214 protein-coding genes, 7 tRNA genes, 4 pseudogenes and 1 riboswitch (2 of these 226 cut by a window edge) are annotated in these 224,472 nt (G+C 66.9%); of the genes and pseudogenes, 91 read left to right on the top strand and 134 right to left on the bottom strand.

The features are described 5' to 3' along the window. From QFZ47_RS25655 to QFZ47_RS25620, 8 genes are all read right to left on the bottom strand, one after another. Positions 1-504: the 5' portion of a hypothetical protein gene (locus QFZ47_RS25655; protein ID WP_307658315.1), read on the bottom strand. The gene continues 351 nt to the left of window position 1, outside the view; the window shows 504 of its 855 coding nt (coding positions 1-504); it begins with the start codon at positions 502-504; its stop codon lies off the left edge, out of view. After that, positions 501-704, bottom strand: a complete 204-nt coding sequence (locus QFZ47_RS25650; protein WP_307658314.1) for a hypothetical protein — start codon at positions 702-704, stop codon at positions 501-503. Before QFZ47_RS25650 ends, QFZ47_RS25655 begins: the two co-directional genes overlap by 4 nt. Then, complete coding sequence (locus tag QFZ47_RS25645) at positions 701-1,213, bottom strand: helix-turn-helix domain-containing protein (protein WP_307658313.1); 513 nt, start codon at positions 1,211-1,213, stop codon at positions 701-703. The genes QFZ47_RS25650 and QFZ47_RS25645 overlap by 4 nt, the downstream gene beginning before the upstream one ends. Before the next feature lie 12 nt (positions 1,214-1,225). Further along, positions 1,226-1,432 carry a helix-turn-helix transcriptional regulator gene (locus QFZ47_RS25640; RefSeq protein ID WP_307658312.1) on the bottom strand — a complete coding sequence of 69 codons (207 nt, stop codon included), beginning with the start codon at positions 1,430-1,432 and terminating at the stop codon, positions 1,226-1,228. Positions 1,433-1,547: 115 nt separating this feature from the next. Beyond that, the gene (locus tag QFZ47_RS25635; protein ID WP_307658311.1) at positions 1,548-2,132 is read right to left on the bottom strand and encodes a hypothetical protein; all 585 of its coding nucleotides are present in this window, start codon (positions 2,130-2,132) and stop codon (positions 1,548-1,550) included. Further along, positions 2,129-2,560, bottom strand: a complete 432-nt coding sequence (locus tag QFZ47_RS25630; RefSeq protein WP_307658310.1) for a hypothetical protein — start codon at positions 2,558-2,560, stop codon at positions 2,129-2,131. The genes QFZ47_RS25635 and QFZ47_RS25630 overlap by 4 nt, the downstream gene beginning before the upstream one ends. Next, the gene (locus QFZ47_RS25625; protein ID WP_307658309.1) at positions 2,557-2,883 is read right to left on the bottom strand and encodes a hypothetical protein; all 327 of its coding nucleotides are present in this window, start codon (positions 2,881-2,883) and stop codon (positions 2,557-2,559) included. Before QFZ47_RS25625 ends, QFZ47_RS25630 begins: the two co-directional genes overlap by 4 nt. 111 nt (positions 2,884-2,994) lie before the next feature. Then, entirely contained in the window at positions 2,995-4,251 is a 1,257-nt protein-coding gene (locus QFZ47_RS25620) for a tyrosine-type recombinase/integrase (RefSeq protein WP_307658308.1), read from the bottom strand. Between the two features lie 430 nt (positions 4,252-4,681). Between QFZ47_RS25620 and QFZ47_RS25615 the strand changes: the two genes are divergently transcribed. After that, positions 4,682-5,038 (top strand): hypothetical protein, encoded by a 357-nt coding sequence (locus tag QFZ47_RS25615; protein WP_307658307.1) that lies wholly within the window; start codon positions 4,682-4,684, stop codon positions 5,036-5,038. Between the two features lie 99 nt (positions 5,039-5,137). After that, positions 5,138-5,530: a response regulator gene (locus tag QFZ47_RS25610; RefSeq protein WP_307658306.1), complete on the top strand. Its 393-nt coding sequence runs from the start codon at positions 5,138-5,140 to the stop codon at positions 5,528-5,530. A gap of 86 nt (positions 5,531-5,616) precedes the next feature. On the opposite strand, the gene QFZ47_RS25605 is transcribed toward QFZ47_RS25610, so the two are convergent. The 4 genes from QFZ47_RS25605 to QFZ47_RS25590 form a co-directional block, all read right to left on the bottom strand. Next, positions 5,617-6,822 carry a branched-chain amino acid ABC transporter substrate-binding protein gene (locus QFZ47_RS25605; RefSeq protein WP_307658305.1) on the bottom strand — a complete coding sequence of 402 codons (1,206 nt, stop codon included), beginning with the start codon at positions 6,820-6,822 and terminating at the stop codon, positions 5,617-5,619. Between the two features lie 135 nt (positions 6,823-6,957). Then, entirely contained in the window at positions 6,958-7,365 is a 408-nt protein-coding gene (locus tag QFZ47_RS25600) for a hypothetical protein (protein WP_307658304.1), read from the bottom strand. After that, positions 7,365-7,808 carry a DNA polymerase III subunit chi gene (locus tag QFZ47_RS25595; RefSeq protein WP_307658303.1) on the bottom strand — a complete coding sequence of 148 codons (444 nt, stop codon included), beginning with the start codon at positions 7,806-7,808 and terminating at the stop codon, positions 7,365-7,367. The genes QFZ47_RS25600 and QFZ47_RS25595 overlap by 1 nt, the downstream gene beginning before the upstream one ends. Then, positions 7,805-9,340 (bottom strand): leucyl aminopeptidase, encoded by a 1,536-nt coding sequence (locus tag QFZ47_RS25590; protein WP_307658302.1) that lies wholly within the window; start codon positions 9,338-9,340, stop codon positions 7,805-7,807. Before QFZ47_RS25590 ends, QFZ47_RS25595 begins: the two co-directional genes overlap by 4 nt. A 21-nt stretch (positions 9,341-9,361) precedes the next feature. Here QFZ47_RS25590 and lptF point away from each other — a divergent pair, with 21 nt between their 5' ends. The 6 genes from lptF to QFZ47_RS25560 all read left to right on the top strand — a co-directional run bounded on the left by lptF (position 9,362) and on the right by QFZ47_RS25560 (position 14,494). Continuing rightward, positions 9,362-10,501 (top strand): LPS export ABC transporter permease LptF, encoded by a 1,140-nt coding sequence (lptF, locus tag QFZ47_RS25585; protein ID WP_307658301.1) that lies wholly within the window; start codon positions 9,362-9,364, stop codon positions 10,499-10,501. Continuing rightward, entirely contained in the window at positions 10,498-11,607 is a 1,110-nt protein-coding gene (gene lptG, locus QFZ47_RS25580; RefSeq protein WP_307658300.1) for an LPS export ABC transporter permease LptG, read from the top strand. Before lptF ends, lptG begins: the two co-directional genes overlap by 4 nt. Positions 11,608-11,612: 5 nt before the next feature. Next, entirely contained in the window at positions 11,613-11,987 is a 375-nt protein-coding gene (locus tag QFZ47_RS25575) for a sirohydrochlorin chelatase (protein WP_307658299.1), read from the top strand. Positions 11,988-12,050: 63 nt separating this feature from the next. Continuing rightward, positions 12,051-12,992, top strand: a complete 942-nt coding sequence (locus QFZ47_RS25570) for a CysB family HTH-type transcriptional regulator (protein ID WP_307658298.1) — start codon at positions 12,051-12,053, stop codon at positions 12,990-12,992. 32 nt (positions 12,993-13,024) lie between these two features. Continuing rightward, complete coding sequence (locus tag QFZ47_RS25565; protein ID WP_307658297.1) at positions 13,025-14,200, top strand: pyridoxal phosphate-dependent aminotransferase; 1,176 nt, start codon at positions 13,025-13,027, stop codon at positions 14,198-14,200. A gap of 135 nt (positions 14,201-14,335) precedes the next feature. Continuing rightward, positions 14,336-14,494 carry a DUF3309 family protein gene (locus QFZ47_RS25560; protein WP_307658296.1) on the top strand — a complete coding sequence of 53 codons (159 nt, stop codon included), beginning with the start codon at positions 14,336-14,338 and terminating at the stop codon, positions 14,492-14,494. A gap of 74 nt (positions 14,495-14,568) precedes the next feature. Here the strand turns inward: QFZ47_RS25560 and hrpA are convergent, their stop codons facing one another. Continuing rightward, positions 14,569-18,483, bottom strand: coding sequence for an ATP-dependent RNA helicase HrpA (hrpA, locus tag QFZ47_RS25555; protein ID WP_370880615.1), 3,915 nt, complete (start codon positions 18,481-18,483; stop codon positions 14,569-14,571). A gap of 95 nt (positions 18,484-18,578) precedes the next feature. Between hrpA and argA the strand changes: the two genes are divergently transcribed. From argA to QFZ47_RS25505, 10 genes are all read left to right on the top strand, one after another. Then, positions 18,579-19,925 carry an amino-acid N-acetyltransferase gene (gene argA, locus QFZ47_RS25550; protein ID WP_307658295.1) on the top strand — a complete coding sequence of 449 codons (1,347 nt, stop codon included), beginning with the start codon at positions 18,579-18,581 and terminating at the stop codon, positions 19,923-19,925. A gap of 25 nt (positions 19,926-19,950) precedes the next feature. Then, the gene (locus QFZ47_RS25545; protein WP_307658294.1) at positions 19,951-20,589 is read left to right on the top strand and encodes a LysE family translocator; all 639 of its coding nucleotides are present in this window, start codon (positions 19,951-19,953) and stop codon (positions 20,587-20,589) included. Positions 20,590-20,654: 65 nt separating this feature from the next. Next, a complete protein-coding gene (gene dapC, locus QFZ47_RS25540; protein ID WP_307658293.1) occupies positions 20,655-21,878 on the top strand; it encodes a succinyldiaminopimelate transaminase in 1,224 nt (407 codons plus the stop codon). A 43-nt stretch (positions 21,879-21,921) separates the two neighbouring features. After that, positions 21,922-22,746 (top strand): 2,3,4,5-tetrahydropyridine-2,6-dicarboxylate N-succinyltransferase, encoded by an 825-nt coding sequence (gene dapD / locus QFZ47_RS25535; protein WP_307658292.1) that lies wholly within the window; start codon positions 21,922-21,924, stop codon positions 22,744-22,746. Positions 22,747-22,802: 56 nt separating this feature from the next. Continuing rightward, positions 22,803-23,951 carry a PilT/PilU family type 4a pilus ATPase gene (locus QFZ47_RS25530; RefSeq protein WP_307658291.1) on the top strand — a complete coding sequence of 383 codons (1,149 nt, stop codon included), beginning with the start codon at positions 22,803-22,805 and terminating at the stop codon, positions 23,949-23,951. Positions 23,952-23,967: 16 nt separating this feature from the next. Next, positions 23,968-25,143 carry a succinyl-diaminopimelate desuccinylase gene (gene dapE / locus QFZ47_RS25525; protein WP_307658290.1) on the top strand — a complete coding sequence of 392 codons (1,176 nt, stop codon included), beginning with the start codon at positions 23,968-23,970 and terminating at the stop codon, positions 25,141-25,143. Continuing rightward, positions 25,140-26,021, top strand: coding sequence for a 50S ribosomal protein L3 N(5)-glutamine methyltransferase (gene prmB / locus QFZ47_RS25520; RefSeq protein ID WP_307658289.1), 882 nt, complete (start codon positions 25,140-25,142; stop codon positions 26,019-26,021). Before dapE ends, prmB begins: the two co-directional genes overlap by 4 nt. A 150-nt stretch (positions 26,022-26,171) precedes the next feature. Beyond that, complete coding sequence (locus QFZ47_RS25515) at positions 26,172-28,136, top strand: ABC-F family ATP-binding cassette domain-containing protein (RefSeq protein WP_307658288.1); 1,965 nt, start codon at positions 26,172-26,174, stop codon at positions 28,134-28,136. Positions 28,137-28,158: 22 nt separating this feature from the next. After that, positions 28,159-28,662 carry a hypothetical protein gene (locus QFZ47_RS25510; RefSeq protein ID WP_307658287.1) on the top strand — a complete coding sequence of 168 codons (504 nt, stop codon included), beginning with the start codon at positions 28,159-28,161 and terminating at the stop codon, positions 28,660-28,662. Between the two features lie 420 nt (positions 28,663-29,082). Continuing rightward, positions 29,083-29,799, top strand: a complete 717-nt coding sequence (locus tag QFZ47_RS25505) for a helix-turn-helix domain-containing protein (protein WP_307658286.1) — start codon at positions 29,083-29,085, stop codon at positions 29,797-29,799. A 207-nt stretch (positions 29,800-30,006) separates the two neighbouring features. On the opposite strand, the gene QFZ47_RS25500 is transcribed toward QFZ47_RS25505, so the two are convergent. The 6 genes from QFZ47_RS25500 to tolB all read right to left on the bottom strand — a co-directional run bounded on the left by QFZ47_RS25500 (position 30,007) and on the right by tolB (position 34,799). Further along, a complete protein-coding gene (locus QFZ47_RS25500) occupies positions 30,007-31,077 on the bottom strand; it encodes a JmjC domain-containing protein (protein ID WP_307658285.1) in 1,071 nt (356 codons plus the stop codon). A 112-nt stretch (positions 31,078-31,189) separates the two neighbouring features. After that, positions 31,190-31,265 (bottom strand) — tRNA-Lys (locus QFZ47_RS25495). Between the two features lie 61 nt (positions 31,266-31,326). Next, positions 31,327-32,121: a tRNA threonylcarbamoyladenosine dehydratase gene (locus tag QFZ47_RS25490; protein ID WP_307659014.1), complete on the bottom strand. Its 795-nt coding sequence runs from the start codon at positions 32,119-32,121 to the stop codon at positions 31,327-31,329. A gap of 68 nt (positions 32,122-32,189) precedes the next feature. Continuing rightward, positions 32,190-32,939 (bottom strand): tol-pal system protein YbgF, encoded by a 750-nt coding sequence (ybgF, locus tag QFZ47_RS25485; protein WP_307658284.1) that lies wholly within the window; start codon positions 32,937-32,939, stop codon positions 32,190-32,192. After that, on the bottom strand, positions 32,939-33,457 hold the full coding sequence (gene pal, locus QFZ47_RS25480) for a peptidoglycan-associated lipoprotein Pal (RefSeq protein ID WP_307658283.1): 519 nt from the start codon (positions 33,455-33,457) through the stop codon (positions 32,939-32,941). Before pal ends, ybgF begins: the two co-directional genes overlap by 1 nt. A gap of 25 nt (positions 33,458-33,482) precedes the next feature. Continuing rightward, positions 33,483-34,799, bottom strand: a complete 1,317-nt coding sequence (gene tolB / locus QFZ47_RS25475; protein WP_442480558.1) for a Tol-Pal system beta propeller repeat protein TolB — start codon at positions 34,797-34,799, stop codon at positions 33,483-33,485. A 162-nt stretch (positions 34,800-34,961) separates the two neighbouring features. Here tolB and msbA point away from each other — a divergent pair, with 162 nt between their 5' ends. Continuing rightward, a complete protein-coding gene (gene msbA / locus QFZ47_RS25470; protein ID WP_307658282.1) occupies positions 34,962-36,746 on the top strand; it encodes a lipid A export permease/ATP-binding protein MsbA in 1,785 nt (594 codons plus the stop codon). A gap of 7 nt (positions 36,747-36,753) precedes the next feature. Here the strand turns inward: msbA and rng are convergent, their stop codons facing one another. The 8 genes from rng to QFZ47_RS25430 are packed head-to-tail and all read right to left on the bottom strand — an operon-like array spanning position 36,754 to position 43,642. Beyond that, complete coding sequence (gene rng, locus QFZ47_RS25465; protein WP_307658281.1) at positions 36,754-38,280, bottom strand: ribonuclease G; 1,527 nt, start codon at positions 38,278-38,280, stop codon at positions 36,754-36,756. A gap of 7 nt (positions 38,281-38,287) precedes the next feature. After that, a complete protein-coding gene (locus QFZ47_RS25460; protein WP_307658280.1) occupies positions 38,288-38,893 on the bottom strand; it encodes a Maf family protein in 606 nt (201 codons plus the stop codon). After that, on the bottom strand, positions 38,890-39,357 hold the full coding sequence (rlmH, locus tag QFZ47_RS25455; protein ID WP_012747795.1) for a 23S rRNA (pseudouridine(1915)-N(3))-methyltransferase RlmH: 468 nt from the start codon (positions 39,355-39,357) through the stop codon (positions 38,890-38,892). The genes QFZ47_RS25460 and rlmH overlap by 4 nt, the downstream gene beginning before the upstream one ends. Next, complete coding sequence (gene rsfS, locus QFZ47_RS25450) at positions 39,354-40,037, bottom strand: ribosome silencing factor (protein WP_307658279.1); 684 nt, start codon at positions 40,035-40,037, stop codon at positions 39,354-39,356. Before rsfS ends, rlmH begins: the two co-directional genes overlap by 4 nt. After that, on the bottom strand, positions 40,037-40,666 hold the full coding sequence (nadD, locus tag QFZ47_RS25445) for a nicotinate-nucleotide adenylyltransferase (RefSeq protein WP_307658277.1): 630 nt from the start codon (positions 40,664-40,666) through the stop codon (positions 40,037-40,039). Before nadD ends, rsfS begins: the two co-directional genes overlap by 1 nt. Continuing rightward, positions 40,663-41,580: an oxygen-dependent coproporphyrinogen oxidase gene (gene hemF, locus QFZ47_RS25440; protein ID WP_307658276.1), complete on the bottom strand. Its 918-nt coding sequence runs from the start codon at positions 41,578-41,580 to the stop codon at positions 40,663-40,665. Before hemF ends, nadD begins: the two co-directional genes overlap by 4 nt. Further along, positions 41,580-42,878, bottom strand: a complete 1,299-nt coding sequence (gene purD, locus QFZ47_RS25435; RefSeq protein WP_307658275.1) for a phosphoribosylamine--glycine ligase — start codon at positions 42,876-42,878, stop codon at positions 41,580-41,582. The genes hemF and purD overlap by 1 nt, the downstream gene beginning before the upstream one ends. Before the next feature lie 38 nt (positions 42,879-42,916). Further along, on the bottom strand, positions 42,917-43,642 hold the full coding sequence (locus QFZ47_RS25430; RefSeq protein ID WP_307658274.1) for a YebC/PmpR family DNA-binding transcriptional regulator: 726 nt from the start codon (positions 43,640-43,642) through the stop codon (positions 42,917-42,919). Positions 43,643-43,759: 117 nt separating this feature from the next. Here QFZ47_RS25430 and QFZ47_RS25425 point away from each other — a divergent pair, with 117 nt between their 5' ends. The 4 genes from QFZ47_RS25425 to QFZ47_RS25410 are packed head-to-tail and all read left to right on the top strand — an operon-like array spanning position 43,760 to position 47,158. Next, entirely contained in the window at positions 43,760-44,548 is a 789-nt protein-coding gene (locus QFZ47_RS25425; protein WP_307658273.1) for a class I SAM-dependent methyltransferase, read from the top strand. Positions 44,549-44,550: 2 nt separating this feature from the next. Next, the gene (locus QFZ47_RS25420; protein ID WP_307658272.1) at positions 44,551-45,582 is read left to right on the top strand and encodes a chorismate transformation FkbO/Hyg5 family protein; all 1,032 of its coding nucleotides are present in this window, start codon (positions 44,551-44,553) and stop codon (positions 45,580-45,582) included. A gap of 29 nt (positions 45,583-45,611) precedes the next feature. Beyond that, positions 45,612-46,415 carry a lysophospholipid acyltransferase family protein gene (locus QFZ47_RS25415; RefSeq protein ID WP_307658271.1) on the top strand — a complete coding sequence of 268 codons (804 nt, stop codon included), beginning with the start codon at positions 45,612-45,614 and terminating at the stop codon, positions 46,413-46,415. Next, a complete protein-coding gene (locus QFZ47_RS25410) occupies positions 46,382-47,158 on the top strand; it encodes a glycosyltransferase family 2 protein (protein ID WP_307658270.1) in 777 nt (258 codons plus the stop codon). The genes QFZ47_RS25415 and QFZ47_RS25410 overlap by 34 nt, the downstream gene beginning before the upstream one ends. A 184-nt stretch (positions 47,159-47,342) precedes the next feature. On the opposite strand, the gene fabG is transcribed toward QFZ47_RS25410, so the two are convergent. The 10 genes from fabG to QFZ47_RS25360 are packed head-to-tail and all read right to left on the bottom strand — an operon-like array spanning position 47,343 to position 56,858. Beyond that, positions 47,343-48,074 (bottom strand): 3-oxoacyl-ACP reductase FabG, encoded by a 732-nt coding sequence (gene fabG / locus QFZ47_RS25405; RefSeq protein ID WP_307658269.1) that lies wholly within the window; start codon positions 48,072-48,074, stop codon positions 47,343-47,345. Then, positions 48,071-48,544: a hotdog family protein gene (locus QFZ47_RS25400; protein WP_307658268.1), complete on the bottom strand. Its 474-nt coding sequence runs from the start codon at positions 48,542-48,544 to the stop codon at positions 48,071-48,073. Before QFZ47_RS25400 ends, fabG begins: the two co-directional genes overlap by 4 nt. After that, positions 48,541-49,323: a class I SAM-dependent methyltransferase gene (locus QFZ47_RS25395; protein ID WP_307658267.1), complete on the bottom strand. Its 783-nt coding sequence runs from the start codon at positions 49,321-49,323 to the stop codon at positions 48,541-48,543. The genes QFZ47_RS25400 and QFZ47_RS25395 overlap by 4 nt, the downstream gene beginning before the upstream one ends. After that, positions 49,320-50,162, bottom strand: a complete 843-nt coding sequence (locus QFZ47_RS25390) for a polysaccharide deacetylase family protein (RefSeq protein WP_307658266.1) — start codon at positions 50,160-50,162, stop codon at positions 49,320-49,322. Before QFZ47_RS25390 ends, QFZ47_RS25395 begins: the two co-directional genes overlap by 4 nt. Then, a complete protein-coding gene (locus tag QFZ47_RS25385) occupies positions 50,162-52,567 on the bottom strand; it encodes an MMPL family transporter (RefSeq protein ID WP_307658265.1) in 2,406 nt (801 codons plus the stop codon). The genes QFZ47_RS25390 and QFZ47_RS25385 overlap by 1 nt, the downstream gene beginning before the upstream one ends. Then, positions 52,564-53,097, bottom strand: coding sequence for a LolA-related protein (locus tag QFZ47_RS25380; protein ID WP_307658264.1), 534 nt, complete (start codon positions 53,095-53,097; stop codon positions 52,564-52,566). Before QFZ47_RS25380 ends, QFZ47_RS25385 begins: the two co-directional genes overlap by 4 nt. Continuing rightward, entirely contained in the window at positions 53,097-54,173 is a 1,077-nt protein-coding gene (locus QFZ47_RS25375; RefSeq protein ID WP_307658263.1) for a lysophospholipid acyltransferase family protein, read from the bottom strand. Before QFZ47_RS25375 ends, QFZ47_RS25380 begins: the two co-directional genes overlap by 1 nt. Then, positions 54,173-55,882: an ApeI family dehydratase gene (locus QFZ47_RS25370; RefSeq protein ID WP_307658262.1), complete on the bottom strand. Its 1,710-nt coding sequence runs from the start codon at positions 55,880-55,882 to the stop codon at positions 54,173-54,175. Before QFZ47_RS25370 ends, QFZ47_RS25375 begins: the two co-directional genes overlap by 1 nt. A gap of 16 nt (positions 55,883-55,898) precedes the next feature. Then, positions 55,899-56,543, bottom strand: a complete 645-nt coding sequence (locus QFZ47_RS25365; protein WP_307658261.1) for a COG4648 family protein — start codon at positions 56,541-56,543, stop codon at positions 55,899-55,901. 3 nt (positions 56,544-56,546) lie between these two features. Then, entirely contained in the window at positions 56,547-56,858 is a 312-nt protein-coding gene (locus QFZ47_RS25360) for a phosphopantetheine-binding protein (protein ID WP_307658260.1), read from the bottom strand. A 102-nt stretch (positions 56,859-56,960) separates the two neighbouring features. On the opposite strand from QFZ47_RS25360, the gene QFZ47_RS25355 reads away from it, so the two are divergent. Then, complete coding sequence (locus tag QFZ47_RS25355) at positions 56,961-58,469, top strand: helicase HerA-like domain-containing protein (protein ID WP_307658259.1); 1,509 nt, start codon at positions 56,961-56,963, stop codon at positions 58,467-58,469. A gap of 28 nt (positions 58,470-58,497) precedes the next feature. On the opposite strand, the gene QFZ47_RS25350 is transcribed toward QFZ47_RS25355, so the two are convergent. Together QFZ47_RS25350 and QFZ47_RS25345 are read right to left on the bottom strand one after the other, a co-directional pair. Continuing rightward, positions 58,498-59,139: an NrsF family protein gene (locus QFZ47_RS25350; RefSeq protein WP_307658258.1), complete on the bottom strand. Its 642-nt coding sequence runs from the start codon at positions 59,137-59,139 to the stop codon at positions 58,498-58,500. Continuing rightward, a complete protein-coding gene (locus QFZ47_RS25345; protein ID WP_370880614.1) occupies positions 59,136-59,717 on the bottom strand; it encodes a sigma-70 family RNA polymerase sigma factor in 582 nt (193 codons plus the stop codon). Before QFZ47_RS25345 ends, QFZ47_RS25350 begins: the two co-directional genes overlap by 4 nt. A 180-nt stretch (positions 59,718-59,897) precedes the next feature. On the opposite strand from QFZ47_RS25345, the gene QFZ47_RS25340 reads away from it, so the two are divergent. The 12 genes and pseudogenes from QFZ47_RS25340 to QFZ47_RS25285 all read left to right on the top strand — a co-directional run bounded on the left by QFZ47_RS25340 (position 59,898) and on the right by QFZ47_RS25285 (position 71,763). After that, complete coding sequence (locus tag QFZ47_RS25340) at positions 59,898-60,317, top strand: hypothetical protein (RefSeq protein ID WP_307659013.1); 420 nt, start codon at positions 59,898-59,900, stop codon at positions 60,315-60,317. Between the two features lie 14 nt (positions 60,318-60,331). Next, positions 60,332-60,799 carry a DUF6152 family protein gene (locus QFZ47_RS25335; RefSeq protein ID WP_307658256.1) on the top strand — a complete coding sequence of 156 codons (468 nt, stop codon included), beginning with the start codon at positions 60,332-60,334 and terminating at the stop codon, positions 60,797-60,799. Positions 60,800-60,913: 114 nt separating this feature from the next. Then, complete coding sequence (locus QFZ47_RS25330; protein ID WP_307658255.1) at positions 60,914-62,257, top strand: GTP cyclohydrolase II; 1,344 nt, start codon at positions 60,914-60,916, stop codon at positions 62,255-62,257. Continuing rightward, the gene (locus QFZ47_RS25325) at positions 62,254-63,675 is read left to right on the top strand and encodes a URC4/urg3 family protein (protein ID WP_307658254.1); all 1,422 of its coding nucleotides are present in this window, start codon (positions 62,254-62,256) and stop codon (positions 63,673-63,675) included. Before QFZ47_RS25330 ends, QFZ47_RS25325 begins: the two co-directional genes overlap by 4 nt. Positions 63,676-63,707: 32 nt before the next feature. Beyond that, positions 63,708-64,337, top strand: coding sequence for a uracil phosphoribosyltransferase (gene upp / locus QFZ47_RS25320; protein ID WP_307658253.1), 630 nt, complete (start codon positions 63,708-63,710; stop codon positions 64,335-64,337). Positions 64,338-64,413: 76 nt separating this feature from the next. Further along, on the top strand, positions 64,414-65,418 hold the full coding sequence (locus QFZ47_RS25315) for a BMP family protein (RefSeq protein ID WP_307658252.1): 1,005 nt from the start codon (positions 64,414-64,416) through the stop codon (positions 65,416-65,418). 14 nt (positions 65,419-65,432) lie between these two features. Continuing rightward, positions 65,433-66,362 (top strand): 5'-methylthioadenosine/S-adenosylhomocysteine nucleosidase, encoded by a 930-nt coding sequence (locus QFZ47_RS25310; RefSeq protein ID WP_307658251.1) that lies wholly within the window; start codon positions 65,433-65,435, stop codon positions 66,360-66,362. Then, positions 66,353-67,963 (top strand): ABC transporter ATP-binding protein, encoded by a 1,611-nt coding sequence (locus tag QFZ47_RS25305; protein WP_307658250.1) that lies wholly within the window; start codon positions 66,353-66,355, stop codon positions 67,961-67,963. The genes QFZ47_RS25310 and QFZ47_RS25305 overlap by 10 nt, the downstream gene beginning before the upstream one ends. Next, positions 67,963-69,024, top strand: a complete 1,062-nt coding sequence (locus tag QFZ47_RS25300; RefSeq protein ID WP_307659012.1) for an ABC transporter permease — start codon at positions 67,963-67,965, stop codon at positions 69,022-69,024. The genes QFZ47_RS25305 and QFZ47_RS25300 overlap by 1 nt, the downstream gene beginning before the upstream one ends. Beyond that, a pseudogene (locus tag QFZ47_RS25295) lies at positions 69,021-69,945 on the top strand (ABC transporter permease). Before QFZ47_RS25300 ends, QFZ47_RS25295 begins: the two are co-directional and overlap by 4 nt. Before the next feature lie 2 nt (positions 69,946-69,947). Continuing rightward, positions 69,948-70,403 carry a hypothetical protein gene (locus tag QFZ47_RS25290; protein ID WP_307658249.1) on the top strand — a complete coding sequence of 152 codons (456 nt, stop codon included), beginning with the start codon at positions 69,948-69,950 and terminating at the stop codon, positions 70,401-70,403. Between the two features lie 79 nt (positions 70,404-70,482). Beyond that, on the top strand, positions 70,483-71,763 hold the full coding sequence (locus tag QFZ47_RS25285) for an amidohydrolase family protein (RefSeq protein WP_307658248.1): 1,281 nt from the start codon (positions 70,483-70,485) through the stop codon (positions 71,761-71,763). Between the two features lie 4 nt (positions 71,764-71,767). Here QFZ47_RS25285 and sbcB read toward each other — a convergent pair whose 3' ends face one another. The 5 genes from sbcB to icd all read right to left on the bottom strand — a co-directional run bounded on the left by sbcB (position 71,768) and on the right by icd (position 79,084). Next, the gene (sbcB, locus tag QFZ47_RS25280; RefSeq protein ID WP_307658247.1) at positions 71,768-73,207 is read right to left on the bottom strand and encodes an exodeoxyribonuclease I; all 1,440 of its coding nucleotides are present in this window, start codon (positions 73,205-73,207) and stop codon (positions 71,768-71,770) included. Continuing rightward, positions 73,208-74,653 carry a cardiolipin synthase gene (gene cls, locus QFZ47_RS25275; RefSeq protein ID WP_307658246.1) on the bottom strand — a complete coding sequence of 482 codons (1,446 nt, stop codon included), beginning with the start codon at positions 74,651-74,653 and terminating at the stop codon, positions 73,208-73,210. A 109-nt stretch (positions 74,654-74,762) separates the two neighbouring features. Then, a complete protein-coding gene (gene clpA, locus QFZ47_RS25270) occupies positions 74,763-77,084 on the bottom strand; it encodes an ATP-dependent Clp protease ATP-binding subunit ClpA (RefSeq protein WP_307658245.1) in 2,322 nt (773 codons plus the stop codon). 67 nt (positions 77,085-77,151) lie between these two features. Next, entirely contained in the window at positions 77,152-77,511 is a 360-nt protein-coding gene (gene clpS, locus QFZ47_RS25265) for an ATP-dependent Clp protease adapter ClpS (protein WP_012747757.1), read from the bottom strand. A gap of 313 nt (positions 77,512-77,824) precedes the next feature. Continuing rightward, complete coding sequence (gene icd / locus QFZ47_RS25260) at positions 77,825-79,084, bottom strand: NADP-dependent isocitrate dehydrogenase (RefSeq protein ID WP_307658244.1); 1,260 nt, start codon at positions 79,082-79,084, stop codon at positions 77,825-77,827. 219 nt (positions 79,085-79,303) lie between these two features. On the opposite strand from icd, the gene QFZ47_RS25255 reads away from it, so the two are divergent. From QFZ47_RS25255 to QFZ47_RS25245, 3 genes are all read left to right on the top strand, one after another. Then, positions 79,304-79,627 carry a cell envelope biogenesis protein TolA gene (locus tag QFZ47_RS25255; protein WP_307658243.1) on the top strand — a complete coding sequence of 108 codons (324 nt, stop codon included), beginning with the start codon at positions 79,304-79,306 and terminating at the stop codon, positions 79,625-79,627. A gap of 152 nt (positions 79,628-79,779) precedes the next feature. Next, the gene (locus tag QFZ47_RS25250) at positions 79,780-79,974 is read left to right on the top strand and encodes a hypothetical protein (RefSeq protein ID WP_307658242.1); all 195 of its coding nucleotides are present in this window, start codon (positions 79,780-79,782) and stop codon (positions 79,972-79,974) included. An 85-nt stretch (positions 79,975-80,059) separates the two neighbouring features. Continuing rightward, the gene (locus QFZ47_RS25245) at positions 80,060-80,518 is read left to right on the top strand and encodes a DUF192 domain-containing protein (protein ID WP_307658241.1); all 459 of its coding nucleotides are present in this window, start codon (positions 80,060-80,062) and stop codon (positions 80,516-80,518) included. Between the two features lie 65 nt (positions 80,519-80,583). Here the strand turns inward: QFZ47_RS25245 and QFZ47_RS25240 are convergent, their stop codons facing one another. Both QFZ47_RS25240 and xseA read right to left on the bottom strand, forming a co-directional pair. Beyond that, positions 80,584-81,165, bottom strand: a complete 582-nt coding sequence (locus QFZ47_RS25240; protein WP_307658240.1) for a superoxide dismutase — start codon at positions 81,163-81,165, stop codon at positions 80,584-80,586. 50 nt (positions 81,166-81,215) lie between these two features. Then, positions 81,216-82,526 (bottom strand): exodeoxyribonuclease VII large subunit, encoded by a 1,311-nt coding sequence (xseA, locus tag QFZ47_RS25235; RefSeq protein WP_307658239.1) that lies wholly within the window; start codon positions 82,524-82,526, stop codon positions 81,216-81,218. Positions 82,527-82,838: 312 nt separating this feature from the next. Here xseA and QFZ47_RS25230 point away from each other — a divergent pair, with 312 nt between their 5' ends. The 6 genes and pseudogenes from QFZ47_RS25230 (at position 82,839) to adk (ending at position 86,765) form a co-directional block, all read left to right on the top strand. Next, complete coding sequence (locus QFZ47_RS25230) at positions 82,839-83,471, top strand: MotA/TolQ/ExbB proton channel family protein (protein ID WP_307659011.1); 633 nt, start codon at positions 82,839-82,841, stop codon at positions 83,469-83,471. Positions 83,472-83,571: 100 nt separating this feature from the next. After that, entirely contained in the window at positions 83,572-83,997 is a 426-nt protein-coding gene (locus QFZ47_RS25225) for an ExbD/TolR family protein (protein WP_370880647.1), read from the top strand. Continuing rightward, positions 83,998-85,038 (top strand): tetraacyldisaccharide 4'-kinase, encoded by a 1,041-nt coding sequence (gene lpxK, locus QFZ47_RS25220; RefSeq protein ID WP_307658237.1) that lies wholly within the window; start codon positions 83,998-84,000, stop codon positions 85,036-85,038. Further along, positions 85,019-85,201, top strand: coding sequence for a Trm112 family protein (locus tag QFZ47_RS25215; RefSeq protein ID WP_013541700.1), 183 nt, complete (start codon positions 85,019-85,021; stop codon positions 85,199-85,201). The genes lpxK and QFZ47_RS25215 overlap by 20 nt, the downstream gene beginning before the upstream one ends. Continuing rightward, a complete protein-coding gene (gene kdsB / locus QFZ47_RS25210; RefSeq protein ID WP_307658236.1) occupies positions 85,198-85,971 on the top strand; it encodes a 3-deoxy-manno-octulosonate cytidylyltransferase in 774 nt (257 codons plus the stop codon). The genes QFZ47_RS25215 and kdsB overlap by 4 nt, the downstream gene beginning before the upstream one ends. 135 nt (positions 85,972-86,106) lie before the next feature. Continuing rightward, positions 86,107-86,765 (top strand): annotated as a pseudogene (gene adk, locus QFZ47_RS25205) (adenylate kinase). A gap of 27 nt (positions 86,766-86,792) precedes the next feature. On the opposite strand, the gene QFZ47_RS25200 reads toward adk, so the two are convergent. Continuing rightward, positions 86,793-87,782, bottom strand: a complete 990-nt coding sequence (locus tag QFZ47_RS25200) for an asparaginase (RefSeq protein ID WP_307658235.1) — start codon at positions 87,780-87,782, stop codon at positions 86,793-86,795. 73 nt (positions 87,783-87,855) lie between these two features. On the opposite strand from QFZ47_RS25200, the gene lexA reads away from it, so the two are divergent. From lexA to QFZ47_RS25155, 9 genes are all read left to right on the top strand, one after another. Continuing rightward, on the top strand, positions 87,856-88,539 hold the full coding sequence (lexA, locus tag QFZ47_RS25195) for a transcriptional repressor LexA (protein ID WP_307658234.1): 684 nt from the start codon (positions 87,856-87,858) through the stop codon (positions 88,537-88,539). Between the two features lie 138 nt (positions 88,540-88,677). Beyond that, entirely contained in the window at positions 88,678-89,043 is a 366-nt protein-coding gene (locus tag QFZ47_RS25190; protein ID WP_307658233.1) for a hypothetical protein, read from the top strand. A gap of 92 nt (positions 89,044-89,135) precedes the next feature. Then, positions 89,136-90,143 carry a D-2-hydroxyacid dehydrogenase family protein gene (locus QFZ47_RS25185; protein WP_307658232.1) on the top strand — a complete coding sequence of 336 codons (1,008 nt, stop codon included), beginning with the start codon at positions 89,136-89,138 and terminating at the stop codon, positions 90,141-90,143. Positions 90,144-90,147: 4 nt separating this feature from the next. Beyond that, positions 90,148-91,296 carry an MFS transporter gene (locus QFZ47_RS25180; RefSeq protein ID WP_307658231.1) on the top strand — a complete coding sequence of 383 codons (1,149 nt, stop codon included), beginning with the start codon at positions 90,148-90,150 and terminating at the stop codon, positions 91,294-91,296. A gap of 135 nt (positions 91,297-91,431) precedes the next feature. After that, positions 91,432-92,952 carry a 3-hydroxyacyl-CoA dehydrogenase gene (locus tag QFZ47_RS25175; RefSeq protein ID WP_307658230.1) on the top strand — a complete coding sequence of 507 codons (1,521 nt, stop codon included), beginning with the start codon at positions 91,432-91,434 and terminating at the stop codon, positions 92,950-92,952. A 31-nt stretch (positions 92,953-92,983) separates the two neighbouring features. After that, positions 92,984-93,763: an oxepin-CoA hydrolase, alternative type gene (locus tag QFZ47_RS25170; protein ID WP_307658229.1), complete on the top strand. Its 780-nt coding sequence runs from the start codon at positions 92,984-92,986 to the stop codon at positions 93,761-93,763. Between the two features lie 59 nt (positions 93,764-93,822). Further along, a complete protein-coding gene (locus QFZ47_RS25165; RefSeq protein ID WP_307658228.1) occupies positions 93,823-94,542 on the top strand; it encodes a Crp/Fnr family transcriptional regulator in 720 nt (239 codons plus the stop codon). A gap of 1 nt (position 94,543) precedes the next feature. Further along, the gene (locus tag QFZ47_RS25160; protein ID WP_307658227.1) at positions 94,544-95,632 is read left to right on the top strand and encodes a phosphotransferase; all 1,089 of its coding nucleotides are present in this window, start codon (positions 94,544-94,546) and stop codon (positions 95,630-95,632) included. Positions 95,633-95,663: 31 nt separating this feature from the next. Beyond that, a complete protein-coding gene (locus tag QFZ47_RS25155; protein WP_307658226.1) occupies positions 95,664-96,935 on the top strand; it encodes an acyl-CoA dehydrogenase family protein in 1,272 nt (423 codons plus the stop codon). A gap of 84 nt (positions 96,936-97,019) precedes the next feature. On the opposite strand, the gene QFZ47_RS25150 is transcribed toward QFZ47_RS25155, so the two are convergent. The 5 genes from QFZ47_RS25150 to QFZ47_RS25130 form a co-directional block, all read right to left on the bottom strand. Next, the gene (locus QFZ47_RS25150) at positions 97,020-97,499 is read right to left on the bottom strand and encodes a GNAT family N-acetyltransferase (protein ID WP_307658225.1); all 480 of its coding nucleotides are present in this window, start codon (positions 97,497-97,499) and stop codon (positions 97,020-97,022) included. Positions 97,500-97,501: 2 nt separating this feature from the next. Beyond that, a complete protein-coding gene (gene glmM / locus QFZ47_RS25145; RefSeq protein WP_307658224.1) occupies positions 97,502-98,839 on the bottom strand; it encodes a phosphoglucosamine mutase in 1,338 nt (445 codons plus the stop codon). 28 nt (positions 98,840-98,867) lie between these two features. Further along, on the bottom strand, positions 98,868-99,728 hold the full coding sequence (gene folP, locus QFZ47_RS25140) for a dihydropteroate synthase (RefSeq protein WP_307658223.1): 861 nt from the start codon (positions 99,726-99,728) through the stop codon (positions 98,868-98,870). A 60-nt stretch (positions 99,729-99,788) separates the two neighbouring features. Further along, a complete protein-coding gene (gene ftsH, locus QFZ47_RS25135) occupies positions 99,789-101,705 on the bottom strand; it encodes an ATP-dependent zinc metalloprotease FtsH (protein ID WP_307658222.1) in 1,917 nt (638 codons plus the stop codon). Between the two features lie 179 nt (positions 101,706-101,884). Beyond that, positions 101,885-102,703: an RlmE family RNA methyltransferase gene (locus tag QFZ47_RS25130; RefSeq protein WP_370880613.1), complete on the bottom strand. Its 819-nt coding sequence runs from the start codon at positions 102,701-102,703 to the stop codon at positions 101,885-101,887. Here QFZ47_RS25130 and QFZ47_RS25125 point away from each other — a divergent pair. Next, a complete protein-coding gene (locus QFZ47_RS25125) occupies positions 102,644-103,123 on the top strand; it encodes a YhbY family RNA-binding protein (RefSeq protein WP_307658220.1) in 480 nt (159 codons plus the stop codon). The genes QFZ47_RS25130 and QFZ47_RS25125 overlap by 60 nt on opposite strands. 41 nt (positions 103,124-103,164) lie before the next feature. Beyond that, positions 103,165-103,884, top strand: coding sequence for a glycosyltransferase (locus QFZ47_RS25120; protein WP_307658219.1), 720 nt, complete (start codon positions 103,165-103,167; stop codon positions 103,882-103,884). A 49-nt stretch (positions 103,885-103,933) separates the two neighbouring features. Here QFZ47_RS25120 and QFZ47_RS25115 read toward each other — a convergent pair whose 3' ends face one another. The 22 genes from QFZ47_RS25115 to rpsB all read right to left on the bottom strand — a co-directional run bounded on the left by QFZ47_RS25115 (position 103,934) and on the right by rpsB (position 126,296). Next, positions 103,934-104,359 (bottom strand): DUF4149 domain-containing protein, encoded by a 426-nt coding sequence (locus QFZ47_RS25115; RefSeq protein WP_307658218.1) that lies wholly within the window; start codon positions 104,357-104,359, stop codon positions 103,934-103,936. A gap of 8 nt (positions 104,360-104,367) precedes the next feature. Continuing rightward, complete coding sequence (greA, locus tag QFZ47_RS25110) at positions 104,368-104,844, bottom strand: transcription elongation factor GreA (protein ID WP_307658217.1); 477 nt, start codon at positions 104,842-104,844, stop codon at positions 104,368-104,370. 64 nt (positions 104,845-104,908) lie between these two features. Beyond that, positions 104,909-105,778, bottom strand: coding sequence for a Kdo hydroxylase KdoO (kdoO, locus tag QFZ47_RS25105; RefSeq protein WP_307658216.1), 870 nt, complete (start codon positions 105,776-105,778; stop codon positions 104,909-104,911). A 13-nt stretch (positions 105,779-105,791) separates the two neighbouring features. Further along, entirely contained in the window at positions 105,792-109,043 is a 3,252-nt protein-coding gene (carB, locus tag QFZ47_RS25100) for a carbamoyl-phosphate synthase large subunit (RefSeq protein ID WP_307658215.1), read from the bottom strand. 1 nt (position 109,044) lies between these two features. After that, positions 109,045-109,602: an ORF6N domain-containing protein gene (locus QFZ47_RS25095; protein ID WP_307658214.1), complete on the bottom strand. Its 558-nt coding sequence runs from the start codon at positions 109,600-109,602 to the stop codon at positions 109,045-109,047. Beyond that, positions 109,595-110,764 (bottom strand): glutamine-hydrolyzing carbamoyl-phosphate synthase small subunit, encoded by a 1,170-nt coding sequence (gene carA / locus QFZ47_RS25090; protein ID WP_307658213.1) that lies wholly within the window; start codon positions 110,762-110,764, stop codon positions 109,595-109,597. Before carA ends, QFZ47_RS25095 begins: the two co-directional genes overlap by 8 nt. 197 nt (positions 110,765-110,961) lie before the next feature. Next, complete coding sequence (locus QFZ47_RS25085) at positions 110,962-111,756, bottom strand: TrmH family RNA methyltransferase (protein WP_307658212.1); 795 nt, start codon at positions 111,754-111,756, stop codon at positions 110,962-110,964. Further along, positions 111,753-112,487, bottom strand: coding sequence for a ribonuclease HII (gene rnhB, locus QFZ47_RS25080; protein WP_307658211.1), 735 nt, complete (start codon positions 112,485-112,487; stop codon positions 111,753-111,755). The genes QFZ47_RS25085 and rnhB overlap by 4 nt, the downstream gene beginning before the upstream one ends. After that, positions 112,459-113,607, bottom strand: a complete 1,149-nt coding sequence (lpxB, locus tag QFZ47_RS25075; RefSeq protein ID WP_307658210.1) for a lipid-A-disaccharide synthase — start codon at positions 113,605-113,607, stop codon at positions 112,459-112,461. Before lpxB ends, rnhB begins: the two co-directional genes overlap by 29 nt. Before the next feature lie 13 nt (positions 113,608-113,620). Continuing rightward, positions 113,621-114,409 carry an acyl-ACP--UDP-N-acetylglucosamine O-acyltransferase gene (lpxA, locus tag QFZ47_RS25070; RefSeq protein WP_307658209.1) on the bottom strand — a complete coding sequence of 263 codons (789 nt, stop codon included), beginning with the start codon at positions 114,407-114,409 and terminating at the stop codon, positions 113,621-113,623. Positions 114,410-114,432: 23 nt separating this feature from the next. Beyond that, positions 114,433-114,900: a 3-hydroxyacyl-ACP dehydratase FabZ gene (gene fabZ / locus QFZ47_RS25065; protein WP_307658208.1), complete on the bottom strand. Its 468-nt coding sequence runs from the start codon at positions 114,898-114,900 to the stop codon at positions 114,433-114,435. Positions 114,901-114,905: 5 nt separating this feature from the next. Next, positions 114,906-115,883 (bottom strand): UDP-3-O-(3-hydroxymyristoyl)glucosamine N-acyltransferase, encoded by a 978-nt coding sequence (lpxD, locus tag QFZ47_RS25060; RefSeq protein ID WP_307658207.1) that lies wholly within the window; start codon positions 115,881-115,883, stop codon positions 114,906-114,908. Positions 115,884-115,897: 14 nt separating this feature from the next. After that, entirely contained in the window at positions 115,898-116,440 is a 543-nt protein-coding gene (locus QFZ47_RS25055) for an OmpH/Skp family outer membrane protein (RefSeq protein WP_307658206.1), read from the bottom strand. Further along, complete coding sequence (gene bamA, locus QFZ47_RS25050) at positions 116,441-118,876, bottom strand: outer membrane protein assembly factor BamA (protein WP_307658205.1); 2,436 nt, start codon at positions 118,874-118,876, stop codon at positions 116,441-116,443. It lies immediately after the preceding gene. Positions 118,877-118,914: 38 nt separating this feature from the next. Next, complete coding sequence (rseP, locus tag QFZ47_RS25045; protein ID WP_307658204.1) at positions 118,915-120,285, bottom strand: RIP metalloprotease RseP; 1,371 nt, start codon at positions 120,283-120,285, stop codon at positions 118,915-118,917. A 24-nt stretch (positions 120,286-120,309) separates the two neighbouring features. Next, positions 120,310-121,497, bottom strand: a complete 1,188-nt coding sequence (gene ispC / locus QFZ47_RS25040; protein ID WP_307658203.1) for a 1-deoxy-D-xylulose-5-phosphate reductoisomerase — start codon at positions 121,495-121,497, stop codon at positions 120,310-120,312. After that, a complete protein-coding gene (locus tag QFZ47_RS25035; protein WP_307658202.1) occupies positions 121,494-122,339 on the bottom strand; it encodes a phosphatidate cytidylyltransferase in 846 nt (281 codons plus the stop codon). Before QFZ47_RS25035 ends, ispC begins: the two co-directional genes overlap by 4 nt. Positions 122,340-122,375: 36 nt before the next feature. Next, the gene (gene uppS, locus QFZ47_RS25030) at positions 122,376-123,119 is read right to left on the bottom strand and encodes a polyprenyl diphosphate synthase (protein WP_307658201.1); all 744 of its coding nucleotides are present in this window, start codon (positions 123,117-123,119) and stop codon (positions 122,376-122,378) included. 8 nt (positions 123,120-123,127) lie between these two features. After that, positions 123,128-123,697, bottom strand: a complete 570-nt coding sequence (frr, locus tag QFZ47_RS25025) for a ribosome recycling factor (protein ID WP_307658200.1) — start codon at positions 123,695-123,697, stop codon at positions 123,128-123,130. Positions 123,698-123,710: 13 nt separating this feature from the next. Beyond that, the gene (gene pyrH / locus QFZ47_RS25020) at positions 123,711-124,433 is read right to left on the bottom strand and encodes a UMP kinase (protein WP_307658199.1); all 723 of its coding nucleotides are present in this window, start codon (positions 124,431-124,433) and stop codon (positions 123,711-123,713) included. A 102-nt stretch (positions 124,434-124,535) separates the two neighbouring features. After that, on the bottom strand, positions 124,536-125,459 hold the full coding sequence (tsf, locus tag QFZ47_RS25015; RefSeq protein WP_307658198.1) for a translation elongation factor Ts: 924 nt from the start codon (positions 125,457-125,459) through the stop codon (positions 124,536-124,538). Between the two features lie 81 nt (positions 125,460-125,540). Further along, positions 125,541-126,296 carry a 30S ribosomal protein S2 gene (rpsB, locus tag QFZ47_RS25010; protein ID WP_307658197.1) on the bottom strand — a complete coding sequence of 252 codons (756 nt, stop codon included), beginning with the start codon at positions 126,294-126,296 and terminating at the stop codon, positions 125,541-125,543. A 223-nt stretch (positions 126,297-126,519) separates the two neighbouring features. Between rpsB and QFZ47_RS25005 the strand changes: the two genes are divergently transcribed. The 3 genes from QFZ47_RS25005 to QFZ47_RS24995 are packed head-to-tail and all read left to right on the top strand — an operon-like array spanning position 126,520 to position 130,672. After that, complete coding sequence (locus QFZ47_RS25005; RefSeq protein ID WP_307658196.1) at positions 126,520-127,845, top strand: amidase; 1,326 nt, start codon at positions 126,520-126,522, stop codon at positions 127,843-127,845. A 52-nt stretch (positions 127,846-127,897) separates the two neighbouring features. After that, positions 127,898-129,151 (top strand): D-amino acid dehydrogenase, encoded by a 1,254-nt coding sequence (locus QFZ47_RS25000; protein WP_307658195.1) that lies wholly within the window; start codon positions 127,898-127,900, stop codon positions 129,149-129,151. 60 nt (positions 129,152-129,211) lie between these two features. Continuing rightward, positions 129,212-130,672 carry an NAD(P)H-hydrate dehydratase gene (locus tag QFZ47_RS24995; RefSeq protein WP_307658194.1) on the top strand — a complete coding sequence of 487 codons (1,461 nt, stop codon included), beginning with the start codon at positions 129,212-129,214 and terminating at the stop codon, positions 130,670-130,672. Positions 130,673-130,678: 6 nt separating this feature from the next. Here the strand turns inward: QFZ47_RS24995 and QFZ47_RS24990 are convergent, their stop codons facing one another. Beyond that, positions 130,679-131,443, bottom strand: a complete 765-nt coding sequence (locus tag QFZ47_RS24990) for an SDR family oxidoreductase (protein WP_307658193.1) — start codon at positions 131,441-131,443, stop codon at positions 130,679-130,681. A 58-nt stretch (positions 131,444-131,501) separates the two neighbouring features. Continuing rightward, the gene (gene rnr / locus QFZ47_RS24985) at positions 131,502-133,769 is read right to left on the bottom strand and encodes a ribonuclease R (protein ID WP_307659010.1); all 2,268 of its coding nucleotides are present in this window, start codon (positions 133,767-133,769) and stop codon (positions 131,502-131,504) included. Positions 133,770-133,849: 80 nt separating this feature from the next. Here rnr and QFZ47_RS24980 point away from each other — a divergent pair. The 4 genes from QFZ47_RS24980 to QFZ47_RS24965 all read left to right on the top strand — a co-directional run bounded on the left by QFZ47_RS24980 (position 133,850) and on the right by QFZ47_RS24965 (position 135,402). Beyond that, positions 133,850-133,934: transfer RNA gene (locus QFZ47_RS24980), tRNA-Leu, on the top strand. A gap of 509 nt (positions 133,935-134,443) precedes the next feature. Further along, positions 134,444-134,836, top strand: coding sequence for a YkvA family protein (locus tag QFZ47_RS24975; protein WP_307659009.1), 393 nt, complete (start codon positions 134,444-134,446; stop codon positions 134,834-134,836). 81 nt (positions 134,837-134,917) lie between these two features. Beyond that, positions 134,918-135,214: a hypothetical protein gene (locus QFZ47_RS24970; protein ID WP_307658192.1), complete on the top strand. Its 297-nt coding sequence runs from the start codon at positions 134,918-134,920 to the stop codon at positions 135,212-135,214. Positions 135,215-135,270: 56 nt separating this feature from the next. Beyond that, positions 135,271-135,402, top strand: coding sequence for a hypothetical protein (locus tag QFZ47_RS24965; RefSeq protein WP_307658191.1), 132 nt, complete (start codon positions 135,271-135,273; stop codon positions 135,400-135,402). A gap of 77 nt (positions 135,403-135,479) precedes the next feature. Here the strand turns inward: QFZ47_RS24965 and QFZ47_RS24960 are convergent, their stop codons facing one another. The 7 genes from QFZ47_RS24960 to QFZ47_RS24930 all read right to left on the bottom strand — a co-directional run bounded on the left by QFZ47_RS24960 (position 135,480) and on the right by QFZ47_RS24930 (position 141,885). Next, positions 135,480-135,758: a hypothetical protein gene (locus QFZ47_RS24960; protein ID WP_307658190.1), complete on the bottom strand. Its 279-nt coding sequence runs from the start codon at positions 135,756-135,758 to the stop codon at positions 135,480-135,482. Positions 135,759-135,899: 141 nt separating this feature from the next. Beyond that, positions 135,900-137,306 carry a 30S ribosomal protein S12 methylthiotransferase RimO gene (gene rimO / locus QFZ47_RS24955; RefSeq protein WP_307658189.1) on the bottom strand — a complete coding sequence of 469 codons (1,407 nt, stop codon included), beginning with the start codon at positions 137,304-137,306 and terminating at the stop codon, positions 135,900-135,902. A gap of 41 nt (positions 137,307-137,347) precedes the next feature. Beyond that, entirely contained in the window at positions 137,348-137,908 is a 561-nt protein-coding gene (gene phaR, locus QFZ47_RS24950; RefSeq protein ID WP_307658188.1) for a polyhydroxyalkanoate synthesis repressor PhaR, read from the bottom strand. Between the two features lie 72 nt (positions 137,909-137,980). Further along, positions 137,981-138,349 (bottom strand): hypothetical protein, encoded by a 369-nt coding sequence (locus tag QFZ47_RS24945; RefSeq protein WP_307658187.1) that lies wholly within the window; start codon positions 138,347-138,349, stop codon positions 137,981-137,983. 170 nt (positions 138,350-138,519) lie between these two features. After that, a tRNA-Val gene (locus QFZ47_RS24940) sits at positions 138,520-138,596 on the bottom strand. 48 nt (positions 138,597-138,644) lie between these two features. Beyond that, positions 138,645-140,786: a RelA/SpoT family protein gene (locus QFZ47_RS24935; protein ID WP_307659008.1), complete on the bottom strand. Its 2,142-nt coding sequence runs from the start codon at positions 140,784-140,786 to the stop codon at positions 138,645-138,647. Between the two features lie 106 nt (positions 140,787-140,892). Next, positions 140,893-141,885, bottom strand: a complete 993-nt coding sequence (locus QFZ47_RS24930) for an alpha/beta fold hydrolase (protein ID WP_307658186.1) — start codon at positions 141,883-141,885, stop codon at positions 140,893-140,895. Positions 141,886-141,911: 26 nt separating this feature from the next. On the opposite strand from QFZ47_RS24930, the gene QFZ47_RS24925 reads away from it, so the two are divergent. Then, positions 141,912-142,682 carry a 3-hydroxybutyrate dehydrogenase gene (locus QFZ47_RS24925; protein ID WP_307658185.1) on the top strand — a complete coding sequence of 257 codons (771 nt, stop codon included), beginning with the start codon at positions 141,912-141,914 and terminating at the stop codon, positions 142,680-142,682. 23 nt (positions 142,683-142,705) lie between these two features. Here QFZ47_RS24925 and QFZ47_RS24920 read toward each other — a convergent pair whose 3' ends face one another. Both QFZ47_RS24920 and QFZ47_RS24915 read right to left on the bottom strand, forming a co-directional pair. Further along, positions 142,706-143,416, bottom strand: coding sequence for an SIMPL domain-containing protein (locus QFZ47_RS24920; RefSeq protein WP_307658184.1), 711 nt, complete (start codon positions 143,414-143,416; stop codon positions 142,706-142,708). 59 nt (positions 143,417-143,475) lie between these two features. After that, a complete protein-coding gene (locus QFZ47_RS24915) occupies positions 143,476-143,712 on the bottom strand; it encodes a hypothetical protein (RefSeq protein WP_307658183.1) in 237 nt (78 codons plus the stop codon). 293 nt (positions 143,713-144,005) lie between these two features. Between QFZ47_RS24915 and ompR the strand changes: the two genes are divergently transcribed. Next, on the top strand, positions 144,006-144,737 hold the full coding sequence (gene ompR / locus QFZ47_RS24910; protein WP_012747691.1) for an osmolarity response regulator transcription factor OmpR: 732 nt from the start codon (positions 144,006-144,008) through the stop codon (positions 144,735-144,737). A 75-nt stretch (positions 144,738-144,812) separates the two neighbouring features. Further along, a complete protein-coding gene (locus QFZ47_RS24905; RefSeq protein ID WP_307658182.1) occupies positions 144,813-146,222 on the top strand; it encodes a sensor histidine kinase family protein in 1,410 nt (469 codons plus the stop codon). Position 146,223: 1 nt separating this feature from the next. On the opposite strand, the gene ispF is transcribed toward QFZ47_RS24905, so the two are convergent. Beyond that, positions 146,224-146,718, bottom strand: a complete 495-nt coding sequence (ispF, locus tag QFZ47_RS24900) for a 2-C-methyl-D-erythritol 2,4-cyclodiphosphate synthase (RefSeq protein WP_307658181.1) — start codon at positions 146,716-146,718, stop codon at positions 146,224-146,226. Further along, positions 146,715-147,428 (bottom strand): 2-C-methyl-D-erythritol 4-phosphate cytidylyltransferase, encoded by a 714-nt coding sequence (gene ispD / locus QFZ47_RS24895; RefSeq protein WP_307658180.1) that lies wholly within the window; start codon positions 147,426-147,428, stop codon positions 146,715-146,717. The genes ispF and ispD overlap by 4 nt, the downstream gene beginning before the upstream one ends. 384 nt (positions 147,429-147,812) lie before the next feature. Here ispD and mfd point away from each other — a divergent pair, with 384 nt between their 5' ends. The 3 genes from mfd to QFZ47_RS24880 all read left to right on the top strand — a co-directional run bounded on the left by mfd (position 147,813) and on the right by QFZ47_RS24880 (position 153,372). Next, positions 147,813-151,295: a transcription-repair coupling factor gene (gene mfd, locus QFZ47_RS24890; RefSeq protein ID WP_307658179.1), complete on the top strand. Its 3,483-nt coding sequence runs from the start codon at positions 147,813-147,815 to the stop codon at positions 151,293-151,295. Next, the gene (gene serB / locus QFZ47_RS24885; protein WP_307658178.1) at positions 151,292-152,002 is read left to right on the top strand and encodes a phosphoserine phosphatase SerB; all 711 of its coding nucleotides are present in this window, start codon (positions 151,292-151,294) and stop codon (positions 152,000-152,002) included. The genes mfd and serB overlap by 4 nt, the downstream gene beginning before the upstream one ends. Before the next feature lie 302 nt (positions 152,003-152,304). Further along, complete coding sequence (locus QFZ47_RS24880) at positions 152,305-153,372, top strand: Ldh family oxidoreductase (protein ID WP_307658177.1); 1,068 nt, start codon at positions 152,305-152,307, stop codon at positions 153,370-153,372. Positions 153,373-153,379: 7 nt separating this feature from the next. On the opposite strand, the gene QFZ47_RS24875 is transcribed toward QFZ47_RS24880, so the two are convergent. Continuing rightward, complete coding sequence (locus QFZ47_RS24875; RefSeq protein ID WP_307658176.1) at positions 153,380-153,706, bottom strand: DUF6172 family protein; 327 nt, start codon at positions 153,704-153,706, stop codon at positions 153,380-153,382. 63 nt (positions 153,707-153,769) lie between these two features. Between QFZ47_RS24875 and QFZ47_RS24870 the strand changes: the two genes are divergently transcribed. Then, the gene (locus QFZ47_RS24870; protein WP_012747682.1) at positions 153,770-153,997 is read left to right on the top strand and encodes a hypothetical protein; all 228 of its coding nucleotides are present in this window, start codon (positions 153,770-153,772) and stop codon (positions 153,995-153,997) included. A gap of 9 nt (positions 153,998-154,006) precedes the next feature. Here the strand turns inward: QFZ47_RS24870 and QFZ47_RS24865 are convergent, their stop codons facing one another. Next, positions 154,007-155,194 carry an aminotransferase-like domain-containing protein gene (locus QFZ47_RS24865; protein WP_307658175.1) on the bottom strand — a complete coding sequence of 396 codons (1,188 nt, stop codon included), beginning with the start codon at positions 155,192-155,194 and terminating at the stop codon, positions 154,007-154,009. A gap of 140 nt (positions 155,195-155,334) precedes the next feature. On the opposite strand from QFZ47_RS24865, the gene nth reads away from it, so the two are divergent. After that, the gene (nth, locus tag QFZ47_RS24860) at positions 155,335-155,997 is read left to right on the top strand and encodes an endonuclease III (protein WP_307658174.1); all 663 of its coding nucleotides are present in this window, start codon (positions 155,335-155,337) and stop codon (positions 155,995-155,997) included. After that, positions 155,994-156,842, top strand: coding sequence for an Ivy family c-type lysozyme inhibitor (locus QFZ47_RS24855; protein WP_307658173.1), 849 nt, complete (start codon positions 155,994-155,996; stop codon positions 156,840-156,842). Before nth ends, QFZ47_RS24855 begins: the two co-directional genes overlap by 4 nt. 39 nt (positions 156,843-156,881) lie before the next feature. Here the strand turns inward: QFZ47_RS24855 and QFZ47_RS24850 are convergent, their stop codons facing one another. The 8 genes from QFZ47_RS24850 to QFZ47_RS24815 form a co-directional block, all read right to left on the bottom strand. After that, positions 156,882-157,457 carry a histidine phosphatase family protein gene (locus QFZ47_RS24850; RefSeq protein ID WP_307658172.1) on the bottom strand — a complete coding sequence of 192 codons (576 nt, stop codon included), beginning with the start codon at positions 157,455-157,457 and terminating at the stop codon, positions 156,882-156,884. Next, on the bottom strand, positions 157,454-158,248 hold the full coding sequence (locus tag QFZ47_RS24845; protein ID WP_307658171.1) for an adenosylcobinamide-GDP ribazoletransferase: 795 nt from the start codon (positions 158,246-158,248) through the stop codon (positions 157,454-157,456). The genes QFZ47_RS24850 and QFZ47_RS24845 overlap by 4 nt, the downstream gene beginning before the upstream one ends. Before the next feature lie 5 nt (positions 158,249-158,253). Further along, positions 158,254-159,303: a nicotinate-nucleotide--dimethylbenzimidazole phosphoribosyltransferase gene (cobT, locus tag QFZ47_RS24840; protein WP_307658170.1), complete on the bottom strand. Its 1,050-nt coding sequence runs from the start codon at positions 159,301-159,303 to the stop codon at positions 158,254-158,256. Then, complete coding sequence (locus QFZ47_RS24835) at positions 159,300-160,757, bottom strand: cobyric acid synthase (RefSeq protein WP_307658169.1); 1,458 nt, start codon at positions 160,755-160,757, stop codon at positions 159,300-159,302. Before QFZ47_RS24835 ends, cobT begins: the two co-directional genes overlap by 4 nt. 87 nt (positions 160,758-160,844) lie before the next feature. After that, on the bottom strand, positions 160,845-162,332 hold the full coding sequence (locus QFZ47_RS24830; protein ID WP_307658168.1) for an efflux transporter outer membrane subunit: 1,488 nt from the start codon (positions 162,330-162,332) through the stop codon (positions 160,845-160,847). A 30-nt stretch (positions 162,333-162,362) separates the two neighbouring features. After that, positions 162,363-165,638 (bottom strand): efflux RND transporter permease subunit, encoded by a 3,276-nt coding sequence (locus tag QFZ47_RS24825; protein WP_307658167.1) that lies wholly within the window; start codon positions 165,636-165,638, stop codon positions 162,363-162,365. Between the two features lie 40 nt (positions 165,639-165,678). After that, entirely contained in the window at positions 165,679-166,929 is a 1,251-nt protein-coding gene (locus tag QFZ47_RS24820) for an efflux RND transporter periplasmic adaptor subunit (RefSeq protein ID WP_307658166.1), read from the bottom strand. 150 nt (positions 166,930-167,079) lie between these two features. Next, positions 167,080-167,961: an alpha/beta hydrolase gene (locus QFZ47_RS24815; RefSeq protein ID WP_307658165.1), complete on the bottom strand. Its 882-nt coding sequence runs from the start codon at positions 167,959-167,961 to the stop codon at positions 167,080-167,082. A 184-nt stretch (positions 167,962-168,145) separates the two neighbouring features. Between QFZ47_RS24815 and QFZ47_RS24810 the strand changes: the two are divergent. Then, a pseudogene (locus QFZ47_RS24810) lies at positions 168,146-169,061 on the top strand (LysR family transcriptional regulator). A gap of 17 nt (positions 169,062-169,078) precedes the next feature. Here the strand turns inward: QFZ47_RS24810 and QFZ47_RS24805 are convergent. From QFZ47_RS24805 to QFZ47_RS24750, 12 genes are read right to left on the bottom strand one after another with little or no spacing between them, the layout of a single operon-like run. Further along, complete coding sequence (locus tag QFZ47_RS24805; protein WP_307658164.1) at positions 169,079-169,555, bottom strand: OsmC family protein; 477 nt, start codon at positions 169,553-169,555, stop codon at positions 169,079-169,081. A 40-nt stretch (positions 169,556-169,595) separates the two neighbouring features. After that, the gene (locus QFZ47_RS24800) at positions 169,596-170,327 is read right to left on the bottom strand and encodes an LrgB family protein (protein WP_307658163.1); all 732 of its coding nucleotides are present in this window, start codon (positions 170,325-170,327) and stop codon (positions 169,596-169,598) included. Then, the gene (locus QFZ47_RS24795) at positions 170,324-170,677 is read right to left on the bottom strand and encodes a CidA/LrgA family protein (RefSeq protein ID WP_307658162.1); all 354 of its coding nucleotides are present in this window, start codon (positions 170,675-170,677) and stop codon (positions 170,324-170,326) included. Before QFZ47_RS24795 ends, QFZ47_RS24800 begins: the two co-directional genes overlap by 4 nt. A 16-nt stretch (positions 170,678-170,693) precedes the next feature. Next, positions 170,694-171,719 carry an aminotransferase class I/II-fold pyridoxal phosphate-dependent enzyme gene (locus QFZ47_RS24790; RefSeq protein ID WP_307658161.1) on the bottom strand — a complete coding sequence of 342 codons (1,026 nt, stop codon included), beginning with the start codon at positions 171,717-171,719 and terminating at the stop codon, positions 170,694-170,696. Further along, entirely contained in the window at positions 171,716-172,657 is a 942-nt protein-coding gene (gene cbiB, locus QFZ47_RS24785) for an adenosylcobinamide-phosphate synthase CbiB (protein WP_307658160.1), read from the bottom strand. The genes QFZ47_RS24790 and cbiB overlap by 4 nt, the downstream gene beginning before the upstream one ends. Before the next feature lie 4 nt (positions 172,658-172,661). Next, positions 172,662-173,231: a cob(I)yrinic acid a,c-diamide adenosyltransferase gene (gene cobO, locus QFZ47_RS24780; protein WP_307658159.1), complete on the bottom strand. Its 570-nt coding sequence runs from the start codon at positions 173,229-173,231 to the stop codon at positions 172,662-172,664. A 28-nt stretch (positions 173,232-173,259) separates the two neighbouring features. Further along, a complete protein-coding gene (locus tag QFZ47_RS24775) occupies positions 173,260-174,039 on the bottom strand; it encodes an ABC transporter ATP-binding protein (protein ID WP_307658158.1) in 780 nt (259 codons plus the stop codon). Beyond that, a complete protein-coding gene (locus QFZ47_RS24770) occupies positions 174,036-175,046 on the bottom strand; it encodes a FecCD family ABC transporter permease (protein ID WP_307658157.1) in 1,011 nt (336 codons plus the stop codon). Before QFZ47_RS24770 ends, QFZ47_RS24775 begins: the two co-directional genes overlap by 4 nt. A gap of 14 nt (positions 175,047-175,060) precedes the next feature. Then, positions 175,061-175,930, bottom strand: coding sequence for an ABC transporter substrate-binding protein (locus QFZ47_RS24765; protein WP_307658156.1), 870 nt, complete (start codon positions 175,928-175,930; stop codon positions 175,061-175,063). Next, positions 175,927-176,502 carry a bifunctional adenosylcobinamide kinase/adenosylcobinamide-phosphate guanylyltransferase gene (locus QFZ47_RS24760; protein WP_307658155.1) on the bottom strand — a complete coding sequence of 192 codons (576 nt, stop codon included), beginning with the start codon at positions 176,500-176,502 and terminating at the stop codon, positions 175,927-175,929. The genes QFZ47_RS24765 and QFZ47_RS24760 overlap by 4 nt, the downstream gene beginning before the upstream one ends. Beyond that, entirely contained in the window at positions 176,492-177,901 is a 1,410-nt protein-coding gene (locus tag QFZ47_RS24755) for a cobyrinic acid a,c-diamide synthase CobB (RefSeq protein WP_307658154.1), read from the bottom strand. Before QFZ47_RS24755 ends, QFZ47_RS24760 begins: the two co-directional genes overlap by 11 nt. After that, positions 177,886-179,829 (bottom strand): TonB-dependent receptor domain-containing protein, encoded by a 1,944-nt coding sequence (locus QFZ47_RS24750; protein ID WP_370880612.1) that lies wholly within the window; start codon positions 179,827-179,829, stop codon positions 177,886-177,888. The genes QFZ47_RS24755 and QFZ47_RS24750 overlap by 16 nt, the downstream gene beginning before the upstream one ends. 94 nt (positions 179,830-179,923) lie before the next feature. Next, positions 179,924-180,171: riboswitch (cobalamin riboswitch) on the bottom strand. A 70-nt stretch (positions 180,172-180,241) separates the two neighbouring features. On the opposite strand from QFZ47_RS24750, the gene QFZ47_RS24745 reads away from it, so the two are divergent. The 4 genes from QFZ47_RS24745 to QFZ47_RS24730 all read left to right on the top strand — a co-directional run bounded on the left by QFZ47_RS24745 (position 180,242) and on the right by QFZ47_RS24730 (position 182,392). Continuing rightward, positions 180,242-180,466 carry a hypothetical protein gene (locus tag QFZ47_RS24745; protein ID WP_012747655.1) on the top strand — a complete coding sequence of 75 codons (225 nt, stop codon included), beginning with the start codon at positions 180,242-180,244 and terminating at the stop codon, positions 180,464-180,466. Continuing rightward, on the top strand, positions 180,463-180,786 hold the full coding sequence (locus QFZ47_RS24740) for a cell division protein ZapA (RefSeq protein WP_307658151.1): 324 nt from the start codon (positions 180,463-180,465) through the stop codon (positions 180,784-180,786). Before QFZ47_RS24745 ends, QFZ47_RS24740 begins: the two co-directional genes overlap by 4 nt. Positions 180,787-181,068: 282 nt before the next feature. Continuing rightward, complete coding sequence (locus QFZ47_RS24735) at positions 181,069-181,890, top strand: sulfite exporter TauE/SafE family protein (protein ID WP_307658150.1); 822 nt, start codon at positions 181,069-181,071, stop codon at positions 181,888-181,890. Between the two features lie 76 nt (positions 181,891-181,966). Further along, positions 181,967-182,392: a universal stress protein gene (locus tag QFZ47_RS24730; RefSeq protein WP_307658148.1), complete on the top strand. Its 426-nt coding sequence runs from the start codon at positions 181,967-181,969 to the stop codon at positions 182,390-182,392. Between the two features lie 22 nt (positions 182,393-182,414). On the opposite strand, the pseudogene QFZ47_RS24725 reads toward QFZ47_RS24730, so the two are convergent. Further along, a pseudogene (locus QFZ47_RS24725) lies at positions 182,415-182,578 on the bottom strand (helix-turn-helix domain-containing protein); the annotation flags it as partial. Between the two features lie 76 nt (positions 182,579-182,654). Here QFZ47_RS24725 and QFZ47_RS24720 point away from each other — a divergent pair. Next, on the top strand, positions 182,655-184,358 hold the full coding sequence (locus tag QFZ47_RS24720; RefSeq protein WP_307658147.1) for a serine hydrolase: 1,704 nt from the start codon (positions 182,655-182,657) through the stop codon (positions 184,356-184,358). Here QFZ47_RS24720 and QFZ47_RS24715 read toward each other — a convergent pair. From QFZ47_RS24715 to QFZ47_RS24690, 6 genes are all read right to left on the bottom strand, one after another. Further along, positions 184,355-185,890, bottom strand: coding sequence for a malonate--CoA ligase (locus QFZ47_RS24715; protein ID WP_307658146.1), 1,536 nt, complete (start codon positions 185,888-185,890; stop codon positions 184,355-184,357). The two genes, QFZ47_RS24720 and QFZ47_RS24715, sit on opposite strands and share 4 nt — an antisense overlap. Before the next feature lie 63 nt (positions 185,891-185,953). Then, complete coding sequence (locus tag QFZ47_RS24710; protein ID WP_307658145.1) at positions 185,954-186,943, bottom strand: Bug family tripartite tricarboxylate transporter substrate binding protein; 990 nt, start codon at positions 186,941-186,943, stop codon at positions 185,954-185,956. A gap of 75 nt (positions 186,944-187,018) precedes the next feature. Further along, positions 187,019-188,491 carry a malonyl-CoA decarboxylase gene (locus QFZ47_RS24705; RefSeq protein WP_307658144.1) on the bottom strand — a complete coding sequence of 491 codons (1,473 nt, stop codon included), beginning with the start codon at positions 188,489-188,491 and terminating at the stop codon, positions 187,019-187,021. A 52-nt stretch (positions 188,492-188,543) separates the two neighbouring features. Then, positions 188,544-189,212: a GntR family transcriptional regulator gene (locus tag QFZ47_RS24700; RefSeq protein ID WP_307658143.1), complete on the bottom strand. Its 669-nt coding sequence runs from the start codon at positions 189,210-189,212 to the stop codon at positions 188,544-188,546. 125 nt (positions 189,213-189,337) lie between these two features. Continuing rightward, a complete protein-coding gene (gene lgt / locus QFZ47_RS24695) occupies positions 189,338-190,159 on the bottom strand; it encodes a prolipoprotein diacylglyceryl transferase (protein WP_307658142.1) in 822 nt (273 codons plus the stop codon). Between the two features lie 28 nt (positions 190,160-190,187). Then, positions 190,188-191,132 (bottom strand): LysR family transcriptional regulator, encoded by a 945-nt coding sequence (locus tag QFZ47_RS24690; RefSeq protein WP_307658141.1) that lies wholly within the window; start codon positions 191,130-191,132, stop codon positions 190,188-190,190. A gap of 104 nt (positions 191,133-191,236) precedes the next feature. Here QFZ47_RS24690 and ilvD point away from each other — a divergent pair, with 104 nt between their 5' ends. Next, positions 191,237-192,931, top strand: coding sequence for a dihydroxy-acid dehydratase (ilvD, locus tag QFZ47_RS24685; protein WP_307658140.1), 1,695 nt, complete (start codon positions 191,237-191,239; stop codon positions 192,929-192,931). A 27-nt stretch (positions 192,932-192,958) separates the two neighbouring features. Here ilvD and QFZ47_RS24680 read toward each other — a convergent pair whose 3' ends face one another. Then, positions 192,959-193,213 carry a TIGR04438 family Trp-rich protein gene (locus tag QFZ47_RS24680; RefSeq protein WP_307658139.1) on the bottom strand — a complete coding sequence of 85 codons (255 nt, stop codon included), beginning with the start codon at positions 193,211-193,213 and terminating at the stop codon, positions 192,959-192,961. Positions 193,214-193,320: 107 nt separating this feature from the next. Between QFZ47_RS24680 and QFZ47_RS24675 the strand changes: the two genes are divergently transcribed. Next, positions 193,321-193,626 (top strand): c-type cytochrome, encoded by a 306-nt coding sequence (locus QFZ47_RS24675; protein WP_215245210.1) that lies wholly within the window; start codon positions 193,321-193,323, stop codon positions 193,624-193,626. Between the two features lie 9 nt (positions 193,627-193,635). On the opposite strand, the gene QFZ47_RS24670 is transcribed toward QFZ47_RS24675, so the two are convergent. Beyond that, complete coding sequence (locus tag QFZ47_RS24670) at positions 193,636-194,133, bottom strand: LapA family protein (RefSeq protein WP_307658138.1); 498 nt, start codon at positions 194,131-194,133, stop codon at positions 193,636-193,638. Positions 194,134-194,273: 140 nt separating this feature from the next. Then, positions 194,274-196,274 carry an acetate--CoA ligase gene (gene acs / locus QFZ47_RS24665; protein WP_307658137.1) on the bottom strand — a complete coding sequence of 667 codons (2,001 nt, stop codon included), beginning with the start codon at positions 196,272-196,274 and terminating at the stop codon, positions 194,274-194,276. A gap of 145 nt (positions 196,275-196,419) precedes the next feature. Between acs and QFZ47_RS24660 the strand changes: the two genes are divergently transcribed. Continuing rightward, the gene (locus QFZ47_RS24660) at positions 196,420-197,055 is read left to right on the top strand and encodes a YqhA family protein (RefSeq protein WP_307658136.1); all 636 of its coding nucleotides are present in this window, start codon (positions 196,420-196,422) and stop codon (positions 197,053-197,055) included. A 6-nt stretch (positions 197,056-197,061) separates the two neighbouring features. Here the strand turns inward: QFZ47_RS24660 and QFZ47_RS24655 are convergent, their stop codons facing one another. Beyond that, positions 197,062-197,997: a LysR family transcriptional regulator gene (locus QFZ47_RS24655; RefSeq protein ID WP_307658135.1), complete on the bottom strand. Its 936-nt coding sequence runs from the start codon at positions 197,995-197,997 to the stop codon at positions 197,062-197,064. 102 nt (positions 197,998-198,099) lie between these two features. Between QFZ47_RS24655 and QFZ47_RS24650 the strand changes: the two genes are divergently transcribed. Next, on the top strand, positions 198,100-198,717 hold the full coding sequence (locus tag QFZ47_RS24650) for an NAD(P)-dependent oxidoreductase (RefSeq protein ID WP_307658134.1): 618 nt from the start codon (positions 198,100-198,102) through the stop codon (positions 198,715-198,717). Positions 198,718-198,721: 4 nt separating this feature from the next. On the opposite strand, the gene fumC is transcribed toward QFZ47_RS24650, so the two are convergent. Continuing rightward, entirely contained in the window at positions 198,722-200,119 is a 1,398-nt protein-coding gene (gene fumC, locus QFZ47_RS24645) for a class II fumarate hydratase (RefSeq protein WP_307658133.1), read from the bottom strand. A gap of 554 nt (positions 200,120-200,673) precedes the next feature. On the opposite strand from fumC, the gene proV reads away from it, so the two are divergent. From proV to QFZ47_RS24615, 6 genes are read left to right on the top strand one after another with little or no spacing between them, the layout of a single operon-like run. Then, complete coding sequence (proV, locus tag QFZ47_RS24640) at positions 200,674-201,927, top strand: glycine betaine/L-proline ABC transporter ATP-binding protein ProV (RefSeq protein WP_307658132.1); 1,254 nt, start codon at positions 200,674-200,676, stop codon at positions 201,925-201,927. 21 nt (positions 201,928-201,948) lie between these two features. Further along, positions 201,949-203,100, top strand: coding sequence for a glycine betaine/L-proline ABC transporter permease ProW (gene proW, locus QFZ47_RS24635; protein ID WP_307658131.1), 1,152 nt, complete (start codon positions 201,949-201,951; stop codon positions 203,098-203,100). A 23-nt stretch (positions 203,101-203,123) separates the two neighbouring features. Beyond that, positions 203,124-204,134: a glycine betaine/L-proline ABC transporter substrate-binding protein ProX gene (proX, locus tag QFZ47_RS24630; protein ID WP_307658130.1), complete on the top strand. Its 1,011-nt coding sequence runs from the start codon at positions 203,124-203,126 to the stop codon at positions 204,132-204,134. 57 nt (positions 204,135-204,191) lie between these two features. After that, complete coding sequence (locus QFZ47_RS24625; protein ID WP_307658129.1) at positions 204,192-205,745, top strand: fumarate hydratase; 1,554 nt, start codon at positions 204,192-204,194, stop codon at positions 205,743-205,745. Next, positions 205,742-206,551, top strand: coding sequence for a glutamate racemase (gene murI / locus QFZ47_RS24620; protein ID WP_307658128.1), 810 nt, complete (start codon positions 205,742-205,744; stop codon positions 206,549-206,551). Before QFZ47_RS24625 ends, murI begins: the two co-directional genes overlap by 4 nt. Before the next feature lie 14 nt (positions 206,552-206,565). Continuing rightward, a complete protein-coding gene (locus QFZ47_RS24615; RefSeq protein WP_307658127.1) occupies positions 206,566-207,348 on the top strand; it encodes a PA3715 family protein in 783 nt (260 codons plus the stop codon). Between the two features lie 10 nt (positions 207,349-207,358). Here QFZ47_RS24615 and QFZ47_RS24610 read toward each other — a convergent pair whose 3' ends face one another. From QFZ47_RS24610 to QFZ47_RS24550, 13 genes are all read right to left on the bottom strand, one after another. Then, positions 207,359-208,660, bottom strand: a complete 1,302-nt coding sequence (locus QFZ47_RS24610) for an MFS transporter (protein WP_307659007.1) — start codon at positions 208,658-208,660, stop codon at positions 207,359-207,361. A 43-nt stretch (positions 208,661-208,703) separates the two neighbouring features. Then, the gene (locus QFZ47_RS24605; protein ID WP_012747623.1) at positions 208,704-209,336 is read right to left on the bottom strand and encodes a DUF6806 family protein; all 633 of its coding nucleotides are present in this window, start codon (positions 209,334-209,336) and stop codon (positions 208,704-208,706) included. Between the two features lie 22 nt (positions 209,337-209,358). After that, positions 209,359-209,450 (bottom strand) — tRNA-Leu (locus QFZ47_RS24600). Positions 209,451-209,556: 106 nt separating this feature from the next. Continuing rightward, positions 209,557-209,630: transfer RNA gene (locus QFZ47_RS24595), tRNA-Cys, on the bottom strand. Between the two features lie 64 nt (positions 209,631-209,694). Then, a tRNA-Gly gene (locus QFZ47_RS24590) sits at positions 209,695-209,770 on the bottom strand. Between the two features lie 54 nt (positions 209,771-209,824). Then, positions 209,825-212,266: an endopeptidase La gene (gene lon / locus QFZ47_RS24585; RefSeq protein ID WP_307658126.1), complete on the bottom strand. Its 2,442-nt coding sequence runs from the start codon at positions 212,264-212,266 to the stop codon at positions 209,825-209,827. 119 nt (positions 212,267-212,385) lie between these two features. Continuing rightward, complete coding sequence (gene clpX, locus QFZ47_RS24580) at positions 212,386-213,651, bottom strand: ATP-dependent Clp protease ATP-binding subunit ClpX (protein WP_215245198.1); 1,266 nt, start codon at positions 213,649-213,651, stop codon at positions 212,386-212,388. Between the two features lie 121 nt (positions 213,652-213,772). Further along, complete coding sequence (gene clpP / locus QFZ47_RS24575; protein WP_307658125.1) at positions 213,773-214,381, bottom strand: ATP-dependent Clp endopeptidase proteolytic subunit ClpP; 609 nt, start codon at positions 214,379-214,381, stop codon at positions 213,773-213,775. 172 nt (positions 214,382-214,553) lie between these two features. Beyond that, a complete protein-coding gene (gene tig / locus QFZ47_RS24570; protein ID WP_307658124.1) occupies positions 214,554-215,870 on the bottom strand; it encodes a trigger factor in 1,317 nt (438 codons plus the stop codon). Positions 215,871-215,896: 26 nt separating this feature from the next. Continuing rightward, positions 215,897-215,983: transfer RNA gene (locus QFZ47_RS24565), tRNA-Leu, on the bottom strand. A 100-nt stretch (positions 215,984-216,083) separates the two neighbouring features. Continuing rightward, entirely contained in the window at positions 216,084-219,242 is a 3,159-nt protein-coding gene (locus QFZ47_RS24560; protein WP_307658123.1) for an efflux RND transporter permease subunit, read from the bottom strand. After that, positions 219,239-220,432: an efflux RND transporter periplasmic adaptor subunit gene (locus QFZ47_RS24555; RefSeq protein WP_307658122.1), complete on the bottom strand. Its 1,194-nt coding sequence runs from the start codon at positions 220,430-220,432 to the stop codon at positions 219,239-219,241. Before QFZ47_RS24555 ends, QFZ47_RS24560 begins: the two co-directional genes overlap by 4 nt. A gap of 96 nt (positions 220,433-220,528) precedes the next feature. Further along, the gene (locus QFZ47_RS24550; RefSeq protein ID WP_307658121.1) at positions 220,529-222,451 is read right to left on the bottom strand and encodes a potassium transporter Kup; all 1,923 of its coding nucleotides are present in this window, start codon (positions 222,449-222,451) and stop codon (positions 220,529-220,531) included. A 72-nt stretch (positions 222,452-222,523) separates the two neighbouring features. Here QFZ47_RS24550 and hpnC point away from each other — a divergent pair, with 72 nt between their 5' ends. The 3 genes from hpnC to hpnE all read left to right on the top strand — a co-directional run. After that, the gene (hpnC, locus tag QFZ47_RS24545; protein ID WP_307658120.1) at positions 222,524-223,435 is read left to right on the top strand and encodes a squalene synthase HpnC; all 912 of its coding nucleotides are present in this window, start codon (positions 222,524-222,526) and stop codon (positions 223,433-223,435) included. Next, positions 223,432-224,271 carry a presqualene diphosphate synthase HpnD gene (gene hpnD, locus QFZ47_RS24540; RefSeq protein ID WP_307658119.1) on the top strand — a complete coding sequence of 280 codons (840 nt, stop codon included), beginning with the start codon at positions 223,432-223,434 and terminating at the stop codon, positions 224,269-224,271. The genes hpnC and hpnD overlap by 4 nt, the downstream gene beginning before the upstream one ends. A gap of 155 nt (positions 224,272-224,426) precedes the next feature. Next, positions 224,427-224,472, top strand: the 5' portion of a protein-coding gene (gene hpnE / locus QFZ47_RS24535) for a hydroxysqualene dehydroxylase HpnE (protein ID WP_307658118.1). Its footprint extends 1,214 nt past the window's final position; only the first 46 of its 1,260 coding nucleotides appear in the window; its start codon is at positions 224,427-224,429; its stop codon lies off the right edge, out of view.

Genomic DNA, 224,472 nt, shown 5'->3' with positions numbered 1-224,472 from the left:
GCCGACAGAGCCGGTAGGCTCTTTCTTCTGCTCCTGCTCCTGCTCCTGCTCCTGCTCCTGATTCGGCATAGGCTGGCGGAAGGCATCGGGCAAGGCTTCGACAAAGCCTTCCGTCAAGCCTTCGACAAAGGCTTTGCAGCGAGCAACCACGCGGGTTTTCAAGGCGCACTCGGGTAGCAGGTCGAGCGCCGAGCCCCACGACTTGACCACGTTGGGGCTCTCGGGTCGGTTGTAGACGAGGAAGTTCGGCAGCGCGATCAGGTGGGCCTTCTGGTCATGCTCCGCCATACCCTTCTGCAAGACTTGCTGGAAGGCTTCCCGGAAGGCTTCGACGGACCATCCGAGTTCCTCGGCCAGACCGGCGACCGTCGAGCGCATACCGCCCAGCATGGTCATGGACGGGTGCGTTAGCAGGCAGAAGAACAGCAGCTTGGCGCTGTCGTCGAGCGAACGGAATTTCTCGTCATTCCAAATGCGCTGGTCGATCTTTCGGTAGCGGCTCAAGGCACTCCCCCGATCACGTCGAGCAAGACCTCAAGCTGCGTGACGGTTTTGAACTCGCGCACGCGGCCGTGCAGTTGGACGATGTAGCGCTTGCTGCCGTCGAGGCCGGTTTCAATGGTGAGTTCGAGGCCAGCCAGCGCGAAGCGCGCCTTCAGCGTATCGAGGGCCTTGTCGGTCACGGCGTGGGTGGTCGGGCTCATTTCTTCTGGCCCTTCGTCGGCGGAACGGGATCGTTCGCAGCCTCGCGGTCGAAGTCGAGGTCGAGCTGGGGAGGGGCGCCGATCAGCGTGTAGAGGGCGACGCCATGGTGCAGGTGGCCGTCCGAGTCGACCGACGCCACCAATGTGGTCTCGATCTCGTAACCCAGGCGCAGGCGCAGTTCGCGAACCCGCCCGGCCGGGTGGTGAACGCCGAGGGCACGGAGGCCGTGCGTCGTCGTCGGACCAGACCCGAGGGCGCGGATTGCGATCGCGTGCTGCTCCGCCGTCGAACTCGGGGATGTCGTCTTGAGAAACTGCGAGTCGTTCGCCGGGAGGCTGCGGCGATCATCGGAGCTGGTTTTCGACACGCAGCCGGTCTTCGTGATCGGCTTCTTCAGAGTCGGCTTCTTTGCGGAGGCCGGCCCTTTCTTTTTGTGGCTACCGGCATCACGCCCTAGGTTGCCGACGACAACCGTCTTCTTCGGCGGCTTGCGCTTGGGGTTCTTCATGGCGATCCCCCCTTACTTCCCAGCCTGAGCGTCGCGCCACGCAGCCAGTTCGTCGAGGTTGAAAGTCACCGTGCGCGGCGACAGGTGGATGCCCTTGGGGAAGTCCGCGCGGTTGCGGCTCCAACGCCAGAAGGTCGAGAGGCCGATGCCGAGAAAGTCCGCGCCATCGCGCGGGCGCACCGAGCGCGAGGGCTGGTGCAGATGGTGTTGATTGCTCACGTTCACTCCTGTTGCCCCGCTTGTGGTCAAGCAGCGGCTTGGGAGTGACTGTCGATTTTTGCGTCATGTGGCGCGAGGCAGGAAGGCGGCCGAACTTCCTGCCTTGACCTACTTGCTAACTCATGCTACTAGGCCTTCCTCGGATGGTCGCTTGCAATTGCGCGAGTGCTTCGTCCTTCTCCAGACAGGCTAGCTCAACCAAGCCAGTGTCATCGACTTCAGCCTGCGGGCCACTGACGCCCAACAAGGCATTCGACCTCCGCGCCTGCTCGCGCGCAGCCTTGGAGTCGCCGTGCAACCATTTCTCAGATTGAACGGCCCTTTTGATGGTGCTGACATCAACGTCATAAAGCAGCGCCAATTCGAGTTCTGCTTCGCTCTCGGTCATCTCGGAAGAGCCGACGCCGTCGAGAAGCTCATAGAACTCGGTCGTGACCATCGCAGCGTCATGTCCCTTGATTCCTTGCGGGCGCCCCTCCTTCTTTCGTGCCGTCAGATTTCCGGCGATGACGGCCTTCGCAACGATTGCGTTCGCCAGGGCCTGAAACCCAGGGTCGATGGGTACCCCGGAAAGCACGGCCTCCGACAAAACAACGAGCACATTTCGCTCCGAGACTGGAAGCCCGCGCCTCCGTTCATCAAGAGCGATCGTTTGCATCATTGTTGCGTGCTGGGCCGGGCTGATGGTGGCTGTGCTCATGAATCTCTCCGTGGCCGGCTGGCCTTCTTGATTGCCAAAGCGGCGGCCGGACCGGTCAGCACCGCCGCGGCTGCGTCCTCCGCCGCAGCGGCGAATGCATCGGCCGCCTGCGCGAACAACTGCATCATTTCGGAATCGGCCTTGTAGCGCTCGTGGATCGGCTCCAGTCGTTCCCATACGCGATCGTCGAGGAAATTCACGCCATCGCCGGCAACAGCCCTTAGATACGCCTTGTCGGCCGTCCGAAGGGTGCAGTCAAGCATTGCAATGTGCATCCCTGCCGCCCGGTCAATCAGTCCGCGCATGGTGGCGTCCCCAAGGTGCTGCGCCTTCATGACGGCCAGACGTGCGGCGACACCCGGATTGGCCAGATCAACCCGCCCTGCAATGACTTCCAGGGCATAACGGGCGTCGTCGCTGCGGCTCATGACTTCTTGGCTTTACTGATCCATGTTTCCGCCAGCGCTTGGGCTTCGGCCTCTCTAGGCGAGAAGGTGATACCCCACACCTTGTTCAAGTCCGCGCCTGCAACATCAGCAGTGCTGTCCGCCTCCAGCCCGGTCATTCGAGCCAGTACGTTGACTTTGGAAAGAGCAGCACACGCAAGGCCCTGCGGGTTGGCGCGGATGATTTCGACAATCTGCATTGCCCAGTCTGCGATGCTATCGAATGCCTCGCGCGCATTTTCGCTAGTGAAGTCAGGACGGAAATCGCCGCGCAGGACGACGGGAGAAGAACCTTCGATGCTCATGTGTGCTCCGTTTAGAGGTCGTAAGCGCGTGGCCGGCCCATCCGCTCACGTCACTCGCATTGGTTATGGAAATGCCCCTGTTTGCGCGAGGCGCCGCGCGAATCTTTTGATCTATGCGGCCTTCTTCGTCGTCGGCAGATCGACAACCTTCTTGCTCTTGTCGCTCTTGACGACCGGCGTCTCGCAGAACTTGGCCCAAGCGGCCATCATGTGCGCCCGACGGTCGAACATGTCTGAGCGTTGATACGCAGCCTCGACCTTGCTCTCCAGCACGTGCGCAAGCGCCTTCTCAGCCAGTTCGCGCGGGTAGTTCGTGCGTTCTGCAACCCAGTCCCGGAAGGTGCTGCGGAACCCGTGCGGCACAGCGTCGATACCCATGCGTCGCATGACGGCCGTGAGGGTCATGTCGCTGAGTTGGCCGCCGCGCGGAGCGGGAAACACCAGATCAGTTCCCTCGACTTTCGGAAGGTTTTTGAGCAGCTTCACGGCGTGCTGAGAAAGCGGAACCCGGTGTTCCTTGTGCGCCTTCATCCGCTCGGCCGGCACGGTCCAGACACCTTCGTCCAGATCGATTTCAGCCCAAAGGGCGCCACGCACCTCGCCCGATCGCGCAGCGGTAAGGATCGCGAACTCCAAGGCACGAGCGCCCATGCCATTGACCTGACGAAGCGCCGATATAAATCCTGCGGCTGCATCCACATTGAGCGCGGCGTGATGCACGACCTTCGAAATCTTGCCCGGCTTCGGCAACAGAGCGTCGAGGTGCCCTTTCCAGCGCGCCGGGTTATCGCCTTCACGGTAGCCACGTACGCGCGCCCAGTCGAGCACGGTCTCGATGCGCCCACGCACCCGCGTGGCCGTCTCGGTCTTGATCTTCCAGATCGGTTCCAGTACAGACAAAACATGGCGCTGTTCGACATCGGCCACCAGCATCTTGCCGATGAAGGGGCTCGCGTACGTTTCGAGCGTCGCCTTCCACTGCGCCCGATGCTTGACGTTGCGCCATTCGTCACTCTTCGCGTCGATGTACCGGCGGACCGCCTCGTCGAAGGTCAGCGCCTTGGCCTGTTCGTCGCGCAGAGCATTTTTGGCCTTCTGGCGCGCGAGTATTGGGTCAACGCCCTGCTCTACCTGTAGACGGGCCTCCCGCGCCCTCTCGCGCGCCCCGGCCAGCGTTACACCCGGGAAGCCACCAAGCCCCATCGCGCGGCGCTTGCTGCCGATCATCGTTCTCAGCACCCAGGTCGTGGCGCCGGTCGGCGTCACTTGCAGGTAGAGCCCCGGCACTCCGCCGACGGCATGCAGCCCCGGTCGCGACCTAAGCCGTCCGACCTCTAGTGCGCTCAACTCTTTTGCTTTGACGGCCATGTTTCTTCTTTATTTACCAACCTATCCACCATTGTGGGCGAGATTGTTAGAGTAAACAAGAGCACACGCGGGTCTATTTTTTGGATTTCTCCCTATGAAGGAAGAGATATGAGAACACACGCGAACACATCTGGAGTTCGACGGAGGCGGACGCCTGCTCCGCCAGAGAAGCAATAAGGTTCATGCGGGTTTCCAGCCCGTCAGCATGTTGGCCCCACATCAAGCCCATCAACGCAGAAATGCTTGATGGGTTTTTTGTTGGGAGTTGCAAAAACACCTGCATGGAGTTCGGGTCTGCGGGCCGGTTTTTGTCATCTGTTCCGTATGGCAGTGCGTTGCCTTGCAACAACTGGGGAATCGCATCCCGCCCGCTTCAACTGGCGGTACGATCCAAAGGTTTTACTTTCATGCCCGCAAAGGAGGAGCCTCGATGGCTGGACAGCCCCAAACCGTGCCGCCTGGCAAGACGTCGCTCGACAAGACGCTCGAGAAGAGCGAAGAAGTGGCCGCCGATGTGCAGCGGGCCTCGGACAATCTCGCCGTCGTGAACACGGTGCTCGAACAGGAGCTCCCGGACGACGTGCAGGTTGGCGAAGTGGCGCAAGCCATCGAGCAGACGGGCCAGCTCGAAGAGAAGCTCGCCAGATCGGCCGAAAAGCTGGCCGAGGTCAACGCGGCATTGAGCGAGGAAATCGAGAGGCGCCGCGAAGTGACGGCCGAGCGCGATGAAAGCCAGGCGCTGGCGGAAGAACTCAAGGCAAGGGCCCGCTCCGACAACAAGCATTGAGCGCGGCGTCGCGCCAGAACGCGTTGTCCGTATCCCTTCTCCTACGCTGCGGCCGCGTCCGGCACGCTACGCTATTCGTTCTCAGAACGAAACCACGGCATGGCCCTCATCACGTTCCTCGTCGAGGACAACAAGACCATCAGGGACAACCTGGTCCCGGCCCTTGAAGATCTGGTCAATGGCCAGGTCGTCGGCTTTGCCGAAACCGAAACGGATGCGCTCGCCTGGCTCGCCAGTCATCCCCGTGATTGGCAGTTGCTCATCGTCGATCTGTTCCTGAAGGAAGGCTCCGGCCTGGGCGTGCTCTCGGGCTGCAAGGCTCGGGGCCCCGGCCAGCGTGTCGTGGTGCTGAGCAACTACGTCACGGCCGACATCCGCGCACGCTGCGAAGCGCTGGGCGCCGATGCGGTATTCGACAAGTCGCGGGATCTCGACGCCTTCATCGAATACTGCAACACCGACCGGCCCTCGGGGCTCGCAACCCTGGCCTGAGAGCAGCGGCCGGCAGGCACAAAAAAAAAGGGCCCGAAGGCCCTTTTCTCTTTGCGCGCCTGGAGCGGCGCGCAACCGTCCGCCGATCAGCGCACCACGGCGATCTGCGTACGCACGCCACCCTTGTAGGTGAAGAGCGTCAGCGCGCCGTTCTTGATATCGCCCTTTTCGTCGAAGGCGATCGGGCCGGTCACGCCCTTGTACTGGATCTTGCCGACTTCGGGCAGGTACTTTTCGGGGTCGGAAGAACCGGCCTTGACCATGGCTTCGGCCAGCACGTTGACCGCGTCGTAGACGTACGGTGCGTAGATCTGCACTTCCACGCCGTTCTTGGCCTTGAACCGGGCCTTGAAGTCTTCCAGCGGCTGCTTGAAGTCGCCGTCGACACCGCCGGCTTCGGCGCAGACCACCATCTCTTCGCCGATGGCATCGCCAGCGAGCTTCGGCAGTTCGCCGGTGCACAGGCCGTCGCCGCCCATGAACTTGACGTTCAGGCCGAGCTGCTTGACCTGCTTGAGCATCGGGCCGCCGACGGCGTCCATGCCGCCGAAGAACAGAACGTCGGGCTTGGTGGCCTTGAGCTTGGTCAGGATGGCGTTGAAGTCGGTCGACTTGTCGGTCGTGAATTCGTGGCCGACGATGGTCCCGCCAGCTGCCTTGGCCGCCTTCTCGAACTCTTCGGCAACGCCCTGGCCATAGGCCGTGCGGTCGTCGATCACGGCAATGTTCTTGCCCTTGAGCGTTTCGACTGCGTACTTGCCCAGCGTGCCGCCGAGCTGCGTGTCGTCGGCCACCACGCGGAACGTGGTCTTGAAGCCTTGGCGCGTGTACTTGGGGTTGGTGGCCGACGGCGAGACCTGCGGAATGCCAGCGTCGCTGTAGAGCTTGGAGGCGGGGATGGTGGTGCCCGAATTCAGGTGGCCGACGATGCCGTTGACCTTGCTGTCGACCAGCTTCTGGGCCACTGCCGTGCCCTGCTTCGGATCGCCGGCGTCGTCTTCTGCCAGCAGTTCGAACTTGGCGACCTTGTCGCCGATCTTGAGACCCTTGGCATTGAGGTCTTCGATGGCCATCTTGGCGCCGAACTCGTTGTCCTTGCCAAGGTGGGCAATGGCACCGCTGGTGGGGCCGACGTGGCCGATCTTGACGATCAATGCGTCTGCCGGAGGTGCTGCAGGTGCGGGAGCCGCTGCCGTGGGCGCCGGAGCGGCCGGTGCAGCAGCTTCTTCTTTCTTGCCGCAAGCCACCAGCGTGAGAGCAGCCAGTGCGACCGCAGTCCATTTCAATTGCATGAGAACCTCCAGAACATTGATGAATAAACCAAAAAACCGGTCGTGTGATCCGGGCGCGCAGACCTCGCAAGTTTCGCGCCGCAGACCAGCGGCACCCTCACGCCCACCGACCTGGCGCGCAGTTTAGCTGAAGCTTTATGCGCCGGAAGCTGGCGTAGACCCTGTGTTTTCCGAGAGCTCGGCGGCCATGGCCTCGATCACCAGGGCACGCAGCACGGCCTCGATTTCCTCGCGCAGCCGAGGCACCATCGCATCGAGTTGCTGCTGCACGGCGGCCGAGACCGTGTCGCTCAGGCGCTCTTCCAACGACAGGTCGACGCGCTGCAGCACGCGGTGCAGAAGCTGCTCTTCGAGCCGGACGATCTCGGCGTCGGAGCGCTGCTCGGCCGGCGGCAATGCCACCGCTTCGGCGGGGTCGACCGCCGGTGCCGGCGCGCTGGCGGGCGCCGCTGCCTCGGCGGCGCCCACAGGCTCGGCCGGCAAGTCGAGCACCGTGGTCAGCGTGGGAACGAACCGGGGCGGCGTACGCAGCGTGCTGGCCATCAGGAAGCGCTCCTTGCAAAGTCGTGGGGCTGGATGGAGTAGCCCCGGTCGGCATAGTGGCGCCAGCGCGAGCGGCCGATCTGCCGGTCGTCGGCCTCGTTGCTCACGATGTCGACCAGGCGCTCGAAGCGCTCGAAGCCAACGGGCACCGTCGACCCCAGATTCACCAGCATCTCCCGGTGCGGAAGTGCCGCGGCATCGGCGCCCTCGGCGGAAAGGATGACCGGCGAGCGCGCCACCAGGTGGGGCTGCGCATCGCTGCGGCAATGTGCGATGAAGTCGCAGGGCGAGAGCTGCCAGAGCGCCGCGTCGAGCGCCTCCAGCAGCTGCGGCTCGCCCACCACGACGACCCGCAATCCGCGCGCGCTCACGGCTTTGCGGACCAGCCGGCAGGCATAGTTCGCCTTGTCCGGCAGATTGAAGTGAAAGCCGATTTCCGTCACTGCGCGGACCGGGCCTTGCGTGCGGGCGTGCCGAGGTTCTTGCGCGCCGCCTTCTTCGGCGATGCCGCAGGGGCCGCCGCGTTGCGTGCGCGTTCCATCAGGTAGGAGACGAGCAGGCCGACCGGCCGACCGGTCGAGCCCTTGGCCGCCCCGCTCTTCCAGGCCGTGCCCGCGATATCCAGATGCGCCCAGACGAAATCGCCGGCAAAGCGTTGCAGGAACTTGGCCGCGGTGATGGCGCCGCCGGCACGGCCGGCCACATTGGCGACATCGGCAAAGTTGCTCTTCAGGCCTTCGGCATATTCGTCGTCGAGCGGCAGCCGCCAGCAGCGGTCCTGCGATTCTTCCCCGGCCGCTTGCAGCGCCTCGGCCAGCGAATCGTCGCTGGTGAACAGGCCGCTGCGCACGCCGCCCAGCGCCACCACGCAGGCCCCGGTGAGCGTGGCAATGTCGATCACGGCCGCCGGCTCGAAGCGCTTGGCATAGGTGAGCGCATCGCACAGGATGAGCCGCCCCTCGGCATCCGTATTGAGCACTTCGATGGTCTGGCCGCTCATGCTGGTCACCACGTCGCCGGGCTTGATGGCGCGGCCGTCGTTCATGTTCTCGCACGAGGGCACCAGGCCCACCACGTTGATGGCCGGCTGGATTTCTCCGAGCGCGCGGAAGGTGCCGAGCACGCTGGCCGCGCCGCACATGTCGAACTTCATTTCGTCCATTTCGGCCGCCGGCTTGAGCGAGACACCGCCGGTGTCGAAGGTGATGCCCTTGCCGACCAGCACCACGGGCGCCTGATCCTTGGGCGCGCCCTGGTAGCGCAGCACGATGAAGCGCAGCGGCTCGGCCGAGCCCTGGGCCACGGCCGCGAACGACCCCATGCCGAGCTTCTGCACTTCCTTGGGGCCCAGCACCTCGCATTTGACACGGGGCAGCTTGCCGAGCTCCTTGGCCGCCTCGGCCAGCAGCGTGGGCGTGCAGTAGTTGCCGGGCCGGTTGCCCCACTCCTTGGCAAGCTCAATGCCGGACACCGTGGCACGGGCCTCGTCGAAGGCCTTGCCCACTGCCGCCGCGTCGGCCACGCCGAGCGTCAGGTGGCGGATGCTGCGGCCTCCATCGCCGTTCGAGGCTTTCGACCTGGTGGTGGTGTAGACATAGCTGGCGTCGGCTGCCGCGGCCACGGCGCATGCGACTGCCGCGCCACCGGCCTCGTGCGCGAACACCAGGACCACCCGCTTGGGCGCATGGGCCTTGGCCGCATTGACCGCTGCAATGACGCCGCTGCGCACCGACGCGGGCTTTCCGTCGCCGATGGCGGCAAGCACCACGCGCGACGCCGCCACCTCGTCGGGATGGTAGAGCGAGAGCAGCTTGCCGGCCTTGTCGGGCAGGTCGCCGGCCTTGCGGGCGCTGGCAATCAGTGCGGAAAGGGGGTCCTTGGCGGTGAGGGGGGCGCTGCCGACGAGCACGATCAGCAGGTCGGATTTTTCGGCCGCGGCGCGGGCGAGGGTGAGGGTCTTGAGCTGAAAGTCCATAATCCTTTTTTTCCTCGAACGATGTTATTCCATTCTTCCCTACGCAAGGAGCTGTCGCGCAGCTTCGGAGCGACCCTCGTGGTCCTGGTCACCATCGTGATGACCATGATGCTCATCCGCACGCTCGGGCTCGCCTCCAAGGGCAGCGTGAACCCGTCCGAAGTGTTCCTCGTGATGGCGTACACGGTGCTCGGCTACATGCCGACCATCCTGAGCCTGAGCCTGTTCATCGCCATTGTCGGCACCTTGTCGCGCATGTACCGCGACAGCGAGATGGTGATCTGGTTTTCCAGCGGACGGGGGCTGGCCGATTTCGTCGAGCCGCTGTTCCGCTTTGCCTGGCCGGTGCTGGTGCTGATCGCGGTCATGGCGCTGCTGGGCTGGCCGTGGGCCAACTCGCAGACCATCGGCATGCGGGCGCAATATGAAGGGCGCAGCGACATCGAGCGGGTCACGCCGGGCGAATTCCGTGAATCGTCCGGGCGCATGCGGGTCTTCTTCATCGACAAGGACACGCCGGACGGCGCCACGGCCACCAACGTGTTCATCTGGGCGATCGAGCGCGGCCTGCAGATCACGACCTCGGCACGCAGCGGACGCATCGAGGACGTCGGCAACAGCCGCTTCCTGATGCTGAGCAACGGCCAAAGGCTGGAGCGGCCACTGCTGCCCACCGCGGGGCTCAAGATCAGCGAATTCGAGACCTATGGCACGCGGTCCGGCGGCAATGCCGCTCTCTCCGGCGACAGCACGCCGGCGCGCGCCAAGCCCACGCTTCAGCTCCTGCGCGAACCCGGCGACCCGAGCCGCGGCGAACTGGCCTGGCGCATCGGCATGCTGCTGGCGGCCATCAATTTCGTGCTGCTGGCGCTGACGGTGTCGAGCGTCAATCCGCGCGTGGGACGCAGCGGCAACCTGCTGTTCGCGCTGTTCGCCTTCGTCGTCTACTACAACATGCTCAACCTCGGCCAGAGCTGGATCAGTTCCGGGCGCTTCGGCATGGGCTCGTTCATGCTGCTGCTGCACGGCGGCGTGCTGCTGATCGGCGTCGCGTGGCTGCTCCTGCGCAACAACAACTGGGGCCGGCGGCGCAAGGCCGAGCACGTCATCGCAGGCGGCCTGCCATCCCAGCAGCCCACGAAAATCGACCCGACCTCGTGAAAACAATTCGACGCCTGATCTATGTCGAGGCACTGAAAGCCGTGGCTTTCGTGACCCTCGGCTTCCTGAGCCTGTTTTTCTTCTTCGACTTCGTCGACGAACTGCAGTCGATCGGCAAGCCCGAAAGCCTTGCCTACGGCCCCGCACAGGCACTGATCTACGTGACCTTGCTGATTCCGAGCCACCTTTACGAACTGCTCCCGATCACGGTGCTGATCGGCTGCATCTTCGTGATGGCGCGCCTTGCGCAAAGCTCGGAATACACCATTCTTCGCACCAGCGGCCTGGGGCCGTGGCGCGCCCTGCGCACCCTGCTGCTGCTGGGTGTGGGCTTCGTTGTTCTCACCTTTGCCATTGGCGACTACATCGCACCGGCGTCCGAGCGCACCGGGCAGCTGCTCAAGTCCCGCTACCAGGGTTCCTACTCGCTGGTCGGCAACACGGGCGCCTGGCTCAAGGAAAAGCGCGAGAACGTGTCCTATGCGGTCAACGTGCTGTCCATCGCCCGCGACGGTTCGCTCAAGAATGCGCGCATCTTCGAGTTCGACGCCAACGGCTATGTGCGCAAGCAGCTCGTCGCGTCCTCGGCGCGCATCTTCGACGACCACTGGCAACTGTCGGATGTCGAACTGCAGGACTACGAGACGCGCACCGCCGCGGACAAGGCCCGCATCGTGACCACCAAGATGCCGCAGCTCGACTGGCCGACCACGCTGACCAGCGAAATGGTGTCGGTGGCACTGCTGCGGCCCGACCGCATGGGCACCATCGACCTGTTCGACTACATCCAGCACCTCGAGGCCAACGGGCAAACCGCGCAGCGCTACGAGATCCAGTTCTGGCGCAAGGTCTTCTACCCGCTCTCGTGTCTGGTGATGGTGGTGCTCGCCCTGCCCTTCGCCTACCTGCACTTCCGCCAGGCCGGCATCACCACCTACGTGTTCGGCGGCGTGATGATCGGCATCAGCTTCTTCCTGCTGAACAACGTGTTCGGCTACCTCGGCAACCTGAGCAACTGGTCGCCTTGGCTGACAGCGGCGGCGCCAGGGCTCATCTATTCGGTGATGTCGCTGGCCGCGTTCAGCTGGCTGGTGCTTCGAAGGTAGCGCAGATGGCAACGGGGAATGCGAAGGGCATCGTCCTGCTGGCCCATGGTTCGCGCGACGAGCGCTGGCGCAAGCCCATCGAGGCCGTGGCCGCGCGCGTCACGGCGCTCGACCCGCAAGCCCGCGTGGCCTGTGCCTACATGGAACTCGCCGCGCCCGACCTGCGCACCGCCGCAGCGGCCCTGATTGCCAGCGGCGCCAAGGTGGTTCGGGTGGTTCCGCTCTTCCTGGGCATGGGCAAGCATGCCCGCGAAGACCTGCCGCTGCAGGTGGAGGCGCTGCGCCAAGCCTGGCCGCAGGTCGACTTCCAGCTGGCCGCCATCGTCGGGGAAGAGCCCGAACTGATCGACCTGCTGGCCAGAATTGCAAGCAAATCTTGAAATTCCGGCAATTTCGATAGACTCCGAAGGCATAATGAATTCCGTAATAAGACGGAATTTGATATGAATCTGCACCAATTCAAGTTTGTTCAGGAAGCCGTGCGGCGCAACCTGAATCTGACGGAGGCGGCGAAGGCGCTGCACACCTCGCAGCCGGGCGTGTCCAAGGCCATCATCGAGCTCGAGGAAGAACTCGGCGTCGAAATCTTCGCCCGCCATGGCAAGCGCCTGAAGCGGGTCACCGAACCGGGCCAGCACGTCATCGCCAGCATCGAATTGATCATGCGCGAGGTCGGCAACCTCAAGCGCATCGGCGAGCAGTTCAGTGCGCAGGACAGCGGCACCCTCTCCATTGCCACCACCCACACCCAGGCGCGCTACGTGCTGCCGGTGCCGGTGGCCAAGCTGCGGGAGGCCTATCCGAAGGTCAACGTGAGCCTGCACCAGGGCTCGCCCGACCAGGTCGCACGCATGGTGATCGACGAGATCGCCGAAGTGGGCATTGCCACCGAGTCGCTCGCCGACTACGCCGAGCTCGTGACCCTGCCCTGCTACGAATGGCAGCACGTGCTGGTGCTGCCCAAGGACCATCCGCTCGCGGCCAAGGAGCGCATCTCGCTCGAAGACCTGGCGCTCGAACCCATCATCACCTACCACCCGTCGTTCACCGGCCGCACGCGCATCGACCATGCCTTCGCGCAGAAGAAGCTCACGCCGCGCATCGCGCTCGAAGCCATCGATTCCGACGTGATCAAGACCTACGTGCGCCTGGGCCTCGGCGTGGGCATCGTGGCCGAGATGGCGGTCCGCGACGAATCGAACGCCGATCTCGTGGTGCGCCCGATGGGGCATGTTTTCGGCCAGAACATCGCGCGGGTGGCATTCAAGCGCAGCGCCTACCTGCGCAACTTCGTCTTCAAGTTTGCCGAACTGCTGTCCGACCGTCTCGATCGCAACCTGATCGCGAAGGCCCTGAGCGGGCATCAGCAAGACTACGAACTTTGATCCAGACCCCGATTCCGTTTCCGAGCACGACCATGAGCGCCATTCTTTCCTCCCCCCGCACCCCGGAGATCGCCACCAAGCTGCCCTCCGTGGGCACCACCATCTTCACCGTGATGTCCGCGCTCGCGGCGGAGAAGAACGCGGTGAACCTCGGCCAGGGCTTCCCCGATTTCAACTGCGATCCGAAACTGCTCGAAGACGTGACGGCCGCCATGGCCGCGGGCCACAACCAGTACCCGCCGATGCCCGGCATTGCGGCGCTGCGCGAAGCCATTGCCGGCAAGATCTCGGCGCTCTATGGCCACCGCTACAGCGCTGCCGACGAGATCACCGTCACGGCCGGTGCGACGCAAGCCATCATCACCGCCATCCTGGCCGTGGTGCGCGCGGGCGACGAGGTGATCGTTCTGGAGCCGTGCTACGACAGCTACGTGCCCAATATCGAGCTGGCCGGCGGCAGCGTGGTGCGCGTGCCGCTCACGCCTGGCACCTTCCGCCCCGACTTCGACAAGATCGCCGCAGCGTTGTCTCCGCGCACGCGCGCGATCATCGTGAACACGCCGCACAACCCGAGCGCCACGGTCTGGACTGCTGCCGAGATGCGCAGGCTCGAAGAACTGCTGGCCCCGACCGACATCTTCGTGATTGCCGACGAGGTTTACGAGCACATGGTCTACGACGGCGCGCAGCATGAAAGCGTGGCGCGCTTCCCGGGCCTGGCGGCGCGCAGCTTCATCGTGAGCAGCTTCGGCAAGACCTACCACGTCACCGGCTGGAAGGTCGGCTACGTGGCGGCGCCCGCACCGCTGATGGCCGAATTCCGCAAGGTGCACCAGTTCAACGTGTTCACCGTCAACACGCCGATGCAGCATGCGCTCGCGCAGTACATGGCCGAGCCGAGGCCTTACCTCGAACTGCCCACCTTCTACCAGCGCAAGCGCGACCTGTTCGCCGCCGGACTGGCCGACAAAACCCGCTTCAAGCTGCTGCGCAGCGAGGGCAGCTATTTCCAGTGCGTCGACATCTCGGCGGTGAGCGAGCTGTCCGAAGCCGAGTTCTGCCTGTGGCTGACGCGCGAGATCGGCGTGGCGGCAATTCCGCTGTCGGCGTTCTACGGCAACGGCTTCGACCAGCGCGTGGTCCGCTTCTGCTTCGCCAAGAAGGACGAGACGCTGATTGCGGCGCTGGATCGGCTCGCACGGCTCTGACCGGGCCCGCACGGCTCGAATGCCGACGATAGCGGTAGGAAAGCCCTGACCGCCGAAGAAGCGGCTATCCGGCGTGCCCCCGGTCTCCTGACACTGAGCATGGGTGCTCGTAACAACAAGGCCCAGGAGAAACGCATGTCCCTCTCGTTCATTCTGCTGATCGTTCTGATATTGCTTCTGATCGGTGCGCTGCCGAGCTGGGGCTACAGCCGGAGCTGGGGCTACTGGCCCAGCGGGGGGCTGGGCCTGGTCGTGCTGATCCTCATCATCCTGGTGCTCATGGGCCGCATATGACGCTGCCCGGCAGTTCGTGCACCTGAAGGAGGCCCGCGAAAAGCGGGCTTCTTTTTTTTGCCCGCCGATCCGGATCAGGCCTGCAGCTGGGCCCAGGCCTTGTCCAGCCGCTTGACGCTGACCGGCTGCGGCGTGCGCAGTTCCTGCGCGAAGAAGCTCACGCGGAGCTCCTCGAGCAGCCAGCGGAATTCGAGCATGCGCTCGTCCACCACGCCCTTGCGCTCGGCCACCAGCCGCCAGTAGCGCTGCTCCTGCGGCCGCAGTTCGGCCAGCTTGGCGGTGTCGCGCGCGGGGTCGCTGCGCAGCTTGTCGAGCCGCAGCACGATGGCCTTGAGATAGCGCGCGAAATGCTGCAGCTGCGTCCATGGCGCGTCGGCAATGAAGCGCTTGCCGACCAGGCGCTGCAGCTGCTGGGCGGCGTCCTGCACGGCTTCGGGCTGGATCCTGGTGTCCTTGATCTTTCGCGCGGCGGCCGCGTACTCGGTCAGGATGGTCGAGGCCAGCCGCGCCACCTCGTTGGCGATCAGCGTGAGCCGGCCACGGCCTTCTTCCAGGCGGCGCTTGAATGCGAACTCGTCGGTGGGCAGCGGCTCCTGCAGAAAGGCCCGGTCGATCGCCACGTCGATAATCTGCGCGCGCAACTCTTCGGAGGTACCCAGCGGCATGTAGGCCACGGCCATCTTTTGCAGGTCGGGGATGTTCTTCTCGAGGTACTTGAGCGCGTCCTTCAGCTGCAGCGCGAACAAGCGGCGCAACCCGGCGCGATGCTTGGCGGCTGCCACGGCCGGCTCATCGAACACCTCGATGGTGACGGCATCGCCTTCGTCGCGCAGCGCCGGAAATCCGATCAGCGACTGCGATCCGCGGCGCACTTCCATCAGCTCGGGCAGTTCGCCGAAGCTCCAGTTCGTGTAGCGCTGGCCCGCGGGCAGGCTCGGCGCGGCGGCGGCAGCAGGCGCAGCGGCATTGCCCTTCGCCTGCGCGGGCCCCTCGGTCGCGCCGGCCGGCTTGCGGTCCGCGGAAGCCTTCACATTGAGCCCCGCCAGCGCCTGGAAAGCGCCGCGCGCCTGCGCCCCCAGTTCCGCCTTGAGCGCGCCCAGGTTGCGCCCCATGCCAAGCTGGCGCCCGTGCTCGTCCACGATGCGCAGGTTCATGAACAGGTGCGGCGGCAGCATGTCGAGTTTGAAATCGGCGCGCTTGACGTCGATGCTCGTCACGTCGCGCACGCGCTTGAGCAGCACGTCGGTCAGCGAGCCGTGGCCGAACACCTCGGGCGCCGAAAGCTCTTCCGTGAGCTTCGCCGCCGACTCGGGCAGCGGCACCAGCCGCGAGCGCGGGCGCTGCGGCAGGCTCTTGAGCAGCGCCTGGATCTTGTCCTTGAGCATGCCCGTCACCAGCCATTCGCAGCGCTCTTCGCTCACCTGGTTGAGCACGAAGAGCGGCACGCTGACAGTGAGCCCGTCTTTCGCATCGCCCGGCTCGTGCAGGTAGCTTGCCGCGCAATCGACTCCGCCAAGCCGCAGTGTGGGCGGAAAGGACTGCGTGGTGATGCCCGCCGCCTGGTGGCGCATCAGTTCCTCGCGCGTGAGGAAAAGCAGGCGCGGCTGCTCCCTCGACGCATGGCGGTACCAGTTCTCGAAGCTGATGCCGCTTGCCACGTCGACGGGCAGCTGCGCGTCGTAGAAGGCGAAGATCAGTTCGTCGTCGACCAATACGTCCTGCCGGCGCGCCTTGTGCTCCAGACCCTCGACCTCGCGCACCAGCTTGCGGTTGGCCGCGAGGAACGGGAACTTGCTCTCCCACTGCCCGCCGACCAGCGCTTCGCGGATGAAGATCTCGCGCGCCGCGACCGGATCGACCTTGGTGAAATCGACCCGGCGCCCGCTGTACACCACGAGGCCGTAGAGCGTTGCGCGCTCCAGCGCCGAAACCTGCGCGCCCTTCTTCTCCCAATGCGGATCGAGCAGCTGCTTCTTCAGCAGGTGGCCGGCCACTTGCTCGAGCCACTGCGGCTCGATGTTGGCGATGCCGCGGCCGAAGAGCCGCGTGGTCTCGACCAGCTCGGCCGCGACGATCCAGCGGCCGGGCTTCTTCTTCAGGTGCGCGCCCGGATGCTTGTAGAACTTGATGCCGCGCGCACCCAGGTACGCCTCGTCGTCTTCCAGCTTCCAGCCGACGTTGCCGAGCAGGCCCGCGAGCATCGAGAGGTGCAGCGGCTCGTAGCCGGCAGGCTCGGCATTGATGCGCCACTTGTGCTCGGTGACCACCGTGAGCAGCTGCGAATGGATGTCGCGCCATTCGCGCACGCGGCGGATGTTGATGAAGTTCTGCCGCAGCAACTGCTCGTACTGGCGGTTGCTGAGCTTGTGAGTGTCACCGTGCCCGCCGCGCGCATCGGCAATCCATTTCCACAGCCGCAGGTAGCCGCTGAACTCGCTCTTCTCGTCGTCGAATTTCGAATGCGCCTGGTCGGCCTGCTGCTGCGCTTCCATCGGCCGGTCGCGCACGTCCTGCACGCTGAGCGCCGAGGCGATCACCAGCACTTCTTCGAGCGCGCCGCGCGTGCGGGCCTCGAGGATCATCCGGCCCACGCGCGGATCGAGCGGCAGCTTGGCCAGCTCTGCGCCCGTGGCCGTGAGCTCGTTGGCATCGTCGACCGCGCCGAGTTCGTTGAGCAGCTGGTAGCCGTCGGCAATCGCGCGCGGCGACGGCGCCTCGAGAAACGGAAAGCGCGCCACGTCGCCCAGGCGCAGCGACTTCATGCGCAGGATCACGCCCGCGAGCGAAGAGCGCAGGATCTCGGGATCGGTAAAACGCGGCCGGCCGTCGAAATCCTTCTCGTCGTAGAGGCGGATGCAGATGCCGTTGGCCACGCGGCCGCAGCGGCCGGCGCGCTGGTTGGCCGCGGCCTGGCTGATCGGCTCGACCAGCAACTGCTCGACCTTGCTGCGGAAGCTGTAGCGCTTCACCCGCGCGGTGCCGGTGTCGATCACGTAGCGGATGCCCGGCACCGTGAGCGAGGTTTCCGCCACGTTGGTGGCCAGCACGATGCGCCGGCCCGAATGGCTGTCGAAGATGCGGTCCTGCTCGGGGCCCGACAGCCGCGCAAACAGCGGCAGCACCTCGGCATTGCGAAACAGCGGCTGATGGCTCAGGTGGCGGCGAAGATGGTCGGCCGCCTCGCGGATCTCGCGCTCGCCGGGCAGGAACACGAGGATGTCGCCGGCGTTGTGCGGATCGCGCCAGAGCTCGTCGACGCCGTCGGCAATCGCGTCGTTCAGGTCGTGCTCGCGCGATTCCTCGAAGGGTCGGTAGCGCTGTTCGACCGGAAAGGTGCGGCCCGACACCATGATGGTCGGCGCAGGGCCTTTTGCCGATGCAAAGTGCTGCGCAAAGCGCTCGGCATCGATGGTGGCCGAGGTCACGATCACCTTCAGGTCGGGCCGGCGCGGAAGGATCTCGCGCAGGTAGCCGAGCAGGAAGTCGATGTTCAGCGAGCGCTCGTGGGCCTCGTCGATGATCAGCGTGTCGTAGGCCTTGAGCAGCGGATCGGTCTGCGTCTCGGCCAGCAGGATGCCGTCGGTCATGAGCTTGACCGACGCGTCGCGGCTCAGCCTGTCCTGGAAGCGAACCTTGAAGCCGACCACGTCGCCCAGCGGCGTCTTCAGTTCTTCGGCAATGCGCTTGGCGACCGAACTGGCGGCAATGCGCCGCGGCTGCGTGTGGCCGATGAGCCGGCCCTTGCCCGGCGGCGCATTGAGCTTGCCGCGGCCGAGCGCGAGCGCGATCTTCGGCAGCTGCGTGGTCTTGCCCGAACCGGTTTCGCCGCAGACGATCACTACCTGGTGCGCGGCGATGGCGGCCATGATTTCATCGCGCCGGCCAGAGACCGGAAGCGATTCGGGAAAGTCGATGCGCAAGGGGGCGGAAGGTGTCGTGGTCGTCAAGGGGAAAGCTGTTCGGGAAGGCGCGGCAGGCAAACCGCACATTATCGGCGCGCGCCGCCGCCGTTGCACGCCGCCCGGCTGCCGCGCGATGGCCTGAGCCGCACGAACCGCCCTCCAAGAATGCACAATCACGCTCCATGTCCACCGTTTTCAACTTCACCTTCGTGCCCTGGTTCCGCTCGGTCGCGCCCTACATCCACACGCACCGCGGCAAGACTTTCGTGGTCGCGCTGGCAGGCGAGGCGATCGCGGCGGGCAAGCTGCAGAACATTGCGCAGGACCTGGCACTGATCCAGAGCATGGGCGTCAAGATCGTGCTGGTGCACGGCTTCCGCCCGCAGGTCAACGAGCAGCTCGCGGCCAAGGGGCACGAGGCGCGCTATTCGCACGGCATCCGCATCACCGACGAGGTGGCGCTCGACTCGGCGCAGGAAGCCGCCGGCCAGCTGCGCTACGAAATCGAGGCCGCTTTCAGCCAGGGGCTGCCGAACACGCCGATGGCCGGATCGACGGTGCGCGTGATCTCGGGCAACTTCATCACCGCGCGCCCCGTGGGCGTGGTCGACGGCGTGGACTTCAAACATTCGGGCCTGGTGCGCAAGGTCGACGCCGTGGGCATCCGCCGCACGCTCGACTTCGGCGCCATGGTGCTGATCTCGCCCTTCGGCTTCTCGCCCACCGGCGAGGCCTTCAACCTGACGATGGAAGAAGTCGCCACCAGCGTGGCCATCTCCATCCAGGCCGACAAGCTGATCTTCCTGACCGAAATCCCGGGCATCCGCATCGACAGCGAACTGCCCGAGAGCGAAGACAACCCCATCGATACCGAGCTGCCGCTCGCCGCGGCCGAGAAGCTGCTGGCGTCGCTGCCGCCGCCGCAGAAGCCCACCGACACCGCCTTCTACCTGCAGCACTGCGTGAAGGCCTGCAAGGGCGGCGTGGAGCGCAACCACATCCTGCCCTTTGCGCTGGACGGCTCGCTGCTGCTCGAGGTGTATGTGCACGACGGCGTCGGCACCATGGTGATCGACGAGAAGCTCGAAAGCCTGCGCGAAGCCACGGTCGACGACATCGGCGGCATCCTGCAGCTGATCGAGCCCTTCGAGCGCGACGGCACGCTGGTCAAGCGCGACCGCACCGAGATTGAGCGCGACGTGGGCCACTACACCGTCATCGAGCACGACGGCGTGATCTTCGGCTGCGCGGCGCTCTACCCCTACCCCGAGGCAAAGACCGCCGAGATGGCTGCGCTGACCGTCTCGCCCCAGTCGCAGGCGCAGGGCGACGGCGAGCGCATCCTCAAGCGCATCGAGCACCGCGCCAAGGCCATGGGGCTGGAAAGCATCTTCGTGCTCACCACGCGCACCATGCACTGGTTCCTGAAGCGCGGCTTCCAGCAGGTCAACCCCGACTGGCTGCCCGAAGCCCGCAAGCGCAAGTACAACTGGGACCGCAAGAGCCAGGTGCTGGTCAAGAAAATCTGAAGCTGAAAGAAGGACGCCTGCCGCCATGACGCTCGCCACCGCCCTGTTGTTCACTCTCGTCGCCTTCACCGCCATCGCCACGCCCGGCCCCACGGTGCTGCTGGCGCTGAGCAACGGCTCCCGCCACGGCGTGCGCCGGGCGCTGCCGGGCATGCTCGGCGCGGTGCTGTCGGACTTCGTGCTGGTCGGCGCCGTGGCGCTCGGGCTCGGTGCGCTGCTCGCGGCGTCGGAGTTCTGGTTCTCGATGCTCAAGTGGGTGGGCGCCGCCTACCTGGCCTGGCTCGGGCTGCGCATGCTGCGCTCCAAGGGCGGCTTCAAGTTGCCGAACGCGGATGCCGCCGCCTCGGTCACGGCGGGAGAAAGTCGCCGCATCTTCCTCAAGTCCTTCCTGGTGGCGGTGACCAACCCCAAGGGCTACATATTCTGCTCGGCGCTCCTGCCGCAGTTCATCGATCCGGCGGCTGCGCAGGCGCCGCAGTACCTGATCATTGCCTTGATCTTCGCGGGTCTCGACACGCTGGTGATGCTGGGCTACGCGTTCGTCGGCGCCCGCGCGATCCGGGTGCTGACCGTATCGGCCACGCGCTGGATCGATCGCGCCTGCGGCGGCATGCTGCTGGCGCTGGCGGGCTCGCTCGCCTTCTATCGGCGCAGCGCGGCCTGACGCCTGTCGGCTGCCAGTAGCCGTTTCGCCAGGAGCGGTAACACCTGTCACCGATAATCCCGGGCATGAATCCCCTGCTTTCGCGGTTGCAACCCTATCCCTTCGAGCGGCTGAAGCAACTGTTCGCGGGCGTCACGCCCAACCCCGAGTTCCCGGCCATCAGCCTGGGCATCGGCGAACCCAAGCACGCCACGCCGGGCTTCATCAAGGACGCCCTGAGCGCCAGCCTCGGCGCGCTGGCCGCCTACCCCGCGACCGCCGGGGACCTGACCCTGCGCACCGCCTTCACGGACTGGCTGAAAACCCGCTACAGCCTGGCCCTCGACCCGGCCACGCAGGTGCTGCCTGTCAATGGTTCGCGGGAAGCCCTGTTCTCGCTGGCGCAGACCGTGGTCGACCCCACCGCCTCGCCGCAGCCGGTGGTGATGTCGCCCAATCCGTTCTATCAGATCTACGAGGGCGCGGCCCTGCTCTCGGGCGCCGAGCCGTACTACGTGGCCAGCGTACCCGCGCGCAATTTCGCGGTTGCCTGGGACAGCGTGCCCGAGGCCGTCTGGGCCCGCACGCAGTTGGTGTTCGTCTGCTCGCCGGGCAACCCGACGGGTGCGGTGATGTCGCTGGACGAATGGAAAAGGCTCTTCGATCTGTCGGACCGCCACGGCTTCGTGATTGCCGCCGACGAGTGCTACAGCGAGATCTACTTCCGCGACGAGCCCCCGCTCAGCGGGCTCGAGGCCTCGGTGAAGCTCGGGCGGCCCGACTTCCGGAACCTGATTGCGCTGACCTCGCTGTCCAAGCGCAGCAACGTGCCCGGCCTGCGCAGCGGCTTCGTGGCGGGCGACGCGGCCATCATCAAGAAGTTCCTGCTCTATCGCACCTACCACGGCAGCGCCATGAGCGGCGCCGTGGCCGCGGCCAGCATCGCGGCCTGGGGCGACGAGTCCCACGTGGTGGACAACCGCGCCCAGTACCGCGCCAAGTTCGCGGCCGTCACGCCGCTGCTCGAACCCGTGCTCGACGTGCGCTTGCCCGATGCCAGCTTCTACCTCTGGGCCGGCATTCCTCAAGTGTGGGCTGGCGACGACGAAGCCTTCGCCCGCGCGCTCTACGCTCAATACAATGTGACGGTTCTGCCGGGGAGCTATCTGGCGCGCGACACGGCTCACGGCGCCAACCCCGCGAACCCAGGTAGAGGCCGCATCCGCATGGCCCTGGTGGCCGAAACGGCCGAATGCGTGGAAGCCGCCGAGCGCATCGTGCGCTTCGTGCGATCCGGCCCGCAAGGCTGAACGCTGCTTTCCTGGCTCCCATTTTTTACCCGAGACTTTCTCCATGACCCAGCAACTGCAACAAACCATCGACGCCGCGTGGGAAGACCGCGCCAACATCTCGCCCAGCGCCGCTTCCGCCGAAGTGCGCGATGCCGTCGAGCACGTGATCTCCGAGCTCAACAACGGCAAGCTGCGCGTCGCCACCCGCGAAAGCGTGGGCCAGTGGACCGTGCACCAGTGGATCAAGAAGGCCGTGCTGCTGTCGTTCCGCTTGAAGGACAACGAGCAGATGCAGGCCGGCTCGCTCGGCTTCTACGACAAGGTGCCCACCAAGTTCTCGCACCTGTCGGCCAACGAGCTGAAGGAATCGGGCGTTCGCATCGTGCCGCCGGCCGTGGCTCGCCGCGGCAGCTACATCGCCAAGGGCGCGATCCTGATGCCCTCGTATGTGAACATCGGCGCCTACGTGGGCGAAGGCACCATGGTCGACACCTGGGCCACCGTGGGCTCGTGCGCACAGATCGGTGCCAACGTGCACTTGTCGGGCGGCGTTGGCATCGGCGGCGTGCTCGAGCCGCTGCAGGCCGGCCCCACCATCATCGAGGACAACTGCTTCATCGGCGCGCGCTCCGAAGTGGTCGAGGGCGTGGTGGTCGAAGAGAACTCGGTGCTGTCGATGGGCGTGTTCATCGGCCAGAGCACCCCCATCTACGACCGCGCCACCGACACGATCCTCTATGGCCGCGTGCCCGCGGGCTCGGTCGTGGTGGCCGGCAGCCTGCCCAAGCCCGGCGGCAAGTACAACACCTACGCAGCCATCATCATGAAGAAGGTCGACGCCAAGACGCGCTCGACCACTTCGCTGAACGACCTGCTGCGCGACTGAACGCGACTGAATTTCCCCCCCGTTAGAACAAACACAGCACCCGAGGAGAGAGCCCGATGAACATGATGGAACGGATCCTTCGTTTGATGGCCGAGCGCAAGGCCTCCGACATCTACCTCTCGGCGCACTCCCCGGTGCTGATCCGCATCAACGGCACCTGCGTGCCGATCAACGCCCAGGTGCTGCCAGCCACCGCGCCGCTCGCGCTGCTGGCCGAAGTGGTGCCCGAAGCCCGCATCCAGGAACTGGAAAAAACGGGCGAACTCAACATGGCCGTGATGCTCGAGGGCGCCGGCAACTACCGCATCAGCGCCATGCGCCAACGCGGCAGCTATGCGGTGGTGGTGCGGCACATCGCCTCGACCATTCCGAGCTTCGCCGACCTGAACCTGCCCGACATCCTCAAGACGCTCATCATGGAAAAGCGCGGGCTGATCCTGATGGTGGGCGCAACCGGCGCGGGCAAGACCACCACGCTGGCCTCGATGCTCGACTACCGCAACGAGCACGCCACGGGCCACATCCTCACGGTGGAAGAGCCCATCGAGTTCACCTACACCAACAAGAAGTCGCTGGTGAACCAGCGCGACGTGGGCAGTGACACCGAATCGCTGCAGGTCGCGCTGAAGAACGCGCTGCGCCAAGCGCCCGACGTGATCCAGATCGGCGAGATCCGCGACCGCGAAACCATGACCGCGGCCATTGCCTATGCACAGTCGGGCCACCTGTGCGTGGCCACGCTGCATGCCAACAACAGCTACCGCGCGCTCAACCGCATCCTGAGCTTCTTCCCGGTCGAGGTGCGCCCCACGCTGCTGGGCGACCTGGGCTCGGCGCTGCGCGCCATCGTGTCGCAGCGGCTGCTGCGCACGCCCGCCGGCGGCCGCGTGCCGGCGCTCGAGGTCATGCTCAACACGGCGCTGGTGGCCGAGCTGATCGAAAAGGGCGACTTCTCCGCCGTCAAGGAAGCCATGGAGCAGTCGATGGCCGAAGGCTCGCAGACCTTCGAGGAAGACATTGCCCGCCTCGTCACCGAAGGGCGCGTGACGCGCGAGGAAGGCCTGGCCCAGGCCGATTCGCCCACCAACCTGATGTGGCGGCTGCAGAACCGCGCCGCGCCCAAGCCGCAGGCCGAAGACCGCCACCTGACGGACCAGGTCGACGAACCCACTTTTACCGACATCACGCTCGACGTGAAGTTCTGAACACAGCCCTCGCCCGATGTCCCGTACCCTCCAGCTCGCCGAACAACTCATCTCGCGCCCTTCGGTCACCCCCGACGATGCGGGCTGCCAGCAGATCCTCGGCGAACGGCTGGTGCAGCTGGGCTTCACGCTCGAAACCATCGAGAGCGGTCCGGACGACTTCCGCGTGACCAACCTGTGGGCGGTGCGCCGGCCGGCCGGCACCGCGCCGACGAAGACGCTGGTGTTCGCGGGCCACACCGACGTGGTGCCCACGGGGCCGGTCGAGCAGTGGACCAGCCATCCGTTCACGCCCACCCACCGCGGTGGCAAGCTCTATGGCCGCGGTGCCTGCGACATGAAGACATCGATCGCGGCCTTCGTTGTCTCCATCGAGGAATTCCTGCAGGCCACGCCCGATCCCAGGCTCACGCTCGCGCTGCTGCTCACCAGCGACGAGGAAGGCCCCGGCGTCGATGGCACAGTCATTGTCTGCAACGCGCTGGCCGCGCGCGGCGAAACCATCGACTACTGCATCGTCGGCGAACCCACGGCCGTCGAGCGCTGCGGCGACATGATCAAGAACGGCCGCCGCGGCACCATGAGCGGCAAGCTCACCGTGCATGGCGTGCAGGGCCACATCGCCTACCCGCACCTCGCGAAGAACCCGGTGCATGCCGTGGCGCCCGCGCTGGCCGAACTGGTGGCCATCAACGCCGCAGGCGGATGGGACGCAGGCAATGCCTACTTCCAGCCCACCAGCTGGCAGATCAGCAACTTTCATTCGGGCACCGGCGCGAGCAACGTGATCCCGGGCAGCGCGGTCATCGATTTCAATTTCCGTTTCTCGACCGAATCGACGGCCGAGTCATTGCAGAAGCGCGTGCATGCAGTGCTCGATGCGCACAGCGTGGACTACTCGCTGGCCTGGACCATCGGCGGCCTGCCCTTTCTCACGACACCAGGCGAACTCGTCACGTCGGTCCAGGCTGCCATTGCCGATGAAACCGGCATCACGGCCGAGCTCTCGACCAGCGGCGGCACCAGCGACGCGCGCTTCATCGCCAAGATCTGCAAGCAGGTGGTCGAGTTCGGCCCGGTCAATGCCAGCATCCACAAGATCGACGAGCACATCGACGTGGCCGAGATCGAGACGCTGAAGAACATCTACAAGCGCACGCTGGAGCGGCTCGACGCGTCGCTGGCCAGATGAGCACAGTCATCGAGCTGATCGAAGCCGGCGCCAGGCGGCTGGAAGACGCCGGGGTCGCCTTCGGCCACGGCACGGCCAATGCCTTCGACGAAGCCGCCTGGCTGGTGCTGTGGCGCCTGAAGCTGCCGCTGGACGACATCGATGCGGTGGCCGACACGGCGGTTTCACCAGCCGATGCCGCCAAGGTGGCGGCGCTGCTCGACGAACGCATCGCCACCCGTAAGCCTTCTGCCTACCTCACGAAAGAGGCGTGGCTGCAAGGCGTGCCCTTCTACGTGGACGAGCGCGCCATCGTGCCGCGCAGCTTCATCGCCGAACTGATCGCAGACGGCAGCATCGACTACTGGCTCGGCGAGCACACGCAGCGCGTGCTCGACCTGTGCACGGGCAACGGCAGCCTGGCAGTGCTCGCGGCCATGACCTATCCGGACATCTCGGTCGATGCCGCCGACCTGTCGGCCGAAGCGCTCGAGGTGGCCGCCATCAACGTCACCCGGCACCAGCTCGATGCGCGCATCAGGCTGATCGAATCCGACGGCATCGCCAGCCTGCCCGGTCCGTACGACCTGGTGCTGTGCAATCCGCCCTACGTGAACAGCGCGAGCATGGCCGCGCTGCCCGCCGAATACCGCGCCGAGCCCGAGCTGGCGCTGGCCGGCGGTGTCGACGGCATGGACTTCGTTCGCCAGCTGTTCGCCGACGCCCCTTCGCGCATGAGCGAAGAGGCCGTGCTGGTGCTGGAAATCGGCAACGAGCGCGAATACCTCGAGACAGCTTTCCCGCAGCTCGAAGTCGTCTGGCTGGAAACCTCCGCAGGCGAGGACCAGGTCCTGCTCGTGACCCGAACCGCGCTGCTGGCCGGCGCCGGCGTGCGTTAGCTGCGCCCGCCCAAGCCCTTTCCCGCCGCTTTCCCGCAGCCACGGCTGTGGCCCTCCCTCCTTTTCAACGGGTGGTGTCCTCCCCATTTGCCCCTTCGCGCCAGGCCGCCACGGGCCGGGCGGGATAATCGCCCCTACGGTTCCTATTTCATGATTACTCTCAAAAACGTCATTCTTCGCCGCAGCGCCAAGAAACTGCTCGACGGCGCCACCGTCACCATCAATCCCGGTGAAAAGGTCGGCCTCGTCGGGCGCAACGGCGCCGGCAAGTCGACCCTGTTCGCGCTCTTCAACGGCTCGCTGCACGAAGACGGCGGCGACTTCTACGTGCCCAAGCAATGGCGCATGGCGCAGGTGGCGCAGGACATGCCCGAAACGGAGGAGTCGGCCACCGACTTCGTGGTGGGCGGCGACACCCGCCTGACAGAGCTGCGCGCCACGCTGGCGGCCATCGAGGCCGCCTACGAAGCCAATCCCGAGGACGCCGACATCGGCATGGAACTGGCCCATGCCTACACCGACCTGGCCGACGCCGGCGAGCACGACGCGGTGCCGCGCGCGCAGGCGCTGGTCCTCGGGCTGGGATTCAAGTCGCACGAGCTCGACGAGCCCGTCAACAGCTTCTCAGGCGGCTGGCGCATGCGCCTGCAACTGGCCCGCGCGCTGATGTGCCCGAGCGACCTGCTGCTGCTCGACGAGCCCACCAACCACCTGGACCTGGACGCGCTTGTCTGGCTCGAAGCCTGGCTGCAGAAGTACGCCGGCACCATGATCGTCATCAGCCACGACCGCGAGTTTCTCGATGCCGTGACCAACGTCACCCTGCACATCGCCAACGCCCAGCTCACGCGCTACGGCGGCAACTACAGCGCCTTCGAAACCCTGCGCGCCGAGCAGATGGCGCTGCAGCAGACCGCCTTCAGCAAGCAGCAGGACAAGATCGCCCACCTGCAGAAGTTCATCGACCGCTTCAAGGCCAAGGCCAGCAAGGCCAAGCAGGCGCAAAGCCGCGTCAAGGCGCTGGAGCGCATGGAGAAGGTCGCGCCGCTCCTGGCCGAGGCCGACTTCACCTTCGAGTTCAAGGAGCCGGGCAACATCCCCAACCCGATGCTCTCGATCCGCAACGCGAGCTTCGGCTACAAGGCCCCGGAAGGTGGCGAAGGCGAAGAGCCCAAGACCATCCTGCGCGGCGTGAGCCGCTCGGTGCTGGCGGGCCAGCGCATCGGCATCCTGGGCGCCAACGGCCAGGGCAAGTCGACGCTGGTGAAGACCATCGCGCGCGAAATGGGCGCGCTGGCCGGCGAGGTCACCGAAGGCAAGGGCCTCAACATCGGCTACTTCGCGCAGCAGGAACTCGACGTGCTGCGCCCGCAGGACAACCCGCTCGAACACATGGTGCGCATGGCCCGCGAACTGGGCAGCGCCGTGAAGGAAAGCACTGGCGAGCAGGCCTTGCGCGGTTTTCTCGGCAGCTTCAACTTCAGCGGCGACATGGTGAAGCAGCCCGTGGGCACCATGAGCGGCGGCGAGAAGGCGCGCCTGGTGCTCGCGATGATGGTCTGGCAGCGCCCCAACCTACTGCTGCTCGACGAGCCCACCAACCACCTGGACCTGGCCACCCGCGAGGCCCTGGCCGTGGCACTCAACGAGTTCGAAGGCACGTTGATGCTCGTGAGCCACGACCGTGCGCTGCTGCGCTCGGTGTGCGACGAGTTCTGGCTCGTGGGCCGCGGCGTGGTCACCGATTTCGACGGCGACCTCGACGACTACCAGCGCTACCTGCTCGACGAAGCCAAGCGGCTGCGCGAAGAAGCCAAGGTGGCCGTGCGCGAAGCCGCCAACACGGCCGCCCCGGTGCCCAGGCAGGACACCCAGGAGCGTCAGCAGCGCAGCGACCAGACCAAGCCCATCAAGCGCGAGATCGCGCAGATCGACGAACGGCTGGCCGCGGCCGGCGCCGAGCGCAGCGCGCTCGAGGCGCGCCTGGCGCAGCCGCTGCCGCCGGCCGACATCGCCGAGGCGGGCAAGCGGCTGAAAGCCCTCAACGATGAAATCGGCCGGCTCGAAGAGCGCTGGCTGGCCCTGTCGGACCAGCTCGAGGCGCTCGCGGCCTGAACCTCCGAAGGAGACTTCCTGCATGCCGTCTGCCATCGAACTGGCCCGGGGTGACGAAAAGCTGATTGCGGCCATCCACCGCAGCCGCCGCCTGATCGGCCGCAAGGCCTTGATGGCCGCGGCCGCCAGCGCCATTCCCTTGCCCGGCATCGACTGGGCGGCCGATGCGGCCCTGCTCTCGCGCCTGGTGCCGCAGATCAGCGCCGAGTTCGGCCTGTCGGTCACCCAGGTCGAAAAGCTTGCACCGCACCAGCGCGAACGCATCCAGAAGGCGGCCACGACGGTCGGCGCGCTGCTGGTTGGCAGGCTCGTCACGCGCGACCTGCTGATCAAGCTCGCGCGGCATGCCGGCGTGAAGCTCACGGCCAAGCAGGCGGCAAAGTACGTGCCGATCGCCGGGCAGATCGTTTCTGCTGCGCTCGGCTACGCCGCCTTGCGCGCCTTGGGCGAGCAGCACATCAAGGATTGCGTGCGCGTGAGCGCGACGCTTTCTCTACCGCCTCCCGGACCGCACGTGCACGCCTGAACGCGCAGTCGTCGAACAGCGAGATTCCGATCCAACCCGCGGCTGCGAGGCCGGCGATCGCCAAGCCGGCCAGGCCGTGGTCCTGCGAGCAAAATCCGTGGAAGAGAGCCGTGGCAGACAGCAGCGCCAACAGCGCGCACAGCACGCGGTCAAGCCACAGGCCCCGTGGCAACGGGCTTTGCACGATTCAGCCCGGCAGGTGAATTCGGTCCTGGCGCGGCATCATGCTGCGCGCGCATGCGAGCCTGATCCTGCGGATTCCAGGCGGTGCCGAATGACGGCTTCGCCCTTCGATTGGCTTGTGCGTCAGCCTCACGGCTTTCAGCGCCAGCACCAACTTGCGTGGTTTCATGGCAAATACTCCCTTTCAACTATTCTAGAGTCCAAAGTGAATATTCGCCTGCGCTTAAATCGGCGCCCATGGAGACTATTGCAGCGCGCGCATTGGCAGCGCGCAAATACGCCAGGATGACTCAGAAGCAAGCCGAAGCGGCTTCAGGCGTCAAGCAATCCAACATCTCGAAAATAGAACGCGGCGACACCGGCCGTTCGATGGCCCTGCTCGCACTGGCGCGCGCCTACCGCGTCGATCCCAACTGGCTGGACACCGGCGACGGCCTCGCGCCGTGGGATGTACCCCAGCCACGCACGGCGCGCGACAACGCCAGCGAACCTCCGGGTGCTTACCGGGTCACGCGCACGCCGCCATCGGGCCCGTCCTTCAATCCCGGCACACCCGGCACCGTTCCCCTCATCGCATGGACGCAAGTTGCTTCGTGGAATGGCGCCGCGCAGGGAGCGATCCAGGCCGAGCGGTGGCTTCCCTGCGTTGCGCATCACAGCCCCGGCAACACCTACGCGCTGCGCGTGCGCGGCGACAGCATGACCGCACCGAGCGGCCACCTCAAGAGCTATCCCGCGGAATCGATCATCTTCGTCGACACGCAGCGAACCACGCCCGAGGACGGCGAGCGCATCATTGCCAGGCTCGATGCAGGCAACGAAGTCACCTTCAAGGTCTTCAAGCAGGAAGACGGCCGCCGCTGGCTGCTGCCGCTGAATCCGAAGCACGAGCCGATTCGAACCGCGTTCACGGTGCTCGGCACCGTCGTGGGGAAGTGGGAAGACGAGGACTGAGCCACGCATCGCGCCCGGGTGCGAAGCACCTGCCAGAGGTCAGGTTGCGTGCAGGTTCGCAGAACATAGTGAAGGCTCTCCTGTGGCCTGCATTTCTCCGATCCTCCCTCCTCCAGCAGGCCATCTTCCAGCCCGCCCTCGCGCGGGCTGTTTTTTTTCCGACCCGCAAGCGCCCCAATTCCGGCCGTGTCCGGGCGGCTGCGTTGTTCAGTAGGAGCCCGGCGGCGGCGTGTGCTTGAAGCTGCGCGCCGTGGTCATGCTGATGATCCGGGCGCGCGCAGCGCCGAGCCGGGCGCGGCCGGCGCCGACCAGGCCACCGACGGCCGACTTGACTGCATCCGCGGTGGGCGATTCCCTCGGGTAAGAGGGTGACAGGCCGCACTTGCGCATCAGCCGGTTCACCTGATGAATGCGGGCCACCTCGCGCGTGGCAGCGGTGTAGAAGGTCACCCCGATCGAGATCGACAAGCGATCGCCGGGGGTGGTGTGATCGGCATTGGACCTCGTCATGTGGGGCGAAGTGCTTGGAAAGTAGACCGCATCCCCGGGCCGCGCATCGAACTCCAGTCCGCGTGACAGGAACGCTTCATCGAAGCACACCTTCCTGAGCGACTGGGTGACGATGAAGTCTTCGACCGCATCGGCCGGCACGATGGTGCGATCGCGGTGATCCCAGACGTTGAGGATCTTGTGCCCATGCAGCTGAAGCCAGAAGTTGTTTTCGCGATCGATGTGAAAGGGCGTGACGGAAGGCGGAGCAGAGAAGAAGACGAATCCGTTCACCCTGAAGATCTCCGGTTGCTCTCGCTCGACCAAGGAGCGCATCGAGTCCACCACCGCCATCAGCAGTGCCTGATAGCGGGGAATGACCTCGATGTTGTAGAAGGCGACCGAGGAACCCGGCTCCTCCATGCGCTGGAAGAATTGCTCGATGCTGCGCCCGTCAGGAGGACGGCTGTCGTGCGCGAGCGCGGACGCGACCGTCCTGTTCGGCGTCATGAACCTGCATTGGTCCAGCTTCGAGAGCTCCAGCCCGAGCTGCACCAGCTGAGGCACCTGGAACAGCGGATGCTCGTGAAAGTTGTGGTGCATCGGCGTGATCCTCTGGATGGAGAAGCCGTCCGGATCGTCCGGCCACACCCTGTACGTCGTTTTCGAAGCACCGACGGAATTCATCTGGGTCACGCACATCGCACCCTCCAGATCGCTTTTTGGGCCCGCCCCAGAAAAGAGGTCCGGGACGAAGTCCGGGAGCGAAAGTAATACTTTGGAATTCAATTATGAGCCAAATTCCTGACTTCCGTCTGACGCCGGAAGGCTTGCCACATATAAGAACACGGCAAAAAAAATCGCCAAATGCTTGCGGCAAATGACGATTTTCAAGATTTGTTGGTAGGACGTACTGGATTCGAACCAGTGACCAACGGATTAAAAGTCCGCTGCTCTACCAACTGAGCTAACGTCCCGGAGCCAATTTCTTCTTTTTCGGTTTTTCTTCACCGGCGTCGAATCCGGCAAAGCCAAAGATTATAGCGTGGCGTTGCTCGCAATCCTGTCGAGAACCCAACCCGCTGCACATTGGCCGAAAGTCGCGGTCACGCTCACCACCGAACCGTAGCCGTGGCAGTTGAGCGAACCATCGCCTTCGATGATGGCGCAGGAGGCATCGGGCGGTGCGACGCTCTCGCGGCTGAAGACGCAGGCCACGCCGATCTTGCGGCCCTCGCGCGGCGCACCATGCTCCTTGCGAAGGCGCTGGCGAAGCTGCGCCAGCAGCGGATCGTGCGTGACAAGCGCGAGATCGTCGATGTCGACCTTGTGCGCCTGCCGCTTGCCGCCGGCCGCGCCCACGGTCACGAAGGCGGTGCGCGATGCGCGGGCCCATGCGGCCATCGTGAGCTTGGCCTTGACCTGGTCGCAGGCATCGATGACGGCCGTCGCGGGCCCGTTGGCTGCCTGCGCCGCTTCGAGCAAGGCCGTCCAGTTGCCGGGCTCGACGAATTCATCGAGCGCAAGCACCTGGCAGTCGGGGTTGATCTGCGCGATGCGGTCGCGCATGGCCTCGACCTTGGCCTGTCCCACGGTTGCATCGAGCGCGTGGATCTGCCTGTTGATGTTCGACTCGGAGACGTGATCGAGATCGATCAGCGTCAGCCGCCCCACGCCGCTGCGCGCCAGCGCCTCGACGGCCCACGATCCCACGCCGCCGATGCCGACGACGAGCACGTGCGCATTGCGGATGCGCGCAGCACCGGCCACGCCATACAGGCGTTCGAGGCCGCCGAAGCGGCGAGCGAAGTCGGGCGCCGCGGTGTCGGTGATGACATTCGCGGCGTCGATCGACGCATCAGGAAGGATGGCTGCGCTCAAGCGGGGGAACTGCGCTGCCGCTAGCGCAGGCGCGAAAGACGCTCTCGGCCGGCCTGGGCGGCTTCGGATTGCGGATAGGCCTTGGTCAGGTCTTCGAGCGTGCGGCGCGCGGCGCGCGTGTCTTTCAGCTCGATCTGGCAATTGGCGATCGACAGCACGGCCTCGGGAGCCTTGGCGTGGTCGGGCGCAAGCGACAGCATGGAGCGGAAGTTCGCGATGGCCTCGTTGTAGTTGCGCGTTGCGTACTGCGCATTGCCGAGCCAGAACAGCGCGGAGGCGTTGTAGCCGCTTTGCGGATAGCGCTTGACGAACTCGGCGAACGCGGTTTGCGCCTGCGCGAACTGGCCCGCGCGGAAGATGCCGAGCGCGGCATCGAAGTCGGCCTTTTCCTTGGGATCGGCGGTGAACTCGCGGCCATCCACGGAAACCTTCGTCGGCTCGTTCTGCTTGAGCCGGTCGTCGATGGTGGTCTGGCGCGACTGCATCTCGCTCAAGGTGCGCTGCAGCTGCTCGTTCTGGCCGGTCATGCGCGCGAGATCGCCCCGCATCTGCTCGATCTGGTTCTGCAGGTCGAGCAGGCTGCGGCGCAGCTGGCCGTTTTCGTCGGCAAGCCGCTGGTCGGTCTGCTGGCGCATGGCCTCCACCCGCTGGCGCAGGTCAAGGATGGCGCGGCGCGCCTCGTCATCCTCGAACAACGCAGCTTGCGAGCCGACCGAAACGCAAAGCAAGGCGGCAGCCAGCGCCGCGCCTCGCAACAGGGCGTGTTGCATCACCGGGTGTAGCGGATTTCAGCGCGGCGGTTCTGCGCCCAGGCTTCTTCGCCCGAGCCCTGGACCGCGGGCTTTTCCTTGCCGAAGCTCACGGCTTCGATCTGGGCGTCGTTCACGCCCAGCAGCGTCAGCGCACGGCGGACGGCTTCGGAGCGCTTCTGGCCGAGTGCAAGGTTGTACTCGCGGCCGCCACGCTCGTCGGTGTGGCCTTCGATGGAAACGCGGCGCTGCGGATTGGCCTTGAGGAAACGGCCGTGGCCATCGATCAGGGCCTGGAACTCGGGCTTGACCGTGTAGCTGTCGTAGTCGAAATAGACGATCCGTTCGATACCGACCGGACCTTGCGCGGTACCGGCAGTGGAATCGATGGAGACGGGGGCGACTGCACTTGCGCCACCTTGTTGGCCGCCGGCGGTGCCGGAGCGGTCGGTCACCGGTGTGTCGTTGAGCTTGGTGCCCGACGAGCAACCGGCAATCAGAGCCACGATGGCCAGCGAATAAATCGTACGTTTCAACATTGGGTACTCCTCAAATAAACCTTGGTCATTGCTTTTGAAACGGACCCCAGTCCGGTTCTCTTATGTCTCCGCCCTGTCCCGCCAGCCGTGCCTTTATTTTTCCGTCCAGCGTGGTCGTCATGAGCGCTTCGCGGCCTTGCAGGTGCGTTGCGTAGACGATCAGCTTGCTGTTGGGGGCAAAACTTGGGCTCTCGTCTGCCGAAGTGTCGGTGATGGCCGAGACATTGCCGGTTGCCAACTCCATCACATGGAGTTTGAAGGCGCCGCCAACGCGAGAGATGTAGGCCAACCACCGGCCGTCGCCGCTGACAGAGGGAGAAATGTTGTAGGTGCCGCTGAAGGTGACGCGCGTCGGCGCGCCGCCGCTGGCGCTCATCTTGTAGATCTGCGGGGCGCCGCCGCGGTCGCTCACGAAGTAGATCGTACTGCCATCTGCGGAGTAGACAGGCTCGGTGTCGATGCTGGCGCTCTGGGTCAGCCGGCGCGGCTCGCCGCCAGCAGCCGGGATCGTGTAGAGCTGGGAGCCGCCGTCGCGGCTGAGCGTGACGGCGAGCGAGCCGCCATCAGGCGCCCACGCCGGCGCGCTGTTGGAGCCGCGGAAGTTGGCAAGCAGCCGGCGCTGCCCGCTGGCCACGTTGTGCACGTACACCACGGGCTTGCGCGACTCGAACGACACGTAGGCCAGTTGCTGGCCGTTGGACGACCAGACCGGCGAGATGATGGGTTCCGGACTTGCGAGCGCGGCCTGCGCGTTCTCGCCATCGGCATCGGCCACCCACAGCGAATAGCGGCTGCCGCCCTTGGTCACGTAGGCAATGCGGGTCGAGAAGATGCCCTTGTCGCCGGTCAGCTTTTCATAGACGTAGTCGGCAATGCGATGCGACGCGAGCCGCAGGTCGCCTTGCGGAACGGTGTAGCTCTGGCCGCCGAGGTCTTGTCCGCGCACCACGTCCCACAGGCGGAAGCGCACGTCGAAGCGGCCATCGGCCAGGCGCGTGACGCTGCCCACCACGAGCGAGTCCGCCGTGCGCTGGCGCCACAGGGCGAGGTCGGGGCGCGAGGCTTCGTCGAGCGCCTGCCCGGAAGCATCGACGCCTCGGAACTGGCCGCTGCGCTCCAGGTCGGCCTGCACGATCTCGGAGATCTTCTGCGGCGAGGCGTCCTGCCCCTTGAACGGAACCAGCGCGATGGGCAGCTGCGTGAGCCCCACGCCCGAGACCTCGACCCGGAACTGGGCGAGCGCGGGCAGCAGGGGAGTGGCAGCAAGCGCCGCAATCAAGGCGCGGCGCGCAAAAAGCGATGAAGAAGGAGTTGAAATGGAAACTGGCAACGGCTTGTTCATGCGGTTCGGAGATGTTTCGGGTCAAAAAGTTCTACCCGGTGTGACGGGCCACATGTTACACACTGGTTCGGTCGTGCCGTCACAAAACGTGTATCGAGCGATGCGGTCCTACATGGCAGCCCTCCGAGGGCCCTTCGGTGCGGCCCCGTAGAATCCGCCGCCATGCAAGCATCCCCCGGCAGTGAGACCGCACGCCCTCCCCTGACACGCCGGCTGGCGAGACTCATGACCTGGTTCGGCGGCTCGCGCCACTGGTGGGCCGTCGGGCTCATCGGCGCCCTGCTGGCGGCCGTCACCGAGCCCTTGATGGCGGCCCTGCTGAAGCCGCTGCTCGACCGCGGCTTCAACCGCGGACAACTGGCGCTGTGGATCGTGCCGGCCGCCGTGCTGCTGCTGTTCGCGGTGCGCGGCATTGCCCAGTTCATTTCCCAATACGCGCTCTCGCGCATTGCCAACGAAGGCATGCAGCGGCTGCGCCGCGTGCTGTTCCAGCGCCTGCTGGCGGCCGAGCTCGCCTTGTTCTCGCGTCAGTCGGCCAGCGCGCTTTCGAACACCGTGGTGTATGAAGTGCAGACCGGCTCCATGCTGCTGGTGCAGGCCCTCCTCGGACTTTCGCGCGACGGCTTCACCCTGATTGCGCTGCTCGCCTACCTGGTCTACCTGAACTGGAAGCTCACGCTCATCGTTGCCTTTCTGGTGCCGAGCATCTCGTGGATCATGAAGGTGTTCTCCAAGCGCCTGTACCGCCTGACGCAGCAGGGCCAGCAGGCCACCGACGAGCTGGCCTACGTGGTGGAAGAGAACGTGCTCGCACACCGCATGGTGCGGCTGCACGGGGCCGAGGCGGCGCAAGGCGAGCGCTTCGAGCAACTGAGCCAGCGCCTGAACAGGCTGGCCGTGAAATCGACCATCGCGCAGGCCGCCACCACGCCGCTCACGCAGATGATGGCCGCGCTCGCGCTCTCGGTGGTGGTGATGATCGCGCTCTGGCAGAGCGGCGAACAGGGCCTGACCGTGGGCGGCTTCGTCGCCTACATCACGGCCATGCTGATGCTCATCGCGCCGATCCGCCGGCTGGCGGACATGGCCGCGCCCATCACGCGCGGCCTCGCAGCACTCGAACGCGGCCTGGTGCTGATCGACGACGTGGCCCCGGAGCCGCAGGGCAATTTCAGCGTCGAACATGCGCAAGGCCGCATCGAACTGCGCGGCATCAAGGTCAGCTACCGCGGCGAGGACGAAGCCCGCGCACTCGACGGCGTGAATCTGACGATCGAGCCGGGCCAGGTGGTGGCCTTCGTCGGCCCTTCGGGCTCGGGCAAGACCACGCTGGTCAACCTGCTGCCGCGCTTCGTGCTGCCAAGCGGCGGCCAGGTGCTGCTCGACGGGCACGACACCAGCGAATGGGAACTGAAGAGCCTGCGCGCGCAGTTCGCGATGGTGAGCCAGGACGTGGTGATGCTCAACGACACGCTGGCCGCCAACGTGGCGCTGGGCGCCGGAATCGATCGCGAACGGGTCCAGCAATGCATAGCAGCCGCGAACCTGTCCTCCCACGTCGAGAGCCTGCCGCAGGGCATCGACACGGTGCTCGGCCACAACGCCACGCAGCTTTCCGGCGGCCAGCGCCAGCGCCTGGCCATCGCGCGCGCGCTCTACAAGAACGCGCCCATCCTGCTGCTCGACGAGGCCACCTCGGCCCTCGACACCGAATCGGAACGGCTGGTGCAGGACGCCCTGCAGCGCCTGATGCAGAACCGCACCACGCTGATCGTCGCGCACCGGCTGTCGACCATCCAGCATGCCGACCGCATCATCGTGATGGAGCAAGGCCGCATCGCCGAGCAAGGCAGCCACGAGCAGCTGATGGCGCTGGACGGGCTCTATGCGCGGCTGCAGACGCTGGCGGTGCGCAGCGCGACGCCGGGCCAGGACCCGACGCTCTGACGAGCCTTCAGAGCAGCACGATGTCGTACTGGCCCTGCCCGATGGCGGCCTCGGACTGCAACGAAATCGGCTTGCCGATGAAGTCGCTCAGCCCTGCGAGGTGCTGGCTTTCCTCGTCGAGGAACAGCTCGATCACCTGGGGCGACGACACGATGCGGAACTCGCGCGGCGTGAACTGCCGCGCCTCGCGCAAGATTTCGCGCATGGCGTCGTAGGCCACGCTGCGCGCCGTCTTCACGATGCCCTGCCCGCCGCAGGCCGCGCAGGGCTCGCACAGCATGTGGGCCAGCGATTCGCGCGTGCGCTTGCGCGTCATCTCGACCAGACCGAGCTGCGAGAAGCCGCCCGCGGTGGTCTTGACGCGGTCGCGCGCAAGCTGCTTGCGGAACTCGGCCAGCACCTGCTCGCGGTGGTCGTCGCGGCCCATGTCGATGAAGTCGACGATGATGATGCCGCCCAGGTTGCGCAGCCGCAGTTGCCGCGCAATGGCCTGCGCGGCTTCGAGGTTGGTCTTGAAGATGGTGTCGTCGAAATTGCGCGCCCCCACGAAGCCGCCGGTGTTCACGTCAACCGTGGTGAGCGCCTCGGTCTGGTCCACCACGAGGTAGCCGCCCGACTTGAGTTCGACGCGCCGGCCCAGCGCCTTGGCAATTTCCTCGTCGACCGAATACAGGTCGAAGATCGGCCGTTCGCCCTTGTAGTGCTGCAGCTTGCCGGCCGCCTGCGGCATGTACTCGAGCCCGAACTTGAGCAGCACCTCGAACTGCTCGCGGGAATCGATGCGGATGGTTTGCGTGTCTTCGCTGGTCATGTCGCGCAGCACGCGCTGCAGCAGGCTCAGGTCCTGGTGCAGCAGCGACATCGGCGGAGTCTTGCCCGACGCGTCGCGGATGCGCGACCAGGTCTTGCGCAGGTAGGCGATGTCCTCGGCCAGTTCGGCGTCGGACGAATCTTCGCCGTTGGTGCGCAGGATGAAACCGCCCGTGTTGGCAGGCACCACGCCGCCGCTGTCGGCCGCCGCGGCGGCCTCGATCAACGCGAGCATGCGCGCGCGCAATGATTCGCGCTGGTCCGAAGGAATCTTCTGCGAAACGCCGATGTGGTTGTCCTGCGGCAGGAACACCAGCAGCCGGCCGGCAATGCTGATCTGCGTGGACAGCCGGGCGCCCTTGGTGCCGATCGGGTCCTTGATCACCTGCACCAGCAGCGACTGGCCTTCGAACACCTGCTTCTCGATGGGCACCATCGGCCCGCCATTGCGGTGGTCGCGTTCGGGGGCCGGCGCGCTGGGCCGCGAGCCCGGCGTGAACGGCGCCACGATATCGGCCACGTGCAGGAAGGCCGTGCGCTCGAGGCCGACGTCGATGAAGGCCGACTGCATGCCCGGCAGCACGCGCGACACCTTGCCAAGATAGATGTTGCCGACCAGCCCGCGCTCCAGCGTGCGTTCGACATGCAGCTCTTGCACCGCGCCGTGCTCGACCAGCGCCACACGGGTCTCCTGCGGGGACCAGTTGATCAGGATGTCTTGCATGGAATTCTCAGGTATTGAAACCGGCGCTGCGAAGAAGCTGCGCGGTCTCGAACATCGGGAGTCCCATGATGCCCGAATAGGATCCGCTGATGTGCTCGATGTACGCAGCCGCCGCGCCCTGGATCGCATAGGCGCCGGCCTTGCCGAGCGGCTCGCCGCTGGCGGCATAGCGCGCCATCTGCTGTCTGGTCATGGCTGCGAAGCGCACGCGCGACACGCTGAGCGCCGCATGGCGGCGGCGGCCATGCTGCAGCGCCACGGCCGTCAGCACGCGGTGCGTGGCGCCGGACAGGAGCGCGAGCATGCGCTCGGCATCGAGCGCATCCTCGGGCTTGCCGAGGATGGTGCGGCCGAGCGCCACGGTGGTGTCGGCGCAGAGCACCGGTGCATCGACGAGCCCGAGGCGCTTGCGCCGCGCGACAGCCGCATCGAGCTTCAGCTCCGTCACGCGCTGCACGTAGGCGGTCGGCGACTCGTTGGGCAGCACCGTTTCGAGCGATTCGGCATCTTCATCGGCACCGGCCAGCAACAGTTCGTGGCGAACGCCGAACTGGCCGAGCAGTTGGGCGCGGCGCGGGCTTTGCGATGCGAGATAGATGAAGTCGGCGGTCATTCCCGGTGGTACGGATGGCCCGCATTGACTGACCATGCCCGGTACAGCTGTTCGACGAGCAGCACGCGCGCCATCGCATGCGGCAGGGTCAGGTCGGACAGGCGGATGCGTTCATGGGCTGCGGCCTTGAAGGCGGGATCGAGGCCATCGGGGCCGCCGATGACAAGGGCCACGTCGTCGCCCTCGCCTTGCCAGGCCTGCAGGCGTGCAGCCAGCGCCTTGGTGGTGAGCGCGGTGCCGCGCTCGTCGAGCACGACGATGCGCATGCCCTTGGCAATGGCGCCCTCGATGCGTTCGCGTTCGGCCGCGTAGAGCGTCTCGAGCGACTTGGAGCCGCGGGGTTCGGTCTTGACGGCGCGCAGTTCGAGCTTGAGCTCGGGCGGAAAGCGCTTGGCGTAGTCGTCCCAGGCAGTCTGTGCCCAGTCGGGCATGCGTTGCCCGACGGCGACCACCAGGAGCTTCATGCGCGGCGGGCAGGCGCCTTCTTGGCAGGCGCCGCCTTCTTTGCCGCAGGCCTCTTCACGGCGGGCTTCTTCGCAGCGGGCTTGCCAACGACCTTGACCGGCACGCGCGCGGTCGTGGTCTTCCTGGCCGGCGCCTTCTTGGCGGCGGTTTTCTTTGCCGGGCTTCGGCTGGCCTTCTCGGCCTTGGCTTCCTGCTCGGCCGCGCGGATGGCGGTCTTGGCCGCGCTCGCACGGCGCAGGTTGGGCATCTTGGCCGCGACCGGCTTCTTCTCTTCGATCACCTTGGAGGCGGTCGCAAGCGCCGGCTTGGTGCCGCCGAGCTTGGCGCGCACCGGCTTGTCGCCCCAGATCTCTTCAAGGTGGTAGTACTGGCGGATGGCCGGCTGCATGATGTGCGCGACGGCCGCGCCGCAGTCCACGATGATCCACTCGCCGTTGTCCTCGCCCTCGATGCGCGGCTTGCCGAAACCGGCTTCGCGCACGGCATCGCGCACGCTGGTGGCCAGCGCCTTGGTCTGCCGGTTGGAGGTGCCCGAGGCCACGATCACGCGCTCGAACAGCGGTGAGAGATGCTCGGTGTCGAAAACCTGGATGTCCTGCGCCTTGACGTCTTCGAGTCCATCGATGATGGCTCGCTGGAGTTTCTGGGTGTCTTTCTTGGCGGCGGCTTCAGTGGTCATCAGGCAGGGCGGTAAAGGTGGTGTTGGTCAATATAGCGTGCAACGGCTGGCGGAACCAGCGAGGAAATGTTCTCGCCAAGCGCCGCGCGCCGCCGTATGTCGGTGGCGCTGGTGTCCATGGCCGGCAATTCGAGCGCCTCGAAACGCGCGCCAGCCGGGAGGCCGGGCAGCATCTTCGGATCAAAACGAGCAGTGCCGCCCGTCGATAATGCGCGATACGCTACAGAAACAATAGCAATGCCGAGTATAGCCTGCCAGCCGTGCCATGTAGTCAATGCGCTGGCCTGGTCGGCGCCCATGATCAGAACCAGTTGGGCTCCGGGCTGCTCCTGCTGCAGTTCGTGCAGGGTGTCGAGCGTGTAGGTGGGGCCATCGCGCAACACTTCGCGGCTGTCGACCACCACGGTGCCCTTCAACCCCGAAAAAGCCAGCCGCGTCATCGAGAGGCGGTCCTGCGCCGGCGTCAGCGCCCTGCTCTTGTGCCAGGCCTGCCCCGTGGGAATGACGTGCAGCTCGGCCAGGTCGAGCTGCGCAAGCGCCGCCTCGGCCAGGGCCACGTGGGCGTTGTGCGGCGGATCGAAAGCGCCGCCGAAGACACCGATGCGCGGGGCCATGCCGGTGGGGTTCACAACCAGTCGCGCCGCACGATGAAGTCGCTGTAGAGCGTTGCTTCGGGGCTGCCCGCTTCGGGCTGTTGCTGGTAGGCCCAGCTTGCGAGCGGCGGCATCGACAGCAAGATCGATTCGGTGCGCCCGCCCGACTGCAGCCCGAAGTGCGTGCCGCGGTCCCACACGAGGTTGAACTCCACGTAGCGCCCGCGCCGGTAGAGCTGGAACGCCCGCTCGCGCTCGCCCCAGGGCATGGCGCGGCGGCGCTCGACAATGGGCAGGTAGGCCGGCAGGAAGGCATTGCCCACCGAGCGCAGCATGGCAAAGCCGTTCTCGAATCCGCCGTCGGCGAAGTCGTCGAAGAAGATGCCGCCGATGCCGCGCTGCTCGTTGCGGTGCTTGAGAAAGAAATACTCGTCGCACCAGGTCTTGAAGCGCGGGTACTTGTCGTCGCCGAAGTCGGCCAGCGCGTCGCGGCACACCGTGTGAAAGTGAACCGCGTCGTCCTCGAAGCCATAGCAGGGCGTGAGGTCCATGCCGCCGCCGAACCAGCACACCGGATCCTTGCCCTCGGGCAGCGCAGCCAGCATGCGCACGTTCATGTGGACGATGGGCACGTAGGGGTTGCGCGGATGGAACACCAGCGAAACGCCCATGGCTTCGAAGGGCGCGCCCGCGAGTTCGGGCCGGTTCTGCGTGGCCGAAGGCGGCAGCCTGGGCCCACGCACCTGCGAGAAACCGCAGCCCGCGCGCTCGAACAACGCCCCGCCTTCCAGGATGCAGGTGAGGCCGCTGCCCTGCAGTGTCTCGCCGGGCTCCTTTTGCCAGGCGTCGCGCACGCAGGCGCCGCCATCGGCCGCCTCGACGGCCGCGACGATCTCCTGCTGCAGCTTGCGCAGGTAGTCGCCGACTGCTGCCGGGTGGGTCTGTTGCATCAGGCGTGCGGGTTGTTGCGCGCGTGGAGCGCGCGGTGTCCGATGTCCTTGCGGTATTGCGCGCCATCGAAGCTGATGCGCGCGGCGACTTCGTAGGCCCGCTGCTGCGCGAGCTTCACGCTGTCGGCCAGCACAGTCACGCAGAGCACGCGGCCGCCGCTGGTCTTGAGCTCGCCGTCCTGCTGGGTGGTGCCCGCGTGGAACACCACAGCATCGGGTGCCTCGGGCGGAATGCCGGTGATGCGATCGCCCTTGCGCGGCGAGAGCGGATAGCCGTGCGCCGCCATCACCACGCCGAGCGCCACGCGCCGGTCCCACTGCAGTTCGACCTGGTCGAGCGTGCCGTCGGTGGCGTGCCAGAACACTTCGAACAGGTCGGACTTGAGCCGCATCATGATCGGCTGTGTCTCGGGGTCGCCCATGCGGCAGTTGAACTCGAGCGTCTTGGGATGGCCCGACGCATCGATCATGAGGCCGGCATACAGGAAGCCGGTGTACGGGATGCCGTCCTTTTCCATGCCGCGGATGGTCGGAAGGATGATCTCGCGCATGGCGCGCGCATGCACCTCGGCCGTGACCACGGGTGCCGGCGAGTACGCGCCCATGCCGCCGGTGTTGGGGCCTTCGTCGTTGTCGAGCAGGCGCTTGTGGTCCTGGCTGGTGGCCAGCGCGGTCACGTTCTTGCCGTCGCACAGCACGATGAAGCTGGCTTCCTCGCCCTGCAGGAATTCTTCGATGACCACGCGCGCGCCGCCATCGTTGTGCGCCACGCCGAACTTGTTGTCGACCAGCATGAAGTCGACGGCCTCGTGCGCCTCCTGCGCGGTCATGGCCACCACCACGCCCTTGCCGGCGGCCAGGCCATCGGCCTTGACGACGATCGGCGCGCCCTTGGCGTCGATGTAGGCGTGCGCTGCCGCGGCGTCGGTGAAGGCCTCGTACTCGGCCGTGGGTATCTTGTGGCGCTTCATGAAGGCCTTGGAGAAGGCCTTGGAGCTCTCGAGCTGCGCGGCGGCCTGCGTGGGGCCGAAGATGCGCAGGCCGTGCGCGCGGAATTCGTCCACCACGCCCGCTGCCAGCGGCGCCTCGGGGCCGACGACGGTGAGCGCGATCTTTTCCTTGGCAGCCCATTCGCGCAGCGCGGCGGGCTCGGCGATGTCGATGCAGTCGTAGCGCTCGTCACTCACGGTGCCGCCGTTGCCCGGCGCCACGTACACGCGGCTGACTCGGCTGGCCTGCGCCAGCCGCCACGCCAGTGCGTGTTCCCGGCCCCCTCCTCCAATTACCAGTACCTTCATTCGTGGGCCTTCTTCATTCGCTGTGGATCAATGTTCATTCATTCGGAAAGCGCGGCGTTGTGATAGACCTCCTGGACATCGTCCAGGTCTTCGAGCACATCGAGCAGCTTCTGCATCCTGGCCGCGTCTTCGCCGGTGATTTCGATCGTGTTCTCGGCGCGCATGGTGACCTCGGCCACCTCGGGCTCGAGGCCGGCGGCTTCGAGCGCATTCTTGACGGCTTCGAAATCGGCGACGGCGGTGATCACCTCGATGGCGCCGTCGTCATCGGTGACCACGTCCTCGGCGCCGGCCTCGAGCGCGGCTTCCATCACCTTGTCTTCATTGGTGCCGGGGGCAAAGATGATCTGGCCGCAGTGCTTGAACTGGAAGGCCACCGAGCCTTCGGTGCCCATGTTGCCGCCGTGCTTGGAAAAGGCGTGGCGCACTTCGGCCACGGTGCGCACGCGGTTGTCGGTCATGGTGTCGACGATGATCGCCGCGCCGCCGATGCCGTACCCTTCGTAACGAATTTCTTCGTAATTGACGCCTTCGAGGTTGCCGGTGGCCTTGTCGATGTTGCGCTTGACGGTGTCGATCGGCAGATTGACCGCCTTGGCCTTCTCGACCGCCAGCCGCAGCCGGGGGTTGGCGCTGAGATCGCCCCCGCCGGCGCGCGCTGCCACAGTGATTTCACGGATGGCGCGGGTCCAAAGCTTGCCGCGCTTCTCGTCCTGGCGGCCCTTGCGGTGCTGGATGTTTGCCCATTTGCTGTGTCCGGCCATGGCTTTCTATCTCGCTGTCTTGTGTTTTCAAAGCAAGCTCCGAGTTTACTGTCCGGCGCACACAACGGCCGGCGCGGCGGCGCCGAAGCGGCAAGGTCTTTTGGTGATAATCCTTCGATGACGCCATCGCCTTCAGTCGGGCCCGGGAATCCGACCACCCTGCCGCCGCACACCCCATTGCCGCTGTACTACAAGAACGAGGCAGAGCACCAGGCATTCCTGAGGCGCATCTTCGACAGCACCGCCGCCGACTACGACCGCATCGAAAGCGTGCTCGCCTTCGGCACCGGTCCGTCGTACCGCCGCGCCGCCTTGTCGCAGGCCGGGCTCGCGCCGGGCGCGCAGGTGCTCGACGTCGGCATCGGCACCGGACTGGTCGCCCGAGAGGCGCTCAGGATCATCGGCCCCACGGGCCGGCTCGTGGGCGTCGATCCCAGCGTGGGCATGATGGAACAGGTCGACCTGCCCGGCGTCGAGCTGGTGCAGGGCGTGGCCGAAGCGCTGCCCCGGCCGGACGCCAGCTGCGATTTCGTGAGCATGGGCTACGCCATGCGCCACATCAGCGACGTGGCGGCCGCGTTCGGCGAGTTCCACCGCGTGCTGCGCCCCGGCGGACGCCTGGTGGTGCTCGAGATCACCAAACCCAACGGCCGCATCGCCACCGCGCTGCTCAAGGCCTACATGCGCGCAGTGGTGCCGCTGATCGCCCGGGTGGTCGGCCGCCGCAGCAACACCTCGGAATTGTGGCGCTATTACTGGGACACCATCGAGGCCTGCATTCCGCCCGAGCGCGTGCTGGAAGCGCTGCGCGCCGCGGGCTTCACCGAGGTGCGCCGCGCCGCGAGCCTGGGCGTGTTCTCCGAATACATGGCGCGCAAGCCAGAAAACACCATCGAGGCCGGCTGACCGTGCGAGTCCAGGGCGAAACCTCCTCCTCTCTGCGCGTCGAGCGCCTTTCGCTGTCCGACAGCCTTGCGCTGGCTGCCAACGGGCGTGCGCCTTTCGCGGCGCTCGGCTATGGCACGCCGCACGAACTGGCATGGATGCCGACCGTCAATGCGCGCGTTCTTTCGGCGCAAGGCGCGATGGCCGACGTGTGGCACGTGAGCGGCGGGCAGGTTGCATCGAGCACCACCGGCATCGCGCGCTGGCGCAGCGACGGACAATGGCTGCTCGGCGCCATCGACCTCGACGAGTCGATCGAGAAACAGGACCTCGCCGAACTCGCACACCGCGCCTACCGCGACCTGTTCAAGACTCTCGACCAGGCCGGCACGCCCCACCTGCTGCGCATCTGGAACTACCTGCCGCAGATCAATGCCGACGGCGGCGGGCTGGAGCGCTATCGCCAGTTCAATCTCGGGCGCCAGGAAGCCTTCTTCGAGGCTGGCCGCGCCGCCTTCGAGGGCGCGCCCGCGGCATGTGCGCTGGGCATCCACCAGGGCGCGCTGTCGATCCGCTTCCTGGCCGGCCAGATCGCGCCCATGCCGGTCGAAAACCCGCGCCAGATCTCGGCCTACCGCTACCCGGAAACCTACGGCCCGCGCTCGCCCACCTTCTCGCGCGCCGCGCTGGCCGAGATCGGCAATGGCGACGTGGCGCTTTTCATATCGGGCACCGCGAGCATCGTCGGCCATGAAACCGTGCACCACGGCGATGTGCTGGCGCAGACGCGCGAAACGCTGCGCAACCTCGAAGCCGTGATCGCGGCCGCCAACAACCAGGCCACGGCCACGTTCGCGCTCGCCATGCTCGATTGCGTGGTCTATGTGCGGCATCCGGCCGATACCGACAAGGTGCGCGGCGTGCTCGAGAGCGCGCTCGGCGCCGACGCGCCGATGATCCGCCACGCGGTCTACCTGGAGGCGGACATCTGCCGCAGCGACCTGCTGGTCGAGATCGAAGCCCACGCCGTCGCCCCGGGTCGCCTGCGGGCCTGACCCGGCGCGATCGACCGGACCGGCGACCCATGTCGATGACCCGCGTGCTGCGCATTCTCACGGCCATTCCGCTCGCGTTGATGCTCTACGCGCTGCTGCTGTTCCTGGGGCTGATCTCGTTGGCCTGGAATTTCGTGGCCATGCTGCTTTATCCGGTGATGCCCGAGGCACCCGCCCGCAAGCTGGGCCGCCTGACCATCGCCTTGGCCTACCGCATGTTCTGGGGCCTGGCCTCGGTAACCGGGATGATGCGCATCGACGCCGATTGCCTCGATCCGATGCGCGACGAGCCGGGCGTGATCTTCGTTGCCAACCACCCGACCATGCTCGACGCCCTGCTGCTGGTGGCGCGGCTGCCGCGCAGCGCCTGCATCATGAAGGCCGACCTGCTGCGCAACATCTTCCTGGGCGCGGGGGCGCGGCTGGCGCGCTACATCAGCAACGAATCGGCGCGCACCATGGTGCGGCTGGCCGTGGCCGACCTGCGCAACGGCGGCCAGCTGGTGATCTTTCCGGAAGGCACGCGCACCGTGACGCCGCCGCTCAACCCCTTCGGACACGGCGTGACATTGATCGCCAAGCTCGCGCAGGCGCCGATCCAGACCGTGTTCATCGAAACCGACTCGCCCTACCTCGGCAAGGGCTGGCCGCTGTGGCGCGTGCCGCCGCTGCCCGTCGTCTTCAGGCTCCGGCTGGGCGAGCGTTTTGCGCCCATGCAGGACAGCCACGTGCTGCAATCGGAGCTGGAACAATACTTTCGCCAACACATGGAACAGCGCGCAACCGACGCGTCCCCCGCATGCCAGACGCCTCGCGCACCCACCTTGTCCTGATCCCCAGCTACAACACGGGCGAACGCCTGTTCTCCACGGTCGAAGCGGCGCGCGCGCAGTGGAACCCGGTCTGGGTGGTGGTGGACGGCAGCACCGACGGCACCGGCGAGCGCCTGCAGCAGATGGCCGCCGGCGACCCGGGCCTGCGGGTCTGGCTGCTGCCGCACAACCAGGGCAAGGGCGCGGCCGTGCTGCACGGCTTGCGTGCGGCACGCGAGGCCGGCTTCACGCATGCGCTGACCATGGATTCCGACGGCCAGCACCCGGCCGACCTGATTTCCGCTTTCATGAAAGCATCGCAGGCGCGGCCGGAGACGATGGTGCTGGGCCGGCCGGTGTTCGATGCCTCCGCCCCGCTGCTGCGCGTGCGGGGTCGGCGCGTGTCCAACGGCTGGACCCAGCTCGAGACCCTGTTTGCCGGGGTGGGCGATTCGCTCTACGGATTTCGCGTGTACCCGGTGCCCGACCTGATCGCCGTGATGGCGCGGCAGCCGTGGATGCGCCGCTTCGACTTCGACACCGAAGCGGTCGTGCGGCTGGCCTGGCGCGGCGTCAAGCCCGTGAACATCGACGCGCCGGTGAAATACCTGACCGCCGAGGAAGGCGGGGTTTCGCATTTTCGCTATGGGCGCGACAACCTGCTGCTGACGTGGATGCACACGCGGTTGATGGTGGAGTTCGTGCTGCGGCTGCCGGGTTTGGTTTTTCGCAAGCTGCGCGGGGCCCCGCCGTTTCAGAGGTAGCGCTTCTTTGTTGAGACGCGCCCGGCAGGCGATGCGGCGCTTGTCATGGTGTTGAGGCCGCTGCCCTCACCCCAACCCTCTCCCAGAGGGAGAGGGAGCAAGACCGGGAACGGGCTCCAAAGAGGAGGAACAACCACTGCGCTGTCCTCGGCTCAACCCTCATCGCCGTGCCCCGCAGTAAAACTCAGATCATCCCGCCGTTGATCGAAATCACCTGCCCCGTGATGTAGGCCGCCTCGTCGCTGGCGAGGAATGAAGCCAGCGCCGCCACTTCCTGCGGCGTTCCGGCGCGCTTCATCGGCACCATCTGGTTGACCATGGCGGGGTCGAACGCGGCATCGGCCATGGGCGAGGCGATGATGCCCGGCGCAATGGCGTTGACCGTCACGCCGCGCGACGCCACTTCGAGCGAGAGCGCCTTGGTCGCGCTGTTGAGCGCACCCTTGGCCGCGGCATAGTTGACCTGCCCGCGGTTGCCGGTCAGCGCCGAAACGGACGAAATATTGAGAACGCGCCCCCAGCGCGTGCGCATCATCGGCAGCAGCAAGGGCTGCGTCACGCGGAAGAATCCGTTGAGCGAGACGTCGATGACCTTGTGCCACTGGTCTGCGCGCATGCCGGGCAGCACGGCGTCGTCATGCACGCCCGCGTTGTTGACGACGATCTGGACCGGCCCGCCTTCGAGCATGCGCTCGCACGCCACGCGGCAGGCTTCGTCGCTGCGCAGGTCGAACACATGGCACTCGGCCCTGCCGCCCGCAGCCGCGATGGTGGCCGCCAATTGCTCCACCGCTTTGGGACGCGAGTTGGCGTGCAGCAGCACCGTGGCGCCATCGCGCGCCAGGCGCTCGGCCATGGCGGCGCCCAAGGCACCGCTGGCGCCGGTGATGAGTGCGCGTTTTCCTTCGAGAGTCATGGTGCGTGGGCTCCGGTTGCCAGCGGCGTGTTCAGCACCACCACCGCGCGGCCTTCGGCCAGCACATGGCCGCCGCTGTCGTTCACCGCGAATTCATAGAGGATCTGGTTCGTATCGCCCGACAGGCGACGCGCCTGCACCTGCAGCGCGCCGTCGATGTCGTCGAGCCGCGCCACCGACAGGCGCACATTGCGCGCACTCGCGAGGAATCCGGCCGACGGCGTGCTCCCCTCGGCGGCCAGCAGCCCGCCGTGCAGCGCCATGGCCTGGGCAGCGTACTCGATGGCGTTGGGTGCGAGCAGCCCGCCCGCGGTCCGCAACGGATTGTCTGGTTGCGCATGCGTGCGGGTGCTGCAATGGATGGACTCGGCATCCCAGCGCTCGAGCCGGTCGAGCAGGCACATGCTGCCGCTGTGCGGAATGCGCTCGGCAATACCGGTGCGGTCGAGCGTCTGTGGGGCCGCTGTCACGCCGGGTGCTCCAGGTCGGCCACCAGCAGCACGTTGGCAAAGGGCGTTCCCTTGCTCATCGGAATGCTTTGCACGCGGAATTCCAGCCGCTGCAGCGCCGCCACCCAATCGGACAGCGGACGGCCCCAGGTGGGCGACACCTTGTGGCCGCGCACGCGCGTCACGGTGCGGTCGACCCACTGGCTGATGGCAAAGCCGCGCTTGCTCGACGCGTCGCCCACGCGCAGCAGCAGCCGGGCATTCGCATTGCTGCCGTGCCGCAATGCATCGCGCACACGCTGCAGGACACTGTTTTGCGCCTCGATGTCCACGTAGTGCAGCACGTCGAGGATCACGACCAGGTCGCACGCCGGCAGCGGCGCCGAGCACATGTCGGCGCAGAGCAGCCGTGGCGCCGGCTGCAGATGCCCGATGGAAGCCTCGGCACGCGCCACGTCCTTGGGCATCAGCTCGATGCCGGTGTAGTCGGGGGCCGGTGGCGTGGGCTTCCAGGACGATGGCCAGCGGCCGTGCGCCTGCATGCGGCTCATCGACGCGAGCAGGCTTGCGAACAGCCCTTGGCCGCAGCCGATGTCCACCACGCGGCGATGTGCTGTGTCGATCAGCCCGCGTTCAAGCAGTCCGCGAAACACCGGATCGCGCCCCAGCTTGCCGCGCGCGAAATGCCAGGCGAAGCTGCCACCCTTCTTGTAATGAACAGTGGCGGTCTCGTGAAGCTCGCGCCAGGCGGCATCGGTGGAAAAAGAAGAAGACGAAGAAGAAGGCAGCACCGCACTCATGATTCAAGGCCTTCCGGCAAGGTGACAGCGCGCAGCCCGTCGGCGCGCAGGCGTTCGAAAAGCAAGGGCAATACCTCCAGCAACACGGGGTTTCCTCCAGGGGTGCGCGCGGCGTTGCCGTCGTGCAGAAGCAGGATGTCGCGCGCCTGCAGCTTGCGGCCCAGGCGCGCCATGACCTTGGCAGGGTCGCCTTCGCGCGTGTCGAAGCCGCGGCGCGTCCAGCTCACGAGCGACAGGCCAAGCCGGTGCAGCACCGGTTCGAGAAACGGATTGCGCAAGCCGGCCGGTGCGCGGAAACAGGTCGGGCGCTGGCCGGTGGTGTCGGCCAGGATGTCCTGCGCGCGGGCGATCTCGCTCGCAAAGCCGCGGGGACCGAGAAAGGAAAAATTGTGCCGGTGCCGCGCGGTGTGGTTCTGGATGCTGTGGCCCCGCGCCACGATCTCGCGCGCCAAGTCCGGATGGGCCAGCACGCGCTCGGCAATGCAGAAGAAGGTGGCGCGCTGGCCATGTGCGTCCAGCAGGTCGAGCACCCGGGGCGTGACCTCGGGGTCGGGCCCGTCGTCGATGGTGATCGCCACCTGGCGCCGGGCACCGGCGGCCTCGGGCAAGCGCGTGACATTCGGCCCCAGCAGGCTGCTGCGCGGCGCGAGCCCCGCGCCGGTGATCAGCGCATGGTTCAGCACGATGGCGCCAATGGCCCACGGCATGGCGCCGGGCACCATCGCGCCAGCGCCGATGGCGGCCACGTGCCAGGCCGCGCTGGCGCGAATGGCCGGCGGCCAGGGCCAGGGTTCGGACGGTGCAGCGGATGCGGAGGACATGGTGCGGGATTTTCCCATCAGCCGCGCGCGGGCGGCGTTGGCACCACGCGGCGCGCGAACGCGGCCGACAGCAGCAGCGCCAGCAAGGCACCCGGCGCGACCACGCGTCCGATCGACGACAGCGCCGGAATGTCCGAGATCGCGATCAGCCCGAACGACACCACCGTGGTCAGGTTGGCCAGCATCAGCGAGGCCAGCGTGTCCTCGTCGGCCCGTCCGGCCATGCGCAGCTGGTCGAAGAACAGCGCGTAGTTGGAGCCCACCGCCACGATCAGCAGCAGCCCCACCAGGTGCAGGATGCCCAGCGGCACTTGGAGCACGGCCATGCCGCCCAGGGTGAGCACCACCGCGAACAGCAGCGGCTGGCACACCGCGAGCAGGCGCCGGCCCGAGCGCAGGTAGAGGCCGAGCAGCACCACCACGGCCAGCGCGCCGAGCAGCACCTGCACGAAGGCCTCGTGCAGATAGCGCTGATAGAGCCCCGCGAGTTCGCGGCCCACGTCAACCACCTGCACCTCGGGCACGCCCGCGAGCGCGGCTTCGAGCCGGCGCGCGTCGAACTTCGCTCCGGGGTGCAGCACCACCAGCGTCGACCAGCCGCCGCCCGGGCGCTGGTACATGAGCGTGTTGACCACCGAACCGAGTGGCCCGCCGGCCAGGTCGGTGCGCCGCACGGGCGCGAGCTTGCGCGCGGCTTCGACATCGGCCAGGAACGGCCCGAGGCGCGCGGCCGGCAGCGGCGAGCCTTGGGTGGCCTCGGCCAGCCGGGTGCGCAGCGTTTCGCCCTCGGGCAGGCTGGCCAGCCGGGCCGCCTGGGTCGCGATGCTCGGCAGCACGCGCGTCACGGCCTCGAAGCCGCCGAGCTCGCCCTTGTCGACCAGTGTGTCGAGCCGTGCGGTGGCGGCTTCGGTGTTGCGCAGCGCGGTTTCCTCGTCGGCGCCGTAGACCACCACCAGCGTGCTGCCGTCGCCGGTGCCGATGTCGGCGCGCAGCATTTCGTCGAGCTGCTGCGCCGACTTGGGCACCGGGCTCATGGCGCCGAGGTCGGCGCGCCACAGATGCCCGCCCTGCCAGATCACCAGCACCAGCGCGGCAGCGCCGAGCCCGGCCAGGACCCATCGCAGGCGCGGCAGGCCGCGCACGAGCATGCCGGCCGCGTGCGCCATGTACTTGCGCATGCCCATGCCGGTGGCGCCGTCGGGCGCGAGCATCGGCAATGCGTAGCGCGTGGCCAGCGCCGCGGCCACGAGCCCTGCAATGGAGAACACGCCCAGCTGCGCCAGGCCCGGAAAGCCCGAGAACACCAGCGCCGCGAAACCGCACACCGAGGTCAGCAGGCCGAGCCGCACGGTGGGCCAATGCACTTCACGCCAGCGCGCCCAGCCGGTGCCGGCCACGGCTGCGCCCCGGGCCTGGATCAGGTAATAGATGGCGTAGTCGACGGTCTCTCCGATCAGCGTGCTGCCGAAGCCCAGCGTCATGCCGTGCACCGAGCCGAACACCACGCTGACCGCCGCGGTCCCCACCACCACGCCCGTGGCCACCGGCAGGAATGCGATGACCAGCGCGCGCGGCGACGCAAAGGCCAGCAGCAGCAGGCCGCCCATCACGATGCCGCCGATGATGGCAAGGTGGATGGCTTCGGTCTTGATCTTGTCGCGGCTCAGCACCGAGAACACGGGCGGGCCGCTCAGCAGCAGCTTCGGCCGGTCGGCCTCGGCCATGCCCTGCGTTGCGGCGTCGAAAGCCGCATGCACGCGCGCGATGGCCACGGCCTGGGCATCGAGATCGCTGCCCGCAGCGCGCGTGGTGGCGATCATGAGCGCGCGCGGCGCGTTGCGCGACATCCAGACGCCGTCTTCGCTGCGCGGCGCGCTGGCCGGCGTCAGCTCGACGGCAATGCGCTGGGTCTCGCCGGTCGGATCGCGGTCGAGCAAGGGCTTGATCGCGTTGCCCGCCGGCGTGCCCAGCATCGACAGCGTTTCATAGATCGCGTCGCGCAGGCCTTCGGCGGTGAACTGCTCGGGCCTCACGCCCGGAGAAAGCTGGTAGCGGTGCTCGAAGACCCAGGTGCCGGCTTCGCTCCAGTCGCCGGTGTCGCCGTTCTGGATCAGGTCGAACAGCCGGCTCTCGCGCATGGACTTGGCCACCGCGCGGGACACGGCCGCGCGCTGCTCCACGCTGGCGCCGCCCTCGATGCCGAGCATCAGCGTGCGCGACGCCACGCCGCTTTGCAGCTGCTCGATGAGCACCTGCTGCCGCACGTCGGGGCTCTTGGGCAGGAAGGCCGAAAGATCTGCGCTGAATTGCGTGCGCGCAATCTGCAGCGCGCCGCAGAGCAGAACCAGTGCCCAGACCATCAGCACCAGCGCCCGGCGCTGCCAGCTCGGCGGGCCGCCCTCCCCGGTCTCGCGCGCCCTCACGGCGTGGTGCGCCCGGCAGCGCCCGAAGGCGCGGTGGGTGCAGCGCCCTGGCGCTCGGGCGTGATGCTCATCACCGAGCGGTCGCCGCCGACGAACTCCATTTCGAGGCCGAGCACTTCGCTTGAGCGGCCGCTGATGCGGATGCTGCGCACCTGCGCCGCAAGCCGGCTGTCGGCCGGCAGGAGGTCGAGCGTCCAGTTGGCGGTCGAGCCGCTCACCGTGCTGCGGAAATAGCGCTGCAGGGTGGCGCCGTCGCCGGCCAGCGTGCCGCGCATGGCTTCGACCAGGCCGAGCAGCTCGGGCATGCTGTCGAGCGTCAGGGTGCGGTTGCGGCCGCCGCGCGAAAGCGTCAGCGTGTTGCCTTCGACCGCCATGGTTTCGACGCGCGGTGACAGCGTGCGCCGCACCAGCTTGTCGGGTGCATCGAAGCTCAGCGTGCCGCGGGCATCGAGCGGGCCTTCCAGGCCGTGCACGAAGCGCTGCTCGGTGAAGCGGGCCTCGCCGCTCTTTTGCTTCGAAAGCAGCCCCATCAGCTCGGGCAGGTCGAAGGCCCATGCCGGCGCGGCGCAGCAGGCCAGGGCCAGCAGCAGGCTCCTGCAAAGCCAGTCAAACCGAATCTTCGAGCCAGGAAATCATGAAAGTTGAACCAGTTGTAGGGATAGGCGCGGCACAGTGCATCGAGGCGCGCCACATAGGCTTCGACCGCCGCGCGGATGCGGCGTTCCCGCTCGGCGGGGTCGGACGCCCGCTCGCTGAAGTCGGCCAAAAGGTCGAACCGGACATCGTAGCGCGCGCCGCCGCCATACAGGCCGGCCATGAAGAACACCTTGCACCGCAGCAGCGCCGCCAGGCGGAACGGGCCGTCGTCGAAACTTGCAGGCTGGCCGAGGAACGGCAGCACGATGTTGTTGCCGCGCTGCTGCGCCGGCTGGTCCTCGCTGCCCGGCAGGGTGCGGTCGACCAGCATGCCGCCAAGGCCGCCGCCATCGAGCCAGTCGCGCAGCGCGAGCATCGAATGCGGTCGGCCCAGCGCGATCACGTGGGGCCGCAGCTCGGGCAGGCTGATGGCGTTGAGGATGGCCGTGATGCGCTGTGCGTTGTCGGGGTACATCAGCATCGCCAGCCGCAGGTCGTGCTTGTGCTGGCTTTTTTGCTTGCAGGCGCCCATCGCCTCGAAGCTGCCGACGTGCGCGCCGAGCAGAAAGGCGCCGCGCCCTTTCAGCGCCTCGGCTTCCAGCGCCTGGTTGCCTTCGACTCTGACGTCGAACAGGTCCATGCGCCCGCGCAGGAAGTACACGCGGTCGAGCACCGTGGAGGCAAAGGCGTGCAGCAGCCGGTAGCCGTCGATCCAGCCGGCGTGCGGACCGATGGCCCGGAACAGGTAGCGTTTGATGTGGCGCCGCGGCGCGGGTGCGAACAAGAGGAAGTACAGGCTGATCGGCGGCAGCAGCAGGCGCGTGACGTGGCGCCCGCATACGATCGCCATCAGGCAGATGACGCGCAACGCCAGCATGTTGCTGCGCTCGGGCGTGTGCGCCCAGTCGCCGCGCTGGCCTGCCTGCGCCGCATCATTCACGGCGCGCGTCTCGGCGTCGGTGTGCTTCATCACGCAGACTCTGGCACGGCGGCCCAGCGGCCGGTGACAGCCAGCACGCCGTCGCAGCGCACGTCGAAGCGCACCCCGCGCGCAGCGCCGGACTCCGGGTGCAGTTCGATGGAAAGCATGCTGCCCGGCCGCACGGGCGCCAGGAACTTGGCGGCCGCGAGCGTGGGGTGGCTGCCCAGCCGGGCGACCAGCGCCGGCACGCGCTGCACGGCTTCCATGACCTCGGCCAGCACCAGCGCGCCCGGCAGCAGCGGCTGGCCGGGAAAGTGGCCCGCGAACGCCGGATGGTCGGCAGGCACCGCATGGGCCAGCTGCACCGGCGTGTCGTCTTCCGCCAGCTGCGCGAGCGCGAATTCGCGCAGCGCCCGCACCGTGAGCTTGCCGGTGCCTTCGCGCGGAAAGGCCTTCACCTGCACCACGCGGCGCGGGACGAACACCGACTCCAGCCGCTGCCGCAGGGCGGCGACGATCTGGCCGGCAGAGAGCGCGGGTGCCACCACGAAGGCCACGGGGCGCACCACGCCGTCGGCCACTTCGTCGGGCAGCCAGAACGCGCCGTCCTCGACGCCCGCGATGCTGTTGAGGTGATAGTTCAGGTGCGCGAGCGAACTGCGCCGGCCCGCCACATGGATCAGGTCGTTGGCGCGGCCCAGCAGCCGGAAGCGGCGCGCATCGAGCAGTTCGAGCACGTCGGCCATGGGCGTGGGCTCGGGCAGGAAGTCGCCGCTGAAGATGAAGCGCTCCGGACCGTCGCCCTCGCCCGGTTCGGCATGGACTCGGATGTTGCCGAAGTTTTCCCAGACCTCGCTCTGCGTGGTGCGGCGGGTGGCAACCTGGCCGGATTCGGTGCTGCCATAGATCTCGATCAGCACCCCGCCCAGCGCCTGTTCGGCCTGGGCCGCCAGCTGCGGCGAGAGCGGCGCGGTGGCGGAAAGAATCAGGTCGACCGGCGGCAGCTCGATGCCCGAAAGCAGCAGCGTCTTCAGGTGGAAAGGCGTGGTGACCAGCGCGCGCGGGCGCGGCACCGAAGCCAGCGTCTTGGCCACGTCGGCCGGAAAGAACGGCCGTCCGCTGTCGAACGCCGCGCCGCCCAGCATGGCCAGCAGCGCCGACGATTCCAGCCCATAGCTGTGCTGCACCGGCACTGTCGCAACCAGCGTCAGGCCGGCGAGCGATGGCAGGCCGAGCAGGCTGGAGAGCCGCTCCACCGCCACCGCAACGTCGCCGACCAGCGTGTCCCAGCGCTTGGCATGCGGCTGCGGCGCGCCGGTGGAGCCGGAGGTCAGCAGGCTCACGGCGTGCATGGCGCCATCGATGGCCGGAATCTCCAGGCCGGCGCCGCCTTCGGGGCTGGCGCGGTGTTCGACCAGCACGCGCGGCATGCCTGGCGTGGCGAGCGCGGCGTCGTCGGTCAGCGCGAAAAGATTCGAGCCAGCGGATTCGAGCAGGCGCGCGAGCGTGTCGGGCCGCGCATCGGGCGGCAGCAGGCTCGCGTGGCCGCGCACCAGCGCAGCCGCCAGGCCGACCGCAAACGCATAGCGGTCGACACAGAGATTGACGGCCCGGCCCTCGGCCGGCAGCAGCGGCGCGAAGCGGGCCACATCGGCCAGGAACTGGCGCGTGCTCACGGGCACGCCGGCGCGCCAGGCCAGCGGCGCATCGAGATCCCGGTTCGCGATCAGCGGCAGCAGGCGGGTATCGGCGCTCACGCGGGTGCCCCCTGCTTCAACGGTTGCCGCTGCCGTGGTCAGCGGGCGATGCGCCCTGGAAGGCGCGCACCGCATCGATGAGCCGCGTGCGCTCGAACTCGGGGTGCAGCCGGTAGCGCACCAGGTGCTCGCCCACGAAGAGAAGCGTGACCGACAACGGCGTCAGCACGTTCGCGAGCAGCGACCAGGCCGACAAAGGCAGCGTCAGGTACACCACGATGGACGACACCACCACCAGCGCGAAGTACACGGTCCAGATGCGCGTGAGCGTCGTGGTGTAGGCCAGCATGTGGCCCTTGAGCGGATGTACGCGCTGCGCGAACTGGGTGATCAGCGACAGGCCGGGCCCGCGCAGCGAAGCGCCGAACCAGCCGCACAAGAGACCGTTGATGGCGACGTGCTGAAAAACATAGAGCCGATTGGTGTCGCCCGCCTCACCCAGGAACACGAGCGCGAAGCCTCCGATGCCCAGCAGCATCGCCGCGGCAAAACCCCAGCGGCCGAACTTGCTGGCGGCAAAACCCATGGCGGCCAGCCAGAGCGGGCCGAGCAACACCACCACGGCCCACGGCTCGGTGGGGTGGAACAGCATCATCCAGTGAGAGAGGCCGGCATAGGCCACTCCCACCAGCAGCAGGAGCGCCAGTCGCCATCGTGACATGGATCAGGAAGCGTTGCGGTGCTGGGCGACGTGGGTCGCGAGCGTACGCAGCGACTGGAAGATCTGCTGGTTGCGCTCGTCGTCCGAGCGCAGCTGGAAGCCGTAGCGCCGGGACACCTCGAGCGCGACTTCGAGAATGTCGATCGAGTCGAGGCCCAGGCCTTCGCCGTACAGCGGATCGGTGGGCACGATGTCCTCGGGCGCGACTTCGAGATTGAGCGCGTTCACCAGCAAGACGGCCAACTCTTTTTCAATCGGCGACTGTTCAGGTGAATCGCCGGCGGCGGGAATGGGGGGCTGAGCAGTCGATGGCAAAAAAAACCTCCTGAAACTTTTTCGGCAACTACCTCGGGGGCCGTGGATTATAGGAGGGCCGCTTGATTAGACTGCCCGCTTCGATACGACCCGGAGCCCTTCATGGCCGACCCCCTTCTGATCGCGCGCCACGACACCATCGAGTGCGCCCTGCTGCCCAGCCTGGCCAACCGCCACGGCCTGATCACCGGCGCCACCGGCACCGGCAAGACGGTCACCCTGCAGACCATCGCCGAGAAGCTCTCGGGCATCGGCGTTCCGGTGTTCATGGCCGACGTCAAGGGCGACCTGACCGGCATGAGCCAGAAAGGCAGCATCGGCGAAAAAATGGCGGCCACACTGAAGGAACGGGGCATCGAGCCGCCCGAACCGGCCGCCTGCCCCGTCACCTTGTGGGACGTGTTCGGCGAACAGGGCCATCCGGTGCGCGCCACCGTCTCCGACATGGGCCCCCTGCTCCTGGGCCGCATGCTGGACCTGAACGAAACCCAGGCCGGCGTGCTGAACCTGGTGTTCAAGATCGCCGACGACAACGGCCTGCTGCTGCTCGACCTGAAGGACCTGCGCGCCATGCTGCAGCACGTGGGCGAGAACGCGAGCCAGTTCACCACCGAGTACGGCAACATCAGCGCCGCCAGCGTGGGCGCCATCCAGCGCGGCCTGCTGCAGATCGAAACCCAGGGCGGCGACAAGTTCTTCGGCGAGCCGATGCTCAACATCGCCGACTTCATGCAGACCGTGGGCGGCAAGGGCGTGGTCAACATCCTGGCGGCCGACAAGCTCATGAACTCGCCGCGGCTCTACGCCACCTTCCTGCTCTGGATGCTGTCGGAACTGTTCGAACAGCTGCCCGAGATCGGTGACCCCGACCAGCCCAAGCTGGCCTTCTTCTTCGACGAGGCCCACCTGCTCTTCAATGAGGCGCCCAAGGCGCTGGTGGAGCGCATCGAACTCGTGGTGCGGCTGGTGCGCTCCAAGGGCGTGGGCGTCTATTTCGTGACGCAGAACCCGCTCGACATTCCGGATTCGGTGCTGGCCCAGCTGGGCAACCGCGTCCAGCACGCGCTGCGCGCCTTCACCCCGCGCGACCAGAAGGCCGTCAAGGCCACGGCCACCACCATGCGCCAGAAGCCGGGCCTGGACATCGAAACCGCGATCACCGAGCTTGCGGTGGGCGAGGCGCTGGTGAGCTTTCTCGATGCCAAGGGGCGCCCGAGCGTGACCGAGCGCGTGTTCGTGGTGCCGCCCGGCAGCCAGATCGGCCCCATCACGCCCGCGCAGCGCCAGGCGGTGATTGGCAGCTCGCTCGTGGCCGGCGTGTATGAGAAGACCGTGGACCGCGAGTCGGCCTACGAAAAGCTCAAGGGCCGCGCTGAAAGCGCACCCGATGCGCCGGCGGGCAAGCCGGGCGCCAAGGGCGCGGCCGAAGCGTCCGAAGGCAGCAGCATGCTGAACGACCTGCTCTTCGGCAGCACCGGCCCGCGCGGCGGCAAGCGCGACGGACTGGTGCAGACCATGGCCAAGTCGGCCGTGCGGACCATGGGCACCTCGGTCGGCAAGGAGATCCTGCGCGGCGTGCTGGGCGGCATCTTCGGCGCCAAGAAGCGCTGAGCCAAGGCTCGGGACCCGTTTACCAGGTTTACCAGCGCAGCAGGCGGGGCCCGACCATCGCGCCCACCAGCATCGTCAGCGCGATGCCGCTCACGTACCAGACCGCCAGGAAGGGTGCCGTCAACTCCATGCAGTGCAGCGCGTAGACGGCCGCGCCCACCCCGCCAGCCAAGGCGCCGGCGGCCGCACCGGCCAGCGCAGGCCGCGTGGGCGCCAGCCCCTTCAAGGCCAGCAGCGCGGCCGCGAAGACCGGCAGCCCCAAGAGCCCGATGCTGAGCGCGCAAACGCGCCACGACTGGCCCATGAGCAAGGGCATGCGTTCTTCGGCCGGCGCATTGAACCAGGCCAGGGCCGCCATCACCCACACCGCGAGCACCGGCACCGCGATGCCGATCCAGGCGCGCCGCACCGGCACGCCCGGGCGCGCCAGGCGCTGCGCCATCACGAAGGCGGCCGCCGCAATGCACAGCGGAAACAGCACCTTGACCCAGAACATCGGCCAGAACATGGCCTGCACCAGATCACGGCGCAGGCCGTATTCGGTGAACAGGATGGCGAAGGACAAGGGCAGCCCGGCCAGCAGCGCAAGCGCCAGGCGGCGCCCCGCGGCCCGGCGCGGCACGGCCGTGGCGCCGGTCGCCAGCATGGCCACGAGATCGTCGGTCTTCATGGCGCCTTGCTCCCGATCCTGGCGGCGAGCGCCTTGAGTCCGCGGTGGATGCCCACCTTCACGGCCGATTCGGACATGCCGGTCAGGCTTGCCGTTTCGGCCACCGAGAGGCCTTCGAGCTTCACATGCACGATCGGCAGGCGCTGGCGTTCCGGCAACGTCTGCAACAGGCCGCCCAGGTCGCGGCGCGCGTCACTGGCGTCGATGGTCGATTCGGCGAACACCGCCAGATCGTCGTCCAGCGGGTCATGCAGCGCTTCGCGCGCGGACTTGGCGCGCAGCAGGTCGATCATCTTGTAGCGCGCAATCGCATGCACCCAGGCCGTCAGCGGCTGGTCGCTCTGGTAGGTGTGGCGCTGGTTGTGCATGGCGAGCAGGCATTCCTGGACAAGGTCTTCCACTTCATCGGGCCAGCCGAACAGGCGCTTGCCCAGAAAGGCGCGCAAATGCGCGCTGAGTTTTTGCAGGAATTCGCGATAAGCCGCCGCGTCGCCGTCCTGGCCGCGCAGGAACAGGCTGCGCAGCGCGGCTTCGGCGTCGCTCATTCGCGTTCTGCTGTCCATTGTGTTTCGTGCCATCGGACCGGCTGGTTACAGCCCTTTCGGAAAAAAGATCCCGCCGGATTGTGCCGTGCCCGGCGAAGACGCCGGATGCGTCCTCGGCTAAGCTCGCCCGAACCTATGGAAGGAGCATCCCATGCAACCTGCCGGTTCCTGCCTTGCGGCCCCTGAACAGTCCATGGCCCGGACGTGACAGCGATGCTCGCCGGGCTGGTTTCGCATCCCTGGGCCTATCCCGCGCTGGAGGTGGTGCACATCGTCGGCATCGCGCTGTTGTTCGGGGGACTGCTGGTGTTCGAATTGCGGGTGCTCGGCCTTGGCCGGGAGCTTTCGGCACCGCGGCTGGCCCGCCTGACGCTGCTGCCTGCACTGGTTGGTTTCGGGCTGTGCGCCGCCACCGGCCTCACGATGTTTTCGACGCAGCCCGGCGAGCTGCTGGCCAACTCCGCCTTTCGCATCAAGCTTTTCCTGATCGGCCTGGCGGGCGCCAACGCCATCTGGTTCCATGTTCGCGGCGGCCCCGCCGCCACCGGCGCAATGGCCAAGGCGCAATGCCTCATGTCGCTGGGGTTTTGGCTCGCTGTCATCATCTGCGGGCGTTGGATTGCCTACATCTGAGCAAGGAGACCAAGATGATTGAGAGACGCTTGTTCGTTGCCGGTTCGCTGGGCCTGGCACTGCCGTCCTGGGCGCACCATGGATGGAGCAGCTTCGACCAGGATCGCCCGCTCTACCTGGAGGGACGTGCGAGCAAGGTCATGTGGCGCAATCCGCATGGCGAGGTCGAACTGGAACTGCCCGAGAACCCGGTCCTGCCGGCCGATCTGAAGCAGCGCGCGCTACCCAGGCAAAGCGCGGCCGTCGATGGCCCCGCGCTGCTGGCCAAGGCGCAGCTGCCGACGCGGCGCGACCGCAAGTGGCTGATCGAACTGGCGCCGCTTACGCGCCTGCAGGCCTGGGGGCTCGAGGAGATCAAGCCCGGCACTCCCGTGGCCGCGCTGGGCTTCACCTTCACCGGCGAAAAAGGCGATCCGGTGCTGCGCGCCGAATACCTGTTCGTCGGCGGCAAGGCCTACGGCCTGCGCTCCTCGCCGGCCTGAACGGCACACCGGCCGCGGCGCCATTGCCGCGGCCACCGGCGGCATTGACCAGCCTCGCGCCCTGCTTGCCAGCCGCGCGAGTGATCGGTACATTGCATTTTTTGAGGGCCTCCAATGTCCGCAGATAGCACAGCGACCCCTTCCGAGATTCCCGAGATTCCCGAGATTCCCGAGATTCCCGCGATCCCCGTCTCGCCCCTGCCCTCGCTCCATCCTTCGTCGTCGACCGGCCACATCCGGCTGACCTCCCATGCCGGCGGCTTCGGCGCGCTGCCCATCCGATGGGGCGCGGCCACCGCCACCGAACGCGGGCCCGTGGTCGGCACCACCACCAAGCGGGCGCATCGCAACGTCATCGGTACGCACAGCGGCTCGTACAGCGTCTATCGCGCACTGGCCGTGGCAGCCGGCGCCCTCAAGCGCGAGCACAAGGCCGACCTGACCAACACCGCGCCCACCGACGTGATCGGCCCGTACCCGCAGTGGAGCGAGCCCGGACGCATCGTCTCGCTCGACCCGTGGGGCGCATTGGTGGCCGATGTGTTCTCCACCGAGCTGGCGGCGGGCTACGACATCCGCCCGACCATCGCGATCACCAAGGCGCACGTGATCCTGCCCGAGGTGATCGAGGCACTGCAAAGCGGCCGGCTCAAGGCCGACGGCCACTTCCTCACCGCGGGCGGTGCGGCCATGGTGACCAAGGCCGCCATCGAGCCCGTGTGGTACCTGCCCGAAGTGGCGCGGCGCTTCGGCTGCTCCGAAACCGACCTGCGCCGCACGCTGTTCGAGGAAACCGGCGGCATGTACCCCGAGCTCGTCACGCGCTCCGACCTCGAAGTGTTCCTGCCGCCCATCGGCGGCCAGACGCTCTACATCTTCGGCAACCCGCGCGACCTGGCCAACCCCGAGGTCGAGCTCACCGCGCGCATCCATGACGAATGCAACGGCTCCGACGTGTTCGGCTCCGACATCTGCACCTGCCGCCCTTACCTCACGCACGCCATCGAGGAATGCATCCGGGGCGCGCAGCGCGGCGGCGTCGGCCTCATCGCCTACTCGCGCAAGGAAGGCCGCGCGCTCGGCGAGGTGACCAAGTTCCTGGTCTACAACGCACGCAAGCGCCAGGTGGGCGGCGACACGGCCGACCAGTATTTCGCGCGCACCGAGTGCGTGGCCGGCGTGCAGGACATGCGCTTCCAGGAACTGATGCCCGACGTCTTCCACTGGCTCGGCATCCGGAAGATCCATCGGCTCGTGTCGATGAGCAACATGAAGTTCGACGCCATCACCGGTTCGGGCATCGAGATCGGCGAGCGCGTGAACATTCCCGACGAACTGATTCCGGCCGACGCCCGCGTCGAGATGGACGCCAAGATGGCCGCCGGCTATTTCACGCCCGGCCCGGTGCCGGACGCCGAGGAACTCAAGAAGGCCAAGGGCCGGGGATTGAGCGAATGAGCGACAACAAGGCAAACAGCAGCAGCAGCAACAACTATCTGCCCGCCGACGGCTCGGGCAGCCTGCCGCCGGGCAGCGCGGGCGACATCGATCCGGCGATCGAGTTCGCTCCCGACACCAGCCACCCCGCGGGCGCCGCCACCGTGCTGCGCACCACCGCCGCGATCCGCGAGCGCGCGGCCGCGCTGCTGGCGCGCGCTCGCCGCGGCGAGTCGCAGTGGTTCCGCATCGCCGGCAGCGACGTGCTCGAAGACGCGGCGCGCACCGTTGCCGAGGTCACGCGCGAGCGCTATCCCTGGGACACCATCCCCTACCACAGCCGCTGGCGCCATTTCGAGGCCGGCGGCATCGACCGGCTGAAGCAGCTCGACCAACTGCTCGGCAAGGGCGTCGATGCGCGGCAGCGTGCCAGCGCGCACATCGACCTCGTGCTCGTGAGCGTGCTGCTCGATGCCGGTGCGGGCCCTGGCTGGCACTACACCGAGCCCGCCACGGGCGAGCGCTTCACGCGCTCCGAAGGCCTGGCCGTCGCGAGCTTCCATGCCTTCACGAGCGGGCTGTTCTCGTCCAACCCGGACCATCCGCTGCAAGCCGATGCCGCGGGCCTGCGCGGCCTGGTGACCGACCGGCTCGGCGACGCCTTCCAGGTCAGCGACGTCAATCCGCTGGTGGGCCTGGCCGGCCGTGCGGTGCTGCTGCGCCGGCTCGGCGAGGCGATGAGCGAGCAGCCCGAAACCTTCGGCGACGAGGGCCGGCCCGCCGGCATGTTCGATGCGCTGGTCGCCCCGTTCGGCGCGGCCGCGCCGCCCACGGCCGAGATCACGGCGCACCAGATCCTCTCGCTGCTGCTCGAGACGCTCTCGGGCATCTGGCCCTCGGCCAATGCCATCGACAGCATCGCGCTGGACGGCAGCGACACCACGGGCGGCATCGGCTCGAGCGATCCGGCCCTCGCGCTCGGCGACTGCTGGCGCCACAGCGCGGTGCGCGGCCCCGGGCTCACCAATGGCTGGATGCCGTTCCACAAGCTGTCGCAATGGCTGACCTATTCGCTGCTCGAACCCTTCGAGCGCGCGGGTGTGAAGGTGCGCCATCTCGATGCGCTCACCGCCCTGCCCGAATACCGCAACGGTGGCCTGCTGATCGACAGCGGCGTGATCGTGCCAAAGGACCCGGCCTTTCTTTCGCGCACCTGGAAAGCCGGGGACGAGTTCGTCGTCGAATGGCGCGCCCTCACCGTTGCGCTGCTCGACGAACTGGCGCCGCGCGTGCGCAAGATCCTCGACCGCACCGAGGAAGAACTGCCGCTGGCCTGCGTGCTCGAGGGCGGCACCTGGGCCGCCGGCCGCGTGCTGGCACAGCGCTTGCGAGACGGATCGCCACCGCTCCTGATCGAAAGCGACGGCACCGTCTTCTAGACTCCCGGTTCCGCAACGGCAGAAAAAATCCAATGAGCAACGTCCACCTCGTCGACCACCCCCTCGTCCAGCACAAGCTCACGCTGATGCGCCGCAAGGACGCTTCCACCAACAGCTTCCGCCGGCTCCTGAACGAAATCAGCATGCTCATGGCCTACGAGGTCACGCGCGACATGCCGATGCAGGACATCGAGGTCGAGACCCCGCTCGAAACCATGCAGGCCAAGGTGATCGACGGCAAGAAGCTGGTGCTGGTGTCCATCCTGCGCGCGGGCACCGGCATCCTCGACGGCATGCTCACCGTGGTGCCGGGCGCGCGCGTCGGCCACATCGGCCTGTACCGCGACCCGAAGACGCTCACAGCCGTCGAGTACTACTTCAAGATGCCCGGCGAAATGGAGAACCGCGACGTGATCGTGGTCGACCCGATGCTGGCCACCGGCAACTCGGCGGTGGCGGCGGTCGAACGGCTCAAGGAACTCAACCCCAAGTCGATCAAGTTCGTCTGCCTGCTGACCTGCCCCGAAGGCCTGGCGACCATGCAGAAGGCCCACCCCGACGTGCCGATCTACACCGCCGCGATCGACCGGGAGCTGAACAGCCACGGGTACATTCTGCCGGGCCTCGGCGACGCCGGCGACCGCATCTTCGGCACGAAGTAAGGCCGACGCCTTCTGGCGGCGGCCGCTGTCGATCCGGCAGCAACAAGAAGATTTCCATACCTCGAGGAGAAGCACCGTGACAGCACGCCGTCAGTTGATCATTCGTTCCGCCGCCATTGCCGCAGCAGCACTTGCGGCCGGCGTGCCCGGCCTCGCGCTCGCGCAGGCCAAGCTCAAGGTGGCGGCGGTGTACACCGTGCCCTTCGAGCAGCAATGGGTGGGCCGCATCCACAAGGCGCTCAAGGCGGCCGAAGCGCGCGGCGAGATCGAATACAAGGCGACCGAGAACGTCAGCAACGCCGACTACGAACGCGTGATGCGCGAGTACGCCACCGGCGGCAACCAGCTGATCCTCGGCGAGGTTTTCGGCGTGGAAGCCGCGGCACGCAAGGTCGCGAAAGACTTCCCCAAGGTTGCCTTCCTCATGGGCTCTTCGCTCAAGCCGCAGGCGCCCAACTTCAGCGTGTTCGACAACTACATCCAAGAGCCGGCATATCTCTCCGGCATGGTGGCCGGCGGCATGACCAAGAGCAACCGCATCGGCATGGTCGGCGGCTTCCCGATCCCTGAAGTGAACCGGCTCATGAATGCCTTCATGGCGGGCGCGAAGGAAACCAATCCCAAGGTCGAATTCAGCGTGAGCTTCATCAACAGCTGGTTCGATCCGCCCAAGGCCAAGGAAGCGGCCTTCGCGATGATCGACAAGGGCGCCGACGTGATGTACGCCGAGCGCTTCGGCGTCTCCGACGCGGCCAAGGAAAAAGGCAAGCTCGCCATCGGCAACGTGATCGACACGCAGGCGCAGTACCCAGACACGGTGGTGGCTTCGGCGCTGTGGAACTTCGAGCCCTCGGCCGACCGCGCGATCAAGCTCGTGAAGGAAGGCAAGTTCACGGCCGAGGACTACGGCCCTTATTCGATGATGAAGCACAAGGGCTCCGAACTCGCGCCGCTGGGCACCTTCGAGAAGAAGGTGCCGGCGGACATCGTCGCCAAGGTCAAGGCCAGGCAGGCCGACATCCTGTCGGGCAAGGTCACCGTCAAGGTCGACGACTCCCAACCCAAATCGACCGCCAAGTGAAGGGGCCGACGACGATGCGCTGGCGTTCTCTTCTTGCGGCCGGCGTGCTGGCCTTCGGTCTCGCGGGTTGTGCCGGTGTCCACAAGAGCGCCGGCAGCAGCGCGCGGCTGGACGACACGCCGCGCATTGCAGTGATCTCGGCCTTCCAGCCCGAGCTCGCGCTGCTGCTGAACCGGCTCCAGGGGCCGGTGAAGCACAGCGTCGACGGCGTCGATTTCACCACCGGCACGCTCGAAGGCAAGCCGGTGGTGCTGTTCCTCTCCGGCATCAGCATGACCAACGCGACGATGAACACGCAGCGGGTGCTCGACCGCTTTCGCATCACCCACATCGTGTTCAGCGGCATCGCGGGCGGCGTAAACCCGTCGCTGCACGTGGGCGACGTGACAGTGCCCGCGCAGTGGGGCCAGTACCTCGAAGTGCTGATGGCGCGCGAAGCCGCGCCGGGCAAGTTCACCGCGCCGCCTTTCATCAAGGACGCCACGCTGCCCAATTTCGGCATGATGCATCCGCGCCCGGTCGAAGTGCGCTCGGCCGCGCATCCGCAGATCGAGCGCAGGTTCTGGTTCGAAGCCGATCCGAAGATGCTCGAGGTGGCGCGCAGCATCCGCAATGTCGATCTCGCGAGCTGCAGCGCCGGCAAATGCCTCGCGCGCAAGCCGCAGCTCGTGATTGGCGGCAACGGCGTCTCGGGGCAGGCCTTCATGGACAACAAGGCCTACCGTGAATACACCTTCAAGACCTTCCAGGCCAATGTGCTCGACATGGAAACGGCGGCCGTAGGCATGGTGGCCTACAGCAACGGCGTGCCCTACATCGCCTTCCGCTCCCTCAGCGACCTCGCGGGCGGCGGCGAAGGCGAGAACGAGATGGGCACCTTCATGGGCATTGCGGCCGACAACTCGGCCAAGGTCATGCTGGCGTTCCTGGCTGCATGGAAGTAATCGGCGCCCCTGTTCTGCGCCTGCGGGGCATCACCAAGCGCTTCGGCTCCCTCGTCGCCAACGACGCCATCTCGCTCGACCTGCAGGCGGGCGAGGTGCTCGCGCTGCTGGGGGAGAACGGCGCGGGCAAGTCAACGCTGATGTCCATCCTGTTCGGCCACTATGTCGCCGACGAAGGCAGCATCGAAGTCTTCGGCGCTCCCTTGCCGCCAGGCAACCCCAAGGCGGCATTGGCCGCGGGCGTGGGCATGGTGCACCAGCACTTCACGCTGGCCGACAACCTCAGCGTGCTCGACAACGTGATGATGGGTACGGAGCCGCTCTGGCGGCCGGTCTCGCGCCGGGCGGCCGCGCGCGCGAAGCTGCTCGATGTGGCGCAGCGCTTCGGCCTGCCGGTGCGGCCCGACGCGAAGATCGGCAGCCTCTCTGTCGGCGAGCGGCAGCGCGTCGAGATACTGAAGGCGCTGTACCGCGGCGCACGCATCCTGATCCTCGACGAGCCGACCGCCGTGCTGACGCCGCAGGAAAGCGAGGCCCTGTTCGCCACGCTGGCGCAGATGGTGGCGCAGGGCCTGTCGGTGATCTTCATCAGCCACAAGCTCGGCGAGGTGCTGCGCGTGTCGCAGCGCATTGCGGTGCTGCGCGGCGGCAAGCTGGTGGCCGAGGCGCGCACGGCCGACATCACGCAGGCGCAACTCGCGCTGTGGATGGTCGGGCATGCGGTCGAAGCGCCGCAGCGCCGGCCCGCGAGATCGGTGGGCGACGCGGTCTGCGTGCTGGACCATGTGAGTACCGCATCGGACACGGGCAGCGGACAGGACCATTCAAATGCCCTCCGCGAGGTATCGCTCACGCTGCGCGCCGGCGAGATCACCGCCGTTGCGGGCGTCTCGGGCAACGGCCAGGCGGCGCTGGCCGAGCTGCTGTGCGGCACGCGCCGTGCCGCCTCGGGCACCGCCTTGTTGATGGGCCGTGCGCTGCCGTCCTCGCCCGCCCGGCTGGTGCAGCGCGGCGTCGCGCGCATCCCCGAAGACCGGCACGCGGTCGGCGTGGTCGGCGACCTGCCGGTGTGGGAGAACGCGGTCTCGGAGCGGCTGCGCAGCCCCGTCTTCTCGCGCTGGTCGTGGTTCGTGCGGCGTACGGCCGCGCGGCTGCATGCGCGGCGCATCGAAGAGGCGTTCGCCGTGCGCGGCGCGGGCCTGATGGCGCCGGCCCGTTCGCTCTCCGGCGGGAACATGCAGAAGCTGATCCTCGGGCGCGCACTGCTGCCACCGGAGCAAGAGGAAGACGCGGACAACAGGAAATACCCGACACGCGCGCCGCGCCTGATCGTCGCGCACCAGCCGACCTGGGGCCTCGACATCGGCGCCGTCGCCTATGTGCAGCAGCAGCTCATCGCCGCGCGCGACGCCGGTGCGGCGGTGCTGGTGATTTCCGACGACCTCGACGAAGTGCTCGCGCTCGGCGACCGCGTGGCGGTGATGCACGGCGGCCATCTCGGCGAAGCGCGCCCGGCCGCGGCGTGGACGCGCGAGGCCATCGGGCTGGCGATGGCCGGTGCGGCGGCGCCGCAGCAGCCACGCGCACAGGCCACACCATGATGCGGCTCGAACGACGCCACGAGCCCTCGCGCGCCGCGCTGGTGCTCGCGCCGGTCGGCGCGGTGGCCTTCACCATGGCGGTGAGCGCATTGCTCGTGCTCTGGGCCGGCGCGCCGGTCGGCCGCACCTACGCATTGCTGCTGCAGGGCGGCTTCGGCTCGGTGTTCGCGTGGAGCGAAACGCTGACGCGCGCGATCCCGCTGATCCTCACCGGGCTGGCCGCGACCGTCGCGTTCAAGGCGCGGCTCTTCAACATCGGCGCCGAGGGGCAGCTGTTCGCGGGCGCGCTCGCCGCCGTGGCCGTGGGCGGCATGCATGGCGGCACCGGCTTCGAACTCTCGCCCTGGATCCTGTTCCCGCTGATGATGCTGGCCGCCGCCGTGGCGGGTGCCCTGCTGCTGCTGGGCCCGGCGCTCATGAAGAACAAGCTCGGCGTCGACGAGGTGGTGACCACGCTGCTGATCAACTTCATCGTGCTGCTCGGCGTGTCGGCGCTGCTCGATGGGCCGATGAAAGACCCGAGCGCCATGGGCTGGCCGCAGAGCGTGTCGCTGCAGCCCGATCTTGAACTCGGCAAGCTGGTCGCCCAGACGCGCGTGCACACCGGGCTCGTCTGGGCCGTGTCGCTGGCCGTGATGGTGTGGGCGATCTTCAAGTACACGGTGCTGGGTTTCGACATTCGCGCGGTGGGCGCGAACGCGCGCGCCGCAGCCTTCGCCGGCGTGCCGGTCACGCGCACGGTGGTGATGGTGGCGCTGCTTTCGGGCGCGCTGGCCGGGCTGGCCGGCGCCATCGAGGTGGCGGGGCGCACCAGCTACGTCACGCTCGACATGTCGCCGGGCTACGGCTACACGGGCATCGTGATCGCGATGCTCGCGGGCCTGCATCCGCTGGGCGTGATTGCCGCGGGCGTGTTCGTGGCCGGCGTGCTGGTGGGCGCCGACACCATGAGCCGCGCCGTGGGCGTGCCGACCTACATCGCCGACGTGATCGTCGCGGCCTCGCTGGTCGCGGTATTGGTGGCGACGCTGCTCACGCAATACCGGGTGCGGATGAAATGACGGACCTGCTCGACATCCTCGCCAACCCGGCCTTCTGGGTCGCGGTGCTGCGCATCGCCACGCCGCTGATCCTCGGCACGCTCGGCGTGCTGCTGTGCGAGCGCGCGGGCGTGCTCAACCTCGGCATCGAAGGGATCATGGTTGCGGGCGCCTTCACCGGCTGGCTCGCCGTACATGCCGGCGCACCGCTCTGGGCCGGTGTCGGCGTGGCCGCGTTCACCGGCATGGTGTTCGGGCTGCTGCATGCCTTTCTCACCGTGGGCCTGGCGCTGTCGCAGCACGTTTCGGGGCTGGGCATCACGCTGCTGGCCACCGCACTGAGCTACTTCGGCTACCGCGTGAGTTTTCCGAAGGTGAACACGCCGCCGACGATCACGCCCTTTGCGCCGATGGAGTGGCTGCCGGTGCCCATCCTGAATGCGCAGACCGCGCTCACGCTGTTCGCGCTGCTGCTGGTGCCGGCCATCGCCTGGGTGCTGTACCGCACGCCGCTCGGACTCGCGCTGCGCATGGTGGGCGAGAACCCGCAGGCGGCCGAGAGCCAGGGCGTGTCGGTCGCGGCCATGCGCACCGGCGCCATCGTGGCAGGCTCTGCGCTGATGGGTGTGGCGGGCTCTTTTCTCACGCTCTCGGCCTTCAACGCCTTCTTCTTCAACATGGTGAACGGCCGCGCGGTGGATCTGCGTGGCGCTGGTGGTGTTCGCCTCGTGGCGGCCCGGCAAGGCCCTGCTCGGCGCGCTGCTGTTCGCGTTCTTCGATGCGCTGCAGCTGCGGCTGCAACAATCGGGCGATGCCGTGCTGCCCTACCAACTGTACCTGATGCTGCCCTACCTGCTGTCGATCCTCGCGCTGGTGCTGGTGGCGCGCAAGGCCAGCTATCCGCAGGCACTGATGAAGCCCTATCGCAAGGGGGAGCGTTGATCATGACGAAGACGGCCGCGGGACGTGGAACCCTGTTCGCTGCGCTGCTGGCGCTGTGCACGGGCGCGTACGCGCTCGGCAGCGACTACGGCTACGACAGCTTCAAGACGCCTGACGCGGTCAGCTGGGTGCAACTGTGCGGCACCTGGGGCCCGAACCACCAGGGCACGTACCGCGTGGTCCACGTCGACCAGTACGCGCAGTCCTTTCTCTACGTGCAGTGGATGGCGCGCGACGCCAACGGCAGCCTGCATGCCGCGCACACCGCCGCCATCACCGAGCTCGACAACGACCACGCCGAGATCGCGCTCACCGATCTCAGCTGCCGCGCCACACCGCGCGGCATCGTGGTGACGGCGCGCGCCACCTTGGGGCATGACGACAAGCTCCGCCGCGTGACCATTGAAGCCGGGCCAGCGCCGGGGCAGTACCGGTATCTGCCCCAACGCACGCGCTGAACGGATTTCCTGCGCGCCAATCTGCACAGCGCCGTCCGCGCGGCCCAGAATCCCTGCATCCGCACACGGAGACCCCACGATGCTCGACCTCCTGATCACCAACGCCACCCTCCCCGACGGCCGCTCCGGCATGTCGATCGCCGTGCAGGGCGGCCGCATCGCCGAAGTCACTGCCGGGCTCGATGCGCCGGCGCTCGACAAGCTCGACGCGCAGGGCCTGCTTGTTGCGCCGCATTTCGTCGATCCGCACTTCCACATGGATGCCACGCTGAGCTACGGTCTGCCGCGCATCAACCAGAGCGGCACGCTGCTCGAAGGCATTGCGCTGTGGGGCGAACTCAAGCCGCTGCTCACGGCCGAGGCGCTGATCGAGCGTGCGCTGGCGTACTGCGACTGGGCGGTGGCCAAGGGCCTGCTGGCCGTCCGCTCGCATGTGGACACAAGCGACGCCAGCCTGCTCGCGGTCGACGCGCTGCTCGAGGTCAAGCGCAAGGTCGCGCCGTACCTCGACCTGCAGCTCGTGGCCTTTCCGCAGGATGGCGTGCTGCGCTCGGCCGGCGGCATCGACAACCTGAAGCGCGCGCTCGACAAGGGCGTGGACGTGGTGGGCGGCATTCCGCACTTCGAGCGCACCATGGCCGATGGCGCGGCCAGCGTGAAGCTGCTGATGGAACTCGCGGCCGAGCGCGGCAAGCTGGTCGACATGCATTGCGACGAGTCGGACGACCCGCTCTCGCGCCACATCGAAACCCTGTCGGCCGAGACCTGGCGCCTTGGCATGCAGGGGCGCGTGACGGGCTCGCACTGCACCTCGATGCATTCGATGGACAACTACTACGCGAGCAAGCTGCTGCCGCTGATCGCGCAGAGCGGCGTCAGCGTCGTTTCCAACCCGCTCATCAACATCACGCTGCAGGGCCGCCACGACACCTACCCCAAGCGCCGCGGCATGACGCGCGTGCCCGAACTGATGGCCGCCGGCGTGAACGTCGCCTTCGGCCACGATTGCGTGATGGACCCGTGGTACGGCATGGGCTCGGGCGACATGCTCGAAGTGGCGCACATGGGGCTGCACGTGGCGCAGATGACGAGCCAGGCCGGCATCCGCCAATGCTTCGATGCGGTGACCACGAACGCGGCGCGCGTGATGCACCTGGAAGGCTACGGCCTCGAGGCGGGCTGCGACGCGAGCTTCGTGCTGCTGCAGGCGCGCGACCCGATCGAGGCGATCCGGCTGCGCGCGGCGCGGCTCAAGGTGTTTCGCAAGGGACGCCTGCTGGCGGAAACGCCGGCCGCAACGGCCACGCTGCATCTGCCGGGCCGCGCGCAGGCCACCAGCTGGATGAGCCGCAAATCCTGATGTCTCAGGCTTCGGGCGCGATGGCCTCGGCGTACTCGTAGAGCGCGCCCAGGATTTCTTCGCCCCGCTCGTCCGCGGTTTCGGACAGCGCATCGACTTCGCTGAACAGCATCTCGATGGTGCGCACCCCGCCCTCGCCCTTGAAGAGCCGCGCGGCGCGCAGCGCCTCCCAGCGTTCGGTCTCTTCCGGGCTGAGCAGCTCGGGCCAGTTGCGCGCGCGGTAGCGAAAAAGGATTTCCTCGAGGCGCCCGTCGTCGAAACCGGTGCGGTCCTTGGCGAGCTCCGCGGGCGACAGCGCGCGCAGCTGGTTCAGGCGGCGCCGGTCGGCGTTGCCGACGAAACCGCCGTAGAGGTCTTCATCGACATCGGGCGCCGCCTCCTTGGGTCGCGCATACACCTGCGACCAGATGGCGCTCATGTCGGGCAGGTCGCGCGCGATGGCCGCGTGGCGCAGCGCCGCATCGAGGTCGACATTCCAGCGTTCGGCCATGGCGGGCGCCAGCGTGCGCAGGTTGCCGACCACCATCGGCGACTTGTTGAGGTGGATGCCCTTGACCGGCAGGCGGAGCACGCCTTCGGGCAGATCGGCGCTGCGCGTGAACAGGCGCAGCCGCAAGGTCTCGACGTCGAGGTCGCGCAGCTCGCTGGGGTCATGGGCCAGGTCCCAGGCGATCAGTTCGTTCTTGTTGGTCGGATGGCTTGCAAGCGGCCACATCACGCCGAGGCAACCGCGCTCGACCGGGAACATGCCCGAAACGTGCAGGAAAGGCCGGGCTGTTTCACGCATGGCCGGCAAGCCGAGCTCGCTGGCGACGCGGTCCTTCTTGTGCAGGCCGAAGGCGAATTCGAACAGCTTGGGCTGGCGGTCTCGAATGAGCCGCGCCAGTGCGATGGTGGCGCGCACGTCGGACAGCGCATCGTGCGCCGACTCGTGCAGCAGGCCGTTGGCGCGCGCCAGGTCTTCGAGCCTGAAGCTGGGCTTGCCGTCTTCCTTCTTCGGCCACTCGATGCCATCGGGCCGCAGCGCATAGGTGAGGCGCACCACGTCGAGCAGGTCCCAGCGTCCGCAATCGTTCTGCCACTCGCGTGCGTACGGATCGATGAGGTTGCGCCAGAACAGGAAGCGCGTGACCTCGTCGTCGAAGCGGATGGTGTTGTACCCCACGCCGATGGTGCCGGGCTGCGAGAAGGCCTTCTCGATCTGCGCGGCAAAGGCGTGCTCGGGGATGCCGCGCTCCAGACAGATTTGCGGCGTGATGCCCGTGATCAGGCAGGCCTCGGGACTCGGCAGGTAGTCGGGCGCCGGCTTGCAATAGATCATCAGCGGCTCGCCGATCTCGTTGAGCTCGGCGTCGGTGCGGATGGCGGCGAACTGCGATGGCCGGTCGCGGCGCGGCACGGCGCCGAAGGTTTCGTAGTCGTGCCAGAGAAAGGTGTGGTTCATTCAGAGCAAGGGAGAAAACAATCGTGCAAGCGCGTCGCCGAGGCGGCGCCAGAAACTTTGCGGCCGGTGGGCGCGCACCGCGCCGGAACTGTGGAGGTCGGTCTCGAACTGCGCGGCCAGGGGGCGTGCCAGCTCGGGGCCGTAGACCACCGCGCTCACCTCGAAATTGAGCCTGAAGCTGCGGTTGTCGAAATTCGCGGTACCGATCATCGCGCAATGGTCGTCGACCACCAAGGTCTTGGAGTGCAGCATGCGCGCCTTGTACTCCCAGACCTTGACGCCGGACGCAATCAGCTCGTCGAAGTAGGAGCGCGCGGCGGCACTCACAATGGCCGAATCGCTGCGGCGCGGCACCAGAAGGCGCACGTCCACGCCGCGCAGCGCCGCGCTGGTGAGCGCCATCATGGCGGGCTCGCCGGGCACGAAGTACGGCGTGGTGAGCCAGGCGCGCTCGCTCGCCGAATGAATCGCCTCCACGTGCATGCGGTGGATGGGTTCGAGCATGTTGTCCGGACCGCTGGTCACGATCTGCACGGGAATGTCGCCGGCTTCCACCTGCGGCAGCATGGCGCCCATCAGGTGGTCGATGTTGCGCAGGTCTTCACCCGTGGCGTAGGTCCAGTCTTCGAGAAAGGTGGTCTGAAGCCAGCGCACCGCGCTGCCCTCGATGCGCAAATGCACGTCGTGGTAGGCGTCGGGGCGGGTGCGCTTGTCTTCCTCGTCGGTGATGTTGACACCACCGGTGAAGCCCACGCGGCCGTCGCACACCACGATCTTGCGGTGGGTGCGGTAGTTGGTCACCGGGCGCAGGCGGCGGCCGATGCGCGTGTCATGGAAAAGTGCAACCTGCACGCCCGCGGCATGCAGCGGCGCCATGAACTTGCGGCCGATGCGCTTGGAGCCCAGCGCGTCCAGCAGCAGGCGCACGGACACGCCCTGCAGTGCGCGTTCCACCAGCAGGTCGCGCAGCGCGGTGCCGATCTGGTCGGGCTCGAAGATGTAGTACTCGAGATGGATGTGGTCGCGCGCCGCGCGCACCGCGTCGAAGATGGCGTCGAAGGTGCGCGCGCCGCCCGAAAGCAGCGCCACGCCGGTCGCGCTGGACACTGGCAGCCCGCAGGCCGCGGTGCCCAGCCGCGCCATCTGCTGCAGCGCCGGCGGCGCGTTCTGGGCCGCGTCGCGCACGCGCGCCAGGTCGGCCTGCGTGTGCGCGCTCGCGCGGCTGCGCAGGCGCTTGACGCGCTGCTTGCGCAGGCGCTGCGGCCCCAGGAAGTAATAGATGACGAAGCCCGCGAACGGCAGCAGCGCAAGCGACAGGATCCAGCTCATGGTGGACACCGGCGCGCGCTTCTGCATCACGATCCAGACCGACAGCACGGCGATATAGCCGCTCCAGGCCAAAGAGAGGCCGGTTTTCCATTCCTGACTGAGCTCGGGGAGAATCAAAGTAAAACTGCGTTCGGATAGATTCCAGCCAAAAAAAAGCCGGCAGCGAATGCTACCGGCCTTTTTCGTACTGCCAGAAATACCGCGGAACCGGCTTTGCCGGTCCGCTTTATCCTGCAGCAGCCTCTTCGGCTTCAGGCTTGGACTTGCCTTCCTTCTTCGGCAGCGGCTGGATGTCCAGCTCCACTTCGCCCTTGTCGTCGATGTCGACCGACAGGCGGCCGCCATCGATCAGGCGTCCGAACAGCAGCTCGTCGGCCAATGCACGGCGGATCGTGTCCTGGATCAGGCGCTGCATCGGGCGAGCGCCCATCAGCGGATCGAAGCCCTTCTTCGCCAGGTGCTTGCGCAGCCCGTCGCTGAACGTGACGTCGACCTTCTTCTCGGCCAGCTGCGTTTCGAGCTGCAGCAGGAACTTGTCGACCACGCGCAGGATGATCTGCTCGTCGAGCGCCTTGAAGCTCACGGTCGCATCCAGGCGGTTGCGGAACTCCGGCGTGAACAGGCGCTTGATGTCGGCCATCTCGTCGCCCGCCTGGCGCGGGTTGGTGAAGCCGATGGTCGCCTTGTTCATGGTCTCGGCGCCCGCATTGGTGGTCATCACGATGATCACGTTGCGGAAGTCGGCCTTGCGTCCGTTGTTGTCCGTCAGGGTGCCGTGGTCCATGACCTGCAGCAGCACGTTGAAGATGTCCGGATGCGCCTTCTCGATTTCGTCGAGCAGCAGCACCGCGTGCGGCTTCTTCGTGATGGCTTCGGTCAGCAGGCCGCCCTGGTCGAAACCGACATAGCCCGGAGGCGCGCCAATGAGGCGACTCACCGCATGGCGCTCCATGTATTCGGACATGTCGAAGCGGATGAGCTCGATGCCCATGATGTAGGCCAGCTGCTTGGCCGCTTCGGTCTTGCCGACGCCGGTGGGGCCGCTGAACAGGAACGAGCCGATCGGCTTGTCCTCGCGGCCGAGGCCCGAGCGCGCCATCTTGACCGCGGACGCCAGCACCTCGAGTGCCTTGTCCTGGCCGAACACCACGCTCTTGAGGTCGCGTTCGATGGTCTGCAGCTTGCCGCGGTCGTCGTTGCTGACGTTGGCCGGGGGAATGCGCGCGATCTTCGCGACGATGTCCTCGACCTCGGTCTTGCTGATGGTCTTCTTGCGCTTGTTCGCCGGCAAGATGCGCTGCGCGGCACCGGCCTCGTCGATCACGTCGATGGCCTTGTCGGGCAGATGGCGGTCGTTGATGTACTTGGCGCTCAGTTCCGCCGCCGCCTGCAGGGCCGCCACCGCGTACTTGACGCCATGGTGCTCTTCGAAGCGCGACTTCAGGCCCTTCAGGATGTCGACGGTTTCCTGCACCGTCGGCTCGACCACGTCGACCTTCTGGAAACGGCGCGACAGCGCCGCGTCCTTCTCGAAGATGCCGCGGTACTCGGTGAAGGTGGTGGCGCCGATGCACTTGAGCTGGCCACTCGAGAGCGCCGGCTTGAGCAGGTTCGACGCATCGAGCGTGCCGCCCGAAGCCGCGCCCGCACCGATCAGGGTATGGATCTCGTCGATGAACAGGATGGCGTTCGGCTTGTCCTTGAGCGACTTGAGCACGCCCTTCAGGCGCTGCTCGAAATCGCCGCGGTACTTGGTGCCGGCCAGCAGTGCGCCCATGTCGAGCGAGTACACCTGCGCCTCGGCCAGGATTTCAGGCACGTCGGATTGCGTGATGCGCCATGCGAGGCCTTCGGCGATGGCGGTCTTGCCCACGCCGGCCTCACCCACCAGCAGCGGGTTGTTCTTGCGCCGGCGGCACAGGATCTGGATGACGCGCTCCACCTCGTATTCGCGGCCGATCAGCGGATCGATCTTGCCGTCCTTGGCGAGCTGGTTGAGGTTTTGCGTGAACTGCTCGAGAGGCGAAGCCTTCTCGTTCTTTTCGCCGCCGCCCTCTTCGCCCTCGCCCGAAGGCGATTCGCTGCTGCCCTTGACGGCTTCGGGCGGATCGCTCTTCTTGATGCCGTGGGCAATGAAGTTCACCACGTCCAGGCGGGTCACGCCCTGCTGGTGGAGGTAGTACACCGCGTGGGAGTCCTTCTCGCCGAAGATTGCGACCAGCACGTTGGCGCCGGTGACTTCCTTCTTGCCGTTGCCGGTGGACTGCACATGCATGATGGCGCGCTGGATCACGCGCTGGAAACCCAGCGTGGGCTGGGTGTCTACATCGTCGGTCCCCGCCACCTGGGGCGTGTTGTCCTTGATGAAGTTGGTGAGCGACGCCCGCAGGTCGTCGACGTTGGCCGAGCAGGCGCGCAGAACCTCTGCGGCGCTCGGGTTGTCCAGCAAAGCGAGCAGCAGATGCTCCACGGTGATGAACTCGTGGCGCTGCTGCCTGGCCTCGACGAAGGCCATGTGCAAGCTGACTTCCAGTTCCTGGGCAATCATGTGATTTCCTTTTGCCTTGCTGTAAATAACTTCTCAGATGGGTTGGAGCTTGCGCAATTCAACTGGTTCACGCAATGGGTTCGCTGACGCACTGCAACGGATGCCCGGCCTGGTGCGCGGCCTCCATCACCTGATTGACCTTGGTGGCCGCAAGATCGCGGGAATAAACCCCACAAACGCCGCGGCCATCGAGATGGATCTTGAGCATGATCTGGGTTGCGGTTTCGCGATCCTTGTTGAAATATTCCTGCAGCACGACGATCACGAACTCCATCGGCGTGTAGTCGTCGTTCAGCATGACGACCTGGTACATCTGGGGCGGCGCGGTTTTCTGCGGCCGCCGCTCCAGGACGACCGAATCTCCGTCGTCCCCGGCCGGTTTCTGGGCCGGCGGAGTGCTGGGAGTCTTGGGGATTCTCGTTGCCATAAAAAAGATTCTATAGAGCGTGCAAGCACCGTGCCGGCGCAAGAAGACTTGGTGGCGCGTATTCGACAAATCAAGGGGCTTGCGTCGTGTGCGACACCACAGACGATGCAAAAAATCTGCCGTTCGCGGCGCCCCAGCGTAAATATTACGCGGCACCCGTCTGGAAAAAAATGGGTATCTGGAGCAAGGTGTTCCATTTCTCAACCAGATTTCTCAACCAGTCCAGTCTGCCGGGCCGGATGAAGAAAAGCCCTCGAGACCGGGAAGATCTCGAGGGCCTTGGCTCTGCGGCGCCGAAAGCGCCGGAACGCAATTACATGTGGTCGATCATGACCTGGCCGAAGCCCGAGCAGCTCACCTGCGTGGCGCCGTCCATCAGGCGGGCGAAGTCATAGGTGACCTTCTTGCTGGCGATCGACTTTTTCATCGAGCTGATGATCAGGTCGGCCGCTTCGGTCCAGCCCATGTGGCGCAGCATCATTTCGGCCGAGAGGATCTCGGAACCGGGGTTCACGTAGTCCTTGCCGGCGTACTTGGGAGCCGTGCCGTGGGTGGCTTCGAACATGGCGACGGTGTCGCTCAGGTTCGCGCCCGGGGCAATGCCGATGCCGCCCACCTGGGCCGCCAGCGCGTCGGACACGTAGTCGCCATTGAGGTTGAGCGTGGCAATCACGCTGTATTCGGCGGGGCGCAGGAGAATCTGCTGCAGGAAGGCGTCGGCGATGCTGTCCTTGACGGTGATTTCCTTGCCCGTCCTGGGATTCTTGAACTTCATCCAGGGGCCGCCGTCGATCAGCTCGGCGCCGAACTCCCTGGCTGCCAATGCATAGGCCCAGTCGCGGAAGCCACCTTCGGTGAACTTCATGATGTTGCCCTTGTGCACGATGGTGACGCTGGGCTTGTCGTTATCCACTGCGTATTGCAGCGCCTTGCGCACGAGGCGCTCGGTGCCTTCCTTCGACACCGGCTTGACGCCGATGCCCGAAGTGTTGGGGAAGCGGATCTTCTTGACGCCCAGTTCGTCCTGCAGGAACTTGATGAGCTTCTTGGCCTTGTCGCTTTCGGCTTCGAACTCGATGCCGGCGTAGATGTCTTCCGAATTTTCGCGGAAGATGACCATGTTGGTCTTGTGCGGCTCGCGCACCGGGCTGGGCACGCCCTCGAAATACTGGATCGGCCGCAGGCAGACGTAGAGGTCGAGTTCCTGGCGCAGCGCGACGTTCAGCGAACGGATGCCGCCGCCCACGGGCGTGGTGAGCGGGCCCTTGATGGACACCACGTAGTCGCGCACGGCGTGCAGCGTTTCTTCGGGCAGCCAGACATCGGGGCCGTAGACCTTGGTCGACTTTTCGCCGGCATAGACTTCCATCCAGTGGATCTTCTTCTTGCCGCCGTAGGCCTTGGCCACCGCAGCATCCACCACCTTGAGCATCACCGGGGTGATGTCCAGACCCGTGCCGTCGCCTTCGATGAAGGGAATGATCGGCTGATCAGGCACATTGAGCGAGTTGTCGGCGTTGACCGTGATCTTCTGGCCTTCGGCCGGGACTTTGATGTGCTGGTAGCTGGACATGAGGGGGAATGACTCCGGGAGTGACGTAATTCGGACGACTGTCTGCGAATTCAGACAGCGATGGGGAATCGCTGTACAGCCCGCGAACAAATCGCTGTACATTTTAGACGCAACCCATCAGCTGGCGTTTGTCAACCTGCGAGGCAACGGCCTCGTTAGTGGCTGACCTTCTGCTCGCCGGGAGGCGTTTCCAACCAATTCTCGATAGAGGAATCATCAATGAGCAAAATTCTCGCAGTCATGATCGCTGGCCTGTTCGCCGCTGGCGCCTACGCCCAGAACCCCACCGGCACCACGCCCGAGCAGGGGAACGCCACCAACAGCAAGTCGCAAGCCCGCGCCGAAGCCAAGAAGGAAGCCAAGCCCGCTGGTCAAGTGGCTGCTCCCGCCGGCGACATCGCCAAGACGCCCGAAGGCGGTGCGGTTGGCGCCGACAAGGCTGCAGCAGCCGGCGAGAAGCGCGCCAGCACGCGCGACCAGCGCCGCCGCAACAAGGACGGCAGCGTGAAGCGCAAGTCGACCCAAGGCGGTACGCCCCAGTAAGTCGGCCCTGCCGTACAAGGAAGCGCTCCACGGAGCGCTTTTTTTTCGTTTGCGGCCATGGAATTTCTGTCAACCGGGGCCGGCGGCTCTCGCGTTGAAGGTTCACCTTCCACAGGGAGGTGGTCCATATCAACGATTTCAAAGGATGTCTCATGAACAAGCTGCTCGCAGCCCTCGTCGCCGGTCTCTTCGCTGCCGGTGCATTTGCTCAAACCCCGCCCGCACCGACGCCCGCGCCGGCCGCACCCGCCGTTGTCAAGGCGAAGCAACCGACGAAGCACGCCGTCAAGAAGCACAAGGTTCGCCACGTGGCCAAGGCGCACACGGCTGCAGCCAAGAAGGTGTAAGCTCCCGCGCTCACCGGCAATGCCCGCATCAGCGGGCATTTTTATTGGCCTCGCGTCCTTGGACCCCGCCCTGAAAGAAGCCCCGATGTTCCAGCGTTTTGCCGCCCTGCTCCTGCTTGCCATATCCTTGATGGGATCAGCGCAGGCCCAGCAGCAACCCCAGACCGACCTGCAACGCACCAAGCTGTCCGTCGGCCTATACAGGATCGATGCGCAAGTCGCGCAGACGCCCCGGCAGCGGGAGATCGGCTTGATGTTCCGCAAGGAGATGCCGCAGGCCGAGGGGATGATCTTTGTTTTCGAACAACCGGCCACCCAGTGCTTCTGGATGCGCAACACGCTGCTGCCGCTGACCGCCGCGTTCGTGGCGGACGATGGCCGCATCGTCAATCTGGTCGACATGCAACCCATGACCGAAAATTCGCACTGTTCCGAGGAGCCCGTGCGCTTCGTGCTTGAAATGAACCTCGGCTGGTTCGCCAAGAAGAACATCAAGAAGGGCGCCAAGCTCGGCGGCGAGCTGTTTGCTGCGTCGAAACGCTGAGCGCCCTGCCTCTGCCCATGAAAAAGCCGACCTGCGAGGGTCGGCTTTTTCAATGGGAAGCCGGTTCAGCCGAAGTTCTTTGCCGCGAAGTCCCAGTTCGCCAGCTTGGCCAGGAAGGTCTCAACGAACTTCGGGCGCAGGTTGCGGTAGTCGATGTAGTAGGCGTGCTCCCAGACGTCCACCGTCAGCACCGGGGTGTCGCCGGTGGTCAGCGGCGTGCCCGCGGCCCCCATGTTCACGATGTCCAGCGAGCCGTCGGCCTTCTTCACCAGCCAGGTCCAGCCCGAGCCGAAGTTGCCCACGGCCGACTTCACGAACGCTTCCTTGAAGGCGTCGTAGCTGCCCCACTTGGCATCGATGGCCTTGGCCAGCGCGCCCGTGGGAGCGCCGCCGCCCTGGGGCTTCATGCAGCTCCAGAAGAAGGTGTGATTCCAGATCTGGGCGGCGTTGTTGTAGATGCCGCCGCTGGACTTCTTGACGATGTCTTCAAGAGGCATCGATTCGAACTCGGTGCCCTTTTGCAGGTTGTTGAGGTTCACCACGTAGGCGTTGTGGTGCTTGCCGTAGTGGTACTCGAGGGTTTCCTTCGAGTACTCGGGTGCCAGCGCGTCGAGGGCGTAGGGCAGGGGTGGGAGCACATGTTCCATGGTTTTTTCTCGTGGGTTGGTTGTGGGGAATCAAGGATTCTAGAAAGGAATTACGCACCCGGCGTCGGACGCGTTCCCGTTTTGCCGGGGGTCACGGTCAGGTCGACCGAGCCGTCGGCGAGCCGCGCGACCACGGCGTCGCCAGGACTCAGCTTCTTTGCGCTGACGATCGCGCGCCCGTCGGGATCGGTGAGCCAGGCATACCCGCGCTGCAGCACCAGCGCAGGATCGAGCAACCGCAGGCGCAGCGCGACGCGTTCCAGCCGCTCGCGCCGCTGCGCCATCGCGCGCTCGAGCCTGAGCGGAAAATCGGCCGAGATCGCGCGCGGCACCTGGGCGAGGCGCTCGGCCCTGGACAGCACCGCATAGCGCAGCCGCTGCGAATGGTGGGCGAGCCGCAGCTGCTGGCGCGCCACCAGTGTCGAAGGCCGCCCCAGGCGCCCTGCCGCCTGGTCGAGGCGTTGGCCCAGCACATCGAGACGCGCACCCAGCGCGCCGTCGAGCCGGTCGCCCAGGAGATCGAGCGCACCGAGCCACATCGCCTGGGGCGCGCTGACGAGTTCCGCCGCGGCCGTGGGCGTGGGCGCGCGCAGGTCGGCGCAGAAGTCGGCGATGGTGAAGTCGGTTTCGTGGCCGACGCCGCAAATCAGCGGAACCGGGCTTTGGACAATGGTGCGCGCCAGGGTCTCGTCGTTGAACGCCCAGAGATCCTCGATGGAGCCACCCCCGCGCACCAGCAGGATCACGTCGACGGCCGGCTCCAGCGTGTACAGCGATTGCAGCGCACGCACGAGTTCCGCCGGGGCATTGGCGCCCTGCACCGCCGCCGGCGCCAAGACCACAGGAATGTGCGGCACGCGGCGCCGCAGCGCCGTGACCACGTCGTGCAGCGCCGCAGCACCGAGCGAAGTCACAAGGCCCACTGCACGCGGCATGACGGGCAGCGCCCGCTTGCGTTCCGCGTCGAAGAGCCCTTCGGCTTCGAGCCGCGCCTTGCGCTGGAGGAATTGCTCGAACAGCGCACCCTGGCCGGCGCGCTGCAGGCTTTCGACCACCAGTTGCAGGTCGCCGCGCGGTTCGTACACCGCGAGGCGCCCGCGCACTTCGACCTGGTCGCCGTCGCGCGGCGAAAAATCGAGCAAGCCCGCGGCGCGCCGAAACATCGCGCAGCGCAGCTGGCCGGACGGGTCCTTGAGGGCGAAGTAACAATGTCCGCTCGAGGCGCGCGAAAAGCCGGAAATTTCCCCGCGCACCGCGACCGGATTGAAACGTGCGTCGAGCGCATCGGCAACCGCCCGGCACAGTGCGCCGACAGCCCAGATCCGCGGGCCCGGCGTTGGATTCGAGTCACGCAGGTTCACAAGGCACCCGCGCGGCCGGCGGCCACTCTTCCACAGTGGGTTGCCCGGCCCCGGTACCGCGGCATCGATGCACAACAGGTGCACGGTTTGTCGTGCAAGCTGTTGATTTCATTGGAAAAAGAACTGCTCAAAATTCAATCGATCTAGCGGGAGGCCCGTCCCATGCGGGTCCGGACAAGTTGCGCAGCGGGTTAATCACAAAGTTATCCACAGAATCTGTGCGTCTTCGCTGACATGCAAACAAGCCGCGTGGCAATGTTGGCCTCGGTGGATAATCGCCGCGCATTTGCAGTCTACGGGCCGGAGGATTCCTTGTTTTCCATCATAGTTGCCGCGGGCTGGCCGATTTGGCCATTGCTCGCTTGTTCGATCATCGCGCTCGCGCTGGTTATAGAACGTTTCACAAACCTCAAGACCGTGAGGGTTCTGCCGCCCAAGCTGCTCGATGAAGCCATCACCGTGTCGCACGGCTCCGTGCCGGGGCCCGACGTGGTGACCAAGCTCGAGCGCAACTCGATGCTCGGACAGGTGTTGGCCGCCGGCCTGCGGGCGCTCAATGCCAATCCGCGCTGCACCGAGGACGACCTGCGCGCGGCCATGGAGGCTTCGGGCCGCACCGTGGCACACAAGCTGGAGCGCTACCTGCCAGCGCTGGCCACCATTGCATCGGCGGCGCCGCTGCTCGGCCTGCTGGGCACGGTCATCGGCATGATCGAGATCTTCGGGTCGCAGTCGCCCGGAAGCGGCGCGGTGGGCTCGGGGAATCCCGCGCAGCTGGCGCACGGCATTTCGATCGCGCTCTACAACACGGCTTTCGGCCTGATCGTGGCCATTCCGACCCTGATCTTCTGGCGCTATTTCCGCAGCCGGGTCGACGAATACCTGCTGAACCTGGAACTGTCGGGCGAGCGCTTCGCGCGTCACCTGAACGCGTTGCGGAAATGATGGCCCCCACGCTTGCCACTGCGTGTGCTGCGCTGCCCCCCGAGGGGGCCGCCGCCTCCTTGGGGCGGCCCGGCGGAGGCTCGCCATGACCCGCGGCCGCATGCAGTTTCGCCATGGGGCGCGCGATGAGCCCGAGATCAACCTGATCCCGTTCATCGACGTGCTGCTGGTCATCCTGATCTTCCTGATGCTGTCGACCACCTACAGCAAGTTCACCGAAATGCAGCTTCGGCTGCCGACGGCCGACGTCGATTCGCAGCGCGACTATCCCAAGGAAGTGATCGTTGCGGTGTCCGCCGACGGCCGCTATTCGATCAACAAGAAGCCCGTGGCGGACCGCAACGTGGACACCGTGGCCGCCGCGCTCGGCTCGGCAGCCACCGGCGGCAAGGACAGCGTGGTCGTCATCAGCGCCGACGCCAGCAGCCCGCACCAGGCCGTGATCACGGTGATGGAAGCCGCGCGCCGCGTGGGCCTGGTGCAGATCACTTTCGCAGCCCAGTCGACGGCGCAAGCAGGGCACTGAGTGCCGTCGCAGGGCCGCAGCACCACCGGCACAACCGGCTCGATCACAGCGCCGGCCTCGCGGCTGCAGCGTGCCTGGCTGCACCGCGGCGTGCTGGCCTGCCTGCTGTGGCCCCTGTCTCTGGTCTACGCGGCGCTCTTCGGGCTGCGGCGCTGGCTCTACCGGAAAGGATGGCGCACGACCGAACGCGTCCGGGTGCCGGTGATCGTGGTCGGCAACGTGATTGCCGGCGGCGCCGGCAAGACCCCGGTTGTGATGGCGGTGGTCCGGCACCTGCAGGCCCGCGGCCTGCGCGCCGGCGTGGTGTCGCGCGGCTACGGCCGGCGCACCGGCGACTGCCGCGAAGTGCAGCACGAAAGCAACGCCCGGGATGTCGGCGATGAACCGCTCCTGATTCGCCGTGCCACCGGCGCGCCCGTGTTCGTGGCGCAACGCCGCATCGAAGCCGCGCGCGCCCTGCTCGCACGGCACCCGGACACGCAGATCATCGTGAGCGACGACGGGCTGCAGCACCTGGCGCTTGCGCGCGACATCGAGATCTGCGTGTTCGACGACCGCGGCGTGGGCAACGGCTGGCAGCTGCCCGCGGGCCCGCTGCGCGAGCGCTGGCCGCGCCCGTGCGACCTGGTGCTTCACAGCGGAGAGCACCCCGCCTTCGAGGGTGGCTACACCGCCACCCGCGCGCTGGCGCAGGACGCCGTGGCGAGCGACGGCAAACGCACGCCGCTCGATGCTCTCGCCGGCGAACCGGTGATCGCGCTGGCGGCCATTGCACGGCCCGAAGCGTTCTTCGACATGCTGCGAGCGCGCGGGCTGACGCTTTCCGAAACCATCGCCCTGCCGGACCACTGCGATTTCGACGGCTGGCAGCCTCCCGCCCACACCGGACAGCGCCTCGTCTGCACCGAAAAAGATGCCGTCAAGCTGTGGCCCAAGGCCCCCGACGCGCTTGCAGTGCCGCTGGACTTCGCACCCTCGCGAGAATTCTTCGCTGCGCTCGACGCAAAGCTATCATCGCTCGATGGATACCAAGCTGCTTGAACTGCTCGTCTGCCCCGTGACCAAGGGCCCGCTGACCTGGAACGCCGAGAAGCAGGAACTCTGCTCGCGCAGCGCACGCCTGGCCTACCCGGTGCGCGATGGAATCCCCGTGCTGCTCGAGAACGAAGCCCGCACGCTGTCCGACGAAGAGCTGGGGCTGTGAGCTTTACCGTCCTGGTGCCGGCTCGCCTGGCTTCGACGCGGCTGCCCAACAAACCGCTGGCTGACATCGCCGGCCTGCCCATGGTGGTGCGCGTGGCCCGGCGGGCAAGCCAATCTGCGGCCGTGCGCGTGGTGGTGGCCGGGGACGACGCGACCATCGTCGCTGCATGCAGAACGCATGGCGTGGAAGCCATCCTGACTCGCCAGGACCACCCCAGCGGCTCCGACCGCCTTGCGGAAGCCTGCGAGCAACTGGATCTGGACGGCGACGACATCATCGTCAACGTGCAGGGCGACGAACCGCTGATCGATCCCGCGCTCATCGACGCTGTGGCCTCCGCCCTGGCCACGCACCCGGAAGCCGCCATGAGCACGGCGGCCCACGAGATCGACTCGCTCGACGATTTCCTGAACCCGAACGTCGTGAAGGTGGTGCTCGACGCGCGGGACAACGCGCTGTACTTCAGCCGCGCGCCTGTTCCATGGTGGCGCGACGGGTCCGCCAACGGTGCACCACCATCCGTGCTGCCCGTCCCGGCGCCGCTGCGGCACATCGGCATCTACGGCTACCGCGCCAGTTTCGTTCGCAGCTTTCCCTTGTTGCCGCCGGCGCCCGTCGAGGCCACCGAGGCGCTCGAACAGCTGCGCGCACTCTGGCATGGGCATCGCATTGCGGTGCACGTGAGCCAGGCCGCTCCGGGGCCCGGCATCGATACCCCGGAAGACCTCGAGCGCGTGCGCGCGTTCTTCGCGGCCGGCCCGGCAAGCTGAAAAGTGCGCCGCACCGAGGGCGGCGGCGGAATTTCCTCACGCTCTCGCATGCTATCCTCGACGCAATTCCGCCTTGCTCTGCTCCTGGGCTGACGCTTGGCGCGACACAAAATCGAAGAACCGTCCGAGGACACCATGAGACTAATTTTGCTGGGCGCGCCCGGGGCGGGCAAAGGCACGCAAGCAGCCTTCATTTGCCAGAAGTACGGCATTCCTCAAATTTCGACCGGCGACATGCTGCGCGCCGCCGTCAAGGCCGGCACGCCGCTCGGGCAGCAGGCCAAGGCCGTCATGGAATCGGGCGGTCTCGTGAGCGACGACCTGATCATCAACCTCGTGAAGGAACGCATCGCGCAGCCCGATTGCGCCGATGGCTTCCTGTTCGACGGCTTCCCGCGAACCATTCCGCAGGCCGACGCCATGAAGGCGGCCGGCGTCAAGCTCGACTACGTGCTCGAAATCGACGTGCCGTTCAGCGACATCATCGAACGCATGAGCGGCCGGCGCTCGCATCCCGCGTCGGGCCGCATATACCACGTCAAGTTCAATCCGCCCAAGGTGGAAGGCAAGGACGACGTCACGGGCGAAGACCTGATCCAGCGCAAGGACGACGAGGAAGAAACCGTGCGCAAGCGGCTCGAGGTCTACAGCCAGCAGACCCGTCCACTGGTCGACTACTACTCGGCCTGGGCCAAGGCCGATCCGGCCTCGGCGCCGAAGTACCGCGCGCCATCAAGGGCGTCGGCAGTGTCGACGAAATCACGCAGCGTGCGCTCGCGGCCCTCAGCAGCTGAACTTCATCCGCTGCATGCGGCCGCCGCTCAGGTGGCCGCCGTTTCGAGCAGTTCCAGCATCAGCGCGATGCGTGCCTTGACGGGCGTCAGCGCACCGGCGTCCCGCAGCCGATCGTCGGGCCTTGGCAGGATGCGCCCGCTCGCGCAGCGGGTGGCGCGCAACACCGCCACGCCGGCGTCCTGCGCGCGCACGGCGGCAGCCTCGAGCGCGTGGTGCACCGTGCCATTGCCGGTCGCAGCCAGGACCAGCCCGCGGATCGGCTCGGCAACGCCCGATCCCCGTTCCTGCAACAGCAGGTCGACGAGGGCGCCGCTTGCGCCCGCATGGCTGGTGACGATCTCGACCCGGGGCCAGCGCATCGCCGCGCCCGCCTTCGCTTCAGGAATCTTCGGGACCATGCCCACCGGCTGCGGCCAATCACGCAGGCGCCGCACCGCGCCCTCTTCAACATAGCCGACCGGCCCGGCATCGCCCGATGAGAACGCATCCGGGCGATAGGTGTGCACCTTCTGCACATCCAGCGCACCGTGGATGGCGCCCGCACAGACCACCGTCACGCCGTGTGCCGCCGGCGTGGCCGCGACGGCGATGGCGTCGCGCACGTTCTGCGGGCCGTCGGGCGAGAGCGAGCTGGCCGGGCGCATGGCGCAGGTCAGCACCACCGGCTTGCCCGGTGCAAGCACTGCCTGGAGAAAGAATGCCGTCTCCTCGATCGTGTCGGTGCCGTGCGTGATCACCACGCCCGCCACGTCGGCCTCGGCCAGCCAGAAGGCGCATCGCCGGGCGAGCTGCAGCCAGACGTCGAATGCCATGTCCTTGCTGTCGAGTTGCGCCACCTGCTCCGCGACGAGCGCCAGGCCTTCGGGCGCGTCGATGCCGCCGAGCAGATCCGCCACTCCCACTTCTCCTGCGGTGTAGCCGATGTTGTCGGCGCCGCTGGCGGCCCGGCCCGCGATGGTGCCGCCGGTGCCCAGGACCACGACGCGCCGCAGGCTGGGCGAAAGGGAATTAACCATGGGTTGCCAACTTTTAAAAACTGGTTAAAAATACAGGTACTGGATATTCAGCCAGTGCCGCAAGGAACCACATATGCAGTTCGCCGTGAAGCTTACCGCCCGCCAGCAGCAGATCCTGGACTTGATCCAGAGTGCCATCGCCCGTACCGGCGCTCCGCCCACGCGGGCCGAAATCGCCAACGAACTGGGCTTCAAGTCGGCCAATGCCGCCGAGGAGCACCTGCAGGCCCTGGCCCGCAAGGGCGTGATCGAGCTTGTCAGCGGCACCTCGCGCGGCATCCGGCTCAAGGGCGACGCGCTGCGTTCACTCAACGAGTCGCGCCACCGGGAAGGCGGCCAGTTCTCTCTCTCGCTGCCCGGCATGTCGCAGCTCGCGCTGCCCCTCATCGGCCGCGTGGCGGCGGGTTCGCCCATCCTCGCGCAGGAACACGTCGACCAGACCTATTACGTCGAGAACACACTGTTCCAGCACCAGCCCGACTACCTGCTCAAGGTGCGTGGCATGTCCATGCGCGACGCCGGCATCATGGACGGCGATCTGCTCGCGGTCCAGGCCACCAAGGAGGCGCGCAACGGCCAGATCGTGGTGGCCCGCCTCGGCGACGAAGTCACGGTCAAGCGCCTGAAGCGCAACAAGCAGGTCATCGAGCTGCATGCCGAAAACCCCGACTACCCGACCATCGTGGTCCAGCCCGGCGAGCCCTTCGAGATCGAAGGCCTGGCGGTGGGCCTCATCCGCAACACCATGCTGATGTAGGCCGCGCGGCCTGCTGAAAGCAGCATCCCATTCGGCCGCAACAGGTGGCGGGCGTATGGCGCTTTGTCGCCATCACCCTGTTGCGTCCATTCAAAGAAATCCTGCCTGTGTTCAACCTCAGACTTTTTTGGAGTTCACATGGGAATCGCCCTCCTCGCCATCGTTGATTTGTGGATGCCGCTGCAATCGCTTGCAAGCCGGCTGCTGCCGGCGCGCCGCCCGCGTCGCCGAGATGCCGGCAGCGCATCCGCGGGGCTGCGCTACGTTGCGGTCCGGCCGGCCTGCACGGCCCGGGTCCACGGCGCGGCCACGCCCGAGGCGGCACCGGTGCGGCCGCTGCGCGTCATTCGTGTCGTCGACGGCCCCCAGGGCGGAAAACGCAGCACCAACCGGATGGTGATTTCGGGCCGCATGGCCGATGTCTGCGCCGAGCTCGACCGCTTGGCGGCACTCGAGGCGATGGAAACACTCAGCGCCGCGCCCCGCTCCACGCAGCTGCACTGAGTCCGTGCAACCCCCGGTGACCGTTGGCCGGGGTGGGTATCCAAACGTTCACACGCGCGTCATGCCAATGCTGCGAGGCACAATGGCACGCCATGAACATTGTGATCCTCGACGATTACCAGGACGCCGTGCGCAAGCTGCACTGCGCCGCCAAGCTGGACGCGTACGCGGCCAAGGTCTACACCAACACGGTCAAGGGCATCGGCCAACTCTCGGTTCGGTTGAAGGATGCCGACGTGATCGTGCTGATCCGCGAGCGCACCCATGTTTCGCGCCAGCTGATCGAAAAGCTTCCCAAGCTCAAGCTCATTTCGCAGACGGGACGCGTGGGCGGCCACATCGACGTCACGGCCTGCACCGAGCGTGGCGTGGCGGTGGCCGAGGGCACCGGCTCGCCCCAGGCGCCTGCCGAGCTGACCTGGGCGCTGATCATGGCGGCCATGCGCCGCCTGCCGCAGTACATCAGCAATCTCAAGCACGGGGCGTGGCAGCAGTCGGGGCTCAAGTCGGCGTCCATGCCGGCCAATTTCGGGTTGGGTTCAGTGCTCAAGGGCAAGACACTCTGCATCTGGGGCTACGGCCGCATCGGGCAACTGGTGGCGCGCTACGGGCAGGCCTTTGGCATGCAGGTCGTGATCTGGGGGCGCGAGGCAAGCTGTGCCAAGGCCCGGTCCGACGGCTTCCAGGTGGCGCAGAACCGCCACGAGTTCTTCGCCGCGGCCGATGTGCTGTCGGTGCACTTGCGGCTCAACGAGGAAACCGCTGGCCTGGTCAAGCTCGAGGATCTTTCGCGCATGAAGCCGACGGCGCTCTTCGTCAACACTTCCCGTGCCGAACTGATCGAGTCCGATGCCCTGCTCGCCGCGCTCAACCGTGGCCGGCCCGGGCTGGCGGCCGTCGACGTGTTCGAGAGCGAACCGCCGCTGCAGGGCCATGCGCTGCTGCGGCTGGAAAACTGCATCTGCACGCCGCACATCGGCTATGTAGAGCAGGACAGCTACGAAAGCTATTTCGGCCAGGCTTTCGACAATGTCGTGAGCTTCATCAAGGGCAATCCCACCAACATCGTGAACCCCGGCGCGCTGCAGGTTCGCCGGTGATTCCATGAGCCGCCGGGGCGCGCTGTGGGCCCTGCTGGCCGGCAATTTCGTGATCGGCACGGGCGTGATGGTGGTGCCCGGCACGCTCAATGAAATCAGCGCATCGCTTTCTGTCTCCGTTGCGACAGCGGGCCAGCTGATCACGGCCGCCGCGGCTGTGATGTGCCTGGGCGCGCCGCTGCTGGCAGCCGCGGTCGCGGGCTGGGACCGACGCCAGCTGCTCGCCCTCACCCTCCTCTGGTACGCCGCCGGGCATGCCATTGCCGCGCTGATGCCGAGTTTCGGCGCCCTGCTGCCGGTACGCATGCTCACGGTGATCGCGCCTGCCATCTTCACGCCCCAGGCCGCGGCCTGCGCCGGCCTGCTGGTTCCGCCGGAGCATCGCGGGCGTGCCGTGACCTTCGTCTTTCTCGGCTGGTCGCTGGCCTCGGTGCTCGGGCTGCCCATCGGTGCGCTCGTGGGCGGGCATCTGGGCTGGCGCATGGCTTTCGGGGCGATCGCGCTGCTCGGCATCGCCAGCGCGGCATCGATCTGGCTGACCCTGCCGCAAGGGATCCGTCCCGCGGCGCTGACGGCGGCCGCCTGGGCGCGCGTGCTGCGCAGCCCGGTGCTGATGGGCATCGTCTCGGTCACCGCGCTCCAGGGAGCCGGCCAATTCGTGCTGTTCAGCTATTTCGGCCCGATCCTGAAGCGTGACTTCGGCGCAGATCCCACCATGCTGAGCCTGATGTGGGCCCTGTTCGGAATCTTCGGCCTCGCGGGCAACATGCTCGTGAGCCGGTTCATCGACCGGGTAGGCGCGGGCCGCATGGTGCTGCTGACGAGTTCGCTGATCGCGCTGAGCCTCTTTCTCTGGCCATGGGCCCGCACGCTGCCGTGGCTGGCGGTGGTGCTCGTGCCCTGGGGCCTGGGCTGCTTTGCGACCAACTCGGCGCAGCAGGCGCGGCTGGTCGGCCTCGCTCCTGCGCTGGCGCCGGGCTCGGTGGCGCTGAACAGTTCGGGCATCTATGTCGGCCAGGCGGTGGGTGCCGGGCTGGGTGGATGGCTGCTCGCCAGCGACGCCGTGCCGTGGATGAACTGGGCCGGTTTTGCCCTGCTGCTCGCGGCCATCGGCCTGAGCGTGGCCATCGATCGCAGCCGCCGGCCGGCCTGACGGCGCGGCGGCCCCGCGTAAAACCCGGCATGGCCCTGCGGCCGATGGCTGCAAAATCGAAGGCTGCGCAAACTCCGGGCCCGGCGCCTGCAAGCGGCCCCGGACACCCACCAACCAGCGAAGATCTTTTTTCAAATGACAGTCAACTACACCCGGATCGGCGTTGTCGGCGCCGGCGCCATGGGCCGAGGCATCGCACAGATCGCGGCCCAGGCAGGCAGCGAAGTGCTGCTGCTCGACAGTTTTGCAGGTGCCGCCGAGCGCGGGCGCGAAGCTCTGATGGCCCAATGGAACAAGCTGCACGAGAAGGGCAAGATCGACGCCGCGGCACGCGATGCGCAAATCGCCCGCGTGAAGGCGGTCGACTCGGTCGGGGCGCTGGCCCAGTGCGACCTGGTGATCGAAGCGGTGGTCGAGGACCTCGAGGTCAAGCGCAAGCTGTTCCGCGAACTCGAAACGGTTGTCGCGCCCACGGCCACGCTCGCCACCAACACCTCGTCGCTGTCGGTCACGGCCATTGCGGCCGGGCTCGCGCATCCGGAGCGCGTGGCGGGCTTTCACTTCTTCAACCCGGTGCCGCTGATGAAGGTGGTCGAAGTAGTGGCCGGCTTCAGGACTTCGGCCGAGGTCTGCAAGCAGCTGGCAGGCTATGCGGTGCAGATGGGCCACAGCGCCGTGCAGGCGCAGGACACGCCGGGCTTCATCGTCAACCATGCGGGCCGCGGCTATGGCACGGAAGCACTGCGCATCGTCGGCGAAGGCGTGGCCGATTTCGCCACCATCGACCGCATCCTGAAGGATCAGGCCGGGTTTCGGCTGGGCCCTTTCGAGCTGATGGACCTGACCGCGCTCGACGTATCGCATCCGGTGATGGAGTCGATCTACCACCAGTACTACGAGGAGCCGCGCTTCCGGCCCAGCGTGATCACCGCCCAGCGGCTTGCCGCCGGTGTGCTGGGCCGCAAGACCAATGAAGGCTTCTACCGCTACAACGACGGCGTGATGCAGCACACGCCCGAGCCGGCGGCGCCAGTGGCAATGGCGATGCCTTCGGTCTGGGTCTCGCCCCGCGCCGCGCGCCGGGCCGACCTGCTGCGGCTGGTGAATGCGCTGGGCGCCCAGATCGACAGCGGCGCCACGGCGGCGCCCACGTCGCTGATCCTGGTGGCGCCGCTGGGCTTCGACGTGACCACGGTGGCCGCGGTCGAGCGGCTGGACGCCACGCGCACCGTGGGCATCGACATGCTGATCGACGATGCCGCCACCAAGCGCCGCGTGCTCGCCACCAACCCCGCCACGCGGCGCGACATCCGCGATGCGGCGCACGCGCTCTTCGCGCGCGATGGAAAGGCCGTGAGCGTGATCCGCGACAGCGGCGGCTTCGTGACGCAGCGCGTGATCGGCACCATCGTGAACATTGCCGCCGACATGTGCCAGCAGCGCGTCTGCTCGCCGGCCGACCTCGAAACCGCGGTCCAGCTGGGCCTGGGCTATCCGCGCGGCCCGCTGGCCATGGGCAACCTGTATGGCCCGACCAACATGCTCGAAGTGCTGTTCAACCTGCAGACCGTCTATGGCGATCCGCGCTACCGCCCCAGCCCCTGGCTGCGCCGCCGCGGCGCGATCGGCCTGAGCCTGCTGCACGAAGAAGAATAAGCAGACAAACACCAACGAAAGCATCACAGCGATGACCGCCGAACTGAAGAGCACCAGCGAGGGACGCACCATGGTGCTGACGATCGCCAACCCGACCCAGCGCAATGCACTGGGCCCCGAAATCTACGCCGCGGGCATCGAAGCGCTCAACGGCGCCGAGAGCAGCGACGAGATCCGTAGTGTCGTCATCGTGGGCGAAGGCGCATGGTTCTGCGCCGGCGGCTCGCTGCAGCGGCTGTCCGACAACCGGCAGCGCGACCCTTCGGTGCAGGCCGAAAGCATCGAGGGCCTGCACAACTGGATCGACTCGATCCGCGCCTTTCCCAAGCCCATCATCGCGGCGGTCGAAGGCGCGGCCGCAGGCGCCGGCTTCTCGCTGGCCCTGGCCTGCGATTTCGTGGTGGCCGCGCGCGACGCGATCTTTGCAGCGTCGTACAGCAACGTGGCGCTCTCGCCTGATGGCGGCCTGAGCTGGCAACTGGGGCGGGCATTGCCGCGCCAGCTGGCCAGCGAGTGGCTGATGTGCGGCGAGCGCATCGGCGCGCCGCGGCTGCATGCGCTCGGGCTGGTCAATGAACTGAGCGAGCACGGCCAGGCGCTTGCAAGCGCCCTGGCGCTGGCGACCCGGCTCAATGAGCGCGCGCCCAATTCGCTGGCCAGCATCAAGGAGCTGCTCAGCGAAGCGCCCGGCGCCACGTTCGCATCGCAGCTCTCGCAGGAGCGCGACCACTTCGTGCGCAACCTGCACCACCCGAATGCCGGCATCGGCATTGCCGCGTTCATCGAGAAGAAACCACCGCACTACGAGTAGCGGCACGCCGTCGCTCCTGCGACACCCTCCAGTTTTTCAGTCGCCGACAGGACAGACCAATGGACGACCCCATTCTTACCATCGAAGAACGTGAAGCGATCAACAGTGGTCGCTGGTTTTCTTCTCTTTCTCCATCGCTACGGCACGACATTCTCCGATGTGCTTTCGTCAAACGCTTCAAGGACGGCGACCTGATCGCCGCCCGCGGCGACCCTCCCGACCACTGGATCGCCTGCGCCAAGGGCGCGGTGCGCGTCAGTTCGACGGCCGTCTCGGGCAAGCAGGTGACGCTGACCTACGTGGAGCCGGGCATCTGGTTTGGCGACGTGGCCATGTTCGACGGGGACCGCCGCACGCACGATGCCTATGCGCATGGGGACACCACGATGCTTTGCGTGGCGCGGGCCGACTTCCAGAAGATCCTGGCCGCGCACGTGGAGCTGTACGAGGCGCTGATGCGGCTGCAGGCGCGCCGCATCCGCACGCTGTTCGGGCTGGTGGAAGATCTCAACACCCTGCCCTTGCGCGCACGCTTGGCCAAGCAGCTCATCCACCTGGTGCGCAGCTACGGCGTGCCCAACCTGGAAGACGGCAGCCAGATGCGCATCGGCCTGCAGCTCGCGCAGGAAGAACTCGCCCAGCTGCTCGGCGCGTCGCGCCAGCGCGTCAACCAGGAACTCAAGACCATGGAACGCGAGGGCACCATCCGGATCGAGCCGGGCGGCCTGGTCGTACTGGATCGCGCAGCGTTGATGCGCGTCTCGGAAGCAGATCATTGACATGAGCCAGGACTTCTCCAACTTCATCGGCACCCGCGCGGTCTCGCAGCAGCATGCCTTCGACGTCGAAGCGCTCGCCGCCTGGCTCGCGCAGAACCTCGACGGTTTCAAGGGCCCGCTGACGGTCGAGATGTTCAAGGGCGGGCAATCCAACCCGACCTACAAGCTCGTCACGCCGACGCAGAGCTACGTGATGCGTGCCAAGCCCGGTCCGGTTGCCAAGCTGCTGCCGTCGGCCCATGCCGTGGAGCGCGAATTCAAGGTCATGAGCGGCCTGGCCGGCACCGACGTGCCCGTGCCGCGCATGCACTGCCTGTGCGAGGACGAAGCCGTGATCGGCCGCGCTTTCTATGTGATGGAGTTCATGCAGGGCCGCGTGCTGTGGGACCAGGCCCTGCCCGGCATGAGCAATGACCAGCGCACGGCCATCTACGACGAGATGAACCGCGTCATCGCGGCGCTGCATACCGTGAAGTTCGCCGAGCGCGGCCTCGCGGACTACGGCAAGCCCGGCAATTACTTCGAGCGCCAGATCGGCCGCTGGAGCAAGCAGTACGTGGCCTCCATCACGCAGCCCATCCCCGAGATGGACAGGCTCATGGAATGGCTGCCGGCGCACATGCCGCAAAGCGCGCGCGACGAGAAGATGGTGTCCGTCGTGCACGGCGACTTCCGGCTCGACAACCTCATGTTCCATGCCACCGAGCCGCGCGCGATTGCCGTGCTCGACTGGGAACTGTCCACGCTCGGCCATCCGCTGGCCGACTTCAGCTACCACTGCATGTCGTGGCACATCTCCGGCGCGTCCTTCCGCGGCATCGGCGGGCTGGACCACAGGAGCCTGGGCATTCCGACCGAGAGCGAATACATCCGCAGGTACTGCGAACGCACCGGGCTCACCACGCCCGAGGCGCTGGCGCCCGACTGGAACTTCTACCAGGCTTACAACCTGTTCCGCATGGCCGCGATCCTGCAGGGCATTGCCAAGCGGGTCGAGGCAGGCACCGCATCGAGCGAGCAAGCCGTGGCCTCGGGCCGCGGCGCGCGCCCCATGGCCGAAATGGCCTGGCAGTTTGCCCAAAAGGCATAACCGCCCCCACACCCCCACCAGGAGACAGAAGATGGACTTCGAATACTCGGCAAAAACCAAGGAGCTCCAGAAGCGCGTGAGCGCATTCATGGACGCGCACATCTATCCGGCCGAAGCCGAGTATTCCGCCGAGCTGGCCGCCAACACGGCCGCAGGCAAGCGCTGGACCGCGCTCAAGACCGTCGAGAAGCTCAAGGAAAAAGCCAAAGCCCAGGGCCTGTGGAACCTGTTCCTGCCGGTCGACAGCGCGGCCGCATCGGGCTACGAAGGCGCCGGCCTCACCAACCAGGAATATGCGCCGCTGGCCGAGATCATGGGCCGCGTGCCGTGGGCTTCGGAAGCCTTCAACTGCTCGGCGCCGGACACCGGCAACATGGAGACCATTGCCCGCTACGGCTCCGAAGCCATCAAGGCACGCTGGCTCAAGCCGCTGCTCGAAGGCCAGATCCGTTCGGCCTTCGCCATGACCGAACCCGACGTGGCTTCCAGCGACGCCACCAACATCTCGACCCGCATCGAGCGCCAGGGCGACGAGTACGTGATCAACGGCCGCAAATGGTGGATCTCGGGCGCCGCCGATCCGCGCTGCGCCGTCTTCATCACCATGGGCAAGAGCGACCCCGATGCGCCCAGGCATTCGCAGCAGAGCATGATCATCGTGCCGGCCGACGCCAAGGGCATTCGCATCGTGCGCCCCCTCAATGTGATGGGCTACGACGACGCGCCGCACGGCCACGTCGAGATGTACTTCGAAAACGTGCGCGTGCCGGTCGACAACATGCTGCTCGGCGAAGGCCGCGGCTTCGAAATCGCCCAGGGTCGCCTTGGCCCCGGACGCATCCACCATTGCATGCGCCTGATCGGCCTGGCCGAGCGCGCACTCGAACTGATGTGCAGGCGCGCCTCCTCGCGCGTGGCCTTCGGCAAGACGGTCGCTTCGCAGACCGTCACGCAGGAACGCATTGCCGAAGCGCGCTGCAAGATCGACATGGCGCGCCTGCTCACGCTCAAGGCCGCATGGCTGATGGACGTGGCCGGCAACAAGGTCGCCAAGAACGAGATCGCGATGATCAAGGTGGTGGCGCCGAGCATGGCCTGCCAGGTGATCGACTGGGCCATGCAGGCGCATGGCGGTGGTGGCATGTGCGACGATTTCCCGCTGGCCTATGCCTACGCCGGTGCCCGCACGCTGCGCTTTGCGGACGGTCCGGACGAAGTGCACCGCAACGCGATCGCCAAGTGGGAGCTGGGCAAGTATTCGCCGAACAAGGGCGATGCCGACATGCCCGTCACGCGCTTCTGATCTGTCTTGCCCCCTCTCCCTTCGGGAGAGGGCTGGGGTGAGGGCCGACGGCGATCGATTCGCCCCGGCCCTTTTTACTTTCGGTCAGAGCTTCTTCTGCAGAAACACCGCGTGCCCGAACACCGGATCGAGCTGATAGCTGATAAACCCCTCGCGCTCGTAGCTGCGCAGTGCCGGCGCATTGCCCGACAACACCTCGAGCGTGAGCTTGCAGGCACCCCGTGCGCGGGCCTCCTGCTCCACCCGCGCAAACATGCGCTGCGCGATGCGCTGGCCGCGATGGCTGGGCAGCACGACCACATCGTGCACATTGACCAGCGGCCTGCAGGCGAAGGTCGAGAAACCTTCGATGCAATTGACCAGGCCCACAGGCGTTTGCCCGTCGTAGGCCAGCACGCTGAAGGCTTGCGGCCGCGCGGCTAGTGCCCCGGGCAGGCCGGCGCGCACGCCCGCTTCGAGCGGCGTGCCACCGCCAGCGGGATCGCGTGCGTAGGCGTCGAGCAGGTCGACCAGCGCGGCTGCGTGCGCGGAGTTGCGGTAGTCCGCCAGGACGACTTCGATCATCGTTACCGCGAGGGTTCCAGGGTTGCGGCAAGCCGCTTCGCGCAAGACTCGGCCTGCTTCGCATCGCGCGCCTCGACCATCACGCGCACCAGCGGTTCGGTGCCGCTCGCGCGAATCAGTACGCGGCCGCTGTCGCCGAGCTCGGCTTCGATGCGCTGCGTTTCGCCGGCCAGCGCATCGTTGTTCTTCCAGTCCTGCCCCGGCGTCAGTCGGACGTTGATCAGGACCTGCGGAAACAGCGTGATCTCCGCGAGCAGCTGCGCCACCGTCTTGCCGCTGCGCACGCAGGCCTGCAGCACCTGCAGCGCGCTTACGATGCCGTCCCCCGTGGTGTGGCGGTCGAGCACCAGCAGATGGCCCGAACCTTCGCCGCCCAGGAGCCAGCCGCGCTTTTCGAGTTCCTCGAGCACGTAGCGGTCGCCCACCTTGGCACGCACGAGCTCGATGCCCTGCCCGCGCAGCGCCACCTCGATGGCCTTGTTGGTCATGAGCGTGCCTACCACGCCCGCGGGCCTGTCGCCGCGCGCGATGCGTTCGGCCACCATCAGGTAGAGCAGCTCGTCGCCATTGAACAGCCGTCCGCTGGCATCGATGAGTTGCAGGCGGTCGGCGTCGCCGTCGAGCGCAATGCCGTAGTCGGCCTTCTGCGCAGTGACGGCTTCGACCAGCGCGGCCGGATGGGTCGCGCCGAAGCCCTTGTTGATGTTGAGGCCGTCGGGTGCGCAGCCGATGCTGCTGACCTCGGCGCCCAATTCGTGGAACACGTTCGGCGCCACCTGGTAGGCCGCGCCGTGGGCCGCATCGACCACGAGCTTCATGCCGCGCAGCGTCAGGTCGTTGGCGAATGTGCTCTTGCAGAACTCGATGTAGCGGCCCGGCGCATCGTTGAGGCGGCGTGCCTTGCCGAGTTCGGCGGAGGTTGCCCACACAGGCGCCTCCTCGAGCGCAGCTTCCACCGCAAGCTCCCATTCATCGTCCAGCTTGGTTCCCTGCGCGCTGAAGAACTTGATGCCGTTGTCCGGATAGGCGTTGTGGCTGGCGCTGATCACCACGCCCAGGCTCGCGCGCTGGGCGCGCGTGAGGTACGCCACGCCGGGTGTCGGCAGCGGCCCCAGCAGCACCACATCGACCCCGGCGGAATTGAAACCCGACTCGAGTGCGGACTCGAGCATGTAGCCCGAGATGCGGGTGTCCTTGCCGATCAGCACCGTGGGGCGCGCCTCGCTCTTCTTGAGCACGCGGCCCACGGCATGTGCGAGGCGCAGCACGAAATCGGGTGTGATGGGCGACTGGCCGACCGTGCCGCGGATGCCGTCGGTGCCAAAGTATTTGCGGGTCATGGATTCGTTCTTGTTGTCGACTTGTTATTTATGAATGTGTCTCTTCGGCCTTCATGGCGCGCCACACGGCGATGGCCGCCACGGTGTCGCGCACATCGTGCACCCGCACGACGGCCGCGCCGCGGTCCACGGCCAGCACCGCGGCCGTCACGCTGGGCACCAGGCGCTCGGCGGCCGCTGGAATGCCGCTGACCGTGCCGATCGACGACTTGCGCGACCAGCCCAGCAGCAGCGGATAGCCGGCCCCGAGCAGTTCGCGCTGGCGCGCCAGCAGCGCAAAATTCTGCGCCACGGTCTTGCCGAACCCGATGCCCGGGTCCAGCGTGATTCGCGATGGATCGATCTTCAGCGCGCGAAGCTGCGCCACCTGCTCGACCCAGAACGACAGCACCTCGGGCACCACATCGCCCTGCATGGGCGCCGTCTGCATAGTCTGCGGATCCCGATGCATGTGCATCAGGCAGACGCCACAGGAAGGGTGCGCCGCCACCGCCTCGCGCGCCCCAGGCTGCCGCAGCGCCCAGACGTCGTTGACGATGTCGGCACCCAGCTCGAGCACCGCGCGCATGACTTCCGGCTTGTAGGTATCGACGGACAGCGGCACGTTGAGCTTCACAGCTTCCCGGACCACCGGCAGCACGCGCGCCAGTTCGGCATCGAGCGGCACGGCCGGGCTGCCGGGGCGGGTCGATTCGCCGCCGATGTCGAGGATGTCGGCCCCCTCCTTCAGCAACTGCTCGCAATGCCGCAGCGCGGCCTCGGTCGAGGCATGCGCCCCGCCGTCGGAGAAGGAATCGGGGGTGACGTTGACGATGCCCATCACGCGCGGCTGCGCGAGATCGATTGCAAAACGGCCGGCCTGCCAGACCGTTGCGGGAGCCATCGTCATGCGGCACCTTCATCGAAAACGGGGCCCATGGCCCCGTTGGTGTTGAACACCGGATGCACTTCAGGCAACTGTGGGTGCCGGATCCGGATTGACTGCCGGCGTGCCGCCGCTGCCGCCACTGCCCGACGGCGGAATGCGCGGCGTCCAGTCCTTGGGCGGACGCGGTGCGCGGCCGGCCATGATGTCGTCGAGCTGTTCCGTGTCGATGGTTTCCCATTCGAGCAGGGCCTTGGCCATGGCGTGCATCTTGTCGCTGTTTTCCTCGATCAGGCGGCGCGCCTGCGCGTACTGCTCGTCGATGATGCGGCGCACTTCGGCATCGACCTTTTCCATGGTCTGCTCGCTCATGTTGGTGGTCTTGGTGACCGAGCGGCCGAGGAACACTTCGCCTTCGTTCTCGGCGTAGACCATCGGGCCCAGCGCATCGGTCATGCCGTAGCGCGTGACCATGTCGCGGGCAATGGAAGTCGCGCGCTCGAAGTCGTTGCTGGCGCCGGTGGTCATCTGGTGCATGAACACTTCTTCGGCGATACGGCCGCCGAACAGCATGCTGATCTGGTTCAGCATGTATTCGCGGTCATAGCTGTAGCGGTCCTGCGCCGGCAGGCTCATGGTCACGCCCAGGGCTCGGCCTCGCGGAATGATGGTGACCTTGTGGACCGGGTCGCACTTGGGCAGCAGCTTGCCGATGAGCGCGTGGCCGGACTCGTGGTAGGCCGTGTTGCGGCGCTCTTCCTCGGGCATGACCATGCTCTTGCGCTCGGGGCCCATGAAGATCTTGTCCTTGGCCTTCTCGAAGTCCTGCATCTCGACCACGCGCGCATTGCGGCGTGCGGCCATCAGGGCGGCCTCGTTGCAGAGGTTGGCCAGGTCGGCGCCGGACATGCCGGGCGTGCCGCGCGCGATGACGCTCGGGTTCACGTCCTGGCCGAGCGGCACCTTGCGCATGTGCACGCCCAGGATCTGCTCGCGGCCGCGGATGTCGGGCAGCGTCACATACACCTGGCGGTCGAAGCGGCCGGGGCGCAGCAGCGCGGCGTCCAGGATGTCGGGGCGGTTGGTGGCAGCCACCACGATCACGCCCAGGTTGGTTTCGAAGCCGTCCATCTCGACCAGCATCTGGTTCAGGGTCTGTTCGCGCTCGTCGTTGCCGCCACCCAGGCCGGCGCCGCGCTGGCGGCCCACCGCATCGATTTCGTCGATGAAGATGATGCAGGGGGCGTTTTTCTTGGCGTTCTCGAACATGTCGCGCACGCGGGCCGCGCCCACACCGACGAACATTTCGACGAAGTCGGAACCCGAAATCGAGAAGAACGGAACCTTGGCTTCGCCGGCAATCGACTTGGCCAGCAAGGTCTTGCCGGTACCCGGCGGGCCGACCAGCAGCAGGCCGCGCGGAATGCGGCCGCCGAGCTTCTGGAAGCGCTGCGGGTCTTTCAGGAAGTCGACCACTTCACGGACTTCTTCCTTGGCCTCGTCGCAGCCCGCGACGTCGGCGAAAGTGACCGTGTTGTTGTTCTCGTCCATCATGCGGGCCTTGCTCTTGCCGAAGCTGAACGCCCCGCCTTTGCCGCCGCCCTGCATCTGCCGCATGAAGTAGATCCAGACGCCAATCAGCAGCAGCATCGGCCCCCAGCTCACCAGCAGCGTCATGAGGAGCGAGCCCTCTTCGCGTGGCTTGACGTCGAACTTGACGTTGTGATCGATCAGGTCGCCCACCAGGCCGCGGTCGAGCACGGTGGCGGTTGTACGGATCTTGCGATCCTCATTGGTGACGGCCACGATTTCTCCGCCGCCGGCGCCTTCGGGAATGACGGCGCTCTTGATCTGGTTGTTTCGGACCTGATCCAGGAACTCCGAATAACTCACCGTCCCTGAACCGACGCCGCCGCGGGTGTCGAACTGCTTGAACACAGTGAACAACACCATGGCAATGACGAGCCATACGGCAACTTTGGAAAACCACTGATTGTTCAAACGAAGCTCCAGTCGAAAGCGCGTGACAAGATTGTGAAAAGAACGCGCTATGGATACGCAATTGCGCCCCATTTTAGGCTTTTCAAGCTGCGAAAAGCGGGCATTTCCCTAAAGCAGCCATAGCTTGACAAGGGTTTGCGCCCCATAGGCGCGCTTTCCCGGGGGCTGGCCTCAAGGTATCAAAGCGTTTCCTGAGCCTTCAGACCCATGCCGACAAGAAAAGTTTCGGACGATTTGTCGCGCGAAGCCTTGGGTTTGAACGGCTTCACGGTGCGGAAATTCGCCTTGAACAGCTTCACCAGTTCGTCATAGCCGCCGCCATGAAAAAGCTTGGCCACCAAGGCTCCTTCGGGCTTCAGATGGTGCCGGGCGAAGTCGATTGCAAGCTCGATCAGGTGCGCCACGCGGGCCGCATCGGCCGAATGGATGCCCGACAGGTTGGGCGCCATGTCGGAAACCACCAGGTCGGCCTTCCGGCCGGCCATTGCACCCAGCACCTGCTCCAGCAGTTCCGTCTCGCGGAAATCGCCCTGCAGAAAGGTCACGCCCTCGATGGGCTCCATCGGCAGGATGTCCAGCGCGATGATGGTGCCGTTCAACTCGCCGGCCGCGGCGCCCGCGGGCGACATGCGTCGGCGCAGGTACTGGCTCCAGGCTCCGGGGGTGGAACCCAGGTCGACCACCAACTGGCCCGGCTTGACCAGCCCGAGCGACTCGTCGATTTCCTTGAGCTTGTAGGCGGCGCGGGCGCGATACCCCTCCCGCGCGGCCAGTTTCACGTACGGATCGTTGATGTGGTCGTGCAGCCACGCCTTGTTGACTTTTTTGCTCTTTGCCTTGGTGCTCATGGATAGCCTCTCGTGCTTCGCGTTGCGGTATTCGCCTTGGAAGCGGCCCGGCGGTTCGAGAGGTTGCTTTCTACCCTCGATAATACGGGGATGCCCGCCATTCAACTTACCCCTGCCGAGCGCAAGGTGCACCGCGCCGAAGCTCACCATCTGGATCCGATCGTCATGGTCGGTGGAGACGGGCTCACCCCTGCCGTGAAAAAAGAAGCCGACGCGGCGCTCAAGGCCCACGGCCTGATCAAGATCCGCGTCTTCTCCGACGACCGCGTGGCCCGCGATGCCATGCTGCAAGAGCTCGCCGACGAGCTCGACGCCGCGCCCATCCAGCACATCGGCAAGCTGCTGGTGCTGTGGCGCCCCAAGCCCGAGAAAGAGCGCGTGGTCGATGAAGACCGCATGCCCGGCCCGCGCGACGTCAAGATCCTGAAGTACAGCAAGCGCGGCGGCCAGCGCCCCGAGATCAAGACCCTGCGCGTGCTCGGCAACCAGCGGCTCACGCCCGGCGGCACCATCAAGCGCGCCAAGGCGAAGCGGCCGCTCTCGGCCAAGAAGCGCAACCAGGCAGACTGAACTTGGTGCCAGCGCAAGGCGCGCAGCGCCACATTCTCTGCATGAAGTGGGGCACGAAATACGGCCCCGAATACGTCAACCGCCTCTACGCGATGGTGCGCCGCAATCTCAGCGGCGACTTCAAGTTCGTGTGCCTGACAGACGACGGCACCGGGATCCGCCCCGAGGTGACATGCCTGCCGATCCCGCCGCTGAACCTGCAGCTGGCGCCCGGTCAGCGCGACGGCGCGTGGAAGAAGCTCACCACTTTCGAGAAGGACCTGCACGGCCTGCGCGGCACGGCCCTGTTCCTGGATGTGGACGTGGTCGTGGTCGGCAGCCTCGATGCCTTCTTCGAATACCCCGGCGAGTTCCTGATCATTCACGACTACGCGCGCCCCTGGCGGCGCCAGCGGATCACGGGAAATTCGTCGGTCTACCGCTTCGAGCTGGGCGCCCATGCCGACATCCTGGCGTATTTCCGCGACAACATGGACAAGGTCCAGGCCGAGTACCGCAACGAGCAGACCTACCTGTCCGCCATGATGCACAAGCAAGGCAAGCTGGGCTACTGGCCTGCAGCCTGGTGCCCGAGCTTCAAGTACCACGGCATTCCGATGTGGCCGGCCAACTACTGGGAAGAGCCCTTCGTGCCGGAGGGCGCGCGCATCATGGTGTTCCATGGCGAATGCAACCCGCCCGACGCGCTGGCGGGCCGCCGCAACCGGACCTTCCGCTACATCCGGCCGGCGAACTGGATCACCAGGTTCTGGAAGGAATGATCGGGACGGCGGCCGGGACGGCGCAGCTCCGTCCTGCCGCCACCTGCATTCAGCCCGCGGCGGGCACCCGGGCGCCGCCCATGCGCCACAGCAGCGCACCGGCACAGAGCCACTGAACCACGTACATGCCGCTTCCCACGGCGTGCCACAGCTTGAGGTTGTCGCGCGCAAGAATGCGCGGCGCCACGGCATATTGCTGCAGCAGCGCCAGCAGCAATGCACCCAGGATCAGGAAGATGGCGGCCATCGAGGCGCTGTCGATGCGCTGGTCCATCTTCGTCCTGAAGTGAACCAGGAGAAGCAGGCCGCAGCCAATGGCAATCCAGCTCTGCGCCTCGAACAGCTGGCCCGCGAAATTGCCGGCCACCGCGGGGTTGCCGAGTCTCGCGAAGAGCATCGGCACCACGAGGAAACCGATCGTCGTGAGGCTGCCCCACCAGAAGGCGGCCAGCAGCAGCGCGAGGCGGTCTTTCATCCGGTGGATCAGATGTAGCGCACGGCCACGATCTCGTAGCGCTTGAGGCCGCCCGGCGCCTGCACCTCGGCGGTGTCGCCCTCTTCCTTGCCGATGAGCGCACGCGCAATCGGGCTGGAGATGTTGATCAGGCCCAGCTTCAGGTCGGCTTCGTCCTCGCCGACGATCTGGTATTTGACGGCTTCGCCCGACTCTTCTTCCTCGAGTTCCACCGTGGAGCCGAACACAATCTTGCCGCCGGCGTCGAGTTCTGTCGGATCGATGATCTGGGCAGCTGAAAGCTTGCTCTCGACTTCCTGGATGCGGCCCTCGATGAAGCCCTGGCGGTCCTTCGCGACCTCGTATTCGGCGTTCTCGCTCAGGTCGCCCTGCGCGCGGGCTTCAGAGATCGCATTGATGACCCAGGGGCGGTCCACGGTCTTGAGCTGATGCAGTTCGGCACGCAGCTTCTCGGCACCGCGCTTGGTAATTGGAATGGTGGCCATGTTTGGTTCTCCATAAAGCGAAACCGCCGAACGCTGCCGTTCGGCGGTCGATTGGGGGACAGGATCAGACGAGTGTGCGTCCGGTCAGCCGGCTCAGGATGGCGAGCGGGCTCGAACCCGGATTGTATTGCTTAGCCGCGGGCAGATGAAGGGTCTGCTCGAGCATGTACTGGCCCGCCATGACGGCGTGCGAGGTCTGGTCGGAGAAGCACACCCACACCGAACCCGGCGGGAACTCGGCCTTCTCCTGCGGCGAATTTTCCTGGTAGGCCATGTCCGACTTCATGCCGTCGTGCAGCTGCAGCATCAGGTGGTCGTACTCGCTGCGAAACGACTTGGTCACGTGCAGCGCCTGCAGCAGCTTGGCCTGCCAGCGCACATAGGGCTTGGCACGCGGCAGGAAGCGCCTGGCGATGTCCTCGAAAGGCTCGCCCACGCGCCACACGCGCGGTGCGCCCTCGGGGTTGACGTTGGTGAACACGCGCAGGATGCGCTCGCCGTAGTTGGGCCGCGACGGGAAGGCATCGACATGCAGGCGCCGGTCGTCGGCGCGCCAGGACTGCACGCGCGTCTCTACCTTTGCCGGCCGGTAGCTGGTCGGTGCCAGGCGCAAGGCCGGTGCGTAATGCGGCAGCAAACCGTGGATCAGCTGCTGCGCCTGCGCGCGGAACCGCCCCACCATCGCGGCAGCGGCACGCAGCACCGCCTCGTCGCCGGCCACGCCCTTGAGCTTGCCGTTGGCATCGAGGCTGATGTTGCGCACGTCGGGCGACAGCAGGCTGGGCGTCAGCAGACTGCGTTCTTCTGGCCGCAGCTCGAAGCCCAGGCGCGGAAAGTACAGCACCTTGCCGGCTTCGAGCGCCGCGATCCACGCTTCGTTGGGCGTGGCCGCGTTCCAGTCGCTCAGGTCCAGTTCGACCAGTTGCGTTTCCATGATGGCGCCAAGCTCAGGCCACCGCCGCCAGCTGCGCGTGCATCTCCTGCACCGAGATCACGCCGAGCTCGTCCATGAAGCCCATGCCCTCGACCGCAGCTTCGGCGCCGAAGATCGTGGTGAAGGTGGTCACGCGCGCCAGCAGCGCCGAGGTGCGGATCTGGCGCGAATCGGTGATGGCGTTGCGGCGCTCTTCCACCGTGTTGATGACCAGCGCGATCTCGTTGTTCTTGATCATGTCCACGATGTGCGGGCGGCCCTCGGTCACCTTGTTCACCGTCGCGCATTCGATGCCTGCAGCGCCGATGGCGGCTGCCGTGCCCTTGGTCGCGATGATCTCGAAGCCCAGCTTGACCAGGCCACGCGCCACTTCCACGGCGCGCGCCTTGTCGTTGTTCTTCACCGAGATGAAGACCTTGCCCGACTTCGGCAGGTGCGTGCCCGCGCCCAACTGCGACTTCACGAAGGCTTCGCCGAAGGTCTTGCCCACGCCCATCACTTCGCCGGTCGACTTCATCTCGGGGCCGAGGATGGTGTCCACGCCCGGGAACTTGACGAACGGGAACACGGCTTCCTTCACGCTGAAGTACGGCGGCGTCACTTCCTTCGTCACGCCCTGCGACGCGAGCGACTGGCCCGCCATGCAGCGCGCCGCCACCTTGGCGAGCTGGATGCCGGTGGCCTTGCTCACGTAGGGCACGGTGCGCGATGCGCGCGGGTTCACTTCGAGCACGTAGATGACGTCCTTGCCGTCCTTCTGCTGGATGGCGAACTGCACATTCATCAGGCCGACCACGTTCAGCGCCTTCGCCATGGCGGCGCTCTGGCGCTTCAGCTCGGCAATGGTTTCGGCGCTCAGGCTGTAGGGCGGCAGCGAACAGGCGGAGTCGCCCGAGTGCACGCCGGCCTGTTCGATGTGCTCCATCACGCCACCGATCAGCGTGCCGCCTTCGGCATCGCGGATGCAGTCGACGTCGCATTCGACGGCGTCGTTGAGGAAGCGGTCGAGCAGCACCGGCGAGTCGTTGCTCACCTTGACCGCTTCGCGCATGTAGCGCTCCAGGTCGCGCTGCTCGTGCACGATTTCCATCGCGCGGCCGCCGAGTACGTAGCTCGGGCGCACCACCAGCGGATAGCCCAGCGCCGCGGCCTTTTCGAGCGCCTCGGGTTCGGTGCGCGCCGTGGCGTTCGGCGGCTGGCGCAGGCCCAGCTCGTGCAGCAGCTTCTGGAAGCGCTCGCGGTCTTCGGCCGCGTCGATCATGTCGGGCGAGGTGCCGATGATCGGCACGCCATTGGCTTCGAGGTCGAGCGCGAGCTTCAGCGGCGTCTGGCCGCCGTACTGCACGATCACGCCGAGCGGCTTTTCCTTGTCGACGATCTCGAGCACATCTTCGAGCGTGAGCGGCTCGAAGTACAGGCGGTCCGAGGTGTCGTAGTCGGTGGACACGGTCTCGGGGTTGCAGTTGACCATGATGGTTTCGTAGCCGTCCTCGCGCATCGCGAGCGCGGCATGCACGCAGCAGTAGTCGAACTCGATGCCCTGGCCGATGCGGTTGGGCCCGCCGCCGAGCACCATGATCTTCTTCTTGTCCGTCGGGTCGGCTTCGCACTCGTCCTCGTAGGTCGAGTACATGTAGGCCGTGTTGGTCGCGAACTCGGCCGCGCAGGTGTCCACGCGCTTGTAGACCGGGCGCACGCCGAGCGCGCGGCGCTTTTCGCGGACGGCCGTGTCGGTGGTCTTCAGCTGGCGCGCCAGGCGGCGGTCGGAGAAGCCCTTCTTCTTGAGCGCGAGCAGCGTGTCCTTGTCGATGTCGTCCAGCGACTTGGTTTCCAGTTCGAGCTCGATCTTCACGATCTCCTCGATCTGCACCAGGAACCACGGGTCGATCTTGGTCAGCGCGAACACTTCATCCACGCTCAGGCCCATGGCGAAGGCATCGCCCACGTACCAGATGCGCTCCGGGCCGGGCTCGCCCAGTTCCTTTTCGAGCACTTCGCGGTCCTGCGTCTTCTCGTTCAGGCCGTCCACGCCCACTTCGAGGCCGCGCAGCGCCTTCTGGAACGATTCCTGGAAGGTGCGGCCCATGGCCATCACCTCGCCCACCGACTTCATCTGCGTGGTGAGGCGCGAATCGGCCTGCGGGAACTTCTCGAAGGCGAAACGCGGGATCTTGGTGACCACGTAGTCGATCGAAGGCTCGAACGACGCGGGCGTGGCGCCGCCGGTGATCTCGTTGCGCAGCTCGTCGAGCGTGTAGCCCACGGCCAGCTTGGCCGCGACCTTGGCGATGGGAAAGCCCGTGGCCTTGGAGGCCAGCGCCGACGAACGCGAGACGCGCGGGTTCATCTCGATGACGACCATGCGGCCGTCCTTCGGGTTGATGGAGAACTGCACGTTCGAGCCACCGGTGTCGACGCCGATCTCGCGCAGCACGGCCAGCGAGGCGTTGCGCAGGATCTGGTATTCCTTGTCGGAAAGCGTCTGCGCGGGCGCCACGGTGATCGAGTCGCCGGTGTGCACGCCCATCGGATCGAGGTTTTCGATCGAGCAGACGATGATGCAGTTGTCGGCCTTGTCGCGGACCACTTCCATCTCGTACTCTTTCCAGCCGAGCAGCGATTCTTCGATCAGCAGCTCGTTGGTCGGCGAGGCTTCGATGCCGCGCTTGCAGATGGTCTCGAACTCGTCGGGGTTGTAGGCGATGCCGCCGCCGGTGCCGCCGAGCGTGAAGCTGGGGCGGATCACGGTCGGGAAACCGAGCGTCTTCTGCACGGCCCAGGCCTCGTCCATCGTGTGCGCGATGCCCGAGCGCGCCGAGCCAAGGCCGATCTTGGTCATCGCGTCCTTGAACTTCAGGCGGTCCTCGGCCTTGTCGATGGCTTCGGGCGTGGCGCCGATCAGCTCGACGGGCTTGTTGGTGGCCGCGCCCGTGTACTTGTCGAGCACGCCGTGGCGCCAGAGGTCGAGCGCGCAGTTGAGCGCGGTCTGGCCGCCCATGGTCGGCAGGATCGCATCGGGGCGTTCCTTGGCGATGATCTTCTCGACCGTCTGCCAGGTGATGGGCTCGATGTAGGTCACGTCGGCCGTGGCCGGGTCGGTCATGATCGTCGCGGGATTGCTGTTGATCAGGATGACCTTGTAGCCCTCTTCGCGCAATGCCTTGCAGGCCTGCACGCCGGAGTAATCGAACTCGCAGGCCTGGCCGATGATGATCGGGCCGGCGCCGATGATGAGAATGGATTGGAGGTCTGAGCGCTTGGGCATCTTATTTGTCCTTGGTGAAACCGATGCCGCGGCCGCTGTAGGCCCCCGGCTTCGGCTCATCCATCAATTGATGGATCGCGTTGAATACATCGCGAAAGTTCTGGTCGTATCGCTGTTCCAGCGCATTCAGCTTGCGCTTGAGGTCGGCGTGCTCCGACAGCATGCTGCGCAGCTTGACGAAGGTGCGCATGATCTCGATGTTGACGGCCACGGCGCGTTCGCTGCGCAGCACGCTCGACAACATGGCCACGCCCTGCTCGGTGAAGGCCACGCTTCGGTAGCGCGCGCCGCCCGAGCCCGGCTTTTCGGGTTTTGAGATCACAAGTTGTGATCTCAAAGCGTCGAGGTCCTGGTTCTCCAGGCTGAAAGCAAAATCCGCGGGAAAACGATCGAGGTTGCGGCGCATGGCCTGCAACAACACCCGGGTCTCGACGCCGTAGAGCGCGGCAAGGTCCTGCGCCAGCATGACCTTGAGGCCGCGCAGCACATAGATCTTGCCCTCGGCATCGCGCAATGCGGCGAGCACCGAGACATCGAGCACCGCGGGTGCATCAGCCACGTGCCTGCTCCATGAGCGCCGTGAAGCGGTCGAACAGGTAGCCGATGTCGTGCGGGCCGGGCGAGGCCTCCGGGTGGCCCTGGAAGCAGAACGCCGGCTTGTCGGTGCGCGCCAGGCCCTGCAGCGTGTTGTCGAACAGGCTGATGTGGGTCGCACGCAGGTTGGCCGGCAGCGATTTCTCGTCGACCGCGAAGCCGTGGTTCTGGCTGGTGATGCTCACGCGGCCGTCGTCCAGGTCCTTCACCGGATGGTTCGCGCCGTGGTGGCCGAACTTCATCTTGAAGGTCTTGGCGCCCGAAGCCAGCGCCATGATCTGGTGGCCCAGGCAGATGCCGAAGGTCGGAATGCCGGTTTCGATCAGTTCCCTAACCGCGCTGATGGCGTAGTCGCAGGGCTCCGGATCGCCCGGGCCGTTGGCCAGGAAGATGCCATCGGGCTTGAGCTTGAGCACATCGGCCGCGGGCGTTTGCGCCGGCACCACGGTGATGCGCGCGCCGCGCTGGGCGATCATGCGCAGGATGTTCTTCTTGACGCCGTAGTCGAAGGCCACGACATGGAACTTCGGCGTGATCTGAACGCCGTAGCCCGCGCCCAGCTTCCATTCGGTTTCGGTCCATTCGTAGGTCTGCTGGACCGACACCACCTTGGCCAGGTCGAGCCCGGCCATATTCGGCGCGGCCTGGGCCGCCGCAATGGCCTTGTCGATCAGCGCCTGCGTCACGGCTTCGCCTTCGGCCAGGCCGAGAATGCAGCCGTTTTGCGCGCCATGCGTGCGCAGGTGGCGCGTGAGCTTGCGGGTGTCGATGTTCGCGATGGCCACCGTCTTGCCGGCCACGAGGTATTCGTTCAGCGTGGCGGTCTTGCGGAAGTTGGACGCGACCAGCGGCAGGTCCTTGATGATCAGGCCCGCGGCGTGGATCTTGTCGGCTTCGATGTCTTCCCCGTTGACCCCGTAGTTGCCGATGTGCGGATACGTGAGCGTCACGATCTGCTGGCAATAACTCGGGTCGGTGAGGATTTCCTGGTAACCGGTCATGGCGGTGTTGAACACCACCTCGCCGGTCGTGGAGCCGGCGGCTCCGATCGAATTGCCTTGAAAGACCGTGCCGTCTGCGAGCGCCAGGATGGCGGGCGGGAAACTTCCCTTGAGAGACAAAAGCACTGGGTTCTCCGGATGGTTACGGTCGCCCGGAGCCCCAGGCGCGTTGCCTGCGGACTTGCTTCAAGGGGATTTTGGCGTTAAAGGCGGCCGGGCGACGCTATTGCGAGTAAGCCCCCGATTGTAGCTCGGCGGCATCGCCCTCTCGGCTCGCAAGGCCGGAAAACATTCGCGGCCCATGCCTATGCGGCATTCGTAGATCAGGAAGTCGCTTGGGCAAGCGCCGCCGCACCGCTCGCGTGCAGGCAGATCGCCGCCGCGGCCGCCACGTTCAGCGACTCCTCGCCGCCAGGCTGCGCGATCCGGATGTGAAGGCCGGCGCGGGCTTCCAGGGCGGGCGAGACGCCCTGCCCTTCGTGCCCCAGCAGCCATGCGCAAGGATGCGGCAGGCTCGCCTGGTGCAGCCAGTCGCCCCGGTGGGAGCTGGTGGCCACCAGCGGCACCTTCAGCTCGTCGAGCGCATCGGCTTCCACGCCTTCGATCAACCGCAGCCCGAAATGCGCGCCCATGCCGGCACGCAGCACCTTCGGCGCCCACAGCGCCACGGTGCCCTTGAGCGCGATCACCTGCTTGAAACCGAAGGCCGCCGCACTGCGCAGGATGGACCCGGCATTGCCGGCGTCCTGCAGCCGGTCGAGCACCACGCTCGGCGCGTCGGGAAGCAACGCCGGCCGCACCGGCAGATCGAGCACGAATCCCATCGGTGCGGGCGACTCCAGCCCGCTGACCGCCCGCAACAGATCGTCGTCGACCACTACCGTTTTGATAGCAGCATTCGCCCACTCGGCAGGAGCCGAAGGCCAGAACGACTCTGAAAAGACGGCGATGGCGGGCCGGACGCCGCGCGCAAGCGCCGCGCGGCAAAGATGATCGCCTTCGAGCCAGACGCGGCCGAGCCTGCGGTAGGCGCCCGGGTCCTGGGCCAGCTTGCGCAGGTCCTTGAGCAGTGGGTTGTCGCGCGAGCTGATGTGGCTCGCGCCAGTCGGGCTGGTCATGCCGGGGCTCGGGGCGCGGCGCCCGGATCGAGGTGCGCGGTTTCGACTGTTGCGATTCGCATCGGGACCGGCATCGTGGCGTCGGCCAGCGCAACCGCATCGGCCGCCGCGGTGCGTGCCAGCGCCGCGGCCACCGGGCTGAACGACCTGCGGTGATGAACGCATGCGCCATGGCGCTGCAGCGCCTCCAGGTGCTCCGGTGTGCCGTAGCCCTTGTGGCCGGCAAAGCCGTAGTGCGGAAATTCGACATGCAATTGCTCGCACAGCCGGTCGCGGTGGACCTTGGCGAGGATCGAGGCGGCGGAAATCGCCTTGACCCGCGCATCGCCCTTGATGATGGCCTCGGCCAGCACGTCGAGCGTGGGCAGGCGGTTGCCGTCGACCAGCACCTTGGCGGGCTTCAGGCGCAGGCCCTCGACCGCACGGCGCATCGCGAGCATCGTGGCCTGCAGGATGTTGTGGGTGTCGATTTCCTCGACGCTGGCCTGCCCCACCGAGCAGCACAGCGCCTTGGCAAGAATCTGGTCGTGCAGGCGTTCACGCTGCAGCGCCGTCAACGTCTTGGAATCGGCCAGGCCGCGGATCGGGCGCAGGTCGTCCAGGATGACGGCCGCCGCCACGACCGGTCCGGCCAGCGGGCCGCGGCCCGCTTCATCGACGCCCGCAACGAGGCCCGGCGCGTCCCACACCAGGGCCGCCTGTTCAGCCTTCAAGAACTTTCTGGATCGCATCGGCGCAAAGTGTGGGCGTATCGCGCTGCAGTTGCACGTGCAGCTCTGAAAATTTTTGTTGCAGCGCCTGCGTTTTCTCGGGCGCATCGAGCCAGGCCAGCGTGGCAGCGGCCAGCGCCTCGGGCGTGGCGGCCTCCTGCAGCAGCTCGGGCACCACGAATTCGCGCGACAGGATGTTGGGCAGGCCGACCCAGGGCTGGAGCTGCTTGCGCTGCATCAGGCGCCATGACAGCGCGTTCATGTTGTACGCGATGACCATCGGCCGCTTGAACAACGCAGCCTCGAGCGTGGCGGTGCCACTGGCGATCAGGGTCACGTCGCAGGCGGCCAATGCGGCATGCGATTGGCCGTCGAGCAGCTGTACCCGCCCGGCCGCGCCGCTGGCCTGTAGCAGCGCCTCGACTTCGACGCGCAACCCCGGCAGGATGGGCGCGACGAACCTGAGTGCCGGCCGTGCCTTCAGCATCTGCGCCGCGGCGGCAAAAAACCGGGCGGCAAGGTAGCGCACTTCCGAACGGCGGCTGCCGGGAAGCAGAGCCACGACCTGTGCATCCGGCGCAAGGCCGAGGGCCGTGCGTGCTGCAACGCGGTCAGGCGCCATGGGGATCACGTTGGCCAGCGGATGGCCGACGTAGCTGCCCTGCACGCCGTGCTCGGCCAGCAGTGCCGGCTCGAACGGGAAGATGCACAGCACGTGGTCGGCCGCAGCCCGGATCTTTTCGATGCGGTCGGCGCGCCAAGCCCAGATCGACGGGCAGACGAAATGCACGGTCTTCATGCCGCGGCCGCGCAGGCCGGCTTCGAGGTCGAGGTTGAAATCGGGAGCGTCGACGCCGATGAAGAGTTCGGGCCATTCGCGCAGCAGCCGCGCCTTGAGTTGGCGCCGAATGCCGGCGATTTCGGCATAGTGGCGCAGAACCTCGATGTAGCCACGCACCGCGAGCTTTTCCTGCGGCCACCAGCTCTGCAGCCCGTGCGCAAGCATGCGGGGCCCGCCGATGCCCACGGTCTGGAGCGACGGCCAGCGCGCCTGCAGGCCGTCGAGAAGAAGGCCCGCGAGCAGGTCGCCGGAAGCCTCCCCCGCGACCAGCGCGAACCGCCGCTGTTCGTCCTTGCCCATGGTGCCTGTTACTTCAACGCGCGATGCCGCGCGTCGACCGGGCCAGGAAGCGCTCCATGAGCGCCACGTCCTCGGCTGCTTCCGGCGTTTCGGCAGCCAGCGCGGCGATGCCGGCGCGCGCCTCTTCGAGCGTCTTGCCCTGCCGGTACAGCAGGCGGTGCATCTGCTTCACCGCGGCCAGGCGAGGTGCCGAAAAATCGCGGCGGCGCAGCCCTACGACGTTGAAGCCACGCACCGCGAGCGGATTGCCGTCGACCAGCATGAAGGGGGGCACGTCCTGCGACACGGCGCTGGCAAAGCCGACCATGGCATGGGCGCCGACCGAGACGAACTGGTGGATGCCCGTCAGCCCGCCGATCGTGACCCAGTCGGCCAGGTGCACGTGGCCGGCCAGCGTGGTGTTGTTGGCCAGCGTAGTGTGGTCGTCGACATGGCAGTCGTGCGCGATGTGCGTGTACGCCATGATCCAGTTGTCGTTGCCCACCCGCGTGATGCCGCCCGCCCCCGGCACGCCGAGGTTGAAGGTGCAGAACTCGCGGATGACGTTGCGGTCGCCGATGACCAGTTCGGTCGGTTCGCCGGCGTATTTCTTGTCCTGCGGCACCGCGCCGAGCGAGGAAAACTGAAAGATCCGGTTGTCGCTGCCGATGGTGGTGCGCCCTTCGATCACGCAATGCGCACCGATGGCCGTGCCGGCGCCGACCCGCACGTGCGGACCGATCACGGTGTAGGGCCCGACCGAAACGGAGGCGTCCAGCTGTGCCTTCGGGTCGATGAGTGCTGTGGGATGAACCTGCGTCATGCCTTGTCGTGACTGCCGCAAGATCAGTTGATCTGGCGCATGGCGCACATCAGCGTGGCCTCGCAGGCCAGCTCGCTGCCCACCAGCGCGCGGCCCTTGAACTTGGAGATGCCGGCTTTCATGCGCTCGATTTCGACTTGGAGCGTGAGCTGGTCGCCGGGCTCCACGGGGCGCTTGAAGCGCGCGCCGTCGATGGCTGCAAAGTAATAGACCGTGTTGTCGTCGGGCACGATGTCGAGCGAATGAAACGACAGCAGCGCTGCCGCCTGCGCCATGGCTTCGAGCATGAGCACGCCTGGCATCACCGGACGGTGGGGGAAGTGGCCGTTGAAGAAGGGCTCGTTCATCGTCACGTTCTTGAGCGCCGTGATGCGCTTGCCCTTTTCCATGTCCAGCACGCGATCCACCAGCAGGAACGGGTAGCGGTGGGGCAGCAGCTTGAGGATTTGATGGATATCGAGCGTCGTCGTCATGATGTTCTGTTCCTGCATCGTCTTCACTTTTTCTGAGGGGCTTTTTCCAGCGCCTTGAGTCGTTCGCGCAGGCTGTGCAACTGCTTGAGCGTTGCCGCGTTCTTTTCCCAGCTGGCATTGTCGTCGATGGGGAACATGCCGGTGTACTGGCCGGCCTTGTGGATCGAGCGGGTAACCACGGTCGCAGCGGACACATGAACCCCGTCCGCCACCGTGAGATGGCCCAGCACGATCGCGCCGCCGCCAAAGGTGCAATGCGCGCCGATGATGGCGCTGCCCGCCACGCCGACGCAGCCGGCCATGGCCGTGTGCTTGCCGATGCGCACGTTGTGGCCGATCTGGATCAGGTTGTCGAGCTTGACGCCGTCCTCGATGACGGTGTCGTCGAGCGCGCCGCGGTCGATGCAGGTATTGGCACCGATCTCGACATCGTTGCCGATGCGCACCGCGCCCAGCTGCTCGATCTTGACCCACGCGCCCTCGTGCGGCGCCAGGCCGAAGCCGTCGGCACCAATCACCACGCCCGGATGCAGCAGGCAGCGCTCGCCGACCACACAGTCTTCGCTGACCGTCACGCGCGACTTGAGGACCGTGCCGGCGCCGATGCGCGCGCCCCGCTCCACCACGCACAGGGCGCCGATGCGCACCGTGGCGTCCACCAGGGCCTCGGGATGGATCACCGCGGAGGGATGGATGCGGTCGGCCTCGGGCCGCGCGTGATGCGCCTTCCACAATTGCGTGAGGCGCGCGAAATAAAGGTAGGGATCGGCCGCGACGATGAACGCCCCGCGCGCGGCCGCGGCCTCGCGCATGGCCGGCGCAACGATCACGCAGGCGGCCTTGGAGGCCGCCAGTTCCTGCTGGTATTTGGGATGGCTCAGGAAACTGAGCGCATCAGGCTGTGCATTCTGGAGCGGCGCAAGCCGTTCGATGGACAGCACCGGGTCCCCGTGAAGCTCGCCCCCAAGGGCGCTGACAATGGCTCCGAGCTGCAGTCCCACGCCGATTCGCGGCGTTATTTGCCGGCCGAAGGAGCAGTGGTCGAGGCGTTCAAGGCCTTGATCACCTTGTCCGTGATGTCATGCTTGGGATTGATGTAGATCGCTTCCTGCAGGATGGCATCGTACTTTTCAGCCTCGGCCACCTGCTTCACGACGCGGTTGGCACGTTCGTAGACCTGCTGGAGCTCTTCGTTCTTGCGCGCATTGAGATCTTCCTGGAACTCGCGGCGGCGGCGCTGGAAATCGCGGTCCTGGTCGACCAGCGCGCGCTGGCGTGCGGTACGCTGGCTTTCGGAAAGGGTTGTGGCTTCGCGCTCGAACCGCTCGGAGGCCGTCTTCAGTGCTTCGCCCTGCGCCGTGAGATCCTTTTCGCGCTTGAGGAATTCGGCCTCGAGCTTGGCTTGAGCCGCCTTGGCCGGCTGCGCCTCGCGCAGCACGCGGTCCGGATTCACGAAGCCGATGCGAAAGCTTTCCTGCGCCTGGACAGCAGGTGTTGCAGCCAGCGCGAAAACGGGGATCAACAACGCGCCGGCGGCGGCACGAATCAAATGCTTCATTTAGAAAGACGTTCCGATCTGGAATTGCAAGCGCTGGATTCTATCCTTCGGGATCAGGATGAAGCCGGTATTCGGATCCAGCACTTCCTTTTGGGACTTGATGGGGAAGGCGTAGGCAAGGCGCAGCGGGCCCAGCGGCGAGATCCAGCTGACCCCGAGGCCCACCGAGGCGCGCAGCTTCTTGTCGGCCTTGTACTGCTCGTCGCTCACGCCGGGGGCGCGCGAACCGAATACGTTGCCGACGTCGAAGAAGCCGTACAGGCGCAGGGTGCGGTCGTTGCCCGCACCAGGGAACGGCGTGCTGAGCTCGGCGTTGAAGACGGCCTTCTTGGTGCCGCCCAGTGCGGCGCCTTCGGTCTGCAGGAACAGCGGCTTATCGCGCGGACCGAGCGAGTTCTGCTCGAAGCCGCGGATGGAACCCAGGCCACCGGCATAGAAGTTCTTGAAGATCGGGTAGTCCTTGCCGCCGAGCGGCTTGGCATAACCCAAGTCAGCGTTGATCGCAAAGGTGTATTGCTTGTTGATCGCGAAGAACTGCTGGTATTGGTAGTTCGTCTTGAAATACTTCATTTCGCCGGCGACGCCCAACTCCAGGTTGGCGCGCTGCAGGCGCCCGGTGGTCGGAACCAGCGCGCTGTCGCGGCTGTCGCGCCCCCAGCCGATGGTCAGCGGGATGCCCCACACGCTCTTCCGGTCGCACTCGGTCACGAACAAGCCGGTCGCATCCCTCTGGCACTGGAAATAGCGAAGATACGAATTCGGCGTGAAGAGTCCCGAGAAAGAAGTCGATGTGTTCGGCTCGAACGCGTAGCGCTCGAGCCCGACGCCGAAGAAGACCGTGTCGACTTCGCTGAACGGCACGCCAAAGCGGATCGAAGCGCCCTGGTTGACCAGTTTGTAGTCGCCGTCGATGTTGGTCGAATACGGTCGCGTGGTCGTGTGATAGAGGCTGATCGTGCGCGAGATGCCGTCCTTCGTGAAATACGGATCGGTGGTGGTCACGGACAGCGTGCGGTTGTACTTGCTGGTGTTGACCTGCACTCCCAGGAAGTTGCCCGAACCGAAGACGTTCTCCTGCGAGATGCCGAAGGTCAGAGCCACCTTTTCCGCGCTGGAGTAGCCCGCGCCAAGCTGCAGGCTGCCGGTGGGCTTTTCCGCCACGTTGATGACCAGGTCGACCTGGTCGGGCGAGCCCGGGATCTCCTGGGTTTCGACATTCACTTCGGTGAAGAAGCCGAGGCGGTCCACGCGGTCGCGCGAGAGCTTGATCTTGTCGCCGTCGTACCAGGAGGCCTCGAACTGGCGGAACTCGCGCCGGATGACTTCGTCGCGCGTCTTGGCGTTGCCGCCCACGGCCACACGGCGCACGTAGACGCGGCGCGAGGGTTCGGCCTGCAGGGTCAGCGTCACCCGGTTGTTGACGCGGTCGATTTCCGGGCGTGCCTGCACGCGCGCGAACGCATAGCCGAAGGTGCCGAAGTAGTCGGTGAAGGCCTTGGTGGTTTCGGTGACCTGCTCGCCGTTGTAGGGCTCGCCGGGCTTGATGGTCACGAGCGACTTGAATTCCTCGTCGCGGCCGAGATAGTTGCCGTCGAGCTTGACACCGGCCACCACGAACTTCTCCCCTTCGGTGATGTTGACGGTCACCGACAGGTCCTGGCGGTCCGGCGAGATGGCGACCTGGGTCGAATCGATGCGGAACTCGAGATAGCCGCGCGTGATGTAGTACGAACGAAGCGTTTCCAGGTCCGCGTTGAGCTTGGAGCGCGAGTACTGGTTGGACTTGGTGTACCAGCTCATGAAGCCGCCGCTGTCCTGGTCGAACAGGCTCAGCAGCGTCGATTCGCTGAATGCCTTGTTGCCGATCACGCGCACCTCGCGAATGCGCGCGGAATCGCCCTCGGTGACGGTGAACGTGAGATTGACGCGGTTGCGCTCGATGGGCGTGACCGTGGTCACGACTTGCGCGTTGTAGAGGCTGCGGCTCACGTACTGGCGCTTGAGCTCCTGCTCGGCACGGTCGGCCAGGGCCTTGTCGTAGGGGCGGCCATCGGCCAGGCCCACTTCGCGCAATGCCTTCTGGAGCGCGGCCTTGTCGAACTCCTTGGTGCCGACGAAATCGACATCGGCAATGGTGGGACGCTCTTCGACGATCACCACCAGCACGTTGCCGTTGACGTCGATGCGCACGTCCTTGAACAACCCCAGGTCGAACAGCGCGCGGATGGCGGCCGAGCCGCGCTCATCGCTGTAGGTATCGCCTACACGCAGCGGCAGCGATGCGAAGATCGTGCCGGGCTCGACGCGTTGCAAGCCCTCGACGCGAATGTCACGCACCGTGAAGGGCTCGACGGCCCAGGCTGCCGTGGCCGCCAGCGCGCTGGCCACTACCGCGGCAACGCTACGCAGGCGAAAGCGACTGAAGTTTGTGTTCATCTGTGAAATGGGCCGGCGCGGAAAGGGCCGGCAGAAAGTTAACCAAAGAGCCGCGTGACGTCGTTGAAGAGTGCAACCGACATCATGACCAGCAGCAAAGCGACACCGCCGCGCTGAAGCCGTTCCATCCAGGCGTCAGAGACGCGCTTGCCGGTCAGGCCCTCCCAAAGATAATACATCAGGTGTCCTCCATCGAGGACCGGCAGCGGCATGAGATTGAGCACGCCAAGGCTCACGCTGATCAGTGCAAGGAACACGAGGTACTGGGTCAGCCCGAGGCTCGCGGACTTGCCCGCATAGTCTGCAATCGTGAGCGGCCCGCTCAGATTCTTGAGCGAGGCTTCGCCGATCACCATCTTGCCCATCATGCGGACGGTCAGCGCCGACACCTCCCAGGTGCGCACGATGCCGCGCCAGACGCCGTCGACGGGGCCTTGCCGCACCATCACCATTTCGGGCGGCGCACCGACATAGGCGCCGATGCGGCCGACCTTCACGGCGCCCTCCTCGCGCAGTTCGGGCCTGACTTCGAGTTCGATCAATTGGCTGCCGCGCTGCACCTGCCAGGTCTGCTGGCGCGGCTGGTCGCCATCGATCGAGGTCCGGATCACCTCGCGCAGCTGCTGGCCATCGAAGATGGGCGCATTGCCGACGCTGCGGACCACGTCGCCGCTGCGAAGGCCCGAGCGCTCTGCCGCGCTGCCGGCCATCACCTGGCCGATCTCGGGCCGCGTCAGCGGTGCGATCACGCCGATCTTGCGAAACATCTGCGGGTCGGCGTCCTTGGCCTCCATGAGGCTCAGCGGCAGCACGACCTGCCGGCCGGGCCGGCCACCCTCGCCCGCCACTTCGAGCGTCAGGTCCCGGCCATCGAGCGCGCCGCGCGTCATTCGCCAGCGAAGGTCCTCGAACGACTGCACGGGCTCCAGGTCGCCCTCGAAGCCGGCGCGCGTGATGTGCTCGCCGCCGCGCAGCCCCGCCGCTTCCGCGAGCGACGCCGCCACCGGACGCGCCAGCTTGGCGACGGGCTCCTCGACCCCGATCCAGTTGACGGCCGTGTAGAGCACCACGGCAAGCAGCAGGTTGGCAATGGGTCCGGCAGCGACGATGGCCGCGCGAGACCGCAGCGGCTGCGTGTTGAAGGCGCGGTGCCGATCTTCCGGCGCCACCGGCCCCTCGCGCTCGTCAAGCATCTTGACGTAGCCGCCGAAGGGAAACGCGCCAATGACGAACTCGGTTTCCTGGCCCGGGTGCTGGCGCCTGGGCTGCCAGCGGTACAGCGTCTTGCCGAAGCCGACCGAGAACCGCAGCACTTTGACCCCGCAAGCGACGGCGACGCGGTAGTGGCCGTATTCGTGCACGGCAATCAGGACGCCGAGTGCAACCACGAAAGCAATAACGGTGAGCATCCGGATCCTCTGTTGGCGGGAGTGTCAGGCCGCGAAGCGCAGGGCCGCGGCATTGGCGGCCGCCCGGGCACTGGCGTCGAGCGCCAGCAGGTCGGCCAGCGATGTGGGCTTGGAGGGACTGACAGCTTCCAAAGTTTCCATGTTGACCGCATGAATGCGGTCGAAGCGCAGTCGCCGATCAAGAAAGGCCTCGACCGCGACTTCGTTGGCAGCATTGAGGACCGCCGTGGTTCCGGGCGCCGCACGCAGCGCATGCCAGGCCAGGCCCAGTCCCGGGAACAGCGCCGCGTCGGGCGCATCGAAGCTCAGCGACGCCATCTGGCGGAAGTCGAGGCGCGCGGCGCCGCTCTCGATGCGCTCGGGCCAGGCCAGGCCGACGGCAATCGGCACCCGCATGTCGGGCGTTCCGAGCTGGGCAATGACCGATGCATCGGTGAACTGGACCATCGAATGCACCACGCTCTGGGGATGGATGACCACCTCGATCTGTTCGGGCAGGACGCCGAACAGATGGCGCGCCTCGATCACCTCGAGCGCCTTGTTCATCATGGTGGCGGAGTCGACCGAGATCTTGCGGCCCATGACCCAGTTCGGATGCGCGCAGGCCTGCTCGGGCGTGACCGTGCCCAGTGTGCCGGGCGCGCGCGTGCGGAACGGGCCGCCCGATGCCGTGAGAATGATCTTGTCGATGCGCCGCGGCCAGGTCGACGGGTCTTCCGGCAGCGACTGGAAAATGGCCGAATGCTCGCTGTCGATCGGCAGCAGCGTGGCACCGCCCTCGCGCACGGTGCGCATGAACAACTCGCCGCCGACCACCAGCGCCTCCTTGTTGGCCAGCAGGAGCCGCTTGCCGGCACGCGCCGCAGCCAGGCAGGGCCCCAGGCCCGCCGCACCGACGATGGCGGCCATGACGGCGTCGACCTCTTCGTGGGACGCTATTCTTTCGATAGCATCGTCACCACTCAATACCTTGGTGCCGAGATTGTTCTGCTCAATCTTTTCCGCCAGCAGCGCCGCATGCGGCGCGCTCGCCATGACCGCATAGCGCGGCGAAAACCGCGCGCATTGCGCCAGCATTTCATCGACCTTGGTCGATGCGGAAAGCGCGAAGACCTCGAAGCGCTCCGGGTGCCGCGAAATGACATCGAGCGTGCTGACGCCGACCGATCCGGTCGATCCCAGCACCGTGATGCGTTGTTTGGGTGTGTTCACAAGAAGGCCAGCATCATTGCAATGGGAAGTGCCGGCAAGAGGGCATCCACGCGGTCGAGCACGCCCCCATGGCCCGGCAGCAGGCTGCTGCTGTCCTTGGCGCCGGCGCTGCGCTTGATCAGCGATTCGACCAGGTCGCCAACCACGCTCATCGCGGCGAGAAACACCACACCCACAAGCAGCAGCCACCAGCCGCGCTCGTGCAGCCGGGTGTAGAGGCTTGCCACCGTCGCGCCGGCAGCCCTGTCGGCCCACACCCAGGCAAAGGCCAGCACCACCACGCCCGCCATGCCACCCCACACGCCTTCCCAGCTCTTGCCGGGGCTGATGGCGGGCGCGAGCTTGCCGCGCGTGAACTTGAGGCCGAAGGCGCGGCCCGAGAAATAGGCGAAAACGTCCGCCACCCAGACCAGCACGAGAATCGAGAGCAGGAAGTTGATGCCGACCATGCGTGCCTGTACGGCCGCTAGCCACGCCACCCAGAGCACCAGCAGCCCGCCGACCAGCCGCAGCCCGCGTGGAATGCGGGGCCAGCCCGGCACGGCCACGCGCAGCAGCGCGGCTCCGCCGAGCACCCAGGCCGCACTGGCCAGCAGCCACATGAGCAGCAGCGACCGATCAAGCAGGCCGAGCCACCACGAAAGCGCGCACAGCGCCACCGTCTCCAGGCCGAGGAAGACCGACAGCCGCTGGCCATAGCCGTTGAGGCGGCCCCACTCCCATGCCCCTGCGCCGATCAACACCAGCATCACGCAGGCAAAGGGAACGTGGGAGGGGTAGAAGAGCGCCGGGAGCAGGATCGCCAACAGGACGATGGCCGTGAGGATGCGTTGTTTGAGCATGCGGCTGGGCGGCTGGAGGGTCGGGCCGTGAGGCCCTCAGGCCAACTGGCGATCGGGTGCGGAGCCGCTGCCGGCGGTGATCTGCGCGGAGGTCTTGCCGAAACGGCGCTCGCGCGCCTGAAACGCGGCGATTCCCGCATCCAGCTCGGCCTGGTCGAACTCGGGCCAAAGCTTGTCGCTGAAGAAGAGTTCCGCATACGCGCTCTGCCACAGCAGGAAGTTCGACAGGCGCTGCTCGCCACCGGTGCGAATGAGAAGGTCGGGGTCGGGCACGTGCGCCAGGGCCATGGCGCGGTCGAGATTCGCTTCGGTGAGCGCCTCGCCCTGCTCGGCCAGCTTGGCCGCGGCGCGGGCAATGTCCCACCGGCCGCCGTAGTTGAAGCAGACGTTCAGGATCAGCTTGGTGTTCTGTGCGGTGGCGGTCTCGGCGTCGACCAGGCCTTGCACCATTTTCTTGGAGAGGCCTGCGCGCTCGCCGACGAAATGCAGCTGCACCCCGTCACGGCTCAGCTTGGGCACCTCGCGTGCGAGTGCGCCCACCATGATTTCCATCAGCCCCGAAACCTCTTCGGGCGGACGGTTCCAGTTCTCCGACGAAAACGCGAAGACCGTGAGAATGCCCACGCCGCGATCGACACACGCCTTGACGCAGCGCCTGAGCGACTCGACGCCCTGCTTGTGTCCCGCCACGCGAGGCAGGAATCGCCGCGTGGCCCAGCGTCCGTTGCCATCCATGACGATGGCAATGTGGTGGGGAATCTGCAGCGAAGAAGAGGCCATGCGCAGCCTCAAACGGCCATGATCTCCGCTTCCTTGGCCGCGACCAGGCGATCGATTTCCGCGATATGGCGGTCCGTGACCTTCTGGATTTCGGCTTCGGCGCGCTTCTGGTCGTCCTCGGAGGCGAGCTTTTCCTTGACCAGCTTCTTGACCGACTCGTTCGCATCGCGGCGCAGGCTGCGCGTGGCGATCTTGGCGGTTTCGCCTTCGTTGCGGACCAGCTTGGTCATTTCCTTGCGGCGCTCCTCGCTCATCGCGGGAAGCGGCACGCGGATCAGGTCGCCCATCGATGCCGGATTCAGCCCCAGGTCGCTTTCGCGGATGGCCTTCTCGATCTTGGCGCCCATGCCCTTCTCCCAGGGCTGAACGCTGATCGTGCGCGAGTCGAGCACCGACACGTTGGCCACCTGGCTCAGCGGAACCTGCGAGCCGTAGTAGTCCACGTGGATCGAGTCGAGCAGCGCGGAGTTGGCCCGGCCGGTACGGATCTTGGTGAGGTTGTTCTGGAACGCAGCGAGCGACTGGTTCATCTTCGCGTCGGTCGCGCTGCGGATTTCTGCAATGGTGGGGGTCGTCATCTCAAATTACTCCTCAGGCATGCACCAGCGTGCCTTCGTCCTCGCCCATGACGACGCGCTTGAGCGCGCCGTTCTTGAAGATCGAGAACACCTTGATCGGCAGCTTCTGGTCGCGGCACAGCGCAAAGGCCGTGGCGTCCATGATGCCGAGATTCTTGGCAATCGCCTCGTCGAAAGTGAGCGACGAATAGCGCGTTGCATCGGGATGGGTCTTCGGATCGGCCGAATAGACGCCGTCGACCTTGGTGGCCTTGAGCACCAGCTCGGCGCCGATCTCGGCCCCGCGCAGCGCGGCGGCCGTGTCGGTGGTGAAGAACGGATTGCCCGTGCCCGCGGCAAACACCACGACCTTGCCTTCTTCGAGGTACTGCAGCGCCTTGGGCCGCACGTAGGGCTCGACCACCTGCTCGATGGCGATGGCAGACATGACGCGCGCGATCAGCCCCTGCTTGTTCATGGCGTCGGCCAAGGCCAGCGAGTTCATGACGGTGGCCAGCATGCCCATGTAGTCGGCCGTGGCGCGGTCCATGCCGACCGAGCCTCCCGCGACGCCGCGGAAGATGTTGCCGCCGCCGATCACCACGGCGACTTCCACGCCCATGTTCACCACTTCCGCCACCTCTTCGACCATGCGAACGATGGTCGCACGATTAATACCAAAGGCATCGTCTCCCATCAACGCCTCCCCCGACAGCTTCAACAAGATTCGCTTGTGGGCTGGGCGGGGATCAGACATGGGCAATTTCCTTACTTGGGTTGGCGGGGGCGAGTGTAGAACGAGGCGGTGAAAAAGCGGCGGCACACACGCGCGCGCCGTCGCTTTGGGGCGTAACAGTTTTTACACGGCGGCCTTGGCGGCAGCCACCTGGGCTGCAACTTCGGCGGCGAAGTCGTCGATCTTCTTTTCGATGCCTTCGCCGACCACGTACAGGGTGAAGCCCTTGATGCTGGTGTCGGCGGCCTTGAGCATCTGCTCGACGGTCTGCTTGTCGTTCTTCACGAACGGCTGGTTGTGCAGCGAGACCTCCTTGAGGTACTTCTGCACGCCGCCTTCGATGCGCTTGGCAACGATGTCGGCAGGCTGCGTCTTCTTGCCTTCGGCTTCGGCCGTCTTGCGGTCTTCCTCGGCCTTGCCAGCGGCCACGGCGCGCTCTTTTTCGATCAGGTCGGCGGGCACGTCGGCGGCCGAGATGGCGACCGGCTTCATGGCGGCGATGTGCATCGCGACGTCCTTGGCCGAAGTGTCGTCACCCTCGAACTCGACCATCACGCCGATGCGCGTGCCGTGCAGGTACGAAGCCAGCTTGCCGTTGCCGGCAAAGTGCTTGAAGCGGCGGAAGCTCATGTTCTCGCCGATCTTGCCGATCAGGCCCTTGCGCACGTCCTCGAGCGTGGGGCCGAAGCCGTCCTGCTCGTAGGGCAGCGCGCCCAGCGCAGCGATGTCGGCGGGGTTGTGCTTGGCGACCAGCATGGCGGCAGCGTTGGCCAGGGCCAGGAAGCTGTCGTTCTTGGTGACGAAGTCGGTTTCGCAGTTGATCTCGATCATGCCGCCGGCCGAGCCTTCGACAAACGCCGTGACCACGCCTTCGGCGGTGATGCGGCCCGATGCCTTGCCGGCCTTGTTGCCGAGCTTGATGCGCAGCAGCTCTTCGGCCTTTTCCATGTTGCCGTCGGCCTCGGTCAGGGCCTTCTTGCATTCCATCATCGGCGCGTCGGTCTTTGCGCGCAGTTCGCCGACCATGCTTGCGGTGATTGCAGCCATTGTTCTATCTCCGTGTCCAAAAAATCAGATTAAAAAAAAGGGGCACCAAAGCCCCTTCTTCAGGCGCGTGAGAGCACTCGATCAGGCCGAGGCGCCCTCTTCGACTTCGACGAATTCGTCGCCGCTGCCTTCGGCGATGGCCTTGACCACATCACCGGTGGCGCTGTTGCGGCCTTCGATGATCGCGTCGGCGATGCCGCGTGCGTACAGCATGACGGCCTTCGACGAGTCGTCGTTGCCCGGGATCACGTAGTCGATGCCTTCGGGCGAGTGGTTGGAGTCGACCACGCCGATCAGCGGAATACCGAGCTTCTTGGCTTCGGCCACGGCGATCTTGTGGAAGCCCACGTCGATCACGAAGATGGCGTCGGGCAGCGCAGCCATGTCCTGGATGCCGCCGATGTCCTTTTCGAGCTTCGCGATTTCGCGCGAGAAGGTGAGCTGCTCCTTCTTGCTCAGGCTGTCGAGGCCGGCTTCCTGCTGGGCCTTCATGTCCTTCAGGCGCTTGATCGAGGTCTTGACGGTCTTGAAGTTGGTCAGCATGCCGCCGAGCCAGCGGGTGTCGACGAAAGGCACGCCGGCGCGGCGGGCTTCGGCGGCCACGATTTCACGGGCCTGGCGCTTGGTGCCGACCATCAGGATCGTGCCGCGGTTGGCAGTGAGCTGCTTGGCGTACTTCATCGCGTCCTGGAACATCGGGAGCGACTTTTCCAGGTTGATGATGTGAATCTTGTTGCGATGGCCGAAGATGTACGGAGCCATCTTGGGGTTCCAGAAGCGGGTTTGGTGTCCGAAGTGGACACCGGCTTCCAGCATTTCGCGCATGGTGGTGGACATTGAAAATTACTCCAAAGGTTGGGTCTAAAATCCAGCCCGTTTTGCGCCCCTTTCGAAGGGGATCGCAACACCTTGATTGGGCCGGTTTGCGGATGTGTTTGGCTGGGTGCGACGAGAGCCGTTGCATGTTCAGCGAAACCCAAAGAGTATAGCACGGCCCTCTTGAGCCTTTTCTCCTTGCACCACCCCGGAACCGAGCCGTCCGCGCCCTCGCAGCCCATCCATGAACGACCTCCACGCCACCCGTCTGAATCTTCTGGCAGGTGGCACCGATGCACGCACCGAATTGGAGCGCGCCATCGGCATTTCCCAGTCGGCGGCCTGCCGCCACGTCTTCACCCGCACGCTGTTCGACGAAGCCCGCCAGCAGCTCACCCCATCAGCGCCGCAAGGCAGGCTCGCCGGGCTTGCCTTCACCGCCAAGGACCTGTTCGACATCGAGGGGCAGCCAACCCCGGCCGGCTCCGTGGTGCTCTCGCATGCGCCGGCCGCCAGGGCCGATGCCGTCGCCGTGGCGCGGCTGCGCGCCGCGGGCGGCGTGCTGACGGGCCGCACCAACATGACGGAGTTCGCGTTCTCCGGCGTGGGAGTGAACCCGCACCATGGCACGCCGGCCAACGCGGGCGACACGGCCACGCCGCGCATCCCGGGAGGCTCGTCCTCCGGCGCAGCCGTCTCGGTCGCCACCGGGGCGGCATTCATCGGCCTGGGCTCCGACACAGGCGGCTCGATCCGCATTCCCGCGGCGCTGAACGGCATTGTGGGTTTCAAGAGCACCGCGCGGCTGGTGCCGACCGAAGGCGCGCTGCCGCTGTCGACCACGCTCGACACGGTCTGCGCCATGACGCGCTCGGTCCGCGACGCGATCACCGCGCACGAAATCCTCGCGGCACGCCGCGTGACCGCCGGCGCGGCCTCCCTGGGGGCGTACCGGCTTGCCGTCGTGAAGAACGTGTTCTTCGACGGCATCGAGCCCGCGGTGGCCCGCGCCTTCGAAAATGCGCTGCGAACACTGCGCGAGGCGGGTGCCCGGATCGACGAGATCCAGCTGCCGGAACTGACCGACCTGCAGGCCATCAACGCCACGGGCGGTTTCTCGGCGGCCGAATCCTATGCCTGGCACCGGCTGCTGCTCGAGCGCAGCGGCGCCGGCTACGACCCGCGCGTGGCCCAGCGCATCCTCCGGGGCGCGGCCATGAAGGCGCACGAATACATCGATCTCGTGCATGCCCGCCACGCCTGGATCGCCCGCGTCGAAGCAGCGCTGTCGCCCTTCGACGCGGTGCTGTCGCCCACGGTGCCGATCGCTGCGCCCGCCATTGCAAGCGTTGCACCAGGCGCCGAGCGCGACGATGAATTCTTCCGCGTCAATGCACTGCTGCTGCGCAATCCGTCGATCGTCAACATGCTCGACGGCTGCGCCATCTCGCTGCCCTGCCATGCCGGCGGCGAACTGCCGGCGGGCCTGATGCTGTGGCACGCCGCGCTGCACGACGACGCCGTTCTCGCGGTCGCGCTGCAAGCGGAACAAGCGCTGCAAAACCAATAGCCTCGCGCACCGATCGACGGGCGCCGGCCATCTCTTCTTACTCAAAAATTCAATGAAAATCGCGATCGTGGGCGCCGGCATCATCGGCGTCACAACCGCCTGGGAACTGGTTTCGGACGGCCATGAAGTGTCTGTGTTCGAGCGCCGCGGCGCTGCGGCCGAGGAAGCCAGTTTTGCGAATGCCGGCGTGGTCGCGCCGGGCTATGTCACCCCGTGGGCGGCGCCGGGCATGCGCGCCAAGGTGCTGCGTTCGCTGCTGTCCCCGCACGGTGCCATCAAGCTGCGCTGGCCGCTGAGTTCGCGCGACATCGGCTGGATGTCGCGCTGGCAGAAAGCCTGCAAGCTCGAAACCTACCTGGCCAACCGCGCCCGCATGCAGCGGCTTGCGTTCTACAGCCGCACCCGGCTGCACGAAGTGACCGAAGCGCGCGAACTGAGCTACGAACGCAGCGACGGCTACCTCGTGCTGCTGCGCTCCAAGCGCGAGAAAAAACTGGTCCAGCCAGGACTCGAGGTGCTGCGCGCGGCCGGCAGCGTCTTCAAGGAGGTCGACGCCGACGAGGCCCGCCGCATCGAGCCTGCGCTCAACGCCGACACGGCGCTTGCGGGTGCGATCCACCTGCCCGAGGACGAAGTGGCCAACTGCCGCCAGTTCGCGCTGCTTCTCAAGTGGGAAGCCGAGGCACTCGGCGCCCAGTTCCATTTCAATTGCGACATTGCGCCGCTGAGCCGCGCGGGACCCACTTCCATCTCGCTCGCGAGCGGCTCGCCGCCGCTGCGCTTCGATGCCGTGGTGGTGTGCACCGGTCTCGCCTCGGCCTCGCTGCTGCGGCCGCTCGGCCTGAGGATTCCGCTGGCGCCGGTGTACGGCCACTCGATCAGCGCGCCGATCCGCGAATCTCTCAACGCCCCGCGCAGCGCCGTGATGGACGAGCGCTACAAGGTCGCGATCTCGCGGCTGGGCCAGCGCGTGCGCGTGGCCGGCAGCGCCGAGATCGGCGGCTCTTTGAGCACCATGAACCCTTCGGCGGTGCAAACGCTCTACAAGGTGCTGCACGACTGGTTTCCGGGCGCTGCAACATTGCAGTCGGGCGTGCAGCAGTGGAAGGGCGCGCGTCCGATGCTGCCCGACGGCCCGCCGGTGCTCGGCGCCAGCGGCGTGCCGGGCGTCTGGCTCAATCTGGGCCACGGTTCGAGCGGATGGGCGCTGTCATGCGGCAGCGCACGCGTGGTGGCCGACCTGATCGGCGGCCGCGATGCGGGCGTCGATCTCGAAGGCCTGGGCATCGAGCGGCTCGTTCAGTAGGCAGGCAGGCAAGCGGCCCGGGCCGCCGCAGTTGCGCACCCGAGGGGGCAGAATCGGCCCATGCAGCGCATCACGTCCGCCACCGTCGCCGACCTGTTCGACATTGCGGCGACACGGCGCATCGAACAAGCGGCCGCAGCCGCCCTGCCCCATCACACCCTGATGCAGCGGGCAGGCCTGGCCGTGGCGCGGCTGGCGATGGCGGTCGCGCCGCATGCGCGGACGATCTGGATCGCCTGCGGACCGGGCAACAACGGCGGTGATGGCTTCGAGGCTGCCGTGCAGTTGCAGCAGCGCGGCTTCCTGCCGATCGTCACGTTCGCGGGCGATGAAAGCCGGCTACCGCCGGATGCCGGGGCTTCGCTGCAACGGGCCCGCGATGCCGGCGTGATCTTCGCGCCCGAGCCGCCCGCCACCTGGGACCTCGCGATCGACGCACTGCTCGGCATCGGATCAACCCGGCCGCCCGCGAATGCGATGGCCGAATGGCTGCGGCAGATGCATGCGATGGCTGCGCCGGTGCTCAGTGTCGACGTGCCATCCGGACTGAATGCCGACACCGGCGTTTCAAGCGCTGCCCCCCATTCGGCTACCGCTTCGCATCGCTTCTGCGCGACCTTCCTGACACTCAAGCCAGGCCTGTTCACGGCGCAGGGCCGAGACGCCGCGGGCACGGTCTGGTTCGACGACCTGGGTTGCAGCGGCACCGCCGAGCCGCCGGCCGCACGCCTGGCGGGCGCGCCAGCGGAACCGCCGCGCAGCCACGCTTCGCACAAGGGCAGCTACGGCGATGTCGCGGTGATCGGTGGCGCCTCCGGTATGGCGGGCGCCGCGCTGCTGGCCGGATCCGCCGCGCTGCATGCGGGTGCCGGCCGCGTCTTCGTCGGGCTGCTCGATCCGGGCGCGGCCCCGGTCGACCTGGCGCAACCCGAACTGATGCTGCGGGACGCCAACGCGCTCGATCTCTCGGAGATGACAGCGGTCTGCGGATGCGGCGGTGGTACGGACATCCGCGCGGTGCTGCCGCGCGTGCTGGCGACCGCGGCAGCGCTGGTGCTCGACGCCGATGCGTTGAACGCCATCGCGAACGACGGCGCGCTGCAGACCCAGCTGGCTTCGCGCGCCCGGCGCGGCAAGCCGACGGTGATCACCCCGCATCCCCTCGAGGCCGCGCGCCTGTTGAACTGCACGGCCGCCGACATCCAGGCCGACAGGCTTGCAGCCGCCCGCCAGCTCGCGTCGCGCTACGGCGTGGTCGCCGTGCTCAAGGGTTCGGGAACAGTGATCGCCGAGGGCGGCAGCACGCCACCGGTACTCAACCCGACCGGCAACGCCAGGCTCGCCACCGCCGGCACGGGCGACGTGCTCGCGGGAATGATCGGCGCTGCACTGGCAGCGCGGCGGCCGCCGTTCGAAGCGGCGTGCGAAGCCGTCTGGCGCCACGGCCACATCGCCGATACGTGGCCGGCCGGCGCACCGCCGCTGACGGCCGGCGCGCTGGCGCGGCAAGCGCCCTGCTGACGAGTTCTAGCCGCGCCCGACGAAGGGCATCTTCGTCGCCATCACGGTATGGAACAGCACGTTGGCTTCCAGCGGCAGGTTCGCCATATAGAGCACCGACTGGCCCACGATCTTCACGTCCATCAGCGGCTCGATCGCGAGTTCGCCGTTGGCTTGCGGCACGCCCCTGGCCATGCGCGCAGCCAATTCCGTCATGGCGTTGCCTACGTCGATCTGGCCCACCGCGATGTCGTACTTGCGGCCATCGAGCGAAGCGGTCTTGGTAAGGCCCTCGACTGCGTGCTTGGTCGCGGTGTACGCCGCGGAATTCGGCCGTGGCGCGGTGGCCGAGATGGAGCCGTTGTTGATGATGCGGCCGCCCCGCGGCGTTTGCGCCTTCATCGTGCGGAACGCCTGCTGGATGCAGAAGAACATGCCGCTCAGATTGATGTCGACCACGCCGCGCCACTGCTCGGGCGTCCAGTCTTCGAACGGGCCCGGCGGGTTGCCCACGCCGGCATTGTTGAACAGCAGGTCGACGCGGCCGAAGCGCTCCACCGCGGCGGCGAACAGCGCCTGCACCGATTCCGCGCTGGCCACGTCGGTGGGCACTGCGAAGGCGCGTGCGCCGGCGCCGGACTCTTCGGCCACCTGTTCCAGCGGCTCGAGGCGGCGCCCCGCCAGCGCCACGCTCCAGCCGTCGGCCAGCAATGCAAGCGCCGCAGCGCGGCCGATGCCTGTGCCTGCGCCTGTGACGATCGCGATGCGGCCCTTGTTGTTTTCCACGCTCATGCTCGGTGTCTCCTTCTCGGTTTGTCTGTATGGATGGGATGCAATGCTGCGCTGCCCATCATGCGCGGCGCGGCTTGCGCCCCTTCATCTTGTTGGCGGCCTTCTTGACCGCCGACTTGAAAGCCTGCATCGCCGACTGAGGGCCCGCCGCGGCAACGGTCGCGCTGCGCTCGACGCGCTGCTCGGAGGAAACCGCCTCGGCCTTGTGGCGCGAACTGCGCTTGGCCGAAGCCTTGACCGGCACGCCAGCCGAAGCGCCCTTGTCCTTCATGGCTCGCGCCGTGAGGTCTTCGCCCTCGCGCACAAGGCGGAAATCGATCTTGCGCCCGTCCAGGTCGACGCGGCTCACCTGCACCCGCACACGCGTGCCGATGGCGTAGCGAATGCCGGTGCGCTCGCCGCGCAGCTCCTGGCGCATTTCGTCGAACTTGAAGTACTCGCCGCCGAGTTCGGTGATGTGCACCAGCCCCTCGACGTACATCGCATCGAGCGTCACGAAGATGCCGAAGGTCGTGGCCGCCGTGACGACGCCGCCGTACTCCTCGCCCAGATGCTCGCGCATGTACTTGCATTTGAGCCAGGCTTCGACGTCGCGGCTGGCTTCGTCGGCGCGGCGCTCGTTGGCGCTGCAATGCAGACCGGCGGCTTCCCAGGCCAGCACTTCCTTGGTCGGCGCAACGGTGGCTTTCTGCGGCTTGGTGGTCGGCGCCTTGACGCGCGAGGCCAGCCGCTTGGCCAGCTTGGCGTGCGCCTCGCCCGGCGTCGGCAGCATCGGCAGCTGATAGCGCGTCTTGCCGAGAATGGCCTTGATCACGCGATGCACCAGCAGGTCGGGGTAGCGCCGGATCGGGCTCGTGAAGTGCGTGTAGGCCTCGTACGCCAGGCCGAAATGACCGCTGTTGATGGGCGTGTAGATCGCCTGCTGCATCGAGCGAAGCAGCATGGTGTGGATCTGCTGCGCGTCGGGCCGCTCCTTGGTGGCTTCGGCAATCGCCTGGAACTCGCCGGGACGCGGATCGTCGGTGATGCTCAAGCCCACGCCCATGGCTTTCAGGTAGCCGCGCAGGATTTCCTTCTTCTCGGGCGTCGGGCCCTCGTGCACGCGGAACAGGCCCGGGTGCTTGCCTTCGGCGATGAAATCGGCGCTGCACACATTGGCCGCGAGCATGGCCTCTTCGATGAGGCGGTGCGCCTCGTTGCGCGTGCGGGGCACGATCTTCTCGATGCGGCCCGCGTCGTCGCAGATGATCTGCGTCTCGGTGGTTTCGAAGTCGACCGCGCCGCGCTTGCCGCGCTGCTTGAGCAGCGCCTTGTATACGTCGGCCAGGTTCAGCAGGTCCTTGACGCGGTCCTTGCGCTTGGCAGCTTCGGGGCCGCGTGTGTTGCCAAGGATCGCAGCCACTTCGGTGTAGGTGAAGCGGGCGTGGCTGAACATCACGGCCGGATAGAACTGGTAGGCGTAGACCTCGCCATCGGCCGCCACGAGCATGTCGCACACCATGCACAGGCGTTCGACCTCGGGGTTCAGCGAGCACAGGCCGTTCGACAGCTTCTCGGGCAGCATCGGAATCACGCGGCGCGGAAAGTAGACGCTGGTCGCGCGGTCGTAGGCGTCGATGTCGATGGCCGAGCCGGTCTGCACATAGGCGCTGACGTCGGCAATGGCAACCAGCAGGCGCCAGCCCTTGCCGCGGCCGACCTTGGCGGGCTCGCAGTACACGGCGTCGTCGAAATCGCGCGCGTCCTCGCCGTCGATGGTGACCAGCGGCACGTCGGTCAGGTCGATGCGCCCTTTCTTGTCGGCGGGGCGAACCTTCTCCGGCAATGCCTTGGCTTCGGCCAGGCAGGCTTCGGAAAACTCGTGCGGCACACCGTACTTGCGCACCGCGATCTCGATCTCCATGCCGGGATCGTCGATCTCGCCGAGCACTTCCTTCACGCGCCCGACCGGCTGGCCGAACAGCGCCGGCGGCTCGGTGAGCTGCACCACGACAACCTGCCCCACCTTGGCGGGACCGGTGGCGCCCTTGGGGATCAGGACATCCTGTCCGTAGCGCTTGTCTTCGGGCGCGACGAGCCAGACGCCGCCTTCATGCAGGAGGCGGCCGATGATCGGCTGCTCGGGGCGCTCGACGATTTCGACCACCCGCCCCTCGGGACGTCCGCGCCGATCCTGCCGCACCACACGCGCCTTGACGCGGTCCTTGTGCAGCACCGCACGCATCTCGTTCGGGGGCAGATAGATGTCGGCTTCGCCGTCGTCGCGCTGCACGAAACCGTGTCCGTCGCGATGCCCTTGAACAGTTCCTTCAAATTCATCCAGCAGACCGCTGGAATGGCCATTATTTTTGATATGATTCTCTCTTTCCTGAAATTCAAAACATAACTGCTTCGGCAACTATGTGGGCCCAGATGGCGGAATTGGTAGACGCACTAGTTTCAGGTACTAGCGAGTAACATCGTGGAGGTTCGAGTCCTCTTCTGGGCACCACCCCTACCAAGCTGAAACCCCTGTGAATCATCGATTTACAGGGGTTTTTTCTTTTCCCTGGGAACATGATCGAGGGATGTTCTCCCTCACGGATGCCGGTCGCGGCCAAGCCAGGCTGCACCGACGGTTGCGTGCCGTGTTCACGCACAGCTTCGTGATCCTGAGACGGAACATTCTGCGAAGCGCTTTTCTTCGGCGGCACGGATTCGAACAAATGGAACGGGCTTCGTCTCATGAAATGATGCAGCAACCCGCTCGTGGAGAAGCGGCTTTCCACCATTCTGACGCAGTACATCGACGAATGATCGCGCAGAGTCTCGAGAAGCGGAGCAACCGAATCAATAACACCGTGTTGGCAGTAGAGGTGAACCGCAAAACCCAAGCTGATGAGCGCGGCATTTTTCGACCCGCTGCAGGGATCGCAGGCGAACCTGCGGAGTTGCGACGGCTTTGAAGCCGGGATGTACCTTACCACGCCAGGCAATGCACCGGTTCAGCAGCGTATGAGCATGGCCATTTCCCAACGCATCAGGCAATGGGCATCGCGAATCAAGCGCGATGCCGTGACCTTGTGGTTTGCCTATCGCCATCCGGGCACGCCTTGGTTCGCGAAGCTGCTTTCGGCATTTGTCGTCGCGTATGCGCTGAGCCCGATCGACCTCATACCGGATTTCATTCCCGTTCTTGGCTACCTCGACGACGCATTGCTGCTGCCCGGCCTGATCTGGTTGAGCATCCGGCTCATTCCGGCCGATGTGCTCGAGGAGTGCCGCCAGCGCGCTGACCTGTGGATGAAGGAACAGGGCACGAAGCCGCGAAGCATGGCGGGCGCCGTGCTCATCCTGGCGATATGGGTTGGCGTGGGCGCCGCGCTCTGGGCCTGGTTCGGCACGCAAAAATAGATCGGGACCGGCGGCAACAACTCTCGACATTGTGAATTTTACTGTATATTTGTACAGTCTTTTCACAAAGGATAACCGCCCATGTCGACATCCGAACGAACCACCTCTCCTGCTCGCAACCATGCGCTGGCCGAAGCACTGGCATGGATCTCGAAGTTTGCGCATGCATGGAAGGCCATCGAACCCGCACCTCACTCGCTGAGCATCGACGGCTTCATCATCTGGGGCCCCGTGCTCTATGAGAAGCACGGCAGCGAAGATCCCGTGGAACTCGCAGCGCAGCTGTACGGCAAGTCCGGCGAGTACTCGAGGTACCTGTATCCAGACCGTTCGAGCCAGAGCGGCGACGCGCTTTCAACTTTCACTCCGAAGGTGTAGCAAAAGTCACACTTTCGCGTCGAAATCGCTTCTAAAAGCAACTCTAAGGCGTACATATGGTTACGTTTGATCCGAAAATATCAGATTTAGCGGAGATCATTGTGATTGCAGCATTTACCTTGTTGGCCGGCATGTTCCTCGGGGCGTTGTTCATGAGCCTGCTGGTCGTTTCTCGCTCGGATGACTGAGAAGAGCCACCGGGTCCCTGGCACCCCGTCCATGCCCATCGAACAGCCCGCTTCCAGCGGGCTGTTCTTTTTTTGAACTACGTCAGCAGGTTCGACTTCGGCCTGCGATTGCTCTCGATCGAATAGATCGCCGGCTTCTCCTGTTCGGCCTTCGCGCCCGTCTCGCCGCCAGGGGCAGGAAGCGGATAGACCTCGCCCGACAGGCGCTTGACGCGCTCCGCATACATCTTTGCCAGGGCCGCGTGATGCTCTGCCGCAGCTTGGTGTTCGAGACGCGCCATCTGGGCTTCCTGAAGCAAGGCCGCAGCCCTCTTGAGATGAAGGCTGGATCCGGGTCGGAAGAGCTGGAAGAACATGGGACCTCCTGGAGAGCGGAAGCGCCACGTTCAGGCTTCGAATTGCAGGCGTCTGTAGGCGTACGACTTTCCTGCCTGTCGCTCAACTCGTGCTTCGCGGGTCGGCCATTCCCGCGCGCATTCTCGCCCGGTGGCAGGCACTCAGATCGGCAGCGCGATCAGGTCGTGGCCCTCGGCGCCCACGATGCGCGCCCGGGTGAACTCGCCCACCTTGAGCGTCTTGCTGATCTTCTCGGGCGGCAGCAGGCGCACGGTGCCGTCGATCTCGGGTGCGTCGGCGTAGGTGCGGCCCACGCCGCCTTTTCGGCCCATGCCGGGCGCCGAGTCCACCAGCACCTGCATGGTGGCACCGACGCGCTGGCGCAGCTTGGCGATCGATACCGCTTCGGCCACTTCCATGAAGCGGGCGCGGCGGGCTTCGCGTTCTTCGGCCGCAAGCATGCCGGGAATGTCGTTGGCGGTGGCGCCCGCCACCGGGCTGTAGGCAAAGCATCCGGCCCGGTCGATCTGCGCCTCGCGGATGAAGTCGAGCAGGTGCTCGAACTCCTGCTCGGTTTCGCCAGGGAAACCGGCGATGAAGGTGCTGCGGATCACCAGCTCCGGGCAGACCTCGCGCCATCGCGCCAGGCGCTCCAGATTCTTCTCGCCGCTGGCCGGCCGCTTCATGCGCTTGAGCACATCGGGATGGCTGTGCTGCAGCGGCACGTCGAGGTAAGGCAGCACCTGGCCGCTGGCCATCAGCGGAATGATCTCGTCCACGCTCGGATACGGGTACACATAGTGCAGCCGGACCCAGGCACCATAGGGCTCGGCAATTTCGCCGAGCGTGCGCACCAGTTCGAGCATGCGCGTCTTGACCGGCTTGCCATCCCAGAAACCGGTGCGGTACTTGACGTCCACGCCATAGGCCGAGGTGTCCTGGCTGATCACCAACAACTCTTTGACGCCGCCTTCGAACAGGGCCTTGGCCTCGCCGAGCACATCGCCGACCGGGCGCGACACCAGGTCGCCGCGCATCGAGGGAATGATGCAGAAGGTGCAGCGGTGATTGCAGCCTTCGCTGATCTTCAGGTAGGCATAGTGCCGCGGCGTGAGCTTGAGGCCGGCAATGCCGAAGGTGTTGGGAACCAGGTCGACGAACGGATCGTGCGGCTTCGGCAGGTTGGCGTGGACCGCGTCCATCACTTCCTGCGTGGCGTGCGGACCGGTCACGGCCAGCACGCTGGGATGCATTTGCCGCACCAGGTTGCCGCCCTGGTCGCCGGTCTTCGCGCCCAGGCAGCCCGTGACGATCACGCGGCCGTTTTCCGCCAGCGCCTCGCCGATGGTGTCGAGGCTTTCCTTCACGGCATCGTCGATGAAGCCGCAGGTGTTGACGATCACCAGGTCGGCGCCCTCGAAGGTCTTGGCGGTCTGGTAGCCCTCGGCGTTCAGCTGGGTCAGGATCAGTTCGGAATCGGTCAGGGCCTTGGGGCAGCCCAGGCTCACAAAGCCGACCTTGGGGGCGGCCCGCGTGGCCATGCGTTCGGGGGAGGCAACTTCGCTCATATATGCCTCTATTGTCCCAGCTATCCGCCGGGGACGGAATTTCAGGGGCGTTTGATGCCGAATGCGCCCAACACCTGCTCGGTGCTCTTCTGCATCTGCTCCTGCATTTGCAAGAACACGGTCTTGGACTGTTCGACATAGTTGCCCATGAGCCCCTGGAGCATCGGCGACTGCATGGTCATGAAGCGCGACCACATCTCGGGCGTGAGCCCCTCGGCCTTTTCGGCGAGCTGGGCCTGCACTTCGGTCATGGCCTGGATGTTCTTTTCGAGGTAGGGGCCCATGTAGCCCTGCATCGCCTGTCCGTAGAAGCGGATGATGTTGGACAGCACCTGCTCGGTGAACATGGGCGCGCCGCCTGCTTCTTCCTCGAGGATGATCTGCAGCAGGATGCTGCGCGTGAGGTCGTCGCCTGTCTTGGCATCGCGCACCACGAACTGGGCATTCTGTATGACCAGCTGCTTCACCTCGGTGAGCGTGATGTACGTGGACGTCTCGGTGTCGTAGAGCCTTCGGTTGGGGTACTTCTTGATGACACGTTGCACCGGCTTGACCCCGGACTTCTTGCTCTGCACTGCGGACTCCTTCACATGGATGCCCATGTCATCCGATGATTCTAGGTAGCGGTTTTGCTGCATCGCGACAAGGTTTACCCTGACCGAGCATCCGCCGCTTCAATCGAGCGCTGTCGCGTACTCGGCGCCGCATGCGCTGCAGGTCGCGGTCTCGGGGCGTTCTTCGGTGGCTTCTCTGAAACGCAGCGGACTCTTGTGGCCGTAGACCACCCAGCAACGCGGACAGTGCTCCTGGCCGGCGGTCGGCAAGTAGGCGCGCGAGCGCTGCTCGGCGCGCTCCTGCGTCACGGGCGTGCCCTGTCGGATGGCGCGTGCTATTTCACGCGCTGCCATGGTGTCGGTACGGCCGCTTGCGTGGTCGTTGATGCCATAGACCGCGCGCGCAAATTCAATGGGGGCCTGCCTGAGCAATGCGGCCAGGCGCATGTCGGCATGAGCCCGATCAACCAGCGTTGATCGCGTATTCATCAGATCGCTTGTCAAGAAATTTGGAAAAGGTTTGCAGAGCGGCCAAGGTAGCACAACAACATGGCCATGGTCTTTGTCTGCTTCACCGCAAGGACGATTGAAACACCGGGGAACCCGGTGAAAGCCCTGTTCAACAGACCCGGTGGTTGGCCGGAAGTTGAAGCAGAAATTGGTAGGCGCGATTGGACTCGAACCAACGACCCCCACCATGTCAAGGTGGTGCTCTAACCAGCTGAGCTACGCGCCTAAGGATGTGTCCGAGAAGCAGCTATTGTAGCAGGAGAAAACGCGCTTTTCAGCGCCGACGTGCAGATCGCACACCGGCAACCGCCGTCACGAGGCCAAGCACCTGCGCGAGGCGTGCCGCGTCGGAGATTTCCACGGTGAAAGTCATCCACGCCGTGCCCTTGACCGATTGGGTCTGCACGCCGATGACGTTCATCTTCTCGCGTGCGAACACATCGGAGATGTCGCGCAGCAGGCCCTGGCGGTCGGCCGCTTCCACGGCCACGTCGACCGCATAGACCGGCGCTTCGCCGCCCTTCGCGGCGCCCCACTCGACGTCGATCACGCGCTCGCCGTCGCGCGAGGCCATCATCCGGAAGTTGCTGCAGTCGGCGCGGTGCACGCTCACGCCGTGGCCGCGCGTCACGAAGCCGCGGATGGCGTCGGGCGGCGCGGGCTTGCAGCACTTGGCAAGCTGCGTCATCAGCGAAGACACGCCCACCACCAGCACGCCGCCCTTGCCGGACTTCTCGCTCGCGCGCGGCTTCTTGATCTGCACGCCGTCGTCCGGGTTCGGCGCGGGCTCGGGCGGACGCAGCAGCATCTCGATGTTGCGCAGCGAGAACTCGTCCTTGCCGACCACCTCGAACAAGTGATCCGCCGACTTGAAGCCCAGTTGCGAAGCCAGGTCCTCGAGCCGCGTGGAGGTCTTGCCTTCGCGCTGCAGCAGCTTTTCGACCGCCTCGCGACCGCGCGCCACGGTCTCGTGCGTGATCTGCGCGTTGAACCATGCGCGCACCTTGGCGCGTGCGCGGTGGCTTGCAAGGTAGCCCAGCTCGGCATTGAGCCAGTCGCGCGAAGGGCCACCCTCCTTGGCCGCGATGATCTCGACTGTCTGCCCGTTGGACAGCGGCGTGTTGAGCGGCACCATGGCCCCGTCGACACGCGCTCCGCGGCACCGGTGGCCCAGCGTGGTGTGCACGGTGTAGGCAAAGTCGACCGGCGTTGCGCCCTGCGGCAGTTCGACGATGGCCGCGTCGGGCGTGAGCACGTAGATGCGGTCGTCGAAGAGTCCCTGACCCTGCGAGCCGCCCGACAGGTCGCGCTCCCATGCCAGCAGCTGCCGCAGCACGGCGATCTTCGCGTCGTATTCGCCGCTCGCCCACACGCCCGCATAGCCCTTGTGCCCGGCTTCCTTGTAGGCCCAGTGCGCCGCCACGCCGTGCTCGGCATGGTCGTGCATTTCTTCCGTGCGGATCTGGATCTCGATCGGCTTGCCGGGCTTGCCATCGACCATTTCGCGCACCACGGTGTGCAGCGACTGGTATCCGTTGGGCTTGGGCCGCGCAATGTAGTCGTCGAACTCCTCGTCGATCGGCAGGAAGTGCGAATGCACCCAGGCCAGCGCGGCGTAGCAGTCCTTCACGTCGGGCACCACCACGCGCAGCGCGAGGATGTCGAACACCTGCGCGAAGTCGAGCGACTTGCCGCGCATCTTCTTGACGATGCTGTAGATGTTCTTCGGCCGGCCCTGCACCGTGGCGCGCACGCCCTCGGCCTGCAGCTCGCTTTCGAGCTGCGAGCGCAGCTGCTCGACGTGGCCTTCGCGCTCGACCCGCTTCTCGTCGAGCAGGCGCGCGATCAGCTTGTAGGTCTCGGGCTCCAGGAAGCGGAACGAGAGGTCTTCGATCTCCCACTTCACCTGCCAGATGCCAAGCCGGTTGGCGAGCGGCGCAAACACCTGCAGCGACTCGCGCGCCACGCTCTCGGGCGCCGGCTGCTTGCTGGCGGCGGCATGCCGCAGAGTCTGCAGGCGCGACGCAAGGCGCAGCATGACGACGCGCAGGTCGCGCGAGAACGCGAGCAGCATCTTGCGCACGTTCTCGGTCTGCGCACCCGCGCCTTCTCCGAGGTGATGGCCTTGCGAAGCCGAGCGGGCCTGCTCCTGCACGCGGACCAGCTTGGTGGTTTCGACCGCAAGCGCCGCGAAGTTGTCGCCGAACACCTTGGCGATCACTTCCTGCGGGCGGTTGAGGTGCTGGCAGGCGTAGACCAGGTAGCTCGCGGCCTGCATGGCCTCGGAGCCTCCCATCTTCGCGACGATGGCCGCGACGGCGTCGGCATGCGCCAGCGTGTTCTCGCCGGTGTCGAGCTTTTCGTCGGCGATCAGCGGCTCGGCGAAAGCACGCGCACGGGCGAGCATGTTCTCCATCACCGGCGTGCGGTCGGCCGTGGCGGCGGACAAGGGATAGTCCACCACCGCCGTATCGGAGGCGTGCGCCGTTTGAAGACTCGAGGACTCGCGCTTCACGTTGGCCTCAATCGAACAGGAAGTTGGTGACGGCGCCCACCTGCCCGGGGTCGACGAAGGTGGGCGCATGACCCACGCCTTCGAACTCGATCAGCGCCGCGCGCGGGCCGCGCTGCGTCATGGCCAGGGCCGTTTCGCGCGAGAGCAGGTCCGACTGGGCGCCGCGCGTCACGAGCGTGCGCGCATCGATGGCGTCATAAAGGCTCCACATCACCGCACCGCCCTGGGCCGCAGCCTCGGGCGTGATGGCGCGCAGCGCAACGGCAATGGCCGGATCGTAGTGAAGCAGCCATGCATCGCCGTCGAGTGCACCGGCCTCCACCTTGCCGGCGCCATCGGCCGTGCGCTGCGATGCGGGCACCACCATGTGCTGCGACAGCGAGAGCCACTGGGCGGGCGTATGCGGGCCGAAGGAGGTCGAGATCGCCCACATGGCGTCGGCGGCCGACTGCAGGCTTTCGTAGCGGCCGCCCTGCCCCACGTAGGCGCCGATGCGCTGAAGCGCGCCGGCCTCGATTGTCGGACCCACGTCGTTCACGATGAAGCGGCGTATCGGCCGCGCCAGCGGCAATTGCTTGTGCCCCGCCAGCACGAAGCCGATCAGCCCGCCCATGCTGGTGCCCAGGTAGTCGAGCATATCGATCGCTTGCTCGCGATGCAGCTGCGCAACCAGCGCCAGCATGTCGGCCGCATAGACCGGCACCTGGTAGAGGGCCGGATCGCGCAGCCAGTCGCTTCGGCCGCGGCCCGCCACGTCAGGGCAGACCACGCGCACGTCGCCGCCGGCGCGAGCGACGATGGCCTGCGCCAGCACGTCGAAGTCGCGCCCCTGCCGCGTCAGGCCGTGCACGCAGACCACCACGTGCGCGCTGCGCGCGTCGCCCCATTGCCAATAGGCCATGCGGTGACCGCCCTGGGCGTCATCGCACGCCACGTAATGAAGCGCCGGTTCTGTCATGAAAACGAAGTCGTCCTGGTGCGGATAATGGTCTCGTCGCATCCTAATTCATCCGGAGATTGATCTTCATGCTCAAAGGCAAAACCGCGCTTGTCACGGGGTCCACCAGCGGCATTGGCCTTGCCATTGCCAACGCGCTTGCACAACAAGGCGCAAACATCGTGCTCAATGGCTTCGGCGACGCCGAAACCCCCAAGGCCCAGATAGAAGCGCTCGGCGTGCGCGCCGAATATCACGGCGCCGACATGAGCCAGCCCGGCCAGATCGAGGACATGATGAAGTTCGCCGCGTCCAAATTCGGGCGCATCGACATCCTCGTGAACAACGCCGGCATCCAGCATGTGGCAAAGGTCGAGGACTTTCCGCCAGAACGCTGGGACGCCATCATTGCAATCAACCTCACGAGCGCATTCCACACGACCCGGCTCGCCATTCCCGCCATGCGCGAGGCCAACTGGGGCCGCATCGTCAATGTCGCATCGGCCCATGGGCTGGTGGCCTCGGCGCAAAAGTCGGCCTACGTAGCGGCCAAGCACGGCATTGTCGGCTTCACCAAGTCGGTGGCGCTCGAAACCGCGACCACCGGCATCACGAGCAATGCGATCTGTCCGGGCTGGGTGCTGACCCCGCTGGTGCAAAAGCAGATCGATGACCGCGCGGCACGCGAAGGCATCCCGGCCATGCAGGCGCAAAACGAACTGCTGGGAGAAAAGCAGCCTTCGCTGCAGTTCACCACGGTCGAACAGCTCGGCGGCCTTGCGGTGTTCCTGTGCTCGCCGGCGGCCGATCAGGTTCGCGGGGTAGCCTGGCAAATGGACGGCGGCTGGACGGCCCAGTAAGAAGGGCCTTCCGGCTTTTTCTTCTACTTGAGCTGCACCGACCCCGACACGTTCACGACCACGCTGGCCTTGCCGGCTTCCACCGGCACCGGCGCGTCTGCCGCAAAGGACTTGGCGGCCGCTGCCATGACGCGCGGCCGGATCGGGCCGCTGTCGTTCGCGTTCACCGAAACTTCGCGCAGCGTGTAGCCGCCGAAGCCGAAGCCCTTGGCCAGTTCGGTGGCCTTCTGCTTGAAGTTCTCGATGGCGATGGTTTGGGCCTCGGCCTCGCTCCTGGCGCGCTGCTCGCGGCTCAGCGCGAAGCCCACGTTGCCGACGTTGAGCGCGGTGATGCGGCCCGCGGTCTGCGTGATGCGCGGGAAGTCGCGGCCTTCGAGCACCATTTCCGCGGAGCCCTGCCAGCCGTTGATCTTGCCTTCGCGGGTGTAGCGCGGCGACAGGCTGAAATTGCCGGTGCGCACGTCGAGCTGGCCGGGCTGGGCGTTTTTCTTCGCCTCGGCCAGGGCGGCGTCCACCGCGGTCTTGAGCTGCGACTGGACCGTGGCGGCATCGGGGGCGTCGCGCGTGGTGGTGAGCGTCATGCTCAGCAGATCCTGCTGCACTTCGACCGTGCCCGAGGCCGTGAGCTGCAGCACGTTCTGCGGCGGCGCAGCCATGTTCTGGGCCATGGCCGTGCCCGCGGCGCCTGCCGCAGCCAATGCGACGCAAGCCGCGATCAATCTGATTTTTTTCAAGACGAGATTACTCCCTGGGTTTGTGTTCAAGAACGCAAGAACAGGCAGCCCTCGCCGCTTCAGCGGCGCTGGCTGCGTGGCAAGGTCAGGGCGCGCGCGGCCGAGATCGGCTGCGGCACCATTCGCTCGGCCGGTTGCGATTCTGCCGAATTCAGCACGTTGGGTGTGCCGGGCGGCGTCCACTGCCTTCGCACCTGCTGGCGCAGCTCGAAGAGCTCGGCCGCCGTGAGGCGCCGGCCGGCCACGGCCTCCTCCCGCCGGATTTCGTCGCGCTGCGCGGCACGGTGGGCCGCCACGGCTTCACGTACCTCGTTCCGGCGCGAGTCACCGACCCTGAGAAACTCGCCAGCGCTCGCCAAGGCAGGGCCGCAGCTGCAGGCAACGAGGATCGGCAGGACGGGAAGAAGGGTTCTCATTGAACAAAAGTCTTAGGACAGGCTGGACTTTGCCACCGCCGGACGAACGTCGGATGACTAGACAGCTAGCGACCGCAAGTTTTGTAACTTAGTGTCAAACCATAAGTAAAACCGACTCAGCGGGGGCTCAACGCCTTCAGAATCGGCGCTGTTACAAATTCAACGTTGTAGAAATGACTCAAGTTCCCGCCCGCACTGACAAGATCGTGATCGTCGACGATGACGCCCGCATCCGCGACCTGCTTCGCCGCTACCTGACCCAGGAAGGTTTCGAAGTGATCGTGGCCGAGGACGGCAAGGCGCTCAACCGCATCCTGCTGCGCGACACGGTCGACCTGATCGTGCTCGACCTGATGATGCCCGGCGAAGACGGCCTGTCGGTCTGCCGCCGCCTGCGTGCCGCCAACGACCGCACGCCAATCATCATGCTCACCGCCAAGGGCGAAGACGTCGACCGCATCGTCGGCCTCGAAGTCGGCGCGGACGACTACCTCGGCAAGCCATTCAATCCCCGCGAGTTGCTGGCGCGCGTGCACGCGGTGCTGCGCCGCCGTCCGCCGCTCGAAGCGCCCGGCGCCCCTTCCACCGAGAACGAGACCGTGACCTTCGGGCCCTTCGCGTTCGACCTGGGTTCGCGCACGCTCAAGAAGGACGGCGAGGAACTCTCCCTGACCACCGGCGAATTCGCCATGCTGAAGGCGCTGGTGCGCCATCCGCGCCAGCCGCTGTCGCGCGAGAAGCTGGCCCAGCTGGCCCGCGGCCGCGAATTCGAGCCCTTCGACCGCAGCCTCGACGTGCAGATCTCGCGCCTGCGCAAGCTGGTCGAGGCCGATGCCGCGGCGCCCCGCTACATCCAGACCGTGTGGGGCGTGGGCTACGTGTTCGTGCCGGACGGCACGGCCTAAGCACGCCCTGAGGTGGCCATCGGCCTGCAATCCGCCAGACCCAGCCCAGCCCAGGAGGACGGCGCGCAGGTCACCATGCCGAGCCCCCTGGAGGGCACCGGCCAGCGTGACCGGCGACCGGGCCTGAAGCTCGGCTTCAGCCTTTTCTGGCGCACATTCTTCCTGCTCGCGCTGCTGCTGATCGGCTGTACGGTCGCCTGGCTGCAGACCTTCCGCTCGCTCGAATACGAGCCGCGCGCCATCCAGACTGCGCACCAGATCGCCTCGCTCGTGAACCTCACGCGCGCGGCGCTGGTGTATTCGGACGCGATCACGCGGGTGTCGCTGATCAAGACGCTGGCCGACCAAGAGGGCGTGCGCATCCTGCCGCGCGAACCCGTCGACCGCTTCCAGCCCTACACCAGCGGCGCGCTCGACCAGCGCGTGACCGAGGAGCTGATCGACCAGCTCGGCGAAGGCACCACGGTGGCCAGCCGCGTCAACGACGAACCGGGCCTGTGGATCGGCTTCACCATCGAGAGCGACACCTACTGGCTGCTGCTCGACCCGACCCGCTTCAGCCGCGTGGGCGGCCGCACCTGGCTGGTCTGGCTCAGCACCGCCATGGCTTTGTCCCTGGCCGGCGCGGCGCTGATCACGCGGCTCATCAACCTGCCGCTCAAGCAGCTGTCGCGCGCCACCATGCAGGTGCGCGAAGGCGAATACGAGGCGCACCGGCTCGACGAGAGCGCCCGTACCAACGAGATTCGCGCGGTCAACATCGGCTTCAACCGCATGGCCGACCAGCTCGCAAAAATCGAGCAGGACCGCGCCATCATGCTGGCCGGCATCTCGCACGACCTGCGCACGCCGCTCGCGCGCCTGCGGCTCGAAACCGAGATGAGCGTGGCCGACGAGGACGCGCGCGACCACATGGCGGCCGACATCGCCCAGCTCGACGCCATCATCGACAAGTTCCTCGACTACGCGCGCCCCGACCACGTCGATCCCAAGCCCGTGCTGCTGCGCGACGTGGTCGACGCCTGCACCTACGCCGTGCAGGACTACGAAGAGATGAACATCCGCGTCGACGTGCCGCCCGACCTGCGCGTGCTGGGCGATGAGGTCGAGCTCACGCGCGTGATTTCCAACCTGGTGGAGAACGCGCGGCGCTACGGCAAGACGCCGTCCACCGGCATCGCCGACGTGGTGATCCAGGCGCAGTCGAACAACGACGCGGTGCTGATCAAGGTGCGCGACCATGGCGCGGGCGTCGAGCCCGCCCTGCTCTCGCAATTGACCAAGCCGTTCTTCCGCGGCGACGTGGCGCGCACGTCCGCCGCCGGTGCCGGGCTCGGCCTGTCGATCGTCGCGAAGAACATCGAGCGCATGGGCGGCACCTTTGCGCTCACCAGCACCCCCGGACGCGGCCTTGCGGCGCACATCCGCATGCCGCGCGCCATGCCCGATCCAAGGCCGGTGGAAGCGGCCGCCCGGCGCGCCTGAGTCAGCCCTGGCGGTGCAGCAGCACCACCGCGCGGGCTTCCATCGCGCGGCCTTCGCCGACCGGGCCGAGCTTTTCGGCCGTCTTGGCCTTCACGTTAACCTGGTCGGGCGCAAGCCCCAGCACCTCGGCGATGCGCCGGCACATGGCCGGAATGTGCGGCGCCAGCTTGGGCGCCTGCGCGATCACCGTGCTGTCGACATTGCCGACCTCCCAGCCCGCGGCGCGCACGCGGCGCGCCGCCTCGCCGAGCAGCACGGCCGAATCGGCACCGCGAAACTGCGCGTCGGTATCGGGAAAGTGCCGGCCGATGTCGCCCAGGCCGGCCGCGCCGAGCAAGGCATCGGTGATGGCATGCAGCAGCACGTCGGCGTCCGAATGCCCCAGCAGGCCGGTCGTGTGCGGAACCTCCACGCCGCCGAGGATGAGCTTGCGCCCCGCCACCAGCTGGTGAACGTCCCAGCCCTCGCCCACGCGGATATTGAATGCGGCCGTCATGGCATGGCCTTCCTGCGGCCGAGCAGAACCGCTTCGGCCAGTGCGAAGTCCTCGGGGAAAGTCACCTTGAAATTCTGCGCGCTGCCCGGCACCAGCAACGGCGAAAGGCCGATGGCCTCGATGGAGCCGGCCTCGTCGGTCACCGCGTCGCCGGTTCGCTCCAGCGCATCGAGCAGCATGCCGATGCGGAACATCTGCGGCGTCTGGGCCAGCCACTTGTCGGCCCGCGAAAGGGTCTGGGAGACGCGGCTGTCGGCCGAGGACACCTTCAGCGTGTCGGCCAGCCGGTGCGCCAGCAGGCCGCCGACGGCGTCGTGCTCGCAGGCCGCGATCAGCGCCTCGATCTGGCTCGAGGTGACAAGGCAGCGCGCCGCGTCGTGCACCAGCACCCAGTCATGCGCCCCGGCGCCCTTCTGCCGCAGCGCCGCGAGGCCGTTGCGCACCGTGGCCGCGCGCGTGACGCCCCCCACGCGCAACAGAAATTCGTTGTCGACCGGAAAGCGCGGCAGCGCGGTCTGCACCTCGCGGTCGTTCGGCGACACCACCACCGCCAAGCCGGCAAATCGGCCCGCCAGCGAGCGGAAAGCGGCCACCGTATGGGCCACCATGGACGATCCCGCGAGCCGCTGGTATTGCTTGGGCAGAACGCCACCCGCACGGTGGCCGAAACCGGCGCAAGGAATCAGCACGAAAAGTCGGGAAGAAGACATGGGGTGCGGCACGAGCCAACGGCCGGCAAGCGGATAAGGGGCCGCCATTCTAGAATCGACCGCTTCGCACACCCCTCGCCAGCCGGCGCGGGGTGTTGTGCATTTTCATAAGGGTCTGCTCACACTATGCAAGGGGTCGCGAAGCTCGCCACAGCCCGCCCATCAAGGCGCGTGACGCCGTGCGTGCGTCCGCACGCACAAGGAGCGCAACGCCGAGGAGCGGGCTGTGGCGAGCTTCCCTTTGGGTTGCTTCGCAAAGGGGCCGTCTGCGGCGTTGCCCGCACTTGCAAGGCGCGAGCCTTGCTGCGCGCGGGCGCCTTGCAGCCAACCCCTTTGCGAAGCAACGCGACCCCTTGCATAGTGTGAGCAGACCCTAGGCATTCCATGGACCTCCCCCACCTCACGGCGGGCAAGCGATTCACGCTGCCGCGTCCTCCGTTGTCGGCCGATGCCCTGCTGCTGGCGCAGCTGGGCATGCGCGAGAAGGCCGCAGGCCGCGCCACCGCGATGTTCACGGCCGACGCCAACGACGCGCAGCGGCTGATCGACGAAATCGCCTTCTTCGCGCCCGAACTGCGCTGCGCCCTGTTCCCCGACTGGGAAACGCTGCCCTACGACAGCTTCTCCCCGCACCAGGACCTGATCAGCGAGCGGCTCGCCACGCTCTGGCGCATCAGCCAGAAAGAGGCCGACGTGGTGCTGGTGCCCGCCACCACCGCGCTCTATCGGCTGGCGCCGCCGGCCTTCCTGGCCGGCTACACCTTCCACTTCAAGGCCAAGCAGAAGCTCGAGGAATCGAAGCTCAAGGCCCAGCTCACGCTAGCCGGCTACAGCCACGTGACGCAGGTGGTAAGCCCGGGCGAATACGCGGTGCGCGGCGGCCTGATCGACCTGTTTCCCATGGGCTCGCCGGTGCCGTTCCGCGTCGACCTGTTCGACGACGAGATCGACTCCATCCGCACCTTCGATCCCGACACACAGCGCAGCCTCTACCCGGTGCCCGAAGTGCGGCTGCTGCCGGGCCGCGAGTTCCCGATGGACGACGACGCCCGCGCGCGCTTTCGCAGCCGCTGGCGCGAACTGCTCGAGGGCGACCCGACCAAGAGCCGCATCTACAAGGACATGGGCAACGGCGTGGCCACCGCCGGCATCGAGTACTACCTGCCGCTGTTCTTCGACGAAACGGCCACGGTGTTCGACTACCTGGGGGCGGACGCCACCGTGGTGCTGCATGGCGATCTCGAACCCGCGTTCCAGCATTTTTGGCAGGACACCAACGAGCGCTACCGGCTGGTGCAGGGCGACCCCGAACGTCCCGCGCTGCCGCCCGAGGCGCTGTTCCTGAGCGCCGAGCAGTTCTACCAGCGCGCCAAGCCGCACGCCCAACTGGCCATTCGAGGCGACGTCGCCACCGACACGCCCTACGCCGAGTTCGACAGGCTGCCGCCCTTCGCCGTGGTGCGCGGCGCCGAAGATCCGCTGGTCGGCCTCAAGGCCCACATCAAGGCCACGCCGCACCGCGTGCTGCTGATCGCCGAAAGCGAAGGCCGGCGCGAAAGCCTGCTCGACTTCCTGCGCGCCAGCGGCGTGAGCCCGCCGGCCTTCGATTCGCTGGCCGAGTTCGAAGCCTCGCCCGACGAGAAGATCGGCATCGCCACCGCCGCGCTGGCCTCGGGCTTCGCGTGGCGCGAGCAAGGCATCGACCTCGTCACCGAGACCGAGCTGTTCGCAACCGCGCCCACCACGCGCCGCCGCAACAAGAAGCAAGAGCAGGTCAGCGACGTCGAGGCGCTGATCAAGGACCTGTCGGAGCTCAACGTGGGCGATCCGGTGGTCCACACCGCGCACGGCATCGGCCGCTACCGCGGCCTGATCCACATGGACCTGGGCCAGGGCGTCGATGCCGAAGGCAAGCCGCTGCTGCAGGAAATGCTGCACCTGGAGTACGCCGACAAGGCCACGCTCTACGTGCCCGTGTCGCAGCTGCACCAGATCAGCCGCTACACCGGCGTCAGCGCCGACGAGGCTCCGCTGCACAGGCTGGGCTCGGGCCAATGGGAAAAGGCCAAGCGCAAGGCTGCCGAACAGGTGCGCGACTCGGCCGCCGAGCTGCTCAACATCTACGCCCGCCGCGCCGCGCGCGAAGGCCACGCCTTCCGCTATTCGGCGGCCGACTACGAGGTGTTCGCCAACGACTTCGGCTTCCAGGAAACCGCCGACCAGAAGGCCGCGATCCACGCCGTGGTGCAGGACATGATCTCGCCGCAGCCGATGGACCGCCTGGTCTGCGGCGATGTGGGCTTCGGCAAGACCGAAGTCGCCCTGCGCGCCGCCTTCATCGCGATCACCGGCGGCAAGCAGGTGGCGTTCCTCGCGCCCACCACCCTGCTGGCCGAGCAGCACTACCAGACGCTGGTCGACCGCTTCGCCAAGTGGCCGGTCAAGGTGGCCGAAATGAGCCGCTTCCGCTCGACCAAGGAGATCAACACGGCAGCCAAGGGCCTGGCCGAGGGCACGGTCGACATCGTGGTCGGCACGCACAAGCTGCTGTCGCCGTCGATCAAGTTCAAGAACCTGGGCCTGCTGATCATCGACGAGGAGCACCGTTTCGGCGTGCGCCACAAGGAGGCGATGAAGGCGATGCGCGCCGAGGTCGATGTGCTCACGCTCACCGCCACACCGATTCCGCGCACGCTGGGCATGGCGCTCGAAGGCCTGCGCGACCTGAGCGTGATCGCGACCGCGCCGCAGCGCCGCCTGGCCATCAAGACCTTCGTTCGCAACGAAGGCACCGGCGTGATCCGCGAAGCCGTGCTGCGCGAACTCAAGCGCGGCGGGCAGGTGTACTTCCTGCACAACGAGGTCGAGACCATCGAGAACCGCCGCCAGAAGCTCGAAGAGATCTTGCCCGAGGCCCGCATCGCCGTGGCCCACGGCCAGATGCCCGAGCGCGAGCTGGAGCGCGTGATGCGCGACTTCGTGGCGCAGCGCTACAACCTTCTGCTGTGCTCGACCATCATCGAGACCGGCATCGACGTGCCGACCGCCAACACCATCGTGATGAGCCGCGCCGACAAGTTCGGCCTGGCGCAGCTGCACCAGCTGCGCGGGCGCGTCGGCCGCTCGCACCACCAAGCCTATGCCTACCTGATGGTGCCGGACACCGAGGGCCTGACCAAGCAGGCGGCGCAGCGGCTCGACGCCATCCAGCAGATGGAAGAGCTGGGCTCGGGCTTCTACCTCGCGATGCACGACCTCGAAATTCGCGGCACCGGCGAAGTGCTGGGCGAGAACCAGAGCGGCAACATGATGGAGATCGGCTTCCAGCTCTACAACGAGATGCTGAGCGAAGCCGTGCGCGCGCTCAAGGCCGGACAGGAGCCCGACCTGCTGGCGCCGCTGTCGGTCACCACCGAGATCAACCTGCACGCGCCCGCCCTGCTGCCCGACGACTACTGCGGCGACGTGCACCTGCGCCTGTCGTTCTACAAGAAGCTGGCCACGGCGAAGACGCCGGAGCAGATCGACACGCTGCTCGAAGAAATCGTCGACCGTTTCGGCAAGCTGCCGCCGCAGGCGCAGACGCTGATCGACACGCACCGGCTGCGCGTGCTGGCGCGGCCCTATGGCGTGGTCAAGGTCGATGCGGCGCCGGGCATCATCCACATCACCTTCAAGAAAGATCCGCCGGTCGACTCGATGGCGATCATTCACCTGATCCAGAAGAACAAGCACATCAAGCTCGCGGGCAACGAGAAGCTGCGCATCGAGCGCGAGCTGAAAGAGCCCAAGGAGCGTGCGCAGATGGTGCGCGACGTGCTGCGCAGCCTCGGACAACCCATCGTCAAGGAAATCGTTCCCGCATGAGCGCTACAGAAATCTCTCCCGGCCTTGTCATCCAGCGCGTGAAGCCGCCGCTCGTGCTCGCCGATTTCAAGCTGATCGCGTTCGACATGGACTCGACGCTGATCAACATCGAATGCATCGACGAGATCGCCGATGCCGTGGGCAAAAAGGCCGAGGTAGCCGCGATCACCGAAGCCACGATGCGCGGCGAGATCAAGGACTTCAAGGAAAGCCTGCGGCGGCGCGTGGCGCTGCTGAAGGGCGTGCCGGTCGAAGCGCTGCAGCAGGTCTATGACCAGCGGCTGAAGCTCAACCCCGGCGCAACCGAACTGGTGGCCGCCTGCAAGAAGGCAGGGCTCAAGGTGCTGCTGGTGTCGGGCGGCTTCACCTTCTTTGCGAACCGCGTGAAGGACCGCCTGGGCATCGACTTCGCGCGCTCCAACCTGCTCGACGAGGCCGATGGCAAGCTCACCGGCCAGGTGGTGCAGCAAAGCTGGGGCGACATCTGCGACGGCGCCGAGAAGCGCCGCACGCTGCTCGAGGTGGCATCCCTGCTGGGCATTTCGCCGCAGGAAGCCATTGCCGTGGGCGACGGCGCGAACGACCTGCCGATGATGGGCGAAGCCGGTCTTTCGGTGGCCTACCACGCGAAACCGAAAGTCCGCGAACAGGCCATGGTGGCCATCAACGAAGGCGGGCTTGAACGGCTGTTGGAGCTCATGGAGTGAGAACTTCGTTTCAGGGCGCGATCACGCCGACGGGGTACCTTGCTCCGCGAATGTCCCCCGCCCTTCGGGCTCCTCCTTTATTTCGCTGCGCAAGGCACCCCATCGACGTGATCGTTATTCAGAGCGGTGGTTGATCAGCCAGCACAACAGCAGCGCCCATCGTGCACAGGGCACCGGGTGCTCCCCGCAGCGAAATCAAGGAGGGGCGTACCCGGTGGCCTGTGCACACGCCCTGAACAACAGCATCCAAACGAACACACACGCAAGCACCCCCGCAGAAAACAGCTTGATGGAGACCCGAGATGACTGACACAACCGCCCCGCTCTACCGCGCCGACGCGCTCAAGGACTACGCCAGCGCCTTACTGCAGAAGGCCGGGCTCGCCGCCCCGATGGCCGACGGCGTCGCCCGCACCCTGGTCGAAGGCGACCTGCTGGGCCACGACACGCACGGCCTCGCGCTGCTGGCCGGCTATGTGAAGGAGATCGAATCGGGCGGCATGACGCCGGGCGGCACGCCCGAGGTGCTGTCGGACCGCCCCGCCGCCGTGCTCTGGGACGGCAAGCGCCTGCCCGGCCCCTGGCTCATGGACCAGGGCATGGACCTGCTGATTCCGCGCGCCCGCGAACTCGGCACCGCCTCGCTCGTGATCCGCCGAAGCCACCACATCGCCTGCCTCGCCGTCTACATGCTGCGCGCGCTGCAGGAAGACATGCTGATGCTGCTCGCCTGCTCCGATCCCAACACCGCCAGCGTCGCGCCCTTCGGCGGCACGCAGGCCGTGTTCACGCCGAATCCGCTGGCCATGGGTTTTCCGCTCTCGCAAGGCGGCGTGATGGTCGACATCTCGGCCTCCATCACCACCAACGGCATGAGCAATCGCAAGCGCGCGGCCGGCGAGACTTTTGCGGAAGAGTGGCTGATCGACGCCGCCGGCAAGCCGTCGAACAACCCGCAGGTGCTGTTCGACCAGCCACCCGGCACGCTGCTGCCGGTGGGCGGACTGAGCCACGGGCACAAGGGCTACGGCATGGCGTTGCTGGTCGAGACGCTGACGGCCGGCCTCGCGGGCCATGGCCGCGCCGATCCGCCCGAAGGCTGGGGTGCGACGGTGCACGTCACGCTGCACGATCTGCATGCGTTCGGCGGCAAGGCCGCTTTCCTGCGCCAGATGGACCATGTGGCAGCCCAGTGCCGCAACAACACGCCGATCGATCCCGCAAGGCCCGTGCGGCTACCGGGCGAAGGCGGCTTGAAGCGCCGGGATGCGCAGTCGAAGAACGGGGTGCGCCTGCACCCGTCGATCGCGCGCTCGCTGCACGATGCGGAGCAGCGCCACGGGCTGCGGCTCGCGCAGGCGCTGCTCTGAGGGCGGGCTAGATTTCTTCGCGCGGCTCTTCTTGCGCCGGCTCCCCCGGGGCGCGCGGCTTGCGCTTGCCGGGCTTGGCCAGGATCTCGACATAGAACTGCTTGCCGCCTTCCTTGACGATGCCGTCGATCAGTCCGGTGATGGCCGACAGGTGCACGGCCTCGGCGGTTTCCGCCGAGGCGCCGAACCTGCAATCGAAGTCCCAGAAGTCGCTGCCTTCGGGCAACTCGCGGCGCCGTTCGCGCTTGATGTACTTGCGGATCTCGTGCTTGATGGCTTCGAGGAGGCGGTCGGGGTGCTTGCCCTCGACCTGAAGCTGAAAGGTTTTTCTCATGGTCGATCCTAACCCGCTGTCTGTGTACAGTCGGCGGTGGTTCAAACGAAAGCAGGTGAAGACATGGCGCGCGCAAACGACTGGGCAAGCAAGGTGATGGCATTGGTCAACGGTGGCAACGCATCGGCGGCCATCGCGCAGATCAAGGTCGCACCCTCGGTCAAGGACCTGAAGGCGCTGCAGACCATCATGACGCTATCGAAAATGAAAGGCCGCTATCCGAACGTGGATGCGGCCATTGCGGACAACCTGGCGCTGCTGGCCGCGCCGCGCCTGCACCGCTCGCCCTGATCCGGAGGCCTACAGCGCCTGGCCCAGGCGCTTCACGCCCTCTTCGATCTTGGCCACGTCGGCCGTCGCAAAGCTCAGCCGCAGCGTCGCCAGGTCGGGCTTCTCGGCATAGAACGGCGCCCCGGGCACGAAGGCCACGAGCTTCTCGATGGCGCGCTTGGCCAGTTCGTTCGCGTCGGCCAGCTTGCCGTTGGCGCCCGTGAGGCGGGCCCAGAAGAACAGGCCGCCCTGCGGCTGCGTGAAGCTCACCGCATCGCCCAGCTCGCGCTTGAGCGCCGCGCCCATGGCCTGCGCGCGCTGGCCGTACACCTCGCGCACGTGCGCCAGCGTGGCCGGCATGCGGCCGCTCTTGAGGTACTGCGCGGCCGTGGCCTGGGCAAAGGTGCTGGTGTGCGCATCGCTGAACTGCTTGCACATGGTGGCCTTGGCCAGCAGCTCGGCCGGCGCGATCATCCAGCCGATGCGCAGGCCCGGGCTCAGCACCTTGCTGAGGCTGCCGCAATGCGCGAGCAGCTCGCGGCTGCCCGGCACATCCTTGGCCAAAGCCAGGATCGACGGCGGCGGCGCTTCGCCGAAGTAGAGATCGCCGTAGGGGTCGTCCTCGACGATCAGCGTCTGGTACTTGACCGCGAGTTCGAGCACCTTCCTGCGGCGCTCCAGGCTCAGCATGGCGCCGCTCGGGTTGCCGAAGGTGGGAATCAGGTAGACAAACCTGGGCTTGTGCTCGGCGATGAGTTTTTCGAGCTCGTCGGTCTTCACGCCGTTGGCGTCGATGGGCGCGCTGATGAGCTGCGCGCCGTAGAGGCGAAAGCACTGGATGGTGGCCAGGAAGGTCGGGCCCTCGACGATCACCTTGTCGCCGGGCGAGATCATGGTCTTGCCCAGCAGGTCGAGCGCCTGCTGGCTGCCGGTGGTGACGATCAGGCCGCTGGGGTCCACATCGACGCCCTTGGTCTTCATGAAGGCGCTGAGCTGCGTGCGCAGCGGCTCGTAGCCTTCGGTGGCGCCGTATTGCAGCGCGCCGCCGGGCTCCTCGGCCAGCGCCTTCTGGCTCGCCTCCTTCAGGCCCTCGACGTCGAACATGGCGCTGTCGGGGAAGCCGCCCGCAAAGCTGATGATGCCGGGCTTGCCCAGCAGCTTGAAGAGTTCGCGGATGGCGGAGGTTTCGACGTTGTCGAGGCGGGAGGCGAATTGCATGGTCAATCTCACTTTCTGGGCCCATTGTCGCGAAAGCCGCGGGCAATAAAGCTGCGCAAGGCTATCGCCTTTCAACGATATATTGCGCCTGTCGCCGCGCTGCGCCACGCAGCGGACAAGCGCCGCCTCCCCAGAGCCCCATGAAAAAAGACAACATCCCCCTCTTCTTCTCCACCCTGCAGGCGGTCAATCCCACGCCCGAAACCGAACTCGAATACAGCACGCCCTTCGAACTGCTGGCCGCCGTGCTGCTCTCGGCGCAGGCCACCGACGTGGGCGTTAACAAGGCCACGCGCAAGCTGTTTCCGGTGGCGAACACGCCGCAGAAGATCCTCGACCTGGGCGTGGAAGGGCTGGAGGAATACATCAAGACCATCGGCCTTTACCGCAGCAAGGCCCGGCACCTGATCGAGGCCTGCCGCATGCTCGTGGAACTGCACGGCGGCGAGGTGCCCAGGTCGCGCGCCGAGCTGGAAGCGCTGCCCGGTGTCGGCCGCAAGACCGCCAACGTGGTGCTCAACGTGGCGTTCGGCGAGGCGACGATCGCGGTCGACACGCACATCTTCCGCGTGAGCAACCGCACCGGACTTGCGCCGGGCAAGACGGTGCTGGAGGTGGAACTCAAGCTCGAAAAACGCGTCCCAGTGGAATACCGGCTGCACGCGCACCACTGGTTGATCCTGCACGGCCGCTATATCTGCGTGGCGCGCACGCCGAAGTGTTGGGAATGCGCGGTGGCGCCCTATTGCGACTACAAGCCCAAGACACCGGCTCCGAAAAACGGCCCGAGGAGCACAGCATGACGACTTCGAAGAATCACGGCGCCTTCCTGGCCACGGCATTGTTCGCGGCAGCCATCCTGGTTCCGGCCGCTGCCTGGTCGCAGGGAAGCAAGGGCCTGCCGCCCGACGCCATGGCGCTCTATGGCGGGCGCTGGTCGACTTCGTGCGCCAATGCGGCCGCACCGACGGTGCAGGTCCACCAGGACATGTTGACCGTCGAGAGCAGCAATCGCCGCGTGGTGGGCCGCGAACCGGAAACAGCCCACAGTTTCTTCGGCAACAGCCAGCCGCCGGCCCACTTCGACGTCGCGTTGATGAGCACCGTCGACAAGGGTGGCGCCCTGACCTTTCTCGTCTACCGCGAGGCGCGCGGCCAGTCCATCACGCTGGATGCCGCGGGGCCGGTTGCGGCACAACTCGGGCCCGAGCTGATGAAGCTGCGCTATTGGCGGTGCGCCGGTGCGGCGCGGGCCGCGATACTGTCCGCGGAGTCGGCTGCGCCCACCACGCAGCTGACGCCGCCGACAGGCAGCCCTGCCGCGCTGGCGCAGGGTCCTGCGATGCAGAAAGCCTGGCGCGCGGCGTTGGGCGCCCGGGAAAACGACCGCTGGCTGGTGCGCCGGGAAGGCCCCGCACCGGAGCCGCAATGGGTGACCGTGGATGGCACGCGCTACCTGCTGCATGCCTTCTGCAAGCCGCACGACTGCCACGACAACAACGCGATCGCGCTCTACGACCAGGGTTCTGACCGCATTTACGGACTGGTGCAACGCAAGGGCAGAAACAGCCTGGTGGGCGCGCCACCGCAGGCGCTGGCACCGCAGCTGGAAAAGCTCTGGCGCGAGCAGTGGCGGCAGAAAAACTGAGCCGACCGAATCCTTCCGGGTCGCCGAGCCCCCGACGCACTACGCCAGGCGGGGCGCCTCGAAGGTCAGCCAGCGGCCGAACGCCAGGTCGCCCGCAGGCCAGTCGGCAGCGGCTTCGGGGCAGCGGATGCCGCGCTGCAGCAGCGTCACGGCGCGCAGCACCCCGGCATGGGTGACCCAGAGCGCATCGCCTTCGCCCGACAGCCACTCGTCGTGCGCGGCGGCTGTGCGATGCATGAACGCGCGCACGCTCTCGCCGTTCGCACCGGCCATCGCGTCGGCGAAATTCCCGGTCCAGGCTTCGAACTCCTCGCGCGCGATGGCGGACCACGGCCGCCCTTCCCACGCGCCGAAACTCATCTCGGCCAGGCGGGCGTCGTGCTGCACCGCCAGCTCCGGGCGCAATGCCGCAATGGCGTCGGCCAGCGCCGCGCAGCGCCGCAGCGGCGAACTGCGCAGCACGATGCCGGCGGGCAGCAAGGGAGCGATGCGCTGCGCGGCGGCCAGCGTGGCTTGCGCATCCGCTTCGAGGTCGGTGGCTCCGTAGCAAAGCCCGGGCTCCGCAAGCACGGGCGCATGGCGCAGCAGCCAGAGTTTTTTGCCGTTCGCGCTCATGCCTGCCAAGCAAGTGCGAGGTAGACCGCCAGTTCGCAGACCTGCTGGGTGGCGCCCAGGCCATCGCCCGTGAAGCCCTGCAGGCGCCGCCGGAAGAAACGCGCCATCCAGCCCGCGGCCAGAACGAGCGCGGCAAGCGCGGCGCCCACATGCACGGCGTCATGCGCGCACAGCAAGAGCGCCACGGCGGGAACCGACCAGGCCACAGCGATGAACAATGCGCCGCCGCTGATCGCATCGGCCAAGGGCTTGGCTTTGCTCGCACCGCTGTCGCCCACGTACGGCAGCCAACGGATCAGGAACAGCGGCGCCAGCCGCGACAGCACATGCGCGCCGACGATGGCACCGGCCACAGCCTGCGCGCCCTGCCCCGCCATCGACGCGAGCAGCGCGGCCTTGAGGCCGAGTGCCAGCACCAACGCAATGGCGCCGAAGGCACCGATGCGCGAATCTTTCATGATCTCGAGGGCGCGGGTGCGGTCGGCCGATCCACCCAGGCCATCGGCCACGTCGGCCAGTCCGTCTTCGTGAAAGGCGCCGGTCAGCAGCACCGTTGCGGCCATGCTCAGCAGCGCCGCGGCCAGTGCACCGGCCACACCCGGCAAGCCCTGCAGCGCCAGCACGAAAACGGCTGCGCCCACGCCGCCCACGAGCCAGCCCACGCCCGGAAAGTGCGCCGCACTTGCACGCAGCATCTGCGGGCTGAAGCCGATCCACTCGGCCAGCCGGCCGGTCACTGGCACGCGCGTGAAGAACTGCAGCGCCAGCAGGTAGTGGCGGACACCGTTCATGAGGTTCAACTGTCCTTGCGCGACACGCCGGCGGCTTCGAAGCTGGCCATCTCGCGCAGGATGCGGCAGGCCGATTCGAGCAGCGGCCAGGCCAGCGCGCCGCCCGAGCCTTCGCCAAGGCGCAGGTCCAGGTTCAGCAAGGGCTCCAGGCCGAGGTGCTTCAGCAACAGCGCATGCCCGGGTTCCGCCGAACTGTGCGCGGCCACGCAGCGCTGTGCCACATGCGGCTGCAGCGCCTGTGCGACGAGCACCGCGGCGCTCGCGATGAAGCCATCGACCACGATCACGCGCCGCTCCTGCGCCGCCTGCAGTACCGCGCCCACCAGCGTGGCAATCTCGAAGCCGCCGAACGCCGCGAGTGCGTCGAGCGGCTCGCTCGCAGCCGCATGCAGCGCCAGCACTTCGCGCAGCACCGCCCGCTTGCGCGCCAGCCCCGCGGCGTCGAGGCCGGTGCCGGAGCCGGTGCAGCCGTCGATGTCCAGACCCGCGAGCCGCGCAAGCAGCAGCGCCGCGGCCGAGCTGTTGCCGATGCCCATCTCGCCGAGCAGCAAGGCATTGCCCGGCAGTGCGCGCACCACCTCGCGGCCGTTGGCAATGGCTTGCATGCATTGCGCCGGCGTCATGGCCGGGCCGGCCGATGCGTCGGCCGTGCCGGCGGCGATGCGGCGCGACACCAGCCCCGGGCGGGCCTGGAAGTCGCGCCGCACGCCGCAGTCGACCACCGTGAGCGCCAGCCCATGCTGGCGCGCCAGCACGCTGACCGCCGCGCCGCCGGCCAGGAAGTTCTCGACCATCTGCCAGGTCACGTCGCTCGGAAAGGCCGAGACGCCCCGTGCCGCCAGGCCATGGTCGCCCGCGCACACCAGCATCTGGGGTGCTTCGAGCACCGGCATTTCGCTGCCCAGGACGAGGCCGATCCGCAAGGCCAGGCTCTCGAGCCGGCCGAGCGCGCCGAGCGGCTTGGTCTTGTTGTCGAGCGCCGCCTGCAGGCGCGCCGCAAGGGCGCCGTCGTGGATGTCGGAAATGGAAGGAATGGTTTGGTTGTTGTCGGTCATGCGATCAGGCCTTGCAGTACGCCGGCCTCGAAGTGGTTGTCAATGAAATCGGCCAGGCCGTCGAAGGTGGCGTCGAGCGTGGGTACCGCTGCGCCGAAGAGCGCGTGCAGCGCGGCCGCGTCTTCGAACAGGCCGTGCAGGTAGAGACCCAGCACGTTGCCGCGCGCGTTCTGCCAGGCCAGGCCCTCGGGCATCACGGCACGGCCGTCCTGCGCCATCTGCGGATGGATGGCGGTCTGGCCGTGATGGATCTCGTAGCCGGCCACCGGCACGTTCGAAAGCGCTGCCCATGCGCCGCCCAGTTGGCCGAAGACGGCAGCCCGGTGGCGCACGGTTTTTTCGCGCTCGAACACGGTCACCAGCGGCAGCAGGCCCAGGCCGGGCGCATTGCCGTCGATGCCGTGCGGATCGACCAGTGCCTCGCCCAGCATCTGCAGGCCGCCGCAGACGCCCAGCACGGCACCGCCGCCGGCCGCATGTGCGGCGATGGCGCGGTCCAAGCCCTGCGCGCGCAGCCACGCGAGATCGCCGCTGGTGTGCTTGGAACCGGGCAGCACGATCCAGTCGGCGCCGGCCAGGTCCGCCGGCGTGCGCGCCCAGGCCAGGCGCAGGCCGGGCACGTTCTTGAGCGGCTGGAACTCGTCGAGATTGCTGATGCGCGGATAGGCCACGACGGCCACGGTGCGGGTCACGGCACCGCTCGCACCGAGCGTGGGGGTCCAACTGGTCCGGTCATCGAACACGCCGTCTTCTTCCGGCAGGCCGTGCTGCCACCACATCGGCAGCGTTGCGACGGTGGCGATGCCGGTGAGCGACTGCAGTTGCTGCGGCGCCGGCGCCAGCAGCGAGGCATCGCCGCGGAACTTGTTGAGCACGAAGCCGCGCAGCAGCGCGCGGTCACTCTCGGGCATCAATGCCCAGGTGCCGTACAGATGCGCAAAGGCGCCGCCGCGGTCGATGTCGGTCACCAGCAGGCAGCGGGCGTCCGCATGGCGGGCCACGCGCAGGTTGACGATGTCGCTCGCCATCAGGTTGATCTCGGCCGGCGAGCCGGCGCCTTCGATCACCACCACGTCGTTCTCGGCGCGCAGCGCGTCTAGCGCCTCTGCGATCTGCGGCCAGACGCGCTCGCTGCGCCCGCGCCAGGGCATGGCCGTGAGTTCCGCGCTCACCTGCCCCATCAGCACCACCTGGCTGTGGGTGTCGCGCTCGGGCTTGAGCAGCAGCGGGTTCATGCGCACGTCGGGCACGGCGCGCGCGGCCAGCGCCTGGAAGTACTGCGCGCTGCCGATTTCGCCGCCGTCGACCACGCGGGCGTTGTTGCTCATGTTCTGCGCCTTGAACGGCGCCACCTTGAGGCCCTGGCGCGCATACCAGCGGCACAGCGCAGTGGCCAGCCAGCTCTTGCCGGCGCCACTGGTCGTGCCCAGAACCATCACGCATCGGGTTGTCATGCGGCTATTGTCCGTTGTCGCCGCAGCCCTCTTCCGGCAGCCGCCAAGAGGCAAAGAAAAAGGGGCTTGCGCCCCTTGGTGTTTCTTTCAGCGCGCCGCGGTCCGTACCGCGCCAGCCCCGTCCTGGGGCTGCGCCTCTGCGGTGGCGGCCGGCACCTCCCAGCCGCCGCCGATGGCGCGGATCAGCCCCACGGCCGCCTGGTACTGCGCCGACTTCACCTGCAGCGCCTGGCGCCGGTTGCGCAATTCGCTGCGGCGGGCGTCGAGCAGGTCGAGCTGGCTGATGTAGCCGTTGCGGTAGCGCGTGTCCGACAGGCTGGTCGCGCGCTGGGCCGACGTGACGGCCTGCGCCTGCACGGTCGACTGGTCCTGCAGGATGCGGATGGCGGACAGTTGGTCTTCGACCTCCTGGAACGCCACCAGCACCTGGCTGCGGTAGTTCGCAAGCGCGCCGTCGAGCTGGGCGTTGGCGCCCTGCACGCCGGCTTCGCGGCGGCCGCCGTCGAAGATCGGCAGCGAGAGCAGCGCACCTACGCCCCACGAGCGGGCCGACCACTTGAACAGGTCGCCGATCTCGGGCGATGCGTAGCCGGCCGCGCCAGTCAGCGAGATGTCCGGAAACCACGCCGCCTGCGCCACGCCCACGCGCGCCTGCGCCGCCAGCACCGCGTTCTGTGCGGCCGACACGTCCGGGCGGCGCGTCAGCACCGTGGCCGGCACACCGGGCGGAATGGCCGGCAGCGCGGTGGCCCAGTCGTCGGTGCGCAGGCCGAAGCTCGAGGCCGAGTCGCCCACCAGCACCGCCAGCGCATGCTCGACCTGGGCGCGCTGCCGGTCGAGCGCGAGCGCATCCGATTCGGTGGACGACACCTCGGTCTGCACGCGCGCCACGTCGAGCTCGGCGATGTCGCCGGCCTGCTGCCGGCGCTGCGTCAGGCGCAGCGTGTCGCGGTAGGCCTCGACCTGCTCGCGCACCAGGGCGCGCTCGGCATCGAGCGCGCGCAGCTGCAGGTAGGTCTGGGCCACCTCGGCCTGCACCGCGAGGCGCGTGCTCTGCAGCAGTGCCTCGCGGCTCTGCGCATCGAGCTTGGCCGCATTGCTCGCGCCCGAGAGGCGGCCGAACAGGTCGACTTCGTACGAGAACGTGGCGCCGATGTTGGTCATGGTGGCCGGCTTGGTGCTGGCCATGGCCTTGTCGAGGCCCGCGCCGCGGTTGGCGCCCGCGCCCAGGCCGATCTGCGGCATGCGGTCGGCGTTGGCGCTGCGCGCCAGTGCGCGGGCCTCGGCCAGCCGCGCCGCCGCGGCCTGGATGTTGTTGTTGTTGACGTCGGCCTTCTCGACCAGCGCATTGAGCACCGGGTCGTTGAATGCCAGCCACCAGGCGCCGCGCGCCTGCGCTTCGGAAGGCGCGGCACGCGTCCAGCCCGCCGGCGGGGCGGCGCCCTGCTCCTTGAACTGGGCGGTGGTCTGGATCTCCGGCACGCCGGAAGGCACGCTCGCGCAGCCGGCCAGCGCCAGGGCTGCGACCAACGGCAGCAGAGCGTTGCGGACCAAAGGTTGAAATGCGAATTTCATGATGAACTTTCTTCTTGATCGACCATGCAATCAGTCGTGCGAAGGACGCGGCGAGGCCGGCACCGGATGCAGCCCGCCGCCGCCCGAACCGCCGTGGGACGACGGTGCCGAGGCGACCGGATGGCCCGCCGAGACGAACTCCTCGCCATGCGGCACTTCGCCATGGAGCTTGAGCGCGCGGTTGCCCGCCAGGCGGCGCAGCAGCACATAGAACACCGGCGTGAGGAACAGGCCGAAGGCCGTCACGCCGATCATCCCGGCGAACACCGCCACGCCCATCGCCTTGCGCATTTCCGAGCCCGCGCCACTCGACAGGACCAGGGGCAGCACGCCCATCACAAAGGCCAGCGAGGTCATGAGGATCGGGCGCAGGCGCAGGCGGCTGGCTTCGATCGCGGCTTGTATGGGCGTTCGGCCGGCGAACTCGAGCTCGCGCGCAAACTCCACGATCAGGATCGCGTTCTTCGCACTCAGCCCCACCAGCACGATCAACCCGATCTGCGTGAAGACGTTGTTGTCACCCCCCGATATCCATACCCCGGTCATCGCGGCCAGGATGCCCATGGGCACGATCAGGATGATGGCGATCGGCAGCGTCAGGCTCTCGTACTGCGCGGCCAGCACCAGGAACACCAGCAGGATGGCCAGCGGGAACACCAGGAAGGCGGAGTTGCCGGCCAGGATTTCCTGGTAGGTCAGCTCGGTCCACTCGAAGCTCACGCCCTTGGGCAGCGTCTCGGCCGCGATCTTGGTGATCACGTCCTGCGCCTGGCCCGACGAATAGCCGGGGGCCGGGCCGCCGTTGATGTCGGCGGCCAGGTAGCCGTTGTAGCGCATGGCGCGTTCCGGACCGAAGGTCGAGTTGACCTTCATCAGCGCGGCCAGCGGCACCATCTCGCCCGTGGTCGAGCGCACCTTCAGCATGCCCACGTCTTCGGCACGGGCGCGGTAAGGCGCATCGGCCTGCACGCGCACGCTGTAGGTGCGGCCGAACTTGTTGAAGTCGTTCGCATACAGGCTGCCGAGGTAGATCTGCATGGTGTCGAAGATGTCCGTCACCGGCACGCCGAGCTGGCGCGCCTTGGTGCGGTCGATGTCGGCATACAGCTGCGGCACGTTGACCTGCCAGCTCGTGAACATGCCCGTGAGCTCTGGCGCGGCCTGCGCCTTGGCCATGAAGGCCTTCACTGCGGCGTCCATCTGGTCGTAGCCGACCGAGGCGCGGTCTTCGATCTGCAGCTTGAAGCCGCCCGTGGTGCCCAGGCCCGCCACCGGCGGCGGCGGGAACATCACGATGAACGCGTCCTGGATGCTGGCGAAGGCACCGTTGAGCTGCCCGGCCACCGCACCGCCGCTCTGGTCGGCGCGCTTGCGCTGGTCGAAGGGCTTGAGCGTGGCGAACACGATGCCCGAGTTCGAGCTGTTGGTGAAGCCGTTGATCGACAGGCCCGGGAAGGCAATGGCGTCTTCCACGTTCGGGTTCTTCTTCATGATCTCGCCCATGCGCTGGATCACTTCGTCGGTGCGGTCGAGCGTGGCGCCGTCGGGCAGTTGGGCGAAACCGATCAGGTATTGCTTGTCCTGCGCCGGCACGAAGCCGCTGGGCACGGCCTTGAAGAGGCCGAAGGTCACGCCGATCAGCGCGAGGTAGATCACCAGCATCAGCGTCTTGCGCGAGATCACGCTCTTGACGCCGCCGCTGTAGGCTTCCGAACCACGGCTGAAGAGCCTGTTGAAGCCGCGGAACAGCCAGCCGAACACCTTGTCCATGCCGCGCGTCAGCGCGTCCTTGGGCGCGTCGTGGCCGCGCAGCAGCAAGGCGGCGAGCGCGGGCGACAGCGTGAGCGAGTTGATCGCCGAGATCACCGTCGAGATCGCAATGGTCACCGCGAACTGGCGATAGAACTGGCCCGTGAGGCCGCTGATGAAGGCCAGCGGCACGAACACGGCCACCAGCACCAGCGCGATCGCGATGATGGGTCCGGACACTTCGCGCATCGCGCGGTAAGTGGCTTCACGCGGCGTGAGCCCCGCCTCGATGTTGCGCTCGACGTTCTCCACCACCACGATGGCGTCGTCCACCACGATGCCGATCGCCAGCACCAGCCCGAACAGGCTCAGCGCGTTGATCGAGAAACCGAGGATGTGCAGCACCGCGAAGGTGCCGATCACCGACACCGGCACGGCCAGCAGCGGAATGATCGACGCGCGCCAGGTCTGCAGGAACAGGATCACGACCAGCACCACCAGCATGATGGCTTCGAGCAGCGTGTGGATCACCGATTCGATGGACGCGCGCACGAACTGCGTCGGGTCGTAGGCGATGCGGTATTCCAGGCCTTCGGGCATGTTCTTGTTGAGCTCGGCCATCGTCTTGCGCACGTTGGACGAGATGTCTAGCGCGTTGGAGCCCGGCGCCTGGAACACGCCCATGCCGACGGCCGGGTCGTTGTTCAGGAGCGAACGCAGCGAGTAGTCGGCGGCGCCCATCTCCAGCCGGCCGATGTCGCGCAGGCGGGTCACGGCGCCGTCGGTGCCGCTCTTGACGATGATGTCGCCGAACTCTTCCTCGCTCTGCAGACGCCCTTGCGCATTGATCGACAGCTGCATGTCCACGCCCGACAGGCCCGGCGAAGCGCCGACCACGCCGGCCGCGGCCTGCACGTTCTGGCCGCGGATGGCAGCCACCACGTCGCTCGCCGAGAGGCCGCGCTGCGCGACCTTCTGCGGATCGAGCCAGACCCGCATCGAGTAGTCGCCGCCGCCGAAGATCTGCACCTGGCCCACGCCTTCGATGCGCGCGAGCGGGTCCTTCACGTTCAGCACCGCGTAGTTGCGCAGGTAGTTGATGTCGTAGCGGTTGTTCGGCGAAACGAGGTGGACCACCATCGTCAGGTCGGGTGCGCTCTTGACGGTCGTGATGCCGAGCCGGCGCACTTCTTCCGGCAGGCGCGGCTCGGCTTGCGAGACGCGGTTCTGCACCAGCTGCTGTGCCTTGTCGGGATCGGTGCCGAGGCGGAAGGTGACGGTGAGCGTGAGCACGCCGTCGGTGGTCGCCTGGCTGCCCATGTAGAGCATGCCTTCGACGCCGTTGATCTGCTCTTCGAGCGGCGTGGCCACGGTTTCGGCAATCACCTTCGGGTTGGCGCCCGGATACTGGGCGCGCACCACCACCGAGGGCGGCGCGACTTCCGGGTACTCGGAAATCGGCAGCCCGCGCAGTGCGATCAGGCCGGCTATCAGTATCAACAGCGACAGCACGCCGGCAAAGATCGGCCGGTCGATGAAGAATTTAGAGAGATTCATGTTGTTTCTCCGGCGAGCGCCAGGGCGCTCCCCTCCGAGTTCAGGACTTCGCGGCTTCCGCGACGCGTTCCGGTTGTTGTTGCTTGGGGTCCGCCTTGGCGTCCATCGTCACGTTCTGCGGCACCACCAGCGCACCCGGGCGGATGTGCTGCAGGCCGTTGACCACCACGCGATCGCCGGCCTTCAGGCCCTTGCTCACGACACGCAGCCCGTTGATCGATGCGCCGAGCGTGACTTCGCGGTAGACCGCCTTGTTGTCCTCGCCCACCACCATCACGAACTTCTTGTTCTGGTCGGTGCCGATGGCGCGTTCGCTCACCAGCAGCGCGGAGTCGTTGCGCGCCTGGCCCATGCGGATGCGGGCGAACTGGCCGGGAATGAGCGCGCCGTCCTTGTTGTCGAAGGAGGCACGCACACGCACCGTGCCGCTGCGCGCATCGACCTGGTTGTCGATCAGCTGCAGCTTGCCGTTGAAGGGCGTGCCATCGAGGCCGGCGGTGCCCATCTGCACGGGAATGCTCTCGATCTGGCCGCGGGCACTGGAGCCGCTCGGCAGGTCCTTCAGGGCCCGCGTGATCACCTGCTCGTCGGCGTCGAAGCTCGCATAGATCGGGCTCACCGACACCAGCGTGGTCAGCACCGGCGCGCCGGGGCCGGCGGCCACCAGGTTGCCCACCGTCACCTCGATCCTGCCGATGCGGCCCGGCACGGGAGCACGCACCTGCGTGTAGCCCAGGTTCAGCCGCGCCGACTGCAGCGAGGCTTGCGCGGCACGCAGGTTGGCTTCGGCTTCGCGGGCGGCGTTCACGCGCTCGTCGTATTCGCGCTGGGCGATGGCCTGCTCGTCCCACAGGCGCTTGGCGCGTTCCTGTTCGCTGCGGCTGAAGGCCTGGCGAGCTTGGGCCGACGCCACCTGCGCTTCGGCGCGTTCCACTTCGGCCGCGTACGGCGCGGGGTCGATGGTGATCAGCAGGTCGCCCTGCTTCACCAGTGCGCCTTCGCGGAAGTGCACCGCCTGCACGGCCCCCGCCACGCGGGAACGCACGTCGACGCGCTGCACCGCCTCGAGCCGGCCCGAGAACTCGTCCCAGGCATTGATCTCGCTCGAAGCCACGGTCGCGACCGACACCGGCGTGCCCTGCTGCGCCGCGGCGGGTGCCGTGGCCTCAGCCTTGAAGCTGTGCATGCCGAGCACCGCGGCGGCCACCGCCAGCAGTGCGGTAAGGCCGGTTACTGCGGGCCACAGGCCCTTGCGGGCGACGGAAGAAAGTTTTTGCTTGTTGTTCGACATGATGGTTCGTCCTTCTCGATGACTTTTTGGGATGCAACAGGCCACCCCGGCGCTTTTGGCGCCAGGAGGCGGAACTCGAAAATGACCGGGGTTACCGGTGGGCCCAGGGGCGTCGTCGCGTGGTCAGCCGGGCTGCCGCGACCGGCTCGCCTAGCTGGGCTTGGGTGCTACCGGGGGCGGCGTGGTGGCACTGAAAAATTCGCGGAAATGCTGCTGGACGCTGGCTTCGCAGGCCTTGCAGCCGGAGGGCTCGGGGTCGTACAGGGCTTTGGGCCAGTTCGCGGCGCCCGGCAGCACGCTGCTGGTGACGTCGATGCCGGCTGCGCGCAGGCGTCCGGCAAAAGTCAGCGCCTCGTCGCGCATGGCATCGTCCTGGCCCACCAGCACCAGGGCCGGCGCCAGGGCCGACAGCCGGAGCGATCCGCTCGGCACGGCGTAGGGGTGCATCGCGTTCGACGGGCAGCTCAGGTACTTTTCCCAGCCCGTGGCCCAGCGGCATTCGGCCGAGTCGTTGGTGGCCTTGCGCAGCGATGCCGTGCCCGCGCACGGGTCGAGCATGGGCGACAGCAGGATCTGCCCGGCCAGCGGCGGATGCGCCCGGTCGCGGGCGATCAGCGCCACCCCGGCGGCCAGGTTGCCGCCGGCCTCTTCGCCGGCCAGGTACACCTGGGCACCCTTGCCGCCGAGCTTCGCGCGCTGCTTGTAGAGCCATTCGAGCGCGGCATAGCCCACCTCGATGGGCTCGGGGAACGGGGATTCGGGCGCCAGCGGATAGTCCACCGACACCACCACCGCGCCGGCACCGGCCAGCAGCCGGGCCACGTTGCGGCCGTTGTCCAGGTTGCCGCAGATGAAGGTGCCGCCATGGAAATGCAGCACCAGCGGCACCGTTTCACCCCGCGGGCGCAGCCCGTAGATCCGGGCGCCCACGGGCTCGCGGCCGGGCAGCTCGATCGAGAGATCGGCTTCCACGCCTTGCGCCGCGGCAAGGGCAGCGGTTTCGGCAGAGCGGGACGACGGACGGGGTGACATGGAGGCAACCTCAGGAGGATTGGCGATAGTCGAAATATAAGGCGGCCAGTGTGGCGTTAAACAGGCAAGCTGCCCCTACTCTGTTTCCAAACGGCTAACAATCCGGGAAACGCTGGGGGATTGTCACCTTGTGTGAGAATCCGCGTCCTCTCGGCAATGGCCGGGCTCCCAGGAACATTCATCAATGGATCAAATCCAGGCAATGCGGATCTTTGTCCGCGTGGTGGAAGCGGGGCACGTTCACCCGGGCCGCGGACTCGCTCGCCCTGCCCAAGGGAACGGTCACCAAGCAGATCCAGGCGCTGGAATCGCGCCTGCGGGTGAAGCTGCTCAACCGCACCACGCGGCGCGTCACGGTCACGCCCGACGGCGCGGCCTACTTCGAGCGCGCGGCGCGCCTGCTGAACGACTTCGACGACATCGAGGCCAGCATGACCAACGCGCAGGCCAACCCCACGGGGCGGCTGCGCATCGACATCGGCACTTCGGTGGCGCGGCTGATCATCCTGCCCGCGCTGGCCACCTTCTGCGACCGCTATCCGGACATCCAGGTCGACCTGGGCGTGAGCGACCGTCCGGTCGACCTCATCAGCGACAACGTCGACTGCGTGATCCGGGCCGGCGAACTGAGCGACCAGTCGCTGGTGGCCCGGCGCATCGGCACCCTGCACTTCGTGACCGTGGCGTCGCCTGCGTACGTCAAGCGCTACGGCGTTCCGCAGCATCCGAACGACATCGAGAAGCGGCACCACGTGGTGAGCTACTTTTCGGGCAGCACGCGGCGCATCTACCCGCACGAGTTCAAGAAGGGCGACGAATACATCGAGCTCAACGGCCCCTACCGCGTGTCGGTCAACGAGAGCAACGCCCACATGGCGGCGGTGCTCGGCGGCTTCGGCATTTCACAGTGCATCACCTTCATGGCCGAGCCGCTGCTGGAAAGCGGCGAACTGATCGAGGTGCTGCCCGACTGGCAGCGCGAGCCGCTGCCGATCCATGTGGTCTACCCGCCCAACCGCCACCTGAGCGCGAAGGTGCGGGCGTTCGTGGATTGGGCGGCCGAGCTGTTCGCGAAGAATCCGCGGCTGCAGCGGCGCTGAAGTCCGCCTGCCGCGCCTCAGGCGACCGCGGCGAAGACCGGTTCGCAACGCACCTCGGTCTTCACCGAGTTGGCGATGAAGCACTCCTCGTGCGCCCGGTGGTGCATGTGTTCGACCTGATCGCGCGTGGGCAGGTTCGCGCCAGAGAAGCTCACCTCCGGCCGAAGCGTGACCACCGTCATCGCGAGCTTGCCTTCGGCGTTCTTTTCCATGAGGCCGCTCGCCGCGTCGAAGTAGCGGTCGACATTGAACTTGCGCTTCACCGCCATGGTGAGGAACCACAGCATGTGGCAGCTCGAGAGCGATGCGACAAAGGCCTCTTCCGGGTCGACCGCCGCCGCATCGGACATGGGCAGCGGCACCACGTGCGGCGACGAGGAGCCCGGCACTTCCGCGCCGCCATCGAAGCGCAGCGAATGCCTTCTGCTGTAGGTGTTGCCGAGGAAGTCCTGGTCGCCTCGCTGCCAGAGGATTTCTGCGGTGTACTGGGCCATGCCTTGCTCTCCTGCGCCAATGGGGGAGCACCATTCTGCGTCAGAAGAAGGCGGCGAGCCTGATCAGCAACGGCACCAGCAGCGCCGTCGCGATGCCGTTGAGTCCCAAGGCCAGCGCAGAGAAAGCGCCGGCCGTTTCGTTCACCTGGATGGCCCGCGCAGTGCCGATGCCGTGCGCCGCCATGCCCACCGCAAAGCCGCGCACCGCGGGTTCCCTGATGCGCAGCAGGTTCAAGAGGCCAGTGGCCATGATGGCACCCGAGATGCCCGCGACTGCCGCCGCCACCGCGGCCAGCGACGGCAGCCCGCCGATCTTCTCGGCCACGCCCATCGCGATCGGCATGGTGGCCGACTTGGGCGCGAGCGACATCAGCAGTTCGTGCGATCCGCCCAGCGCCCAGGCAATGCCGATGGCCGACACGATGGCCGCCACCGAGCCCACCAGCAGCGCCACGCCAATGGGCAGCCACAGCCGCCGCAGCCGCCCGAGCTGGCCATACAGCGGCACGGCCAGCGCCACGGTGGCCGGTCCGATCAGGAAGTGCACGAACTTGGCGCCTTCAAAATACGTGTCGTAAGGCGTGCGCGTGACGAGCAGCACGCCCACGATGACGATCACCGACACCAGCACCGGATTCACCGCCGGGTTGGCGCCGCTGCGCCGGTGCAGCCACAGCGCGCCCAGGTAGGCCAGCAGCGTGAGCGACAGCCACAGCAGCGGCGACTGCGCAAGAAAAACCCAGATCTCGGACAGCTTTGCGGGCGGGGTCATTCGGCATCCTTGCCGGTGATGCGGATCATCCAGCGCAAGGTGAGCGCGGTCACAGCCATGGTGAAGGCCGCGCCCACAATGCCGGCCGCAAGGAACGGAAGCCATTCGCGCCCCACCCGTTCGAAGTGCAGCATGACGCCGGTCACCGCCGGGATGAACAGCAGCATGAGGTTGCGCAGCAGATGGCCCGAGGTCTCGCTCAATGCCTCGGGCACGCCGCCGCGCACGAGCAGCACGACGAACAGCAGCAGCATGCCGATCAGCGGACCGGGAATCGGCAGGCCCAGCCACTGCACGAGCAGTTCGCCGGCCAGTTGGCAAAGAAAGAGCGCGGTGATGGCGTAGAGCATGCGGATGTCCTGGCTTTCAAGGTTCGGCCGAAGCCGCGGCGCGCGTCCAGGCCTCCTTGAGCGCCTGCTGGCTCTGCGGCGGCAGCACGCCGAGCCGAACATGGCCCGGCAGGCCGAATGATGCACAGTCGCGCAGCTTGATGCCATCGGCGCGCAGCGCGGCGGCCAGCCGCGGGTAAGGCGCATCGGTGCGCGCGCAGAAAAAATTGGCGTCGCTCGGCAGGCACTGCCATCCCAGCGATTCGCAGAGGGCGCGCTGCTGCGCTTTCCATTCGCGCAGGGTGCGCAGGCTTCGGGCGAGCCAGGCTTGTGCCTCGTCGCCGATCCAGGTCTCGAGCAGCGCCACGCCGTGGGCGCCCACCGGCCACGAGGGAGCCAGCCGCTCGAGGCGCTGCTTCAGCGGCGCGGCGGCATCGCCTTCGGGTGCGATGGCATAGGCGGCGCGGATGCCCGTCAGGCCCATGGCCTTGTTGGGCGTCCACAGCTGCCAGACGCGGTTGCGCTGCGCCGCGTCGAGCGATGCCCCGCCTTCGAGGCGCAGCGGTTCGTAGGCCAGGTCGAGCACGCAGGCGCCGCCGGCCGCTGCATGCAGCGCAAGATCGGCCTGTGCCTGGCCCAGCGGGCTCGAAGGCTCGCAGCACCAGCGCAGCGCCGCCTCGCGGTGCGGCTGTGGAGGCCGCTGCACCTGCAAGCCCCAGGCCGACGCCGCACGCTCGTAGTCGCCATAGCTGTGCGCCGGCAACAAGACCTGCCGGCCACCGCCCTGCGCAACGGCCGCAGTGATGCGGTGAATGAACTCGCTCGCACTCGCCGCGATCACGATGCGTTCGGCAGCCACGCCGTGAAACTTAGCCAATGCGCGGCGCAGCGCCGTGTAGCCCGGGTCCGGGTAATGCGCCGCGTCGGCCGCACGCAGCGCGGCAAGCACCGCGGGGCACGGGCCCGTCGCGTTGCCGTTGGTCGAGAAATCGTGCCAGGCCGTGCCCGCGGCGTCGGGGCCGCCATGCAGCAGGTCGGTGGATGTCGTGTGTTCCGGTGTCATGCCCAGTAGGTTGCCGCGAAGATGGCCAATGATGCACAAGCGGCCGTTGCCAGCACCGCCCTGCCGCCCCATCGCGCGGCCTGCTGCGTATCGGCCGCATCGGCTGGCCGCCCCTCGGCATTCAAGGCATAGACGCCGGGCTTGGCAAGCCGCACGCCGAGCAGCAATGCCATCGCCGCCATCGGCCAGCCGCTGTTGGGCGATGGCGTGCGGCGCGCCTCGCGTGCCAGGCCCGATGGCCAGCGCCATGCCGCCAGCTCAAGCAGCAGCACCGTAAGCCGTGCCGGCAGCCACGAAAGCACGTCGTCGGCGCGCGCGGCCCATTTTCCGAACCAGTTCCAGTCGCGGCCGTTGCGCTCGCCGCGGTAGCCCCACATCGCATCGGCCGTGTTGGCGAAGCGATAGACCGCCGCGCCCGGCAGGCCCAGCAGCACGAACCAGAACAGCGGCGCCACGAGCGAATCGTTGAGGTTCTCAGCCAGCGACTCGATCGCGCTTTCGCGCACCTCGCGCTCGCCGAGGGCGCTGACGTCCCGGCTCACGAGCCGGGCGAGCTGCGCGCGGCCCGCTTCCAGCGACACGGCCAGCGCCGCCTCCACGGCAAGCACTTCGGCGCGCAGCATGCGCCATGCAAAGAGCGGCTTCAGCGCCAGGGCCAGCACCACGGCCGCTGCCCAGCCGGGCAGCCATTGCGCGGCGCTTGCCTGCAATGCCAGCGCCAGCGCGCCAACCAGCGTCGCGCCCACGCCCCAGGCCAGCGCTCCGGCCAGGAACAGCGGCAAGTCGCGCGGCTTCGCATCGGCCGCGCGCGGCGCCATGCGGGAGCCGGCCCAGCCGAGGTAGCGCCCCATCCACACCACGGGATGCCAGCGCGCGGCGGGTTCGCCCAGCCAGCGATCGACGGCCAAGGCCAGCCACAGCGCTGCGACGGTGGGCACCCGCTCAGTCCTCGATGCCGCGCTGCGCCGGAATGCCGGCCTTGAATGCGTGCTTGACCATGGCCATCTCGGTCACGGTGTCGGCCAGCTCGACGATCTCGGGCGGGCAGCGCCGGCCGGTGAGCACCACATGCACATGGCTGGGCCGCGTGCGCAGCGTTTCGAGCACGCCTTCGAGCGGCAGCCAGCCGTAGATCAGCGGATAGGTGATCTCGTCGAGCACCACCAGGAAGAACTCGCCCGAAAGAATGGCCGCGCTGGCCTTTTCCCAGCCGTCGCGCGCAAGCTGGGCCGAGTGTTCGAGGTCCTGGCTCTTCCAGCTGAAGCCGTCGCCCAGGCCTTCGATCGGAATGCCGATCTGCTCGAACATGCGGTGCTCGCCGAAGCGCGCCGAAGGCACTTTCATGAACTGGTAGATCTTCACCGCCTTGCCGCGGCCGTGCGCGCGCAGCGCCAGGCCGAAGGCCGCGGTGCTCTTGCCCTTGCCGTCGCCGGTGTTGACGATGACGACGCCGCGGCGTTCGCCTTCGGCCTTGTCGTAGGGCTTTTCGCTGGGGGGAGTTTCGATTTGCATGAGGCGGGCCCTGTATTGATGTTCATCGTCAGTTCGGCAGCGCGATCCACTGATCGGCCACGCGGTGCACGCGGATGCGGTGGTCGAACACCTGTTCGAGCGCGGCGTGGGTGGCCGGGTCGCTGCTGCCGCCGTGGTGCACCACGCGGCCATGGTTCATCACCACCAGCTCGTCGGCGGCCAGCGCCATCGGCAGTTCGTGCAGCACGCTGACCACGGTGCGGCCCTGGGCCACCAGCGTGCGCGTGGTCTGCATCCAGTCGGCCTGGTGCGGCGGGTCGAGGTTGGCAAGCGGCTCGTCCATCAGCAGCAGCTCGGCCTCGACCGCGAGCGCGCGCGCCAGCAGCACGCGCTGGCGTTCGCCGCCCGAGAGCTGGCCGAGCGGCCGTTCGCGCCAGTCCCAGGCCTGGGTGCTGCGCAGCGCGCGCTCCACGGCCTCGCGGTCGGCGATGCTCGGCGCTGCGAGCCAGCGCTGGTGCGGCAGGCGGCCGAGCATGGCGATGTCGTAGACCATCAGGTCATCAGCGCTGCCCTCGCCCGCCGCGCCACTCTGGCCCAGCCACGAAAGGCGCTGCGCGCGGATGCGGCCCGGCACCCTGGCCGATGCCTCGCCGAAAAGAAAGACTTCGCCGCGGTGTGCGAGCAGGCCCGCCAGCGCCTTGAGCAGGGTCGACTTGCCCGCGCCGTTGGGCCCGACCACGCTGGTCCAGCGCGCGGCACCGAGCTTCAGGTCGATGCCGTGCAGCACCTCGGCATTGCCGAGCGTGGCGCTCAAGCCGCGGGCTTCGAGTGCGGGGATCTGGCTCATGCCACACCACTCCGTGCGCCGCGCCTGTGCATCAGCCACAGCAGATAGCTGCCGCCGAGCACGGCCGTGAGCACGCCCACTGGCAGTTCCTGCGGCGCGACGAGCCAGCGTGCCAGCAAATCGGCCGCCATCAGCAGCAGGCCGCCCATCGCGGCCGACAGCACGATCAGTCCCGCGTGCGTGGTCTTGACCACGGAGCGCACGAGGTGCGGCGCGGCCAGGCCCACGAAGGCAATGAGGCCGGTCTGCGCCACGGCCGCGCCGGTAGCCAGCGCAAGCACCACCACCAGCGTGGCGCGCATCGCGCCCAGCGGCAGGCCCAGGCTGCGGGCCGTCGCTTCGCCGAGCGCAAGGCCGTCGAGCACCGGTGCAAGCGCCCAGCCCAGCAGCAGGCACACCGCGCCGACCGCGGCCATCACCGCGCAGGCGCTCCAGCCGACCAGGCCGGTGCTGCCGAGGATGAAGCCCTGGATGGCCTGCAGGATGTCGGCCGAGGCGATGGTGATCAGGTCCTTGGCGGCGCCGAGCACCACGCCGACGATCACGCCCGCGAGCAGCAGCCGCAGCGTCTGCTGCACGCCGCGCGCGAGCACCAGCGTGAGCATCACCGCGCACACCGCGCCCACGAAGGCCGCGCCGGTGAGCCCGAGGCGCATCGCCCATTGCGTGCTGGCGGCCGAGCCACCGAACAGCAGCAGCGCCACCGCCACGCCCAGCGAGGCGCCCGAGGCGCTGCCCAGCAGATAAGGGTCGGCCAGCGGATTGCGGAACAGCCCCTGCGCCACCGAACCCGCGAGCCCGAGCAGCGCGCCCGCGAGCCAGGCGCCCAGCGTGCGCGGCAGCCGGATGTCCCAGACGATGCGCAGCGCCACCGGATCGCGCCACGCCGCCCGCAGGCTTTCGAAGCCGGTGCTGCCGATGCCCAGCCCGAGCACCGCCAGCGCGCCGCCCAGGCCCAGCAGGGCAATGCCGAACAGCCAGACGCGGCGTTGATGTTTGGTGTGCATGAAGATGCCGCGGCTCAGCCGGCCTTCTCCGCGATACAGCGCGCCATCAGCCGTGCGGCCTCGTCCATGCGCGGGCCGGGGCGCACGAGCACGTCCGACTGCGCGGCGTCGAAGCGGCAGATGCGCCCTTCGCGCACTGCGCGGATGCCGCCCCAGCCCGGGCGCTGCTCCATGCCCGCCGCGCTGCGCACGCTGACCATGATGAGATCGGGATTGGCGCGCACCACGTACTCGGGGTTGAGCTTGGGAAAGGGCCCGAGCGAAGCCGGCACGATGTTCTTCATGCCCAGCCGCGTGAGCGTCTCGCCGATGAACGACGACTCGCCCGCCGCGTAGGGCGCGCTGTTGACCTCGAAGTAGACGCGCTGGCCCTTCGCGCCGGCCGGCAGCGACTGTGCCGCGGCCGACACGCCGGCATCGATCACGCGCCAGATGTTCGGCGCCTCGCGGGTGCCGAGCACCTGGTCGAGCTTGTCGAGCACGCGCCGCACGTCGGCGTGGCTCTTGGGTTCGAGCACCAGCACCTTGAGGCCCAGCGCCTCGAGCCGCTGCGTCACGCGCGAGGACTTGGCGAGCAGCACCGCATCGGGCCGCAGCGCCACGATGGCTTCGACGTTCGGGTCGAGCCCACCGCCCAGTTGCGGCAGGGCGCGCACCGCGTTCGGCGAGTTGGAATAGTTGTCGACGCCCACCAGGCGGGAACACGCGCCCAGCGCGCAGACCCCTTCGGTCAGCGACGGCAGCAGCGTGACGATGCGCTGCGGCGGCTGCGGCAGGCTCACCGTCACGCCGCGCTCGTCGACCACGTCGAGGGCGTGCGCGGCCAGCGCAAAAAGGCCAAGGCCAAGGGCCGCCGAAAAACACCGGATCCAGCGGGCTGTCATGCGGGCGCCTTCAAGGTCAGCGGCAAGCCGGCCGCCATCAGCGTGACCCGGCCGCAGGCGGCCGCCACGTCCTGGTTCATGCGGCCCAGCGCATCGACGAAGGCCCGCGTTTCGCGGCCGAGCGGAATCACGCCCAGGCCGATCTCGTTGCCGACCAGCACCACCGGTCCGCGCGCTTCGCGCAGCGCCACGAGCAGCATCGCGGCATGCGCCGCCGGCGTGCGCGTGACCGGCCGCGCGGTCTCGGAGCGCAGCGGCATCAGCAGGTTGGTGAGCCAGAGCGTGAGGCAGTCGACCACCACCAGCGTCTCGGGCGAACTCTGGGTGACGATGGCGCGCGCCAGCTCGACCGGTTCTTCCACGGTTCGCATGGCCGGCACGCGGCGCGCGCGGTCGGCCTGGTGGCGCACGATGCGCTCCCGCATCTCGTCGTCATGGGCCTGGGCGGTGGCAATCAGCACGGCGCGGCGCAATGCGGGCGCCTCGGCCAGCCACTCGGCGGCGCGCTGTTCGGCGCGGCGCGACTTGCCGCTCTTCTGGCCGCCGAGGATGAATTCGTGTTCAACGGGCATGCGTATCGATCTCCGAGTTCTCGCGTTCCAGCTCGATCGGCATCGCGCCGAACAGCCGGGCGGTGGCTTCGGGGCTGGACGCGAACCACGCATGAAAATAGCTCGCCCGCACCGGGCCGTGCACGTAGAAGGCCTCTCCGGTGCGGGCATCCGCGCCCGGCCTGCCGGTGAAGGCCGCCGGCACCAGCGGCGTTTCGCAGCTCGAATAGTGAAAGGTGTGGCCGCGCAGCGTGTGGGCGCCCAGCTTGAGCTGCTGCGGCCCGAGGCCGGCGAGCCGCCTGTGCATCGCGACCCGGCCCGGCAGCAGGCCCCAGAGTGCGTGCAATGCGCCATCGGCCGTTTCCAGTTGCTCGAACAACGACATCATGCCGCCGCACTCGGCCCATACCGGCTTGCCCGCAATGACATGCGCGGCCAGCGACGCGCGCATGGAATCGCTGGCGGACAGCGCCTTGGCATGCAGCTCGGGATAGCCGCCGGGCAGCCAGAGCGCATCGCATGCGGGCAGCGCGTCGCCGGCAAGCGGAGAGAAGAACACGACCCGCGCACCCAGCGCCGCGAGCACATCGAGGTTGGCCGGATAGATGAACGCAAAAGCCGCATCGCGTGCGACCGCGACGGTGCGGCCCTGCAGCAGCGGATCGATGCGCACCGGCGGCTCGGCCGCAGCAGCTTCGAAGCGCACCTGCGGCCATTCGGCAAGCGGCCGCTTGCCAAGGGGCGTGGCGGCCATCGCATCGGCGGCCGCATCGAGCCGCGCCATTGCGTCGCCGAGTTCATGTGCGGCGACCAGGCCCAGGTGCCGCTCGGGCAGCTCGAAATCGGCGCCGCGCGGCAGGCCGCCGAGCCATTGCGCCGGTTCGCGCAAGGCCTCCTTCAGCATGCCGGCATGCCGCTCGCTCGCCACGCGGTTGGCCAGCACACCGGCCCAGGGCAGCGCGGGGCGGAAGTTCTGCAACCCGTACGCCAGTGCGCCGAAGGTGCCAGCCATGGCTTGCGCATCGATCACGGCCAGCACCGGCAGGCCGAAGCGCTCGGCCAGGTCCGCGGCACTGGGGTTGCCGTCGAACAGACCCATGACGCCTTCGACGATCAGCAGGTCGGCTTCGGCCGCTGCCGCATGCAGCCGGCTGCGGCAATCCGCCTCGCCGGTCATCCAGAGGTCGAGCGAATGCACCGGCGCGCCGCTGGCGAGCGCCAGCCAGTACGGATCGAGGAAGTCGGGCCCGCACTTGAAGACCCGCACGCGCCGGCCCTGGCGCGCATGCAGCCGCGCCAGCGCGGCCGCCACGGTGGTCTTGCCCTGCCCAGAGGCCGGCGCCGCCACCAGCACGGCGGCGCAGCTGTGCGCAGCGATCGGTCCGCTGTTGGCGCCGGGCTGGCTTATTGCGGTGTCCACTTCAGGCCGATGTAGGCATTGCGGCCGCCGGTGGCGTAGCCGCGTGCAAGCGTGTAGTCCTTGTCGCCCACATTGTCGACGCGGGCCACCAGGCCGATGTCGCGTGTGATCTGCGTGCTGGCCACCAGGTTCAGCACGGTATAGCCGCCCAGGGTGCGCGTGTTGGCCGCATCGTCGAAGCGCTTGCTCGACGATTGCAGCTCGGCGCCCAGCGTCCAGCCGGCGATGCGCCAGTCGGCCCCCAGCGTGCCGTGGCGTCGCGCGCGGCGTGCGAGGAGGTTGTCGGTTTCCAGGTCGCGCGGATCCTGGAAGTCGACCGATGCGCGCAGGGTCAGGTCGCCGATGCGGTGGCCGCCCGACAGCGTCACGCCCTGGTAGCGGGCACGCGCCGCGCTGGCATAGCAGCCGAAGCCGGAGCGGCAGTTGGTGGCCGAGCCGTCGAACACGATCAGGTTGTTGACGCGGTTCTGGTAGACGACGATGCCCGCATGCGTGCCGCCGTCGGTGTACTGCAGGCCGAGCTCCACGTTGCGGCTCGACTCGGGCCTGAGGCTTGCCGTGCCGTATTCGCTGAAGCGCTGGTACAGCGTGGGTGCGCGGAAGGCCGTGCCGGCCGAGACGGTGGCGCGCAGCCTGGGCGTGATCGCGTAGCCATACGCCGCGCTGCCGGTGGTCTTGCCGCCGAATTCGCTGTCGTCGTCATGGCGCACGTGCAGCTGGAGCGAATGCGCGCCCTGCACGAAGCCGTAGCCGAGCGAGACCGCATCCTGCGATCGCTTGTTCGAGAACAGGCCGCTGCTGGTGGTGGGCGCATTCTCGAGCGCGTCTTCGCGCCGCTCGAGCGTGGCCGTCACCAGGTGCGGGCCGAAGCGGAACTCGTTCTGGAACAGATAGCCGCGCAGATTGGTCTCGGTGCGGTAGAACGAAGGCTGCGTCTTGTAGACCGACTGCGAATCGGTAACCTGCACGCGCGTGCTGTAGATGTCGTTCCACTTGGCCGACCACGAGAGCCCGGCCGTGCGCAGCGTGTTGTTCGAGATGTCGTTCTTGAACAGGATCGGCGGCCGGGTCCTGAAGCTGACTGGCGCGTCGTAGCCGGCCTCGATGTCGCTGTACAGCAGCGTGGCTTCCAGCCGCTGGTTCGGGGCGAGCTGATAGCCCAGCCGCAGGTTGCCGGAATTGCTGTGGTAGCCGTCACGGTCGGGGCTGGTGAAGCCGTCCTTCGAGGGCGTGCGCTTGTCCATCGGCAGCACGTTGAAGCCCCTGCTTTCCTCGTGCGCCACACCCAGCGAGTAGTCGAAATCGCCCGACTTCCCGCTCACGCCCGCCTCGGCCTTGCGCAGGCCATGGCTGCCGAAGCCGATGCCCGCATAGGGCGCCACGCCCTCTTCGCCACGTCGGGTGAAGAGCTGGATCACGCCGCCCACGGCATCGGAGCCGTACACCGCGGCGGCCGGGCCGCGCAGCACTTCGATGCGGTCGATCTGCGAGAGCGGAATGCTTTCCCAGCCGGCACCGCCGGTCGATTGCGAATCGACGCGCACGCCGTCGATGTAGACGGCCGTGAAGCGCGTCTCGGCGCCGCGGATGTACAGGCTGGTGGTGTTGCCCACGCCGCCGTTGCGCGTGATCTCGATGCCCGGCAGGCGCGCCAGCACATCGGCCACGCCGACTGCGCCGCTGCGCTCGATGGTCTGGCGGTCGACCACGGACACGTCGCCCACCAGGTCCGACAGCGGCTGCGGCGTGCGGTTGGCCGTGACCACGGTTTCGCCGAGTGCCGGCGCTGCCTGCTGGGCGTGCGCGATCGAGGGCAACTGAAGCAGTGCCATGCCGCCGAAAGCAGAGGCCAGCGCAAGCGGCAGGCAGGCAAGGCGGCGACGGCGCGCAGGAACGCGGCCGAGGAAAAGGGAACCACAGGAATTCATGAAGGGACCGAACGAACGTCTATGCCCGTCGCCGGCCTCCCCGCCAGCGCTTGGGCGCAATGGCTGCCTCTTGCATCGACAATCGATCGCGCATGCGGCAGCCGCCTCGTTGGCCGGTATCCGGGCTGGCAGTGCGGCCTCACCGCCTTCCCAGGTGCCTGTTTCAGGGCACCCAGTGGCTCGATGGATGAGGTTGACGCTTGCGGCGTCGACTGCTTGACCGTTGCGGGGGCAGCGCAGGCGGCTTCGGCCTTGTCCGTTTCCGGGGGGCGTTCACTCCTGCTTCCCGTTGAACCGCGGCGTGTGAACCACGCCGCAGGCACCAACGCGCAGGATTTTAGGGCCTGCGCCGGCACGGTAAGCCAAAAGTTGCGCCGCCCGTGGCCGGCCGGGGAAACTACAATCGCCAACCATGCCCGCCTCCAGCCCCATCGACCAGATCGCCGAGCGTGTGGAACGCCTGCTCGTGCGTCATGAAGAGGTGCAGCGCACCAATGCGCTGCTGCAGGAGCAGGTCGAAGCGCTCACGCGCGAGCGCGACGCGCTGAAGTCGCGGCTGGCCGCGGCCCGCACGCGGCTCGATGCACTGCTCGAGCGGCTGCCGGCCGAACCCCCTTCCCAAGATTCCCCCGCATGAAGCAGATTGAAGTTCAGATCATGGGCCAGAGCTATCTGCTCGGCTGCCCCGACGGCGGCGAGGCGCAACTGCGCGAAGCCGTCGAGCGCGTGGACGCAGCCATGTGCAAGATCCGCGATGCGGGCAAGGTGAAGGCACGCGACCGCATCGCGGTGCTCGCTTCGCTGAACCTGGCTTTCGACCTGGCCGCACAGCAAGCGGCCGCGCCGGTTTCCGTGGCTGCGGCTCCCGCGGCAGACGGCGGCGACGCCGATTCCCGGGCCGCCCAACTCATTCAGAAACTCGATCAGGCCCTCGCGGGCGATGACCATTTACTCTGACCGGAAGCGCCCCGGTCGCCGGAGGCGTAAAATCCGAACTGTCTGCGGTGCGCGTCGGGCTTAATATTTCCTTGTTCCAATGCTCTCCGGAGCCGGGCTTGGTACATCGCTTGACGGGTGTGATCATCTCGCGTTAGATGAACCCGAAGTCTTGCTGCCCTCGCCCACCTGAACCCTGGTTCAGGATGCGGGTTCGGCGCCCACTTGCAGACACCTTTTTCCGTTCACACGGCCCCTGCATGCGCTGCACGGGGCCGTTGCTTTTTTTCAAGGCTCCGCTGCGTGACTTCCCTGCTCGACCCTCTCCTGATCGCCGAACTGGCCGCGCTTGGCCTGGGGACCGGTTTCCTGGCGGGGCTGCTGGGCATCGGCGGCGGGATGCTCATGGTGCCGTTCATCACGATCATCATGGGGCACCGCGGGGTGGCTTCCGATCTTGCAGTGAAGATGGCCATTGCCACCTCGATGGCCACGATCATCTTCACCTCGGTGTCCAGCGTGCGCGCGCACCACAAGCGCGGCGCGGTGCGCTGGGACATCGTGCGGCGCCTCGCGCCCGGCATCGTCATCGGCAGCCTGCTGGGCAGCCTCGGCGTGTTCGCGCTGCTCAAGGGCACGGTGCTCGCCATCGTCTTCGCGCTGTTCGTGGGCTTCTCCGCCACGCAGATGTTCCTCGACCGCAAGCCCGAGCCCACGCGCCAGATGCCGGGCACCGCGGGGCAACTGTCGGCGGGCGGCGCCATCGGTTTCATCTCGGGCCTGGTCGGCGCGGGCGGCGGCTTCGTCAGCGTGCCATTCATGACCTGGTGCAACATCTCCATCCACAACGCCGTGGCCACCAGCGCCGCGCTCGGCTTTCCGATTGCGGTGGCCAACGTGCTGGGCTACGTGGTGAGCGGGCAGTCGGTGCAGGGCCTTCCGGCCGGCTCGTTCGGCTACATCTGGCTGCCCGCGCTCGCGGTCATCGCGCTGTGCAGCGTGCTCACCGCGCCGCTGGGCGCGAAGGCGGCGCACAACCTGCCGGTGAAGAAGCTCAAGCGCGTCTTCGCGAGCATCCTGTACCTGCTTGCGGCCTACATGCTCTGGAAGGGCCTGCAGGGCTAGAAGAGGATCTTGAAAGCCCCTCGGGTCTGGGGTGAAACCCGTTGCGATGCCCGGGCCCTGGCCGTATAACGGGCTCATGAAAATCCTCATCGCCGTCGATGGCAGCGCCTATACGCACAAGGCGCTCAACTACCTGCTGGCCAACCGCGCCATGTTCGTGGATGGCCATGAACTGGTCATCGTGCATGTCTCCACCGGCGTCTCGGGCCACGTGGCCCGCCACCTCAGCAAGGAGGTGATCGCCGACTACTACGCCGAAGAAAACGCCAAGGTGCTCGACCCCGTGGCCGCATTGCTGGCGGAAAATGGCGTGAGCAACTACACGATCGACAAGCGCCACGGCCACGCGGCCGAGGAAATCCTCAAGGCGGCGGCCGCGGCGCACTCGGAACTCATCGTGCTCGGCACCCATGGCCACGGCATCTTCGGCCGCGCGCTGATGGGCTCGGTGGCCACCAAGGTGATCTCCGAGACCGACATCTCGGTGCTGCTCGTGCAGTAGCGGCGAGCGTTCTCCTCTTCCATTGGATGCGCTGCCGCCGCCACTCGCGCGGCAAGCAGCGGAAGCGCTCGCGGAACGCGCGGCTGAAGTGCGCCGCATCGCTGAAGCCGCGGCCGTAGGCAATGTCGGCCACCGGCCGGCCAGGCGCGGCTTGAGCAGGTCGCGGCTGCAGGCTTCCTGGGCACGGCGTAGAGGTCCCCTCATTCCGGGGATGCCGTAGGATGCGCGGCCCTACACAAAGGCAAAGGCAAGGACCCCGACCATGTGGAGCGATCTCGACAGCCTCGTCGAAGCCTCGATGCAGGAATGGAAAGTGCCCGGGCTCGCGCTGGCCGTCATCCAGGACGGCGAGATCGCCGTGCTCAAGGGCTACGGCGTGCGCGACACCGACACGGACCTGCCCGTGACCATCGACACGCAATTTTTGCTGTGCTCGATCACCAAGTCGTTCACCGCGGCCGGACTCGGCCTGCTGGTGGACGAACGCAAGCTCGACTGGGAGCGGCCGGTGCGCGAGGTGATTCCCGAATTCCGCCTGCACGATCCGGTGGCGACCGAGCGGCTGACGGTGCGCGACCTGCTGTGCCACCACAGCGGGCTGCCGCGGCACGACTGGATCCACATGCCCGGCGACCTGAGCAACGCGCAGATGCTGGCCGCGCTCAGACACCTGGCGCCGAACAAGGACCTGCGCGACACCTTCCAGTACTCGAACCTCGGCTACCTGGTCGCCGGGATGGTCACCGAGCGCATCAGCGGCCAGAGCTACCAGGACTTCACGACCGAGCGCCTGATGAAGCCGCTGGGCTTCAGCCATTTCGGCTTCTCCATCGAGGCCCTCGCGGCTGCCGAAGACGCTGCGCGTCCGCATGCGATGGACGGCGACGAGCGGTATCGCACGCCGCTGTCGCCGATCCGCGCAACGCCGGCCGGCGGCATCAACGCCTCGGTGGCCGATCTTGCGAAGTGGGCGCGCTTTCTCCTCGATGGCAAGGCGCATGGACAGCAACTGCTTTCGACCCAGGCGCTGCGCGAAATGACGATCCCGCGCGTGCACATGGGACGCTCCCAATACGCCGAGATCGGCGACTCGCACTACGGCCTCGGCCTCTTCTGCGAGCAGTACCGCGGCGAGCGCACCGTCGCGCACTCGGGCTCGTGGACCGGCTGGAGCACGCTCATGACGATGCAGCCCGACCGCCGCGCGGGCGTCGTGGTGCTGACGAACCGCACGCCGGGGAGCGTCCAGGCGATCCTCACCTATGCGGTGCTCGACCGCATCTGCGGCCGCGAGCCGGTCGACTGGTTCGGGCGTCTGGCACCCAAGCGCAAGCAGGCCCTCGAACAGCAGGCGCTCGACAAGAACGCGAGAGCGGAAGTCCGCAGGAGCGGAACCCACCCGAGCCATCCGCTCGACGACTACGTCGGCGACTACGATCACTCGGCCTATGGACGCCTGCGCATCGACAGGGAAGCGGACGGGCTCGCCTGGCGCTGGCGCGGTGTCGAGGAGAAGCTCGAGCACCGCCATTACGACGTGTTCATCACCCCGGACCGGCCGACGGTGCTGCACCCCAGCAACCGGACGTTCACCTTCCGCTACGACCGGCAAGGCCGCATCGATCGCATCGAGATACCGTTCGAGGAAATGGTGGACGACATCGTGTTCCATCGCGCCGCCGCCGGCGACGTGCTGGACCCGGCGTTCCGGCGGCTGTGCGCCGGCGACTACCTGCACAGCGGCCGCGTGATCGAGATCAGGCTCGACGCGCGGGGCGAGCTCGGCATGACGATCCCGGGCCAGCCGACCTTACGCCTGCTGCCGGCCGACGGACGCAGCTTCCGCGTCGATACGCTCGAGGGCTTTGGCGTGGAATTCCGCCGGCCTTCACCCGATGCGGTGGACGCGCTCATCTTCCACGAACCTCGCGTCACCGCCCTCGCACCGAGGATGGCGAAGACTTAGGCGAACAACCCCTTGTGCTGCTCCCGCAGCAGCGCCTTCTGCACCTTGCCCATGGTGTTGCGCGGCAGCTCGGGCACGACGAAGCAGCGCTTGGGAATCTTGAAGTTCGCGAGCTTCGACTTGAGTTCCGCCACGATGGCATCGGCGTCGAGTGCCCCGCCCGCCTTGGCGATCACGATGGCCACGCCCACCTCGCCGAAGTCGGGGTGCGGCACGCCGACCACCGCGCTTTCGGCAACGCCGGGCAGCTCGTTGATGTAGCCCTCGATCTCGGCCGGGTAGACGTTGTAGCCGCCGCTGATGATCAGGTCCTTGCTGCGCCCGACGATGGTGATGTAGCCGCGGCCGTCGATCTTGCCGACGTCGCCGGTCTTGAAGAAACCATCGGCGGTGAACTCTTCCTTCGTTTTCTCCGGCATGCGCCAGTAGCCCGCGAACACGTTCGGGCCGCTGACCTGGATGTTGCCGATCTCGTCGGTGGTGCAGTCGCGGCCGGTGTCGTCGCGCACGCGCAGCTGCACGCCCGGCAAGGCGAAGCCCACCGTGCCGCCGCGGCGCTCGCCCTGCGCGGGGCTGTAGGGGTTGGAGGTGAGCATGATGGTCTCGCTCATGCCGTAGCGCTCGAGGATGGTGTGGCCGGTGCGTTCGCGCCATTCGTCGAAGGTCTCGATGAGCAGGGGCGCGGAACCCGCGACGAACAGCCGCATGTTGCGCACCGCCTCGCGCGTGAGGCCGGGCTCGGCCAGCAGCCGCACGTAGAGCGTGGGCACGCCCATGAACACGGTCGCCTCGGGCAGCTTCTCGACCACGCGCTTCGGATCGAACCGGGAGAGCCAGATCATCTTGCTGCCATTGAGCAGCGCGCCGTGCAGCGCAACGAAAAGGCCATGCACATGGAAGATCGGCAGCGCGTGGATCAGCACGTCGCCTTTTGTCCAGCCCCAGTAGTCCCTGAGCACTTCGGCGTTCGACAGCAGGTTGCCATGCGTGAGCATCGCGCCCTTGCTGCGGCCGGTGGTGCCGCTGGTGTAGAGGATGGCGGCCAGGTCGTCGGGATTCTTGCGCGCCACCTCATGCCGGTCGCTGCATTGCGCGGCCAGCTCCAGCAGCGTGCCGGTGCGGTCGTCGTCCAGCGTGAACACATGCCGGGTGCCCGCCACGCTGGCGATGGGCCCGACCCACGCGGCATTGCGGCTGGTGCACACCACCACGGCCGGCTCGGCGTTGCCGATGAAGTATTCGATCTCGGCGCTTTGGTAGGCGGTGTTGAGCGGCAGGAACACGTAGCCTGCGCGCAGCGTAGCGAGATAGAGAATCATCGCCTCGACCGATTTCTCGACCTGCACCGCGATGCGGGCGCCCTCCTCCAGCCCCAGCGCGCCGAACAGGTTGGCGATCATTGCGCTGGCGCGATCGAGGTCGCGCCACGAATAGAACAGCCCGTTGTCGGTTTCCACGGCAATGCCGTCGAGCTCGGCGGGAAAGGCCGCGCGCAGGGCGGCGAACAAGTTGGGATTGGCTTTCGTCTTCATCGGGGCAGGTACTACGTCGGAAATTCGGTGTGCTCTCTGGGCGTGGAAGCTCGCGGCCGCGCGCTACTCCAGCTTGGCGCCCGAGGCCTTCACCACCGCGGCCCAGCGCTTGATCTCGGAGCTCACGAAGCCGCCGTACGAAGCCATGGTGAGGCTCGGGATTTCGGAGCCGTTCTGGGCCCAGATGGCCTTGAGCTCGTCGGTCGCAAGGGCCTTCTTCATGTCGTCGACGATGCGCGCCTGCACGTCGGCCGGCGTGCCCTTGGGCGCCCACAGGCCGTACCAGGTGGTGACCGTGTAGTCGGGCAGGCCGACCTCGGCCGCGCAGGGCACGTCGGGGAACGCCGGGTTGCGCTTGCTGCCGGCCACCATCAGCGCCTTGATGCGCCCGCCCTTGATGTGCTGGGCGGAAGAGCCGAGGCCGTCGAACATCAGGTCGACGTTGCCGGCAATCAGGTCGGACAGCGCCGGCCCCGCGCCGCGGTACGGGATGTGCGTGATGAAAGTACCGGTCTGCAGCTTGAACAGTTCGCCCGCCAGGTGGTGCGAGGTGCCCGCGCCGGCCGAGCCGTAGTTGAGCTTGCCGGGATTGCGCTTGGCGGCGGCCACGAGTTCCTGCAGCGTATTGGCCGTGACGCGGCGCGGATTGACCACCACCACCTGCGGCACGTTGGCCAGCAGCATCAGCGGCACGAAGTCTTTCTCGAGGTCGTAGTCGAGCTTGGGATAGATCGATGGCGCAATGGCGTGGTGCACCGCGCCCATGAAGAGCGTGTAGCCGTCGGCCTGGGCCTTCGATGCAATGCTGGCGCCCACGGTGCCGCCGGCGCCGCCGCGGTTGTCGATGACCAGCGTCTGGCCGGTGATCTTGGCGAACTGGGCCGAGAGCGGTCGCGCGAAGGCGTCGGTGCCGCCGCCGGCCGGAAACGGCACGACCATGTTGACCGGCCGCGTCGGCCAGTTACCCCCCTGCGCACCTGCGCCGCTGCACAGAACGGCTGCACCGGCTGCGGCCAGGCGCAGTATGTCGCGTCGCTGAAAACTCTGAGTCATCTGTCATCTCCTGTCGTTGTGGATTCCGCACCATGCGGGCCGGCGCATCGCGCGCCGGGCTTCTTTTTTCAGAACTCAGCCTTTTTTGAAGAACAGGCTTTCAACATCCCCCGATACCGCCACCTTGCCCTCGGCGAGCCATGCGCGATGCTTGTCGAGGCGCTTGAGATCGTAGAGGTAATTGACCATCAGGCCGTACGACTGCTTCTGCGCCTTGGGCGACGGATCGCCGGCCCAGTTGAGCCGCTCCACGCGCGCGCCATTGCCCAGGTGGAAGCGCGCCACCGGATCGGCCGGCGTGCCGTCGATCAGCGTGTGGCCCAGGTATTCGGCGGCGGCCTGCAAAAGCCACTGGCGCAGCGGCGACTTGGCATCGAGCGTGGCGGGCGCATCCACCGCGGCGAGCAGGCGCTCGGCGGTCGGCGGCAGCGAACCGACAAGGCGGCCGAGCTCGGCCTCGCGCTTTTCGTCCAGCCGTGGCAGCAGCTCCGCGGCATTCCTGGCGAGCCAGGTGCGAAAGCCCGGGATCGGCGACAGCGTGGCAAAGATCTTCAGGCGCGGCAGTTCGTCCTGCAGCGTCTCGACCACGCGCTTGATGAGCGAATCGCCAAAGCTCACGCCGCGCAGCCCGTTCTGGGTGTTGCTGATCGAATAGAAGACGGCGGTGGTGGCCTTGGCCGGCTGGATCGGTACGGCGGCTTCGTCGAGCAGCGGCGTGATGCCGTCGCTGATGCGGTCGACCAGCGCCACCTCGACGAAGATCAGCGGCTCGTTGGGCAGGCGCGGATGAAAGAAGCCGTAGCAGCGGCGGTCGCTGTCGTCGAGCCGGTTCTTCACGTCGGTCCAGCTCTTGATGTCGTGCACGGCCTCGTAGCGGATCAGCTTCTCGATCAATGAAGCCGGCGAATGCCAGTCGATGCGGCGCAGTTCGAGGAACGCCACGTCGAACCAGGTGGAGAACAGATGCTCCAGTTCGGCATCGAGTGCGATGAGCCGCTTGTCGGACTTCAGGAAAGGCAGCAGCTCGGCGCGCAGGTCGACCAGGAAGCGCATGCCCTCGGGCTCGACCGCAAAACGCTGCAAGAGGCGCATGCGCGGCGACACCAGCGCGCGCCGCAGCTTCAACTCGGCCTGGCCTTCGTCGGCTGTTCCCACGGCGGCCTGGTGCTGGTCGCGCGCGGACTTGAGCTTGTGCGGGTCGGCGGCGAAATGCTCGCTCATCAGCGCCCAGTAGTCGCGCCGCTCCTCGGGCGTGGCGGCGGCATATTCGCGTGCAATGGCATGGGCCCGGCGCCCGCCCTCGACCTCGCTCACGCGCGGATCGATCACGGCCTGCAAGGCCGCGAGCACGCGGCGCAAGGCACGCGGCGACAAGGCTTCGTCGGCCTTGCGCAGCGTGGCCTGCATGCGCTCGGCGGTCGAGCGCACGCTGGGCTTCGCGGCGGTCTTGGGCGCGCTGCGGGCCGCGCCCTCGGGTGCCACGGGCACCTTGTTGCCGGACTTTTCACCAGAGCGCAGCCGCGCCTGGAACCATTCGGTCGCACTCATCGACAAACTCCAATGCTGTGGAATGCGGTGATGCCTTCCTTCACGCCGTCATTCATGACATCACCCGGGATTTCTGTTGCCGCGCCACTTCGCGCAGCGCCTCGCGCTGCCGTGTCAGGTGCGTGCGCATGGCCGCGTCCGCGCCCTCGCTGTCGCGCGCCTTGAGCGCCGCGAACACCGCCAGATGCTCCGACAGGCTCTGCTCGAGCCGGCCCGGCGCATGCAATTGCTGAAGCCGTGCCAGCTTGAGAATTTTGCGCAGATCGCCAATCACCTGCGCCAGCCACTTGTTATCGGCCAGCTGGATGATGGCCTCGTGGATCAGGTGGTTGGTGGCGTAGTAGTCGTTGATGCGCTTGGCCTTGGCGTGGCGCACCAGCCGTTCGTGCAGCGCGTCGAGTTCGTTCAGCTCCGCATCGCTCGCGTTGCGGGCCGCCTCGTAGGCGCAGCGGCCTTCGAGCAGCGCGATGACGGGAAATATCTCGTCGAGATCGCGCTCCGTCACCTCGCGCACGAAGCAGCCGCGCCGCGGCTCATGGCGCAGCAGGCCCTCGGCGGTCAGCACCTTGAGCGCTTCGCGCAAGGGGGTGCGCGAGATCGACAGCCGCTCGCACAGCGCGGCCTCGTCCAGGAAACTGCCCGGCACCAGCGCGCCCGCGAAGATCTGCTCGCGCAGTGTGGCGGCGACTTCGTCGTGCAGGGAGTTGGGGACCAGGCGCATGAGAGGCGAAGGGAGTTCGTTACCCGTAATTTCCTGTAATTACGCATAATTGTGAGCCTGCATGGGGTGCAGCGCAAGGGCCGCGCGCAAATTGCGCAGCCGGGCTTACCCGGAGCACCCGACGCTCAGGCGCTCGCCGGCCGGCGGCGCTGCGCGGCCCAGACCCACAGGCCGATACCAAACACCACCATCGGCACGCTGAGCCACTGCCCCTGGCTCAGGTTGAGCGCGCGCAGGCCCAGGAAGTCGTCAGGCTCGCGGAAATATTCGGCAATGAAGCGCAGCGCGCCGTAGCCGATCAGGAACACCGCAGCCACCTGCCCCTGCTTGCGTTCCTTGCGCGCATAGAGCCACATGATGGCGAACAGAAGAAGCCCCTCGAGCAGGAACTGGTAGACCTGCGAGGGATGGCGCGGCAGCATCGAGCCGCTCTGCGGAAACACCATGCCCCAGGGCAGGTCGGGGCTGCTGAAGCGGCCCCAGAGTTCGCCGTTGATGAAGTTGCCGACGCGGCCCGCCGCCAGGCCCGTGGGCACGCAGGGCGACACGAAGTCCATCACCTGCCAGAACGGCCGGGCGCGCGAATGCGCGAACCAGACCATCGCGCCGATCACGCCCAGCAGGCCGCCGTGGAAGCTCATGCCGCCCTGCCACACATAGAGGATTTCGAGCGGATGCGAGAGATAGAACTCGGGCTTGTAGAACAGGCAGTAGCCGAGCCGCCCGCCCACGATCACGCCCATCACGCCCAGGAAGAGAATGTCCTCGATGTCCTTGCGCTGCCAGGCGCCTTGGCCGACCAGCGAGCGGTACGGCTCGTGGTGCAGCCGGCGCGTGCCGAGAAAATAGAACAGCGCGAACGCAGCCAGGTAGGTCAGGCCGTACCAGTGAATGGCAACGGGCCCGAGCTGCAGGGCGACAGGATTGATCTGCGGATACATGAGCATGGCGCAGATTGTGCCCCGGGGAAGGCCACTACTTCGCCCGCGCCCGCCCCGTGCGCTCCCGCACGAACTCCACGAAGCGCGCCAGCGCCGGATGCGCCGCCTGCGCGGGCCACACGAGGCTGGTTTCGCAGGCCGGAAGCGCCACGCGGCGCCGGCCCACGCCCTTGAACTCGCCGGCCTGCCGATAGACCACCCCGGCGCGCCGGAACTGCATCACGCTGTGCGGCACCCAGGCCACGCCGATGCCCCCGGAAACCAGATTGACGATGGTCTGCATCTGTATCGCCTCCTGCGCCACCTGCGGCGTGCGCCCCGCCGCGTGGTAGAGATCGAAGACCGCATCGTGCAGCGACGGCAGGATGCGGCGCGGAAAGATCACGAGCGGTTCGGCCAGCGCCTCCGCCAGCGGCACGGGCCGCGCGCGCGCGAGCCGGTGCTGCGCCGGCAGGGCCAGCACCAGCGCTTCTTCCTCCACCAGCAGGCGCGCCAGCCCGGGCGGCGCGGCGCCCGGCGAATGGAGCATCAGGCCGGCGTCGATCTCGCCGCGCGCAAAGGCCTCGAGCTGCACGTCGCCCGTGGCTTCGACCAGCTCGAGCGCCACCTCCGGGCAGAGCACGCGGAATTCGCGCACCCAGGCCGGCAGCTGCTCGAAGCCGACGGTCGAGACGAAGGCGATGCGCACGCGCCCCACCTGCCCGGCCGCCGCCGCGCGGGCCCGCGCCGGCAGCGCCTGGGCACGCGCCAGCAGTTCGCGCACGTCGGGCAGCAGCGCCTCGCCGGCGGGCGTGAGCGCCACGCGCCGGCGGGTGCGGTCGAACAGCACCACGCCCAATGTCTTTTCGAGCTGGGCAATGGCCTGCGTCACCGGCGGCTGGGTCATGTGCAGCCGCAATGCGGCGCGGCCGAAGTGCAGCTCTTCGGCCACGGCCACGAACTGGCGCCAGGCGCGCAGGTCGACCAAGGCATCTTTCATATGCCAAGCATATCAATCGGCGCATAAAAATGGATTGGAATGAATCAATGAGAAGTCCGATACTTGGAATTCCCCTCGATCTCCCCCACGACACAAGAGACACCATGGACACCAAGCCAATCCAGATCAACCGCCGCAGCGCCAACATCGTCGAAGGCAAGAGCCGCGCGCCCAACCGCTCGATGTTCTACGCCATGGGCTACGAGGAAAGCGACTTCAAGAAGCCGATGGTCGGCGTGGCCAACGGCCACAGCACCATCACGCCCTGCAACTCGGGCCTGCAGAAGCTGGCCGACGCGGCCATCGCGGGCATCGAGGAAGCCGGCGGCAACGCGCAGGTGTTCGGCACCCCCACCATCTCCGACGGCATGGCCATGGGCACCGAGGGCATGAAGTATTCGCTGGTGAGCCGCGAAGTCATTTCGGACTGCATCGAGACCTGCGTGGGCGGCCAGTGGATGGACGGCGTGCTGGTGGTCGGCGGCTGCGACAAGAACATGCCCGGCGGCCTGATGGGCATGCTGCGCGCCAACGTGCCGGCCATCTATGTCTACGGCGGCACCATCCTGCCGGGCCGCTACAAGGGGCAGGACCTCAACATCGTGAGCGTGTTCGAGGCCGTGGGCCAGAACGCCGCCGGCAACATGAGCGACGAGGACCTGCACGAGATCGAGAAGCGCGCCATTCCCGGCACCGGCTCCTGCGGCGGCATGTACACGGCCAACACCATGTCGAGCGCGTTCGAGGCGCTCGGCATCTCGCTGCCCTACTCGTCGACCATGGCGAACCCGCATGACGAGAAGGCCAACTCGGCCAAGGAATCGGCCAAGGTGCTGATCGAGGCGATCAAGAAAGACCTGAAGCCGCGCGACATCGTGACCAAGAAGGCCATCGAGAACGCCGTGGCCGTCATCATGGCCACGGGCGGTTCGACCAACGCGGTGCTGCACTTCCTGGCGATCGCGCACGCGGCCGAAGTGGAGTGGACCATCGACGACTTCGAGCGCATGCGCAAGAAGGTGCCGGTGCTGTGCGACCTGAAGCCCTCGGGCAAGTACCTCGCGGTCGACCTGCACAAGGCCGGCGGCATTCCGCAGGTGATGAAGGTGCTGCTCAACGCCGGCCTCTTGCATGGCGACTGCATCACCATCAGCGGCCAGACCATCGCCGAAGTGCTGAAGGACGTGCCCGACGTGCCGCGCGCCGACCAGGACGTGATCCGCCCCATCGACAAGCCCATGTACGCCGAAGGGCACCTGGCCATCCTCAAGGGCAACCTGTCGCCCGAAGGCGCGGTCGCCAAGATCACCGGCCTGAAGAACCCGGTCATCACCGGCCCGGCGCGCGTGTTCGACGACGAGCAGTCGGCGCTGCAGGCCATCCTGGCCGGCAAGATCGTGGCCGGCGACGTGATGGTGCTGCGCTATCTTGGCCCCAAGGGCGGCCCGGGCATGCCCGAGATGCTGGCGCCCACGGGCGCGCTGATCGGCGCCGGCCTGGGCGAAAGCGTGGGCCTGATCACCGACGGCCGCTTCTCGGGCGGCACCTGGGGCATGGTGGTGGGCCACGTCGCGCCTGAAGCGGCTGCGGGCGGCACCATTGCGTTCGTGAACGAAGGCGACTCGATCACCATCGACGCGCACAAGCTGGTGCTCGAGCTCAACGTGCCCGAAGCCGAACTGGCCAAGCGCCGCGAAGGCTGGAAGCCGCCGGCACCGCGCTACACGCGCGGCGTGCAGGCCAAGTTCGCGTTCAACGCCTCCAGCGCAAGCTCGGGCGCGGTGCTCGACAAGTTCTGAAGAAGCCGGGCTGACCCTGCGCGCGGGTCAGCGCTTCGGGCGCTGGCTCTTGTTGGCCGGCAAGCCCATGTTGCTGCGCTGGCGGTCGATGCGCGCCTGTTTGCGCGCTTCCTCGCGTTCGACGACCTTGCGCTTGGTGTAGCCCGACCAGTCGGCCCATGCCCACCATGCCACGGCCATGGCAAAAGGCGACAGCACGATCCACCAGCTCCAGCCGGCCACCATGCCCACCTCGAAGTATTTGAGGCCCACGGCAAGCAGGCCCAGCAGCAGAAAAAGCATCGCGAATCCCTCCGGGTTTTGTTGGCAACGCTTCCGGACGCCGGTGCACGGCGCTACCTACAATCGCGTTGCATCGAATGTAACCCAGCCATTACGAATAAGCCCCCATGAAAAGACTCCTGTCCTTCGCAGTCCTCGGCCTCGGCCTGGCGGCACCCGCCTTTGCCGACCTGGCGCTGGCCACGTCGAAAAACTGCATGAGCTGCCATGCGGTGGACCGCAAGGTGCTCGGCCCCGCCTTCAAGGACGTGGCCGCCAAGTACAAGGGCAACGCGGGTGCCGTCGACATGCTGGCGGCGAAGATCATCAAGGGCGGTTCGGGCGTCTGGGGCCCGGTGCCGATGCCGGCCAACACCCAGGTCAGCGAAGCCGACGCCAAGAAGCTGGCCGCCTGGGTGCTGCTGGCGCGCTGATAAGGCTCATCAGACCCGCGGATCGATGTCCGTGGGCGGCTTGCGCTCGATGCGGTCTTCGAGCTGGCCGATGTGCGCGGCCACGGTGTTGTCGGACTGCTCCGAGCGCTGGCGGATCACGCTCTCGACCTGCCCGAGCCGCGTCAGCAGTGCGGCATGCCGATCGGCGTTCTGCGCCATGTGCTTGGTTTCCTGCGCTTCGAGGAAATTGCGCAGCTCGGTGAAGCGCGAGGCCTCGGCCTTGTCGGCCAGGTCGCGCTGCACCTGCATTTCCCTGTTGTGGCGCTTGGCATCGAGCAGCACCGAACTGTGCAGGTACAGCACGTAGACCAGGAAGAACACGCCCAGGGCCACCGTCAGCCCCAGCATCATGAGTCCCAGCGGGGCGGACACGGTCATGAAGCCGAGCGACACCGGCACCGGCGCCGAGAGCGTTCCCCAGTTGAGTGCGGCAAGCGCCGCGATCAGCAGCAGGATGACGAAAAGGAAAGCAGATCTCACGCCCATGGGGGCCTCCTTCGTAAAGATCGAACACAGTGGACTGCGCCATGCACGTCGAGGTGCATGGCAACTGCGCCGGTTTTACCTCAGGCTGCTGGCCGCAATGGCCCCTGCTCCCCACTAACGGCCATGTCCTACAGATCGAATCAATTCGTCTGTGACAACTGCTCCAGAATCGCCGGATTTTCCAGCGTGGAGATGTCCTGCGTGATGGCCTCGCCCTTGGCGATGCTGCGCAAGAGGCGCCGCATGATCTTGCCGCTGCGCGTCTTGGGCAGGTTGTCGCCGAAGCGGATGTCCTTGGGCTTGGCGATCGGTCCGATCTCCTTGGCCACCCAGGCGCGCAGCTCGTTGGCGATCTGCTTGGCCTCCTCGCCGGTCGGGCGTGAGCGCTTGAGCACGACGAAGGCGCACACCGCCTCGCCCGTCACGTCGTCGGGCCGCCCGACCACGGCGGCTTCGGCCACGAGGTCGGTCTTGGAGACCAGCGCCGATTCGATTTCCATCGTGCCCAGGCGATGCCCCGACACGTTGAGCACGTCGTCGATGCGCCCCGTGATGCGGAAGTAGCCGCGGTCGGCACTGCGCACCGCGCCGTCGCCGGCCAGGTAGATGGTGCCGCCCATCTCCTCGGGGAAATAGCTTTTCTTGAAGCGCTCGGGGTCGTTCCAGATGGTGCGGATCATCGAAGGCCACGGCCGTTTGATGACCAGCATGCCGCCCGCGCCGTTGGGCAGGTCCTTGCCGGTCTCGTCGACGATGGCGGCCATGATGCCCGGCAGCGGCAAGGTGCACGAGCCCGGCACCAGCGGCGTGGCGCCCGGCAGCGGCGTGATCACGTGGCCACCGGTTTCGGTCTGCCAGAAGGTGTCGACAATCGGACATTTCTCGTGGCCGATATTGCGGTGGTACCACATCCAGGCCTCGGGATTGATGGGCTCGCCGACCGAACCGAGGATGCGCAGGCTGTCGAGGTTCCAGTTCTTCGGATGCACCTTCTCGTCGCCCTCGGCCGCCTTAATGAGCGAGCGGATGGCGGTGGGCGCGGTGTAGAACACGCTGACCTTGTGCTTCTCGATCATCTGCCAGAAGCGGCCCGCATGCGGGAAGGTCGGAATGCCTTCGAACACCACCTGCGTGGCGCCGGCCGCGAGCGGGCCGTAGGCGACGTAGGTGTGGCCGGTGATCCAGCCGATGTCGGCGGTGCACCAGAACACGTCTTCGGGCCGGATGTCGAAGGTCCAGTCCATGGTGAGCTTGGCCCACAGCAGGTAGCCGCCGGTGGCGTGCTGCACGCCCTTGGGCTTGCCGGTGGAGCCCGAGGTGTAGAGGATGAAGAGCGGATGCTCGGCGTTCACCGGCACGGGCGGGCAGTCGGTGCTCTGGCCTGCCAGCGCCTCGGCAAAGCTCTTGTCGCGGCCCTCGACGCGCTGCCACGCGGTGGGCGTGCGCTCGTAGACGAACACGGTCTTGATCGATTCGCAGCCGCCGAGCGCAATGCCGTCGTCGACGATGGCCTTGAGCGGCAGTTCCTTGCCGCCGCGCAGCTGGTAGTTGGCGGTGATGACGGCCACCGCGCCGGCGTCGATGATGCGCTCCTGCAGCGCCTTGGCCGAGAAGCCGCCGAACACCACGCTGTGCGTGGCGCCGATGCGCGCGCACGCCTGCATGGCGACTACGCCTTCGACGGTCATGGGCATGTAGATGATGACGCGGTCGCCCTTCTGGATGCCCTCGGCCTTCAGCGCATTGGCGAACTGGCTCACACGGGCGAGCAGCTCCTTGTACGTGACCTTGGTGACGGCGCCGTCGTCGGCCTCGAAGACGATGGCGGTCTTGTGCTCGACGGGGGTGCCGATGTGCTTGTCGAGGCAGTTGGCGCTGGCGTTGAGCTCGCCATCGCCGAACCATTCGTAGAACGGGGCCTTCGACTCGTCGAGCGTCTTTGTGAAGGGCTTGGTCCACTGCAGGTTGCCCTTGGCCAGGCGGGTCCAGAATCCCTCGAAGTCCTGTTCGGCTTCCTGGCACAGGGCCTCGTAGGCGGCCATGCCGGAAAGGCGGGCGCCTTCGGTGGCGCGGGCGTCGGGCGGGAACACGCGGTTCTCGACCAGGACGGATTCGATGTTCTTCGATGCGCTGCTGCTCATTTTCTTGTCTCCTTGATAGGTGCGGCCGTAATGTCGGCGGACCCACTTACGGGTCACTGACGGTTCGATATTAGTTCGCGGGGTTATCACGGAGCGGCCACGGGGGCACCTCTAGAATCGTCGGTCGTTTCCAATCATCCTCTTCATGTCCGCACCCGAATCCTTCGACCGCCCGAATACGCCCGTTCCAGCCCGTGCTTCCCCGCTTCGGCCGCTGCCCAAGCTGATTTTCGCGAGCCGCTGGCTGCAGCTGCCGCTGTACCTGGGCCTGATCGTGGCGCAGGCGGTGTACGTGGTGCACTTCCTGGTCGAACTGCTGCACCTGGTCGAAGCGGCCTTCGGCAGCAAGGACGCGCTGCAGGCGCTGGTCACCAGCATCGGCTACAAGACCATGGCGCCGGTGGGCACGCTCAACGAAACGGTGATCATGCTGGTGGTGCTGGCGCTGATCGACGTGGTGATGATCTCCAACCTGCTGATCATGGTGATCGTGGGCGGCTACGAAACCTTCGTGAGCCGCATGGACCTCGAAGGCCACCGTGACCAGCCCGAATGGCTGAGCCACGTGAACGCCTCGGTGCTCAAGGTGAAGCTGGCCACCGCCATCATCGGCATCAGCTCGATCCACCTGCTGAAGACCTTCATCAACGCGGACAACTACACCGACCGCGTGCTGATTGCGCAGACCGTGATCCACATCGCCTTCTTGTTCTCGGCCATGGCCATTGCCTACACCGACAAGCTGATGAACGATGCGGCCACTGCCAGCACCCGTCATTGAGAGAGATCACGCAGCCGTACCCCGGCGAGGCTGCGACGAGGCATCCCATGCCGGCACCTCGGTGAATCGCCCGGCCAGGAAGTCGAGCATCGTGCGCAGCGTGGCCGGCATGTGCTTGCGCGAGGCGTACACCGCGTACATGCCGACGACCTGCGGCTCGAACTCCGGGAAGAGCCGCACCAGTTCACCCGCCTGCAGCAAGCCGGCAGTCAGGTAGGTCGGCAGCATCGCAATGCCGGCCCCGGCCCGCGCCAGATGCATCAGGCTCGCGGCATCGTTGGTCGACACGTTGCCGCCGACGGCCACAGAAACGGGCGTGCCGTCTTCCTTGCGCGTGAAGTTCCAGAGGCTGCGGCCGAAGTACGAGTGCGTGAGGCAGTTGCGCTGGGCCAGTTCCTCCACGCGCAGCGGCTGCCCGTGCTCCTTCAGGTAGCCCGGTGACGCGCACACCACCGAGCGGCAATCGGTCAGCCGCCGCGCAATGAGGTTGGGGTCGATCTCGACCGCCACGCGGATCGCCAGGTCGATGCGCTCGTCCACCAGGTTCACCGCCCGGTCCAGCAGCACCAGGTCGACCGCCACGCCGGGATAGAGCCGCACGTACTCGGCCACCGCATCGGCCAGCTGCGCCTGCGCGAACGAGGTACTGGCCGTGATGCGCAACTGGCCGCGCGGCGCTTCGGCCGGCTGCCGCACGGCCTCCTGCATGTCGCCCGCGAGTTCGAGCACCTGGCGGCAGCGCGGCAGCAGTTCCTCGCCCGCCGCCGTGAGGCTCAGCCGGCGCGTCGTGCGGTGCAGGAGGCGCGCGCCGGTCCATTGCTCGAGCTCGGCCACGTAGCGCGTGACCACCGGGCGCGAGAGATCGAGCTTGTCGGCCGCGGCCGAAAGGCTGCCCGCATCGACCACGGCAACGAACACGCGCATTGCATTCAATCGGTCCATTCGAACGATTTTAGGAATAAACAAACGCGCAATTCGAGGTATTTCTTTCGAAACCAGAAACCTAAGATGCGGCTCATCCCATCCACTTTCTGGAGCCATCCCATGAGCCACATCGCCATCATCGGCGCCACCGGACGCGCCGGCGGCCGCCTTCTCGACGAAGCCCTGCGCCGCGGCCACACCGTGACGGCCATCGCGCGCAAGGCGAGCGAAAAACTCTCGGGCCGCGCCAACGTGAAGGCCGTGGATCTCGACGTGCTCGAAGGCGCCGCGCTCGAAAAGGCCCTGGCGGGCCACGACGCCGTGTTCAGCGCCGCGCACTTCGCCACCGTGCCGCCGGCAGCCCTCATCGAGCCGGCCAGGCGCGCGGGCGTGAAGCGCCTGCTGGTGGTCGGCGGCGCCGGCAGCCTGTTCGCGGCACCGGGCCTGAAGGTGATCGACACGCCGAACTTCCCCGAGGCGTACAAGGCCGAAGCCTCCGCGGGCGCCGCGTTTCTGGAGGCGCTGCGCAACGAGAAGGAACTCGACTGGACCTTCCTTTCGCCCTCGGCCGAGTTCGTCGAAGGCGAGCGCACGGGCAAGTTCCGCCTGGGCAAGGACGACCTGCTCGTGAGCGCCGAAGGCCGCAGCTGGATCACTTTCGAGGACTATGCGATCGCGTTCATCGACGAGCTCGAGAAACCCGCTCACTCGCGCCAGCGGTACACGGTAGGGTACTGATCGCTCAGCGGCCCGTCATGTTCTCCGGCACCACCCACTGGTCGAACTGCTCGGCCGTGAGGTGCCCCGAGGCAATCGCGGCTTCGCGCAGGCTGGAGCCCTCCTTGTGCGCCTTCTTCGCGATGGAGGCCGACTTGTCGTAGCCGATGTGCGTGTTGAGCGCGGTCACCAGCATCAGCGAACGCTGCACCAGCTCGGTGATGCGCTCGCGGTTCGGCTCGATCCCCACGGCGCAGTGGTCGTTGAAGCTCACCATGCCGTCGGCCAACAGGCGCACGCTCTGCAGGAAGTTGTGCGCCACCATCGGACGGAACACGTTCAACTCGAAGTTGCCCGAAGCGCCGCCGATGTTGATAGCCACGTCATTGCCGAACACCTGCGCGGCCAGCATCGTGACGGCTTCGCTCTGGGTCGGGTTGACCTTGCCCGGCATGATCGAGGAGCCGGGTTCGTTCTCCGGAATGCTGAGTTCGCCGATGCCGCTGCGCGGGCCGCTCGCGAGCCAGCGCACGTCGTTGGCGATCTTGTTCATGCTGGCGGCCAGCGTCTTCAGCGCGCCGTGCGCATGCACCAGCGCATCGACGCTGGCCATGGCCTCGAACTTGTTGGGCGCGGTCACGAAAGGCAGGCCCGTGAGCCTGGCCAACTCGGCCGCCACCTGCTGCGCATAGCCCTTGGGCGCATTGAGCCCGGTACCCACGGCCGTGCCGCCCAGCGCCAGTTCGCACAAATGCGGCAGCGCGGCGCGCACATGCGCCTCGCCGTGCGCCAGCTGCGCCACGTAGCCCGAGAACTCCTGGCCCAGCGTGAGGGGCGTGGCGTCCTGCAGGTGGGTGCGGCCGATCTTCACGATGTCGGCAAAGTCCTTCGACTTCTGCTCCAGCGTGCCGCGCAGCTTCGCGATGGCCGGCAGCAGCTTGTGCGTGATGGACTCGACCGCCGCCACGTGCATGGCGGTGGGGAACACGTCGTTGCTCGACTGGCTGCGGTTCACGTCGTCGTTCGGGTGCACGAGGCGCCCTTCCCCGCGCTCGCCGCCGAGGATTTCGCTCGCGCGGTTGGCCAGCACCTCGTTGACGTTCATGTTGGTCTGCGTGCCCGAGCCGGTCTGCCAGACCACCAACGGGAACTCGCCCGGGTGCTTGCCGGCAATGACTTCGTCGGCCGCGGCCACGATGGCCTGGGTCTTCTTCTCGTCCTGCAGGCCCAGCGCGTGGTTGACCACGGCCGAGGCGCGCTTGACCTGGGCCAGCGCCTTGATGATCTCGCGCGGCTGCTGCTCGCCGGAGATGTCGAAGTTCTGCAGCGAGCGCTGCGTTTGCGCACCCCACAGCTTGTCGGCCGGCACGTCGATCGGTCCGAAGGTATCGCGCTCGGCACGGGTCTTGGGGGAAGTCGTCATGGTGAAAAAGCTCCGCAGTCCTGGATGGTTGCGCCCGCTCACCGGGCGCGAGGCCGAGTATGGCCTCGATAAGAATGGCTCGCATCTGGCGAGGCTTTTGCCTCGGGACGCGCAGCCCACGATACGCCCCCCGGTTGACGCGCATCATGTCAAAAAGTTATAATCGCGGTCTTCAGACGACCAACAAGTCATGTTGGTTGCCCTTGCGCTACTCGCGGATCACCACATCCCGTCGCGGTGCAAGGCTCTCCCCGCCGGGCCCTGCCCGGCAAACCGGCCGGATCTTTTTTCCGGCCCCATCGCCACGTCACGCTCATCCAGGCGGCGCCCCTCGACCAGGCCCGCCGTTCTGCGAATGAAGCATCCGGCGGGCACTGGCTTCGTCGCCATGTCGTCTTCAGTGCCTGTCGGCAGCCCTTGAGGCTCGCCGGGCCATTGCACGCGCTTTTTCTTCACGCGCTCTCTGTTCGGGCAGCCCCATCGGCTGATGGCGTGGCCGTTGCCGCCCTCCGGGGCGGTGCTGTGTCCACCCCTCACACAAGGAGCCCCGGCGTATGGCCAAAGGAATTCTCATCGACCATGTTTTCAAGGTGTTCGGCGATTCGCCCGAACAGGCACTCGAACTCGTCCGCCAAGGTTTTTCCAAGAAGGAAATCCTTGCGCAGACGGGCCAGTCGATCGGCGTGTTCGATGCCACCTTCGAGATCCAGGCCGGCGAGATCTTCGTCATCATGGGCCTGTCGGGTTCGGGCAAGTCGACGCTGGTGCGCCTCTTGAACCGGCTGATCGAGCCGACCGCCGGGCGCATCGTGATCGACGGCGCGGACATCAACGAGCATTCCGACGCGAAGCTGCGCGCGCTGCGCCGCAAGGACATCAGCATGGTGTTCCAGTCGTTCGCGCTGATGCCGCACATGACGGTGCGCGAGAACACCGCCTTCGGCCTCGAACTGTCGGGCACCAGCAGGAAAGAGCGCCTCGCGCAGGCCGACCTGGCGCTCGCGCAGGTGGGCCTCGCGGGCTGGGGCGACAGCTACCCCGACGAGCTCTCGGGCGGCATGCAGCAGCGCGTGGGCCTGGCGCGCGCGCTGGCCTCGGATCCGTCGATCCTCTTGATGGACGAGGCCTTCTCGGCGCTCGACCCGATCATCCGCACCGAGATGCAGTCGGAACTGCTGCGGCTGCAGAAGGAACAGCGCCGCACCATCGTCTTCATCTCGCACGACCTCGACGAAGCCATGCGCATCGGCGACCGCATCGCGATCATGAAGGACGGCCAGGTGATCCAGGTTGGCACGCCCGACGAGATCCTGCGCAGCCCGGCCGACGACTATGTGCGCAGCTTCGTGCGCGGCGTCGATGCGGCGGCCGTGTTCAAGGCGGCGGACATCGCGCGCAAGTCGCTCACGGTGGTGTGCGAGCACCCCGAGCGCGGCGCGCGCGCGGCGCTCAAGCTGCTCGAAGACCAGGACCGCGACTTTGCCTACGTGACGAGTCCGAACAAGCGCTTCCTCGGCGTGGTGTCAGCGGACACTCTGCGCGGCGCGCTCGACGGGCATTCGGGCTCGCTGGGGCTGCAGCACGCATTCATCGACGACCTGCCGCGCATCGATGCCGAAGCCCCGGTGGCAGGCCTGATCGGCCAGCTCGCGCAGGCGCCGTGCGCGCTGCCGGTGGTGGCGAACGATGGCCGCTTCTGCGGCGCGATCAGCAAGACCACGCTGCTCAAATTCCTCGACCGCGACACGCCGCCGATCGAGCCCGTCCTGCCCAACGCCGCACCCGCGCTCGCCGCCGAGCCGCACTGAATTCACGAAGGCCCCTGAACGATGAACGACAGCACACTTCCTTCCGAGCTGAGCACGCCCGCAACCCCCACCTTCGTCGATCCGTGGGAAGCGCTCTCGGCCGCGCCCGACACCTCGACCACCAGCGCCTGGCTCGACGCCCCCGTCGACACGGCGCATCCATTGGCCGGCTCGGCCGATGCCACCGCCGGCGGCTTCCAGCTGCACCGCCTCTGGGACGGCTCCCTCCCCGTCGAGTCCTGGATCAACCAGGGCCTCGGCTGGGTGGTCGAACATTTCCGCCCCTTCTTCCAGACCGTGCGCCTGCCCATCGACAGCACGCTGAACTGGGTGCAGGGCCTGCTGACCGGCCTGCCCATGCTCGCGATGATCGCGCTGATCGGCCTGCTGGCCTGGCAGTTCGCGGGCCGCGCGCTCGCCATCGGCACCACGGTGGCGCTGTTGCTCGTGGCCATGCTGGGCATCTGGCCCGAAGCCATGGTGACGCTGTCGCTGGTGCTGACCTCGCTGGTGTTCTGCATGATCATCGGCTTGCCGCTCGGCGTGCTGCTGGCCAGCAGCGACCGCGCCCAGCGCCTCATGCGCCCGGTGCTCGACGCGATGCAGACCACGCCCGCCTTCGTCTACCTGGTGCCGGTGGTGATGCTGTTCGGCATCGGCAACGTGCCGGGCGTGATCGTGACCATCATCTTCGCGCTGGCCCCGCTGGTGCGGCTCACCAACCTGGGCCTGCGCCAGGTGCGGCCCGACCTGATCGAGGCCGCGCGCGCGTACGGCGCCTCGCCCTGGCAGATGCTCGTGAAGGTGCAGCTGCCGCTGGCCATGCCCTCGATCATGGCGGGCATCAACCAGGCGCTGATGCTGTCGCTCTCGATGGTGGTGATCGCCTCGATGATCGCCGTCGGCGGCCTGGGCCAGATGGTGCTGCGCGGCATCGGCCGGCTCGACATGGGCCTGGCCACCGTGGGCGGCCTGGGCATCGTGCTGCTGGCGATCTCGCTCGACCGGCTCACGCAGGCCATGGGCAAGTCGCGCCGCAGCGCCGGGCGCCGCTGGTGGCACACCGGGCCGGCCGGCCTGGCGCTGCACCTGCTGCAGCGCCTCGTGGGCACGCCGTCACGCGGCAACGGTGCGAACGGGCCCGTTCCCGCCCTCGCCACGCAAGCGCAATGACCCATCACGCAGGATTCCAACGCATGAAGAAAAGAACCCGTCTCATCATCGCCCGCGGCCTGCTGGCGCTCGGCTTCGTCACTTTCGGCCTGGTGGCGCAGGCCGCCAGCGACCTGCCCGGCCAAGGCGTCACCGTGCAGCCGCTCAAGAGCTCGCTCGCCGAAGAGGCGTTCCAGACGCTGCTCGTGATGCGCGCGCTCGAAAAGCTCGGCTACACGGTCGAACCCATGAAAGACCTCGAGCCCGCCACCGAGCACCTGGCCATCGCCAACGGCGACGCCACCTTCATGGCCAACCACTGGAGCCTGCTGCACGCCGACTTCTACAAGAACAGCGGCGGCGACGCCAAGCTGTGGCGCAAGGGCGTGTACTCGGACGGCGCAGTGCAGGGCTACCTGATCGACCGCAAGACCGCCGAGCAATACAACATCAGCAACATCGCGCAGCTGAAGGACCCGGCCATCGCCAGGCTGTTCGATGCCGACGGCGACGACAAGGCCGACCTGACGGGCTGCAACCCCGGCTGGGGCTGCGAACTGGCGATCGAGAACCACCTGACGGCCTACCAGCTGCGCGGCACCGTCACGCACAAGCAAGGCAGCTATGCCGCGCTGATGGCCGACACCATCGCCCGCTTCAAGCAGGACAAGCCGGTGCTCTACTACACGTGGACGCCCTACTGGGTCAGCGCGGTGCTGCGGCCCGGCGCGGACGTGGTGTGGCTGCAGGTGCCCTTCTCGTCCTCCCAGGGCGGAAACGCGGACACGCAGCTTCCCAACGGCAAGAACTACGGCTTCCAGGCCAACCAGGAGCAGATCGTCGCCAACAGGGCCTTCGTCGAGAAGAATCCAGTCGCCGGCAGGCTGTTCGAGGTGATGAAACTGCCGATCGGCGACATCAATGCCCAGAACCTGCGCATGAGCCAGGGCGCCAGCACGCAGCAAGACCTGGAGCGCCACGCGGACGGCTGGATCCGGGCGCACCGGCCGCTGTTCGACGGCTGGATCGAGGAAGCCCGGGCCGCCGCCAGGTAGAACGCCGCGGCTGAGATAATCGGGGGGCGTTTCCACACTCCAGAAAACACCCCCACCATGACGACCACGATCCAGCAGGCCGACCTGATCGAATCGATCAGCGCCGCGCTGCAGTACATCAGCTACTACCACCCCGCCGACTACATCGCCCACCTGGCCCGCGCCTACGAGCGCGAACAGAGCCCCGCCGCCAAGGACGCCATCGCGCAGATCCTGACCAACAGCAAGATGAGCGCCACGGGCCACCGCCCGATCTGCCAGGACACCGGCATCGTCAACGTGTTCCTCACGGTGGGCATGGACGTGCGCTGGGGCGGCTTCACCGGCTCGCTGGACGACGCCATCAACGAAGGCGTGCGCCGCGGCTACAACCATCCCGACAACACGCTGCGCGCCTCGGTCGTGGCCGATCCGCAGTTCGACCGCAAGAACACCAAGGACAACACGCCCGCGGTGATCTTCACCGAGATCGTGCCCGGCAACACCGTCGAGGTGACGGTCGCGGCCAAGGGCGGCGGCAGCGAGAACAAGAGCAAGCTGGTCATGCTGAACCCCGGCGACAGCGTGGTCGACTGGGTGCTCAAGACGGTGCCTACCATGGGCGCCGGCTGGTGCCCGCCCGGCATGCTGGGCATCGGCATCGGCGGCACAGCCGAGAAGGCCGCGCTGATGGCCAAGGAAAGCCTGATGGACGACCTCGACATGCACGAGCTGCAGGCCAAGAAGCAATCGGGCGCCGAACTCAGCAAGGTCGAGGCACTGCGCATCGAGCTGTACGAGAAGGTCAACGCGCTGGGCATCGGCGCGCAGGGCCTGGGCGGCCTGGCCACCGTGCTCGACATCAAGATCAAGATGTACCCCACGCACGCGGCCAGCAAGCCGGTGGCGATGATCCCCAACTGCGCGGCCACGCGGCATGCGCACTTCGTGCTCGATGGCAGCGGCGCGGTCTACCTCGACCCGCCCTCGCTCGACCTGTGGCCCGACGTCAACTGGGCGCCCGACGAAAAGAAGAGCAAGCGCGTCGACCTCGACAAGCTCACGCCCGCCGAAGTGGCGAGCTGGAAGCCCGGCGACACGCTGCTGCTCAACGGCAAGATGCTCACCGGCCGCGACGCCGCGCACAAGCGCATCCAGGACATGCTGGCCAAGGGCGAAAAGCTGCCGGTAGCCTTCACCAACCGCGTCATCTACTACGTCGGCCCGGTCGATCCGATGGGTGACGAGGCCGTGGGCCCCGCCGGCCCGACCACCGCCACGCGCATGGACGGCTTCACCGAAATGATGCTCGCGCAAACCGGCCTGATCGCGATGATCGGCAAGGCCGAGCGCGGCCCCGTCGCCATCGAGGCCATCAAGAAGCACAAGAGCGCCTACCTCATGGCCGTGGGCGGCGCCGCCTACCTCGTGAGCAAGGCCATCAAGACCGCCAAGGTGGTGGGCTTCGCGGACCTGGGCATGGAAGCCATCTATGAATTCGACGTGGTCGACATGCCCGTGACGGTGGCGGTTGATGCCGGCGGCACCAGCGCGCACATCACCGGCCCGGCCGAGTGGCAGAAGCGCATTGCGAGCGGCGAGTTCAAGACCATCATGATGGAAGAGGCTTGAACAATCCGGTCGGCGTCTTCGACAGCGGCGTCGGCGGGCTCAGCGTGCTGGCCGCGCTGCGCGCCGAGCTGCCGCACGAGCGCTTCGTGTACTTTGCCGACACCGCTTTCGCACCGTATGGCGAGCGCGGCGATGCGTACGTGATCGAGCGCTCGCGCAAGGTGGCAGGGCAATTGATTGCCGAGCACGGCATCAAGGCGCTGGTGGTGGCCTGCAACACCGCGACGACGGCGGCGATTCACCTGCTGCGTGCCGAGCATCCGGCCTTGCCCATCGTGGGCCTGGAGCCTGCGCTCAAGCCCGCCGTGGCGGCGAGCCGCACCGGCCACATTTCGGTGATGGCCACGCGCGGGACACTGGCCAGTGCCAAGTACGCGGCCCTGCGCGACTCTTTCGCAGGATCTGTGAATGTCCGTGCCGTGCCCTGCGACGGACTCGTGAAGGCGATCGAGGGCGTCGACACCGCGGCCATCGCGGAACTCTGCGCCCGCTACATGGCCGAAGCCGGTCCTTTCGGCGACGCGCCGGGCGCAGTCGATACCGTGGTGCTCGGCTGCACGCACTATCCGCTCGTGAAGAGTGAACTGCAGCGCCATGCGCCACCGGCGCTGCGCTTCATCGACACCGGCGCGCCGGTCGCGCAGCAGACCCGGCGCGTGCTGGCTTCGCTCGGCCGCCTCGCACAAAGCGGCGAAGGCGGGCTGGTCCTGCAAGGCAGCGGCGACCCTGCCGTGCTCGAAGCCGCCGCGGCGCACTGGCTGCAACAGCCGCAAGGTACTTCGGCGCCTGCCGCAACCGCCGCCTGAAGCCGACCGACCACATGCGTCTTCTTCTTTTGCGCCGGGCCCTGCTCCTGCTCTGTCTCTCGGCAGCGAGCCTGAGCCATGCGGCCTGCGAGAGCGGCCTTGCCGAGCGCATGCACGCCAAGCTGTATCCGAAGCGCCTGCTCGACGAGCGCCTGGCCGCGTGCAAGCTTTGGCCTGCCTTTCCGGGGCGCAGCATCGTGGTGCTGCCCGTGCCACGCGAAACCAGCAGCACGGGCGCCAAGGTCTTCGACCTGGAGCTGCTGCTGATCCAGCGGCCCGACAACGGCAACACCGAGCGCGACACGGTGATCGGCCGCATCTTCCAGCCCGAGGCGCTCGACGAAGACAGCGCGACCGCCATCCAGGACATCCGGATCGACACCTCGCGCTATGTGCTGTCGCCCGACACGCGCGCCTTCGGGCTGCGCGTGCGCTACCGGGGCACGGCGCCGGGCAGCAAGGCCGCGAGCGAAACCATCCGCCTCTACGTGCACCACGGCAGCAAGCTGCGCCAGGTGCTGCAGGAGGTCGAGCTCGACCACGACAGCGGCGAATGGGACAGCACCTGCACCGGCCGCTCCGAGCAGCTTCGCACGATGCTTTCGGTCGGCAAATCGACGAGCAATGGCTACGCCGATCTGCAGCTCTCGCGCACGCTGGTGCAAAGCCGCGCGCAGATGCAGGAAGACCAGGGCTGCACCGAAAAGGCCATGCCCGCGCGCTTCAATGCCGTGATGCTGCGCTACGACGGCGAGCGCTACCGGGTACCGAAGTCGCTGCGGCAGCAGTTGCCCTGAACCGCGCGCCTCATGGGCTGCGCTGCGCGGCTGCCCTGCCGCGCGCCATGTCGATGGGCAGCAACAGCAGCAGCCCCGCGATGAACAGCGCCGCGGTCGAGAGAATGGCGATGCGCTGGTTGCCGCCCGCGGCCCACGTGATGGCGCCGAACATCAGCGGACCGATGATGCTCGCGAGCCGCGTGGCAAAGGTCCAGAGCCCGAAGAATTCCGCAAGCTGCCGCGGTGGTGCCAGGTAGCCCGTCATCGCACGGCCGGCCGACTGGCTCGAGCCCATGGCGAGCCCTGCAATGGCGGCGGCCCACCAGAAGGTGCCCTTGGTGCTCGCCATCGCGGCAATCACGCAGACCGCGATCCACGCCACCAGCGTGACGGCCAGCGAGATCTTGTGGCCGATGCGGTCCTGCACATAGCCGAAGCCGAAGGCGCCGATCGCGGCCGCAACGTTGAGCACGAAGATCAGTACCATGGTCTCGCTCGCCACGAAGCCGATGACCTGTTCGGCATAGATGGCCGCGAGCGTGATAGCCACCGCCACGCCGCCCTGGTAGCAGACGGTGCAGACCAGCAGTTGCATGAAATCGCGATGGGCGCGGGCCTGCCGGAAGGTGGCGCGCAATTGCTGCCACGCGCCCACTGCGCTGCTGGCCGTTCGGGGCTGCGCGCGCTCGGGCAGCAGAGCAAAGGTGGCGCAGGCGGCTGCGCCGTAGATGGCCGCCGTGATCAGCATGGTGACAGGCACGAAGTGCGACGCCGGCAGCCCCTTCGCCTGCGCCGACAGCACGTACGCCAGGCACAGCCCGAGCGCTAGCATGCCGCCGACGTAGCCGAAACTCCAGCCCCATCCGCTGACCTTGCCCATGCCCTCGGCGGTCGCGAGTTCGGGCAGGAAGGCGCTGGTCAGCGACTCGCCGTAGGAATAGAAGGTGTTCGAGACGATGATCAGCGCCATCGCGACCGCAACGCCCGTGGACCCGGCAAATCTCGGCGTGAAGGCGAGCGCGGCCGTGGCAACCACGCAGCCCACCGTCGCCGCGATCAGCACGCGCTTCTTGGCGGCGCGCCGGTCGGCCCAGGCGCCGATCGCAGGCATCGAGAGCATGACAACGGCATAGGACGCGCTGAGCGCCGCGGTCCAGGCGAAGGCGGCCCATGGCGCCCCCTTGGCGATGCCGCCCACGAAATAGGCGGCAAACACGGCCGTGATGACGACCGTGGTGTAGCCCGAATTGGCAAAGTCGTACATGGCCCAGCCGAACACCTCGCGCTTGCGCACGCCGGCGTTCAGGGCAGAAGACGGGAACAGCGCCATTCGGCGATGGATCGACCGGCCGCCGGGCGCAAGCCTGGCCGCGTCAGTGCAGATGGCGCGGGCGGCGGCCGCCGCCATGCCCGCCGCCGCTGCCACTGCCGCCGGTGCCGCGCGGGCGCTTGCCGATCTCGAGCGAATTCACGAGCGCATCGAAGCGGTCGCTGAACAGACGGTCGATCTCGGACACCACGCCGCCGAGTTCGGCGCCGTCGAAGTGGCGCTCCATCAGGTTGACGACATCTTCCACCAGCAGGTCGCGCTGCACCTGCATGATCGCGGCCGGGTTGGGGCCGACGAACAGCATCAGGAAATCGTCGCGCGACTCTTCGTCGGGGTCGCCCTCTTCCTCGTCGAAGTCGGTGTCGTAGAAGGTGACCTCGATGGCGGCACCGCGCTCGGACAGCTCGTTCAGGGCCATGCACATCTCGTCGAGCGCCTGGCGAAAGTCTTCGTCGCCCGGCACCGTCCAGCAGATCTGGAGCATGTGGTCCTTCTGCTCGAAACGGATGCCGGGTTCTTCTTCGTAGGTGCTTGTCGCGCCGTCGGCCAGCGACTTGGCGCCGGCATAGGCCCACAGCGGCTTGAGCGCCTCCTGGATCTGGTCGAAGCCGACGTCGGAGCGCAAAGGCACGTCGCCGTGCACATGGATTTCAAATGGAGCGTTGTAACGAGGCATGAAGTGCTCCCTTGTCTAAGTGTGGTGCCCGGAACGGGGGTCGAACCCGTATGCCCCGATTAAGGAAGCGGCGGATTTTAAGTCCGATGTGTCTACCAATTTCACCATCCGGGCCTCGGGTTGAACATCGACGATAACCCAAACGAAACCGAGCCCCGGCAACGCAGGTTGGCGGGGCTCGTTTTTTCAATGAAGGATGGATCGAACTTGATCAGAGAGGTGGAGGCGCGACCCGGAGTCGAACCGGGCTGGACGGATTTGCAATCCGTTGCATAACCGCTTTGCTATCGCGCCACGCTGCTGAAAACGAAATCGAACTCGCGAAAAAAAGGGAAGCACTGCTTCCCTTTTTCAAAACTGGAGCGGGAAAAGAGTCTCGAACTCTCGACCTCAACCTTGGCAAGGTTGCGCTCTACCAACTGAGCTATTCCCGCGTTTCGAGCCTCGAATTATAGAACACTTTTTCGGGGCCCGGCAAGTCTTGCCGATCAATGTTTGACGGAACCTTCTGAAGCCGGGGCGCCCGCGCGCTGCTTGGCCAGTTCGGCCACGGCGGCGGCGGAGGCCGCAACCTCCTCGTCCGACAGCGGCTCGGGCATCTTCTCGAGCGCGATCTCCAGAACCTTGTCGATCCACTTCACGGGCACGATCTCGAGGCCGTTCTTCACGTTCTCGGGAATGTCCTGCAGGTCTTTCGCGTTCTCTTCGGGAATCAGCACGGTCTTGATGCCGCCGCGCAGTGCCGCCAGCAGCTTTTCCTTCAGGCCGCCGATGGCCGTGACCTCGCCGCGCAGCGTGATCTCGCCGGTCATGGCGACGTCGGCACGCACCGGAATGCCCGTGAGCGCCGACACGAAGGCCGTGGTCATGGCCGCGCCCGCGCTCGGGCCGTCCTTGGGCGTTGCGCCATCGGGCACGTGGATGTGGATGTCGCGCTTCTCGAACACCTCGTCCTTGATGCCCAGGCGGCGCGAACGGCTGCGCACCACGGTGCGTGCGGCCTCGACCGATTCCTTCATCACGTCGCCCAGCGATCCGGTGCGGCTGATCACGCCCTTGCCGGGCATGGTGACCGCCTCGATGGTGAGCAGGTCGCCGCCCACCTCGGTCCAGGCCAGGCCGACCACCTGGCCGACCTGGTTCTGCTTCTCGGCCAGGCCGAAGCTGTACTTGCGAACGCCGAGGAAGTCGTTGAGGTTGGCACCGTCGACCACGACCTTGGGCGTCATCTGCTTGAGCAGCAAACCCTTGACCACCTTGCGGCAGATCTTGGAGAGCTCGCGCTCGAGCGAACGCACGCCGGCTTCACGCGTGTAGTAGCGCACGATGTCGCGCACGGCCTCCTCGGTGACGAGCAGCTCGTCTTCCTTGACGCCGTTGTTCTTCAGCTGCTTGGGCAGCAGGTACTTGAGCGCGATGTGCGTCTTCTCGTCCTCGGTGTAGCCCGAGAGGCGGATGACTTCCATCCGGTCGAGCAGTGCCGGCGGGATGTTCATCGAGTTCGAGGTGGCGACGAACATCACGTCGGAGAGGTCGAAGTCGACCTCCACGTAGTGGTCGCCGAAGGTGTGGTTCTGCTCGGGGTCGAGCACTTCGAGCAGCGCGCTCGAAGGATCGCCGCGGAAGTCGGTCCCCAGCTTGTCGATCTCGTCGAGCAGGAACAGCGGATTGCGCGTGCCGATCTTGTTGAGCCCCTGCAGCACCTTGCCCGGCAGCGCGCCGATGTAGGTGCGGCGGTGGCCGCGGATCTCGGCCTCGTCGCGCATGCCGCCGAGCGCCATGCGGGTGTACTTGCGGCCGGTCGCCTTGGCGATCGACTGCCCGAGCGAGGTCTTGCCCACGCCGGGCGGGCCCACGAGGCACAGGATGGGCGCCTTGACCTTGTCGACCCGCTGCTGCACCGCGAGATATTCGAGGATGCGGTCCTTGACCTTCTCCAGGCCGTAGTGGTCGGCGTTGAGCACGGCCTCTGCATGGGCCAGGTCGTGCTTGATCTTGGTCTTCTTGCTCCAGGGCAGGCCCACCAGCACGTCGATGTAGTTGCGCACCACGGTGGCTTCGGCCGACATGGGCGACATCAGCTTGAGCTTCTTGAGCTCGCCCTCGGCCTTCTTGAGCGCTTCCTTGGGCATCTTGGCGAGCTTGATCTTCTTCTCGATCTCCTCGATGTCCGCGCCCTCTTCGCCTTCGCCGAGCTCCTTCTGGATCGCCTTGACCTGCTCGTTGAGGTAGAAGTCGCGCTGGTTCTTTTCCATCTGGCGCTTCACGCGGCCGCGGATCTTCTTGTCGACGTTGAGGATGTCGACCTCGCGCTCGAGCTGGCCGAAGAGGTTCTCGAGCCGCGACTTGACGTCGTCCAGGTCGAGCACGGCCTGCTTGTTGTCGAGCTTGAGCGGCAGGTGCGCCGCGATGGTGTCGGCCAGGCGGCCCGGATCGTCGATGCTCGAGATCGACGTGAGGATCTCGGGCGGGATCTTCTTGTTGAGCTTGACGTACTGGTCGAACTGCTGCATCACGGCACGGCGCAGCGCCTCGACCTCGGTGCCCTTCTCGCCGCTCGCGGCCGCCTCGACCGGCGTCACGTTGGCCGAAAAGTGGGTCTCGCCGTCGTCGATGCGGTTCACGCGGGCGCGCTGCTGGCCCTCGACCAGCACCTTCACGGTACCGTCAGGCAGCTTGAGCATCTGCAGGATCGTCGAGACGCAACCCACCTCGAACATGTCCTCGACCGAGGGCTCGTCCTTGGCGGCGGCTTTCTGGGCCACCAGCATGATGCGGCGCTCGGCTTCCATGGCCAGTTCGAGCGCCTTGATGCTCTTGGGGCGCCCCACGAACAGCGGGATCACCATATGGGGAAACACGACCACGTCGCGCAGCGGCAGCAGCGGCAGGTCGATCGCGTCGGCAGGCAGGGGGGTATGACCGGACATGAATATCCTTTGATTGATCAGGCAAAGATGGATGGGTGTTGGGGCATTTCAAGCCCGTGCACCCGGTCTTTGTCGAAGGCGCCGGACGCCTCGGTGAAAAGAGCCGGCGCCGCGTTCACTCAGGCCTTCTTGGCCGCTTCGCGGTACACGAGCAGCGGCGGCTTGTTTTCATCAATTGTGGATTCCTCGACCACAACCTTGTCGACGTTGGTGGCATTCGGGAGCTCGAACATGGTGTCGATCAGCGACTGCTCGAGGATCGAGCGGAGGCCACGCGCGCCCGTCTTGCGGGCGAGCGCCTTGCGTGCAATGGCCTTGAGGGCAGCGGGCCGGATCTCGAGGTCGACGCCTTCCATCTGCAGCAGCTTGGTGAACTGCTTGACCACCGCGTTCTTGGGCTCGGTCAGGATCTGCACCAGCGCGTCTTCGCTGAGCTCGGCCAGCGACGCCACCACGGGCATGCGGCCCACGAGTTCGGGGATCAGGCCGAACTTGATCAGGTCTTCGGGTTCGACTTCGCGGAACACCTCGGTGATGCTGCGCTGCGCCTTGCTCTTCACCTTGGCACCGAAGCCGATGCCCGAGGCCTCGGTGCGGTTCTCGATGACCTTCTCGAGCCCGGCAAAGGCGCCACCGCAGATGAACAGGATGTTGGTCGTGTCGATCTGCAGAAAATCCTGGTTCGGATGCTTGCGCCCGCCCTGGGGCGGCACGCTGGCCATGGTGCCTTCGATGAGCTTGAGCAGTGCCTGCTGCACGCCCTCGCCCGACACGTCGCGCGTGATCGACGGGTTGTCCGACTTGCGCGAGATCTTGTCGATCTCGTCGATGTAGACGATGCCGCGCTGGGCCCGCTCGACCTCGTAGTTGCAGCTCTGCAGCAGCTTCTGGATGATGTTCTCGACGTCTTCGCCCACGTAGCCGGCTTCGGTCAGCGTGGTGGCGTCGGCCATCACGAAGGGCACGTCGAGCATGCGTGCGAGCGTTTGCGCGAGCAGCGTCTTGCCCGAGCCCGTGGGCCCGATCAAGAGGATGTTGCTCTTGCTGAGCTCGACGTCGTCGCCCTTGGCCTTTTCCTTGTGGCGCAGGCGCTTGTAGTGGTTGTAGACCGCTACCGACAGCATGCGCTTGGCCGGCTCCTGGCCGATCACGTAGTTGTCGAGGTTGGTCTTGATTTCCAGCGGCGTGGGCAGGTCGCTGCGCGCCTCGCGCGCCTCTTCCCCGGCCGGGAGCTCGTCGCGGATGATTTCGTTGCAAAGATCGATGCACTCGTCGCAGATGAAGACCGAAGGGCCCGCGATCAGCTTCTTGACCTCATGCTGGCTCTTGCCGCAGAACGAGCAATAAAGCGTTTTTTCGCTGGAAGAGCCTTTTTTTTCGGCCATGGACGGTGCCTCGTAACGGGGTGGGGACAATGATAACTAAACAAAAACGGCGTTCCCCGTGTGGAAAACGCCGGTAATTGCCTTTTTGGCGCCGCCGGCGCCGCGGCACGGGCTCAACCGATCAGCTGCGCTTCGCAATGACCTGGTCCACCAGGCCGTATTCCTTGGCCTCGTCGGCCGTGAGGAAATAGTCGCGCTCGGTGTCCGACTTGACTTTTTCGAGCGGCTGGCCCGTGCGTTCGGCCAGGATGCGGTTCATCTGGTCCTTGGTGCGCAGGATGTCGCGGGCATGGATCTCGATGTCCGTGGCCTGGCCGCGCGCGCCGCCGAGCACCTGGTGGATCATGATCTTCGAATTGGGCAGCGAGTAGCGCTTGCCCTTTTCGCCGGCCGCCAGCAGGAAGGCGCCCATGCTGGCCGCAAAGCCGATGCACATGGTGGAAACGTCGGGCTTGATGAACTGCATGGTGTCGTAGATGGCCATGCCGGCGCTCACGCTGCCGCCCGGGGAGTTGATGTAGAACGAAATGTCCTTGTCCGGGTTCTCGCTCTCGAGGAACAGCAGCTGCGCCACCACGAGGTTGGCGGTCTGGTCGTTCACCTCGCCCACCAGGAAAATGATGCGTTCCTTGAGGAGACGCGAATAGATGTCGTAGGACCGCTCGCCGCGGCCCGACTGCTCGATGACCATCGGGATCATGCCGAGGCCTGTGATTTCCTGTGCGCTCATTGATTTGCTCTCCGGAAAGGGTTCGTTCGCTGTTCGAATTTAACTGTACGCCTGAGTGAAATGGGGCTCGTGCCGCAAAGCACAAGCCCCATTGGCGTCGCGGGCGGCAGGCCGGACTACCTCCGTGCTTCGCACTGCGGTGCGAGCTTGCTTGGGGCGGCCGGCCCGGCGCTCAGCCCTGCTGCTGCGCCATCAGCTCGTCGAACGTCACCGACTTTTCGTTGACCTTGGCCTTGCCGAGCACGAATTCGGTCACGTTGTTCTCGATGACCACGGCTTCGACTTCGGCCAGGCGGTTGTTGTCGCTGAAATACCAGCGCACGACGTCGGCCGGCTTTTCGTAGCTGGCGGCCAGCTCGTCGATGTGGGCCTTGATCTGCTCGGGCTTGGCCTGCAGGTTGTTGGCGCGCACCAGCTCGGCCACCACCAGGCCCAGGCGCACGCGGCGCTCGGCTTGGGGACGGAACACTTCGTCGGGAATGGGTGCCTTGTCGGCGTCCTTGATGCCGCGCTGCTTGAGTTCGGCGCGGGCGCCTTCGACCATGCGGTTGACTTCGGACTGCACGCTCGCGTTGGGCAGGTCGAGCTCGGCGTTGGCCACCAGGGTGTCCATCACGGCGTTCTTGTTGCGCGCCAGCAGGCGGAACTTGACTTCGCGCTCGAGGTTCTTCTTGATGTCGGCGCGCAGGCCCTCGACCGTGGCTTCGGCAATGCCGAGCGACTTGGCGAGCTGTTCGTTGACTTCGGGCAGGTGCGAGGCCTCGATCTTCTTCACGGTAACCATGAAGTCGGCCTGCTTGCCGGCCACGTCCTTGCCGTGGTAGTCGGCCGGGAACGAGAGCGGGAAGGTGCGGCTGTCGCCGGCCTTCATGCCGCGCACGGCGTCTTCGAATTCCTTCAGCATCTGGCCTTCGCCGACGATGAACTGGAAGTCTTCGGCCTTGCCGCCCGGGAAGGGCTCGCCATCGATCTTGCCTTCGAAATCGACCGTCACGCGGTCGTCGTCCTGCGCGACGGCGTCTTGCGCGCGCTGGGCGAAGGTGCGGCGCTGCTTGCGCAGGATGTCGAGCGTCTTGTCGATGGCGTCGTCGCCCACTTCGGCCGAGAGCTTCTCGACTTCGGCGCCCGACAGGTCGTTGATCTTGACTTCGGGGAACACTTCGAAGACGGCGTCGAAGGCGAGCTGGCCTTCGGGCGACTCTTCCTTCTCGGTGATGCGGGGCTGGCCGGCCACGCGCAGCTTGGCCTCGTTGGCGGCCTGCGAGAACGCTTCGCCGACCTTGTCGTTCATGACCTCGTAGTGCACCGAGTAGCCATAACGCTGGGCCACGACGTTCATCGGCACCTTGCCGGGACGGAAGCCATCCATCTTGACGGTGCGCGCGAGCTTCTTGAGGCGCGAATCGACTTCGGACTGGATGGTGCCGACCGGCAGGGTCAGCGTGATCTTGCGTTCGAGCTTCTCGAGAGTTTCAACGGTCACGGTCATGGTGTCTTCCTTGTGAGGGGTGTGGCTGGTGCGCGGGGCCGGACTCGAACCGGCACGTTCTTGCGAACGTCAGGACCTAAACCTGGTGCGTCTACCAATTTCGCCACCCGCGCTTGCCAAATTTTTCAGGTGAATGCAAAGGCGGACGGCCCTGGTGCCACGGAGAACCGAAAGCCCAAAGACCGTCCGCCTGAAATCGGTCAACCGCGTATTTTAAACGCTAATCAGACCCTCTTTTGGCTCCTGCCTGACGCGGAAGGCGGCGGCATACATGGCCGGCAGCGCCAACAGGGTCAATACGGTGGCCACGATCAGCCCGCCCATGATGGCCACGGCCATCGGCCCCCAGAACACGCTGCGGGAGAGCGGAATCATCGCCAGCACGGCCGCCGCGGCGGTCAGCACGATGGGCCGCAGGCGCCGCACGGCCGATTCCACGATCGCGTCCCAGGCCGGCACGCCGGCGGCACGGTCGCTTTCGATCTGGTCGATCAGGATCACCGCGTTGCGCTGGATCATGCCCATCAGCGCGATCACGCCCAGGAGCGCGACGAAGCCGAATGGCCGGTTCAGCAGCAGCAAGGCGCCCGCCACGCCGGCAATGCCCATCGGGCCGGTGATGAACACCAGCAGCGAGCGGCTGAAGCTGTGCAGCTGCAGCATCAGCAGCGTGAACACCAGGAACAGCATGATCGGCACGCCCGCCACGATGGAGGCCGAGCCCTTGCTGCTTTCCTCGACCGCGCCCGCCACCTCGATGCGGTAACCGCCCTCGCCAGCCGCATGCCAGCCGGCCTCGAGCTGGCGCAGCCTGGGCAGCAGTTCCGCGGTCACGGTGGCACCTTGCAGGCCTTCGACCACATCGCCCTGCACCGTGATGGCGTAGTCGCGGTTCTCGCGCCACATCACGCCGGGTTCCCAGCTGAACACGGGCCGGGCAATCTGCGTCAGCGGAATCGAACGGCCCGAGGTCGTGGGCAGGTAGGCATTGCCGATGTCCGAGATGGCCTCGCGCTCGTCCGCCGACTGGCGCAGCACGATGTCGATCAGCAGGTCGTTCTCGCGGTACTGGCCCACCGTGGTGCCGGAGAACATCGTCTTGGAGGCCTGGGCGATGGCCTGACTGGTGACGCCGAGAGCGCGTGCCTTGGCCTGGTCGACCTCGAGGCGGATCACCTTGACCGATTCGTTCCAGTTGTCGTTCACGCCGCGCATGTTGGCGTTCTCGCGCAGCACGGCCTTGACCTCGTCGGCATGCGTGCGCAGCTGCGCGGGCTCGGTGCCGATCACGCGGAACTGCACCGGATACGGCACGGGCGGTCCATTGGGCAGCAGCTTCACGCGGCCGCGCACCTCCGGGAACTCCTGCGCCAGCAGGCCCGGCAGCTTGATGCGCAGGCTTTCCCGAATCTTCAGGTCCTTGGCCAGCACGATGAGCTGCGACACGTTGGTCTGCGGAAACACCTGGTCCAGCGGAAGATAGAAGCGCGGCACGCCGGAGCCGATCCAGGCGCTGACCGTCTTCACGCCCTCTTCCTTCATGATGCGCTGCTCGACGCGCCTGGCGACCTCTTCGTTGGCCGCGAACGAGGTGCCCTCGGGGAACCAGATGTCCACCATGATTTCCGGCCGGCTCGAATCCGGAAAGAACTGCTGCTGCACCTTTCCCATGCCGACGATGCCGAGCGCAAAGATCAGCACCGTGGCGCCGATGGTCAGCCAGCGGTGCTGCACGCACCAGTTCACCGCGCGCCGGAAGGTGTTGTAGAACGGCGTGTCGAACAGCTCGTGCGGCGGCGCATCGGGATCATGCGGCTTCACCTTGAGCAGCAGCGTGCCCAGGTAGGGCACGAAGTACACCGAAACGATCCACGACAGCACCAGCGCGATCACCGTCACCGCGAAGATCGCGAAGGTGTATTCGCCGGTCACCGACTTGGCAATGCCGATCGGCAGGAAGCCCGCCGCGGTGATGAGCGTGCCGGTCAGCATGGGCTTGGCCGTGACGTCGTAGGCGAAGGTGGCGGCGCGCACCTTGTCGTAGCCCTCCTCCATCTTGCGCACCATCATCTCGACCGCGATGATCGCGTCGTCCACCAGAAGGCCGAGCGCGATGATCAGCGAGCCCAGCGATATCTTGTGCAGCCCGATGCCGAAGTAATTCATCGCCAGGAAGGTCACGGCCAGCACCAGCGGAATGGTGATGGCCACCACCAGCCCCGGGCGCATGTCGATGTACCAGCCGAAACGCCCGCCCTTGTGCAGGCCCAGCGAGATGATGCTCACGGCCAGCACGATGGCCACCGCCTCGATCAGCACGCCGACGAATTCGTTCACCGAGCTGGCCACCGACACCGGCTGGTCCTGCACCTGCGCCAGCTTCACGCCGGCCGGCAGGCGCTGGTCGATCTGCGCGGTGGTGGCGCGCAGCGCCTTGCCCAGCGCGATGATGTCGCCGCCCTTGGCCATGGAAACGCCGAGCGCAACGACCTCTTTGCCCTGGTGATGCACCTTCACGGCCGGCGGATCGACGTAGCCGCGGCGGATCTCGGCAATGTCGCCGAGCTTGAGCTGGTTGCCCGAGCTGCCGCGGATCGGCATCTCGCGCAGCTGCTCGACGCTGGTGAACTGCCCGGCCACGCGCACCTGCACCACGTCGAGCGGCGACTGGATGGTGCCCGCGCTTTCGATCGCGTTCTGCGAGCCGAGCTGGGCCAGCACCGCGTTGAAGTCCAGGCCCAGCTGCGCGACGCGCTTCTGCGAGATCTCGATATAGACCTTCTGGTCCTGCAGCCCGAACTGGTCGACCTTGGCCACGTCCTTCACGCGGAGCAGCTGCTGGCGCACCTCGTCGGCCAGGGTCTTGAGCTCGGCTTGGCTGAAGCCTTCGCTCTCCAGCGCGTAGATCACGCCATAGACGTCGCCGAAATCGTCATTGAAGAATGGGCCCTGCACGCCGGGCGGCAGCGTGTTGCGCATGTCGCCGACCTTCTTGCGCACGGTGTACCAGACGTTGGCCACGTCGGCGGCCTTGGACGAGTCCTTGATCTGGAAAATGATCTGCGACTCGCCCGGCTTCGAATAGCTGCGGATCTTGTCGGCGTATGGCGCCTCCTGCAGCGTGCGCTCGAGCTTGTCGGTGACCTGCTCGGCCACCTGCTGCGCGGTGGCGCCGGGCCAGTAGGTGCGAACCACCATGGCACGGAAGGTGAACGGCGGGTCTTCGTCCTGGCCGAGCTGGAAGTACGCGAAGGCGCCCAGCACCATCAGCACCACCATCAGGTAGCGCGTGAGCGGCGCGTGGTCCAGCGCCCATTTGGAAAGATTGAAGCCGGCGGGCTTGGTGGTGGTTGCTGCTGCGCCTTCCGTCATTTGGAAGCACCTGCAGCGATCTCCTTCTTGGTGGCCGCCACGGCCTCGACCGGCTGCGCCGATTCCTTCGCGTTGGCGGCGGCCGCTGCCGCCTCCTTCGACTGGTAGATGGTGACCTTCTGCCCCGGCGAGAGCACATGCACGCCCGCGGCCACGACCATCATGCCGGGTGCGAGCCCGGCGCCGATCACGGCCTCGTTGCCGTCGGCCGTGGCCACCTGCACGGGCTGCGAGCGCACCGTCATGGTCGATTTGTCGAGCACCCACACCGCCGAGCCCTTGCCTTCCTGGCGCAGCGCGCTGGTCGGCAGCTTCATGACCGCGCCGCCGGTGCGTGCCAGCGCCTGCGGGCGGGCATACACGGTGGCGCCGAGCGCCGGCGAGGTGGCGGCATCGATCGCCACCTTGACCGCGTAGGTGCGCGTGACCGCGTCGGCGCTGGCCGCCACTTCGCGCACTTCGCCCTGCAGTTCGCTGCCGCCCGACCAGCCGCGCACCATGACCGGCGAGCCGGGCTTGATGAGCGCGGCGCGGTCTTCGGGCACGGCAAACACCACGTCGCGCGCGCCATCCTGCGCAATGCGCACGACGGGCGTGCCCGCCTGCACCACCTGCCCCGGCTCGGCCTCGATGGCGGTGATGATGCCGGCCACGTCGGCCACCAGCGTGGTGTAGCTGGCCTGGTTGCCCTGCGACGAAAGCTGGGCCTGGGCCTGCTCGAGCTGCGCCTGCGCGGCCTTCCAGGTGGATTCGCGGCGCTCCAGTTCGGCGCCGCTGATGAAGTTCTGCGCACGCAATTCGGTATAGCGCTTGAGATCGGCCGCCGCGAGATCGCGGTTGGTCTGCGCCGCGGCCAGTTGCGCGCGTGCCGCTTCAGCGGCCAGCCGGTAGTCCTGCGGATCGAGCTGGGCCAGCACCTGGCCGGCCTGCACGTGCTGGCCGAGTTCGGCCTGGCGTTTGGTGATCTTGCCCCCCACGCGGAAGCCCAGCCGCGATTCGACGCGCGCCCGGACCTCGGCCGAGAACTCGGGCTGGGCGTCGAAATCGCTGGTGCCCACGGTCACCAGCTTGACCGCGCGCACAGGTTCCTCGGCCGGCTTCGACTGCGAGCAGCCGGCCAGGAACAAGGCAGGAAGCAGCAGCCAGGCGGCACTGCGGGCAAGAGGAGAAAGGCCGGAGGAGGCAGTCATGAGACACCCTAGAAAGGTCGAACCAGGTCATTACTGACCCACTGGTTAGTAATCTAGGGTAAACCTCAGGCACTGTCAATCGCCGTTGGAGGGTTGTCAGGTCCGCTGCCCCATTTCGACCAGCCGGTTGTCCGGCAGCTCGAAATAGTCGGAGGCGCGGCCCGCATTGCGCTGCAGCCAGCCGAAGAGCGCGCGGCGCACGGGGTTCATGCCGGGCAGGTTCTCCTCCCCCACCGAGGCCCGCGAGACGAAGTAGGAGGTGGTCATCGAGTCGATGGCCAGCGTCTTCTGGTAGGCCAGGATGCGGATGAACTCGGGCACGTCGGGCCGCTCCATGAAGCCGTGGCGCGCCGTGACCACCCAGACGCCGTCCATCAGCTGTTCGGCCTCGATGCGCTGCCGCGCGTCCACGCGGGGCGTGTCGCAGGCCAGCACCCGCAGCACGATCACCTGCTCGTGCAGCACCTGGTTGTGCTTGAGGTTGTGCAGCAGGGCATGGGGCACGGCGGTGGCGTCGGCATTGAGGAACACGGCCGTGCCGCGCACGCGGTGCGGCATGTTGAGCGCCAGCGATTCGAAAAAGCCCTTGAGCGGCAGGCTTTCGGCCGCGAGGGCCTCCAGGCCCAGCCGGCGGCCCTTGGCCCAGGTGGTGAACAACAGCATCACGACCGCCGCCACCGCCAGCGTGAGCCAGCCCCCGTCAGCGACCTTGAGGCTGTTGGCCACCACGAAGGTCAGGTCCACCACGGCGAATGCCGCCACCCCGATGGCCACCGCCACCCTGTTCCAGTGCCAGAGCCCCCAGGCCACCACGCCCGCCAGCAGCGTGGTGGTCACCATCGTGATCGACACCGCAATGCCGTAGGCCGCCGACAGCGCACTCGAACTGCGAAAGCCCAGCACCAGCAGCAGCACGCCCGTCATCAGCAGCCAGTTGACTGCGGGCACGTAGATCTGGCCGATGGCCGAGCCCGAGGTCTGCACCACGCGCATGCGCGGCAGGTAGCCCATGCGCATGGCGTGGGCCGTGAGCGAGAAGGCGCCCGAGATCACGGCCTGGGACGCGATGACGGTCGCCATCGCGGCCAGCACCACCATCGGCACGACGCCCCACGAAGGAAAGAGCCGGAAGAAGGGGTTGTCGACGGCCGCAGGCTCCGCCAGCACCAGCGCGCCCTGCCCGAAGTAGTTCAGCACCAGCCCGGGCAGCGCGATGAAGAGCCAGGCAAGCCGGATCGATCGCGCACCGAAGTGCCCCATGTCGGCGTACAGCGCCTCGCCCCCCGTGAAGGCGAGGAACACCGCGCCCAGCACCGCCAGCGACTGCAGCCGGTGCTCGACCAGGAAGCCGATGGCCCGGCGCGGATCGAGCGCCGCCAGCACCTGCGGATGCTGCAGCACCTGCCACCCGCCTGCGAGGGCCAGCACCAGGAACCAAAGCAGCATGACCGGCCCGAACACCTTGCCCACCGCGCCGGTTCCCTTGCGCTGCACCGCGAAAAGCCCCAGAAGGATGAGGATGGTGATCGGAATCACCACCCGCTGCAGCACCGGCGCCTGCACCTGCAGCCCCTCGACCGCCGACAGCACCGAAATGGCCGGCGTGATCAGGCTGTCGCCATAGAACATGGCCGCACCGACCAGGCCGAGCGCTCCGATGGCGTTCCACACCCAGGGCCGCGTCCGCGGGCCCGCCGCCGCGCTGCGCGCGAGCGCCTGCAGCGCAAGAATGCCGCCCTCGCCGTCGTGGTCGGCGCGCAGCACGAACACCACGTACTTGAGCGTGACCACGAACATCAGCCCCCAGAAGATCAGCGAGAGCAGGCCCAGCACCGCATCGGGCGTGAACGCCACGCCGTGCTCGGGATTCAGCGTTTCCTTGAAGGCATAGAGCGGCGACGTGCCGATGTCGCCGAACACCACCCCCAGCGCCGCGATCGTCAGGCCCGGCCCCGCCGCATGAGGCGCCTCGCCTGGCGCTGGACTCGGGGCGGCGGGAGCCTGCGTGGGTGCATTCATGAATGAAAAGGAAGTGAGGCGTTGGCGATGCCGCGAGCATAGTCCGCGCCGCGCGTCGCGGACAATCGCCGCGTGTCTGCACCACCCCACATTGCCGCGCCGCCGGCGCACTACGAAAATTTCCCCGTGGCCTCCTGGCTGTGCCCGCCGCATCTGCGGCCGCCGATTGCCGCGATCTACCATTTCGCCCGCACCGCGGACGACATCGCGGACGAAGGCGATGCCTCGCCCGGCGAGCGCCTGGCCGATCTGCACCGCTACCGCGAAGAGCTGGCAGCCGCTGCGCGCGGACAGGTGGCAGCCTCTTCGCGCTGGCCGCAGGTGTTCGGCCCGCTCGCCCACAGCATCGCGCAGTTCAAGCTCCCGGAAGAGCTGCTCGCCGACCTGCTGAGCGCCTTCGTGCAGGACATCGAGAAGACCCGCGACGGCGGCACCTATGCCGACCGCGCCGAACTGCTCGACTACTGCCGCCGCTCCGCCAACCCGGTCGGCCGCCTGCTGCTGCACCTCTACGGCGTGCACGATGCGCAGGCGCTGGCGCAAAGCGACGCCATCTGCAGCGCGCTGCAACTCATCAATTTCTGGCAGGACCCGAGCGTGGACCTGCCGCGCGGGCGCTTCTATGCGCCGCTGGCCGACTGCGCGCGGCGCGGCCTGGCGCGCGAGAGCTTCAAGGTCTTCATGCCGCTGGCCGACGCGCCGCCTCCGCAGGAGGCCATCAACCTGATCGCCGTCGAAAGCGCATGGGCTCGCGAACTGATGGCCGAGGGCGCGCCGCTGGTCCACCGGTTGCCCGGCCGCGCGGGCTGGGAGCTGCGCTTCGTCGTGCAGGGCGGCCTGCGCATTCTCGACAAGATCGAAGACCTGGGCTTCGACACCTTTTCGCAGCGCCCGAAGATCGGCAAGGCCGACGCCCCGCTGCTGGTCTGGCGGGCGCTGCGGATGCGGAGACAATTGCCGCCCATGAAAGCGCCCCTCCGATGACACCCGAGCAATACGTACAGGACAAGGCCGCCGCCTCGGGCAGCAGTTTCTATTACGCGTTTCTGTTCCTTCCCAAGCCGCGGCGCGCCGCGATCACCGCGTTCTATGCCTTCTGCCGCGAGATCGACGACGTGGTCGACGAGGTCAGCGACCCCGGCGTGGCTGCAACCAAGCTGGCCTGGTGGCGCACCGAGGTGGCGCAGTCTTTCTCCGGTCCGCCGCGCCATCCCGTGATGCAGGCGCTGGTGCCGCATGCCGCCGCCTACGGCATCGAGCCCGGCCTGCTCAACGAGGTGATCGACGGCTGCCAGATGGACCTCGACCAGACCCGCTACCTCGACTTTCCCAACCTCGCGCGCTACTGCCACCTGGTGGCCGGCGTGGTGGGCGAAGTCGCGGCGCGCATCTTCGGCCAGACCGATCCGCAGACCACCGCCTATGCGCACAAGCTCGGGCTGGCGCTGCAGCTCACCAACATCATTCGCGACGTGGGCGAAGACGCGCTGCGCGGCCGCATCTACCTGCCCGTGAACGAGCTGCAGAAGTTCGACGTCAAGGCGCACGAGATCCTCAACCGCGTGCATTCGGAGCGCTTCGTCGCGCTCATGAAGTTCCAGGCCGAGCGCGCGCATGCGGCATACGACGAAGCCCTCGCCCTGCTGCCCGCCCCCGACCGCCGCGCACAGAAGCCCGGCCTCATGATGGCCAGCATCTACCGCACGCTGCTGCGCGAGATCGAGCGCGACGGCTTCCAGGTGCTGAACCAGCGCGTGAGCCTGACGCCGGTGCGCAAGTTCTGGCTGGCGTGGAAAGTCCAGGCGCTGGGACGAATATGACTCGCCCCCAGGCTCCGTGCGCTTCGTGTCGCTTCTCCCTCCCCCTACCGGGGGCAACACCTGCGGCCGGGCGAAGCCCGTTCCGCGGTGTTCCTGGCAATACGGCCGCGCAGACGTCCACCGGGCTCGGCAGCTTGGCACCAGGACACTGACAAATGAAGGCCGCCGTCATCGGCGCCGGCTGGGCCGGGCTCGCCTGCG

Origin of the sequence: Variovorax paradoxus, assembly GCF_030815975.1 — a bacterium.
GTDB classification, from domain to species: domain Bacteria; phylum Pseudomonadota; class Gammaproteobacteria; order Burkholderiales; family Burkholderiaceae_C; genus Variovorax; species Variovorax paradoxus_N.
Note: the sequence above shows the minus strand (reverse complement) of the source record. Positions and strands in the feature narration are given on the sequence as shown.

Coding starts and splice junctions, on each gene's coding strand:
- QFZ47_RS25650 (WP_307658314.1), bottom strand. CDS start 704: ATGAGCCCGACCACCCACGCCGTGACCGACAAGGCCCTCGATACGCTG.
- QFZ47_RS25645 (WP_307658313.1), bottom strand. CDS start 1,213: ATGAAGAACCCCAAGCGCAAGCCGCCGAAGAAGACGGTTGTCGTCGGC.
- QFZ47_RS25635 (WP_307658311.1), bottom strand. CDS start 2,132: ATGAGCACAGCCACCATCAGCCCGGCCCAGCACGCAACAATGATGCAA.
- QFZ47_RS25630 (WP_307658310.1), bottom strand. CDS start 2,560: ATGAGCCGCAGCGACGACGCCCGTTATGCCCTGGAAGTCATTGCAGGG.
- QFZ47_RS25625 (WP_307658309.1), bottom strand. CDS start 2,883: ATGAGCATCGAAGGTTCTTCTCCCGTCGTCCTGCGCGGCGATTTCCGT.
- QFZ47_RS25620 (WP_307658308.1), bottom strand. CDS start 4,251: ATGGCCGTCAAAGCAAAAGAGTTGAGCGCACTAGAGGTCGGACGGCTT.
- QFZ47_RS25615 (WP_307658307.1), top strand. CDS start 4,682: ATGGCTGGACAGCCCCAAACCGTGCCGCCTGGCAAGACGTCGCTCGAC.
- QFZ47_RS25610 (WP_307658306.1), top strand. CDS start 5,138: ATGGCCCTCATCACGTTCCTCGTCGAGGACAACAAGACCATCAGGGAC.
- QFZ47_RS25605 (WP_307658305.1), bottom strand. CDS start 6,822: ATGCAATTGAAATGGACTGCGGTCGCACTGGCTGCTCTCACGCTGGTG.
- QFZ47_RS25600 (WP_307658304.1), bottom strand. CDS start 7,365: ATGGCCAGCACGCTGCGTACGCCGCCCCGGTTCGTTCCCACGCTGACC.
- QFZ47_RS25590 (WP_307658302.1), bottom strand. CDS start 9,340: ATGGACTTTCAGCTCAAGACCCTCACCCTCGCCCGCGCCGCGGCCGAA.
- lptF (WP_307658301.1), top strand. CDS start 9,362: ATGTTATTCCATTCTTCCCTACGCAAGGAGCTGTCGCGCAGCTTCGGA.
- QFZ47_RS25575 (WP_307658299.1), top strand. CDS start 11,613: ATGGCAACGGGGAATGCGAAGGGCATCGTCCTGCTGGCCCATGGTTCG.
- QFZ47_RS25570 (WP_307658298.1), top strand. CDS start 12,051: ATGAATCTGCACCAATTCAAGTTTGTTCAGGAAGCCGTGCGGCGCAAC.
- QFZ47_RS25565 (WP_307658297.1), top strand. CDS start 13,025: ATGAGCGCCATTCTTTCCTCCCCCCGCACCCCGGAGATCGCCACCAAG.
- QFZ47_RS25560 (WP_307658296.1), top strand. CDS start 14,336: ATGTCCCTCTCGTTCATTCTGCTGATCGTTCTGATATTGCTTCTGATC.
- hrpA (WP_370880615.1), bottom strand. CDS start 18,483: ATGTGCGGTTTGCCTGCCGCGCCTTCCCGAACAGCTTTCCCCTTGACG.
- argA (WP_307658295.1), top strand. CDS start 18,579: ATGTCCACCGTTTTCAACTTCACCTTCGTGCCCTGGTTCCGCTCGGTC.
- QFZ47_RS25545 (WP_307658294.1), top strand. CDS start 19,951: ATGACGCTCGCCACCGCCCTGTTGTTCACTCTCGTCGCCTTCACCGCC.
- dapC (WP_307658293.1), top strand. CDS start 20,655: ATGAATCCCCTGCTTTCGCGGTTGCAACCCTATCCCTTCGAGCGGCTG.
- dapD (WP_307658292.1), top strand. CDS start 21,922: ATGACCCAGCAACTGCAACAAACCATCGACGCCGCGTGGGAAGACCGC.
- QFZ47_RS25530 (WP_307658291.1), top strand. CDS start 22,803: ATGAACATGATGGAACGGATCCTTCGTTTGATGGCCGAGCGCAAGGCC.
- dapE (WP_307658290.1), top strand. CDS start 23,968: ATGTCCCGTACCCTCCAGCTCGCCGAACAACTCATCTCGCGCCCTTCG.
- prmB (WP_307658289.1), top strand. CDS start 25,140: ATGAGCACAGTCATCGAGCTGATCGAAGCCGGCGCCAGGCGGCTGGAA.
- QFZ47_RS25515 (WP_307658288.1), top strand. CDS start 26,172: ATGATTACTCTCAAAAACGTCATTCTTCGCCGCAGCGCCAAGAAACTG.
- QFZ47_RS25510 (WP_307658287.1), top strand. CDS start 28,159: ATGCCGTCTGCCATCGAACTGGCCCGGGGTGACGAAAAGCTGATTGCG.
- QFZ47_RS25505 (WP_307658286.1), top strand. CDS start 29,083: ATGGAGACTATTGCAGCGCGCGCATTGGCAGCGCGCAAATACGCCAGG.
- ybgF (WP_307658284.1), bottom strand. CDS start 32,939: ATGCAACACGCCCTGTTGCGAGGCGCGGCGCTGGCTGCCGCCTTGCTT.
- pal (WP_307658283.1), bottom strand. CDS start 33,457: ATGTTGAAACGTACGATTTATTCGCTGGCCATCGTGGCTCTGATTGCC.
- tolB (WP_442480558.1), bottom strand. CDS start 34,799: ATGAACAAGCCGTTGCCAGTTTCCATTTCAACTCCTTCTTCATCGCTT.
- msbA (WP_307658282.1), top strand. CDS start 34,962: ATGCAAGCATCCCCCGGCAGTGAGACCGCACGCCCTCCCCTGACACGC.
- rng (WP_307658281.1), bottom strand. CDS start 38,280: ATGCAAGACATCCTGATCAACTGGTCCCCGCAGGAGACCCGTGTGGCG.
- QFZ47_RS25460 (WP_307658280.1), bottom strand. CDS start 38,893: ATGACCGCCGACTTCATCTATCTCGCATCGCAAAGCCCGCGCCGCGCC.
- rlmH (WP_012747795.1), bottom strand. CDS start 39,357: ATGAAGCTCCTGGTGGTCGCCGTCGGGCAACGCATGCCCGACTGGGCA.
- rsfS (WP_307658279.1), bottom strand. CDS start 40,037: ATGACCACTGAAGCCGCCGCCAAGAAAGACACCCAGAAACTCCAGCGA.
- hemF (WP_307658276.1), bottom strand. CDS start 41,580: ATGCAACAGACCCACCCGGCAGCAGTCGGCGACTACCTGCGCAAGCTG.
- purD (WP_307658275.1), bottom strand. CDS start 42,878: ATGAAGGTACTGGTAATTGGAGGAGGGGGCCGGGAACACGCACTGGCG.
- QFZ47_RS25430 (WP_307658274.1), bottom strand. CDS start 43,642: ATGGCCGGACACAGCAAATGGGCAAACATCCAGCACCGCAAGGGCCGC.
- QFZ47_RS25425 (WP_307658273.1), top strand. CDS start 43,760: ATGACGCCATCGCCTTCAGTCGGGCCCGGGAATCCGACCACCCTGCCG.
- QFZ47_RS25415 (WP_307658271.1), top strand. CDS start 45,612: ATGTCGATGACCCGCGTGCTGCGCATTCTCACGGCCATTCCGCTCGCG.
- QFZ47_RS25410 (WP_307658270.1), top strand. CDS start 46,382: ATGCCAGACGCCTCGCGCACCCACCTTGTCCTGATCCCCAGCTACAAC.
- fabG (WP_307658269.1), bottom strand. CDS start 48,074: ATGACTCTCGAAGGAAAACGCGCACTCATCACCGGCGCCAGCGGTGCC.
- QFZ47_RS25395 (WP_307658267.1), bottom strand. CDS start 49,323: ATGAGTGCGGTGCTGCCTTCTTCTTCGTCTTCTTCTTTTTCCACCGAT.
- QFZ47_RS25390 (WP_307658266.1), bottom strand. CDS start 50,162: ATGGGAAAATCCCGCACCATGTCCTCCGCATCCGCTGCACCGTCCGAA.
- QFZ47_RS25380 (WP_307658264.1), bottom strand. CDS start 53,097: ATGGGGCTGCTTTCGAAGCAAAAGAGCGGCGAGGCCCGCTTCACCGAG.
- QFZ47_RS25375 (WP_307658263.1), bottom strand. CDS start 54,173: ATGAAGCACACCGACGCCGAGACGCGCGCCGTGAATGATGCGGCGCAG.
- QFZ47_RS25365 (WP_307658261.1), bottom strand. CDS start 56,543: ATGTCACGATGGCGACTGGCGCTCCTGCTGCTGGTGGGAGTGGCCTAT.
- QFZ47_RS25355 (WP_307658259.1), top strand. CDS start 56,961: ATGGCCGACCCCCTTCTGATCGCGCGCCACGACACCATCGAGTGCGCC.
- QFZ47_RS25350 (WP_307658258.1), bottom strand. CDS start 59,139: ATGAAGACCGACGATCTCGTGGCCATGCTGGCGACCGGCGCCACGGCC.
- QFZ47_RS25345 (WP_370880614.1), bottom strand. CDS start 59,717: ATGGCACGAAACACAATGGACAGCAGAACGCGAATGAGCGACGCCGAA.
- QFZ47_RS25340 (WP_307659013.1), top strand. CDS start 59,898: ATGCTCGCCGGGCTGGTTTCGCATCCCTGGGCCTATCCCGCGCTGGAG.
- QFZ47_RS25335 (WP_307658256.1), top strand. CDS start 60,332: ATGATTGAGAGACGCTTGTTCGTTGCCGGTTCGCTGGGCCTGGCACTG.
- QFZ47_RS25330 (WP_307658255.1), top strand. CDS start 60,914: ATGTCCGCAGATAGCACAGCGACCCCTTCCGAGATTCCCGAGATTCCC.
- QFZ47_RS25325 (WP_307658254.1), top strand. CDS start 62,254: ATGAGCGACAACAAGGCAAACAGCAGCAGCAGCAACAACTATCTGCCC.
- upp (WP_307658253.1), top strand. CDS start 63,708: ATGAGCAACGTCCACCTCGTCGACCACCCCCTCGTCCAGCACAAGCTC.
- QFZ47_RS25310 (WP_307658251.1), top strand. CDS start 65,433: ATGCGCTGGCGTTCTCTTCTTGCGGCCGGCGTGCTGGCCTTCGGTCTC.
- QFZ47_RS25305 (WP_307658250.1), top strand. CDS start 66,353: ATGGAAGTAATCGGCGCCCCTGTTCTGCGCCTGCGGGGCATCACCAAG.
- QFZ47_RS25300 (WP_307659012.1), top strand. CDS start 67,963: ATGCGGCTCGAACGACGCCACGAGCCCTCGCGCGCCGCGCTGGTGCTC.
- QFZ47_RS25290 (WP_307658249.1), top strand. CDS start 69,948: ATGACGAAGACGGCCGCGGGACGTGGAACCCTGTTCGCTGCGCTGCTG.
- QFZ47_RS25285 (WP_307658248.1), top strand. CDS start 70,483: ATGCTCGACCTCCTGATCACCAACGCCACCCTCCCCGACGGCCGCTCC.
- sbcB (WP_307658247.1), bottom strand. CDS start 73,207: ATGAACCACACCTTTCTCTGGCACGACTACGAAACCTTCGGCGCCGTG.
- clpA (WP_307658245.1), bottom strand. CDS start 77,084: ATGATTGCCCAGGAACTGGAAGTCAGCTTGCACATGGCCTTCGTCGAG.
- clpS (WP_012747757.1), bottom strand. CDS start 77,511: ATGGCAACGAGAATCCCCAAGACTCCCAGCACTCCGCCGGCCCAGAAA.
- icd (WP_307658244.1), bottom strand. CDS start 79,084: ATGTCCAGCTACCAGCACATCAAAGTCCCGGCCGAAGGCCAGAAGATC.
- QFZ47_RS25255 (WP_307658243.1), top strand. CDS start 79,304: ATGAGCAAAATTCTCGCAGTCATGATCGCTGGCCTGTTCGCCGCTGGC.
- QFZ47_RS25250 (WP_307658242.1), top strand. CDS start 79,780: ATGAACAAGCTGCTCGCAGCCCTCGTCGCCGGTCTCTTCGCTGCCGGT.
- QFZ47_RS25245 (WP_307658241.1), top strand. CDS start 80,060: ATGTTCCAGCGTTTTGCCGCCCTGCTCCTGCTTGCCATATCCTTGATG.
- QFZ47_RS25240 (WP_307658240.1), bottom strand. CDS start 81,165: ATGGAACATGTGCTCCCACCCCTGCCCTACGCCCTCGACGCGCTGGCA.
- QFZ47_RS25225 (WP_370880647.1), top strand. CDS start 83,572: ATGCAGTTTCGCCATGGGGCGCGCGATGAGCCCGAGATCAACCTGATC.
- QFZ47_RS25215 (WP_013541700.1), top strand. CDS start 85,019: ATGGATACCAAGCTGCTTGAACTGCTCGTCTGCCCCGTGACCAAGGGC.
- QFZ47_RS25200 (WP_307658235.1), bottom strand. CDS start 87,782: ATGGTTAATTCCCTTTCGCCCAGCCTGCGGCGCGTCGTGGTCCTGGGC.
- lexA (WP_307658234.1), top strand. CDS start 87,856: ATGCAGTTCGCCGTGAAGCTTACCGCCCGCCAGCAGCAGATCCTGGAC.
- QFZ47_RS25190 (WP_307658233.1), top strand. CDS start 88,678: ATGGGAATCGCCCTCCTCGCCATCGTTGATTTGTGGATGCCGCTGCAA.
- QFZ47_RS25185 (WP_307658232.1), top strand. CDS start 89,136: ATGAACATTGTGATCCTCGACGATTACCAGGACGCCGTGCGCAAGCTG.
- QFZ47_RS25180 (WP_307658231.1), top strand. CDS start 90,148: ATGAGCCGCCGGGGCGCGCTGTGGGCCCTGCTGGCCGGCAATTTCGTG.
- QFZ47_RS25175 (WP_307658230.1), top strand. CDS start 91,432: ATGACAGTCAACTACACCCGGATCGGCGTTGTCGGCGCCGGCGCCATG.
- QFZ47_RS25170 (WP_307658229.1), top strand. CDS start 92,984: ATGACCGCCGAACTGAAGAGCACCAGCGAGGGACGCACCATGGTGCTG.
- QFZ47_RS25165 (WP_307658228.1), top strand. CDS start 93,823: ATGGACGACCCCATTCTTACCATCGAAGAACGTGAAGCGATCAACAGT.
- QFZ47_RS25160 (WP_307658227.1), top strand. CDS start 94,544: ATGAGCCAGGACTTCTCCAACTTCATCGGCACCCGCGCGGTCTCGCAG.
- QFZ47_RS25155 (WP_307658226.1), top strand. CDS start 95,664: ATGGACTTCGAATACTCGGCAAAAACCAAGGAGCTCCAGAAGCGCGTG.
- QFZ47_RS25150 (WP_307658225.1), bottom strand. CDS start 97,499: ATGATCGAAGTCGTCCTGGCGGACTACCGCAACTCCGCGCACGCAGCC.
- glmM (WP_307658224.1), bottom strand. CDS start 98,839: ATGACCCGCAAATACTTTGGCACCGACGGCATCCGCGGCACGGTCGGC.
- folP (WP_307658223.1), bottom strand. CDS start 99,728: ATGACGATGGCTCCCGCAACGGTCTGGCAGGCCGGCCGTTTTGCAATC.
- QFZ47_RS25125 (WP_307658220.1), top strand. CDS start 102,644: ATGCCCGCCATTCAACTTACCCCTGCCGAGCGCAAGGTGCACCGCGCC.
- QFZ47_RS25130 (WP_370880613.1), bottom strand. CDS start 102,703: ATGGTGAGCTTCGGCGCGGTGCACCTTGCGCTCGGCAGGGGTAAGTTG.
- QFZ47_RS25120 (WP_307658219.1), top strand. CDS start 103,165: ATGAAGTGGGGCACGAAATACGGCCCCGAATACGTCAACCGCCTCTAC.
- QFZ47_RS25115 (WP_307658218.1), bottom strand. CDS start 104,359: ATGAAAGACCGCCTCGCGCTGCTGCTGGCCGCCTTCTGGTGGGGCAGC.
- greA (WP_307658217.1), bottom strand. CDS start 104,844: ATGGCCACCATTCCAATTACCAAGCGCGGTGCCGAGAAGCTGCGTGCC.
- kdoO (WP_307658216.1), bottom strand. CDS start 105,778: ATGGAAACGCAACTGGTCGAACTGGACCTGAGCGACTGGAACGCGGCC.
- carB (WP_307658215.1), bottom strand. CDS start 109,043: ATGCCCAAGCGCTCAGACCTCCAATCCATTCTCATCATCGGCGCCGGC.
- QFZ47_RS25085 (WP_307658212.1), bottom strand. CDS start 111,756: ATGACCAGCCCGACTGGCGCGAGCCACATCAGCTCGCGCGACAACCCA.
- rnhB (WP_307658211.1), bottom strand. CDS start 112,487: ATGCGATCCAGAAAGTTCTTGAAGGCTGAACAGGCGGCCCTGGTGTGG.
- lpxB (WP_307658210.1), bottom strand. CDS start 113,607: ATGGGCAAGGACGAACAGCGGCGGTTCGCGCTGGTCGCGGGGGAGGCT.
- lpxA (WP_307658209.1), bottom strand. CDS start 114,409: ATGACGCAGGTTCATCCCACAGCACTCATCGACCCGAAGGCACAGCTG.
- fabZ (WP_307658208.1), bottom strand. CDS start 114,900: ATGCAGGAACAGAACATCATGACGACGACGCTCGATATCCATCAAATC.
- QFZ47_RS25055 (WP_307658206.1), bottom strand. CDS start 116,440: ATGAAGCATTTGATTCGTGCCGCCGCCGGCGCGTTGTTGATCCCCGTT.
- bamA (WP_307658205.1), bottom strand. CDS start 118,876: ATGAACACAAACTTCAGTCGCTTTCGCCTGCGTAGCGTTGCCGCGGTA.
- rseP (WP_307658204.1), bottom strand. CDS start 120,285: ATGCTCACCGTTATTGCTTTCGTGGTTGCACTCGGCGTCCTGATTGCC.
- QFZ47_RS25035 (WP_307658202.1), bottom strand. CDS start 122,339: ATGCTCAAACAACGCATCCTCACGGCCATCGTCCTGTTGGCGATCCTG.
- uppS (WP_307658201.1), bottom strand. CDS start 123,119: ATGGCCTCTTCTTCGCTGCAGATTCCCCACCACATTGCCATCGTCATG.
- frr (WP_307658200.1), bottom strand. CDS start 123,697: ATGACGACCCCCACCATTGCAGAAATCCGCAGCGCGACCGACGCGAAG.
- pyrH (WP_307658199.1), bottom strand. CDS start 124,433: ATGTCTGATCCCCGCCCAGCCCACAAGCGAATCTTGTTGAAGCTGTCG.
- tsf (WP_307658198.1), bottom strand. CDS start 125,459: ATGGCTGCAATCACCGCAAGCATGGTCGGCGAACTGCGCGCAAAGACC.
- rpsB (WP_307658197.1), bottom strand. CDS start 126,296: ATGTCCACCACCATGCGCGAAATGCTGGAAGCCGGTGTCCACTTCGGA.
- QFZ47_RS25005 (WP_307658196.1), top strand. CDS start 126,520: ATGAACGACCTCCACGCCACCCGTCTGAATCTTCTGGCAGGTGGCACC.
- QFZ47_RS25000 (WP_307658195.1), top strand. CDS start 127,898: ATGAAAATCGCGATCGTGGGCGCCGGCATCATCGGCGTCACAACCGCC.
- QFZ47_RS24995 (WP_307658194.1), top strand. CDS start 129,212: ATGCAGCGCATCACGTCCGCCACCGTCGCCGACCTGTTCGACATTGCG.
- QFZ47_RS24990 (WP_307658193.1), bottom strand. CDS start 131,443: ATGAGCGTGGAAAACAACAAGGGCCGCATCGCGATCGTCACAGGCGCA.
- QFZ47_RS24975 (WP_307659009.1), top strand. CDS start 134,444: ATGGCCATTTCCCAACGCATCAGGCAATGGGCATCGCGAATCAAGCGC.
- QFZ47_RS24970 (WP_307658192.1), top strand. CDS start 134,918: ATGTCGACATCCGAACGAACCACCTCTCCTGCTCGCAACCATGCGCTG.
- QFZ47_RS24965 (WP_307658191.1), top strand. CDS start 135,271: ATGGTTACGTTTGATCCGAAAATATCAGATTTAGCGGAGATCATTGTG.
- QFZ47_RS24960 (WP_307658190.1), bottom strand. CDS start 135,758: ATGTTCTTCCAGCTCTTCCGACCCGGATCCAGCCTTCATCTCAAGAGG.
- rimO (WP_307658189.1), bottom strand. CDS start 137,306: ATGAGCGAAGTTGCCTCCCCCGAACGCATGGCCACGCGGGCCGCCCCC.
- phaR (WP_307658188.1), bottom strand. CDS start 137,908: ATGGGCATCCATGTGAAGGAGTCCGCAGTGCAGAGCAAGAAGTCCGGG.
- QFZ47_RS24945 (WP_307658187.1), bottom strand. CDS start 138,349: ATGAATACGCGATCAACGCTGGTTGATCGGGCTCATGCCGACATGCGC.
- QFZ47_RS24935 (WP_307659008.1), bottom strand. CDS start 140,786: ATGGAGAACATGCTCGCCCGTGCGCGTGCTTTCGCCGAGCCGCTGATC.
- QFZ47_RS24930 (WP_307658186.1), bottom strand. CDS start 141,885: ATGCGACGAGACCATTATCCGCACCAGGACGACTTCGTTTTCATGACA.
- QFZ47_RS24925 (WP_307658185.1), top strand. CDS start 141,912: ATGCTCAAAGGCAAAACCGCGCTTGTCACGGGGTCCACCAGCGGCATT.
- ompR (WP_012747691.1), top strand. CDS start 144,006: ATGACTCAAGTTCCCGCCCGCACTGACAAGATCGTGATCGTCGACGAT.
- QFZ47_RS24905 (WP_307658182.1), top strand. CDS start 144,813: ATGCCGAGCCCCCTGGAGGGCACCGGCCAGCGTGACCGGCGACCGGGC.
- ispF (WP_307658181.1), bottom strand. CDS start 146,718: ATGACGGCCGCATTCAATATCCGCGTGGGCGAGGGCTGGGACGTTCAC.
- ispD (WP_307658180.1), bottom strand. CDS start 147,428: ATGTCTTCTTCCCGACTTTTCGTGCTGATTCCTTGCGCCGGTTTCGGC.
- mfd (WP_307658179.1), top strand. CDS start 147,813: ATGGACCTCCCCCACCTCACGGCGGGCAAGCGATTCACGCTGCCGCGT.
- serB (WP_307658178.1), top strand. CDS start 151,292: ATGAGCGCTACAGAAATCTCTCCCGGCCTTGTCATCCAGCGCGTGAAG.
- QFZ47_RS24880 (WP_307658177.1), top strand. CDS start 152,305: ATGACTGACACAACCGCCCCGCTCTACCGCGCCGACGCGCTCAAGGAC.
- QFZ47_RS24875 (WP_307658176.1), bottom strand. CDS start 153,706: ATGAGAAAAACCTTTCAGCTTCAGGTCGAGGGCAAGCACCCCGACCGC.
- QFZ47_RS24870 (WP_012747682.1), top strand. CDS start 153,770: ATGGCGCGCGCAAACGACTGGGCAAGCAAGGTGATGGCATTGGTCAAC.
- QFZ47_RS24865 (WP_307658175.1), bottom strand. CDS start 155,194: ATGCAATTCGCCTCCCGCCTCGACAACGTCGAAACCTCCGCCATCCGC.
- nth (WP_307658174.1), top strand. CDS start 155,335: ATGAAAAAAGACAACATCCCCCTCTTCTTCTCCACCCTGCAGGCGGTC.
- QFZ47_RS24855 (WP_307658173.1), top strand. CDS start 155,994: ATGACGACTTCGAAGAATCACGGCGCCTTCCTGGCCACGGCATTGTTC.
- QFZ47_RS24850 (WP_307658172.1), bottom strand. CDS start 157,457: ATGAGCGCGAACGGCAAAAAACTCTGGCTGCTGCGCCATGCGCCCGTG.
- QFZ47_RS24845 (WP_307658171.1), bottom strand. CDS start 158,248: ATGAACGGTGTCCGCCACTACCTGCTGGCGCTGCAGTTCTTCACGCGC.
- cobT (WP_307658170.1), bottom strand. CDS start 159,303: ATGACCGACAACAACCAAACCATTCCTTCCATTTCCGACATCCACGAC.
- QFZ47_RS24835 (WP_307658169.1), bottom strand. CDS start 160,757: ATGACAACCCGATGCGTGATGGTTCTGGGCACGACCAGTGGCGCCGGC.
- QFZ47_RS24830 (WP_307658168.1), bottom strand. CDS start 162,332: ATGAAATTCGCATTTCAACCTTTGGTCCGCAACGCTCTGCTGCCGTTG.
- QFZ47_RS24825 (WP_307658167.1), bottom strand. CDS start 165,638: ATGAATCTCTCTAAATTCTTCATCGACCGGCCGATCTTTGCCGGCGTG.
- QFZ47_RS24820 (WP_307658166.1), bottom strand. CDS start 166,929: ATGTCGAACAACAAGCAAAAACTTTCTTCCGTCGCCCGCAAGGGCCTG.
- QFZ47_RS24815 (WP_307658165.1), bottom strand. CDS start 167,961: ATGTCACCCCGTCCGTCGTCCCGCTCTGCCGAAACCGCTGCCCTTGCC.
- QFZ47_RS24805 (WP_307658164.1), bottom strand. CDS start 169,555: ATGGCCCAGTACACCGCAGAAATCCTCTGGCAGCGAGGCGACCAGGAC.
- QFZ47_RS24800 (WP_307658163.1), bottom strand. CDS start 170,327: ATGACCCCGCCCGCAAAGCTGTCCGAGATCTGGGTTTTTCTTGCGCAG.
- QFZ47_RS24795 (WP_307658162.1), bottom strand. CDS start 170,677: ATGCTCTACGCCATCACCGCGCTCTTTCTTTGCCAACTGGCCGGCGAA.
- QFZ47_RS24790 (WP_307658161.1), bottom strand. CDS start 171,719: ATGACACCGGAACACACGACATCCACCGACCTGCTGCATGGCGGCCCC.
- cobO (WP_307658159.1), bottom strand. CDS start 173,231: ATGCAAATCGAAACTCCCCCCAGCGAAAAGCCCTACGACAAGGCCGAA.
- QFZ47_RS24775 (WP_307658158.1), bottom strand. CDS start 174,039: ATGAGCCAGATCCCCGCACTCGAAGCCCGCGGCTTGAGCGCCACGCTC.
- QFZ47_RS24770 (WP_307658157.1), bottom strand. CDS start 175,046: ATGCACACCAAACATCAACGCCGCGTCTGGCTGTTCGGCATTGCCCTG.
- QFZ47_RS24765 (WP_307658156.1), bottom strand. CDS start 175,930: ATGACAGCCCGCTGGATCCGGTGTTTTTCGGCGGCCCTTGGCCTTGGC.
- QFZ47_RS24760 (WP_307658155.1), bottom strand. CDS start 176,502: ATGCCCGTTGAACACGAATTCATCCTCGGCGGCCAGAAGAGCGGCAAG.
- QFZ47_RS24750 (WP_370880612.1), bottom strand. CDS start 179,829: ATGAATTCCTGTGGTTCCCTTTTCCTCGGCCGCGTTCCTGCGCGCCGT.
- QFZ47_RS24745 (WP_012747655.1), top strand. CDS start 180,242: ATGCCCGCCTCCAGCCCCATCGACCAGATCGCCGAGCGTGTGGAACGC.
- QFZ47_RS24740 (WP_307658151.1), top strand. CDS start 180,463: ATGAAGCAGATTGAAGTTCAGATCATGGGCCAGAGCTATCTGCTCGGC.
- QFZ47_RS24730 (WP_307658148.1), top strand. CDS start 181,967: ATGAAAATCCTCATCGCCGTCGATGGCAGCGCCTATACGCACAAGGCG.
- QFZ47_RS24720 (WP_307658147.1), top strand. CDS start 182,655: ATGTGGAGCGATCTCGACAGCCTCGTCGAAGCCTCGATGCAGGAATGG.
- QFZ47_RS24715 (WP_307658146.1), bottom strand. CDS start 185,890: ATGAAGACGAAAGCCAATCCCAACTTGTTCGCCGCCCTGCGCGCGGCC.
- QFZ47_RS24710 (WP_307658145.1), bottom strand. CDS start 186,943: ATGACTCAGAGTTTTCAGCGACGCGACATACTGCGCCTGGCCGCAGCC.
- QFZ47_RS24705 (WP_307658144.1), bottom strand. CDS start 188,491: ATGAGTGCGACCGAATGGTTCCAGGCGCGGCTGCGCTCTGGTGAAAAG.
- QFZ47_RS24700 (WP_307658143.1), bottom strand. CDS start 189,212: ATGCGCCTGGTCCCCAACTCCCTGCACGACGAAGTCGCCGCCACACTG.
- lgt (WP_307658142.1), bottom strand. CDS start 190,159: ATGCTCATGTATCCGCAGATCAATCCTGTCGCCCTGCAGCTCGGGCCC.
- QFZ47_RS24690 (WP_307658141.1), bottom strand. CDS start 191,132: ATGAAAGATGCCTTGGTCGACCTGCGCGCCTGGCGCCAGTTCGTGGCC.
- ilvD (WP_307658140.1), top strand. CDS start 191,237: ATGGACACCAAGCCAATCCAGATCAACCGCCGCAGCGCCAACATCGTC.
- QFZ47_RS24680 (WP_307658139.1), bottom strand. CDS start 193,213: ATGCTTTTTCTGCTGCTGGGCCTGCTTGCCGTGGGCCTCAAATACTTC.
- QFZ47_RS24675 (WP_215245210.1), top strand. CDS start 193,321: ATGAAAAGACTCCTGTCCTTCGCAGTCCTCGGCCTCGGCCTGGCGGCA.
- QFZ47_RS24670 (WP_307658138.1), bottom strand. CDS start 194,133: ATGGGCGTGAGATCTGCTTTCCTTTTCGTCATCCTGCTGCTGATCGCG.
- acs (WP_307658137.1), bottom strand. CDS start 196,274: ATGAGCAGCAGCGCATCGAAGAACATCGAATCCGTCCTGGTCGAGAAC.
- QFZ47_RS24660 (WP_307658136.1), top strand. CDS start 196,420: ATGTCCGCACCCGAATCCTTCGACCGCCCGAATACGCCCGTTCCAGCC.
- QFZ47_RS24655 (WP_307658135.1), bottom strand. CDS start 197,997: ATGGACCGATTGAATGCAATGCGCGTGTTCGTTGCCGTGGTCGATGCG.
- QFZ47_RS24650 (WP_307658134.1), top strand. CDS start 198,100: ATGAGCCACATCGCCATCATCGGCGCCACCGGACGCGCCGGCGGCCGC.
- fumC (WP_307658133.1), bottom strand. CDS start 200,119: ATGACGACTTCCCCCAAGACCCGTGCCGAGCGCGATACCTTCGGACCG.
- proV (WP_307658132.1), top strand. CDS start 200,674: ATGGCCAAAGGAATTCTCATCGACCATGTTTTCAAGGTGTTCGGCGAT.
- proW (WP_307658131.1), top strand. CDS start 201,949: ATGAACGACAGCACACTTCCTTCCGAGCTGAGCACGCCCGCAACCCCC.
- proX (WP_307658130.1), top strand. CDS start 203,124: ATGAAGAAAAGAACCCGTCTCATCATCGCCCGCGGCCTGCTGGCGCTC.
- QFZ47_RS24625 (WP_307658129.1), top strand. CDS start 204,192: ATGACGACCACGATCCAGCAGGCCGACCTGATCGAATCGATCAGCGCC.
- QFZ47_RS24615 (WP_307658127.1), top strand. CDS start 206,566: ATGCGTCTTCTTCTTTTGCGCCGGGCCCTGCTCCTGCTCTGTCTCTCG.
- QFZ47_RS24610 (WP_307659007.1), bottom strand. CDS start 208,660: ATGGCGCTGTTCCCGTCTTCTGCCCTGAACGCCGGCGTGCGCAAGCGC.
- QFZ47_RS24605 (WP_012747623.1), bottom strand. CDS start 209,336: ATGCCTCGTTACAACGCTCCATTTGAAATCCATGTGCACGGCGACGTG.
- lon (WP_307658126.1), bottom strand. CDS start 212,266: ATGTCCGGTCATACCCCCCTGCCTGCCGACGCGATCGACCTGCCGCTG.
- clpX (WP_215245198.1), bottom strand. CDS start 213,651: ATGGCCGAAAAAAAAGGCTCTTCCAGCGAAAAAACGCTTTATTGCTCG.
- clpP (WP_307658125.1), bottom strand. CDS start 214,381: ATGAGCGCACAGGAAATCACAGGCCTCGGCATGATCCCGATGGTCATC.
- tig (WP_307658124.1), bottom strand. CDS start 215,870: ATGACCGTGACCGTTGAAACTCTCGAGAAGCTCGAACGCAAGATCACG.
- QFZ47_RS24560 (WP_307658123.1), bottom strand. CDS start 219,242: ATGACGGAAGGCGCAGCAGCAACCACCACCAAGCCCGCCGGCTTCAAT.
- QFZ47_RS24555 (WP_307658122.1), bottom strand. CDS start 220,432: ATGACTGCCTCCTCCGGCCTTTCTCCTCTTGCCCGCAGTGCCGCCTGG.
- QFZ47_RS24550 (WP_307658121.1), bottom strand. CDS start 222,451: ATGAATGCACCCACGCAGGCTCCCGCCGCCCCGAGTCCAGCGCCAGGC.
- hpnD (WP_307658119.1), top strand. CDS start 223,432: ATGACACCCGAGCAATACGTACAGGACAAGGCCGCCGCCTCGGGCAGC.